The sequence below is a fragment of the Rhodococcus sp. AH-ZY2 genome (assembly GCF_030916465.1).
Lineage (GTDB): Bacteria > Actinomycetota > Actinomycetes > Mycobacteriales > Mycobacteriaceae > Rhodococcus > Rhodococcus ruber.
In genome coordinates, this window is the sequence record NZ_CP126458.1 from 4,903,436 (window position 1) to 5,134,121 (window position 230,686).

Here is a 230,686-nt window from a genome sequence, read left to right on the forward strand (position 1 = left end):
CGCCCGCGACGGGGAGGGGACGGCGGCGGCCGCCGCGTGGCTGGAACGGTTGCGAGCCGTCGCCGGCTCGATGTGCACGGTCGCGGTGCCCTTCGCCCAGGTCGACACCGCCGCCCTCGCCGAACTCGACGACGCCTCGCTCGCCGGGCCCGCCCTCGCCGCCCCCACCGGGATCGTGAACACGATCCTCGGGATCACCACGACCCGCGACGACGTGGTCTGGCCCGATGCCGGGGTCCTGACCGAGAAGGCGGGGGCGTTGCTCGCCGCCGACAGTCCGGTGACGGCTCTGCTCGCCGACACCGCGGTCGACGCCGCGGACGCGGCCGCGGGCACGGGTCCCGCGCCCGTGCGGGGCGTGGACGGCCTGTCCACGGTCCTGTTCGACAGCGCCGCCGCGACCGCGCTCGCGGCGCTCGGTGACGCACCGCAGACGCCGTCGTTCACCGACGAGGACGCCCGCTACGACCTCACCGAGGATTCCCCGGACGCCCGTCTGCAGGACGCGCTGGGCGCCCTGAGCTGGTCCGCGCTGCGCACCCGGGACGACGTCACCCGGACCGTGTCCACCGGCGCACCCGCGGCCCCGGACTCCGTGCTGTTCGCGCCGCCGCAGTCGTGGAGCGCATCCGGCGACGACGCCGCCGCGGTCCTGTCGATGGTCGGCACGCTGATCCGCTCGGGCCTGGCCACCGCGCGTCCGTTCGACACCCTGTTCACACCGGTCCCCGGGGACACGCCCACTGTCGCGCTGTCCTACCCGGAGCAGGCCATCGTCGACGGCGCCTCGGCCGAGGTGATGGACACGGCCCGTGAGCAGGCGCCCCGCCTGGATGCGTTCGAGGAGGCGCTCGTCGAGGATCCCCAGGCACAGCTCACGCCGCAGCAGTTCACCGCGCCGTTGCGCGAGGATCTGCTGCGCGCGATGAGTCTGGCGGGCCGGCGCGGACCCGACCCCGGCGCCGCAGCACGCGACGCGGTGCGGCGCGGCGACGAGGTCCGCGACGCCGTCGACGGGATGTTCGCGGGGGTGACCGTGCTCTCACCCGGTGGCGTCTACACGCTGACCTCGGAGCAGAGTCCCCTACTGTTGGTCGCGCGCAACGATCTGCCGGTGGGCATCACCGTGCGGCTGCACGTGGACGCCCCGTCGGCGATGAAGATCACCGACATCGGGCCCACACAGCTGCCGCCGCGGGGCAGCCGCACCCTCACGGTGCCCGCGCAGATCAGCGATTCGCGGAAGATCGGTGTCGAGTTCGCCCTGACCACGGAGTCCGGGCTGCCGCTCGGCACCCCGACGAACGTGACGGTACGGTCCAACGCGTACGGCCAGGTTCTCGCGATCGTCACCGGCTGTGCGGGGGCGCTGCTGCTGTTCCTGGCGGGCCGTCGTCTCCTGCACCGCTTCCGCGGCGAGCCCGATCCAGCCGACGAAGGGTACGAGAAGCAATGACCGGGAATCCGACCCGTGAGGACGTCGCCCCGCCCGCCCCCGCGGCGGCGGAGCCGGCCCCGCGTAAGAACCCCGGCCTCCTCGCCGCGACCGGCTCGATCGCCTTCGCCACCCTGATCAGCCGGATCACCGGCTTCGTCAAGCAGGTGCTGCTGCTGACCCTGCTCGGTGCCGCCGTCGCCAGCTCCTACACGGTCGCCGCCCAGATCCCGAACATGATCTCCGAGCTGGTGCTCGGCGCCGTCCTCACCTCGATCGTCGTGCCGGTGCTGGTCCGCGCGGAACGCGAGGACCCGGACGGCGGTGCGGCCTTCGTCCGGCGCCTGTTCACCGTCTCCGTCACCGTGCTCGGGCTCGCCGCCCTGCTGGCCACCGCCGCCGCGCCGGTCCTCGTCACCCGGTTCTTCCTCGACGACACGGGCAAGGTGTCGACGACGCTGACCACGGCGCTGACGTATCTGCTGCTGCCGGCGATCCTGTTCTACGGCCTGTCGGCGCTGCTCACCGCCATCCTGAACACCCGGCAGGTGTTCAAGCCGGGCGCGTGGGCGCCGGTGCTCAACAACGTCGTCGTCATCACGGTTCTCGTCCTGTACTTCCTGCTGCCCGGGGAGATCACCCTCGACCCGGTGCGGATGAGCGACCCGCACCTGCTCCTGCTCGGCTGCGGCGTCACCCTCGGTGTGGTGACCCAGGCGATGTCCCTGGTGCCGGCGCTGCGCCGCGAGGGGATCAGCCTCAAACCGCTGTGGGGGCTCGACGACCGGTTGCGCCAGTTCGGCGGCATGGGCGCAGCCATCGTGCTGTACGTGCTCATCAGCCAGGCGGGCATGGTGTTCGCGACCCACGTCTCGTCGAGTGCCGACGCGGCCGGTCCGGCGATCTACAACAACGCGTGGTTGCTGCTGCAGCTGCCGTACGGCGTCCTCGGCGTCACGGTGCTCACGGCGATCATGCCGCGGCTGAGCCGCAACGCCGCCGCGGAGGACACCCCCGCCGTGGTGGACGACCTGTCGGTCGCGACCCGGCTGACGATGATCGCGCTGATCCCGATCGTCGTGTTCTTCACCGTCGCCGGCCCGCAGATCGGCACGGCCCTGTACGGCTACGGCAGCTTCGGCGAGGGCAACGCCGAACGGCTCGGCCAGGCCGTCAGCTGGTCGGCGTTCACCCTGATCCCGTACGCCCTCGTCCTCATCCATCTGCGCGTGTTCTACGCGCGCGAGCAGGCGTGGACCCCCACGTGGATCATCCTCGGCATCACCGCCGTGAAGGTCGCCCTGTCCGCCCTCGCGCCCGTCGTCGCCCGCAACGACGACCAGGTGGTGCTGCTGCTGGGCGTGGCGACCGGCCTGGCGTTCACGGTCGGGGCGGGCATCGGCGGATTCCTGCTGCACCGCGCCCTCGGCGATCTGCGGATGGCGAACGTGGGCCGGACCCTGTGGCACGTGGTGACCGCGTCGGCCGCGGGCGCCGTGGTGATGCTGATCGCCGATCGGCTGCTGCGGCTCGGTGCGCTCAGCGACCGGTTCGGCGGCGTCGGCTCGATGGTGCGCGTCGCGATCACCGGCGCGCTGATGCTGCTGGTGACTCTCACGGTCATGTGGCTGCTGAAGGTGCCCGAGATCCTGGCGATCACCGCGGCGGTCCGGCGCAAGGTCGATGCGCTGCGCGGTCGCACGCCGGTCGAACCGGAGATCGCCGAGGCCGATGCCGACGAGATCGCCGAACTCGAGGCGGCCCGGGAGTCCGAGGCGGAGAAGACCATCGTGTTGCCACGACTGGACTACGGCGACTACGGGGTGGCCCCCTACGACGCGGTCACCGAGGTGCTTCCCGCGCTCCGGAACCTGCCGAGCCACATCGATGCACACGGGCAACTCCCGTACCCTGGTCGACGGCAGGTTCGGACCGCCCGGGACGGATCGCGCCGGTTCGCGGATGCCGGACGGCCTCCCGGCTACCTCCGGGGCGGGCGAGTCGAACAAGAAGGAGTGAGGGTGAGCGACGATCACGCTACCGGTAAGTCCACGGTCGATGAGTCCGCATCGACCGATCCCGGTTCGGTGTCCACAGACGCCGACGGCACGCGGTCCCCGCAGGCCGGCACGCCCGATCGTTCCCCCTCGTCCCGCAAGTCCGCCGACGGTGCGGCCGACGGCCGGTCCGGCGCCGGCCGGCCGCAGCGCGATCCTCACGTCGACACCGGCGTCGTCCCCGTCAGCTCGCCCCAGCTGCCGCCCCTGCGGGTGCCCGGGTCCGCTCCGCGCACCCCGATGCGCGGGCCGAAGCTGATCCCCGGCGCGTCGGTCGCCGGCGGTCGCTACCGTCTGCTCGCCCCGCACGGCGGCGCGCGCGGTCTGCGCTTCTGGCAGGCGCAGGACGTCAAGCTCGACCGTGAGGTGGCGCTGACGTTCGTCGACGCCGAGCAGCGCGCCGGGGACGTCACCGGTCCCGACGGTCCGCAGGCGATCCTTTCGCGCACGCTGCGCCTGGGACGGATCAACTCACCGGGGCTCGCCCGGGTACTCGACGTGGTCCGCGGCAGTTCGGGCGGCATCGTCGTCGCCGAGTGGACACCCGGTCGCTCGCTGCGCGAGATGTCCGGCACCGAGCCGTCCCCGCTCGGTGCGGCACGCGCGGTGCAGGCCCTCGCGGCCGCGGCCGAGGCTGCGCACCGCGGCGGTGGCGCCCTCTCGATCGACCACCCCGACCGGATCCGCATCAGTGTCGCCGGCGACGCGGTGCTGGCCTTCCCCGCCACCTTCGCCGACGCGGACGTCACCTCCGACGTCCGGGGCCTCGGCGCCGGCCTGTACGGCCTGATCACCGCGCGCTGGCCGCTGCCCGAGCAGGCCGCGCCCGGGCAGCAGCCCCCGGCCCAGACCGGCGGCACGATCGGCGGCATGCGCCCCGCGGACCTGACCGCCGAGGGCACCCCGGTCGAACCCCGCGCGCTGCGGCCGGAGGTGCCGTTCGAGATCTCCGCGGTCGCAGTGCGCGCGCTCGCGGCCGACGGCGGCATCCGGACGGCGGCCACCGTGCAGCACATCCTCGGCCAGGCCTCGGTCGTGGACCAGAAGACCGACATGATCCCGGCGCTGCGGCTCGGGCAGCGCAGTCCCGGCGCCACCAACCACGCGCTCGCGGACCCCGAGGCCCTCGCGGAGGAGAAGAAGCGGTCGGAGCGGATGCTGTTCGCGCTCGTCGGGCTCGGCATCACCACCGTGGTGCTGCTCGCCCTGATCGGCTGGTGGATCGCGAACCTGCTCGCGGGGGGCAGCTCCGACGAGCCCCTCACGAGTCAGGACTTCGGACTCACCCCGACCACCGAGGCCCCGTCGGAACCGGTGGCCCAGGCGCCGGCGCCGGCCGCGGCCGCGGGCCCGGTGGCGGCGTCGGCGGTGTCGGTGTTCTCCCCCCAGGGCACTCCGGACTCGCCGGCGACGGCGCGGTTGGCGATCGACGGCGATCCCTCGACGGAGTGGAGCACCGATGCCTACTTCCAGCCGTTTCCCGCGTTGAAGAACGGAGTGGGCCTGATGGTGGCGCTCGCCGAGCCGGCGGCGCTCTCGTCGGTGTCGGTGACATCGGACAGCCCGGGTACGAAGGTCGAGATCCGCAGCGCGCCGTCGGACCAGGCGTCACTGGACCAGACCCAGGTGATCGGGTCGGCGACACTGCGTTCCGGCGTCACGGAGATCCCGGTCGAGTCCGAGGGACGCACCTCCGACGTGCTGGTGTGGATCACGGGCCTGAGTACGTCCGGTGGCGGCAACAAGAGCTCGATCGCCGAGGTGACGTTCACCGCCGCCGAGTAGCCGGCGCTCGCACCCCCGGTAGCCCACCTCGATCGGCTACCATCCGCGCGTGCGAATTTTGGGGGGGATCGCAGGAATTGCCATGTCCGACGCCGAGTTGCTGGCGGCGCACGTGGCGGGGGACCGACGTGCGTTCGCGCACCTGCTCGAACGGCACTACGACCATCTGTGGCAGGTGGCGCGCCGCACCAGCTACTCGCCGGAGGATGCAGCGGACGCACTGCAGGAGGCGCTGCTGTCGGCGCATCGCACGGCGGGGAAGTTCCGGAACAACGCGGCGGTGCGCAGCTGGTTGCACACCATCGTGGTGAACGCGTGCCTGGACCGCATCCGGCGCAACAGGGCACGACCGACCGTTCCGCTGTACGACGACCACACCGACATCCGCGACGAACGAAATCGCATCGCGGAGCGGGAAATTGCGCTGGACATCGAGGCGGCGCTGTGCACCCTGCCACCGGAGCAGCGCGCCGCAATCGTCGCGGTCGACGTGGAAGGCCGGCCGGTGAGCGAGGCGGCCCGACGGCTCGGCGTCCCCGAGGGCACCGTCAAGAGCCGGTGCGCGCGGGGGCGTCGTCGGCTCGCGGTGCTTCTCGGCGACCTGCGGGAGACGGGGAACCGATCGTGAGCGGTGACCGTCTTATCCTGGTGAGGGCACCCGAGGCGGAGAGGACAGCGGATGACCGAGGACGAGCTGCCGCAGCCGCCGTATTCTGCCGACCTGCTCGCCGACCTGCACGCCGGTGTTCTGGACGACGATGTCGCCGCCCGGTTGTGGCCGGCGGTACGGCGGGATCCGGACGCCATGACGGTGATCGCCGCGCTCGACTCCGTCGGCCGCCGTCTGCGGGCTCTCGGTGAAGCCGAAGACGGCGGGGGGCCGTCGATCCCACCGGACGTCGCGGCCCGGATCGATACGGCGCTGACCGCCGACGCCGCCGCGCGTCGCCGCCGACGGCTCGCTGCGGCCGGCATCGGGACCGCGGCCGCGGCCGCGGTGGCGATCGGATTCGCCGTCGTCGCCCGCGGCGCGGACCGTCCGGAGATTCCGGCATCGACAGCTGCGCCTGCCCTCGTCGCTCCCGACACCGTCGCGCCCGACACCGACGTACTGGATCCGGCGACGTGGCGCGCGATGATCGGCTCGTCGGACACCGGTCCTCTGTCGGACCGGGAAGCCCTCCGAGAATGCCTCGACGCCAACGGGATCGACGAGTCACGACTACTACTGGGATCGCGCACGATCCGGTTCGACGGCCGGGAGGCGGTGGCACTGGTCCTGGGCGATCCCGCGTCGCCGCGGTTGACGGCGCTGGTGGTGGGTACCGGGTGTGGCGCCTCCGATCCGGCCACCCTGGCTGTCCACGGGATCGGCTGAGACGCAACGAGTTCACTCGTCGGCGGCGGGCAGCAGCAGGTCGAGGATCCGTGTCCGCAGGGACGACGTATCATCTTCGGCCGCAACGACACTCGCGAACATCGCCGCGCCCGCGGCAAGGACGAGCACGGCGCGCGCGTCGAGGTCGGCGCGGGCGGAGCCGTCGGAGAACAGGGCCGCGCTCGGGCCGCTGAAGTTGCGCCACAGCGTGTTCCGCAGATCCTCGTGATCACGGAGCGCCGCGACGAGCCCGGGCAGGGCAGCGCGGACGTCGGGGCGGGCGAACAGGTCCGCACTGCCCTGGACCACCCACTCGATCCAGCCCCGACGGTCCGCCCCCTGGATCGGTGCCAGGTCCGGCGCGGAGCCGAGAATCGAGTCGAGCACGAGGTGCGCCTTGGACGGCCACCGCCGGGCCAGCGCCGCCCGGCTCACCCCGGCGCGGGCCGCGATCCCGCGCAGGCTCAGGCGCTCCCAGCCGACCTCGAGCAGCATCGCACGGGTCACGGCGAGGACCTCGGTGTCGATGCGCGGATCGCGGGGGCGGCCGGCGGGCGTGGGGGAGCGGTCGGATGTGGTCATCACCGGTGATTGTGGCGCACGGCACGCCGCGGCACTATAGTTGCAACACGTTACAGAACCACTGGCATCGAAAGTAGGGGCATGACCTCGTCGCGACCTGCCGTGTTCGAGCCCGCCCGGCTCGGACCGCTCACCCTGCGCAACCGCATCCTCAAGGCCGCGACATTCGAAGGCGTCATGCCCGGCGGTCGCGTCACCGACGAACTCGTCGAGTTCCATGCCGAGGTCGCCCGCGGTGGCACCGCCCTGACCACCGTCGCGTACTGCGCCGTCGCCCCAGGCGGACGCGTGCATCGCAACACCGTCGTCCTCGACCGCGACACCGTCCCGGGCCTGCGGCGGCTCACCGACGCCGTGCACGCCGAGGGCGCTCTCGCCTCGGCGCAGATCGGTCACGCCGGCCTCGTCGCCAACCAGATCTCCAACGGAACGAAGACCCTCGCCCCGTCCACCCGCATCAGCGCCCCCGCGATGGGCCTGGTGCGGGGCGCGAGTCTCGAGCAACTCGATCAGGTCGTCGCCGACTACGAGAACGCGACCCGCTACGCCGTCGAGGCCGGATTCGACGCGCTCGAGGTGCATCTGGGACACAACTATCTGCTCAGCTCGTTCCTCAGCCCGAATCTCAACAAGCGCAGCGACCGCTACGGCGGCAGTCTCGAGAAGCGAACCGCGCTGCCCCGGCGCGTTCTCGAGGCCGTCCGAAAGGCAGCCGGTGACTCGGTTGCCGTCATCGTCAAGTTCAACATGACGGACGGCGTCCCGAAGGGACTGTGGCTCCACGAGAGCCTGCCGATGGCGCGGCTGATCGAATCCGACGGTCACATCGACGCAATGGAACTCACGGGCGGCAGCTCGCTGCTCAACGGCATGTACTTCTTCCGCGGCGACGTCCCGATGGCCGAGTTCGTCGCGTCCCAGCCCAGGCTCGTCGGACTGGGGCTGCGGTTCTACGGACCGAGGCTCTTCCCCGTCTACCCGTTCGAGGAGGCGTTCTTCCTCCCGATGGCGCGGCAGTTCCGGTCGGAACTGAGCATGCCGCTCATCCTCCTCGGCGGCATCAACCGGATCGACACCATCGAGAACGCGCTCGACGAGGGATTCGATTTCGTCGCGATGGGGCGGGCGCTGTTGCGGGACCCGTCTCTCGTCAACAAGTTCCGGGACGAACACGTGCGCGAGGGGCTGTGCATCCACTGCAACAAGTGCATGCCGACCATCTACACCGGCACCCGGTGTGTCGTGCGCGAAGCCCTGCGCGACGTGGAGCACCGCGCCTGACGGACGCTGAACGGCGATGCGGGGCCGACGATCCGGGACCCCGGCGTTCGCGCACGAGATTCGCGCTTCCGGAATCGAACCCGATGCGCCGCGTGCGCAGCGGGTCGCGCCGCCGGTGCGGCACCCGCCGGGCGCCGACCGCGTACCTCGTGGCGCCACCCCACTCACCCGGCCCGTGCACACCCGATCCCGTGCAGACCCGGCCCGTGCTCGGACGGTACGAGCGCCCGGACTCCCGGGAGACATGATCGGCGGTCGTCGACATGCCGGGCATCGGGTCGCGCGTGGGGGAGGGGAGAGGACCCGATGCCCGGGACGAGACGGCAAGAGCTGACAGCGTCCATATCGTCAACGTGACGATTCGACCTCTGTGTGCCAGGGCTCCCGCCACCACTCCGCCGGCAGCGGGGCAGAATACGCCTGACTGTGGCGTGACGCACGGCACGCGAGGAACAACACCCCTTACCCTGGTGTTGACCCATGTTGTGGACCACTGACGTCCCGGTCACGGGCCTTCAGGCTCGTCCGTCATCGAAGTACCAGCAGGCAGAAGCACCAGCAGACAGAAGCACCAGCAGACACCGGAAGGCTCGCATGACCACTGATTCCACGATCCACGACCTTGTCATCGTCGGTTCGGGCCCGGCCGGATACACCGCCGGGATCTACGCCGCCCGTGCCGAACTGAAGCCGTTGCTGTTCGAAGGAACCCAGTTCGGCGGCGCCCTGATGACCACCACCGAAGTCGAGAACTTTCCGGGCTTCCGCGAGGGCATCATGGGGCCGGACCTGATGGATCAGATGCGTGAGCAGGCCCTGCGTTTCGGCGCCGACATCCGCTCCGAGGATGTCGACGAACTCGACCTGACCGGCGACGTCAAGAAGATCGTCGCCAACGGACAGACCTACCAGGCCCGCGCCGTCATCCTCGCGATGGGCGCCGCCGCCCGCTACCTCGGCATCCCCGGCGAGGAACAGCTCCTCGGACGCGGTGTGTCCGCCTGCGCCACCTGCGACGGCTTCTTCTTCCGCGACCAGGACATCGCCGTCGTCGGCGGTGGCGACTCCGCCATGGAGGAAGCGACCTTCCTGACCCGCTTCGCCCGCAGCGTCACCCTCGTCCACCGTCGTGAGGAGTTCCGCGCCTCCAAGATCATGCTCGACCGCGCCCGCGCGAACGAGAAGATCCGCATCGTCACCAACGCCAAGCCCGTCGAGGTGCTCGGCGAGACCTCCGTCACCGGTCTGGTCCTGGAGGACACCGTCACCGGCGAACGCAGCACTCTCCCGGTGACCGGCATGTTCGTCGCGATCGGCCACGATCCCCGCAGCGAACTCGTCCGCGGACAGGTCGACGTCGACGACGCCGGCTACGTGAAGGTGCAGCAGCCGACCACCGCCACCAACCTGCCCGGTGTGTTCGCCGCCGGCGACCTCGTCGACCACATCTACCGCCAGGCGATCACCGCCGCCGGCACCGGCTGTTCCGCCTCGCTCGACGCCGAGCGCTGGCTCGCCGAACTGCCGGACCACCACCCGATCACCGTCAACGCCGGATACTGATCCCTTCCCCCTTCATCGAGTAGGAGCAATCGTGGCCGACAAGAACACCGTCACCATCTCCGACGCCTCGTTCGTCGAGGACGTCCTGCAGTCCGACAAGCCGGTACTGGTCGATTTCTGGGCCACCTGGTGCGGCCCGTGCAAGATGGTGGCTCCCGTTCTCGAGGAGATCGCCGGGGAGCACTCCGACAAGCTCAAGATCGCCAAGCTCGACATCGACGCCAACCCCGCTGCGGCGCGCGACTACAAGGTCATGTCGATCCCGACGATGATCCTGTTCTCCGGCGGCAAGCCGGTGAAGACCATCGTCGGTGCGAAGGGCAAGGCGGCCCTCCTCCGCGACCTCGCCGACGTACTCTGAATCACCGTTTTCCACGTCGACACGGATGCGCCCGGATTATTCGTGGTCCGGGCGTATCTGCGACAATCGAACGATGGTCTGGTGGAACACCGGGCACAGCAGGTCAGCAGCACGGAAAGGGCCGAGACATGCACCGACTGCGCTACGGCGACCATGGCCCTGCCGTCGCCGAAATCCGGAGCACCCTCACCGGCCTCGGGTTTCTGCACGGCGAGTCCGACGTCGCCGCCGGCGACAGCTGGGTGGGCTCCGATGCGGTGTTCGACCGTGACCTCGACAGCGCGGTGCGTGCGTTCCAGCAGCAGCGTGGTCTGCTCGTCGACGGCATCGTCGGTCCCGCCACGTACCGGTCGCTGAAGGAAGCCTCGTACCGGCTCGGCGCCCGCACCCTCATCTATCAGCTCTCCGCCCCGCTCTACGGCGACGACGTCGCAACCCTGCAGCGGCGCCTACAGGACCTCGGGTTCTACGTGGACCGGGTCGACGGCTACTTCGGACCGCGCACCCACGAGGCGCTGAGTTCCTTCCAGCGGGAGATCGGTCTCGCGCCCGACGGTATCTGCGGCCCGGAGACCCTCCGCTCGCTGGAGCTGCTCGGCACCCGCGTCACCGGTGGGTCTCCGCACGCCATCAGCGAAGAGGAGATCGTCCGCCGGTCCGGTCCGCATCTGAGCGGCAAACGCATCGTCATCGACCCCGGCCTCGGCGGGCGCGACCACGGAATCATCGTGCGCAGCCCACACGGCGACATCTCCGAGGCCGACATCCTGTGGGACCTCGCTCGACGCCTCGAGGGCCGCATGGCCGCGACGGGAATGGAGACCTTCCTCTCCCGGCCGTACCACGCGAATCCGTCGAACATCGAGCGAGCCGGAACCTCCAACGCGTTCGGCGCCGATCTGATGATCTCCCTCCGCTGCGACAGCAGCCCCAACCCGGCCGCGAGCGGCATCGCAAGCTTCCACTACGGCAACGCGCACGGCTCCGAGTCGATGATCGGCCAGGTGCTCACCGGATTCATCCAACGCGAAGTGACGGCACGCACGGCCCTGCGGGACTGCCGCAGCCACGGCCGCACGTGGGATCTGCTGCGCCTGACGAACATGCCCACCGTGCAGCTCGATCTCGGATATCTCACGAACGCGCAGGATGCCTCGGTCCTGGCCAACCCCCGTTCGCGGGACATCATCGCCGAGGCCATTCTCATCTCCGTGAAGCGCCTCTACCTCCTGGGGCAGGACGATCAGCCCACCGGCACGTACACCTTCGCCGAACTGCTCGCCGAGGAACTGTCGATCACCGAGACCCGCTGAGCGGTTCGCTCAGCGGGCCGCCCCGACGGGCGTGCGGTCCGAGATGCCCGCGACGGTGAGTGCGGCCTCCTCGAGCAGCCGGTCCAGGGCCGCTTCCACGCCGATCTTCCACTCGTGATCGCGATCGAGTTCGAGTCGCAGCCTGGGGAAGCGGTGATGGGGGGCGACAACCTCGAACCCCATGTCCTCGAGGAATCCGGCCTCGATCATGCATTCGGCGGGGGAGCAGTCCCGGGCCGCCGTTGCGCCGGGGACATCGCTCTCCTCCTCGCCGGCGGACCGGTACCCGAAGGCCTCGATCGCGCGCACGTTGCGGCGGACCAGGTCGGAGATCACGGCGCGGATCAGTCCCGCGCCGAGGTCGCTGTCCTCCGCGAGCGGCTCGATCCGGACGGTGGTCAGCAGGATCGCATCGGCGCTCACCGGGGAGGTCGGGAACAGGTGGGCGCGCGGCACCATGTTCGGTGGGGCATAGAACGCGCTGCCGGCGGGCTTGTCGTCGAGCGTGGCGACCTGGGCGCAGGAACCCCACTGGAGCATGACCATCGACAGCCACGCTTCCTTCTCGAACTCCGGATCGTAGAATCCGCCCGCGTCGCGTACCGCCGCGGGATCCATCTCCCAGAACACACAGCGTCGGGCGTGTGCCGACAGCTGGTCCAGTCCGCCCAGGGTGAGTGTTGTGACTCGAGTCGACACTGGGTTACTCAGCCTCCATGTCCGTATCCTCGACTGTCGTCCTGACGTGCCGAGGCGTCAAGAGGGGTCGGCCTGAGTTTCCATCATCGCCACGATCCGCTCCAGATCGTCGACCGAACCGAACTCCACGACGATCTTGCCCTTGCGCTTGCCGAGGCTGACCGTGACACGGGTGTCGAAGGAATTGGACAGGCGCTCCGCGACGTCCTGCAGGCCGGGCATCTGGATGGGTTTGCGACGCTGCTGCGGTGCGGGGTCCTTCCCGTCGCCGCGATTCGCCAGCATGACCGCTTCCTCGGTGGCGCGGACGGAGAGGCCCTCGGCGACGATGCGCGCCGCGAGAACCTCCTGCGCGTCGGACCCGGCTTCGAGGGACAGCAGGGCGCGGGCATGCCCCGCGGACAGCACACCCGCCGCCACCCGCCGCTGGACGGGGATCGGCAGCTTGAGCAACCGGATCATGTTGGTCACCACGGGACGCGATCGTCCGATGCGAGCCGCGAGTTCCTCGTGGGTGACCCCGAACTCCTCGAGCAGCTGTTGGTAGGCCGCGGCTTCCTCCAGCGGATTGAGCTGGACGCGGTGGATGTTCTCGAGCAGCGCGTCGCGCAGGAGGGACTGGTCGTCGGTCTCACGGACGATCGCCGGGATGGTGGCGAGGCCGGCCTCCTGACCGGCACGCCACCGGCGCTCACCCATGACGAGCTGGTATCGCTCGCCGTCGATCCTGCGCACGACGATGGGCTGCATGAGCCCGAACTCGCGGATGGAGTGGACGAGCTCGGCGAGCGCCTCCTCGTCGAAGACCTGGCGGGGCTGTCGCGGGTTCGGCTCGATCTTGTCCGTGTCGATCTCGAGGTAGACCGCGCCGGCGGGGGAGGGGAGGGGAGCGTCGGTGGGCGCCGGACCGCCGTCGCCCACGGCTTTCGCGCCCTCGGTCCGGCTGCTCCCGGACCTCGCCGGTGCGGTGGCAGCAGCCTTCTTCGACGCGGTCTCCGCGGCCGCGGTCTTGCGGTTGTCGCCGATGATCACGTCCGCCGCAGCGTTGCCGAGACCGGGGGCGGCCGCCGGGCCGGTCGGAATCAGCGACGCCAGACCCCGGCCCAACCCGCCCTTGCGTGTCGCGCTCATTCGTTCCCCTGCTTCTCGTTCCGGTACCCACGTGCCGCCAGTTCACGCCCCGCGTCGAGGTAGCTCATCGCGCCGCGCGAACCTGGATCGTAGTCGAGGACGGTCATCCCGTACCCGGGAGCTTCCGAGACCCGCACGCTTCGGGGGATGACGGAGCGCAGCACCGCGCTGCCGAAGTGGGCGCGCACCTCCTCCGCCACCTGATCGGCGAGCTTCGTGCGGCCGTCGTACATGGTGAGCAGCACGGTGGAGACGTGCAGTTCGGGATTGAGGTGCGACTGGACCAGTTCGATGTTCCGCAGCAACTGGCCGACGCCCTCGAGCGCGTAGTACTCGCACTGGATGGGAATGAGCACCTCCTTCGCCGCGACGAGCGCATTGACGGTGAGAAGACCCAGCGACGGCGGGCAGTCGATGATGATGTAGTCGAAGTCCTGGTCGCCCAGCGCAGTTGCGGAGAGAGCGTTCTTCAGACGGTTCTCGCGCGCCACCATCGAGACGAGTTCGATCTCGGCGCCCGCAAGATCGATCGTGGCCGGGATGCAGAACAGGCGCTCGCTGTGCGGGCTCTGCTGGACGGCTTCGGCCGCCTTGACCTCCCCGAGGAGCACCTCGTAGCTCGACGGGATGCCGGAGTGGTGTGGCACTCCGAGCGCGGTGCTGGCGTTGCCCTGGGGATCGAGATCGACGACGAGGACGGTCAGCCCCTGGACGGCGAGGGCGGAGGCGAGGTTCACGGTGGACGTGGTCTTGCCGACCCCGCCCTTCTGGTTCGCGATCGTGATCACTCGACGGTGCGCCGGTTTGGGGAGGGCGTTCACGGAACTCGGGTGCAGCACCTGGCTGGCCCGGTGCGCAGCGGCGCCGATCGGCGTATCCAGCGGCGAGAGTCCCTCGTACGGAATCGGAGAGAACTCGTCCTCGGCGGACCCGGACGCGGCTGCCGTCGTCCTCTGCGTCTCGGTTTCACGTGAAACAGCGGATTCAGATCCACCCGACATTGACCGCTCCTTTGTTGTCGACACCCGCACGGTACATCCCCCTCGCGACACCACGCCGGTGATCCGCGCTCGACCACCGCGGCCGGTCACCGTTTCGGTCCCACGGGGGGGTGGAGTGAGCCGAGGCGCAGTGACTGATGCCCGAACTCGGAAGGTGGAGTGCGCCGGCGAGGGTTGGCGACCGTTCCCGGCCCACTCCCTTTCCTCGTTTCGATTCAGTATCCCATCCGCCTTCCGCGGGAGTGCGACGACGTCGCCGACGAATCTCGTTTCACGGGAAACCCACCGTTTCACGTGAAACCGAAAAGTGCAGGTTTCACGTGAAACAACGCGTCGCCCTCGCGACCGCCTCGATACGAAGGGGGAGCTACTGTCACAGTGACGATTTGGCCGAGGGTATGGGGAAGGGTGTGCGCCGAAGAGGATTCGCCGTCCTGGCGCTGCCGTGCCGTCGACCCTAAAAGTCAAGGAGGACAACAACTTCGGTGACTCGTGCTGCAGGAGAGGCCAGCCCGCGGTAGTTGCGGGCAGGACCGGGCACACCGGAGCGGATTTCGGCGGGGATCGGCCGGTGACGACGCGACAGGACCGTGACGCGACAGAGAAAGGACGCGACAGGAGAGGGACGCGACAGGAGAGGGACGCGACAGGAGAGGGACACCGCAGGTCTCGAGCCGCGGGCGGCCCGGCATCCGGGTATGGCGGCCGCCGGGGACGACGGGGGCGCACTGCCCGACACCCTGTCCGCCTCGAGTGCCTCGAGTCGCTCATCTCCTCGAGTGCGATCCTCGAGAGGGCGCCGCACTCGAGAGTGCGGGTCGGTTTCACGTGAAACCGGATCAGTGCTTCTTGCGCCGCCGAGTCGGCCGCGGCATCCGCTCGGCTTTCACCACGAGGGTGGGTGTCTCGAGCAGCCCCACGCCGCACTCGAGGACCTCGAGGTTGCCGGCGCCGAGACGAGCCAGTTCGTCGCGGTCGCGCGCGATCTCCTCCGCCGCGCTGGAACCCTTGAGCGCCAGCATCCGCCCACCCTCGCGCACGAGCGGCAGCGACCACTTGGCGAGTTTCGCCAGGGGAGCCACGGCTCGGGAGGTGACGACGTCGGACCCTCCGGCCTCTTTCACGACGCCGGGTTGCTCGGCACGACCGCGAATGACAAGCACATTGGTCAGGCCGTGCGCTTCGACGAACTCCGCCAGATACACCGACCGGCGCAGCAACGGCTCGACGAGGATCACGTGCAGATCGGGACGGGCGATAGCCAGGGGGATGCCCGGGAGACCGGCACCGCTACCCACGTCGACGACACGTTCGCCCTCGTCGATCAATTCACCGAGTACGGCGCAGTTGAGCAGGTGACGATCCCACAGTCGGGGGACCTCGCGCGGCCCGATGAGTCCACGCTCCACACCGTCGGTCGCGAGCGAATCCCGATACTGCTCCGCGAGACCGAGCCGCTCACCGAAGACGCGAACGGCGATCTCGCGGATGCGTCCCTCGTCCTGTTCCACGTGAAACATCCTCTCCCGGCGACAACCTCGCCTCGAGAGAAGGGAGGGATCCCGACGTCGCGCGCCGAGATCCCTCCCTCCTTACTGCTGTCCGGTCGGACTGCTGTCCGTCAGTCCTTGAGGACGACGACCCGACGCTGCGGCTCGGCGCCCTCGCTCTCGCTGGAGACACCGTCGATCCTGGCCACCGCGTCGTGCACGATCTTGCGCTCGAAGGGCGTCATCGGAGTCAGTTCCTCGCGCTCCCCGGTCTCGAGGACACGCTTCGCGGCGGCCGTGCCGAGCGCGCTGAGTTCGGCCCGCTTGCCGGCCCGCCATCCCGCGATGTCGAGCATCAGCTTGCTGCGTTCACCGGTGACCTGCTGCACGGCGAGGCGGGTGAGCTCCTGCAGGGCGTCGAGCACCTCGCCCTCGCGACCGACGAGCTTGGACAGGTCCTTACCGCCGTCGATGCTCACCACCGCGCGATCGCCCTCCACGTCGAGGTCGATGTCGCCGTCGAAGTCCAGCACGTCGAGCAGCTGCTCGAGGTAGTCACCGGCGATCTCGCCCTCCTCGACCAGCAGATCGTCCTCGGAGTCGGAATCCGCGTCGAGATCCGGCGTCTCGGTGGTCACGTCGGCATCCTCCTGTGCCTTGTCCAGGTCACTGGCCATGATTCGCTCTCTCTTCTTCGGTCAGCGCCGCTTGCGCTTGGAGTTCTTCGAGCCGCCGGGGCGTTTCGATCCGGCCGCGTTCTTGGGAGATCCGGACGGCGGGGCGGACGGCGTGGCACCGCCGGACGCGTCGTCCGTGGCCGTCTTCTCCAGGGAGACCTCCGGGGCACCCGCAGCGTCCTCGACACCGGTGGAGGCAGTCTTCTTCTTCGTCGTCCGATCGGGACGGGCACCGGGCTTGGGAGCGTTGTCGCTGCGGCGTGCGATCGCGGCCTGCTTCTTGGCCTCTTCTTCCTGGTCGATCTTGCGGAAGACGATGTGCTGCTGCGCGTAGGTCCAGATGTTGTTGCTCACCCAGTACAGCAGGATGGCGATCGGCAGGAACGGACCGCCGACGATGACGCCGAGCGGGAACACGTACAGCGCCAGCTTGTTCATGATCGCGGCCTGCGGATTGGCCGCGGCCTGCGCGCTCTGCCGGGCGACGGAGGCACGGGAGTTGAAGTGCGTTGCGATGCCCGCCACGATCATCAGCGGGATCGCGACGAGCGCGATGTCGAGCCGGGAGGGGATCCCGCCGAAGGGCTCGAATGCCACCAGTGATGCCTCGGGCTGGGTGATCCACGCCGAGATCGGTGCACCGAACAGGCGCGCACTGAGGAACGACTGCACGTCCTCCGGGCTGAACGCATAGTTGCCGAGTTGCGCGTTCTCCTCCGGCGACAGCCCGAGCTGACCGAAGCCTTCACCGGTGCGGTTGAACGAGCGCAGCACGTGGAACAGACCGATGAACACCGGCGCCTGCAGCAAGACCGGGAGGCAACCCATCAGCGGGTTGAAGCCGTGTTCCTTCTGCAGTTTCTGGAGCTCGACGGCCTGCCGCTGCCGGTCGTTGGAGTACTTCTTCTGCAGCGCCTTGATCTGCGGTTGCAGTTCCTGCATCTGCCGCGTCGTCCGGACCTGCTTGACGAACGGCTTGTACAGGATCGCGCGCAGCGTGAAGACGAGGAAGACCACGGACAGCGCCCACGTCGCGCCGTCGTCGGGCTCCAGTCCGGGCAGTGCCGTGAAAGCGTTGTGCCAGACCCAGAGGATCCAGGACACGGGATAGTAGATGAAGTCGAGCACGGCTCTATGTACTCCTCAGGTCGTCCAAGGTCGCCACCCAGCGGCGTCGGTCCGAAGTCTTCAGTGCCGGTCAGGGATCCCGGTCGACCGATCGATGCCGCCGCTCGGGCACCGGATCCCAGCCCCCAGGGTGCCAGGGTGCGCACTTGAGCAGGCGGACGACCGTCAATACGGCGCCCACCACGAACCCGCGGGTACGCAACGCCTCGACGGCATACTCGCTGCAGGTGGGGGTGAAACGGCAGGTCGGCATGCGCGTCGGGGACACGTACGTGCGATAGAGCTCGATGCAGAAGATCAACATCCGCGCCGGCGCGGAGCGCACCGACCGCAGCACCTCGCCCGCGTTCATTCCGGCCGCCGCGCCGTCGCGACCAGGCCCAGGCGGGCGAGACCGGAGCGAACCTGCCGGTCGAGTTCCCGTGAGGACGCCGAGGCGGCACCGGGCAGAGCCCGCACGACGACGTCTGCGCCGACGGGAACCTCGTCGACGAGCGTCGCACAGATATGACGAAGCCGGCGTGCGACTCGATGTCGAATCACCGCCGGCCCGACAGCCTTGCTCACGACGAATCCGAACCGTGGACCGCCGAAACTCACCACCAGCTCGGCCTGCTCCCGCTCGATCGCGTGCACGACCAGGTCTCGCCGTCCCTGCCGGCGGCCGCGACGGACTGTCTCGGAGAAGTCCGCGCGGCGCCGCAGGCGATACGGCTCAGGTAGCACCCCGAGCTCCCGGAATCGGGATCAGGCGGTGAGCGAAGTGCGGCCCTTGCGCCGGCGCGCCGACACGATCGCGCGGCCCGCACGGGTCCGCATCCGGAGACGGAAGCCGTGAACGCGCGCGCGGCGTCGGTTGTTCGGCTGGAACGTCCGCTTGCCCTTGGCCACGGTCAACACTCCTCGAAGTTCTGTGACGCCGGTCGGCGTCCTCGGTCCAACGTGTACGAAAATCGCATGAACACGTGCCGTACGCGAAAAGAGAACACTGCGTGGCAGCACGGATCCGTCACTGCTGTATGAGTGACTGTTCGAGGCTACTCGGCGGCAAGCACGAAATCAAACCGCGGCGCCGCGGCACACGCAAGACGACACGCCGCATGCCATTTTCCCCCCGCGTCACGTTCGCAACACGAAGTCGCGTGACCCCGTTCATGCTCCGGTACGCTCCCGTTCATGGTTTCGCCGGGGCAGTTCCTCGTCGCCCACCACCGCGGTGATCAGGGCCGACTGCTCCGCGGGCACCGGCGTTGCGCCCGGCCGCCGGGCCGGGCGGGAACCCGCGCCCGCAGTCGCTAGCCCGGGCCACGCGCGCCGGGCGTCTCGAGACATGTCACACTGGGCACTTCGGATCCGAGCCGGCCCTCGCACCTGCTCACCCGTCCGCCTCGGCCTCCACAACTCCCAGCCTCATCCACAGGGCGCCACCCTGTGGTTGTCCACATCTGTGGATAATCGTGTGGAATTCGGATCGAGAGAACTGGGGAGGACGCGACGTGAACGACGAGCCGAACGCGCTGGCCGACGTGTGGCCGGACGTCGTCGCGGAGCTGACCGCCGACGGTGAGGGCCTCAGCAAGGGCCAGAAGGCGTGGCTCGCCCTGGTCAAGCCGATCACGCTGGCACAGGGATTCGCACTGCTGTCGGTTCCGTCCTCGTTCGCGCAGGAGGCCATCGAGCGGGATCTGCGCGAGCCGATCCTCCGTGCGCTCCACCGCACCCTCGGGCATCGCGTCGAAGGACTCGGCGTCCGCATCGAGCCGTCCGCGACCGTCGACGACCCCGCCGAGGACCCGTACGCCGTGCCGCGGGACACGCTGCCCCTCGAGGGTCTGCCGCCGGACCCCCGCTCGCCCGAGCCGCACTCGTTCGACACGCGGCCCATCGTCGCCGGCCCACTCGAGTCCCGCCCGCTCGAGTCCCGCCCGCGCGAGTCCGAGCGCCACGACATGGCACACCCCTTCCGGCGGCGCCGCCCCTCCTCCCTCGACCACGGCATGCTCGAGGTCGACACCGGGGAACTCGAGGAGGTCGACGACGACCGGGAGGCGATGACCGCGGTCCGGGAGTCGTGGCCGTCCTACTTCACGCAGCCGCCGCCCCCGGCCACCGCGTCCCCGACCGGCAGCAGCAGCCTCAACGCTAAGTACACGTTCGACACGTTCGTGATCGGAGCGTCCAACCGGTTCGCCCATGCGGCCGCGGTGGCGATCGCCGAGGCTCCCGCCCGCGCGTACAACCCGCTGTTCATCTGGGGCGCCTCCGGCCTGGGTAAGACGCACCTGCTGCACGCCGCCGGCCACTATGCGCAACGCCTGTTCCCGGGGATGCGGGTCAAGTACGTCTCCACCGAAGAGTTCACGAACGACTTCATCAACAGCCTGCGCGACGACCGCAAGGTGGCGTTCAAGCGCAGGTACCGCGAGACGGACATCCTCCTCGTCGACGACATCCAGTTCATCGAGGGCAAGGAAGGTATCCAGGAGGAGTTCTTCCACACCTTCAACACCCTGCACAACGCGAACAAGCAGATCGTGGTGTCGTCCGACCGTCCGCCGAAGCAGCTCGCGACGCTCGAGGAACGCCTGCGGACCCGGTTCGAGTGGGGCCTGATCACCGACGTCCAGCCGCCCGAACTCGAGACCCGCATCGCGATCCTCAGCAAGAAGGCGCGCATGGACCGGCTGGACGTACCCCACGACGTCCTCGAGTTGATCGCCAGCAGGATCGAGCGCAACATCCGGGAACTCGAGGGGGCGTTGATCCGGGTCACGGCCTTCGCGTCGCTCAATCGGCAGCCGCTGGACCTGACCCTGGCCGAGGTGGTGCTCCGCGACCTCATCCCGGACTCGACGGCTCTCGAGATCAACTCCGCCACCATCATGGCGGTGACAGCCGAGTACTTCGGTACCTCGATCGACGACCTGTGCGGGCCCGGCAAGGCCCGACCGCTGGCCCAGGCCCGGCAGATCGCGATGTATCTGTGCCGCGAGCTCACCGACCTGTCCCTGCCCAAGATCGGGCAGACCTTCGGCCGGGACCACACGACGGTCATGTACGCGGACAAGAAGATTCGCAAGGAGATGACCGAGCGACGGAAGGTCTACGACCAGGTCCAGGAGCTGACCGCACGCATCAAGCAACGCTCCAAGCGCTGAGCTCGCCGACTCGGCACACAGGGCCCGGACGATCGTGTCCGGGCCCTTCTTCGTGCCCGGAACCCGGCCAGAGGGCGGCTGCGGGCGTGATTCTCGAGACGATTCGACGGTGACTCACACCTGTGGACAACGGTGTGTACAACGTGGGATCTTTGTGGACGGACGGTGTACCGATGTTGAACACTCTCGAGCTGTCCACATCCGTCCTCGAGAATTCCTCGAGTTCATCCTCGAGAGTCCGGGTCTCGAGAAGCCCGCCCGACCAGCGTAGACGGTCGTCCGTCCACAGATTCCACAACCCCTATTACTACTTCTGTGTTTTTTCTCGAAGACTTCTCTTTCAAAACAGGGCTGTGGAGGACTCGAGTGCACAGGGTCTCGAGAGCCCTGTCCCCCTCGAGCCTCCGGCTTTCCAACTGATCGACGAGCGCATACCGTGGAGCGACGTCCCCGCTGCCGACGTCGGTGTCGGGGCCTTGTGCCAGACTTCGTTGAATCGATCGACAGCCAGGAACAGCGAAAGGATCCGCGGGGCGATGGAGCTTGGAAGCATGAAGTTTCGTGTCGCTCGCGAGGACTTTGCCGACTCCGTCGCGTGGGTTGCGCGCAGTCTTCCGTCGCGACCGCCGGTGCCGGTGCTCGGTGGCGTCCTCCTCGGCGCGGACGAGCAGGGACTGACCGTCTCCGGATTCGACTACGAGGTCTCCGCACAGGTCCACGTCTCCGCGGAGGTGATCACGTCCGGGCAGGTGCTCGTCTCGGGCCGCCTGCTCGCCGACATCACCCGTGCACTGCCCAACAAGCCCGTCGACGTGGTGCTCGACGGAACGCGAGTGCTCATCAACTGCGGCAGCGCGAAGTTCTCCCTGCCGACGATGCCGGTCGAGGACTACCCGCAGCTGCCCGAGTTGCCGCAGCAGACCGGTTCGCTGCCCGTCGAGATGTTCGCCGAGGCGATCAGCCAGGTCGCCGTCGCGGCCGGCAAGGACGACACCCTGCCGATGCTGACCGGCATCCGGGTCGAGATCGACGGCACCCACATGGTGCTCGCGGCCACCGACCGGTTCCGTCTCGCGGTCCGCAAGATCGAGTGGATGCCCACCGTCGAGGCGGCGAGCGCCGCCGTGCTCGTCCCGGCCAAGACGCTCTCCGAGTCGGCGAAAACCGTTGGCGGATCCTCCAACTCGCCCGTCCAGCTCGCGCTGGGGGCCGGCTCGTCGGTCGGCGCCGAGGGCCTGCTCGGTATCGTCGCGGACGGCCGGCGCACCACCACCCGCCTCCTCGACGCCGAGTTCCCCAAGTTCCGCCAGCTGCTGCCCACCGAGCACACCGCGATGGCCACCGTCGAGATCGCGCCGCTCGTGGACGCGATCAAGCGCGTCGCGCTCGTCGCCGAACGCGGGGCGCAGGTGCGCCTCGAATTCACCGAGGGCGGCCTGCTGTTGTCGGCCGGGGGCGACGACGCCGGCCGCGCGGAGGAGTCGCTCGCGGCGGAGTTCCAGGGCGAGCCGCTGATCATCGCGTTCAACCCCGGGTACCTGCTCGACGGCCTCGGCTCGCTGCACAGCGAGAAGGTGTCGTTCGGCTTCACCACGCCGAGCCGTCCCGCCGTGCTGCGACCGGCGCTCGACGAGGCGCCCGAGCCCGACGCCTCCGGCACGTTCGCCGCCCCGGACAGCGACTACACCTACCTGCTGATGCCGGTGCGCCTGCCGGGCTGACCCGGAGGGAGGAAACGGTCGGCCTGTGTACGTTCGCACCCTCTCGTTACGCGATTTCCGTTCCTGGGAAGCCGTTTCGCTCGATCTCGCGCCCGGACCGACGGTGTTCCTCGGCCGTAACGGACACGGCAAGACCAACCTGCTCGAGGCGCTCGGCTATCTGTCGACGCTGACCTCGCACCGGGTCTCGGGTGATGCCCCGCTGCTGCGGACCGGGACGTCGCGGGCCGTGGTGAGCGCCGTCGTCGTCAACGGCGGCCGGGAACTGGGCATCGACGTCGAGATCAACGAGGGCCGGCCCAACCGCGGCCGGATCAACCAGTCGCCGACGCGGCGCCCGCGGGAGATTCTCGGCATTGTGCGGACGGTGTTGTTCGCGCCGGAGGACCTGTCCCTGGTGCGGGGTGATCCGGGGGATCGGCGCCGGTTCCTCGACGAGCTCCTCGCCACCCGCATCCCGCGGATGAGCGGCGTGCGTGCCGACTACGACAAGGTGCTGCGACAGCGGTCGGCGTTGCTCAAGACGGCCGGAGGTGCGCTGCGCCGCGGCAGCCGGTCCGGCGACGGGTCCAACGCACTGGCGACGCTCGACGTGTGGGACGGTCATCTCGCGACGCACGGTTCCGAGCTGCTCGCGGCGCGCATCGCCCTGTTGCACGAACTCGCCCCCCACGTCGCCGAGGCATACCGGTCGATCGCCCCCGAGTCGCGGCCGGCGATGCTCCGTTACCGCAGCACGGTGGGCGAGGCGTTGCCGCCGGAGTTCGCCGACCCGGGCCGCACGCCGCGATCCGACGACCGGGACGTGATCGAGGACGCGTTCCTGACCCGGCTGGCGCAGGCGCGGACGAAGGAGATCGAGCGGGGCGTGTGCCTGGTGGGGCCCCACCGCGACGAGCTGGACCTGATTCTGGGTGACCAGCCGGCCAAGGGCTTCGCCAGCCACGGGGAGTCCTGGTCGTTTGCGCTGGCGCTGCGCCTGGGCGCGTTCTCGCTCCTGCGGGCCGACGGCACGGACCCGGTCCTCATGCTCGACGACGTGTTCGCCGAGCTGGATCGGCGGCGCCGCACCGCGCTCGCCGCCGTCGCGGCCTCGGCCGAGCAGGTCCTCGTCACCGCCGCGGTGCCGGAGGACGTGCCGGCGGAGCTGGCCGCGGTCCGGTTCGGGGTGCGGGCCGAGGACACCGACCGGGGCCGGCTCTCGGTGCTGACCCCGCTCGACGGCGGCGATCCCGCACCGCCGGATCTGGACGGAACCGTGGACGGAGCATTGCGATGAGCATCGAGAACCCGGACGAACAGCCGTCTCAACCGCCGTTGCGCGGGATCGACCTGGCCCGTCGCGCACTGGAGGAGGCCCGGGCGGCAGCGCAGGCGAGCGGCAAGTCGGTGGGGCAGGGACGCGCCTCGCGCGGGGCGCTGCGACCGCGGCGCCGCCGCCGCGGCTGGTCCGGTCCGGGACCCGACGAGCGGGATCCGCAGCCGCTGGGCGCGCTGACCAATGCGATCGCCAAGCAGCGGGGATGGACGGGACGCGTGTCGGAGGGCACCGTGCTCGGGAGTTGGGCGCGCGTGGTCGGCGACGACATCGCCTCGCACGCGACGCCGACGACGCTGCGCGACAAGGTGCTGCACGTCTCGGCTGAGTCGACCGCATGGGCGACCCAGCTGCGCATGATGCAGGCGCAGATCCTCGCGAAGATCGCCGCCGCGGTCGGGCACGGGGTGGTCGAGGAACTGCGGATCACGGGGCCGACGGCGCCGAGCTGGCGCAAGGGGGAGCGGCACGTCCGCGGCCGCGGCCCGCGGGACACGTACGGCTGAACCCGCCCTGGATTTATCTGTAACCCGATGTTACGTTGAAACGTGCCGGTTGTGCGCTGTCCCACACTCCGCATCGGGAGGTACGTCCATGTCCCCATCGCTCACCGAACCGGACCGGGTGCTGCTCCAGGCCCGCGACGTCGAGTTCGACTGGAGCGCCCTGCCCATGCACTGGGTGCCGGGCGATCCGTTCAGCACCCACGTGCTCAACGTCCTGCACCTGCTGCTGCCGGCGGGGGAGGAGTGGTTCGTCGAGACGTTCAAGGAGGCGCTGCCGCTCATCCGGGACGAACAACTGCGCGACGACGTCGTGGGATTCATCGGTCAGGAATCGGTGCACTCCAACGCCCACCAGGGAGTACTCGAGCAACTCGAGGCGAAGGGTCTCGACCCCACCCCGTTCACGGACCAGATGCGGTGGTTGTTCGGACGGCTGCTCGGCCGGCGGCCGCTCACGGGACTGCGGGCGGAGAACTACCTCGTCGAACGGCTCGCCCTCATTGCCGCCGTCGAACACGTCACCGCGTTCCTGGGTGACTGGGTCCTCAACGCGAAGGGTCTCGACGCGGCGGGCACCGATCCGACCATGCTCGACCTGTTGCGCTGGCACGGTGCCGAGGAGGTCGAGCATCGCAGCGTCGCCTACGACGTGATGCGCTACTTCGACCCCGGGGAGGCGCGCCGGATCCGCACGCAGCTCATCGTCACCCCGGTCCTCGTGTGGCTGTGGATCCGCGGTGCCCGCTTCCTGATGGCTCACGACCCCGCACTGGCGGGTGCGCCCGGACATGCTCGCGCACCTCATCTTTCGGACTGGTCCGCGGCCAGTCGACGCGGTACGCTGCCCGGGCCCGTGGACCTCGGCCGGCGCATGTCGCGGTACTTCCGCCGCTCGTACCACCCCAGCCAGGAGGGTTCGACCGCCCAGGCGGTCCGCTACCTGGCGTCCTCGCCCGCGGCCCGGGCGGCGGCCCGATGACCGGACTGCTGTCGCGGCACGGTCGCCCGTCGGACCTGCGGGGCCGGAACCGCCCCGACCGGGCGATGGGCGTGCTCGGATCCGTCGTGGACAGATACCTCAGCCTCGTCACGACGCTCGACTACACCGGTGCCGTCGGAGCCGCCGACGCCGATCGGCAGGTGGATCTGCTTGTGGCGGAGAGGGCTCCCGTGACGGCCGACGGCGACGTGGTGCGGTTGACGCTGCGCGCCCCGGACGGCGCCGAGTTGCCGGCATGGCACCCGGGCGCCCATCTCGACTTCCATCTGCCGTCGGGGCGGCGGCGACAGTACTCGCTGTGCGGGGATCACGAGGACCGCGGCCGATACACCGTCGCGGTCCGCCGGATTCCCGGCGGTGGGGGCGGCTCACTCGAGATGCATGCTCTCGAACCGGGTGACCTCGTGGCCGTGCGCGGTCCGCGCAACGGGTTTCCCTTCGTCGCCGAGGGCCCGGCCCTGTTCGTCGCCGGCGGGATCGGCATCACCCCCGTCCTGGCGATGGCCCGCGCCGCACACCGCGCCGGGATGGACTGGCGGCTCGTCTACACCGGCCGGACCCGGTCCGCGATGCCGTTCCTCGACGAGATCGGGACATGGGACCCGTCAAGGGTTTTCGTGCGGCCGGACGACGAGTTCGGCACGCCGACGGGAGCCGAACTGCTCGCCGGTGCTCCCGCCGGCGGCGCCGTCTACTGTTGCGGGCCCACCCCGATGCTGGACGCCGTGCGCGCCGGCATCGACGCCACCCCGGCGTCGGCCCTGCACTTCGAGCGGTTCGGCGCCCCGCCCGTGGTCGCCGGCCGGCCGTTCGAGGTCCAATTGGCAAGCACCGGAGAGGTACTCGACGTTCCGGCCGACGAATCGGCGCTCGAGATCATCCGCCGGCGCCTGCCCGGCATCGGCTACTCGTGCCGCCAGGGTTTCTGCGGAACCTGCCGGGTGCGGGTCCTGTCCGGCACCCCCGACCACCGCGAGAACCGGCTCACCCCCGAGGAACGTCGCGAGGAGATGCTCGTCTGCGTCTCGCGCGCCGACGGTGGCCGGCTCGTACTCGATCTCTGAGGAGAACGCATGACCACTCGCACCGTCACGAACGGAAACGTCCGGCTCCACGTCGTCGAGGAGGGCAACCCGGCGGGGCCGACGCTGGTGCTGGTCCACGGCTGGCCCGACACCCACGCCCTGTGGGACCGCGTGGTACCCGAGCTGGCCCGCGACTTCCGGATCGTCCGGTTCGACAACCGCGGCGCCGGTGTCTCGACCGTGCCGCGCGACGTCGCGGACTACCGGCTCGAGCTGCTCGCCGCGGACCTGTTCGCGGTGCTCGACGCGGTGAGCCCGGGCGTGCCCGTGCACCTGCTCGGGCACGACTGGGGAGCGGTGCTGTGCTGGGAGGCCGTGTGCGAACCCGGGGCGGCCGAGCGGATCGCGTCCTACACCTCGGTGTCCGGGCCGAACCTCGACCATCTCGCTTCGTGGATGCGCCGCCGGCTGCGGGATCGGCGCCCGCTCGGCCCGCTCGAGCAGGCTGTGGCGTCGGCCTACACGGTGCTGTTCCAGACTCCCGGCCTGCCCGTGCCGGCCCTCCGGTGGTGGTTCTCGCGGCACTGGCCCGGATTCGTCGGATTCTTCGACCGCTCCGATCCGGCCCTGATCGGGCCGGTCGCGCCCACGCTGGCCGACGACATGGTGCACGGGCTGAAGCTGTACCGGGCGAACCTGCGCCGGCGCCTGCGTGCGCCGCGCGAGCGGCGCACCGACGTGCCCGTGCAGCTGATCCAGGGGCTGCGGGACCGGGCGGTGCGGCCGGTCGGGTACGAGGACACCGAGAAGTGGGTGACCGATCTGCGCCGGGAACCGCTCGACGCCGGACACTGGTCGCCCCGCTCGCATGCCTCGGAGCTCGCGGCCGCCACCGCGCGCTTCGTGCGCGACGTCGAAGCGCGGCACACTGTCCGAACTCCCGCGCTCTAGCGATTCACCTTCCCGCCCCCGCGACGCCGCGCCTGCGGGCCGGTGAGCGGCGTCGACGGCCCGTTCTGTGTCGGACGGGGCAAGTACGGTTCCGGGCAGTAGGATGAATCCGAATGCGCGCGTGTGCGCGAGGCCCAGGCGGAAGAAGGAGAGCTACCAACCCGTGGCTGCCCAGAAGTCGAACAAGAGCAACAGTGACTACGGTGCTTCCTCCATCACCGTCCTCGAGGGGCTCGAGGCGGTGCGCAAGCGCCCCGGCATGTACATCGGATCCACCGGTGAGCGCGGTCTGCACCACCTGATCTGGGAGGTCGTCGACAACTCGGTCGACGAGGCGATGGCCGGCCACGCGACCAAGGTCGAGGTGACCCTCCTCGAGGACGGCGGCGTGCAGGTCGTCGACGACGGCCGCGGTATCCCCGTCGGGATGCACGCCTCCGGCGTCCCGACCGTCGAGGTCGTGCTGACGCAGCTGCACGCGGGCGGCAAGTTCGACTCCGACGCCTACGCGGTGTCCGGCGGTCTGCACGGCGTCGGCATCTCGGTGGTCAACGCGCTGTCCACCAAACTCGAGGTCGAGATCGACCGCGACGGGTACCACTGGGAGCAGACCTACCAGTCCTCCAAGCCGGGGACGCTGGTCAAGGGTGAGCCCACCCGGGCCACCGGCACCACCGTCCGGTTCTGGGCGGACCCGGACATCTTCGAAACCACGACCTACAACTTCGAGACGGTCGCGCGGCGACTGCAGGAGATGGCCTTCCTCAACAAGGGCCTGACGATCACGCTGACCGATGAGCGTGTCGCGCCGGAGGAGGTCACGGACGAGGTCGTCAGCGAGCTCGCCGAGGCACCGAAGAAGGCCGAGGAGCAGGAACAGGCCGAGATCGAGCAGCAGCACAAGGTCAAGGTCCGCGTCTATCACTACCCGGGCGGCCTCGAGGACTATGTGCGGCACATCAACCGCACCAAGCAGCCGATCCACAACTCGGTCGTCGGTTTCACCGCGAAGGGCACCGGCCACGAACTCGAGGTCGCTATGCAGTGGAACTCGGGCTACTCCGAGTCGGTCCACACCTTCGCCAACACGATCAACACCCACGAGGGCGGCACCCACGAGGAGGGCTTCCGTGCGGCGCTGACCTCGGTGGTCAACAAGTACGCGAAGGACAAGAAGCTCCTCAAGGACAAGGATCCGAACCTCACCGGCGACGACATCCGTGAGGGTCTGGCCGCTATCATCTCGGTCAAGGTCGGCGAACCGCAGTTCGAGGGTCAGACCAAGACCAAGCTCGGCAATACCGAGGTCAAGTCGTTCGTGCAGAAGGCCTGCAACGAGCACTTGTCGCACTGGCTCGAGGCCAACCCGGCCGACGCGAAGACCATTGTGACGAAGGCAGTCTCGTCCGCCCAGGCCCGCGTCGCCGCTCGTAAGGCCCGCGAGCTGGTCCGGCGCAAGTCCGCCACCGATCTCGGGGGCCTGCCCGGCAAGCTGGCGGACTGCCGCTCCAACGATCCGAGCAAGTCCGAGATCTACATCGTCGAGGGCGACTCGGCCGGCGGCTCCGCCAAGTCGGGCCGCGATTCGATGTATCAGGCGATCCTGCCGCTGCGCGGCAAGATCATCAACGTCGAGAAGGCGCGCATCGACAGGGTCCTCAAGAACAACGAGGTCCAGGCGATCATCACCGCCTTCGGTACCGGTATCCACGACGAGTTCGACATCTCGAAGTTGCGCTATCACAAGATCGTGTTGATGGCCGATGCCGACGTGGACGGCCAGCACATCGCGACCCTGCTGCTGACGCTGCTGTTCCGATTCATGCGCCCGCTGGTCGAGCACGGGCACGTCTACCTGGCGCAGCCCCCGCTGTACAAGCTCAAGTGGCAGCGTTCCGAGCCGGAGTTCGCGTACTCCGACCGGGAGCGCGACGGCCTGCTCGAGCGTGGCCTCGCGTCCGGCAAGAAGATCAACAAGGACGACGGCATCCAGCGGTACAAGGGCCTCGGCGAGATGAATGCCAAGGAACTGTGGGAGACCACCATGGACCCGAGCGTGCGCGTGCTCCGTCAGGTCACGCTCGACGACGCGGCGGCCGCCGACGAACTGTTCAGCGTGCTGATGGGTGAGGACGTGGAGGCACGTCGCAGTTTCATCACCCGTAACGCGAAGGACGTCCGCTTCCTGGACGTCTGACCGGGTCTCGCGGGCGCGGAAGGGCGGCGAAAGCGGTGGTGTGACGAGGTTCACACGAACGCTTTCGCCGCCCTTCGGCGCGTCGGCCGCCCGTTCCGGGGCCGCGAATGTTACTGGTCGGTAGAGTTTTCGGCGCGTCGACCGCTTCGAGACACGACTGCCGCCGGTTCGGGGAGTGATCGTGCTCCTTTCGTGATCCGCACTCGGGCGGATATGGTGCGTGCACTCAGGAACGTCTCTTCCGACCACTCCACCCGCAGACGCACCTCCTCGACGCCGAGCGGTGTGGCGCGGGTGTGGGTCGGCGGCGGAAACCGGGTGGAAAGTGAGCTGGAAAGATGAGTGACGAATCGCCACCTCGGCAGCGGTGGTGGAACATCGAAGGGTGGGGCCTTCGCTGGAAGGTGACCGCCGTTCTCGCCGTTCCCGTGACCGTGGCCATGGTCCTGGGCGGACTGCGCGTGCAGCAGGAGCTCTCCAACGCGGTCCACTTCTCGTCCGCTGCCGACCAGGTGGCCGTCGTGCCCGACCTCGTCGATTTCGGTACCGCCTTCGGTACCGCCTCCGCGACGCTGGCTGCCGGGACCGGCGTCACGAACGAGATCGAGAATCTCGACGCGACGCTCGAACGCGTCCGGGCGGTGTCCCGGAATCCGGAGCTGGATCCGGTCATCGCCGCGGACCTCACCCGCACGGTGGCCGCCGCCGAGTCGTTGCGAGACCGCATCGCGGCCGGGGACATCCCGCTTCCCGAGCTCAACGAGCAGACCAACACCATCCGTAAGGATCTGATCCGCATCGTCGAAGCCATCGTCGAGCCGATCGAGGATCCGTCCGTGCTCGCCGAGGGCACCCGCCTCGTCGATGCCTGGGCGTCCCAGCGTTACCTCTTCGACCAGGTGATGGGCATCGTGGCGATCCTGCGGGACCCCGACCAGCCCGGTACCACGCTGGTGTCCGCGTCCGGATCCGAGCTGGCCATGCTCGAGACGCTCGCCCGGTCGTACCCGGCGTCCGATGCGCAGATCCAGGAGCTGCGCAGCGGCGTCGCCGAGCGCACCGCGATGATCGACGCCGCGGGCGCCGGCCCCCTGCCCATCCTGAACCTGCGTGCGTCGCTGCTGGAGAGTGTCGAGGTCTACGGCACCCTCATCGACGAAGCATCCGACGCGATCAGCAGCACCGTTCTCACCCGCGCCTCCGACACCCGCTCCGCCGCTCTGCGTGACACCGCGATCGTGCTCGGCGCCCTGCTCGCCGCCCTGGTCCTGGCGCTCCTGGTGTCGCGGTCGCTCGTCGGCCCGATCCGGCGCCTGCGTTACGGCGCGCTCAAGGTCGCCCGGCAGGAACTCCCCGACGCGATCGACCGCATCAAGGTGGGCGACAACGTCGAGGACATCGAGTTCACCCGGGTCCCGGTGCACACGACCGAGGAGATCGGCCAGCTCGCCCGCGCCGTCGACGACATGCACGGGCAGGCTCTGCGCCTCGCCGGCGAGCAGGCCCACCTCCGCCTGCAGATCAACGACATGTTCGAAACCCTCGCCCGGCGCAGCAAGTCGCTCGTCGAGCAGCAGCTCGGCCTCATCGAACGGCTCGAGTACGAGGAGAAGGATCCGGCCCGGCTCGAGAGCCTGTTCCGGCTCGACCACCTGGCGGCGCGCATGCGCCGTAACGGCGACAACCTGCTGATTCTCTCCGGAACCCGGATGCGGCGCGGTCATTCCGCACCCGTGCAGCTCGGTGACATCCTCCGTGCCGCGATGTCCGAGGTCGAGGACTACCAGCGGGTCCAGATCGGCTCGACGCCCGAAGGCGCCCTCAGCGGTACGGTCGCCACGGACATCGTGCATCTGCTCGCCGAGCTCGTCGACAACTCGCTGCGGGCGTCGCCGCCGGACAGCACCGTGACGTTCAGCTTCGCGCGCGCCGTCGACGGTGGTCTGCTCGTCGAGATCGCCGACCGCGGTATCGGTATCCCGGCCGAGGAACTCGACGCGATCAACGAGCGTCTCGCTCTCGGCGGCGAGGTCGGTCCCGACACCGCCCGTCACATGGGTCTGTTCGTGGTCTCGCGCCTCGCGGCCCGACACGGCCTCACCGTGCGGCTGCGCCCGACGTTCGACACCGCGCGCAACCCGGGCATCACCGCCAGCGTCCACATTCCCGACGTGCTCCTCGTCTCGCCGCTCGCCCTGTCGCAGACCGGGCCGCAGCCGCGCACGGGGGAGGACGGCCGTCCGGCCGAGACCCTCGCGCCGCGGCCACCCCGCGATGTCACAGTCCCGGCCGCGCCGGAACGCGCTCCTGCGCCGGCATCGGCACTGCCGCAGCGGGAGCCGGCATCGGCACTGCCGCAGCGGGAGCCGGCATCCGCACTGCCGCAGCGGGAGCCGGCATCCGCACTGCCGCAGCGACAGGCGGCACCCGTCGCCGCGGAGTCGGCCGCAGGTCTGCCACAGCGTCAGCCCGGTGCCACTCCGGGGCTGCCGCAGCGCCGGCCCGGCTCCACTCCCGGTCTGCCGCAGCGTCAGCCCGGTGCCGCACCGGAGCGCCAGCCCACGCCGCTGGCCGACCTGCCCCGGCGTCAACCCGGTCCGACACCGGTCCTGCCGTCGCGTCGCACGGAGACGGTCTCGTCCGCTCCTGCTCCCGCCCCGGCGGCGCCCCGGTCCCCGGGTAGTGGTCTGCCGCAGCGCCGGCCGGGCGCCACGCCGGGTATCTCGCCCCAGCCGGCGGCCGCACCGAACAACGGTGCACCGGGCAGCGGTGCGCCGAACAACGGTGCGCCGGGCAACGGTGCGCCGGGCAACGGTCTGCCGCAGCGCCGGCCGGGGAGCACCCCCGGTCTGCCGATACCGCCGGCCGCATCGGAATCCGCGCTTGCGCAACGCAATTCCGAACCGTCCGCAGCTCGGGACGAAGCGGCCGACGGACAACCGGGTCGCGCCTCCCGGCATCGGTACCGGACGAACCCGGCCAAGACGGCGTCGTTCTTCCAGCCGCGTCCCGATGTCGACACCTTGCGTCCGCATCCCGGTGCCGGCACGCCGATCTTCGCCGACATGATGTCGAGCTGGCTCGTCGATCCGACGAGTCAGCCCGAGGACCGCCGTCCGGAGTGGAACTCACGGGCGGATGCCGGGTGGAGGGCCGCCCAGGAGGCTGCGCAGGCTCCGGTGGAGCAACTCACCACCGCGGGTCTCCCGCGGCGTGCACCCGGTCATAGGCTGGTGCCCGGTGCGGTCGCCTCGCCGGCGACCGGATCCGTGCCGGCTGTCCGGCGGCGCGACCCGGAGGCCATCCGGGCCAACCTGAGCCGTCACCAGCAAGGGGTTCGCAACGGGCGGGCCTCCGCGCACGCGTCCACCCAGACCGACGAACAGGGAGTTCGATGAACATTGACCATGGATCCGACGTGACTCGTCCTCTGGACTGGTTGGTGTCGAACTTCGCGCGCGAGGTTCCCGGCGTCTCCCACGCCGTGCTCGTGTCCGCGGACGGCCTCCTGATGGCGGCCAGCGCACACCTGCCCGTCGACCGTGCCGAGCAGCTCGCTGCCGTCACGTCCGGACTCGCCAGCCTGTCCAACGGCGTGTCCCAGCTCTTCGAGGGCGGCGGAGTGCTCCAGTCCGTCGTCGAGATGCAGCACGGCTACCTGCTGCTGATGAGCGTGGGCGACGGCTCGCACCTGGCGGCGCTGACCGCCTCGGAGTGCGACATCGGGCAGGTCGGTTACGAGATGGCACTCCTGGTCGATCGTGTGGGGGCATCGGTCGAGGCCACTCCGCGCATCGGTCTGGGGTCCTGACGTCGAGGTGGCCATGGAAGAACGCAAGGCGGAGTCGCCGCCGGCCCAGCCCAGTCTGGTCCGGCCGTACTCACTGACCTCGGGGCGGACCAGCCCCGCGGTCGAGCTGGCGTTGGAGGCACTGATCCAGGTCCTCCCGGGCACGGACGACCGTGCCCGGGACCTGGACAACATCAACGCCACGATCGTGGCGTTGTGCAGGGAGTCCCCGTCGGTCGCCGAGATCGCGGCGCGGGTGGGTGTGCCGATCGGGGTGGCGCGCGTACTCGTGGCGGATCTCGTCGAAGCCGGGCATGTACGGATCCTGGCCACCCTGAAAGACGATTCGAGCGACGCGGAGCGTCGTGAGCTGATTGAAAGGGTCCTCAGTGGACTTCGCGAACTCTAACTCCCCGAAGCGGGTGACCTCGACGAAGATCGTGATCGCCGGGGGCTTCGGCGTCGGCAAGACCACGTTGGTGGGGGCGGTCTCGGAGATCGTTCCGCTGCGCACGGAAGCGTTGGTCACCAACGCCAGCGACGGCGTCGACAACCTGAGCGCGACACCGCAGAAGGCCACCACGACCGTCGCGATGGACTTCGGCCGGATCAGCCTCGCCGAGGATCTCGTGCTGTACCTGTTCGGCACGCCGGGTCAGCACCGGTTCTGGTTCATGTGGGACGACCTGATCCGAGGTGCGATCGGGGCCATCGTGCTCATCGACACCCGGCGTCTGGACGAGAGCTTCGCGGCGGTCGACTTCTTCGAGGCCCGGAACCTGCCGTTCATCGTCGCGATCAACGAGTTCGACGACGCCCCGCGCTACCCGACCGAGGACATTCGTCAGGCCCTCGCGGTGTCGGCGGACGTGCCGATCGTCTCGATCGACGCGCGCGATCGCGAGTCCGCCAAGTCGGCACTCGTGACGGTGACCGAGTACGCGCTGCGCAAGCTGCACCAGCCGGTAGCGCCCTGATGGACACACACGTGCACTTGTTCGGCATGGGCACGTGGGTGCTCGTCCTGGCGTACGTGACGGCGGCGATCGGGTTGCTCGTGGGGCTGGCCAGTGCCCGCAAGTCGTTGACGGCCGGTTCCGAACGGTCACGGTTGTACTGGCTGATGCGGGCTGCGCTCTCGACCGGTGGCGTCGGGGTGTGGCTGGCGCACTTCCTGCCGATGGCCGGTTTCACGGTGGACGGCAGCATCATTCGATACGACCTGCCCGGCATCGTCTTCTCGATGGCGGTGGCGCTGGTGTCCGCGTTCGTCGCCATGGTGGTCGTGCAGCCGAAGCGGGTGTCACGCCGTGTCCGGCCGTCGCGCGGTGCCGCGACGGTACGGCTGCTGGGCGGATCGCTGGTCCTCGGTGCCGGGATCGCCGGCGTGCACTACTCGATCATGTGGGCGATGGAACTGCAGGGCACCGTCGCATACGACACGACCTATGTGGCGGCCTCCGTCGTAGCGGCGTGGCTCACCGCGGTGATGATCCTGTGGCTGGTGACGGTCGCCGACCGCCGGTGGATGCGGATCGTCGGCAGCATCGTCGCCGGCGCGGCGGTGATCGGCGTGCACTTCCTCGCGATGGCGGGGGTGCGGGTGACGGTGGATCCGTCGACGGCGGCGCCGTCGGGCGTCGAGGTGTTCGCGGTGCTCTTCCCGGTGTTCGTGCTCGGCATGCTGATCCTGACGGTGCCGATCATGGCGTTGCTCATGGCTCCCGATCGGGTGGCGGCGGCCCTCGAGGCCGAGGCCGAGGCGTGGGCCCGGGAACACCGTCCGGTCGACCCGCGCAGTCCGCTCGCCTGATCGGACGGGGGCGGGACCGGGACCCTCCCGAATTACATCGATGCGATACGCTCCGATCGCTGTCGAGGGGGGCGGAGTCGCAGCCCGTATCGATTCGGTGAGGCGCGCCACCACGAGCACGGACCGCTTCGCGCGCCGTGCTCGGAAGGTCACGATGTCCCACGAAATGCACCACTTCTCCATGGGGATGTGGGTGTTCTTCCTCGCCTATGCCACCTCCGTCGTCGGATCGTTCGTCGGTCTCTCCTGCGCCCGTCAGTCGCTGACCGCGCCCACCGACCGCGGCCATCGCCGCTGGATGGCCATGGCCGCCCTGTCGGTGGGCGGTGTGGCCGTCTGGCTCATGCACTTCATCGGGATGATGGGCTTCGACATTCCCGGTACCGCAGTTCGGTACGCCCTGGGGCCGACCGTCTTCTCCGTCGCGCTGTCGGTGGCCGCCACCTGGTTCGGGCTCTGGCTCGTCAGCTCCCGCGCCGCGTGGGTGAACCGCGTGCCGTCCTTCGCCCGCCTGCTCGTCGGCGGCCTCGGGATGGGACTCGCGGTCAGCCTCATGCACTACAGCGGCATGTGGGCCATCCGGATCCAGGGCTCGCTCGAGCACGACCCGAGCTTCGTCGTCGCCTCGGTGGCCATCGGTGTCGTCGCGGCCACGGTCGCCCTGTGGCTCGCGCAGACCGCGGATCGATGGGTGCTCCGCGTCCCGGCCGCCCTGCTCATGGGCTGCGCGGTCGTCGCACTGCACTACACCGGCATGGCCGGCATGCGCGTCGAGGTCGATCCGACCGTCCCGCTGCCGTCGGGCCGGACCGTCACCGCACTGCTGTTCCCCTCCTTCGTGCTCGGCATCGCCGTTCTCGCCGTGCCGATCGCCGCGCTGCTGCTCGCCCCCAGCCGGGGTGACATGGCACTGGAGGAGGAGTTCGCCCGCTGGGCCACCGACGACGACGCCTCCGTTCCGGGGCGCTCGTGAAGGAAATTTCGGACGCCGGGACGGACCGGCCGAGCGGAATCGCCGCATCGGTCGGTGTGCGAGCTGACCTGCACCTATAGACTCGGGTGGTTGCGAGACGCGCGCCGGACGGAAGTCCGCGGCGTTCGAGCCGAGTAGAAGAAGGAGCTCATGACCGACACCACGTTGCCGCCGGAGGGGCCGGGGCACGACCGCATCGAGCCCGTCGACATCCAGCAGGAGATGCAGAGCAGCTACATCGATTACGCGATGAGCGTGATCGTGGGCCGCGCCCTGCCCGATGTGCGGGACGGTCTCAAGCCGGTGCACCGCCGCGTCCTGTACGCAATGTACGACAACGGGTTCCGCCCGGACCGCGGCTACGTGAAGTCGGCACGTGCCGTCGCCGAGACGATGGGCAACTACCACCCGCACGGCGACGCCTCGATCTACGACACACTCGTGCGGCTCGCGCAGCCGTGGTCGATGCGCTACCCCCTCGTCGACGGCCAGGGCAACTTCGGGTCCCGCGGTAACGACGGCGCAGCCGCGATGCGGTACTGCGTGCCGGGCGACACGCTCGTGCGAATGCCCCACGGCCAGAGCATCCGCATCTCGGAGATCCTGCCCGGCGTCGAGCCCGACAGCGACAACGAGATCGACCTGAAGGTTCTCGATCGTCACGGCAACCCGGTGATGGCCGAGATGCTGTTCCACTCGGGCACCCATCGCACGTACACCCTCAGCACGGTCGAGGGCTACGAGATGCGCGGAACTGCCAATCACCCGGTGCTCTGCCTGGTGGATGTGGCGGGTGTTCCCACCCTGCTGTGGAAGCTGCTGGACGAGATCCGCAGCGGTGACCGGGTGGTGTTGCAGCGTGTTCCCTCCGCCGAGGAGCACGGCAGGCACAACGAGTACGAGGCGGCTGCCGCACTGCTGCTCGGTGCGTTCGTCAGTGAGGGCTTCGTCTCGGAGAACCGCGCCGGGTTCAACAACCTCGACCGGGACTTCTTCGATCGCGTCGTGGATGCGTTCGATCGGGTCGTCGGCGGCCGGCGCTACGTCTACAGCCGGGTGATCAAGTCGGGTTCGACACTGCACGAGCTCGACGTCCAGGACCTGACGATGCTGCGGCGCAGCGTGCTGGCGGGTGTGATCGGTCAGCGCAGCGACCGCAAGAGCGTTCCCGACTTCATCTGGGAGTCGCCGACAGCACTCAAGCGCATCTTCCTCGGTGCCCTGTTCGAGGGCGACGGATCGTGCTCGTCGCTACCACGCAACACGGTGCAGGTGTCGTACTCCACGCGGAGCCTGCAACTGGCGAAGGACGTGCAGCAGCTGCTGTTGGAGTTCGGCGTCGTCAGCCGCCGGTATCGGCACGCGACCGGTGAGTACAAGGTCGCCGTCACCAACCGGCGTGACGCCCGCCTGTTCGCCGAACGTATCGGCTTCGTCGGCTGCAAGCAGCGCAAGCTCGAGCAGGTCCTTGCCGCGGCGGAGTCGAGCAGCCCCGCGGCGGCGGCACGCTCCATGAGCACGGACTTCGTCCCCGGTCTCGCGGCGTTCCTCCGTACGCACGGCGCGACGGATCCGGCGAACGTCAACTGGCTCCGGCGGCACAACGTCGATCGGATCGAACGTTGGGAGCACCGTGGTGACGAGATCGCGTCGCACATCACGGAACCCGATGCCCGAGCCATCGCCGAGGAGCTGACCGACGGCCGGTTCTACTACGCCGAGGTGGCCTTCGTCGCCGAGGGCGACGTGGAGCCGGTCTACAGCCTGCGGGTCGACACCGATGATCACGCGTTCGTCACCAACGGATTCGTCAGCCACAACACCGAGTGCCGGCTCACCCCGCTCGCGATGGAGATGCTGCGCGAAATCGACCACGAGACAGTCGATTTCCAGCCGAACTACGACGGCCGCACGCTCGAGCCGGTGGTTCTCCCCAGCCGTATCCCCAACCTGTTGATCAACGGTTCGGGCGGTATCGCGGTCGGCATGGCCACCAACATCCCGCCGCACAACCTCCGTGAGGTGGCCGACGCGATCTACTGGGCGCTCGAGAACTTCGAGGCCGACGAGGAAGTCACCCTGGCCGCCGTCATGGAGCGCATCAAGGGCCCGGACTTCCCGACCGCGGGCCTGATCGTCGGCGGCCAGGGCATCAAGGACGCGTACACCACCGGCCGCGGGTCGGTGCGGATGCGCGGTGTCGTGGAGATCGAGGAGGACGCCCGGGGCAAGACCTCGATCGTCATCACCGAACTGCCGTACCAGGTCAACCCGGACAACCTGATCACCTCGATCGCCGAGCAGGTCCGGGACGGCAAGATCGCCGGCATCTCCGACATCCACGACGAGTCGTCGGACCGTGCGGGCATGCGCATCGTCGTGACCGTCCGCCGGGACGCCGTCGCGAAGGTCGTCCTGAACAACCTCTACAAGCACACGCAGCTCCAGACCGGCTTCGGCTGCAACATGCTCTCGATCGTCGACGGCGTGCCGCGCACCCTGCGGCTCGACCAGATGATCCGGTTGTACGTCACCCACCAGATCGAGGTCATCGTCCGGCGGACCCGGTACCTGCTGCGCAAGGCGGAGGAACGGGCCCACATCCTGCGCGGTCTCGTGAAGGCGCTCGACGCGCTCGACGACGTCATCGCGCTGATCCGCGCCTCGGCGACGGTGGAGGACGCACGCGCCGGCCTCATCGGACTGCTCGACGTCGACGAGATCCAGGCCGACGCGATCCTGGCGATGCAGCTGCGTCGTCTCGCGGCCCTGGAACGGCAGAAGATCGTCGACGAACTCGCCGAGATCGAGCTCGAGATCGACAACCTCAAGGACATCCTCGCCAAGCCCGAGCGTCAGCGCGCGATCGTGCGGGACGAGCTGAAGGAGATCGTCGACAAGTACGGCGACGACCGTCGCACCCGCATCGTCGCGGCCGACGGGGACGTCTCCGACGAGGACCTCATCGCCCGCGAGGACGTCGTCGTCACCATCACCGAGACCGGCTACGCCAAGCGCACCAAGACCGACCTGTACCGGTCCCAGAAGCGTGGCGGCAAGGGCGTCAAGGGCGCCGATCTCAAGCAGGACGACATCGTCAAGCACTTCTTCGTGACGTCCACGCACGACTGGCTGCTGTTCTTCACCACCAAGGGCCGGGTGTACCGGGCGAAGGCCTACGAGCTGCCGGAAGCCAACCGCACCGCGCGCGGCCAGCACGTGGCCAACCTGCTGGCCTTCCAGCCGGACGAGCGGATCCAGGGCGTCATCCGGCTCAAGTCCTACGAGGACGCCCCCTACCTGGTGCTCGCGACCCGCAACGGCCTGGTCAAGAAGTCGCGACTGTCGGACTTCGACTCCAACCGGTCCGGCGGCATCGTCGCGATCAACCTGCGCGGCGACGACGAACTGGTCGGTGCGGTGCTGTGCTCGTCGGACGACGATCTGCTGCTGGTCTCCGCCAAGGGGCAGTCGATCCGTTTCGTGGCGAGCGACGAGGTGCTGCGGCCGATGGGCCGGGCGACCTCGGGCGTCCAGGGCATGCGGTTCAACGAGGACGACGCCCTGCTCTCGCTCAACGTGGTCCGTGAGGGCACGTACCTGCTGGTCGCGACGTCCGGTGGATACGCCAAGCGCACCCCGATCGAGGACTACATGGCGCAGGGACGCGGCGGCAAGGGCGTGCTGACCATTCAGTACGACCGCAAGCGTGGCACTCTGGTCGGAGCGCTCATCGTGGACGACGACGACGAGTTGTACGCGATCACCTCGGGCGGTGGCGTCATCCGGACCCCCGCGAAGCAGGTGCGCAAGGCCGGCCGACAGACGAAGGGTGTGCGGTTGATGAACCTGGGGGAGGGGGACACGTTGCTGGCGATCGCACGCAACGCCGACGAGCCCGAGGAGAGCGCCGCACTCGAAGCGAAGGAGTCGTAAGTGAGCACTCCCCAGGGACCGAACGGCGCCGAGCAGGGTCCGCCGCCCGCGCAGCCGCCGAAGGGTCAGAACGGACGAGAGGTGCCCGGGAAGCCGGCCGGCGGAGCGACGCCGTCGGGCGGTGCCGCCCGGAACCCCGGGGCGGGAGCGAACCCGGGCGTGCCGGCCGACGGCACGGCCAAGCCCCCGACGGCGGAGGGCGGGACGTCGCGTCCCGGGCAGCAACGTCCGGGCGGGCCTCCCACCCCTCCGTGGCAGCGCGGGAATCAGCAGGAGACCCCGCAGAACGTGCCGCAGACGAACCTGGCCCGTCCGGGTCAGGCACCGTCCTCGACCGGACGTCCCGTAGTGCCCACCCCGAGTGAGACCCCCGGTGACAAGCCCGCTGCGCGCCCCGGGGCGGATCCGGCCGGATCGGCGCAGCAGGGCGGACAGAAGCCGGGCGGGCAGAAGCCGGGCGGACAGCAGCCGGGCCCGGCGAAGGAGCCGGCGGCTCGTTCCGGCGGAAATCCGGCCGGGAACCGGCCCAGCGCCGCGACGCCCCCGACCCGGCCGGTCGTCACCGGCACCGCGGCCGCCTCGATGAACGCGCCCACGGCTGGCGCGGACCGGTCGGCGGCCAAGACGAAGGCCGCCGTCATCGACGGTCCGACGCGGCACATCGAACGCAAGGACCTGGCGAAGGATCTGCCGGATCTGTCCACGGTCAAGCATCCGCTGCCGTCCGCGCCGGTCGAAGAGCCGGCGGCCGCGCAGCCGGCTGCTCCGGTCGCCACGGCGGCTCCGGTCGCGGGCGAGCCGTTGCGTGCGACGGTGCAGGTGCGCCGCATCGATCCGTGGTCGATGCTGAAGATCTCCTCGGTGATCTCCGTCTCGTTGTTCTTCGTGTGGATGGTCGCCGTCGGCCTGCTGTACGGCGTGCTCGAAGGCATGGGCGTGTGGGAACGGCTCAACAGCGCGTTCACGGACATGGTGTCCGACACCGGTGGCGGTGGCCTCATCACCGCCGGTCAGGTCTTCGGGTACGCGACGGTGATCGGGCTGGTCAACACGATCCTGTTCACGGCCCTGGCCACTCTGGGAGCCTTCATCTACAACCTGTGCACCGACCTCGTCGGCGGCGTGCAGGTGACCCTCGCGGACCCGGACTGAGCTGGGGAAACGAGTCCCCACCGAGCCGATTTTGGACTTCCCGGCTCGGTGGGGTAGTGTTCCAACTCGGTTCGAGGGCCTATAGCTCAGGCGGTTAGAGCGCTTCGCTGATAACGAAGAGGTCGGAGGTTCAAGTCCTCCTAGGCCCACTCCCCGTGCCGAAAGGGCAGCGAGCATGAAGGTTCTTCTCCTTGTGGGAACCGTGGTGCTGGTGACCGTCGGACTCGCCCGGATGTTGCGGAGCGAGGACGAATGGCACGAGGTCACCGCCCGCTGAGGCGGCAGACGGGGCCTTAGCTCAGTTGGTAGAGCGCTGCCTTTGCAAGGCAGATGTCAGGAGTTCGAATCTCCTAGGCTCCACAAGTAAAGATCGAGGTAGAGGGCGTTTTCCGGAATTCCGGAAGACGCCCTCTGCTCGTTCTGCCCACTTCTTGCCCACATCCGTCGCCGGTCGCCGTGCTGCTACTGCCCGAATGTGAAGCGCAGATTGGCGTTGATCAACTCGTTGATCCGCTTCCGCATGCGGACAGTGGTCTCTTCGTCCGGCACCGGATCGTCGACGATCAACGTCCAATGCAGGATTGTGCCGCTTCGCCCGCCGGTCAGGTCGAACCGAACCCGAGCGTCGGGCCGCCACGGCCACAGCGAGCTCCACACCACCAGGTTCGGCTCGACGGCATCGAGGACGGCGGGCCGCTGTTCGCCGTCGCGCAGGATCAGCCACGGACGGGTCGGGTCGCGGCCCGGATCGATGATCGCTTCATGGACCACGTGAGGTGGTGGCGGCTGGGAGCGACGCCGACCGGCAATTGTGGGCACATCGCACGGTATCGCGACGTATCAGTTGGCGTCGTCTGTGCTCACACCTGCTCGGTGAGTTCGTCGAGGACCGCCGAGAGCTGCCGCATCGCGGTGAGCGTGGCGGCCAGACCTTCCTCGCCCACGGCATCGGCCAGGCGCCGGGCGAAGGCGGCGTGCGCCGGATCGATCCCGGTCACCGCCGCACGGCCCGCGGGGGTCGGCGTGACGAGCTTGGCGCGCCGATGGGCGGGGTTGGGCAGGTACTCGGCGAGGCCGCGCTCGACCAGCAGGTCGGCGATCCGCTGCACGCTCTGACGGGTGATCCCCATCGCCCGGGCGATGCCGGCGACCGGCAGGGGATCGTGCAGCACGGCACCGAGGACCTGCCACCACGCCGCCGTGAGACCGGACGGACGTGCCAGCGTCTCGGCGACTTCGAGGAACTGACCGTTGAGCCGGAACGACGTCAGGGCAAGGCCGCTGAGGAGTTCCTGTTCCGGGCGCTCGCTCATCCGGCCATGAGTTCGTAGAAGCCGGCGGGGTCGCGTCGGCCGTAGAGCTTGAACCAGGATTCGAGGACGTGCGGTTCGAACACCTCCAGGTGTTCGAGGATCGCGCGGGCGAACTCGACGGGGGCGGTGGCGCTCGCGGTGATCAGATTCCGATCGGTGACGGCCGGTTCGTCGCGGTAGAGGTCGCCGCCGGCGTACCCCAGCCCGGCCAGGAACTCGGCGGCGTTGCTGGTGTGCGCGCGGTCGTCGAGCAGGCCGGCGAGGGCGAGCCCGCCCGTGGCCCCGCAGATCGCGGCCACCGGAACCCCGGCCTCGAGGAACTCACGCGCCCGGTCGGCGAAGGGGGTGAACTGCTCGGTGTTCCAGATGTCGTTGCCCGCCAGGACGAGCATCGCGCTGTTGTCGGGCCGCACCTCGTCCAGGGTGGTGTCGGGAAGGATGCGGATTCCGCCCATGGTGGTGACGGGTTCGAGCGTGGTGCCGACCGTGGCGACGGTGTACCGGCCGGAGTGTTTGTGCCAGAGAGGCTTGTTGATATGGGCGATCGCGTGGCCGACCTCCCAATCGGCGAAGGTGTTGTACACGGCCACATGCACGGTCTCAATCATGACAATATGCTGTCAATATGACAGTCTATTGTCAATAGGCGACTGTGCGCCGGCTGGTTTCACGTGAAACGACGAGCCACGCACCGCGTGCACCGCCGGGCTCTCCGCGGGTCGGGCCGGACTCCCTGGACGGCGCCTCCTTGTGAGCGTTGTTACTACTCCCCGTAGTAACGGGCGCGTATCCTGGCTGCATGTCTGCCGAGAACGGAGTCGTCGCGCGCGTGCGCGGTGCCTTCGTCGGCGGCATGTCGGGTGCGGTGAGCATCGCCGCCCATGCCCTCGCTGGCGGTTCCGTCCCGGGGCAGGCGCCGGCGGTCCTGCTGCTCGCGGCCGCCATGACGGTGGGTCTGCTCGCCGCGGGCACTCGCGTGCCGATCGTCGGCGTGCTCGCCGTCGGTCAGGTGGTCGGTCACGGCGCCCTCTCCCTCGATGCGGGGCACGTCCACGTCCCCGGTCCGGGCATGCTCGCCGCGCACGCCGGGGCGATCGTCGTCGCGGCGCTACTCGTCCGTGGTGCCGAACACGGTTGCCGGGTCGGGCTGGCCGCCCTCGCTCGCGCGGTCCCCATGTCGTTCGCGCCGGCGCCCGTCGCCGTCCCCGCGTGGACGCCCGTCGTCCACCGTCCCCGGCTCCGCCGGGGACTGCTCGTCGCCGCCGGTCTCGGCACTCGCGGCCCTCCCGTCACGGTCTGAACCCGACCCCTCTCGGTCACCGCGCCCCGCGGTGACCGCGCGCACCCGTGCGCCCTCGGACCGATAACGGAGAATCCCCATGAAGAAGACCCTGTTCCTCGCTGCCGCCGCGGCCGCGACCCTGCTCGCCGCCGGATGCTCGTCCGACGAGCCCGCCGCCGCGTCCGCGGACTCGCTCACCGTCTCCTCGGCGTGGGCGAAGGCCGCCGAATCCGGCATGACCGGTGCATTCGCCGAACTCGAGAACACCGGCGACACCGACATCCACATCGTCTCCGCTGCCAGCCCCAGTTCGGCCCGGACCGAGATCCACGAGATGGCGGCCGGCGACGGCGGCGCCATGGTGATGCGCGAGAAGGCGGACGGACTGGTCATTCCCGCGCACAGCACCCATTCGCTCGCCCCCGGCAACGACCATCTGATGCTGATGGACCTCGTCGAGCCGGTCCTGCCCGGTACCGAAGTGACCTTCGAGCTGACCTTCGAGGACGGTTCGACGACCGAGTTCACCGCACAGGTCCGCGACTTCTCCGGCGCGCAGGAGAACTACCAGCCGAGCGCCGGCGCGGGGGCGAACCACGGTGGCTGAGCTGAGCCGGCGGCGTCTCCTCGGTGGCGGCGCCGCCGTCCTGGGCGCCGCCGGCATCGGCGCGGCCGGAGTCGGGACCGGTCTCGGGTACGCCGCCACGCGGGAGCCCGAGCCCACCGGTGGGCGCACGGTCGCCTTCCACGGCGTGCACCAGGCCGGCATCGACACCGACCCGCAGGCCTTCGCCGCCTTCGTCGCGCTGGATCTGCGTCCGGGACTCGACCGTCGCGCGCTGGTCGGGATCATGAAGGTGTGGGCCGAGGACGGTCGCCGGCTGGCCGGGGGCAGTCCCGCCCTCGGCGACACCGAGCCCGAACTCGCCCTCGATCCCGCGCGGCTGACCGTGACGGTCGGATTCGGCCCTGCCGTGTTCGACGCGGCCGGTCTCGAGGCGCAGCGGCCGGAGTGGCTGCGGCCGCTGCCGGCGTTCTCGATCGATCGCCTCGAGGAGCGCTGGTCGGGCGGTGACCTCCTGCTGCAGGTATGTGCCGACGACCCGGTCACCGTCTCGCATGCGACTCGCACGCTCGCCAAGAGCGTGCGATCGCTGGCCACGGTGCGCTGGATCCAGCGCGGATTCCGCAACGCGGTGGGCACCAAGCCCACCGGGACCACGATGCGCAACCTGATGGGTCAGGTCGACGGCACCGTCAACCCGGCCGCGGGAAGCACGGACTTCGACCGGCAGGTGTGGAATCCCGGCGCCCCGGCCTGGCTGGCCGGGGGCACGTCCCTGGTGTTGCGGCGAATCCGCATGGAACTCGACACGTGGGACGAGCTCGACCGGCCCGCCCGGGAGCTCGCGGTGGGCCGGGACCTGGCCGCCGGGGCGCCGCTGACCGGCAGCCGGGAGCACGACGATCCGGACTTCGCCGCCACCGACGTCCACGGCATTCCGGTGATCCCTCCGGAATCGCACGTCGCCCGGGCGCGGCCCCGGAACGCGAACGAGCAGTTCCTGCGACGCGGCTACAACTACGACGACCCGGACGGCGCCGGACTGTTGTTCGCGGCGTACCAGGCCGACGTGGACGCGCAGTTCGTCCCGGTGCAACAGCGGCTCGCCGAGCACGACGCGCTGAACCCGTGGATCACCCCGGTCGGGTCGGCGGTGTTCGCCGTCCCACCCGGATTCGGTCCCGGGGGATACCCGGGTGACACCCTGTTCGAGGGCTGACGGAGCCTGCTCCCGGCCGGGATCCGCGTGGAATCCCGGCCGGGGCACCGCCGTACCTACAGTTTGTATGGTTCCCGTCACACCCGGCCGAAATGGCGCTACCGTCAGGGCACGCGTCCATCCGGGTCGAGGAAAGGCGGCACGCTCATGACTACAGCACTGCCGGAACGTCAGGGCTTCGGAACCCTGCGCGCGGGGGGACTGCACTGGGACGCCTTCCCGCTGCGGCTGTTCGCGAAGGGCAACGCGAAGTTCTGGGATCCGCTCGATCTGGACTTCAGCCGCGACGCCGCCGACTGGAACGAGCTCAACAGCGAGCAGCACCGCAGCGCCACCTATCTCGTCGCACAGTTCGTGGCCGGTGAGGAAGCCGTCACCCAGGACATCCAGCCGTTCCTGCGGGCGATGGCCGCCGAGGGCCGTCTCGGCGACGAGATGTACCTGACCCAGTTCTGCTTCGAGGAGGCCAAGCACACCCAGGTCTTCCGGCTGTGGATGGACGCGGTGGGCCTGACCGCGGACCTGCACCCCTACGTCGCGGACAACCCCTACTACCGGCAGCTGTTCTACGAGGAACTGCCCCACTCGTTGCGTGTCCTCGAGACCGATCCGAGCCCCGCCAGCCAGGTCCGCGCCAGCGTCACCTACAACCACGTCATCGAGGGCAGCCTCGCCCTCACCGGGTACTACGCCTGGCAGAAGGTGTGCACGAAACGCGGGATCCTGCCCGGGATGCAGGAACTCGTGCGCCGGATCGGCGACGACGAACGCCGGCACATGGCATGGGGAACCTTCACGTGCCGCCGCCACGTCGCCGCCGACGACTCGAACTGGGATGTCGTGCAGCAGCGCATGGGGGAGTTGCTGCCGCTCGCGCTCGGCATGATCCAGTGGGTCAACGACCAGTTCGAAGAACAGCCCTTCGGTCTCGATCCCGACGAGTTCGTCTCCTACGCCGCCGACCGCGCCCAGCGACGGCTCGGGGCCATCGAATCCGCCCGGGGCCGGCCCGTCGAGGAGATCGATCTCGACTACAGCCCCGAGGTCCTCGAGGACAAGTTCGGTGCGGAGGATGCCGCGGTGCTGACCAGCCTCGCGGAGAACTGAACCGGGCGGTCAGAGCAGCGCGACGGCCGCGAAGGCCAGCAACAGGATCACCGCGACCACGGCTCCGATCGCCGAGTAGTTGCGGCTCGGCGGCGTCGCGGTGGAGGTGAGCGTCGCGCCGGCGGTGTCGTCGGCGTCGCCGTCCTCGGGCCGCGCGTCGCCGGATCGGAGGTCGGCGCCGGTCGTCGCGGGAACGGGTGCGGGGCTCGCGGGTGCGCCCGCTGCCCTGTCTCGTTCCGCCGCCGCTTCGGCCCGGGCACGCTCGGCCGCCTCGAGTTCACGGATGCGCGGAATGCCACCGGTGAGAACATCGGTGACGTCGTACGACGGGGGCAGTCCGATCCGTGCCTTGACCACGCGTGCGGGTGTGAAGCCGGCCGCGAGGATGGCGGCCCCGAGGGCGGCGGTCTGCTCGGGACCGGGTCCGACGAGGGTGCGTACCCCGAGTTTCGCGGCGAGGCTGTCCGCGATGGACTGCACGTGCGAGCGGTCGCGCGCGACGAACCCGTCGCCCATCACCACGACGGCGTCCAGATTGTGCGAAAGCCAGCCGAAGGCGCCGAGGGCGGTGGCCAGCTGGGCCGCGGGGGACGGGGCGCTCTTGGCGGCGAACCGGAACGCCTTGCCGGCCGAGACGCCGGAACGCACGAGGTTGACGGTCGAGCCGCCGTCGTCGACGTGGAAGATGCCGACGAGCTGTCCCGGGGTCTCCGAGATCTCCGAGGCGTACCACGTCGCGGCCGCCTCGGCGTCCGACACGAGGGCGATGTGCCGCAGGTCCGCATAGTCGAGCGCGGCCTGCAGTGCGGCCACGGTGGACTGGTCCCACCGTGACGGGTAGGTGGCGGTGACGCTCGGCAGGCCGCCGTCGGGTCCGCTGTCCGGTGGCAGCGGGGGGCATTCGTGCAGCAGGCAGGCGATTGCCGTGGCCATCGAGTCCTCGGCCCGGTAGATGCGTCCGTCGCTGGCGGTGACGCCGGCGGGATCGCCGACCCGGCCGAGGAATCCCGACAGGTAGCGGGCCTCGCCGGCCGGATGCGGGGCGCCGCCGAGGACGGTGGTGCCGTCGGAGTCGATGTGCAGGACGGTGTCCCGGGCTATGACGACAGGATCGGGACTGCCGGGGTCGTTGGAAGCGAGGACCGCGGTGGACACCACGCTCCCGATCCGGAGACCGACTCCCACAGCCATGTCAAACCTCCTGTAGACAACGATCGGCGTACATCTTGCTACCGACTCGGCTACGGCCGGGGAAGCCGCGCCGTAGCATCGCGCGGGATCTTGCAGGGACCACTAAGATTCGCGCGTGAGATCAGCACCGCCCGTGCGCACCCAGGGTCTCGAGGCTGCGGCAGTTGCGGACGGATACTCTCGCATCCGGCGGGGGTGGCACCTGTCAGGTTCTCGGCCGGATCGTCCGCCGGGGCGGGAACGCCTGCCGGGCGTGGGTCAGCAGGAACAGGCTGATCACGGCCACCCAGGCCGGGAAGACCAGGGTGAGCCACAGCGCCTCGGTCACCGCGAACAGCAGGACGAGAGCGAGTAGGTAGGTGGGGGCGACCAGCCATCGGGGCATCAGCCCGGTGCGCATCCAGATGGTGGCCAGCGAGATCATGAAGACCGCGGCCATCCGGATCGAGTAGACGTTGCTGATCTGCAGGATCAGCGCGTGCGCGAAGGCGGCCGACTCCTGGGCAGGGACGGCCGCCGCCTGGTCCGCCAGGAGCAGACCGCCGGCACTGGCCATCGTGACGAGGATGAGCGCCAGGAACAACAGGCCGCTGCCGACGAAGACCGTCGAGAAGAACTGGTCCTCGAGGTCGCCCAGCCGGTGCCGGAGCGCACCGATGAACCACAGGAACGCGATGCAGGCGAACTGGGACAGCATCAGTGCGACGGTGAGCCGTGAGCGGCCGGCGTCCAGCCACTCGGTCGTGCCGAAGGGGTCCGCCGGGATCGCCTGACGGATCAGGACGATGCTCGTCGTGAACAGGACCGCGAACACGATCCCGACGGCGGCGGCGGCGTGCGGGGTGGTCAGCCGGTGCAGGTGCGGTTCGCTGCGCTCCGCGGTCATGCCCGGATTGTCTCCGACCAGCGGCGATGCGGGGGCACAAACGACGGATCGCGACCTCGTGTGCGGGTCACAAGATGCGAAATGCGCACTTACGCGCCGGTAAGTTAGCTGTTACAGTGCGTACCGCTTGTGTCGTCCGACACACGGACATCGACCTGTGAAGGGACCGTGGGGATGGGGATGGGGATGGGGATGGGGCGCGCCCGACGATGGGTCGGCGCCGCGGCGACGGCCGCGGCGCTGACGGGAACGATGCTCGCGGCGCCGGCGACGGCGGGCGCGGACGCGAACTTCTACGATCCTCCGCTCGACCTGGCCGGCGCCTCCGGCGCCGTACTCCGCAGCGGACCGTCCGACCTCGCCGTCCGCGTCCCGACGCCGCAGGGCGTGTTCCCGGCACAGGGCACCCGGCTGCTCTACCGCAGCCTCGATGCGAACGGCGACCCCAACGCCGTCGGCGGCACCTACCTCGAGCCGTCGCTGCCCTGGAACGGTCCCGGTCCGCGGCCGCTCGTCGCGATCGCGCCGGGCACCCAGGGCCAAGGCGACCAGTGTGCGCCGTCCAAGCAGCTGAACTCGCTCGTGTCCTACACCCCGCCGCTCGACCTGTTCACCGAGTACGAACTGCTGTCGATCAACACCATGCTGCTGCAGGGCATCGCCGTCGTCGTCACCGATTACGACGGTCTCGGGACGCCGGGCCACCACACCTACGTCAACCGCCTCGCGGAGGCGCACGCGGTGCTCGATGCGGTCCGGGCGGCCCAGAGCCTGCCCGCCGCGTCCGTCACCCCCGACGGGCCGGTCGGCCTGTGGGGGTACTCCCAGGGCGGGGGTGCCGTGTCGGCGGCCGCCGAACTGCAGCCGACCTACGCACCCGAGTTGAACCTGGTGGGCGTCTACGCCGGTGCGCCGCCCGCGGACCTCGAGGCCACGCTGAACCAGGTCGACGGAACGGCACTGACCGGCGTGATCGGCTACACGATCAACGGCCTGGGCGAGGCCTACCCCGAGCTCCGGGATCTCATCGACGCCGAGATCAACGACCGGGGACGCGAGATGCTGCAGTCGGTGGCGAACCAGTGCGCCCCGGAGACGATCTTCCGCTACGGCTTCCAGCGCACGAACGACTACACCCGCACGGGCGAGCCGCTGAGCGTGGTCGTCGACCGGTTGCCGGAGGCGAAGGAAGCCATCGCCGCGCAGCGGATCGGACGCCTGCAGCCGTCGGTGCCGGTACTCGTGCAGCACGGAACGATGGACGACATCGTGCCCTACGGCCAGGGTCACCGGCTCGCGACGGACTGGTGCGCCCTCGGCGCCACTGTCCAGTTCTCCACGAACACCACCCCGCCGATCCTGCCGGGCCTGGCCGTCAATCACGCGCTGCCGCTGGTCGCGGGCATGCCCGAAGCGGTCGCCTACCTGAACGACCGGTTCGCCGGGCGGCCCGCACCGTCCAACTGCGGCGCCTTCTGACCGACGGCCGCGTGGGATCCGCGGACAGGACGGTCAGCCGCGACAGCGATTGCTGTCGCGGCTGACCAGGGCGCGCGCGGCCGGCGGCCCGTTCACACCACCGGATGGTCGGCGCCGAGGAATCTGCGGGCGAGGTTCTGCTCCACCGACGGCCCGGGCGACCATTCGGCGATCCACGGGCCCGTGCCCTCGCTGGGATCGATCACGCCCTTTTCCAGCCAGGTGTAGCGGCCGTCGAGGACGTCGGCCGTGAGCTGCCGGTCGGCATCGTCGGTGTGCGTCCACAACGCGGCGAACAGCGAGTCCACGCGGAGCTTCGCCTGGAGGCAGAAGACGTCGGCGAGTTCGTAGGCCGCATCCGTCTCGGGGTGACCGTCGGTGTGGTACATCTGCGCCCGTACGCAACTTGCCGACATGGCGAACAGTTCCGCGCCGATGTCGACGAGCCGCCCCAGGAAATTCTGCCGCTTCTCCAGACCACCCTGCCACCGGGCCATACCGTAGAACGTGGACCGAGCGAGCTTGCGTGAACACCGCTCCACGTAGCGCAGATGGTGTGCCACGGGACCGAATTCGCCGTAGGAGGTGGGCAGCTGGCCCTTGCCCGCCACCAACTGGGGCAGCCACTTGGCGTAGAAGCCACTCGCCTTGGCGGCGGCCCGGGCCTTCGTGTCCAGAGTGGCTTTCGGATCGGCCAGCTCACCCGCCACCCGCAGGTGGGCATCCACGGCTTCGCGGGCGACGAAGAGCCGCATGATCTCGCTCGAGCCCTCGAAGATCCGGTTGATCCGCAGGTCCCGCAGGAGCTGCTCGGCGGGCACCATCCGCTCCCCCCGGGCCGCGAGCGACGCCGCCGTCTCGTAGCCGCGTCCCCCTCGGATCTGCATCAACTCGTCGGCGATCTCGCAGGCCACCTCGCTCGACCACAGCTTGGCCAGAGCCGCCTCGATGCGGATGTCGTTGCGGTCCTCGTCGCACATCTGGCCGGTCAGTTCCACCACGGCTTCGAGGGCGAACGTGGTGGCCGCGATGTATCCGATCTTGCCGGCAATCGCATCGTGCCGACCCACCGGGCGACCCCACTGGACACGGGCGCCGGACCATTCCCGGGCGATCTTGAGCGCCCACTTGCCGGCACCGGCGCACATCGACGGGATCGCGAGCCGGCCGGCGTTGAGGGTGGTCAGGGCGATCTTCAGGCCGTCACCCTCGCGGCCGATGAGATTCTCCTTCGGCACCCGCACCTTGTACAGCCGGGTGAGGCCGTTCTCGATCCCCTTCAGGCCCAGGAACGAGTTGCGGCGTTCGACGGTGATGCCCGGGGTGTTCGCCTCGACGACGAACGCCGAGATGCCGCCGCGGTGGCCCTCGCTGCGCGGCACCCGCGCCATCACCACCAGCAGTTCGGCGACCACTCCGTTGGTGGTCCACAGCTTCACGCCGTCGAGTTCGTACGCGTCGCCGTTCTCCACCGGCACCGCCGTCGAGGCGAGACGGGCGGGATCGGAACCCACGTCGGGCTCGGTCAGCAGGAAGGCCGAAATCGCCCCCCGCGCACACCGCGGGAGGAAAGCGCGCTTCTGTTCGGGTGTCCCGGCCAGCTTCAAGGGTTCGGGCACTCCGATGGACTGATGCGCCGACAACAGGACGCCGAGGCTCGGGTGGGCGCTGGCCACGAGCATCAGCGCGCGGTTGTAGGCCACCTGCGACAGTCCCAGGCCGCCGTACTCCTGGGAGATCTTCATGCCGAAGCAGCCGAGCTCGGCCAATCCGGCGACGTATTCGTCAGGAATCCGGGCCTCGCGCTCGATGCGGCTGCCGTCCACACCCTCGCAGAAGCGGCGAAGCTCTGCCAGGAACCCTTCGGTCCGGGCCTCCTCGTCGGGGGTGGGCCGCGGGAACGGATGGATGAGGTCGAGGGTCAGACGCCCGAGAAACAACTCCTTTGCGAACGACGGCTTGTGCCAGCTGGTCTCGCGGGACTCCTCTGCGAGAGCGCGCGACTGTTCCTCGCTGGCGTGTATCTGCTGTGCCATGTGATGCCTCCCCGATAGGACTGCTACCGGCGAGTATCCACCCGTTTTGTGACGTGCATCACGATATTCGCCGGATCGGTACCGGCGAGTAACCCGAGGGTGTGCGACAGATCACGGAGCGGCGCGGTGGCCGTCCCGACAGGCACCCCGTGCGGGTCCGTACGCTGGAGTGGTCACCGACGACGCACCCGAGCACCTCCACCTTCCCGCCTACGCGGACCACCGCTGGAGGCCGACATGGAATTCCTTGCGTCCGTACCTGTCGTACTACTGCTGACAATCCTGATCTACGTTGTCGCCGGCCGGATCGTCGATCTGGAACTACGCGTCACCGAACGACAACTGCTCGAAGAAGGGCAGGCCGCGCGCGACGCGACCTGCCCCGGATCCGATTCCGTCCCGTGATCCCGGCGGACCTCAGTCCTGCTTCTTCGGTCCCCCGGCAGGACCACTCGGCGGCTGCGGCTTCGCAGAGGTGCCCTTGCCACCGGCAGCCGCGTTCTTCGGCTCGGGGGTCGGCTTGCGAGCCGGTTCCTCCTTGGCCGCATGCTTTCCGGTCGGGGCCGCATCGGCCGTGCCCTTCGGTGCCGCGTCTGTGCTCTTCGGCGCCGTGCCGGCCGCCGGCGTGGGCTTCGGTGCCGGCGTGGGCTTCGGAGCCACCGCCTCGGGCGTCGCGGCCGGCTCGGGCTTCGTCTTCGCTGCGTCCGCCGGCTTCGGTGTGGCGGCTTCGGTCTTCGGTGCTTCGGTCTTCGGGGCGGCGGCTTCGGGCGTCGCGGCCGGCTGGGGCGTCGTCTTCGGTGCGTCCGCCGGCTTCGGTGTGGCGGCTTCGGTCTTCGGTGCTTCGGTCTTCGGCGCTTCGGTCTTCGGGGCGACGGCCTCGGGCGCTGCGACCGACACGGGCGGAACCGACTCGATCCGCGGCGGCTCCGGAGCGACGGGCGGGTGATCCCCGAGCCGGCTGCGGTAGAACACCACTCCACCCGCGGCGACGACGCCGAGCGCACCGACCGTCACCAGGAGCCTGCGGCCCCGGCCCCGGGAACCGGACTCGATCGTCGCTGCGGCCTGTGCGCGGCGGCACTCCCGGTTTCCAGCCATGTTCCGGGCGACGTCGAGACCCTTCCGGGCGACGAACAGTCCGGTGACAAGCGGCCCCCGCGCCAGGGCCGTCGCGCCTTGACCTGCCAGCTTCAGGTAGCCGCCGGCCCCCTTGGATTCCTTCGGGGGGCACACGAGTTCGCTTCCGGTGCCGGACCCGCTCTTGGTTCTGGACTCGCTCACACTCGTCATGTACCCACTTTTGCACAGCGAAACCTCACTCCTGGGGTATGAGAGACGGACCGCTCCGGTGTCGCGGACCCGGATGGCACGATGGAGGAGTGACTTCACCTCAAAAGACTGCAACCGCGACTCTGCACACCAACCGCGGCGACATCGTGATCGAGCTCTTCGGCAACCATGCCCCGAAGACCGTCGAGAACTTCGTCGGCCTCGCGAACGGCACCAAGGAGTACAAGACCGAGAACGCCAAGGGCGAGACCAGCGGCCCGTTCTACGACGGTGCGGTCTTCCACCGCGTCATCGACGGCTTCATGATCCAGGGCGGCGACCCGACCGGCACCGGCCGCGGCGGCCCGGGTTACCAGTTCGGCGACGAGTTCCACCCCGAGCTGCAGTTCGACCGCGGCTACCTGCTCGCGATGGCCAACGCCGGACCGGGCACCAACGGTTCGCAGTTCTTCATCACCGTCGGACCGACCCCGCACCTGAACCGGCGCCACACGATCTTCGGTGAGGTCACCGACGACGCGTCGAGGAAGGTCGTCGACGCGATCGCCACGACGGCGACGGACCGTGCGGACCGTCCGGTCGAGCCGGTCGTCATCGACAGCATCACCATTTCCTGAGAGAGACCGAACATGACGAACCCCGGCTGGGGCCACGCGGCCGGCGGGGGCGGCCACCCGCCCCAGCCGCGGTGCGTCCGGCATCCCGATCGCCCGACCCTGCTCTCGTGCAGCCGATGCGGACGACCGGCCTGCCCCGACTGCCTGCGGTCCGCCGCGGTGGGTCAGCAGTGCGTCGATTGCGTCGGGGCCGCTCGACGTGATGTCCCGCAGGCCCGCACCGTCGCGGGCGCGCCCGTCCGGTCGCAGGCGAACACCCCGCTCGTGACGTACATCCTGATCGCGCTGAACACCGCAATCTTCGCGATCACCGCGGCCCAGTCCGGCAGCGTGATGAACAACGAGCGCTCGTCGAGCCTGTTCTTCGAGTGGGCGCTGTGGCCGCCGATGATCGCCGCTCGCGACGAGTACATCCGGGTGCTGGGCAGCGGATTCCTGCACTTCGGGGTGCTGCACCTCGCGGTCAACATGTTCGCGCTGTACGTGATCGGACGGGACACCGAACTCGTCCTCGGCCGGCTCCGGTACCTGGCCGTCTACCTCGTGTCGATCCTCGGCGGATCCGCGGCAGTGATGCTGCTCGAGACCGGCGCCGTCACTGCCGGCGCCTCCGGCGCCGTGTTCGGCCTGCTGGGAGCGCAGGCGGTGATCCTGATGCGGCTGCGGCGCAGCCCCGCGCCGGTGCTGGCGATCGTCGTCCTCAACGTCGTCATCAGCATCACCATCCCCGGCATCTCCCTGTGGGGACACCTCGGCGGCCTGGCCGCGGGTGCGGCGGCGACGGCGGCACTGTTGTTCGCCCCGCGCGCACTGGGCGCGGGCGACGACCGCGCCCGCTTCGTCCGGACGGGATGGCTCGCGCTGGGGGGCGTCACGGTGGTCACCGTGCTGGTCCTCGCCCTGGCCGTCCTGCGCCTGCGGGCTCAGCTCGGCGTCTGATCCGGCGCCAGTCCCCGCACCGCGAGTGCGTCGTACACCGTGCGGGGATCGGTACCCAGGTCCCAGCGCCCGAAGATGAGCAGGTGCTCGTCGCCCTGGGTGTCGCGCACGTCGATCTCCAGCATGGGGACCCGCCGGCCGAGCCGCGGATACGCGACGATCCGTACCCGCGTCAGGGCTGCGCGGGGCAGCTCGCGTCGTCCCGTCAGGCGGGTGACGGCCAGTCCGGCGCCTTCGGGAAGCACCTCGAGCCGCGGGCGCTGCCGGGCCGCGAGTGCCGCGACGACGAGTGCGACCGCGGCCGCGAGCCCGACGAGGGTGCGGCCGGCAGGATCGGGAGTCGTCGCCGCGGCCACCGCGAGCACGACGCCGCCCACCGCCAGCGCGACGATCGCGAGCGGGGGCGTGGACCAGCGCAGGGGTTGTTCACCGGACACGGGGAGCTTTCCCCAGTTCGTCCACAGGTTTGTCCACAGGTGGGGATGAACTACACTCCTGTAACCTCACCGCCACCTCATGGTCATGATCAGGCCGACGATCATGAACCCGAAACCGATGAGGAAGTTGTACGCGCCGAGGTCGTTCATCCACGAGATCTGCTCGGCCGCGAGGTAGTAGACCACCAGCCAGGCCAGGCCGATCAGCATGAAGCCGAGCATCACCGCGACGTACCAGGTGCTCGACGGTCCCGCCTTCACCTTCACGGGGGTGCGGCTCACCGGGTTGATCGTGTAGTCGGTCTTCTTCCGGACCTTCGACTTGGGCATGACGTCCTCGTTCGTGCGGTACCGCGCGGGGCGGACAGGTAGGTTGGGCAGCTACCTGGCGTGTACTACCAGTGCGTGTACTACCAGTGTGAGTACACGCTAACGCAGAATCCGGAACGGAGGGTCCACGTGTCGGACGGCCGGGCCCGCGCGCTCGGGTGGACTGCCGCCGCGCTGGCCGTGTGCCTGCTCGCCGGTTTGCTGCTCGGCACCACCCGCGGGGTCTCCGACGGCGAGGAACTGCGCGTGAGCGACTCCGCGCGGCTGTCCGACCTCGTGCGGGCAGCGCAGGCCAAGTCGGACGAGCTCGCCGCCACCCGCGACGACCTCGCGGGACGCGTCACCGAGTTGCAGGCGCAGGCCGCGGCCACCGACGACGACGTCGCCGCGGTGCTCGCCGACACCGTCGCTCTCGAGGATCCGGCCGGCCTGACCGCACGGCGTGGCCCCGGGGTCACCGTGAGCCTCACCGATGCGCCGCGCGGCGCCGACGGCAGGTATCCGACGGATGCGTCGCCCGACGATCTCGTGGTGCACCAGCAGGACGTGCAGAGCGTGCTCAACGCGATGTGGGCCGGCGGGGCCGAGGCGATCGCGATGCAGGATCAGCGGCTCGTGGCGACGTCGGCACCGCGCTGCATCGGCAACACCCTGTTGCTGCACGGCCGTACCTACTCTCCGCCGTACGTGATCACCGCGCTGGGCGACCCGGCGCGACTCGAGGCCGCCCTGGCGGCCGAGCCGGGCATCCGCGTGTACAAGCAGTACGCGGCGCGCTACGGGCTGGGCTACACGCAGCAGTCGTCGGAGTCGTTGTCGGTACCGGCCTACACGGGCGGAGCAACGCTGCGTTGACGGGTCGGTACCCTTTCCGCATGCGCATCCTCGTCGTCGACAACTACGACAGCTTCGTCTTCAATCTCGTGCAGTACCTGGGGCAGCTCGGGACGCGGGCCGAAGTCTGGCGCAACGACGACGAGCGACTCACCGGTGCCGCGGACCGGATCGCGGCCGAGTTCGACGGCATCCTCCTGAGCCCCGGGCCGGGCACGCCGCAGCGCGCCGGTGCGAGCATGGACCTCGTGCGGGCCTGCGCCGACGCGGGCACGCCGCTGCTCGGGGTCTGCCTCGGCCATCAGGCGATCGGTGCCGCCTTCGGTGCGACCGTGGACCGGGCCCCCGAGCTGCTGCACGGCAAGACCAGCTCGGTCTGGCACGACGGCACCGGTGTGCTGGCCGGCCTGCCGGATCCGTTCACCGCGACGCGCTACCACTCGCTCACGGTGCTGCCCAACACGCTGCCGGACGAGCTCGTCCCCACCGGATTCACCGAGAGCGGCATCGTCATGGCCCTCCGGCATCGCGAGCTGCCCATCCACGGCGTCCAGTTCCACCCGGAATCGGTCCTCACGCAGGGCGGCCACCGGATGCTCGCGAACTGGCTCGGCGTGTGCGGCGAGGCGCCGGACGAACAGCTGGTCGCCCGTCTCGAGGCGGAAGTGGCTCAGGCGCTCGCCGGGGGCGTCGCCTGAGCCGTCCGCACGGCACCCGAGCCGCAGCTCAGCGGATACCCAGCACGCCCACACCCACGGTGAGGGTCTCCGACTTGGAGATCTCCGACCCCGGCGGCTGCTGCTGGGCGATGACCTTACCCACCAGCTCCGGGTCGAGGGTGGCCTCGCGGTTCTGCACGAGCTGGGCCGGCGAGCCCGTCCAGCCGGCCGCCCGCAGTTCCGCCAGTGCCTCGGACACCGTCCTGTTCGTCAACGCGGGCATCTCGATGCGGTTGCCGTTGGACACCTGGATGGTGACCGTGTCGCCCTCCGTCGCGCTGGTGCCGCCCGCCGGGCTGCTCGACACCACCGTCCCGGCCGGCTGGCTCGAGTCGATCTCGTCGACCACGACGGTGAAACCGGCGGCCTCGATGTTGTCGCGCGCCACCTCGGTGGCCTGACCCACGACGTTGGGCACGCGGATCTGCTCGGGTCCGCTGCCGAGCGTCACCCGCACCGCGCTGTCGCGGTCGGCGTCGGCTCCCGGAGCGGGGCTCTGGTCGACGACGGTGTCGCGTTCGGCCGACGACGACGGTGCGCGGGCCACGTTCGGATCGAGGCGCAGTCCGGCGTCGGTCAGGGCCTGCAGCGCCTCCTGCTGGTTCATGCCCGCCAGCCGCGGGATCTGCACCTGTTCGGGGCCGCTCGAGACCTCGAGGGTGACGGTGCTGCCCTCCTCGGCCTGGACTCCGGCGACCGGCCGGGTGTTGACGACGTTCCCGGAGGCGACCACGGCGTCGGGTTTCATCTGCACCGAGACCTCGAACCCGGCATCCTGCAGCCTGCTCTCCGCGATCTCCGCGGCAAGGTTGCGCACGTCGGGGACGGGGATCTGCGCGGCGCTCGATCCCGGGCCCGACGTCCACAGGAACACCCCGACGATGCCGACGATCACGACCGCCGCCAGGCCCAGCAGGGTGTTGCGCAGGACCCGGGAGCGCTGAGGCGTCGCCACGGTCCCGCCGGCAGCGGCTCCGGCGGGACCGCGGTCCGCGCCGTTGCGGGGTGTCCCGGCACCGTCGACGGCCCCGAGGATGGTGGTGCGGTCCTCGTCGGTCATCACCATCGGTGCGCTGGGCTTCTGGCCGCTCAGCACGCGGATCAGGTCGCTGCGCATCTCGGCGGCACTCTGGTACCGGTTGGCGGGGTTCTTCGCCATCGCCTTGAGGATCACCGAGTCCAGCTCCGGCGGGACGGCGGAGTTCACCGACGACGGCAGCGGCGGGTCCTCGCGGACGTGCTGGTACGCGACGGCCACGGGGGAATCACCCTGGAACGGCGGCTTGCCGGTGAGGATCTCGAACAGGACGCAGCCGACCGAGTACACGTCGGAACGGGCGTCCACCTGCTCGCCGCGGGCCTGTTCCGGCGACAGGTACTGGGCGGTGCCGATCACCGCGGCGGTCTGCGTCATCGGGCTCGCGGCGTCGGAGATGGCCCGGGCGATGCCGAAGTCCATCACCTTCACCGCGCCGGAACGGGTGATCATGACGTTGGCGGGTTTGACGTCGCGGTGGACGATCATGTTGCGGTGGCTGAAGTCGAGGGCGGCGCACACGTCCGCCACGACCTCCATGGCCCGCTTCGGGGTCATCGGCCCCTGGGAGCGCACGATGTCGCGCAGCGTGTCGCCCTCGACGAACTCCATGACGATGTACGGCAGCGGGCCGGACTCGGTCTCCGCCTCACCGGTGTCGTACACGGCGACGATCGCCGGATGGTTCAACGCCGCGGCGTTCTGGGCTTCGCGGCGGAACCGGAGATAGAACGTGGGGTCGCGGGCGAGATCGGCGCGCAGCACCTTGATCGCCACGTCGCGGTCGAGCCGCAGATCCCGGGCCAGGTGTACCTCCGACATGCCACCGAAGCCGAGGATCTCACCCAATTCGTAGCGGGAAGAGAGCTTGCGGGGTGTGGTCATGACTGTCCTCGGGTGACTGGCTCGAGCGGGGTGAACGGGTTGTCGATGGCTCCGGGTTCGAGACCGCCGTCACCGTCGTCCGGCAGGGAGACGGTGGTCGTGGTCGTCTCGGCCGTCGTCGTGGTGGCGGCCGTCGTCGTGGTGGCGGCCGTGGTGGTGGTGGGCGCCGTGGTGGTGGTCGGCGCCTCCGTCGTCGTCGGCGGCGGGGTGGTCGTCGTCGGCTCGGGGGTGGTCGTGGGTGCCTGCGTCGTGGTCGGGGGCGCCGTCGTCGTCGGCTCCACCGTCGTGGTGGTGGTCCGCGGCGGCCGCGTGGTCGTCGTCGTGGCACGGGTGGTGGTCGTCGGTGCCTGCGTGGTCGTGGACCGTGCGGGGCCCGCGTCCCCGGAATTGTCGCCGCCCAGCAGCACCAGCGCCAGCGCAACGAGTGCGAGCGCCACGGCCGCCCCGGCCGCCCAGGCGATGGCCTTCGGGCTCGGTGAGCGTTTGTCGCCGGACGGGGCGGGGCCGGTGGGTGGCTGGTCCCCGCCGTTCGCGAACGCCGGGGCGTAGTACGGCCGCGACGGCGGCGGCGGCGGGGTCGGACCGAGCGCGCGGGTCGCAGCCGGGGACGTCGTGCCCGGCACCCCCGGCGGCAGGATCCGCGTGGCACCGGTGACCGGCGGCACGTTGCCCGGCGGCGGCACCGATCGCCCGGAGCGCACCGCGGCGACGGCGTCGGCGAACTCGCCGCCGCTCGTGTACCGGTGCGCGGGGTCCTTCGTCATGGCGATCTCGATGAGCTCACGCACCCCCGCCGGCAGGTCGGTGGGCAGCGGAGCGGGGGTCTCCTGCACGTGCTTCATCGCGACGGTGACGACGCTGTCGCCGAGGAACGGCCGCCGGCCGGCGAGGGCCTCGTATCCGACGACGCCGAGCGAATACACGTCGCTTGCCGACGTCGCCTCCTGGCCGAGGGCCTGCTCGGGGGCGATGTACTGGGCGGTGCCCATGACCATCCCGGTGCGCGTCACCGGTGACGCGTCGACGGCCTTGGCGATGCCGAAGTCGGTGATCTTGACCTGGCCGGTGGGGGTGATGAGGATGTTCCCGGGCTTGACGTCGCGGTGCACGACTCCGGCGTCGTGCGCCGCCTGCAGCGCCCGGCCGGTCTGTTCGAGCATGTCCAGGGTGTGCGGCAGCGACAGGCGGCCCACCCGGGCGAGCACGGCATTGAGGGGTTCGCCGTGCACCAGTTCCATCACCAGGTACGCAATGGACTGTCCCTCGGCGTCGGTGGTCTCGCCGTAGTCGAACACGCCCGCGATGCCGGGGTGGTTGAGCTGAGCGGTGGTGCGCGCCTCGAACCGGAATCGGGTCAGGAAGTCCGCGTCGCCGGAGAGTTCGGCCTTGAGGACCTTCACCGCCACCCGGCGGTCGAGGCGGGTGTCGAGCCCTTCCCACACCTGTCCCATGCCACCGGTGGCGATGAGCCGTTGCAGCCGGTAACGGTCGGCGATCATGGCGCCGCTGTGCAAAGCCATAATCAGCCTCTCTGCATTCCCGCCGCGATCACGGCACGTCCGATCGGCGCGGCAACCGAGCCTCCCGTGGCGGCGAGAGCGCGATCGCCGCCGTCCTCCACGATGACCGCCACGGCAACAGTGGGCTGCTGGGCAGGCGCAAAGGCGATATACCACGTGTGCGGGGGAGTGTTACGGGGATCGTCGCCGTGCTCGGCGGTGCCGGTCTTCGACGCGATCTGGACCCCCGGAATCTTGCCCTCGCCGCCGGAGAAGTTCTCGGATCCGATCATCAGGTCGGTCAGGGTGGCCGCGACCTGCGGTGACATGGCCTGCCCGGCCGAGACCGGTGAGGTCTCCGCCAGCACCGACAGGTCCGGCGACTGCAGCTGGGACACCAGGTGCGGCTGCATCCGGACGCCGCCGTTGGCGATGGTGGCGGCGATCACGGCGTTCTGCAGCGGGGTGAGTGCGACGTCACGCTGGCCGATGCTGGACTGGCCCAGCGCGGCGCCGTCGGGGATCGGCCCGATCGTGCTCGCCGCGACGGGGACGGGGATCTCCACGGACTCCCCGACACCGAGAGCCTCCGCCTGCTCGGCGAGGGCCTCCTTGCCGGTCTCGATGCCCATCTCGACGAAGGCGGTGTTGCAGGAGCGGGCGAAGGCTTCGCGCAGGGAGGCCGTGGGGCCGCCACCGCACGTCGCGCCGCCGTAGTTCTCCAGGGTGGTCGCGGTGTCGGGCAGCGTGATGTTGGGCGCGGCGGTGAACTGGTCGTCGGGGGTGGTGCCCGCAGCGAGGGCCGCGGCGGTCACCACGACCTTGAAGGTCGAGCCCGGCGGGTAGGTCTGCGAGATGGCGCGATTGAGCATCGGTTTGTCGGGGTCGGCGTTGAGTTCCTCCCACGCCTGCGAGGTGGCGGCGCCGTCGTGGCCGGAGAGCCGGTTGGGGTCGTAGCTCGGGGTGCTCACCATCGCCAGGATGCGACCGGTGCTGGGCTCGATGGCGACGACCGAGCCGGTGTAGCCCTTGGCGGTGAGTTCGTCGTACGCCACCTGCTGCATGACCGGGTCGATGGTGGTGACCACGTTGCCGCCGCGAGGATCCCGTCCGGAGACCAGATCGAAGAAGCGCCGGCCGAACAGCCGGTTGTCGGACCCGTTGAGCACCTCGTCCTCGGTGCGCTCGAGCCCGGTGCTGCCGTACTGCATCGAGTAGAACCCGGTCACCGGTGCGTAGGCGAGCGGACTCATCGGCTGCTCGGGGGCGGCCGGGTACGTGCGCAGGTACTTGTAGCGGCTGTCGGTGGGGACCGACACCGCCAGGACCTGTCCGCTCGCGGAGATCTGGCCGCGCTGACGCGAGTACTCGTCGATGAGCACCCGCGAGTTGCGCGGGTCGGTGCGCAGGTCGTCGGCTTTGATGACCTGGACGTAGGTGGCGTTGGCAAGCAGCGCGACGACCATGAACATCACCGCCATCGCGACTTTGCGGAGCGGTGTGTTCATCCGCGCCCCAGCATTTCCGTCGGCGCGTCCGCGATCGGTGGCGGTGCCTTCTTGCGTGGGGCGGCGGGCTCGCGGGCCGCGTTGGAGATCTTCACCAGCAGCGCCAACAGGAGGTAGTTCGCCAGCAGCGACGAGCCGCCGTAGGACATGAACGGTGTGGTGAGACCGGTGAGCGGGATCAGCTTGGTGACGCCGCCGACGACGACGAACAACTGGATCGCGATGGTGAACGACAGTCCGGCGGCCAGCAGCTTGCCGAAGCTGTCGCGGACGGCGAGCGCGGTGCGCAATCCCCTCGTGATGAGGATCAGGAAGAGGACGAGAATGGCGCTGAGGCCGATGAGCCCGAGTTCCTCACCGATCGTGGCGACGATGAAGTCGGTCTTGGCGAACGGCACCTGCGCGGGACGTCCGCTGCCGAGCCCGGTGCCGGCGACGCCCCCGGTGGCGAGACCGAACAACGACTGCGAGATCTGGTAGCCGGTGTTGTTGTAGTCGGCCAGCGGGTCGAGCCAGGTCTCCACGCGCACCCGCACGTGCCCGAACATCTGGTACGCGAAGTAGAAGCCGACGACGAGCAGGGCGCCCCCGATGAGCAGCCACCCCACCCGTTCGGTCGCGATGTACAGCATCACCAGCACCGTGCCGAACAGCAGCAGCGACGTGCCGAGGTCCTTCTCGAACACCATGACGCCGATCGAGAGGATCCACGCCGCGAGGATCGGGCCCAGGTCGCGGGCGCGGGGGAAGTCCATGCCGAGCACGTGTTTGCCGGCGGTGGTGAACAGGTCGCGCTTGGCCACCAGCACGGACGCGAAGAAGATGATGAGCAGGATCTTGGCGAACTCGCCGGGCTGGATGCTGAATCCGGGCAGCTTGATCCAGATCTTGGCGCCGTTGACCTCGGAGAAGCGGGACGGCAGCAGGGCCGGGACGGCGAGCGCGACGAGACCGATCAGGCCCAGGGTGTAGCTGAACCGGGCGAGGAGCCGGTAGTCGTGCAGCAGCGCCAGCACCGCGACGAAGCCGGCGATGGCGAGCGCCGTCCACAGCACCTGCTGGTTGGCGTCGGGGGAGGGGATCGGCTGACCGAGGTAGCGCGCGTTCTCCTCGTCGGCGAGGTCGAGTCGGTGGATCAGGACCAGTCCCAGGCCGTTGAGCAGCGCGACGATCGGCAGCAGCAGCGGGTCGGCGTAGGGCGCGAACCGGCGCACCGCCAGGTGCGCGGCGAGGAACAGCACCGCGTACGTCAGCCCGTACTTGGCCAGGTCCATGGTCAGGGTCTGTTCCTGGCTGGCTTCGACCAGCATCAGCGACACCGTGGTGATCGCGATGGCGGCGACGATGAGCAGCAGCTCCGTGTTTCGCCGCGTGGACACGGCGGGAGCCGGGGCGAAGCCTCCGGGGGGACTGGGGAAGGAGGCTCCGGGTGCGTGGGACACCGACATCAGGCGCCCACCCGGCAGTTCTGGCCCGGCACCTGCGGGACCGTCGGCTCGGGCGCCGGGGCCGGGGCGGTTGTCTCGGCGGGGGGTGCGGGTTCCGACGCGGGAGCGGCCGTCGGGGCCGGCGCGGGAGCCGGGGGGGGCGCCGGCGCCGGTGCGGGCTCGGGAGCCGGCTGTTCCTCGACGCACACCGGGAGCAGGTCGTTCTCCGCGAGCCGGTTCATCTGCGTGCGCGCGTCGTCGAGAGACCCCGACGGCAGGCCCGCCCGCACCTGTTCGCGGGCCGCCGGCTGCAGATCGTCGACCAGCATGACGCGGCAGTCCGCCTCCTGCGGGGAGGTCAGGGTCAAGGTTCCGTCGTCCGCGAGACAGCCGACGAGGGACTGTTCCTGCAGGGAGTAGCCGAGGACGCTGCCGGGCACGCCGCGCAGCACCGTGACGCGGCCGTCGTCGTCGCCGACGTAGTAGTAGCTGCGGATCATCGTCCGGCCCACGGCCGCACCCGCGACGAGCAGCCCGAGCACCACGATCGAGACGAGCGGCCACCACATCCGGCTGCGTCTGCGCGCGGGCTCGGGATCCTTCTGCGCGACGACACGCTTGGGCGTGGCGCGCGGCGGACGCATCGCGGCGGCGCGGCCCGCGGCGGTGTTCGGCGGCGGGGTGTCCTCGTCGTCCCCCGACGCGGCGCCGGCGACGATCGGATGGCTCTGGCCGTAGTCGAGATCGATGACGTCGGCGACGACGACGGTGACGTTGTCGGGGCCGCCGCTGCGCAGGGCGAGTTCGATGAGCCGATCGGCGCACTCGTCGTGCGTGCCTTCGCTCATGGTGTCGGCGATGGTCTCGTCGCTGACGACGTCGGACAGGCCGTCGGAGCAGATGAGGTAGCGGTCGCCGGCGCGTGCCTCGCGCACGGTGAGGGTCGGTTCGACCTCGCTGCCGGTGAGGGCACGCATGATGAGCGAGCGCTGTGGGTGGCTGTGCGCCTGCTCGGGCGTGATGCGCCCCTCGTCGACGAGGGACTGCACGAAGGTGTCGTCGCGGGTGATCTGGGTCAGCTGGCCGTCGCGCAGCAGGTAGGCGCGCGAATCGCCGATGTGGGCGAGGCCGAGTTTGCTGCCGGCGAAGAGGATGGCGGTGAGCGTGGTGCCCATGCCGTCGAGTTCGGGTTCCTCCTCGACCTGATCCGCGATGGCGGCGTTGCCCTCGCGCACGGCGGCGGCGAGCTTGCCGAGCAGGTCCCCGCCGGGTTCGTCGTCGTCGAGGTGGGCGAGCGCCGCGATCATCAGCTGCGAGGCGACTTCTCCGGCGGCGTGACCGCCCATGCCGTCGGCGAGGGCGAGCAGGCGGGCCCCCGCGTACACGGAATCTTCGTTGTTGGAACGAACCAGGCCACGGTCGCTCCGGGCGGCGTATCGCAGTACAAGGGTCACGGGCGGAGCTCGATCACGGTCTTCCCGACCCGGACAGGAGTGCCCAGGGGTACGCGGACGGCGGTGGTGACCTTGGCGCGGTCCAGATACGTGCCGTTGGTCGAGCCCAGATCCTCGACGTACCAGTCCGACCCGCGGGGCGACAGGCGGGCGTGCCGGGTGGAGGCGTAGTCGTCGGTGAGGACGAGGGTCGAGTCGTCGGCCCGGCCGATCAGGACCGGTTGGGAACCGAGCGTGATGCGGGTGCCTGCGAGCGCGCCCTGGGTCACCACCAGGTACTTCGCCGACTTGCCCCGGCCCAGCGACGGCAGCACCGACTGGTTGCGCGGCGAGTAGCGCGGGACCGGACGTGCGGCACCGGCGTAGATGTCCGACCGCAGCGTGCGCAGGATCGCCCAGATGAACAACCACAGCAGGAGCAGGAACCCCGCCCGGGTCAGCTGCAGAATCAGCCCCTGCACGGCTCGCCCTCCTTCTGCGTATCGGCCCGGTGCGGTGTCGTCCGGTGCGCTGCGGTCACCCACAATACGGACCCCGGGCGACGAGACGCATCGTCCGGCGCGTTGCCGACGCGTCGGATGGGTCTCGGGCCGGTTCCGATCGGGTCTCGGTCCTCGGCGCTCAGAGAATGCGCACCAGGATCTCCGAGTGACCCGCCCGGATCACGTCGCCGTCGGCGAGCTGCCAGTCCTGCACGGATGCACCGTTGACGGTGGTGCCGTTGGTCGAGCCGAGATCCGAGAGCATGGCCACCTGCCCGTCCCAGCGGATGTCGATGTGGCGGCGGGAGACGCCGGTGTCCGGCAGCCGGAACTGGGCGTCCTGCCCACGTCCGACGATGTTGCTGCCCTCCCGGAGCTGGTAGTAGCGTCCGCTGCCGTCCTCGAGCTGGAGCGTCGCGGTCAGCACCCGGCCGGCCTGCGGGGGCTGGTACGCGCCGGCACCGTAGCCCTGGTCTGCGTACCCCTGCTCGGGGTAGCCCTGCTGGCCGTAACCCGGATCCGCATACCCCTGGTCGGGGTAGCCCTGTCCGGCATAGCCCTGCTGGCCGTACCCCTGATCCGGGTAGCCCTGGTCGTAACCACCGGGCTGGGCGTATCCGCCCTGGTAGCGGTCGTCGCCGTAGGCCTGCTGGGACGGGTACTGCGGGGAGTAGTCGCGCCCGTAGTCCTGGCTGTACGCCTGTCCGGAGTAGCCGCCGTAACCTCGGTCTTCGCCGTAGCCCCGCTCCTCGTGCCCGCCGGGCGCGCCGTAGCCCTGCTGGTCGTATCCGCCGGCGTCGTAGCCGCCCTGCTCACCGCCGTACGGTGCCTGCGCGGAGGGGTACGCCCCGCCGTTCCGCTGGCCCTGCTGGTAGCGCTGATCCTGGCCTACGTGCGCGTGACCGTTCCGCGCGTACTGCGGCTCGGCGCTCTCGGCGGGGTCACGGCTTGGGTCGTAGCCTGGGTTCTGCGTCATCGAGCCAACTCCTGGGTCGGGGGTCACGGTTGAACGGTGGTGCGGTGTCCGTGAGGCCGGGGCGCGCCCGACGTCGGGGTCGACCGACCCGTGCGTGCGGAACTGCCCGGTGTGCAGCGCCGCCGACGATTCGAATCCGACCTGGATCTGACCGTAGGTCTGCCACCCCTGCTCGCGGATGAAGTCCTCAAGGTGACGCGCGAACGCCTTCACCGTCAAGTCCCGATCCGCGGCGAGGGCTTCGTGATCGGATTCGCTGATCGTGATCACGTACCGGTTGGGAGCCAGCGTGTGGCCCCGGTCGAGCTGCTGGACGCCGTCCGTGGCCTCGCGTTGGAGCGCGGCCTCCACTTCCTGCGGAACGACGCCGCCACCGAAGACGCGCGCGAACACGTCGCTGACGGCAGCCTGCAGCTTGCGTTCGAATCGCTGCGCGATACCCACGGCGACCCCCTTTCCGGTCTGCGTGTCGCAATGCAGAGCTCGCTTCTGCATGGTATCGACTTTTCGTCCGATCCGGCCCGGTGGAGGGGGCGCCCCCGCCGCCGCGGTCCGGCGCATCGCCCGGAAAGGGCCTCTGCGCAGGCGAATCGTTGTTCGCCGAGGGGGTGTGTTACTGTTTTCCAGTCGCTCGGGCGAGTGGCGGAATGGCAGACGCGCTGGCTTCAGGTGCCAGTGTCCTTCGGGACGTGGGGGTTCAAGTCCCCCTTCGCCCACCACATCGGGCCCCCGATCCTCGCGGATCGGGGGCCCGAGTCGTTCTCCGGTCGCTCGGTGCGTTCAGTTCAGGAGCCGGCCGTCGCGAAGCGCGTCCGCAGGTTCGCAATCATGCAGTGCAGCTCCCGCTGGGTCTCGCGCAACTTCCGGACCTCCGCCTCGTACCGCTGTGCTGCGGCGACGGAGCCGCTGCCGCGTTCGATCCGCGCGCAGGTCTCGGCGGTGGCGAGTGCCGCGGTGACGCTGTCGTTCTCGCGATGGAGGATGCCGAGGAACACCTGTCCCTGGTGGACGTCGGCGACGGTGTGCTCGTCGGCGGTGGCCGCGAGATCCGTCAGGCTCGTCGCGCCGTGGGGCGAGGACGGGGTTGTCGTGCGATGTGCAGTGCGGGTCGTGCTCATGGCGAGCAGTCTGGCATCCCCGGACGGATTACATGCAGGATGCATGGTCTGTTGTGCCCGATTCGGGACGTTTTCCCAGTCGGTTGAGTGTTCAACAAGTCGCCACGTGACGGACGTCTCTGCGCAACCGCTTCGGGCGGTGGTTCCCGCTGGGGAACAGGGTCAAACCCCCTGTGACTCACTTCACGGAACTTTTGTTTCCGTACCCTAACAACTGCCTGTTACCCTTTCGATACCGCTGACCGCAGCTGATTTACTCGCTGCGGTCAGTTGTTATTTGTGGGGTTGTCACGTTCCCGTGGGACGGGGATGTCGACTGACCCGCGAGACGCCCCGCAGCCTGCCGTGAGCCGAGCGGGAGGACCTCGCGGCGTCGGCCGAGTGGGTTCGACGACAACCTCCCGCTGGACGCGGAATCCGCCCGCTCACCGCCGTTGTGGACAACCCCGAAGTTGTCCACAGCCCGGCAGGTTTCGCCGGCGCTCAGATTCCGGTGGTCCCCCGCGGGTACGCCGCTGTGACGTCCGTCAGCACGTTCACCAGGTACGGCACCCCGGACGCGAACGCCCGGTCCAGGGCCGGGCCGAGTTCCCGCGGATCCGTCACCAGCTCGCCGCCCGCCCCGAGCGCCGTCGCCACCAGGTCGTACCGCGTGCCCGGCGCCAGGTCGGCGGCCACGTCGTAGCCGTACAGCAGCTGCATCGGACCCTTCTCCAGCCCCCACGCCGAGTTGTTCCCCACCACGATCACCACGGGAAGTTCGTGCCGCACCAGGGTGTCGAGGTCCATCAGGGACAGCCCGGCCGCGCCGTCGCCGAGCAACAGCACCACCTGACTCGCCGGCCGTGCCACACGCGCCGCGACGGCCGCGCCGAGCCCGGCGCCGAGGCATCCGTACGGCCCGGGATCGAGCCACTGGCCGGGCCGTCTCGGTTCGACGAACTTGCCCGCGAACGACACGAAGTCGCCGCCGTCGCCGATGATCACGGCGTCGTCGGCCAGTCGCGGCAGCAGTTCCCCGTAGATCCGGGCCGGGTGGATCGGGTCGGTGTCGGCGGCCAGGAGGGCGGCGTCGCGCTGGGCCGCGGCCGTCGCCTCCTCGCGCAGGCGTCGCACCCAGGTCTCCGTGTCCGGACGCGAGGGCAGCGCCGAGAGGATGCCGTCGAGGCAGGCCGTGAGATCGCCGGACACCGAGGCGGCGAGTTCGGCGTGTGCCGACACCTGCGCCGGTTCGTCGGCCACGTGCACCACCCGGGCCGCGGGTGCGCCGTCGCGTCCACCGAACCGGCCGTAGCCGAGGCGGAAGTCCAGCGGCGTGCCCACGACGATCGCCAGATCGCAGGTCCCTACCGCGGTGCCGCGAGCCTTGGTGACGAGCAGCGGGTGTCCACCGGGGACCACGCCGCGGCCCATGCCGTTGGTGATCACCGGGATCCCGACCTCGTCGACGAATCGCAGCGCCGCCTCCTCGGCGTGATCGGCCCACACGTCGGTGCCCAGCACGAGCAGCGGCCGCTGCGCCCCGGCGAGCAGGGTGGCGATCTCCGCCTGTGAGTCCGTGTCGGGCTCGAGCCGGACCGCGACCGGCGGCGACGGCAGCGGCAGCGTGGCACGTCCGAACAGTTCGTCCATCGGCACGTCCACGAATGCCGGCCCCCGGTGCGACGCGCGGGCCGCCCTGAACGCCTCGTCGACCAGCGGACCCACACGGTCCAGCGTCTTCGCCGTCTCGGACAGCTTGGTGACGGTGGACAGCAGCGGCGGCTGGTCGAGTTCCTGCAGGCTGCCCGTGCCCCAGCGGGCGTTGGGTGCGCGGCCGCCGAGCACGACCAGCGGTGACCCCGCGAAGTACGCCTGGGTGACGGCACTGACACCGTTCGTCACCCCGGGCCCGGCGGTGAGCACGGCCAGCCCGGGATGCCGGAGGAGCTTGCCCGTGGCCTCCGCGGCGAACACCGCCGTCTGCTCGTGCCGCACGTCGATCAGCCGCATGCGTGCCGCGCCCTTGACCGCGGCGTCGTACAGCGGGAACACGTGCGCGCCGGAGAGGGTGAACATCGTCTCGACACCGTGGGCGCGGGCCACCGCGGCGGCGTGGTCGCCGCCGTGCCCCTCGAGGTCCGGGCTCATGGCGCGAAGGGTACGGGTGCGGGCAGTGCCGTGGGGCAGGTTCGGTGAACTCTGCCCGAGCCGGCCGTCCGCACCGGACCGGGAGGATTCTCCGAAAAGTATTGTGTCACAAAGCGATATCGGAATGTCGGTGGACTGTCACGCCCGTTGCGGCGCGAGCCGCAGCACCGCGTCGCGCAGGGCTGTCCCGCGTTCGGCCGTCGCCACCCGGCTCGCCGCGTACGACGCCCGCACGAGGAGCCGGGTGGTCCGACGCCGCGCCCGGTCGTAGCGGCCGAGCGCTTCGGGCACCTCGAACCGGGCGAGCAGCCCCGCGAGGGTGGCCGCGTCGACGATCGCCTCGCAGGCGCCGCGGCCGAGGTTGGGCGTCATGGCGTGGGCGGCGTCGCCGAGCAGCGCGACGTTGCCGCGCACGTACGACGGCAACGGCGGGGACTGGTAGATCTCGTGGTGGAGCACGGTTGCGGGGTCGAGGCGGTCGAGTACGTCGCGCACGGCCGGATGCCAGTCGCCGAACCGGGCGACGAGGTCGTCGGCGCCGCCGGTGGTGCCGACGGGCGCGCGGACCGCGGCGAACCAGTTGACCAGGCCGCCCTCGCGGGGAGTGATCCCGAAGAGTGCGCCCGCGCCCCATGTTTCGGTCGCGGTGTCCACGGTGCCGTCGACCCAGCCGCGCCAGGCCGCGAGGCCTGCGTGGACGGGCCGGTGGCCCGGGCCGAAGAGGGCGTCGCGGGTCGGGCTGCCCAGACCGTCCGCGCCGATCACGACGTCGTAGGCGCCGAGCTCGGTCAGTGGCGGGGCGGCCCGGCCGAGCCGCAGCACCTCGTCGGGCAGGCCCGCGGCGAGCAGGCCCAGCAGCGCCGGCCGCGAGAGCAGGACGGCGGGCCGCCGGGTGCGCATCCGCGCCAGCGGACGTCCGTCGGGCCGCACGATCGCGCCGCGGTCCAGGGCGACGCCGAGTCGCTCGACGGCGCCGGCGAGCCCGGCCGAGGCGAGAGCGTCGAGCGCGGCCGGCCACATCCCGAGCGCTGTTCCGGTCGCCGGCAACGCGGGGGAACGCTCGAAGACGTCGACGTGCCAGCCCCGCCGGACGAGTGCGTTCGCTGCGGTGAGCCCACCGATTCCGCCGCCGAGGACCGCGGCCTTGCCGCTGTTGCTCCTGGTCATGACGACAATATACTACGTATGTAGTGTCTTGTCACTACTGTTGTAGTGTCGAGGGGTGACCGATAAACGCGCCGCGGTGCTCGACGCCGCGATCGAACTGCTCGGCCGGGAGGGGTTGCGCGGGCTCACCCATCGCGGCGTGGACGCGGCCGCCGGCGTGCCGGCCGGTTCCACGTCGAACTACTTCCGCACGCGCCGGGCTCTGCTCGAGGGCGTCCTCGACCGTCTCGTCGAGCGCGACCGGTCCGACATCGCCGTCCTGGGGGGCGGAAACCTCCCGCGCACCGAGGACGAACTCGTCGACGTGCTCGCGGGGTACGTGATGTTCGCGACAGGTCCCGATGCGCTGCGTACCCGGGCCCGGTTCGCACTGTTCGTCGAGGCCAGCGCCTCCCCGGCGCTGCGACGGTCCGTGCAGCGCCGGCGCGACGAACTGCAGGGCACGGGGCTCACGGTGCTCGCCGCTCTCGGCTCCGCGGATCCGGTCGGCGGGGCACGCATGCTCGCCGACCACCTCGACGGGATGATCCTGCACCGTCTGACCTCGGAGGATGCGGACTCCGACCCGCGCGAGGACCTTCGCCGGCTGGTGCGCGCGCTGCGGTGACGCGGAGCGCCGCGTGGTCGTACGTCAACCGCGTGTTAACGGTCGGTCACCGGGCCGTTAGGGATGGATAGGATAGCCTTGGTTGCGTCGTCCCCAGGCGGCTGACATATCGTTGTACGCAACACGGTGGACACACGACGTCCAAGCCGACCGGGAGATCCGGCCCGAGCTGCCGAAAAGGGCACCCGCATCGTCGCGGAAGGGCGGATACTGAACGGTGATCGGTGCCGATCCACCACGTGTCGGTACTTGCTCACGCAAGTAGATGGCCATCAGCGCTGCTGGTCGTCGCTGCAATCAAACGCAACGAAGGCTAGGTATGAAGCATCTTCCCGGGCCGCAAGGGCTCTACCACCCGGCGAACGAGCACGACGCCTGCGGTGTCGCATTCGTCGTCGACATGCATGGTCGCCGCAGCCGGGACATCGTGGAGAAGGCGATCACCGCGCTGGTGAACCTCGAGCACCGCGGTGCCGCGGGCTCCGAGTCCAACACCGGTGACGGTGCCGGCATCCTCATCCAGGTTCCGGACCGCTACTTCCGTGAGGTCGTCGACTTCGACCTGCCGCCCGCCGGCTTCTACGCCACCGGTATCGCGTTCCTGCCCCAGGACGAGAAGGCCGCCGACGAGGCCGTCGCCGCCGTCGACGCGATCGTCGCCGAGGAGGGCCTGCAGGTCCTCGGCTGGCGCGAGGTTCCCGTCGACCCCTCCGACCTGGGCACGCTGGCGAAGCAGGCCATGCCGAGCTTCCGTCAGATCTTCCTCACCTCGCCCGACCGCACCCTCGGCGGTCTCGACCTCGAGCGCCGGGCCTATGTGGTCCGCAAGCGCACCGAGCACGAGCTCGGCAGCGAGGGCGCCGGCCAGGACGGCCCCGGCAGCGAGACGGTGTACTTCCCCAGCCTGTCGGCGTCGACCTTCGTCTACAAGGGCATGCTCACCACGCCGCAGCTCGAGGGCTTCTACCGCGATCTGCAGGACGAGCGCGTCGAGTCGGCACTGGGCCTGGTGCACTCGCGCTTCTCCACCAACACCTTCCCGTCGTGGCCGCTCGCGCACCCGTTCCGCCGCGTCGCCCACAACGGCGAGATCAACACCGTCACCGGCAACGCCAACTGGATGCGTGCCCGCGAGGCGCTCATCGATTCCGACGTGTTCGGCGGCCGCGAGAAGCTCGACAAGATCTTCCCGGTCTGCACCGAGGGCGCGTCCGACACCGCCCGCTTCGACGAGGTGCTCGAGCTCCTGCACCTCGGCGGCCGCAGCCTGCCGCACGCCGTGCTCATGATGATCCCCGAGGCGTGGGAGCGGCACGAGTCCATGGACCCGGCCCGCCGCGCGTTCTACGAGTACCACGCTGCCCTGATGGAGCCGTGGGACGGCCCGGCGTCGGTGTGCTTCACCGACGGCACCGTCGTCGGCGCCGTCCTCGACCGCAACGGCCTGCGCCCGTCGCGGGTGTGGGTCACCGAGGACGGCCTCGTCGTCATGGCCTCCGAGGTGGGCGTGCTCGACATCGAGCCGCAGAAGGTCGTGCGCAAGCTGCGCATGCAGCCCGGCCGCATGTTCCTCGTCGACACCTCGCAGGGCCGCATCATCGACGACGAGGAGATCAAGAGCGCCCTCGCCGCCGAGCACCCCTACCAGGAGTGGATCGACCAGGGCATCGCGCGGCTCGAGGATCTGCCCGAGAGCAAGTACACCTACATGTCCCACGAGCGGGTCGTGCTGCGCCAGCAGGTGTTCGGCTACACGAACGAAGAGGTCCACCTCCTCGTCAAGCCGATGGCGGCGACGGGCGGTGAGGCGCTCGGTTCGATGGGCACCGACACTCCCATCGCGGTGCTCTCCTCGCGTCCGCGCATGCTGTTCGACTACTTCTCGCAGTTGTTCGCGCAGGTCACCAACCCGCCACTCGACGCGATCCGGGAAGAGGTCGTCACCAGCCTCGGCGGCATGCTCGGCCCCGAGGGCGACCTGCTGAACCCCACCGCCGAATCGTGCCGGCAGATCCTGATCTCGGCCCCGGTCATCGACAACGACGACCTGCAGAAGCTGATCCACGTCAACGACGACGGGCAGTTCCCCGGCTTCAACAGCGTCATCATCCGCGGTCTGTACCCCGTCGCCGAGGGCGGCGAGGGCCTGCGCCGCGCGCTCGAGAACATCCGCGGCCAGGTCTCCGAGGCCATCGACGGGGGCGCTCGCCTGATCGTGCTCTCGGACCGGGAGTCCGACGAGAACCTCGCGCCGATCCCGTCGCTGCTGCTCACCTCGGCGGTGCACCACCATCTCGTCCGCGAGAAGACCCGCACCAAGGTGGGGCTGCTGGTCGAGGCCGGCGACGCCCGCGAGGTGCACCACATCGCCGCGCTGTGCGGTTTCGGTGCGGCCGTGGTGAACCCGTACATGGCCTTCGAGACCATCGACGAGCTGCTGCAGAACGGCGACCTGCCGGACGGCATCACCCTCGACAAGGCCCTCGCGAACTACATCAAGGCCGCGTCGAAGGGCGTGCTCAAGGTGATGTCCAAGATGGGCATCTCCACCCTCGCCTCCTACACCGGTGCCCAGCTCTTCCAGGTGATCGGCCTCTCGCAGGAGATCGTCGACGAGTACTTCACCGGGATGCAGTCGCAGCTCGGCGGCATCGGCCTCGACGAGATCGCGCAGGACGTCGCCGCCCGGCACTCGCTCGCCTTCATGGACCGTCCCTCCGAGCACGCCCACCGCGAGCTCGAGGTCGGCGGCGAGTACCAGTGGCGCCGCGAGGGCGAGTACCACCTGTTCAACCCGGACACGGTGTTCAAGCTCCAGCACGCCACCCGCACCGGGCAGTACTCGATCTTCAAGGAGTACACCCAGCTCGTCGACGACCAGTCGGAGCGGCTCGCGTCGCTGCGCGGCCTGTTCGAGTTCCGCACGGGAGAGCGCCCGGCGGTGCCGCTCGAGGAGGTCGAGCCGGCCAGCGAGATCGTCAAGCGGTTCTCCACGGGCGCGATGAGCTACGGCTCGATCTCCGCGGAGGCGCACGAGACCCTCGCGATCGCGATGAACCGTCTCGGCGGCCGCTCGAACTCCGGTGAGGGCGGCGAACATCCGGACCGCTTCACCCCGGACGAGAACGGCGACTGGCGGCGCTCGGCGATCAAGCAGGTCGCCTCCGGCCGGTTCGGTGTCACCGCGCACTACCTGACCAACTGCACCGACATCCAGATCAAGATGGCGCAGGGCGCCAAGCCGGGTGAGGGCGGGCAGCTGCCGCCGCACAAGGTGTACCCGTGGGTCGCCGAGGTGCGTGGCTCGACGCCGGGTGTGGGCCTGATCTCGCCCCCGCCGCACCACGACATCTACTCGATCGAGGATCTCGCGCAGCTGATCCACGACCTGAAGAACGCCAACCCGCAGGCCCGCATCCACGTGAAGCTGGTCTCCGAGATCGGTGTCGGCACCGTCGCGGCGGGTGTGTCGAAGGCGCACGCCGATGTGGTGCTGATCTCCGGTCACGACGGCGGCACCGGCGCGTCCCCCCTGACCTCGCTCAAGCACGCGGGTGCGCCGTGGGAGCTCGGTCTCGCCGAGACGCAGCAGACGCTGCTGCTCAACGGTCTGCGCGACCGCATCGTCGTGCAGGTGGACGGGCAGATGAAGACCGGCCGCGACGTCGTCGTCGCCGCCCTGCTCGGCGGTGAGGAGTTCGGCTTCGCCACCGCTCCGCTGGTGGTGTCCGGTTGCATCATGATGCGCGTGTGCCATCTCGACACCTGCCCGGTGGGTGTGGCGACGCAGAATCCGGTGCTGCGCAAGCGCTTCACCGGCAAGCCGGAGTTCGTCGAGAACTTCATGCTCTACATCGCCGAAGAGGTGCGCGAGTACCTGGCCGAGCTGGGCTTCCGTTCCCTCGACGAGGCCATCGGGCGCGTCGACATGCTCGACACCACCAAGGCCGTCGACCACTACCGTGCCTCGAAGCTGGACCTGTCGCCGCTGCTCGAGCAGACCCGTTCGCCGATCTTCTGCGAGCAGGACCTGCACTGCACCAAGGAACAGGACCACGCGCTGGACAAGGCGCTCGACAACGAGCTCATCACCCAGGCGCGGCCTGCTCTCGAGTCGGGTACGCCGGTGACGATCGAGACCAAGATCGCCAACGTCAACCGCACCGTCGGCACCATGCTCGGCCACGAGCTCACCAAGGTGTACGGCGGGGAAGGCTTGCCGGACAACACGATCGACATCACGTTCACCGGTTCGGCCGGCAACAGCTTCGGCGCGTTCGTGCCCAAGGGCATCACGCTGCGGCTGTTCGGCGACGCCAACGACTTCGTCGGCAAGGGCCTGTCCGGCGGCCGGATCGTCGTCCGCCCGCCGCTCAACGCGGCGCCGGGCTTCGTCGCCGAGGACAACATCGTCGCCGGCAACGTGATCCTGTTCGGCGCCACCAGTGGCGAGGCCCTCATCCGCGGCGTGGCGGGTGAGCGGTTCGCGGTGCGCAACTCGGGTGCCACGGCCGTCGTCGAAGGCGTCGGCGACCACGGCTGCGAGTACATGACCGGCGGCAAGGTCGTCATCCTGGGCAAGACCGGCCGCAACTTCGGCGCCGGCATGTCCGGCGGTGTCGCGTTCGTGTACAACCCGGACCGCGATTTCGAGGCGAACCTGAACACCGAGCTGGTCGATCTCGAGGACCTCGAGGGCGAGGACTTCCTCTGGCTCAAGGGCGCCATCGAGCGCCATCGTGACGAAACGGGCTCCGAGGTTGCAGCCCGCATCCTGGCCGACTGGTCGCAGCAGGTCAGCCACTTCGCGAAGGTCATGCCTCGCGATTACAAGAAGGTACTCATGGCTATCAAGGACGCCGAGATTCGAGGCGCGAACGTGGACGAGGCGATCATGGAGGCGGCTCGTGGGTGATCCAAGCGGCTTCCTCAAGCACGGCTCGCGGGAGACGCCGGTTCGCCGGCCCGTTCCGCTGCGGCTGCTCGACTGGAAGGAGGTGTACGAGCCGTTCCCGCTCGACACCCTCCAGGTCCAGGCCAGCCGCTGCATGGACTGCGGTATCCCGTTCTGCCACAACGGTTGCCCCCTCGGAAACCTGATTCCCGAGTGGAACGACCTGGCCTACAAGGGCAAGTGGAACGACGGCATCGAACGCCTGCACGCCACCAACAACTTCCCGGAGTTCACCGGCCGGCTGTGCCCCGCGCCGTGTGAGGCCTCCTGCGTCCTGGGCATCAACCAGGACCCGGTGACCATCAAGCAGGTCGAGGTCGAACTCATCGAGAAGGCCTTCGACGAGGGCTGGGTCGCACCGGTCATGCCGTCGAAGCTGACGGGCCGCAAGGTCGCGGTCGTGGGCTCCGGCCCGGCGGGTCTGGCTGCGGCGCAGCAGCTCACCCGCGCCGGCCACTCGGTGACCGTGTTCGAGCGCGAGGACCGCATCGGTGGTCTGCTGCGCTACGGCATCCCCGAGTTCAAGATGGAGAAGGCCGTCATCGATCGCCGTCTGGCGCAGATGGAGGCCGAGGGCACCGTCTTCGAGACGGGCGTGAACGTCGGTGTCGACATCACTGCCGATCAGCTGCGGGAGCAGTTCGACGCGGTCGTGCTCGCCGGTGGCGCCACCGAGGCCCGCGACCTGCCGATTCCCGGGCGTGAGCTGGACGGCATCCACCAGGCGATGGAGTTCCTGCCGATCGCCAACCGGGTGCAGCTCGGCGACCTGCCGGAGCCGACCATCACGGCGAAGGGCAAGAAGGTCGTCATCATCGGTGGCGGTGACACCGGCGCCGACTGCCTCGGCACCTCGCACCGTCAGGGCGCGGCCAGCGTGCACCAGTTCGAGATCATGCCGCGCCCCCCGGAGGAGCGCGCCGAATCGACGCCGTGGCCGACCTACCCGCTGATGTACCGGGTGTCCTCCGCGCACGAGGAGGGCGGCGAGCGCGTGTTCTCCGTCAACACCGAGCAGTTCGTCGGCAAGGACGGCAAGGTCGCCGCCCTGAAGGCGCACGAGGTGAAGATGGTGAACGGCCGCTTCGAGAAGGTCGAGGGGACCGACTTCGAGCTCGAAGCCGACCTGGTGCTCCTGGCCATGGGCTTCGTCGGCCCCGAGAAGCCGGGCCTGCTCACCGACCTGGGCGTGGACCTCAACGAGCGCGGCAACGTCGCCCGCTCCAAGGAATGGGCCACCAACGTCGACGGCGTCTTCGTCGCCGGTGACATGGGCCGCGGCCAGTCGCTCATCGTGTGGGCCATCGCGGAGGGTCGTTCCTGCGCCGCGGCGGTCGATCAATACCTCGAGGGTGCGACGGTGCTCCCTTCGCCGATCACCACCACCACGATGCCGCAGCGCTGAGCGCTCGAATGTGACAGCGCTGAGCGCTCGAATGTGACAGCGCTGAGCGCTCGAATGTGACAGCGCTGAGCGCTCGAATGTGGCAGCGCTGAGCGCTGGATTGCGACAGCGCTGAGCGCTGGATTGCGACAGCGCTGAGCGCGCGGGGCGCGCCCGCCGGAAATCCGGTGGGCGCGCCCTTCCCGTTTCGTCCGTTCGGGACGGTTCGCGCGTTATGGTCGTGCGCATGGGTCACCGCATCACGATGCGCAGGGGTCACCGCATCACGAGACGATCACTTGCGGCGGGCATCCTCGGCGCCGGGACCGTGGCGGCCCTGAGTGCCGCCCCAGCGGGGGCGCAGGTCCCCGGCGAATGTGTGCGCAACGTCGGCGGTGCCGTGACCGTCGACGGCGTTCCGCAGGCGCCGCCGGTGGCCGGGTACGACGGCCTGCGACTTCTCGGAGTCGATGGGGGAGCGGGTAATTCGTGCATCACCAACCTGGGGCCGGGTGCCGTGTCCGTGTCCGTTCCACCGCACCCGGCCGCCGCTGCGGCGCCGTCCGGCGCGCCGGTGGAGATGCGTGTGGACGGCGGTAACGGCAACGTCGCGGTCACCAATCTCGGCGTCGGTACGGTCACCGTCGACCGCGATCGGGTCCTGGCGGGCCCCCCGCCGTCCGCGCCGAGCCCGGCGGCCTCGCCGCTCGCGCATCTCACCCCGGAACTCACGCTCGACGCCGGTACGGACGGTGTCTACGTGACGAACATCGGCGCCGGCCACGTGACGGTCGCGGACCACGATGCGGCGGCCGGTCCGCTGCCGCCGGAGGTGCTGCCTCCCGGTGTCGTGGTCACGGATCCTTTGACCGGCAACGTCTTCGTCACCAACATCGGCGCCTCGGCGGTGACCGTCGTGGACCGTCCGGGGCAGCTGCAACGAGTCGTCGACCGCGGCACCGTGGGGACGGCCGTCGACTACGGGGCGGGGAACGTGTTCGTCACCAACATCGGCGGGGGAGCGGTGACCGTCCTGCGGGAGTAAAGGGGGTCTCCCGTCTCGTTCATCTCTGTGTCATATTGCATGTGCATCATTTCGTGACGACGTCGAGATCGGCAGGAGACCTCAGGGGGCTGCGGTGGGGCTGAGAAGTGTGTTGACGCTGGTAGCGGTCGCCGCGGCCACCGTAGTGGGGTCGGCGGTGACGGCTCCCGCGGTCCAGGCCGATCCGGCCGGGTGCCCGAAGCTCCAGGTCGTCGCCGTGCCGGGCACGTGGGAAACGTCGAACACGCCTGCACCGCAGCGAGGCAACGGCATGCTCGCGGCGGTCACCTCCAATCTTCCTCCCGGGGCCCGGGTCGACTACGTCCGGTACGCCGCGACGGCGTTCCCGTGGGAGGGCGAGGTCTACGGTGTGTCGCGGCAGCAGGCCGTCGACAATGCCCGCGGCATCGTCGCCGCGACGGCGGCCGCGTGCCCCGAGGCGCGGTTCGCGCTCGTCGGCTACAGCCAGGGCGCCGACGCGGCCGGCGATCTCGCCGCCGAGATCGGCACCGGCTTCGGAGTGGTCCCGCCGCATCGGCTCGCCGCGGTCGGCCTGCTCTCCGACCCCCGTCGTTCCGAGGCGGACATCCTGATCGGACCGCCCGTCGCGGGCAACGGCGCCGGCGGGCCCCGCATCGGCGGGTTCGGGTTCGTCAGCGGCGACGTCCGCACCTTCTGCGCCGTCGGCGACCTGTACTGCTCGACGCCCAAGGACGATTTCGTCACCCGCGCTGCGGGTTTCCTCGCGATGGCCTCCGGGGGCGACCCGTCCGCCGTCGACCGGTATCGTGCCGAGGCCGACGCGATCTACCTGGATCTGATGAGCGCGGGCGGGCTCCCCATCCTGCAGTCCCAGCTCACCGAGCAGGCCAACGACGAGCGCGAGATCAAGATCCGGAAGTTCTACGAGTCGCAGATCCACCAGGACTACACCAATTACGCGGTCGAACCGAACGGCACCTCGGCCACGACGTGGCTGCGGAACTGGCTGGCTTCCAAGGTCTGACGGGCCGTCAGGTCCGCGAGCCGCGTCGCGCGCGCACGGTGATGCCGCGCGCGGCGAGCAGAGCGGCGAGCACGCCGTCGCCGTCGGTCACGGTCCCCGAATGCGTTCCGTCGTAGATCGCTCCGCAGCCACAGGAGGGACTGCGTGCCTGCAGGACCGCCTCGCGCACGTCGTGCTCGGCGGCGATCCCGGCGACGATCTCGGCCCCACGGACGAACGGATCGGTCATGTCCGCTCCGGTGTCGGTGACGACGCGTGCTCGGCCGGCAAGGACGTCTCGACCGTCGCCGCCGACGATCTCGGCGGGTGGGCGCGGCGTGGGGAGTCCGCCCAGCACCTCCGCACACACGGCGATCGCGCGTCCGGCGGCCACGTCGGCGACCACGTCCTCGTCCGGCCGGGCCTCCGCGTTGTACCGGCACGGCACGCCGGCCAGGCAGGCACTGACGAGAATCGGACGATCCGGCACAGGGTCAGGTTACCGGCAGGCCCGAGCCGGGACTCCGCCCGGAGAGGCCCCACCGCCCGGTCCGGCTCTCCCCGGTGACCACGGTTCCGGGCACGGCGGTACCCGTCCACGGTCATCTCCTGAGCGGTGCGTGGCCGCCGCCGACAACGATCGAGTTCGCCGCGCACGGGCGGGGACGCGCGGCGCTCAGCGGTCCGGCTCGAAGCGGGCACCGAATCGCATCGCCTCCGGGGCGAGGCGGCTCACCCACCGCCGGGTCTTCGCTTCCGGCGTCACGGTCACCAGTGCCCGGTTGTGCCGCACCGCGGCGACGATCGCCTCGCCGACCTTGTACGGCGGATAGCTGCGCGTGCGGTACAGCGCCGTGACCCGCTCGCGGAGCGTGCGCTGCTCCGGTGCGCCGAGGCCCACCATCTCGGCACCGGGAACCAGGTTCGTGCCCACGAGCCCCGGACAGATCGCGCTCACCCCGATCCCGTGGACCATCAGTTCCGCCCGCAGGCACTCGGTGAACATCAGGACCGCGGCCTTGCTCGTCGAGTAGGCGACGAGGCTCTTCTGCGGGGTGAACGCGGCCGCCGAGGCGACGTTGACGATGTGCCCGCCGGTGCCGCGCTCGAGCATCTGGTCCCCGAACGCCCGGCACCCGTACACCACGCCCCAGAAGTTGACGTCCATGACGTGCTCGAACGTCTCCTGCGGGGTGGCGGTGAACGTGCCGATCACGCCGATTCCGGCGTTGTTGACGACCACGTCCGGCACGCCGTGCTGGGAACGGACCGTCGCGGCGAACCGCCGCACCTGCTCCTCGTCGGCGACGTCGAGTTCGTAGGCGTGCGCCCCGCCACCGAAGACCGCTCGCGAGCCGCCGGCGCCGGGGAGGGGCGCGTTGAGCAGCTCCGCGGTGGCGCGGGCGGTGTCGACGTTGCGGTCGGCGACCACGACGATCGCCCCCACGTCGGCGAACGCCCGTGCCGTCGCGCGGCCGATACCGCTGCCCGCCCCGGTGACCACGACGAGCGTCCCGGTCAGGTCGTGCAGGCGCTGATGGACCACTGTCCCTGCGCGCCATCGACGCATCTCCGCGATCCGCGATCTCATGGGCACCATCTTCCTCGTCCGAGCCGCTCGTGCACGGCAGCCGCGCGCGGTACCGTCGAGAAATGACGGAACTGCGTGTGGTGGCGACCATTCCGGCGAAGCCCGGTTCGGAGGACGCGGTGCGGGGCGCGCTGGTGGCGCTGGCCGCGGCGAGTCGCGACGAGGACGGCTGCGTCTCGTACGAACTTTTCGAATCCGGCTCGGCGCCAGGCACATTCGTGACGGTCGAGGTCTGGTCGGGTCAGGAGGCGCTCGACGCGCACATGACCTCCCGGCACGTCACGTCCGCCCTGGCGACGGTGGGGGAGCACCTCGCGGCGGCGCCGGTGATCCATCCGCTCACGGCCGTCGCGTAGCCGGTACGACCGAGCCGGCCGGTCATCGCTCCCCGGATTCCTGACCCGACACGTCGCGGGCCGGTACGACGACGGTGCTCAGCAGCCGCCGGCGCCGGCCCGGGCCGGGGCCCAGCTCGAGGTAGCGCGTCAGCAGCTGCCGCATCTCGGTGACCAGGGCGAGGGCCTCCTCGTCGGTCAGATCGAGGGCTGCCTGCCGGTATCCGACGACGTCCTCGGCCGGATCCCGTCGCTCGGGATCGTCGAGGTACGCGTCGAAGTCGGCGAGCAGCTGCGCGGTGAAGGCGAGGAAGGCACGCCGATGGTTCTCGGTGCTCATCGTCGCCGCCTCCTGCCCGTCTATGTGCGCGCGTTCGGCGACGAGACGGTAGGTGCGTTCGACCGCGCCGCGGACGCGGCGCTGCGCGACGACGTCGAGGACTCCGGCGCCGGTGAGCGTCGCGATCTGCCGGTAGAGGGTGGCGGCGGGAACGTCGTCGATGAGGGCACGTAGCTGCGCGGTGGTGGCGGTGCGGTCGCCGAGCAGCGCCTGGACGATCCGCAGGCGCACCGGATGCAACAGCAGTTCCGCGGTGGTCATGTCTCCTCTCACCCGTCAATGTTCTCACGATTGACATTGTTCTCAGCAATGAGAACAATGGGAGCCATGACGACGCTGAGCATCGACCACGGAGTCCTGACGCTGCGCTTCACGCGCTTCGAGAAGATCGCGGGACTGATCCGCGATGTCGACGTCCCCCTGGATGCCATCCGGGACGTCGAGGTCCACGCCGACGGTCTCGCCGCGACGCGAGGAATGCGCGCTCCCGGCCTCGGGCTGCCGGGTGCCCGCAAGATCGGCACCTGGCGCGCGCGGGGACGCAACGAACTCGTCGCCGTGCGGCGCGGACAGCCCGCCCTGCGCGTCGAACTGTCGGGACACGCGCGCGACGCCCTGGTGATCGGTATGGACGACGCCGAGCAGTGGGCCGAGCGGCTGCGAACCCGGACGGCGCGCGCCTGATCTCAGCCGTTCTCGACGTCGGTGGACGGGCCCTCGTCGGTGGCGCCGCCTTCCCCGGCCCATTCGGCCGGATCGGACAGGACGTCGTCGTCGGCACCTCGGGACCCGCTGTCGGTGTCCGCGGTGGCGGGGTCGCCGTCGCCGTCGGGTCGCGTCATGTCGCCTCCTGTGTCGATCGGGGGATCGTGTCGGGGTGAGCCGTTCCGTTGTACGCGGTCGGAGTACCCGTTCGGAACGCGACTACACCCGGCGGTGCCGCACCGGAATTCACCCGATGCGGCACCGGGCCGGTCTGCGTCCGGCCGCTAGAGGGAGTGCTTGCCCTCGTTCGGAGGCGGGACGATCGGTGCGCCCGCGGCCGGGGGAGTCACGGCCGGCCCGCCGCCGGCGGCGTCGGGTGCCATGTTGCCGCCGCCCGAGATGTTCGCCTTCTCGGCGGCCTTCTTCGTCAGGTCGCCGGCCTTCTCCTGCACCTGGGGCGCCTTCTCCTGCACGGTCTCCTTCGCTTCGGTGACCTTCTGCTGTACCTCGGGCTTGTTCCACAGCTGAACGGACTGATCGCGCATCTTCTCGTAGGTCTCACGCCCGGCCCTGGTGCCCAGCACGAAGCCCACGGCGGCACCGGCGGCGAAGGTCAGAGCTCTCATCATGGCAATCTCCTGCTCGTCGAATCTCGGGGGCCCGGCGTCGTCGACACCGGCCGGCGGTCGTGGCCCGACGGCTACCTTCCGCCCGGCTGCCACGCCCTCGCGGCGGCCGCCTCGTCGCGGTTCCGCCCACGTCGTACCGATACCCGGATCCGAGCCGGTTCACACCGGTTGCGGCGAACGGATCAGACGCGCAGCATGTCGCGCACGTGCCCGGTCTCGTTGACCGAGGCCGCCCGCCGGGCACCGTTGCGGGAGACGAGGATGCGGGTCACCGATGTGTACTCGATGGGGAACATCAGCGGCCGGTCGAGCCCGAGCAGGTCCTGGAGCAGGACGTTGACGACGCCGCCGTGGGCGAACACGGCGACGGTGTCGTCGTGCGCGCAGGTGTCGACGATGTGCTGGGTGGCGGCGAGAACGCGGGTGCGGAATTCGTCCGCATCTACGAAGTCGGGGAGGTGACCTGCGCGGATGCGTGCCACGGCGTCCGGGGCAAGCTCCTGCGCGAGGTGGAACGGAATGTAGTGGTCGAGGTGGTAGTCGTACTCCGCCAGGCCCTCGAGCCGGGTGACGGGAAGCCCGCGGGCCTCGGCGAGCGGCGCCGCCGTCTCCAGGGCGCGGCGTTGCGGGCTGCTGAACACCCGCGCGATCCGGTAGGGCTCGAGCGCGGTCGGCAGCCGCGCGGCCTGGGCGCGGCCCTCCTCGGTCAGCGACGGGTCGGCGCGTCCCTCGCTGACCCGGGAGATCTCGGGTAGGGCGTGTCGAATCAGGAGAAGCTGCACGTCACCACGATCGCACGACGACCGATCGCGCGCTCGGTCGACCCGGTGTTTCACGTGAAACCGGGGTGCTCACCGGCGTGCGCGGGGCTTGGCGAGGGGGAAGGCGAGGGACTCGCGGATGCTGCCGCCCGTGATCAGCATGACGATCCGGTCGACCCCCATGCCGAGACCCCCGGTGGGCGGCATGGCGTGTTCGAGCGCCTGCAGGAAGTCCTCGTCGAGTTCCATCGCCTCCTCGTCGCCTCCCGCGGCGAGCAGCGACTGCTCGGTGAGCCGGGCCCGCTGGTCGATCGGGTCGGTCAGCTCGCTGTAGGCCGTGCCGAGTTCGATCCCCCAGGCGACGAGGTCCCACTTCGCCGCGACGAGCGGTTTCGTCGGGTGCGGGCGCGTCAACGGCGACACCGAGGTGGGGAAGTCGGTGTAGAAGGTGGGGAATTCGGTGCGGGATTCGACGAGGTGCTCGTACATCTCCTGCGCCGTCGCACCGGCGTCCCACTCGGGGTTGTACGGGATCTCGTGCTCGTCGCACAGCCGGCGCAACTCCTCGACCGGTGTCTGCGCGTCGATCTCGGTGCCGAGGGCGTCCGAGACCGCCCCGTGGAACGTCTTCACCGGCCACTCGCCGGAGATGTCGATCTCGACGGGCGTCCCGTCGGGGCCGGGCCGGACGATCACCGCACGTCCGTGGGCCGCGACGGCCGCGGCCTGGATCAGCTCGCGGGCCAGCACCCGCATGACCTCGTAGTTCGCGTGCGCCTCGTAGGCCTCGAGAATCGTGAACTCCGGATTGTGCTTGAAGTCCGCCCCCTCGTTGCGGAACACCCGGCCGATCTCGAAGACCCGTTCCATGCCCGCCACGCACAGGCGTTTGAGGTACAGCTCGGGTGCGATCCGCAGGTACAGGTCGAGGTCGTAGGCGTTGATGTGGGTGGTGAAGGGGGCGGCGTTGGCGCCGCCGTGCACGGGCTGCAGGATCGGGGTCTCCACCTCGAGGTAGCCCCGCGCCTGCAGCTGCTCGCGCAGCGACCGCACCACCGCGCTGCGCGCCGCGAGCAACCGGCGCGCGGTGCGGTTGATCGCGAGGTCGACGTACCGCTGCCGCACCCGAGCCTCCGGATCGGTCAGGCCGCGCCACTTGTCGGGCAGCGGGTGCAGGCACTTGCCGTCGAGCCGCCAGTCCTCCGCGAGCACCGAGAGCTCGCCGCTGCGACTGCGGCCCGTCACCCCGCTCACCTCGACGAGGTCGCCGAGGTCGAACACGAACCGGCGGCCGCCGACGCGGCTGCGGTCGACCAGGATCTGCACGTCCCCCGACCAGTCCCGCAGCACCGCGAACAGCACGCCGCCGAAGTCGCGGAGTCGCAGGATACGACCGGCGATCCGCACCGCGGTGCCCTCGGGTGCGGTCACCGTCGCCGCGCAGGTGTGCGACGGCGGGTTCGCCACCGGATACGGGTCGACGCCCGCCTCCTCGAGCCGTTCGAGCTTCGCCATCCGCACCCGCACCTGCTCCGGACGGCGGGGTCCGGTGCGCGACTCCGGCGCCGGCAGGGTGGCGGGGGCGCCGCCGTCGTCACGCAGGGTGCCGGTCTCGACGAGCGCCGGAGGAGCGGACGTCTGGGTTCCGGTGTGGCGGCGGGCGCTCCGCTCCCGGCCGAAGCTGGGCAGCGTGAGGAAGCCCTCGGCGATCGCCGACGCGATCCCGACCCGGGGCAGCACCCGGTTGTCGGCGAAGCACAGGAACCGGGGCACCCACTCGGGCTGGTACTTCACGTTGGACCGGTACAGCGCCTCGAGCTGCCACCAGCGGGAGAAGAACACCAGCACCGAACGCCACAGCCGCAGCACCGGACCGGCGCCGATCCGTGCGCCCTCCTCGAACACCGAGCGGAACACCGCGAAGTTCAACGAGATCCGGGTGATCCCGAACTCGCCGCCGTGAGCAGCGAGTTCCGACACCATCATCTCCACGACACCGTTGGGGGCCTGCGGATTCCGCCGCATCAGATCGAGCGAGACGCCGTCGGCCCCCCACGGGACGAGGGACAGCAACGCCACCACCTCGCCGTGGACCGTCGCCTCCACGAGCACGCACCGGCCGTCGAGCGGATCCCCGAGCCGGCCGAGCGCCATCGAGAATCCGCGTTCGGTCTCGGTGTCGCGCCAGTCGTCGGAAAGGCGGATCGCCTGCGCCATTTCGGCCTCGGGAACGTCCCGGTGCCGGCGGATACGCACCGTCACGCCCTGCTTGTGCGCCCGCGTCACGGCTTGGCGCACGGGCCGCATCTCCCGGCCGGACAGCGAGAACCCCGTGGTGTGGAGAACGGCCTCGTCGCCGAGTTGCAGGACCGACAGACCGGCCCGGCGATAGGCGCCGGCGCCGGCCTCGCTCGCCCCCATCACCGCCGGCGCCCAGCCGTACCCCCGGGCGAGCGCGAGCCACTCGTCGATCGCGTGCGGCCACGCCTCCGGATTTCCGATGGGATCCCCACTGGCGAGACACACCCCGACCTCCACGCGGTAGGTCACCGCGGCCTTACCGCTGGGCGCGAAGACCACCGCCTTGTCGCGCCGGGTCGCGAAGTAGCCCAGCGAATCGTCGCCGTTCCGCTCGAGCAGGCCCCGGATGGCGGATTCGTCGTTCCCGGTCAGTGCGTTGGTCGCCCGTTGCGACCGGAACAGCACGATCACCGCCGCGATCAGCGCCAGCGCCCCCAGCAGGCCGAGCAGGGTGTTGACGAATCCGTGTGGGCGCCCGCTGAACTGATCGTTGTCGAGCAGGGACAGGGCGGTGACCCGGTTGACCGCCCACAGCAACCGCTCGTCGGACGGCAGGGTGCCGGGGAACAGCTCCACCAGGCCCCACCCGATCAGTGTCCCGACGGCCAGGCCGGCGACGAGGACACCCAGCGATTTCCACACCGCGCCGCGACGGACCCGCGTGTAGAACTCCGGGTACGCCGCGAGCAGGATCCCCACCACCGCGACCTGCACCACGAGACCGATCGCCGCGCCGATATCGCGCTCCGACACCGCCACGTACCCGTTGTAGATCGCGAATCCGGCCAGGTACACGGTGAGAATCCACCATGCGATCCGCTTGCGACTGGCCAGGGCCGCCGCGAGCAGACCGAGCACCAGTGCATACGACAGGCTGGTGTCGGGGGCGTCGAACAGGTAGGTGTCGACGTATTCGCGTGGGGTGTGGACGAAGTAGCGCAGGGTGGGGGAGAGCGACCACAGCGCCACCGCGAGGGCGAAGATCCCGAGGGTCAGGCCCGCCACGTGCGGGACCGAGTTCAGGCGGCCGCGGGGCCGGGCAGACAGGTGGGGGTGCGCCGCAGGTGCCGCAGCAACGTCCGCTGACATGCGTCGACGGTAGCGCCGCGCAGGACCTCGTACCGGTCGGAACCGACAATTCGGTGCGAATCCGTCGTGCCGTCCGCCCTGTGCCGTCCGCCCTGTGCCGTCCGTCCTGTGCCGTCCTGTGCCGTCCTGTGCCGCTCGGACCGTCGACTTCGTCTCGGGCGGTCTGCCTCAAGGTTCGAAGCGGTATCCCATCCCCGGCTCGGTGAGCAGGTGCCGGGGATGGGCGGGATCGGGCTCGAGTTTGCGCCGCAGCTGCGTGAGATACACCCGCAGGTAATGGGTCTGGGTCGTGTAGGACGGTCCCCACACCTCTTCCAGCAGTTCGCGCTGCCCGACGAGCTTTCCGCGGTTGCGCACCAGCACCTCGAGCATCCCCCACTCGGTGGGAGTCAGGTGAACCGGTGCGCCGTCGCGCGTGACCTTCTTCGCGGCGAGGTCGACGGTGAAGTCGTCGGTGTCGATCGCCGGTTCGGTCGTGCCCGAGATGGTGCCGGCTCGGCGGACCGCGGCGCGGATGCGGGCGAGGAACTCCTCCATCCCGAACGGCTTCGTGACGTAGTCGTCGGCTCCGGCATCGAGAGCGGCCACCTGTCGAGGGCGTCGGTACGTGCCGAGAGGACGATGACCGGGGCGGTGCACCAGCCGTGCAGCCCGGCGAGCACCTCGATCCCGTCGAGGTCGGGTAGTCCGAGGTCGAGGACGATCACGTCGGGACGCTGCTGGGCGGCGGCCCGCAGGGCGGAGCGTCCGTCACCGGCGGTGATCACCTCGTACCCGCGTGCGGTGAGGTTGATGCGCAACGCGCGCAGGATCTGTGGTTCGTCGTCGACGACGAGTATGCGGGTCATCGCGGCACCCTCGGCTGCGCGGACGCGAGTTCGACGACCATGGTCGTCCCGCCGCCGGGTGTCTCGGTGGTGGTGACGGTTCCGCTCATCGCTTCGGCGAATCCTCGCGCGACGGTCGATCCGAGCCCCGCCCCGCCGCTGCGGTGGTCGCCGATTCGTGGGAAGACGTTGCCGGCGTCGCCGGATCCGAGGCCGGGACCGCAGTCCGCGATGGTGACGGTGGTGCGGTCACCGGAAGTGACGGCACCGACCCGGATCGGGCCGGTCGGCGCGTAGCGCAGGGCATTGTCGAGAAGGTTGGCCAGGATTCGTTCGAGCAGGCCGCTGTCCGCCTCGACCATCGTGTCGCCGACGTCGACCTCGAGTCGTTCGCGCACCCGGCGGGCGGCGTCCGGGCCGCCGCTCGAGAGCGTGACCACGGCCCGGTGCAGCACCTCGTCGAGGTAGAGCGGCTGCAGGACGGGCGTGACCACCCCGGCCGCGAGCCGAGAGGAGTCGAGCAGGTTCGACACGAGGGCGGTGAGCTGGTCGGTGGACTCCTCGATCGTCGCGAGCAGCTCCGCGGTGTCCTCGGCGGAGAATTCGACGTCGGTACTGCGCAGACTGGACACGGCGGCCTTGACGGCGGCGAGCGGGGTGCGCAGGTCGTGGCTCACCGCCGACAGCAACAGCCGCCGTAGACGGTCGGTTTCGGCCAGGGCCGAGGCTTTCGCCGCTTCGGCGGTGAGTTCGTCCTGGCGGATCAACCCGGCGATCTGCCCGGTGACCGCGGTGAGGATCCGGCGGTCGCGGGGTCGCAATCCTGGGCCGGACAGCAGTAGCGCAAGACGGCCGTCGTCGATCTCGCACACGGTATCGGCCTCGTCGACCGAGGCGGGCGGAGTGGTTCCGGTGCGGTCGACGACGTGGCGGCGGCCGTTCTCGGAACGCAGGATCGCGACACCGGACTGCCCGTAGGTCTCGCGGACCTTGTCGAGCAAGCTGTGGACGTTCGCGCCGCGCAGCACAGCGCCGGCGAACAGGGCGAGCAGTTCGGCCTCCTGCGCGGCGAGCCGCGCCTCGCGGGCCCGGGCCGCGGCGGCGTCGACCAGCGCGGCGACCGCCACGGCGACGACGAGCAGCACCACGGTGGTGACGAAGTTGTCCGGTTCGGCAATGGTGAAGCTGTAGCGCGGTTCGGTGAAGAAGAAGTTGAGCAGCAGGCCGGACAGCAGGGCCGCGACGACGGCGGGGCCGATTCCGCCGAACAGGGCGACGGCGAGCACGACGACGAAGAACAACGCGTTCTGGCCGGCCACCCCGGTGAGGCGGTCGATCACGGCCATCAGGGCGGTCGCGACGAGGGGGATGACGGCTGCCGCGATCCAGGACTGCAGTCGCCGCTCGTGGCGGCCCAGCAACGCCATCTTCGGGCCTCGGGCCGTGTGCTCGTGGGTCACCATGTGCACGTCGATCCTGCCGGAGTCGCGGACGACCGCCGCCCCGATGCCCTCGTCGAGGATGCGGGCCCATCGCGGGCGCCGCGACGTGCCGAGCACGAGCTGGGTCGCGTTCACCTCCCGCGCGAAGTCGAGCAGCGTGGTGGGCACGTCGTCGCCGACGACGCTGTGCAGGCTGGCGCCCAGACTCGCGGCGAGGGTCCGGACCTTTCCCATCTGCGGCGCCGAGACACCGGTGAGGCCGTCGCCCCGGACGACGTGCACGACCATCAGCTCCGCGCTCGCCTTGGCGGCGATGCGGCTGGCCCGGCGCACCAGGGTCTCCGATTCGGGCCCGCCGGTGACGGCGACGACGACGCGCTCGCGGGCCTCCCAGGTGTCGGTGATGGCGTGTTCGCCGCGGTACTTCGCGAGCGCAAGGTCGACCTGATCGGCGAGCCACAGCAAGGCGATCTCGCGCAGGGCGGTCAGGTTCCCTTCGCGGAAGTAGTTGCGCAGCGCGGCATCGACGTTCTCCGGCGCGTAGACGTTGCCGTGCGCGAGACGCCGCTGCAGCGCCTGCGGGGTGATGTCGACGAGCTCGACCTGGTCGGCGCGCCGTACGACGTCGTCGGGCACGGTCTCGCGTTGCACCACGCCGGTGATCTGCTCGACGACGTCGTTGAGGGACTCGAGGTGCTGGATGTTGACCGTGGACAGGACGTCGATGCCCGCGTCGAGCAGTTCCTCGACGTCCTGCCAGCGTTTGGTGTGCCGGCTGCCCGGCACGTTGGTGTGGGCGAGCTCGTCGACCAGGGCGACCGCCGGCCGGCGGGCCAGCACGGCGTCGAGGTCGAGTTCGTCGAACACGGTGTCGCGGTACGTCATCCGCCGTGGCGGGACGATCTCGAGGCCGGCCAGCTGCTCGGTGGTGCGCGCCCGCCCGTGCGTGTTCACGATCGCCACCACCACGTCGGTGCCTCGGCCGATTCGCCGATGGGCCTCCCCCAGCATGGCGAACGTCTTTCCCGCGCCGGGGGCGGCACCGAGGTAGATCCGCAGCCGTCCCCGGCGCGACGCCTCGGGGACGGCGGTGCGTGCGGTACCGGTCACGACGCCATCATCCACCCGAGGGGACCTCGTCGCAGTCGGGTGCAGTCAGTCCCAGGGCCACGTTCAGCTCGGGCACGTTCACTCGTTCGGCGCCGAGGAACCCGAGTTGCCGGCCCTCGGTGTGCGCGGCGACCAGCTCGCGGACCCGTTGCTCGGGGATGCCGGTGACCCGCGCGACCCGCGGCACCTGCACCGCGGCGTAGGCAGGGGAGATGTGGGGGTCGACGCCGGAGCCGGATCCGGTGACCGCATCGACGGGAACGGCCTGCGGCGGCACCTGCTCGCGTGCGGCGATCGCCGCACGCCGCTCGTCGACGAAGGCGGCCAGCACCTCGCTGCCGGGGCCTTGGTTGGACGGCAGGGCGGCGGCCGGGTCGCCCGGGGTGAATGCGTCCCCGCCGGCGACCGAGCCGACGACGCGCGTGTGGAAGAACGGGTCGGGCTCACCGACGGCGACCTGCGGATCGACGCCGATCAGCCGGCTGCCGACCATGCACCCGTTCGCGTCGGTCAGCGCCGAACCCTCGGCGCTCGCCGCACCGAGTCGTCCCACCACCCATACCGTCGCCGGATAGGCCGCTCCGACGATCACGGTCAGTGCGACCAGCATCAGCAGGCCGGCCCGCACCTGCCGGATCAATCCTGCGAAGAAGTTCCCGAATCCCATCCGTGTCACCCGATTCCCAGACGCACCACGAGGTCGATCAGCCAGATCCCGACGAACGGGGTGATCACCCCACCGAGGCCGTAGACGAGCAGATTCCGCCCCAGCAGCGACGACGCGTTCGCCGGCCGGTACCGCACACCCTTCAGGGCCAGCGGTATCAGCGCCACGATCACCAGGGCATTGAAGATCACCGCCGACAGGATCGCGGACTGCGGGGCGGCCAGTCCCATGATGTTCAACCCCGCCAGCTGCGGATAGATCCCGCTGAAGAGGGCGGGCAGGATCGCGAAGTACTTCGCCAGGTCGTTGGCCAGGGAGAAGGTGGTCAGTGCCCCGCGCGTGATGAGCAGCTGCTTGCCGATCTCGACCACTTCGATCAGCTTCGTCGGATCGGAGTCGAGGTCGACCATGTTCCCCGCCTCCTTGGCCGCGGAGGTGCCGGTGTTCATCGCCACCCCGACGTCGGCCTGTGCCAGGGCGGGCGCGTCGTTGGTTCCGTCGCCGGTCATCGCGACCAGCCGTCCGCCCTGCTGTTCCGAGCGGATCAGCGCCAGCTTGTCCTCGGGAGTCGCCTCGGCCAGGTAGTCGTCGACCCCCGCCTCGGCCGCGATCGCCCGCGCGGTGAGCGGGTTGTCCCCGGTGATCATCACCGTGCGGATGCCCATCGCGCGCAGTTGTGCGAACCGCCGTGCCATGCCCGGTTTGACGACGTCGGACAGTTCGACGACGCCGACCACCGACGCGCCCCGGGCGTCGCACCGGGCCACCACCAGAGGCGTTCCGCCGACGCGGGCGATGTCGTCGACGACGGCGCTCACCGCGTCGGGCGTCCGTCCGCCCTCCTCGGCCACCCAGCGGCTCACCCCATCGGCGGCCCCCTTGCGGATTCGGACCGGGGTGTCCGCGTCGGCGACGGTGTCGAGGCCGCTCATCCGGGTGTGCGCGGTGAAGGCGACGAACTCGACGGAGCGCTCGGCGTCCGACGGCCCCGGATCGAGGTGGTACCGCTCGGCGCAGAGTTCGACGATGCTGCGTCCCTCGGGGGTACCGTCGGACAGGCTCGACATCCTTGCCGCGGAAGCTATTTCGTCATCCGTGATGCCGGGAGCCGGGTGCAGTGCGGTGGCGCGGCGGTTGCCGTAGGTGATGGTTCCGGTCTTGTCCAGCAGCAGGGTGTCGATGTCCCCGGCGGCCTCCACGGCACGGCCGGACATGGCCAGCACGTTGCGCTGCACCAGCCGATCCATGCCGGCGATGCCGATCGCGGACAGCAGGGCTCCGATCGTGGTGGGTATCAGGCACACCAGCAGCGCGATCAGTTCGACCGGTCCCTGCTCGACACCGGCATACGCGCTCATCGGAGCGATCGCGACCACCGCGAGCAGGAACACGATCGTCAACGCCGCGAGAAGGATGTTCAGGGCGATCTCGTTCGGGGTCTTCTGCCGGGCGGCGCCTTCGACGAGAGCGATCATCCGGTCCACGAAGGTCTGCCCGGGTGGGGCGGTGATCCGCACGACGATGCGGTCGGAGAGCACGGTGGTGCCGCCGGTGACGGCGCACCGGTCGCCGCCCGACTCGCGGATCACCGGGGCGGATTCTCCGGTGATCGCCGACTCGTCGACCGTGGCGATGCCCTCGATCACGTCGCCGTCCCCGGGAATCGTCCCACCGGTCTCCACCACGACGAGATCGCCCACGCGCAGCTCGGTGGCCGATACGGATTCCTCGGCGGCCGGACCGGTGAGGCGACGGGCTGCCGTGTCCTGCTTGACCTTTCGCAGGCTCGCCGCCTGCGCCTTGCCTCGCCCCTCGGCGACCGACTCGGCGAGGTTGGCGAAGAGCACGGTGAACCGCAGCCACGCCGCGATCGACCAGGCGAACAGGGTGGGTTCGACGATCGCCGCGACGGTGGCGACCGCCGACCCGACCAGCACGACGAACATCACCGGATTCCGCGCCACATGCCGGGGATCGAGCTTGCGGATCGCTCCCGGCAGGGCGTCTGCCAGCTGACGGGGGCTGAACACGCCCCCGCCGACACGATGCGGGCGGGAGGCGATCGTCTCCCGGTGGGAATGAACATCGACGGTCAATGCAGTGCCTCCGCGACGGGGCCCAGGGCCAGGGCCGGGAAGAAGGTGAGAGCCGCAACCAGTACGACGGTTCCGGTGAGCAGCCCGGCGAATGCCACACCGGTGGTGGGCAGCGTGCCCGCCCCGGCCGGGGTGCGCCGCTGGGAGGCGAGCGAGCCGGCCAGAGCCAGGACGAACACGATCGGCAGGAACCGCCCGAGCAGCATGCACATCCCCAGCGAGGACTGGAACCAATCGCTCGTGACGGTCAGTCCGCCGAACGCGCTGCCGTTGTTGTTCGACGCCGAGGCATAGGCATAGAGCACCTCGGTGAAGCCGTGGATCGCGCCCGGCGTGCCCGGGTCCCCGGAGTTGCCGAGATACCCGGTGGTGGGCGAGAGGATCACCGTGATTCCGGTGCCGACGAGTACCAGGGCCGGCATGACCAGGACCGTCAGCGCGGCAAGGGTGATCTCGCGCCTGCGCAGCTTCTTACCGAGGAACTCGGGGGTGCGCCCCACGAGCAGGCCCCCGACGAACACGGCGAGCACCGCGAGCACCAGCATGCCGTACAGGCCGGTGCCGACGCCGCCGGGCGCGATCTCGCCGAGCAGGATGTTCAGCAGAACGGCCCCGCCGCCCAGCGGGGACATGCTGTCGTGCGCCGAGTTCACCGCACCGGTGCTCGTGCCGGTGGTCGACACCGCGAACAGCACCGAACCGGGAATCCCGAACCGGACTTCCTTGCCCTCCATCATCGCGCCGGCGGCGTTCGCCGCCACACCCCGCGTACCGGATTCGGCGGCCAGCGCCACCGCCAGGACGGTGCCGTAGAGCACCGCCATCACGCCGAGGACGGTCAGGCCCTGCCGTCGGTTGCCGATCATCGTGCCGAACGTGCGCGTCAGCGCCACCGGGATCAGCAGGATCGCGAGGATCTCGACGATGTTGGTGACGGGGGTGGGATTCTCGAACGGGTGCGCCGAGTTCGCGGCGAGGACGCCGCCGCCGTTGGTGCCGAGTTCCTTGATCGCCTCCTGCGAGGCAACCGGCGCGAGCGCGTTCGTGACCGTGTCGCCGTCCAGTCCGGTCGCGGTGAAGCCGATGCGATACGACTGGATCACGCCCTGGCTCAGCAGGATCAGGGCGATCACGAATGCCAGCGGTAGCAGGATCCGCAGGGTCCCGCGGACCAGGTCCACCCAGAAGTTGCCGATCTCGCCGCCGCGTCCGACGCGCACCAGACCACGGATCAGGGCGGTCACGACCGCCATCCCCACCGCCGCCGAGACGAAGTTCTGCACCGCGAGCCCGGCGGACTGGGTGAGTGGGCTCATCGTCGTCTCGGGCACGTAGGACTGCCAGTTGGTGTTGGTGACGAACGAGACGGCCGTGTTGAACGCTACGGCCGGGCTCACCCCCGCCAGCCCGTTGCTCAGCGGCAGGATGCCTTGAACGCGCTGCAGGAGATACAAGAAGAGCACGCTCGCCAGGGAGAAGCCGAGCACACTTGCGGCGTATCCGTACCAGGTCTGCTCGGCGCGGGGATCGATCCGGCACACCCGGTACATCAGCGACTCGATCCGCAGGTCCTTCCACCGGAGGTCGGTGTCGGTCGTGTAGACCCTCGCCATGTAGTCACCGAGCGGAACGTATGCCAATGCCAGGACTGCGACGACCAGGGCGATCTGCAGTCCCGCGGCAACAACTGGAGTCATCGGATCGTCAGAACCTCTCCGGATCGAGCAGCGCGATCAGCAGGTACGCCACGAGTGCCACCGCGATCACGACGAGCGCGACACTCGCCGCGCCCGCCCAGGTCATCGGTTCGCCCCTCGCGCGTGCAGGGCACGCAGGACCAGAGCGCACACCAGGAACCCAGCCAGGATCAGCACCACGTACGCGGCGTCGGCCATGTCGTCTTCCCTTGTCGTAGACACGAATCAGGCGCCGATCGGCGCCCCGCACCACACTGTTGCACCGTGCGCTTCCCTCGACGGCGATCCATACGGAATCTTGATGCCCGCGGTCGATGTCCTGACGAGTTCTTTACACGCCGGTGCGGGTCCCGGCGGCGCAGTGCCCGCGGGTTCCGAGACCGGACGCTGGTCAGCGGATAGCGTCGACGGGTATGAGTGCCCGTCCGAGACCGCTGCCGCAGCTGCGTATGGCGGCTGCCGCGTACCGATTTCGCGAGAGCCTGTTCGCGCTGCCGACGTTGATCGTCGCTGCCGGGGTGATCCTCGCCGAGGTGACCGCGTACCTCGACCGCACCCTCCCCACCGACGTCGCGGGGTGGGCCGTGCAGATGAACAGCAACGGCGCGACGTGGCTGCTCAGTACCGTGGCGGGCGCGACGATCACCACGGCGGGGGTGGTGTTCTCACTGACCGTGGTCAGCCTGCAGCTGGCCAGCAGCCAGTTCTCGCCCCGGGTGATGCGCTCGTTCATCCGGGACCGCGTGAGCCAGACGGTGATCGGCATGCTCGTGGCGACGTTCGTCTACTGCGTGCTGACGCTGCGGCACGTGGGAGCCGAGGCTGCCGAAGCGGCGCCGGGGGTGTCGATGACCGTGGCCCTGGTGCTGACGGTGGCAACCGTCGTCCTGATCGTCGCCTATCTCGACAGGCTCGCGCACGGACTGCAGGTCGGTGAGGTGGTGCGCACGATCGCCACCGAAGCGGACGGGGTGCTCGACGCAGCGGTTCGGGAGAGCCGCACGGAACGCCCGGCCGCGGCGGTGTCCCGGCCGGCTTCCGACGCGATCATGACGGTTCCGGCGGTCCGGGACGGCTGGGTGACCCAGGCGCCGACCGAGCATCTTCTCGCGTCGGTACCCCCGTCGACGGTGGTGCGCCTGGAAACGCGTCCCGGCGCCTACATCCATCGCGGCGAAGTGCTGTTGCGCGTGTGGCCGGTCCCGGACCGTGCCGACAGGGTCCGTCGCCGGCTCGAGGCCGCCGTGGAGATCTCCGACACCCGCACCATGCAGCAGGACGTGGATTTCGCGCTGCGCCAGCTGGTCGACATCGGCCTGCGCGCTCTCAGTTCGGCGATCAACGACCCCACCACCGCGACCGAGGTGGTCCTGCGCATCGGCAGTCTGCTGCGGACGCTCCTGACCGCCGAGGTGCCGCCGCTGTCGGTCGCCGGCGCCGACGGCCGGGTGCTGCTGCGCCCGTGGATGCTGTCCCCGCCGGAGTACGTCGAGCACGCCTTCGAGCAGATCCGGCAGGCGTGTCCGCGGCAACTGCACGTGGCCACCGCGGTCGCGCGGGTGCTGCGCATGCTGACCGACCATGTGCGGGCCGCCGACCGGGACGAGCACGTACCGGAGCTCGAGCGGCAACTGCGGTTGCTCGTCGAGTCCGTGGCCGCCGAGCCGGGGCACCACCCCGAGGACCTCGCCCGGTTCCGGGCCGTGGCCGAGTCTCCGGTCGACCCGGCCGAGCACGAGGTGGACTGAGCCGTCGCGCGTGACTCGCGCGACGGAATCCGCCCGGTGGTTCCCGAGCGGATTCCGGGTCGCGGCCGGTTACTCCTCGACGCCCATGTGGCGGATGGAGGGACCGCCCTTGTGGTCGCTCGAGCGGCCGAGCTTGGAATCGAGCAGGCTGCGCAGGCGGTGGACGGCACCGTCGAACGCTTCCTTCACCGAGCCGGCGTTGTGGGTGACGACGATCGGTTGCTGACCCGCGATGCGGGCCTCGAGGAGGCACCGCTTGTCCGTGGTGCCGAACTTCCCGGCGTTCTCGTCGCTGAGGTGGATCTCGAGCCGGGTGATCCGGTCGGCGAACCGCTCGACCGCGGACGCGAGCTCGCTCTCGAGGCGGTCGGCGATGTCGTCGTCGATCTGGATGTGGCTGTCCTTGTTGAGCTGGATCTGCATCGATCTGTCTCCTTCTCGGTCCGGCGATACGGCCGGAGGGGATCCCCCGGGTTCCGCACCGCGCCCGCTCCGATTCCACCCGAGCACGACGACGGGCGGCAACCCGGGTCCGTCTAGCCGGGTCCGTCTAGCCGGGGTGCTCGGGTTCGCGGCGGGAGAGCGCGCTCGGCCACCACACCCGCTTGCCGATGTCGATGGTCAGGGCGGGAACGAGCAGCGACCGGACCAGCAGGGCGTCGAGCAGCACGCCGAACGCGACGATGAACGCGATCTGGGCGAGGAACAGCAGCGGGATCACCGCCAGTGCCGAGAACGTCGCGGCCAGGACGATGCCCGCCGAGGTGATCACACCACCGGTCACGGTCAGGGCCCGCAGCGTGCCACGCCGGGTGCCCACGCGCGCGCTCTCCTCCCGCACCCGCGTCATCAGGAAGATGTTGTAGTCGATACCCAGCGCGACGAGGAAGACGAAGCCGAACAGCGGCACCACCGGGTCGGCGCCGGGGAACCCGAGCAGGTGGTCGAAGACCAGCGACGACACCCCGAGGGTGGCGGCGAAGGACACGACGACCGTCAGCATCAGCAGCACCGGGGCGACGATCGCGCGCAGGAGCAGGACGAGGATCAGCAGCACCACGGCGACGACGACGGGAATGATGACCGTGCGGTCGCGGGTGGCGGTGTTCTTGGTGTCCAGGTCCACCGCCGAGTTGCCGCCGACCAGCGCCTCGGCGTTCGGGATCCCGGCCACCGCGTCGCGGATGCGTTCGACGGTGTCCTCGGCGGCCAGCGAGTCGGCCGGGTCCGACAGGGTCGCCTGCAGCGCGACGCGGCCGTCGACGACGGTCGTCGCGCCGTCCGGCCCGGTCACCGGTACCACCTCGGTGACGCCCTCGATGCGGGCGGCGGCGGCGACGTCGCCCGCCGCGGACTCACGGGTGATGATCACCGCGGGCGATCCGGTGCCCGCATCGAAGTGCCTGCCGAGCACCTCCTGGCCGGTCACGGACTCGGTCTCGAGCAGGAAGATCTCGGACTGCGCGACGCCGTCGGCCTCGAACTGGGGCAGCAGCATCGCGAAGCCGACGAGCACGATGCTCGACACGACCCAGATCCGGCGCGGGTGGGCGCCGACCTTCCGGGCGAGGGCGCTCCAGAACCGGTGCGCCGAGGCGAGGTCGTCGCGATCGGCGTCGGGGTCGACGGTGGGCCGCTTGGGCCAGAACGCGGCGCGGCCGAGCAGCACGAGCGCGGACGGCAGGAAGGTCATGGAGGCGACGAACGAGGCGACGATGCCGATCGCGGCGACGGGGCCGAGGCCGCGGTTGGAGTTCAGGTCGGACAGCAGCAGGCACAGCACGCCGGCGATGACGGTGCCCGCCGACGCCGCGATGGGCTCCAGCGTCGCCCGCCACGCGGTGCGCATCGCGGCGAACCGGTCCTGCTCGAGGCGCAGTTCCTCGCGGTATCGGGACACCAGGAGCAGCGCGTAGTCGGTCGCGGCACCGAAGACGAGGATGAACAGGATGCCCTGGCTCTGTCCGTTGAGGGCGATGATGCCGGCGTCGGCCAGCAGGTACACCAGCAGGCTCGCCAGTGCGAGGGCGAACACCGCCGAGAGGATCACCACGAACGGCAGCAGCGGACTGCGGTAGACGACGACGAGGATCAGCAGGACCACGCCGCCGGCGACCAGCAGCAGCAGGCCGTCGATGCCCTCGAATGCCGTCGTCAGGTCCGCGATCTGCCCGGCGGGTCCGGTGACGAGGACCGTCAGCCCCTCGGGTGGGTTCGCGAGCTCCGCGCGCAACTCGTCGACGGCCTCGCCGACCTCTCCGGTGCTGTCGACGGGCACGATCAGCCGTGCGGCCTGACCGTCCTGCGACGGAACCGGCGGCGGGCCGGCGGACGCTCCCGCGAGGTAGGCGAGGTCGTCGGGGGTGATGCCGGACGGGCGTTCGGCGACGACGATCGCGGGCACGAACCGGGTGTCGGTGAAGTCCGCATAGAGTTCGCCCGCCCGGGTGGATTCCGCGGACGCCGGGAGGAAGGAGCTGTTGTCGTTCTGCTGGACCTCGCTGAGCTTGCCGGCGAAGGGGCCGCCGGCGCCCGCGATCGCGAGCCACGCGATGAGCAGCAGCGCGGGCAGCAGCCAGCGGATGCGGCGAGGTGAACGAGCCGGCGCGGTGACGGTGTTCAATCTTCCTCCAGGAGAATGCGACTACGCCGAGCCCAAATTACTCAGCTAGCTGAACAATAGTGAAAAGGTATCTCATGAGCGACGATCTCGAGAGCTGGCCGACCGGCCGGCTGCTGTCCACGGCCGCCCGGCTGGTGGAACAGGCCTGGGAATCGACTCTGCGCGCTCACGGTCTCACCCATGCCGGGCTGGTGGCCCTGCATACGATCGCCGACGGACCCCGCTCCCAGCGGGAGATCGCCCGGGCGTGCCGGGTGACCGACCAGACGATGAGCCGGACCGTCGAGCATCTCGAGCGGTCCGGCCTCGTCACGCGCACCGTCGATCCCGCCGACGAGCGGCGCATGCGTGTGCAGATCACCGAGTCGGGGAACGAGCTGTACCGGGCGATGATCGAACTCGAACGCACCGATGCGCAACCGACCGCGGTGGTATCCGACCCCGGCACCCTGCGCTCCCTTCTGATCGAACTGGTCCGATCGGCACAGCGTTGACCTGCCGCACCGCGGCTGTGTCGACCTGCCTCACCGCGGCTGCGTTAACCTGCCGCACCGCGGCTGCGTCGACCTGCCGCACCGCGGCGGACAGGTCCGTCCGGCGGGTCAGCCCAGCGGCAACTGTGCGAAGATCTGCGTCGGTTGCGTCGACCCACCCGGCGGTTCGACGCTGAAGGCCAGCGCGGTCGAATGCCCGACACCCTCGAGGACGGCCGTGGTGGACGGCGCCACCGCCTCGGCGTCCATGATGCCCGCGGATTCCGGGCCTTCGGGGGTGATCAGCCACATCTGGTAGACACTGCCCTCGGCGGGCGGTGTCACGTTGTTCATCACCAGAACACCGGCGTCGGCTTCCTTCGAGTACACCACCGTGGCGACTCCGCCGCCTTCGATCTCACCCGAGGTGGTGCGCACGTCCTCCGCCGCGAACACCTGCTCCGAAGTGGTCGCGGTCTTCTCCTGCAGCTGGGTCACAACGGCGAATCCACCCACGGCGATCAGGATCGCGGCCGCCGCGGTGAGCAGGAAGTTACGTCGCCGGTTGCGCCGCTCGTCCAGCGAGACCGGTGCGGCAGGCGGACCGGACTCGGCCGCGACCGCGTCGAGCAGGCGCTCACGCAGACGTGCAGGCGGCTCGGAGGCCGTCGACGCCGACACGACCGCCATCGTCTCCCGCACGGCCGCCGTCTCCCGGTCGAACGCCGTCACCACTTCGGGATCGGCTCCGGCCACCCGGGCCTCGATGTCGCGGCGCTCGGCGTCGGATACCGCATCGAGCGCATACACGACCGCGAGGTCGATCAGTTCGCGGTCGGAATCGCCGAAACCGGGCCGGGCCTCACTCCTCATCGCCCTGCACCCCCAGACATTTGCGTAGACGGAGTAGTCCGTCGCGGATTCTCGATTTTACGGTCGGTAGCGTGACCGAAAGTTGTTCGGACACTTCGCGGTACGTCAGGCCGCCGTAGTAGGCCAGTTCGACGGACCGCCGCTGCAGATCGGTCAGTGTGCCCAGACAGTGGGTGACCTGCTGCCGATCCTCGCGCCGGGCCGCCTCCTCGCTGACGACGTCGAACGCCGAGTCGACGTTGCTCGCGCCGTAGCGGGCCTCGCGGTCGGCCCCGGACTGTTCGGACCGCACCCGGTCGACGGCGCGGCGGTGCGCCAGGGTGATCAGCCAGGACAGCGCCGAACCCTGCGCGGCGTCGAACCCGGAGGCCGACCGCCAGACCTGCAGGTAGACCTCCTGCGCGGTCTCCTCGCTGTAGCCGGGATCGCGCAGGACCCGCAGGATCATGCCGTACACCCGGGCACGGGTCAGGTCGTAGAACTCGGCGAATGCAGCCGCATCCTGCGCCGCTACGCGCGCGAGCAACGCGTCGAGTGTGTCGGTACGTCCGCCGACGCCGGTCATCGGCTCTGTCCGCTCATCGAGCGAAAGCCTAGTCGGGCGATTCGGGCGGCTCAAGCCATCCGCCGGCGGACCGTCCCGGCGGCCGGGGCCGGGGGGCGGGGCAAGGGTCGAATCGAGCACCGCGATCACCTCCGGGGCATCCGGAGGGCTGCAGCGCGTGGGACGTCAGACATGGTCACCTCCGGTGGGCCGGCCGGCCGGGGCCAGGGATTCCCGCAGGAACTCGGCGGTGACCGCATGCCACCAGCCCGGCTTGGTGAGCAGGAAGTGACCGCCGCCCGCCAGCGGCCGGAACTGGGCGTCGACGCCGCGCCCGCGGGCCTGGGCCGTCTGCACCGCGCTCACGCGCGGGTCGCACCGCGTGTCGGCGGTGCCGTGCACGACCAGGAGCCGGCGCTCGGGCGGGACGAGCGCGCCGTCGTCCTCGGGCCACCACGGTGCCAGCGCGACGACAGCCCCGACACCCGGCTGGGCCGCGAGGTGGGCCGCGACCCGTCCGCCCATGGAGTGACCCACGAGCCCGATCCGGACGTCGCCGCGCCGCCGGCGCACCTCGTCGAGGGCGTGCAGTGCATCGTGGACGGGACTCATCCGGTCCCCGTTCCAGCCGCGGTAGGTGTAGTGCACCTGGCCGACGGTGATGTCGTACATGCTCAGCCGGGAACGCAGGGACTCGGTCAGCAATGTCATCCGCAACGCGGACAGGTGCCACGGCCGGGCGGCGGATGTGCTGACCGGCTTGCCGCCCGGGAGAACCAGCACGTGAGCGCGGGGCCGGTTCGATGCGATCTCCATGCCCGGTGTTCGGAGCGTGGCCCGAATCGGATGGGTCGAAAAAAATTCTCCACACCCACCCATCCGCCCTCCCGGCCGTGCCGAATGGCAGATGACACACCTGACCGACGTGGTCGCACGGATCACGACACCGAAGGGAAGAGGGCCATGGTTATCAACACGCGAAAGAGCTTGGCGGCAGTCGGAATCGGCGCGATGGCAATGATGGGTGTCGCGGCGTGCTCGTCCGACGACTCCGGTTCCTCGACGGCGACGTCGGCCACGTCGGCGATGGAGAACGCCACGTCGGCGATGTCGCCGACCACCTCCGAGGACGCCATGGCGTCGGGCCTCGTCGGCCCGGGCTGTGACGCCTACGCGGCCGCGGTACCGACCGGGCCGGGCTCGATCGAGGGTATGGCGCAGGAGCCGGTGGCCGTCGCTGCGTCGAACAACCCGGAGCTCACGACCCTGACCGCAGCGGTGTCGGGTCAGCTCAACCCCGAGGTGAACCTGGTCGACACGCTCAACGGTGGCGAGTTCACCGTGTTCGCGCCGGTCGACGACGCCTTCGCCAAGATCGATCCGGCCACCATCGAGAGCCTGAAGACCGACACGGCCACCCTCACCAGCATCCTCACCTACCACGTGGTGCCGGGTCAGATCCCGCCGTCGGACATCGAAGGCACCCAGACCACGGTCCAGGGCGGTACCGTCGAGGTGACCGGTGAAGGCGAGGAATGGAAGGTCAACGACGCCAACGTCATCTGTGGCGGTGTGAAGACGGCCAATGCGACCGTCTACCTCATCGACACCGTCCTGATGCCGCCGGCGCCGCAGCAGTGACCCGGTAGCACCCGAGGAGTGACGTGAGACGAACGATCCGAGGCCTCGCGGCGGCCGCTCTGGCCGCCGCGGGCGCCGCCCTCACGGCGGCACCGGCGCAGGCAGCTCCGCTCACCCCGGTGGCGGAGCTGGACGTGAACCGGTACATGGGCACCTGGTATCAACTGGCCGCCAATCCCGCGCCCTTCAATCTCGACTGCGTGCTCGACACCACCGCGAACTACACGCTGATCGACGAGCGCAACGTGCGGGTGGAGAACTCGTGCACCACCGTCACCGGTGAGCGGCGCGGAATCGTCGGCAACGCGCGAGTGAACGACACCGCCTCCTTGCATGTGAGCTTCCCCGGCGTGCCGACCCAGGATTCCCTGGACGGGCCGAGCAACTACATCGTCGGCTACCTCGCGGACGACTACTCGTGGGCGCTCGTGGGGGATCCGACCCGGGTTTCCGGGTTCGTCCTGTCCCGGTCACCGGTGGTCGACGCCGCCGCGTGGCAACAGATCCGGTCGGTGGTCGAGCAGCAGGGCTACAACAGCTGCCTCATGCTCACCTCGCCCACCACGGAGGGCCTACAGGAGATCAAGCCGCTCTGCACCGTGTGAACGGTGTTCTGCGCGTAGCGGACTCACCCCGGCCCCGCCTGCCCGGCCGAATGTCACATTGCGTCGGTTCCATCGATCGCATGTGACATTCGGTCGCGCGCGGGCGGCGCCGGAGCCCGGATGCGTTTCCCCCGGGCACGCCCCGGCTCTGTTAGGTTCGATTCGCGACGTGGACGAGCCTTCCGATCGTCGGACCCGGCTCGTCGCGACACGAGGAGCTGGTGAAGATGATCCGCGACGCATGGCGGGGTTTGCTCAAGCCCGTCTTCGTTCCCGCCTCGCTCGTGATCCTCGGGATGATCGTGTTCGCGGTCGTCTACGCGGGATCGGCCGAGGGGGCGGTCGACGCGCTCAACCGTGCCATCACCGACGGCGTCGGCTGGTGGTACATCCTGATCGCCACCGGATTCGTGATCTTCGCCCTGTACTGCGGCCTCAGCCGCGTCGGCAACATCAAACTCGGCCGCGACGACGAACAACCCGAGTTCGGAATGCTGTCCTGGTTCGCGATGCTCTTCAGCGCCGGCATGGGCATCGGCCTGGTGTTCTACGGTGTCGCCGAACCACTCTCGCACTACGTCGATCCCCCGCAGGCAGGCCGGATCCCCGGTTCGACGGACGCCGCCGCCAATCAGGCGATGGAACTGACCATGTTCCACTGGGGTCTGCACGCGTGGGCGATCTACGTCGTCGTCGGCCTCGGTCTGGCCTACATGACGTACCGCAAGGGCCGGCCGCTGTCGGTGCGCTGGCTGCTCGAACCGCTCCTCGGACGCGCCCGCGTCGAGGGACCGATCGGGCACGCGATCGACACGATCGCGATCGTCGGCACCCTCTTCGGCGTCGCCACCTCTCTCGGCTTCGGCGTCCAGCAGATCTCGGCGGGCCTCGACTACCTGGGCTGGGTCGAGACGAACAACTGGCTCACCGTCGGGCTGATCGTCGGGGTGACGGGCCTGGCGACCTTCTCGGTGGTCTCCGGCGTCTCGCGCGGCCTGAAATGGCTGTCCAACATCAACATGGTGCTGGCGGCCTCGCTTGCGGTGTTCGTCCTGCTGCTGGGGCCGACGCTGTTCCTGCTGCAGTCGTGGGTGCAGAACCTCGGCGGCTACGCGCAGGCCCTGCCGGAGCTGATGCTGCGCACCGCACCGTTCGCCGAGGACGGCTGGTCGGGCGCGTGGACGATCTTCTACTGGGGCTGGTGGATGAGCTGGGCGCCGTTCGTCGGCATGTTCATCGCCCGCATCTCCCGCGGCCGCACGATCCGGGAGTTCGTCTTCGGTGTTCTGCTCGCCCCCACGTTCGTCGCGTCGCTGTGGTTCACGATCTTCGGCGACTCCGGAATCCTGCGGCAGCGCGACGAGGGCACCATGCTCGCCGCGGACGGCACCGTGGACACCGACACCTCGCTGTTCGTCCTCCTCGACGGCCTTCCGCTGGCCGTGGTGACGAGCCTGCTCGCGATCCTCGTGGTCGTGTTCTTCTTCGTGACATCCTCGGACTCGGGTTCGCTCGTGATCGACATCCTCGCCACCGGCGGCAACCTCGAGACCCCGAGGATCACGCGCGTCTACTGGGCGGTGCTCGAAGGGATCGCGGCGGCGGTGCTGCTGCTCGTCGGCGGCAGCGGATCGCTGACCGCGCTGCAGACCGCATCCATCGCAACGGCGGTGCCGTTCTCGATCGTCATGGTGCTGGCCTGCGTGTCGATGCTCAAGGCGTTCCGCTACGAGGTGGCGACCGCGCCCCGGTACCTCCAGATTGCGGTGAGCGCGGCGACGCCCGCCCCGGGCGGCCACGGCGCCCCCCACCGGCGGGGCATCTCCGCGACGCTCGCCGGCCTCGACACCAACGGAAACGGCGCCGCAGCGCCGGGGGCCCGCGCACCGCTCGTCATCGCCGTGCACGAGCTGCCGGCCCGTTCGGTCAGCGTCGACGCCGACACCGGACGGGTCGAAATCGACCACGGTGCCCGCCCGCAGGACCCCCTCGGCGGCGAGGTGTTCGACACCCCGGAGTTCGCCGAGTCCGCCGAGGGCGTGGCGCAACGGGAAGCCGACGAGCGACGCGCGACCACCCGCGACTGACGCTCGCCGCGACCGTCAGTCCGCCGCGACCGACCGCCCGCCGCGACCCAATGTCACATTGCGTCGATCGAATCGACCGGATGTGACATCGGGTCGGCGGGCGGGGTGCGTGCCGGATCGCGAGCGGCTCGGTGCGCGGCGCCCGCGATGTTCTCGAGCATGCCCTTGAAGATGATGCCGTGGAACGGCACGAGCGCGTACCAGTAGACCCGTCCCGCAAGTCCCTTCGGGAAGAAGATCGCCCGCTGGTGCAGCCGGGCCCGGCCCGGATCGAGCGGTTCGATACGCCACTCGAGCCAGGCCCCGCCCGGTGCCCGCATCTCGGCCCGCAACCGCAGCAGGGTGGGCCGCTCGAGGCGCTCGACGCGCCAGAAGTCGAGCGCGTCCCCGGTGTGCAGGGTGCGCGGATTCCGGCGGCCCCGGGACAGGCCGACGCCGCCGGCGAAGCGGTCGAGCCACCCGCGGATCGTCCAGGCGAGGGGGAAGGAGTACCAGCCGTTCTCGCCGCCGATGCTCTCGACGACCTCCCACACCGTGCCCGCGTCGGTGTCGCAGTCGATGCGGCGCTCGTCCACGAAGACCACCTCGCCCGCCCAGTGCGGATCGGACGGCAGCGGTTCGGCCGGCGCACCGACGGGTGACGCACTCGCCCAGGTGGTTTCGACGTCGCCGCGCTCGATCTTGTGCAGCGCCAACCCGACCGCCTCCCGGTAGCCGGTCAGTCCGCCGGGCGGCGGAGGGATCACGTCGTCGATGTCGTGTTCCGAGACCACCGCGTCGTTGCTCAGCGATTCGATCAGGGCCCGGCCCAGCGACGGCGGGATAGGGGTGACCAGCCCGATCCACAGCCCGGCGAGCTTCGGGGTGAGGACGGGCAGCACCAGGATGCGCCGCCGGCGCAGCCCAGCGACCTCGGCATACACCTGCATCATCTCGCCGTAGCGCAGCACGTCCGGGCCGCCGATGTCGTAGGTGCGGCTGCGGGGGAGCGGAGCGGTGGCGGCGCCCACCAGGTAGTGCAGCACGTCGCGCACCGCGATGGGCTGGATCCTGTTGTTCACCCACTTCGGGGTGGTCATCAGGGGCAGACGGTTGCTCAGGTGCCGGATCATCTCGAACGACGCGGAGCCCGAACCGATCACCACCCCGGCCTGCAGCGCCAGGGTGGGCACCCCGGATTCGACGAGGATCCGGCCGACCTGCTCCCGGGACCGCAGATGGGTGGAGAGGTCGGCCGTGTCCGGATGCAGCCCACCGAGATACACGATGCGCCGCACCCCGGCCGCCCGGGCCGCGGCGGCCACGTTCTCGGCCTCCGCGCGTTCGGTGTCGATGAACTCTCCGCGCCCACCCATCGAATGCACCAGGTAGTACAGGACGTCGACGTCCCGGCAGGCGACGGCCAGGGACTGCGGATCGGTCAGGTCACCGCGCACGATCTCGACGTCGCCGGCCCACGGCACGTCCCGCAACTTGTCCGGGGTGCGGGCCAGGACCCGCACCCGGTGGCCGGCGTCGATCAGCAGCGGCGCGAGCCGGCCCCCGATGTAGCCGGTGGCGCCGGTGACGAGGATGCGCAGCGCAGGGGTGTTCATTCGTTCTCCACGATGTGACCGAGCTGATGGCGCAGGCAGGCTTCGAGCTTCGGCCGGCGGAACCGGTGGCCGTGGTCGACCAGGCACTGCGGGACCACGCACTGATCGGCGGTGGCCACCTCCCGCGCGCCCTCGTCGCCGAGCAGCAGCCGGGGCCCGAATCCCGGCACCGGCAGCAGCGCCGGCCGGTGCAGCACCCGCGCGAGCGTGCGGGTGTATTCGTCGTTGCGAACCGGTTCGGGGGCAACGGCATTGATCGGTCCCCTGATCCTCGGATCGGCGAGGGCCCGGTGGTAGACGTCGAGCAGGTCGTCGAGGTCGATCCACGACAGCCACTGCCGGCCGCTGCCGAGCCGGCCGCCGAGCCCGGCCTCGAACAGCGGGCGCAGCAGCTGCAGCGGCCCGCCGCGCGGGGTCTGCACGATGCCGGTCCGCACCAGCACCACGCGCAGTCCACCGGACGAGGCGGGAGCGGTGGCGGCCTCCCAGTCGGCGACGACGTCGGCGAGGAACCCGGACCCCTGCTGCGCGTCCTCGGCGAGCGGTTCGTCGCCCCGGTCGTAGCCGTAGAGCCCGATCGCCGACGCGGAGACGAACGTCGCCGGCCCGTTGGGGGTGCGTGCCGCGAGTTCGGCCAGCAGCCGGGTGGGCCGGATCCGGCTGTCCCGGATCGCGGCCTTGTGGGCGGCGTTGAAGCGACCGGAGATCGAGGCGCCGGCGAGGTGGACGACGGCGTCGATGCCCTCGAGCAGGTCGGGTGCGGGCGCGTCCGGATCCCAGCGACGTTCGTCGTCGTCGCGCGGTTCGCCGCGCACGAGCCGGACGACCCGGTAGCCGCCGGTGCTCAGGTAGGCGCACAGCGCGGTGCCGACGAGACCCGACGATCCGGTGACGGCGACCGTCGCGGGTCGCACTCCCTGCTCGTGGGACCACTGATGGGCGGCGAGGTCGTCGGCGAGCTGGCGGTGCCGGTAGTAGAAGGTCTGCTTCAGCAGCAACTCCGGGACGGGCGTGTCGACTCGGTCGACGACCCGGGTGCGACGGGAGCCGAGCGCCTCGAAGGTGTGCTCGTGCCGCCACGGCATCACCAGTCCGGCGGGCAGCGAGGTGAGCCCGTCGCGGCCGACGCTGTCGACGAATCGCGCGGGCGGGTCGTAGGCGTCGGCCTGGTGTTCGGCGACCCACCGCAGTCCGCCGGGCAGGCCGAGCACGGCCCGGCCCGACTTCAGGGACTCGCTCTCGGAGATCACCCGCAGCGGCTGCCACGGGGGGAGCAGACGCATGATCGCGCCCGGCCGGCTGTGCCAGTCGAAGACGTCGCCGCGCGGCGCGTCGACGACGCTCGAATACGTGATGCCCATCGTGCCTTCCTCCGCCTGGTCCGGGTTCGCGGAAGCGGCGCCGGGATCGTCCCGGCGCCGCCGCGGAATCAGCTGGGAATCATGTTGATCAGGATGGTGTAGGCGTTCACCAGAGGAGTGTGGATTGCCATGAACGCTGTCTCGACGAGTTCTCGCACGGTGGTGTTCCTCTCGGTTGTCCGTCCGGGACGGGCGTTCCGTCCCCTCGGTATTCGGAGTGGTGCGCGGCCCGGATGGGTCAGCCTTTTCCGCCGATCCGCCCGTAGCGGTCGAGCGCCACCTGTCTTTCGTGGGCGTGGTCGACGATCGGCTCGGGGTACCCGTCCGGCGGGCCGTCCGGGAGCCGGTGCACGCGTTTGCCGTCCACACCTCGCAGTTCGGGTACCCAGCGGCGCACGTATTCACCCGTCGGATCGAACTTCTCCCCCTGCGTGAGCGGGTTGAACACCCGGAAGTAGGGCGCGGCGTCGGTACCGCTGCCCGCGGTCCACTGCCACCCGTGCTGATTCGAGGCCAGGTCGCCGTCGACGAGCCGGTCCATGAAGTGCCGGGCACCCCACCACCAGGGCAGATGCAGATCCTTGGCGAGGAAGGACGCGACGATCATCCGGAGCCGGTTGTGCATCCAGCCCTCGGCGAGCAACTGCCGCATGCCCGCGTCGACGATGGGGAAGCCGGTGCGGCCCTGCTTCCATGCGGCGAAGTTGCGTTCGGCGTCGGGGCCGCGGTCGTAGGCGATGTCGTCGAAGCGGCGGTTGTAGTTGCGGCGGGCCGTGTCGGGCCGGTGGTACAGCACGTCCGCGTAGAAGTCGCGCCAGGCCAGTTCGCTGCGCAGACGGTTCGCGCCCGCGCTGCGGTCGGAGCGCACGTCGTGCAGGAGGGTGCGCGGATGGATGCACCCGAATTTCAGGTACGGCGAGAGACGGCTGGTGCGATCGAGATCGGGCCGGTCCCGGTCGGTGTCGTAGTGCGGCAGGTCGTCGTCGCGGAACTCGTGCCAGCGGTGCAGCGCGGCCGCCTCACCGGCGGGCGGCAGCGTGGCGCCGTCGAGGTCGTCGTCGGCGGGGATCGGTACGCGCGCGTCGAGACCGCCGGGGTCGATCCAGTCGACGGTGCCGGCGTCGGTGACGGCGGGTGCGCGCCAGCCGTGCTCGTGCCACGCCCGTTGGAAGGGGGTGAACACCTTGTAGGGGGTGTCGTCGCTCTTGCGGATGCGGCCGGGGGCGACGGCGTAGGGCGAGCCGGTGCGCAGCAGCGGGACGTCGCCGAGCGCCCGCTCGACGGCGTCGTCGCGGCGGGTGCCGTACGGTCCGTGGTCGGCACTGACGTGCACCGCGTCGGCGTCGAGTTCCCGGGCCAGCGCCGGAACGACCGTGGCGGGGTCGCCGTGGGTGACGAGCAGACGGGCGCCGAGATCCTCGTCGAGGGCGCGCAGGCACCGCATCAGGAAGGTGCGGCGCGGGGAACCGGAGGGACGCAGCAGCGACTCGTCGAGCACGAACAGGGCGAGGGCACGGTCGGTGGAGTCGGCGACGGACAGCAGGGTGGGCAGGTCCCGCAGCCGCAGGTCGCGGCGGAACCAGACGATACCGGGGCGGCTCACCCGTCCAGTGTGCGGGAGAACGGGGCCGGGCGGGCGGGGAGCGGTCGTCCCGGGTGAGAGACTGGCCCCCATGTCCGACGTGTTCGAGGTGCCCATCCGCGACGAGTCCATCCGGCTCGGTCAATTCCTCAAGCTGGCGAGCCTGATCGAGTCCGGCGCCGAGGCGAAGGAAGTGATCGCCGAGGGGCTCGTCAGCGTCAACGGCGAGGTGGAGGTGCGGCGCGGGCGGCAGCTGCACGTCGGGGACGTCGTGGAGATCGGGACCGCCGCCGCGCGCGTGACGTCGGGGGCGTGAGCCCCGAGGTGACGGCGGTACGACTACAGCTGCCGTCTCCGGAATCCTCGAACCCCTGCGATTTTCAGGGGAGCTGCCGCACCTGCTTGCCGAGGGCGAACAGGCGGTGCGCGAGCCTCATGACGGGAATGCCCAGCGGAATCAGGATGATCGTCACGCACAGCACCCCGCCGACGAGCCACACCACCGCCGCGAGGAGTCCCACCACCGCGCCGAGCACGGCCGTGAGGATCCCCAGCACCGCATTGAGCAGGCCCTTCAGCGCTCGCATGACGACCTCCTGGTTATCAGTGTGCGCGCATACGGGCCGGGGCGCACCCGTTTTCGGTCGACCTCGCCGCACCGGACCGGCCGGCAGCCGATGCCCGGGTGCGGGAGACGGACGCCGTCCCGGATGTGTTGTCAGCCGGTCTCGTCCGTGTCCTTGTCCCCGTGGTCCTTCTCCTCGCTCCGGTCCAGGATCCCGGCGGTGACGCCGTACGGCAGGAAGCGCACCGATCGGCGCGGGTCGGTGTTGTTCTTGTGCGCGCGCAGCGCCTCGAGTTCGGTGGGGAAGACCTGCTCGACGCGGGCGGTCCCGTCGTCGTCGAGCGTGTAGATCACCCACACACCGTCGCCGGTCTCGCCGGCGGTGGGCGGTGCCGGGCGGGTGCGGGGTGCGCCCGCGAGGTCGGGGAAGATGCTCGCCCACGGGATTCCGGCGTCCGGTTGCTCGACGAGCCGGCCGATCTTGGCGGCCAGATCGCGCAGCCCCTCCCCGGCGTCGCGGAAGACACGGTCGAGGTCCTCCGGGTCGAATCCGAACGGGTTGTTCTCGCCCATGAGGGCCTCCTGAGGTCGCGGGCCGCGCGTGCGGCCGTGATTCCTCCAGTGTGGGCACTGTCGCCGGACCGCGCCACCATCCCGGTGTGGCGCGACCTCAGGAGGCGTGCGCCGCGCGGACGTTCTGCGACCAGTCGTGCACCCAGGCGGGCAGGTCGGGCAGGTCGGTGAGGGCGGGGAAGGCCTGCGCGACGGTGTCCGGCGGGACGGAGCGGCCGTCGCGATCGAGCACGCGGAGTCCGATCACGGCCCGGGCACTGCTCGCCCCGTCCACCGTCACGTGCTGTTCGACGTACAGGTTCCTGGCGTCGGTACCGAGGAGGCGGGTCGCCACGTCGAACTGCTGCCGATGCCGCAGCGACCGGTGGTAGGTCGCCGTCTGGACGACGACGACCGTCTGCCACCGGTGCCGGCGGAGGGCCTGCCAGAGTCCGGTGCGGACGAACAACTCGAACCGGCCGAGGTCGAGAATGGTGAGGTACCGGCCGTTGTTCATGTGCATCGCCGCGTCGAGGTCGGCGACGGCCACGCGGAACGGAGTGTGCACCGTCTCGTGCGGCCGGACCGGATCCGCCTTGCGGGCGCGAAGAAATGTCCGCGCCGTACGCAGCGCCATGAGCATGCCGGCCCCCGGTCAGTTCTCGGCGCGGACGACGATGCCGTCGTGGTCGCTGTAGAGCATCTCGCCGGGGTTGAAGGTGACGCCGCCGAACTCCACCGGCACGTTCTTCTCGCCGGACCCCGTCTGGGTGCTCTTGCGCGGGTTGGTGCCGAGTGCCTTGATGCCGATCCCCAGGGTGCGCAGGATCGCCGAGTCCCGGACCGCGCCGTTGACGACGACACCGGCCCAGCCGTTGTCGACGCCGCGGCCGGCGATGATGTCGCCGACGAGAGCGGTGTGCACGCTGGCGTCGCCGTCGACGACGAGGACACCGCCGTTGCCGGGCTCGCTCAGGGTCTGCTTGACGAGCAGGTTGTCCTGGAAGCAGCGGATGGTGGTGATCCGGCCGGCGAAGACCTCGTGGCCGCCGAACTGGATGAACTGCGTGTCGCAGCTGCGGATGTCGGGGCCGATCTCGTCGGCGAGGTCGGCGGTGGCCGGAACGTCGTGGGTGGAGGGTTCGCTCATGTCGCCGAGAGTAGTAGGAGAACGCCGTCCGGTCGGCGCGGGGCGGATACCGGCAGATTATCTGCCTGTTTGAGTTCCAAACGGGTAGATTCTTGTATCCTAAGAGCCATCGGGGCTGGGATGGATTTCGCACACAGGACGGTCAAATGCCACTCGACGGAAGCTCGACGGTTGTTCGCGTGCCCAAGGCAGGTGAGCTGATCGCCGCGAGCCTGCGCCGGCAGATCATCACCGGGGAACTGCACGCCGGCGAGCCGTTGCCGAACGAGGCCGCGCTCATGGAACGCTTCGGCGTTTCCCGTCCCACGCTGCGGGAGGCCTTCCGCATCCTGGAGTCGGAAGGCATCATCACCGTCCTGCGCGGCGCCCACGGCGGCGCCCGCGTGCAGGCACCGGACGGCTCGACCGCCGCCCGCTACACCGGCCTGCTGCTGCAGTACCGGGGAGTCCCGCTCGCCGACGTGTACCGCGCCCGCACCGAACTCGAGGTGGACGGCGTCGGCCTGCTCGCCGCCGCCCCGGCCGGGCGGATCGACACGCTCGCCGAACTGGTCGAGCGGGGCGAGGGCCTCCTCGGCGACCCCGCGGCCTTCGCCAGGTACGACACCGAGGTGCACCGGGCGGTGATGGAACTGGCCGGCAACCAGACGATGGCGGCCCTCGCGGGGATGCTGCTCGACATCATGGACGCCCACAACGCGCTGTATCTCTCCACGCGCGCCGATGCGGCGGATCGTCCCGAGGCGGCGGTGGCGTTGCGCGCCAACCGCAAGCTCGTCACACTGCTGCGCGAAGGCGATTCCGAAGCGGCACAAACATTCTGGCGCAGGCACCTCGACAGCGTCGAGCAGTACATGACGGGTGATTCGGCGACCACCCTCGTCGAGGTCCTGTCCTAGGACGTCGCGCGCCCGGTCGGCGCGTTCAGTCCGGGGCAGCGCGTCGAGTGGGTGTCACGCCGCCGATCTCGGCGCAGGCACCTCCCGCTCGGTCAGCGCCCGCTCGGTCAGCGCCCGAATCGCCGCTCGTACTCGTCGCGTTCGCGATCGGCCCGCACGCGCGCCTTCTCGCCGAGCAGGTTCGGGTCCAGGCCGTGCTGCTCCAGGCGGTGCCGCCGCCAGATCTGCATCAGGGCGATCGCGAAGTACACCAGGGGGATGAACAGCAGCGCCATCATCGCCAGCGGCACCCACACCGGCCCGGGGATGAGCAGGAACAGCGCGAGGAACGGCACGATCGGCAGGGTGAACCGCACGAGGTACCGCACCGTCGCGCCGGGGCCGACGAGGTCGTTGCGGACCCAGTCCTGAAGCGAGTCGGGGAGCGTGCGGCCGAACAGGTATCCGACGTACTGGGGGAAACTCGGTCGTGCACTACTCGTCATGCCACCGAGGATAGGCCGCTCATCCGTACAGCCCGCTGAGCCGGTCGGAGAAGTTGTCGATGACGATCTTGCGACGCAGCTTCATGCTCGGCGTGAGGTCCCCGGCCTCCACCGACAGCTCGCGGTCGATGATGGTGAACTTCTTGACCTGCTCCCACCGATTGAGCTGCTCGTTGAGCTGGTCGATGTAACCGCCGATGAGGTCTCGGGTCTTCTCGTCGTGCGCGATCTCCTCGAACGACTTGCCGCCCAGGCCGTTCTTCTCGGCCCACTCGTGGATCGCCTCGGGCTCGAGGCCCACCAGCGCCACGCAGTACGGCTGGCCCTCGCCGTGGACGATGATCTCGCTCGCATAGGGGCACAGACCCTTGAAGGTCGCGGCGATGGCGGACGGCGCGACGTACTTGCCCTGTGACGTCTTGAACATGTCCTTCTTGCGGTCGGTGATCCGCAGGAACCCGTCGGAGTCGACCTCGCCGATGTCCCCGGTGTGGAACCAGCCGTCGTCCTCGAACGCCTCGGCGTCCGCGTCGGGACGATCGTGGTAACCGCTCATCACACCGGGACCCTTGATGAGGATCTCCCCGTCCTCCGCGATCTTGACCTCGGTCTCCGGGAAGGGCCAGCCGACCGTGCCGAAACGGTACGCGAGCGGCCGGTTGAGGAACGACGCGGCGGAGGTCTCCGACAGTCCGTAGCCTTCGAGGACGATGATGCCGACGGCATCGAACCACTGTGCGACGTCGCGGTCCAGCGGAGCGGACCCGGAGACGAAGAACCGCAGCCGGCCGCCGAACCGCTCCCGGATCTTGGTGAAGACGAGCTTGTCGGCGAGCTTGTACTGCAGCCGGTCCAGCGGCGACGGGTTGCGGTCCTCCTGCTTGGCCTTCGAGACCCGTGTTCCGACCCCCACGGCCCAGTCGAAGATCTTCTTCTTGGCGCCGCCCTCCTCCGCCATCATCGCCTCGATGCGCGCGTGGGCCTTCTCGAACACGCGTGGCGCCGCGCCCATGAAGGTCGGCTGCACCACGGCGAGGTTCTCCACGATCTTCTCGACCCGGCCGTCGATGGCGGTGGGCATGCCCACCTGCAGGGGCAGGCTCAGCAGCACCTTGCCGAACACGTGCGACAGGGGCAACCACAGGTACTGCAGGTCGTCCGGACCGAGAATGCCGAGGGCATCGACAGCGGCGGCGGTGTACGTCCACGCCGAGTGCGGCAGCCGCACGCCCTTCGGCTTGCCGGTGGTGCCGGACGTGTAGATGAGGGTGGCGAGGTGATCCGGCCGGATCTCCCGGACCCGGTCCTCGACGACGTTCGGCGACTCCGCGATCAGCTGCCGACCGCGCTCCTCGAGGTCGGCCAGGGTGATCACCCAGTTCCCGTCGCCGGGGCCGTCGATCACGACCACCTGCTGCACGTCCGGTAGCTGTGCACGCTGCTCGACGAGCTTGTCGACCTGTGTCCTGTCCTCGGCGACGACCACGCGGCTGCCCGAGTTGGACACGATGAACCCGACGTCGGGAGCCTTGGTGGTGGGGTAGACCGTCGTGGTCGCAGCGCCCGCGCACATCACCGCGAGGTCGACGATCACCCACTCGTACCGGGTCGACGACGCCAGCGCGATCCGGTCCTCGGGCTCGATGCCGAGCGCGATCAACCCGGCCGCCAGCAGACGGACGCGGTCACCGACCTGCTGCCAGGTCACGCTCTCCCACCCGTCGTCCTTCGGGAACCGGAACGCCTCCGTGCCGGGGCTGGCCGCAATTCGGTCGAGGAAGAGCTGAGCCACCGACGGTGCCCGCTTCTCGATCTTCGAGTGGTCGACCGGCTCGTCGGAGATTCGCAGCGCTGTCATACCCCGAGTCTAGAAAGGCCGCACGCACCGCGGGGAGGGTTTGGGCTGTTCACTCCGGCTTCCGGCCCACGCTTACCGCGCCTGCCGGTGCTGTCGGGCGTGGGCGAGAGCCGCGGCCGCCCGCAGCACCCGCGGTGCGCGCCGGGCGGTGCGGCGCCCGGTCCGGTCGAGCACGGACAGGTCGAGGGACCGGCGCGCGATCGGCGTCGGTCCGTGATCGCGTCGGTGAGCCGCACCCACTGCGCGACGAACCTCGCGGCTGTCTCGCCGGGGTCGTGGCCTGGGGGCACCGTCCGCCTGCGGGGGACGATGAAGACACTTCTGCATTCGGTCTAGGTTTACGGCTTACAGATGGTGACGAAAATTCCCATTTACGCAGCGATCCCCGCGAACCCCGTGGTGAGCGTGTTTTTACGCTCGGAGATGTCCTTGTCCACGTTGTCGGTGCGATGTCCGAGATAGGTGTCGCATCCGGAAGGCGTCGTCCGAGATAGTTGTCGCACGCTTGTCGGTTCCCGATCGAGGTGGCGGATTCCCGGGAGAAGTGGCGGATCGGTGGCGGGTTCCCACCGGAAGTGGCGAAGATGTTCCGGTGCTGACTGCTTCCGAGCTCCGAGACGATGCGAGTGCCCGGGGTGATTGCTGGGTCGAGGTGGAGTTCGTGACGGTCTCCGGTGACCGGCGGAGGCTGCCGTGGCAGTCGTTTCCACAGGTCGCTGCGCAGATCGGGGGTCCGGTGCGGTCGTTCTCGTCGTACCGGGGGCAGAAGAACTTCCCCGGCTGGTACTGGTCGGCGACGCTGGGCCGGCGGATCGGGTTCGAGTCGTGGGTGGAGCGGGATCATCTGGTGGCGTTGGATTTCGACCCGACCGTGTCGGATGTGGTGTCGCAGCCGTTCACACTGCTGTGGGACGCCGGCACGCGCCGGAGGCGGCGGCACACCCCGGACTTCCTGGTCCGGCTCGACCACGGGCGCACCCTGGTGCTGGATTCACGGCCGTCCGAGCGGATCAAGGACCGGGATCGGGAAGCGTTCGCGGCGACGGCACGGGCCTGCGGCGATGTCGGCTGGGAGTACGCGGTGTGGGACCGGCTGGACCCGGTGCTGGCGGCGAACCACCGTTGGTTGGGCGGCTACCGGCATCCCCGCTGTTTCGACGAGCCGACGGCACGGGACCTGCTGCAGGTGTTCGCATGCCCGCAGCCGCTGCTCGACGGCGCGGAGGCGGCCGGGGATCCGCTGGGCACCTTGCCGGTGCTCTATCACTTGATGTGGCGACGTTGGCTGCTCGCGGATCTGGCGCTGGTGTTGTCCCATCGGACGGTGGTGCGGGTGTCGCCGCACGTGGCGGACGTGGCGGATCTGGCGAGTGCCCGGTCGGTGCCGTTGTCCGAGCAGGGGTGGTGATGAGGTCGCCACGTCCGGTGGTGTCGGTCGGCGACCGGGTCGTGTTCGAGGGCACGGCGCACGCGGTCGTCGCGCTCTCGGGTACCAAGATCCGCTTGTTGTCCGAGGCGGGCGAATCGAGCGTGGTGGCGTTGTCGTTCCTGCTGGCAGCGGAGGACTTCGAACTGGTCGGTGCGGCTCCGGCACCGAAGATCGAGCCGAGCAACTTGCTCGCCTCGCTGCCGGAGAAGGTGCTGGAGGCGGCCAGGGACTGGGAACGTCACGTGATCGAGGTCGAGACGGGTCTGCTTCCGGACACTCCGGAGGATGCGCAGCCGCGGCCGGGGTACGACCCGACGGTGTTCTCGCTGAAGTCGAGGGAGACGCGAAAGGCCGCGGAGCTGACCGCGGCCGGCCGCCAGACCAGCGCCCGCACGGTGCAGCGGATGCGGCAGCGCTACCGCGAGCAGGGGTTGTGGGGGCTGGTCGACACCCGCTACACCAGGACGGCCGCGCCGACCGGGCAGGTCGACCCGCGGGTGATTGCCGCGGCGACGGCGGTGATCGACGCCCAGACCGGCACGTCGACGGGCACGAAATCGCGGGTCATCGCGAGGGTGAAGCAGATGCTCGACGACGAACACGGGCCCGGGGTGGTGCCGATGCCGTCGAAGACGACGTTCTACCGGCTGCTGGACGTGCTGGCCCAGGGCCGGCACACGTTCGGTTCGGCGCTCACCCGCCGGTCGGCGGCGCACAGGCCCGACAAGGTCTACACCCCGGCCACCGCCGCGCGGCCGGGGGAGCTGGTGCATCTGGACACCACCCCGATCGATGTGATGGCGGTGATGGACAACGGGGTGATCGGTCGCGCCGAGCTCGTGCTGGCCGTCGATATCGCCACCCGCACCATCGGCGCGGGAGTGCTCCGGCCGGTCGGCGCGAAAGCCGTCGACGCTGCGCTGATGCTGGCGCGGATGAGCGTTCCCGAGCCGATGCGGCCGGGCTGGGACCATGCGCTGGCGCTGGCGGCGTCGCGGATCCCGTATCGGCGGCTGGTGACACTGGACGCGCGGATGGCGATGGCGGCCGCCAAACCGGTGATCGTCCCGGACACCGTCGTGATCGACCACGGCAAGGTGTTCATGTCGGAGGTGTTCGCCCGCGCCGCGGACACCTTGGGCATCTCGGTGCAGCCCGCGCACGTGCTGACCCCGACCGACAAGGCCATCGTCGAACGCACCTTCTCCTCGATCAATACCCTGTTCTGCCAGCATGTTTCCGGCTACACCGGCCGCGACGTCACCCGCCGCGGCACCGACGTCGACGAGCGCGCCGTCTGGTCGCTGGCGGATCTGCAGGAGTTGTTCGACGAATGGGTGCTGGCCGGTTGGCAGACCCGCCCGCACGAGGGGCTGCGGCACCCCTTCACCCCCACCGAGAACGCGTCACCGAACGATGTCTACGCGGCGCTGATCGCCGCGGCCGGGTATGTCCCGGTCACCTTGACCGGCGAGGACTATATCGAGTTGTTGCCGGCGCAATGGCGCGCCATCGGCGATGCCGGTGTTCAGATCGACTACCGCACCTACAACAGCAGCGAGCTGCGCGGTTTCGCCGGGGAATCCTCGGGCATCGTCACCAAGGGCGGCCGCTGGGAGGTCCATTACGACCCCTACGACGTCTCGCGGGTCTGGGTCCGGAACCACCGCGGCCGCGGCTGGATCACCGTCCCGTGGACGCACCGGAACATCGTGCGGCAGCCGTTCGCCGATTTCACCTGGCGCGCAGCACGGAAACTGGCAGCGCAGCGCGGCGTCGACGACGCCAACGAGATGGCGGTCGCGGTGATCCTGGCCGCGCTGCTGCGCCGCGCCGAAGCCGGCCCCGACACCCGCCGTCCGCTGGCTCGCCATGCGTGCACCCGCGAGATGCCCAACCACCTGCCCGTGGAGGTCACCGAGGTCGGCCGATGGCCCACCGCCCTGCCCGAACCGGCCCGGCCCCCGGCGTTGCCGCCCGCACCGCCGGTCCAGGCGGAATCGGATCCGACGATCGAGGCCGACGCCGAGACCGTGGTGCCGTTCGGGCTGCTCGATGCCTTCGACGAGCAGGAAGGCCGCTGGTGAGCTCGATACATCTCGATGCCCGGCACCCGCTGGCCACCAAGGAGGGCTGGTCGTCGTTCGTCGGCACGGCCCATCCTCAACCACCGCAGATGCTCTCCGGCAGCGATCGTGAGCGGATGGACGAACTCGAGCGGGAACTCTACGACGAGGCCCGGCAGGACTATCACTCGTCGTTGCTGCTGGTCGCCACTCCCGACATCCGCAAGGTTCTGCACACCGGGCAGAAACTGATCGTCAACAACCGCGGCAAGCAGCTCGGCCGGCGGGGCTTGCTGGTCTCCGGCGGCAGCGGGACCGGAAAATCGACGTCGATCACGCACTTGGGTCGCCGGTTCCAGCTCGACTTCGAACGCCGCAATCCCGGGATCCCCGACCGCATCCCGGTGGTCTACATCGTGATTCCACCCGACGCCGACCCGAAGGCCCTGGCCGGGGAGATGGCGGTGTTCCTGGGACTGCCCGTCGGCCGCCACGACTCCCCACAAGCCCTCGCGCACGCGGTCGCCGCGGTGATGCGCCGGGCCGGCACCCGGCTGGTCCTGGTCGACGAGATCCACCGGTTGGATCTGTCGACGAAGAAGGGAAAAGACGCATCCGACCAGCTGAAATACTTCTTCGACTCGATCTCCGCCACGTTCGTGTACTCCGGTCTGGACCTGGAAGAAACCAACCTGTTCTCCGGCGTCCGGGGCCGGCAGATCGCCGGCCGGTTCATCCCGGTCACCACCGGGCCGTTCTCCTACCACACCATCGCCGCCAAGAACGACTGGAAGAAGCTGGTCGCCACGATGGAGCAGTCACTGCGGCTGCACCGCCACACACCCGGAACCCTGATCGACTGGGCACCCTACCTGCACGCCCGCACCGGCGGCATGATCGGCAGCCTCGATCAGCTGATCTACGAGGCCGCCAACGACGCCATCAGCGACGGCACCGAGAAGATCACCAAAGCCCACCTCGAAGCGGTCATCCTCGACATCGCTGCGGGCAATCAATACGACCCGCGCCGCAAGCCGCTGTCATGACCGTTCTTCCGCTCTGGCACAAGCCCGCCGTCCCGCTGCCGTTCCGGGTTCGCCCGGTCCGCGGCGAGACGACCCTGTCCTTCGTGTTCCGGCTCGCTGCCGCGAACGAACTGGTCAGGCCGACAACACTGCTCCGGTCGATCGGGCACCCGGACAACACCAGCCCGGACCGATTCATGGTCCTCAAGAACTGGGACGTCCAGCTCAACCTCGCCGCCCGGCAGCGGCTCGCGATATTCGCGGGCATCCCGCTGAAGCAACTGGCACGCAGCCTGCCGATGCCCGGTCCGCGGCGCGATGCCATCGACCCCGCCACACCCAGCCTGCATTTCGCCGGCGTCAGCTCACATACGCGCACGCACTGCCCTCGCTGCATCGCACAGATTCCCGGCGCTCCCGTGATCAGGGTCTACTCGTCGGCGGCCGAGGGCTACTGCCGCCGGCATCAGCTCTGGCTCGGGGAGTGCGCCGCACAGCCGCCGGTGAACCTCAGCTCCGCACCCGAGATCGCGAAAGCGATCCATCGGCGCGACAAGCTGTTTCGCAGCGACGAGGACCCCGACTGGATTTCCAGCCATGTCAACACCGCCCAAGACATCATGATCGCCTGGCGGCGGAACCCCGATCCGCTCCTGCACCGGCGGCTCACCCGGCGATGGAACGCGCGTGAGGACGCGGTCAACGCCGTCAACCACGCCCCACAGCTGCTGCCGACCCGATTGCTCGTTCTGCCCGAGACGGTGATCCTCGCCGAAATCCTGATCGATCCGACCTGGCGTCGCCGGATCGGGCTCGCGGAGCTGGTCCACGAACAGCGACCGTTCTACCTGCACATCGCCCACCGTCTCGGATTCCTCGGCTGGACCGCAGGCCTGCACACCGACAACGACCCCCTACGCCGCTGGGTCGACCAACACCAAGCCCAGCACCGACACACCTACAGATTCACCTACCGACACCACACCCCGAGCCGATGACACATCCCGGACCGCCACGCGCACGAACCCACCACCCCGACCAGAAATCCGCCACTTCAGACGGGAAACAACGACACATGGCAGCACAGACCCCGCATGGCGAGCCGCAGTTCACCGAGAATCAGCCTCGCCACACCAGACGGGACCTGACACGCGGTGTCGGTTGCACGGTTCGGGGAGTCCTGTCGTTTAATGTCGAATCCATGCAGGCGGCCGCGGCGGCTCCTGTGCGAGTCGTCGAACGCATCACGTACTTGCCGGCGGAAGGCGAGCCGGTGTCGGGTCTGTCAAGTTAACGGTGTAACTGGTTGAACTGTAGCTACTTTCGTCCAGCGGACAGGCGTCCGTCGAAGGTGATCTCGAAGGCGTTCAGTGCTGCCTTCCAGCGGTTGGACCAGCGTTGGCGGGCGGTGCCTTTGGGATCGAGGCTCATGATGGCCAGGTACACGCATTTCAGGGCCGCGGCCTCGGTCGGGAAATGACCGCGGGCCTTGACGGCCCTGCGGATTCGGGCGTTGACACTCTCGATGGCGTTGGTCGTGTAGATGACCTGTCTGATGGCGTTGTCGAACTGCAGGAACGGCACGAACTCGGCCCAGGTGTTGGTCCAGAGCCGGATGATCGCGGGATAGCGTTTCTCCCATTTGTCGCTGAACTCGGCGAACCGGTCCAGCGCGGCCTGCTCCGACGGCGCGGTGTACACCGGTTTGAGGTCCTTGGCGATCTCGGCCCAGTCCTTGCGGGAGGCGTAGGCGTAGGTATTGCGGAGGAGGTGGACCACGCAGGTTTGCACGATGGTCTGCGGCCACACCTGCCCGATCGAGTCGGGCAGATGCTTCAGACCGTCGCACACGACGATCAGCACATCCTGCACACCACGATTCTTCAGCTCCGACAACACCCGAAGCCAATACTTCGCCCCCTCCCCGTCGCCGTGCTCGCCGGCCCATAATCCGAGGATGTCGCGGGTGCCGTCCACAGTCACCCCCATCACGACGTAGATCGGCCGGTTGGCCACGTTGCCGTCGCGGATCTTGACGTGGATGCAGTCGATGAACAGCACCGGATACACCGGGTCCAGCGGCCGGTTCTGCCACTCGGCCATGCCGTCCATCACCCGTTCGGTGATCGTCGAGATCGTCTGCTTGGACACCTCGGCGCCGTAGACCTCGGCCAGGTGCGCAGAGATCTCACCGGTGGTCAGTCCCTTGGCCGACAGCGAGATCACCATGTCCTGCACCCCGGTCAGCCGCCGCTGCCGCTTGGCCACGATCTTCGGCTCGAACGAGGACTCCCGGTCCCGGGGTACGTCGAGCTCGACCGGGCCGGCCTCGGTCAGCACGGTCTTGGCGCGTCTGCCGTTGCGGGAGTTGCCGCTGCCCCTGCCGGCCGGGTCATTCTTGCCGTAGCCGAGGTGGTCGTCCATCTCGCCCTCGAGGGCGGACTCCACCACCAGCTTGGTCAACTTCGCCAACAACCCGCCCTCGCCGGTGAGCTGGAGGCCTTCGGCCCGCGCCTGATCCACCAGTTCCTGCAGCCGGGTATCGCTGACACCCACAGGTGCCGAGTTCGATTCGTCCTCACGATCAATCACATCGGTCATGGTGGTGCATCTCCTTTCAGAGTTACACCGTTGTTCTTACAGTCCCCCGGTGTCCGCTGGGCTCGGCTTCGATTGGGATGCGCAGCCGCTGGAAGTGGCGTCGCCGATCAGGCGGATCGCCTCGTACAAAGGGCAGAAGAACTACGCCGGGCTCTGGTGGTGTGCCACTACGAATCGTCACGTGGCGTACGAGTCGTGGGTGGAGCGGGATTTTGTGATCAGCGCCGATCACGATCGTGCGGTTGTCGGGATGGCAGCCCAGCCCTTTCGGCTGGATTTCGTCATCGACGGCGAAGCCTGCTCTCACGTCCCGGACTTCTTCCTCCGATATGACGATGGGCGTGGGGACGTGGTCGATGTGCGTCCGGATGCTCTGATCGGGCCCGGGGATCGGGTTGTGTTCGGCGAGACCGCTCGGGTGTGCGAACAGGTCGGCTGGAGCTATCGCCGCGTCGGTGAACTGCCACCGGTGCGGCTGTCGAACCTGCGTTGGCTCGCCGGATACCGCCATCGACGCGTTTTCGACGTGGACGTGGGCCGGGAACTGGTAACCATGGTGCGTGGATCGGGTCAGGTCTCGATAGGGGAGTTGGCGAGTCGGGTCGGCCATCCTGTTGCGGTCCTGCCGAGCCTGTTTCATCTGCTGTGGACGCACGCGTTGCAGACGCGGTTGGACGAGCTGCTGCTGTCGACCGAATCGATGGTCACGGAGAACCTCTGTCATGGCCGGTAGACCGCCGGGTGCCCTCCAGTTGGGTGACCATGTGCGCTTCCGGGACGGTCTGTACGAGATCGCCGGACTCGACGGCGAGATCGTCTTTCTGACTGTGCGCGACGGAGTCGGCGCGATGCGGGTGGCGATCAAACTGACGGCTCTGCTGGCAGACCCGACCTTCGAGCCGGTCGCCACCACATTCCGGCGGCGTCGCATCCGACCGCACTACTTCGAGGCCCTGCCGGTGACGGTCCGCGAGCGGGCCTGTCGGCTCGAGCGACACGTTACCGAGGTTGTCGATGGAGTCCCGATCGACGCGGCGCCCGGAACGTCGCCGCGCCGGGGATACGACGTCACGAGCACCTCGCTGCGGGAACGGGAGATCACGAAGATCGCCGAACTCGCCGCTGACGGGGAGCACATGGTGTTGAGGGTGTTTCAGCGATACCGGCAACGGTATGAGCGTGAGGGGATTGCGGGGCTCATCGACCGCCGGGCGATCCGCGAAGGTCCTGTTACCGGGCGTACCGATCCTCGCTACCTGGCCGCGCTCGAGGAGGTCCTCGCCGAGAATGTCCGTTCCTCGTCGGGCACCGCGGCTCGACTCCGGCGTGAAGTCGAGAAGAGAGTGGTGGCAGCGCATGGAGCAGGAGTTGTACCGCTAATTTCACATCAAACGTTCAACAGGCTGCTCAGGCGTCTGCGGGAAGGTCGCCACGCCACCGGGCCCGCTCGCACCCGGCGCACCCTCGACAGGCAACCGCAGGCGCCGTTCGGGACGGTCGTGGCTACTCGGCCGGGAGAGTGGATGCAGATCGACTCGACCCCCTTCGATGTGGCAGTGCGCCTCGACGAGGATCTGGCGGGGCGGGTCGAGCTGACCGCGTTGGTGGATGTCGCGACCCGCACGATCGCCGCTGCGGTCCTGCGTCCGACGACCAAGGCGGTGGACGCGTCTCTGCTGCTGGCGAAGGCGATGACCCCGGAGCCGATGCGTCCCGGCTGGCCGCAGGCGGTGTCGATGGCGTACTCGGCGCTGCCGTACCGGGTGATGCGCTCGATCGATGCCCGGCTCGAGAATGCCGCGGCCCGGCCGGTGATCATGCCCGAGACCATCGTCTACGACCACGGCAGCGTGTACCTGTCGTCGACCTTCCGCAGCGCCTGTCACAGATTCGGGATCAATGCGCAGCCCGCCCATCCGGACACTCCCACCGACAAACCTCGGGTTGCATACTGCACCTCTTCGGGTTGATTCGTGCGGTGTTGACGTTTGGGCTGGTCAGGGGCCTTTCGTGCGGCGGCCGATCTTCGGGCAGTCGGGCGGGTTGTCGGGGTCGGGTGGGGTGTAGAGGTACTCGCCCTTGTCGTTATACCGTTGGCCTCCGACAATTCCGGCCCGCCGCCAGGCCTTGACGGTGTCTTTGGTGACGCCGTGGGCGGCGGCGGTCTCGGCGAGGGTGAGCATACCGGCGGCGCGCAGGCGTTGGCGGCGGCTGCGCAGCCGGTAGGTCCGGATGACGCGGTCGACGCTGAGTCGGTGGAAGGGTTCGCCGGTGCCGGTGGTCAGGCCACGTTGGCGCAGGAGGTCGGCGATCTCGCCGATGGTGTGGTCGTCGAGTAGTTCGCCAACGGCGGCGACGACCTCGTCTGATGTTTTGCGTTGCTCTCCAATGGGTTTGGGTGTCGGCAGGGTGAGCGTGGTGTGATCTCCGCCGGGGAAGCGGAGGTGCGCGGTGATGGTGTCACTGGTGCGGGTGATGGTGACGTCGGTGAGCAGCAGTCGGGCGATGCGCTTGCGTTCGCGCTGCGGGGTGTCCGGGTCGTTCCAGATCGCGGGCAGGTCGGTGACCAGTTGATTGATTCGGGTCTTCTGCGCGTCGGTCAGGTGTCCGGTGCCCTCGTGTCGGGCCCTCTCGTAGCTCTCCTGCGCCTGGTTCAGCGCGCGGAGGGCGGTGTTCCAGTCGGCCTCGAGGGTGTCGGCGACCAGCCGGTTGGCGGGGTCGACGGCCAGGTAGCGGCGGCGGGCCAGGTCGGCGAGGTAGTGGGCGCGTTCGACGTGCGCGGCACGTAGCCGGTCGGCGTCGGCGGCCCGGTGCTCGAGCTCGGCCGAGACCTGCAGGGCCGCTTCGACGGTGAGCGGGGTGAGGGTGTCGATCAGCAGTTGCCCGATCGCCTGATCGAGGTCCTGGCCGGGGATGGTGGCGCAGACCGGTCGGCCGTTCTCGATGCCGTCGCGTTGGCACATGTAGGTCGGCACCTCGGTGCCGCGGCGGTGGTGGTAGCGGACGGTCATCTTCAGCCCGCACCGGCCGCAGACGATGATGCCCTGCAGCAGCGCCGGCCCTTCCCGCGGCGGCCCGCTGCGGCGCTCACGCCCGTGTGCGGCCGCGTTCGATTGCAGGCGTGCGAGATTGGCGTCGTACCGGTCGAGGGTGATGTATCCGGGGTGGGCGCCGGGGATGAAGGAAACCCACTGCTCGCGGGGCAGTTGCGTGGTGACGGTCTTGCCACCCGGCATCGTGTGGTGGCTGTGCCGTCCGTATGTGAAGGCGCCGGCGTATCGGGGATTGTGCAGCACCCGCAGCGCGGTGCTGTGGGCCAGCGGCTTCCAGTCGATCTCTCCCTTGCGGGGGCCTTTGAGGTGCCGCCAGGGGAAGAGCAGCCCGGCGGTGTGGAACGCCTTGACGCACGCGGATGCCGATCCGGTGGCCTCGAAGGTGCTGAACAGGTGCGCCAGCGCGCCGCGGACCGCGGTGTCGGGGTCGAGGATGACGTGGTGGGCTCCGTCGTAGACCAGCCCGACCGGCAGCGGCGTGATCAGCTCGCCGCGGCGGGCCTTGGACAGTTGCCCACCGCGCAGCCGTGCCTTGATGAAATGCAGTTCAGCTTCCGACATTTGGCCTTTCATGCCGAGCAGGAGGCGGTCGTTGAAGGTGCGGGGATCGTAGAGGCCGTCCTCGTCGCAGATCAGTGTGCCGGTCATCGCGCAGAGTTCGAGCAGTTGGTGCCAGTCGGCGCTGTTGCGGGCCAGGCGGGAGCATTCGAGGCCGAGGACGATTCCGGCGCGGCCGAGGGAGACGTCGGCGACCAGTTGCCCGAAGCCTTCGCGGTCGGCGGCCGAGGCCCCGGACTGGCCCTGGTCGATGTCGATGACGGTGATCTGGTCGGCGGCCCAGCCGAGCGCGATCGCCTTGCCGCGCAGGTCGTATTGGCGGATCGCGGACTCGGTGTTGTGCAGGACCTGTTTGAGGCTGGACTGGCGGACGTAGAGCAGGGCCCGGCGCTGCAGGTGTGCGGCGGTCACCTTGGACGGGCCGGCGGTCGGGTGGGTGTCGGTGAACATCGGTGGGACTCTCCTCACGGCGGTGGGGACGGGGGCGGCGGACCGGGGCCGGCGCCGGCGAGCGCGACGGCGGCCAGGACGTCGATGAGTTCGGCGGTCAGTGCGCCCGACAGATCGATCGGGCCGCCCGGACCGCCCGCTGCCGGTCCGAGGGTGGTCGCCGGGCCGGGGCCGCGGGACAGGGCGCGGTCGCAGGTCAGCCGGGTCAGTGCCCGCCGCCAGGCGGTGACGCCCCTGCCGACCAGCACGCCGAGCCCGAGCGGGAACGCGCGGGCGCCCTCGTGCAGGGCGGCGTGACGGAGCTGTTCGTACCGGGTGTCGAGCGGGCCTTCGTCCCGGTCGGCGTCCGAGCGCGACCGGGACCTGCCCGGCTCCGGCGCGGGGTCCTCCTTCTGCTCGAAGACGGGTGAGTCAGCGGCTTTTGGAGTGCTCCCGGACGCGGGCCACCGCTCGCTCGATGGAGCGGGGGTGCACGCGCACGCCGAACCGCTGCTCGATCGGCTCGACCAGGTCGGCCGGTTTCAGTGCGGGATCGCCGGCGAGCTGCTGCTCGGCCCAGGCCAGGATCTCGCCGGTGAGCTTGTGCCCGGCGCGGGGGCCGGGCTTGGCGGCGACCAGCCCGTCCAGTCCGCCCTCGGCCAGCGCGGCGGCCGCCTGGTAGTAGGTCTGCCGGGAGTACCCGAACGCCGCCGCGGCCGCGGTCACCGATTGGCCGTCCACCAGGACGGCTCGCACCATCTCGTACTTGACCTGCACCGCGTCCCGGGCGTCGAAGAACTCCTCGGTCAAGAACCCCGGATCGCTCACCCCTTCGGGGTGCGGGTTCAGGCTGCGGGCCTCGCGCAGCGCCGCCGTCTTGGGGTCCTCGGGTGTTGCGCGCCGGGTCATGTCGCCTCCTGAACCATGCGATCGTCAATATAATTATGACGACGCTGCGCTGAAGAATCTTCGCGACACACCGACTGCCATCCATTATCTGCTGTAGCACATGAATATTTGCAATTGCAGGCTCGTGTTCGCGTCCGGATCGAAAAGTCGGTCCCGGCATAATTCTCTTGACGTTCACGGCGTAATCCGCCTGACGTCTTCGTCACCGTCGCGCTGCGCCCGGCGCCGGTCGATCAGATCCGCCACCGCCAGCAGCCCGTCGGTGGTGAACGCACAACGTCCGTCGGCGACGACCACGAACGGGTCGACCGGGGCGACGTCGGTCCACCCGGCCGGCAGGGAGAACAGCTCCCCGTTCTCGTCGTGCAGGTGGACCCGGTCCTCGCCCCAGTTCTGCCGGTGCGCGACGAACTCGAAGTCCCGGCCGAACAGTGGATGGAACCGGTGTGTCACCCGCACACGTCGGTACCGATCGTCGAGATTGGGTGTAGTTGACGACGTCGGCCAAACCGATCATCGAACGCACTCTGGGATCGGTGAAAACGCTCTTCGCTCAGTATGTTACGGGCTATCTGGGTGCGTCGATCGAACACCGCGGCACCGGCGCCGACGAGCGGGCTGTGTTCTCCCTGATCGAGCTACAGGATCTGCTCGACGAATGGATCCTCACCCACTGGCAGAACCGCCCACACGACGGACTGCGTGACCCGCTGAACCCGCAGCGGGTGCTGACCCCGAACGAGAAGTACGCGGCCCTGCTCACCGTCGCCGGCTACGTGCCGACCCCCTTGTCCGGGGACGACTACATCGCGCTGCTGCCGTCGACTCCTCGGGTGATCAACTCCTACGGCATCAAGATCAACCACCGGATCTACGACAGCGACGAGCTCAACGGCTATCGCGGCCAACATTCGGGCCCGAAACTCTTGGGCAAGCGGTGGCAGGTGCACTACGACCCGTACGACGTGACCCGGGTCTGGGTGCGCAACCACCGCGACGGCGGGTTCATCGTTGCCTACTGGCGGCAACTGCACGCCATGCCGCAGCCGTTCGGTGACGCCGCGTGGGAGCATGCCCGCAGGATCGTCGCCGAGCGAGGCGCGAGCACACCGTCGGAGGAGACGATCAAAGCCGCCGTCGACGACCTACTCGACCGGGCCGGCCCGCCACCGCCGCCACATCCCCGCCGCAAGCGCCGCACGAAAACCGCGAAGGACAGGCGGGTGGCCGCCCGCACCCGCGCGGCCACCGCCGCACCGACGCCGATACCCGGGACACCGCCGCCGGCGGCGGCGATGTTCGCGCCCGAAGACGACGAGGACGTCGCCGACATCGTCCCGTTGCCCGTCTTCGACGCCGACAAGGAGTCCCGCACATGGTGGTAACAGCACCGCCGGACGAGGAGCAACTCGATCCGCGGCAACTTCCCTCGGTCACCCTGGAGGGGTGGCGCTCCTTCGTCGACGCCACACCCGCCACCTGCACCCTCCTCGACACCCCCGCCCGGGAGGCGTTGTCACCAGCCCAGCGGATCGGATACGACGACCGGCGCATCGCCTACCACTCGGAACTGGTGATCATCGAAACCTCCACCGTCCGCCACCTCACCCACCAGGGCCGGCTGCTGACCCTGCTCAACCAACGCGAATGCGGCGCCCGCCGCGCCCTGATCGTCTCCGGTCCGTGGGCCAGCGGCAAAACGACCGGCATCAAACTGCTCGGCAAGGTCCACGAACAGAACATCCGCCGCAAATACCCCGGCCAGGACCGCATCCCCGTCGTCTACATCACCACCCCACCGAAGGGCTCCCCACGCAAACTCGCCGCCGAGTTCGCGCATTTCCTGGGCCTGCCCGACAAGTCACGCCACAACACCACCGACATCGCCGACTCCGTCTGCCGGGTACTCACCGAAGCCCGCACCGACCTGGTGATCGTCGACGAAATCCACAACCTGAACCTGGCCACCAGCGTCGGCGAGGACATGTCCGATCACCTGAAATACTTCACCGAGCACATGCCCGCCACCTTCGTCTACGCCGGCATCAACGTCGAACGCTCCGGCCTGTTCACCGGGGTGCGGGGGCAACAGATCTCCGCCCGTTCGGTGCTGGTGCGCACCGGCCCGTTTCCTTACGACGGCGAATGGAAAGCCCTCGTTGCCTCCCTCGAATCCGCGCTGCGCCTCTACGCCCACACGCCGGGCACCCTCACCCGCAACGCGAAATACCTGCACCAACGCACCGGTGGATCGATCAGCAGTCTCTCGCACCTGGTCCGCGTGGCCGCGATCAGCGCGGTCCTCTCCGGGGACGAGTCCATCACCCGCGGCACCCTCGACGAGACCATCATCGACCACGCCGCCGAGTCCGCGACCGCCCACTGCGCCGCCGCCGGCCCATGATTCCCCCGGTGACCCGCCGCCGCATCCGGCGCCGACTGCCCCGCCGCCTCGCCCCGTTCCCCAACGAGCATCTCTCCAGCTACCTACACCGGCTCGGCGAGGCAAACGGACTGCCGGGCAGCGCATTCGGACACCACGTCGCGGACACCGCCCTCCCCGACCGGGAGACCGTCCATGACCTCACGGGCCTGCCGGAACGCACCCTGATCTTCGCGCTACCCGAACTACGCACCCCTGACGACGTCGCCACCTATCCGGCACTGCGGGGACGCCCCACGGCGGTCGGCTCCTCGAACTACTGCCCGTCCTGCACCGGGCTGCGTGGGCCCGCCCGGCCCGTGCGGGTATGGGCCACCCACGAGCAGGTGCTGTGTCGGCGGCACCGGATCTGGACCGGCGGGCCGGTGCTGACGTGCGAAGACCGATGGCCACGTATCGACATCTCGGCGCTGCCCGATGTCCTTGCGGCGCACCGCCGCCACCAGCGGCTGATCGTGCGGTTCGGCCGCGAACAGGTCCGCTACGCATTCGAAGACGCGTCCCACCTCGTCCACGAGTGGCACAAGCAACTGCCGTGGCCGTTCCGGTCCATCCACGCTCGGATGGCCGTTCTCGAACCGGACCCCGGACGGTGGTGTCCGTCGTCGGCGATCTGCCGGACCGCCGAATACCCCGTGGCCGTCGCGGTGACCACCTTCCTCGCCGACGCCGCATGGCGAAACCGGCTGCTGCACATGAACACGACGGACCGACACGAAACGATCGGCTACCTCACAGAGACCGTCACAGACGGCGCCGTCCCGGCCGGCGTGTTCGATCCGTTGCTCACACGATGCATCGAGCAGCGTCACCACGCTCGGACAGGACCCGCCGAAACCGTTATCTGACCCGGCGAAGTCCCGAACCGGCCCCGAGCCTCGACTCCCCACCGACACGGTCGCAGCGACGGGAGAATCTGAGAGGTTCACACGCGGAGTGGCCGAGAGGTGAGCAGGAGACGCCGTCCGCTTTCTTGCAAGGATGATTCGATGATTTACGACAACTATCTTGGACGTCTGTCGCCACCTTCGCTCGAGATAGTTGTTGCACCGCAGGTGAACTCCCTGCTCTCCGACAACTATCTCGAGCGAGGACAGACGGTGTCGGCGCCCTCCGGTAGCGTTCCCCCCCGTGGATACGGAGACCGAACCCGCCCAGGACGCGCCGCTCCTAGTACCTGCGACCTCCGCCGGGCCCGCACTGCCGGACCTGGCGCCCGATACGGCGGCGCGGATCGCGGAGTCGGTGGCGTCGGCGCGGGCCGCCGGCACCCGCCGCACCTACGCCTCGGCGTGGCGGGCCTTCACCACCTGGTGCGCGCGCGAGGGCCATGTCGCGGTGCCGGCGCACCCGGTCACCGTCGCCGCCTACCTGGTCGCCTGCGCCGACACCGTCACCGAGGCGGGACAGCGGGCCTACGCCCCGGCCACCCTCGCGCACCGCCTCGCCGCGATCGCCCACCACCACCGCCAGAGCGGACACCCGGCTCCCACCGGCGACGATCTCGTGAAAGCGACCCTGTCCGGGATCCGCCGCGACTACGCCACCACCGGCGACCGGCCCCGCAGCCCCCGGGCGCCGCTGCTCACCGCCGACATCCTCGCCATCGTCGACAAGGCCCGCGCCGACTGCCAGGGCTGGTCCGACGAAGTGGTCGAACGCCGCGACACCGCGATCCTGCTGCTCGGCTTCGCCGGGGCCTTCCGCCGCAGCGAACTCGTCGCCCTGACCTGCGGAGATGTGGCGTTGCACCGGCTCGACGGCCTGCACATCCGCCTCCGCAAATCGAAGACCGATCAGGAGGGCCGCGGCACCGTCCGCGCCCTGCCCTTCACCCACAGCCACACCAGCTGCCCGCCGTGTGCATGGCTGCGGTGGGCGCAGGTCGTCGCCGCGTTCGACACCGCCGGGCGCCCCGGCGTGATCCGGCTACTCCGGCACGCCGAGCCGTTCGACGCGCACGTGTGCCGGGGATCGCGACCGCGCACCACCTCGGGTGCGCCGTTGCTGCGCTCGATCCGCCGCAACGGCAACCTCTCCGAGACTGCACTCTCGGGGGCGGCGGTGCACCACGCGATCCGCCGCCGCGCCGAGTTGGCGGGCTACGACCCCGACCTCGTCCGGCAGCTCGGTGGGCATTCGCTGCGGGCCGGGTTCGTCACCCAGGCCTTCCGCAACGGCGCCTCCGCGCACGCGATCATGCGCCAGACCGGGCACACCACCCCGGCCATGCTCGAGGTCTACGCCCGCGAACACGCCCCCCTGCTCGGCAACGCCGTCACCAACCTGGGCTTATAGCGTGAGCACCTCGACCGAACGCCTCGACGATTCTTCGGAAACGGTGTCCGGCCTGCGGATCCCGGCCCGCTATCGGCACGACTGGGCGCTGTTCGCCGACTGGTGCACCGCCACCGACCAGCCCCCGCTGCCCGCCACCCCCGAGGCGCTCGCGCTGTTCCTGCGCGAGCATCCCGCGGCGCCCGCGACCCAGCGGCGGCGGGTCTCGGCGATCAACACCGTCCACACCCGCCACGGCCACCCGGCACCCGGCCGCAGCGAAACCGTCCGCCGCCGCCTCGACACCACCCGCGCCGCCCGCCTCGACCGGTTCGCCCCGCTCCTGCTGCACAAAGCCGCCGAGCTGCCGGTCACCGGCTGGCCGAGCGGGCTGTTCGGCCGCCGCGACGCGCTCCTGTTGACCCTGGCCGCGACCGGGATGCCGTTCGCGCAACTGGCCCGGCTGCGCCGCGGCGACATCCATCTCGATGCCGGCGCCCTCGTCGCCACCACCGACGGGGGTGAACGGTTCTGCCTGGCACCGGAGTCCGCCGCTGCCGAGAGCCCGGCGGCGGTCTACCGGCGGTGGGCGGAGATCCAGGCGTTCCTGGACGCGTACCCGAACACCGACCTGCTTGCCCAGCACCTGACCGACCCGATCGAGGTCGACCAGGGCGCGCTCACCGACCGGCAGGCCCGCCACCCCCTGCTGTGTCCGATCGACCGCTGGGGACACCTGCCGCTGATGCCGCAGCCGATGACGGCGCAGTCCATCGCCTCGATCGTGCGAGACCACCTGGCTGGCCGGGTGCGGGCCCGTGCCCCGCTGCCGCTGCGTAAGCAGAGCGACCGCGACGAGGGACCTACGGCGTGGATCGAGTCGGAGATCGACCTCGACCCGCACTACTACAAACGCGGTATCGCGGCTCGCCGCAGTGCCCATGACAGTCTGGACGGTCTCGCCGACGTCTTCGACGAGATCGAGGATCGTGCCGATGCCCTGCTCGAGGAGCTGCTCACCGTGCTGGAGGAGCTGTAACCCCAGCCCTGTAACGGGGCGGCAAGACAACCCGTTGCAACAGGTCCCGAGATCACCGCGGCATTTCTGTCGTTAGCCTGAACGACCTGTCGCTCAATCCGAGATCATCGAGCGCGCGCGCGAAGAGATCGACCAGGTGCTTGGAATGGACGGCGCATCGGTGCGCTTCGAGCAGGGAGTCAAGCTGCGCTACGTCCGGCGCATCATCGAAGAGACGGTGCGCCTGTGGCCGTCCGATCCGGCCTTCTTCCGGAAGGCCCGGCAGGAGACCACCCTGGCCGACTCTCCGATCCGCAAGAGCCAAACGATCCTGGTTGTGCTGCTTGCGCCACCACGACCCAAAACTGTGGGGCAACGCAGAGCGTTCGATCCGGACTGGTTCCTGCTCGCGACGGTGCCGGTGCGCCCGGCGCACGCATACAAGCCGTTCGGCATCGGTGCGCGTGCGTGCATCGGCCGCCAGTTCGCGCTGCACGAGACGGTACTCGCGCTGGCACAGATCCTCACGCGCTTCGCCATCGTGCCCACCCCGGGATACGAGCTGACGGTCAAGGAGCTTCTGACGATCCGCCCCGAGAAGGTGCGACGGGAGATGCGACCATGCTAGTAGTGATACGCGACGCCCAGTCGCGAAAAGATCGACAGCGTGACCCTTTTCGGTTGATCGATACGGAGCGCCCCGGCCGTCCGGTCGACAATCCCGCGTAGTGGCGTGCCGAATCGGCAATCTTGGCGACAAAAATATCAGCCGGTCGGAAGATCATGGTGTGATCACTAGCAACCAGTCCTCGTCGCCCCCGGCGTTCGCTCCCGGAGTGGAGACGCGTCCGTTTCGATCGACCTGCGCGGGCCGCGACGGGGCAGCCGCATCGGCCGGATCGATCCACGCGAATCTCGCGCCCGGCGGGATCAGCGACAACGCGAGGCGCATCGTGCGCTGCGTCGGCACATAGACGACGGCGAGCGCGCCGTCCGGCGTACGGGCAGCGGTGACGTAGTCGTTGTCCAGGACGTCCACCATCTCGTCGTCCGTCGACCGCATCCCGCGCCCGTCAAGCACGAACGGCTCGTCGACATCCGGCACCAGCTCCCACCAGCGCCACGACGCCCACAGCTCGCGGATCGCCTCGAGCTGCGTGACGGCGGGGGTATCGAGGCGCGCTTCCCAGCCGTCCCGGAACTCCCAGTCGTCGGAGCCGCGGAATTCCCCCGGGGAGCCGGAGGTCAACGCCCACAGGGCTTGGCGGCGAAGCGTCTCGTCGGTCGTCGGCGCCGTGTCGGACTGATTGTTCTCGCCCTCGTAGTTGCCCTCCGAGAAGACGGCGGGACGTGGATCCCTCACGCCCGCCGGTCGCTCGTACCCGTCCAGCACCGCCTTGTACGTGGGCATGTAGGTGTAGACGAAGTTCCAGTCCACCAGGGGTTCCCAGAAGGGATTGTCCGTGGAGAGGGATTTCTCGGGCCCCAGCTGGATCGAGAACGGCCTGTCCGAACCGGCCGCCCTGATCCCGTCGAGCATGCCGCGCAGGAGATGGTCCGAGTCCGAGCCGGCGGCGGGATCGTCTGCGTCCGGGGAATAGTCACCGCCGGTCAGCCAGACGATGTTCGGGAACCGGGCGTATCGCTGGGCGAACATCCGGCCGTAGACCACGGCCTGTTCGGGAGTCGCCGCCGCGAACACCTCCGAGAGGTTCCATCCGTCCATCGGGTAGAGGAACAGGGTGTTGCCGTACCGGCAGGCAATCCGGAAGTACTCGTCGACACGCTGCCAATACGGCTTGTTCCATGCCGTGATGTCACCGTCGACGAACGGTTCGATGCCGTCGAAGGTGGCTCCGTCCTCACTCGGTCCACCGTTGCCGGGGACGCCGATCGCAGAAATGATGGAGGCGTTGAATCCGTGGCCCGCACGATTCGCGAAGTACGACTCGGCTTGCTCGGGCGACCAGTCCGCCATGCCGGACCACGGCGAGTCCCCGCGAATCAGGATCGGGTTACCGTGCTGGTCTTCGAAGTAGCGCCCGTCGTGGCTGATCGAGGTGATGTAGCGCGTGTTGGCGCTGTCGGCTTCGCTGCACGGTGCGGCGGCTGCCACGGTTGTCGATGAGGGCGGTCGAGTCTGTGAGCCGCCCGTGTCCGAGCAACTCGCGACCAACATCAGCGCGATCACGGCGCCTGTTCGTTTCATCTTTCCCTCCTCCGCCGAGGCGCAGAAGCCGAGAGACGGGGCGTATCGGCGCGGCGTCGGTCGTTCCGGTGCCCCCGGTGTTATGGGAGTGGCTGCATGTGGCGATCGGTCCCGACTCCGGATCGATCGTATATCTTGTTCCGCCTTATTAATTCGACATTGACCGGATCGTGCGGGTCGAGTGCCCGACAGTGACCCAATATCCCGGGTCGTTCGCACCGCCTGCTCGAGTGAGCCGTGGTCAGGTGGAGTGCAGCGCCGAGGGGTGACAGCGGCCGGTCCGTGGTCCGCGGGTGGGCGGAGCTACGACGGTGGCGGTGTGCGGGCAGTAGCTGTGTCTCCGCATCGGGTGGTCGTCTGGAGCATTGTTGCGCCCCGACTCTGAAGTCAATGCCGTCAAATTCGTCCTTACCGCAGGCCACGTTGCTGCGTTTGCCGAAGGTGTTGATGGGGCGCATGGTCGAAGTGCGCAGACTGGGTCGATTCCGCGAGGGTGATTTGATGGGCGGCACTGTCTCTGCTGCTCGGATCGCCTTCTCAAGATGGTGCCTTGCAGCGTAATTCCCGTAGTCTTGTCGGCTGTGACTCGCTGCTGCTCGGATGGGGCACGCAGTGTCGAAGCCCGGTTCATCGATCGGATCGGCCTGGGCGTTCCCATCCGACAGGTGCACCGCGATCTGGTCGAGAAGGGGCGGGCGGCGACCGGGTCGTCGAGCGGCTGTCGTTCATCCGAACCCTGAGCTTGATTTTTAACCTTGGCGACTTGCTGCGACGGCAGGGCCGGTGTTGTTCGGCGTGTCGCGGCGACGCGAGACGGCCACCACCCGATCATCTTGGGGTTCCTTCCACAGAACATCCGAGACGAAAACAGGCGGTGACCGTGAGCATCAGTGTGCCCGACGTGCGGTCCATCGGCGAGCAGCCGAGCATTGAATCGTCCCTGGTTTCATTGAGGGTGAGCCAGATATCCCGGAAGGATCACCCCCAGACTCATCATGGCGAACTACAAATACCCCCAGGAACTCCGTGAGCGAGCGACCCGACTCGCCGTCGAAGCCCGCCGCGACCCCGACACCCGCACCGGCGCGATCAACCGGATCGCCGAGCAGACTGGTGTCCACAAGGAAGCCCTGCGGACCTGGGTGCGCAAGGCCGAAGACGACGAGCTCCCGACCGAGCCGGTCGACGCCGAAGCGCGCATCCGCCGCCTGGAGAAGGAGAACCGCGAACTACGACAGTCGATGGAGATACTTCGCTCTGCTACAGCGTTTTTCGCGAAGGCGGAGTTCGACCGCCGACTGAAGTGATCGTTGCCTTCATCGACGAGCACAAACACCGCTGGGGGATCGAACCGATCTGTCGCGTTCTGTCCGAGAACACCGAGGTCAAGATCGCCCCGGGCACCTACTACGCCTTCATAGGCCGCGAACCGAGCGTCCGTGCACGCCGCGATGCCCTCCTCAAAGAACACATCATGCGCATCCACTCCCACCCGAGGATGCGGGTCTACGGGATCCGCAAGATCCACGCCCAACTGGTCCGGGAAGGTCACGAGGTGGCCCGCTGCACCATCGAGCGACTCTGCCGCGAACTCGGTGTCCGTGGCACCGTGCGCGGGAAATGGCCGCGCACGACGAAGCCGGCACCGGAGACCGATCGGCCCCGTGACCTCGTCGAGCGGGATTTCACGGCCACCGCGCCGAACCAATTGTGGGTGGCCGATCTGACGTATGTGCGCACACAGTCCGGATGGGTCTACGTCGCGTTCGTCCTGGACGTGTTTTCCCGCATGATCGTCGGCTGGCAGACCTCGACGCGGATGTACACCGACCTGGCCCTCGACGCGTTGAAGATGGGCCTGTGGGCACGACGACGCGCAGGCCAGGACGTCACCGGACTGGTGCACCACAGCGACCGCGGCGTGCAATACCGAGCGCTCCGCTACGCCCAGACCCTGGACCAGGCCGCCGCGGTCGCCTCGGTCGGATCCAAGGGGGACTCCTACGACAATGCCATGGCGGAGACGCTGAATTCGCTGTACAAGGCCGAGTTGATCTTCCTCGACGGCCCTTGGACCGGCCGGGAAGACGTCGAGGCCGCTACCGCGCAATGGGTGCATTGGTTCAATACCGAACGGGTCCACGGCATGCTCGACTATCGCACCCCGGCCGAGATCGAGACCGCCTACTACGCACAACGGCCGGCCGCCTCTGCGGCCTGAGAACTGAACACACGCTCAGCCTCAACAAGACTCAGGACTTGACACATCGATGCGCGTGTCGACCTGGCGGGATTCCGGGGCCGGTTCTACGACTGCCTGACCACTCGTCGTGACGCGTTGTTCGAGTTGACCGACGCGGTGCTGTGCTCCGGCGGCGCGGTCCGCACCCTCGTCGAGTTGTCCCTGGCGCCCGAGCACCGTCGCGGCCACGGCGCCCTGTACGACGGACTGGGCTACGGTGGAATTGATATCGCTCCTCTACGGAATGTCATTGGTGCCGAGTCGATCCCACGCGACCGTGAGGGCGCGATCGTGTTGGCCGTCGATGTCAGTGCCTGGCTGCGGCCTTCACGCCCCGACGAGTCCGCAGCGGTCGTTCTGCCACGTCTACGGCCGCGGCAAGGGACAGGCGCAACTGATCCCCGGCTGGCAGTACTCGTTCGTCGCCGCGCTCGAACCGGGCCGCACCTCGTGGACGGCGGTGCTCGACGCGGTGCGCCTGCACCCCGACGACGACCCGACCGCCGTGACCGCCACCCAGATCCGGAACGTCGTCGGACGTCTGCGGGCGGCCGGCCACCACCGAGACGACGACCCGGACATCCTGCTGATCTTCGACGGAAGGCTACGACCTGCCCCGGCTGGCGTTCACCCTCGTCGATCTGCCGGTGGTCGTGCTGGGACGGATGCGCGGGGACCGGGTGCTGTGCTTCCCGGCGCCTCCGCCGGGCCGTACCGGTCGCCCACCGCGGCACGGGGCGCAGTTCCACTTCGCCGACCCGACCACCTGGCCTCCGCCCGCGACCACCACCGCCACCGTGACCGACCGCTACGGTACGGCGGTGGCGGATGCGTGGAACCGATTGCACCCCAGGCTCACCCACCGCGGCGTGTGGGCCGAGCATCCGGGCCCCCCACCGATCATCGAGGGCACGGTGATCCGGCTGACCGTCGAGCATCTGCCCGGGGACCGGCATCCGGCGCCGGTGTGGCTTTGGTACTCGGACCCCACAGTAAGAGGCGACCACGTCGACCGACTCTGGCAGATGTTCCTGCGCCGCTTCGACCTCGAACACACCTTCCGCCTGTTCAAGCAAACCCTGGGATGGACCGCGCCGAAGATCCGCAGTCCCGAGGCCGCCGATCGCTGGACCTGGATCGTCATCGTGGCGCACACCCAACTGCGGCTCGCCCGGCCCCTGGCCGAAGATCTGCGCAGGCCTTGGGAGCGACCGCGTCCGCCGGGCCGGTTGACCCCGGCCCGGGTCCGTCGCGGGTTTCCGCACGTCCGCCGCACGATGCCCACTCCGGCCGGTGCACCGAAACCCTCCCGACCCGGCCCCGGACGGCCACCCGGCTCGAAGAACACCCGACCCGCACCCCACGACCACGTGGGCATTCGCGTCAGAACCGACGCGCAGGAACCGACCGGCGTCAGCCAGGCAGGTTAAAAATCAAGCTGAGAAGGGGGACGCCCACCGTCTAAATACTATTTTAGATAGTATTTGGGTAGGCTACCGAGTGTCTCATCATTGTGCGCTCGCGCAGAAACCCGGATCGGACAGCCCATGACCGCTCTCGCCCCACCACCCGCACCCGCCGCCACCCGCCCGATACCACCGCGACGGGGACGCAAGGGCGCCTTCGTCCACAAGATGGTCACCACCACCGACCCGAAGGTGCTGGGGTTGCTGTACCTGGTGACCTCGTTCGCGTTCTTCGCGGTCGGTGGGGTGATGGCGCTGATCATGCGCAGCGAACTCGCGGTGCCGGGCTTGCAGTTCCTGTCGAACGAGCAGTACAACCAGCTGTTCACCATGCACGGCACGATCATGCTGCTGATGTACGCCACCCCGGTGGTGTTCGGCTTCGCCAACTACATCCTGCCGCTGCAGATCGGTGCTCCGGACGTGGCCTTCCCCCGGCTCAACGCCTTCAGCTACTGGCTGTACCTGTTCGGCTCGCTCATTGCGGTCAGCGGCTTTCTCACCCCCGGTGGGGCCGCGGACTTCGGCTGGACCGCCTACGCACCGCTGAACTCGGAGCTGCACTCGCCCGGCATGGGCGCGAACCTGTGGATCGTGGGCCTGGCCGTGTCCGGTCTGGGCACCATCCTGGGCGCGGTCAACTTCGTGACCACCATCGTGTGCCTGCGCGCACCGGGCATGACCATGTTCCGGATGTCGATCTTCACGTGGAACATTCTGATCACCTCGATCCTGGTGCTGCTGGCGTTCCCGTTGCTGACTGCGGCGCTGTTGGGGCTGCTCTACGACCGGCTGCTCGGCGGCTACATCTTCGACCCCGGCAGCGGTGGGGCGATGCTCTGGCAGCACATGTTCTGGTTCTTCGGCCACCCCGAGGTGTACATCATTGCGCTGCCGTTCTTCGGCATCGTCTCGGAGATCTTCCCGGTGTTCGCCCGCAAGCCGATCTTCGGCTACACCGGCCTGGTCTACGCCACGCTCGGAATTGCCGCCCTGTCGATCGCGGTGTGGGCGCACCACATGTATGCCACCGGCGCGGTGCTGCTGCCGTTCTTCTCGTTCATGACGTTCCTGATCGCGGTGCCCACCGGGGTGAAGATCTTCAACTGGATCGGCACCCTGTGGAAGGGGCAGTTGACGTTCGAATCGCCGATGCTGTTCTCCGTCGGCTTTCTGGTCACCTTCCTCTTCGGTGGGCTGTCCGGTGTCATCCTGGCCTCCCCGCCGCTGGACTTCCAGCTCACCGACTCGTACTTCGTGGTCGCCCACTTTCACTACGTGGTCTTCGGGACCGTGGTCTTCGCCACCTACGCCGGCATCTACTTCTGGTTCCCGAAGATGACCGGGCGCATGCTCGACGAGCGCCTGGGCAAGTGGCACTTCTGGCTGACCTTTGTCGGCTTCCACGCCACGTTCCTGGTCCAGCACTGGCTCGGCAACGAGGGCATGCCGCGCCGCTACGCCGACTATCTGCCCGACGACGGGTTCACCACCTTGAACGTCGTCTCGACGATCGGGTCGTTCGTGCTCGGTGCCTCGGTGCTGCCGTTCGTGTGGAACATCTTCAAGAGCTACCGGTACGGGCAGGTGGTGACCGTGGACGATCCGTGGGGCTACGGCAACTCCCTCGAGTGGGCCACCACGTGCCCGCCACCGCGGCACAATTTCACCGAGCTGCCGCAGATCCGCTCCGAGCGCCCGGCGTTCGAACTGCACTACCCGCACATGGTGACGCGACTGCGCACCGAAGCCCATGTCGGACCGGGACACCGGCACGCCGAGGAGCTGCCCGCCGCCTCGCGGACCGGGTCCGCGCCCGAGGCGCCCACCGATCCGTCCACCCGGTGATCGTCACCGCCGTCGAAGGAGGACGAGGATGCACCCCCACACCCCGGCGGTCGCCGTGCCGGCCACACCCCACGCCACCGCGCTGCTGACCGAGTGGCTGATCCGCGATCTGGCCCCGCTCGTGCTCACCCATGCCGGGCTGCCCGATCCGCAGCGGCTGTACCGGCTGCCGCCGATCACCGGCGCGCACATCACCCGTCCGGGCAAGCTGCGCCGCCACGTGCGTGCGCTCGAGCAGGTTCTTGCGCAGGTCGAGGTGCACCTGCGTGCGGGGAGGTACCGGTGGCCAGCGGCTCCGTTGACGGTCGACTCGGCGCCGGCCGTGCCGGGTGAGGTGCTCGAGGTGACAGGATGGCTGGCCGGCACGGTCGCCGAACTCAGCAGCCCGGCCGCGGCCCTGGCCAACCGCACGGTGCTCACTGCAGCCGGGGTGGTCGCCGCCGGGGCGGGCACGGCCGAGGCGTTCGACAGCTGGTCGACGACGGCGTGGTCGTACTGAATCGTCCCGGGTTTGATGCACACCTTCTTTCTTGGGAAGGTGAACCTTATGCCGAATGTCTATCCAGCCGAGGTACGGGAGAAGGCCGTGCGCCTGGTCCTCGAGCACCGTGGTGACTACGCCTCGGAGTACGAGGCGATCCGCACAATCGCCGAACGGATGTCACTGAAGACGGAGACCGTACGGGTGTGGGTCCGCAAGGCCGAAGCGGCGGGTGACGGCACCCATGCCGCGTCGGCGTCCGAGGCGGAGATCGAACTGCGGGCATTGCGCCGGAAGAACGCCGAGCTCGAAAAGACCATCGAAATACTCAAAGCCGCAACATCTTTCTTCGCGCGGGAGTGCGACCCGCCACGCAAGTGATCTGCCGATTCATCGCCGAACACCGCGATCAGTTCGGGGTCGTACCGATCTGCCGCGTGCTCACCGAGCACGGGTGCACGATCGCCCCGAGAACCTTCTACGCCTGGCTGGCGCGCCCGCTGTCGAAGCGCGCCTTGTGGGACGCCACCATCACCGCGGTGCTGGCCTCGTACTACGTCGAGCGGGACGAGTACGGCAGACGCAAACCGGAGTCGTTGTACGGCTCGCTGAAGATGTGGGCCCACCTGCGGCGTCAGGGCATCGAGGTGGCCCGCTGCACCGTGGAGCGGCTGATGCGCGTGGGCGGGTGGCGCGGCGCCACCCGGGCGAAGAGGGTCCGCACCACGATCGCGGAGCCGTCGGCGCCGCGGCCACCGGACCTGGTCGACCGGAACTTCCGGGTCGACCGGCCCGATGCGCTCTATGTCGCCGACTTCACGTACGTGCGGATGGTGCCCTGCTTCGCGTACACCGCGTTCGTGATCGATGCGTTCGCCGGCACGATCGTCGGTTGGGAGGTGTCGACGTCGAAGGAAACCGCGTTCGTAGAGCGGGCGGTGAATCAGGCCTGCATGCTGCGGTCGATGCAAGGCAATCCGTTGCGCGAGAGGACTATTCACCACTCGGATGCGGGCTCTCAATATACGGCTCTGCGCTTCGGGGAAACCCTGTTCCTGCAAGGACTTCGGCCGTCGATCGGGTCGGTAGGTGACGCCTACGACAACGCCCTCGCGGAGACGACGATCGGGCTCTACAAGGCCGAGTGCGTCGCCGATGATTCCCCGTTCCGCAAGGGGCCGCTGCGCACCATCGGTGACGTCGAGGAGGCCACCTCGGCGTGGGTGCATTGGTATAACACCGGCCGGCTCATGCATCGTCTCGGGCGGATCCCACCGGCCGAGTACGAAGCCAAGTACTACGCTGAACACGGTGCCGATCAACCGGTCGCACACAAATGACAGTGTGTGCATGAGACCCGGGATGGTTCATACTGCACCGTCGTCTCGCAAGTCTGGCAGGGTGAACCCCAGGCCGGCCTGCTCGTCGACCCTCGGTGACCGCCCCGCCACCGGGGCGGTCAGCCCAACCGGATGGATGGAAACGCGATGACCGAGTCTGGGCACGAGCCCACTGCGGGTCCCGATCCGGCCGAGCGCCGGCAGGAGTTGGCGGCCGTCGAACAACAGGTGGCTGCGGTGATCGATCCCGGGATTCGGGCAGTGGTGGTCGCCGCGGCGGTGCTGGTGCTGACACTCTCATTTGCCCTGCCTCACAGCGGCGGCGCCAACGGCTGGCAGATGCTGGCCGGCTCCGAACAGGCGGTGGCCGAGACGATTACCCTGCCCTCCCGGATCTTCCTGATCCTGGCGGCGGTATTCGGGATCGTGGTGTCGATGCTGGCGCTGGTGACCCGGCGGTGGGTGCTTGCCTGGGTTGCGTCCGCGGGCTGCACCCTGGCGGTGGTGTTTGCGGTGCTGGCGGTGTGGTCGCGGCAGACCCTCGATCCGGCTGCTGGGGGTGCCGGCCCGGGCACCGGATTATTCCTGGGCTGGGCCGCGGTCCTCGTGCTGGCCTTCCATTGGATCAAGGTGGTCTGGGCCCGTTCATCCCGGATGCTCGAGGCCGAGGCCGCCCGCCGTGACGCTGAGACACAGCTGCCGGAGCAGTTCCACTACCGGCTCGACCCGCCCCGCCGCGACGCGCAGGATCCGCCCACAGATTCCTAGGCGGCCCGGCCGGCTCGTGCGCGCCGACGAGGGGTGTGGGCACGAGCCGGTTCCCGGGCGGTCCCGGGATCAGATCAGGCTCTGCAAATACGGCCGGAACGCCTCGGTGATCAAGGAGAGTAGGGTAAGCACCCCTGCAGGGTCGTCGCAGCCATGAGCAACATGGCCAGATTCACCGTTCCCGCCACCACCATGGCCAGCCCGACATCCCAGCGGGTGGCCGCAAGTAGCAGCGTGCGACGAGGGCCGGCCTCGGGGCGGCCGTGCCGATCCCGTACCAAACCCGAGTGCAGATACACCGCATAGGGGCGGGGTGAGGTCGATTCGATCGACGGGGCGCACACGGCGGTGGGTCAGGAACTCGGTCCGACGGTGGCGTTGCTGTTCGCCCTGGGATTGTTGGCCTCCGGATTCGCCTCCACCTCGGTCGGGGCCTATGCCGGCGGCGTTGATCATGGATGGGCAGCTGAGGCGCCGGATCCCGCTGCTGGCGCGGCGGCTCATCGCCCTCGTGCCGGCGCTGGCAGTGGTGGCTCTCGGAACCGATCCGAGCCGGGCGCTGATGCTTTCGCAGGTGGTGCTCTCGTTCGGAATTCCGTTCGCCGTTGATTCCGCTGGTGCGATTGACCAGCGACCGGGCACTGATGGGCGTCGAGGCCAACCATCGGGTCACCACAGCTCTGGCTTGGGCGATCGCAGCGACTATCACCGCTTTGAATCTGGCCCTGATCTACCTGACCGTGCGGCCGTAAGATAAAGGCGCACAGTCCTTACCGTCACGGTTGGTCGGGTCGGACACCTACGCCGGATATCGAGCGCGACGGTCTCGTCGTCGACCTCCGGCGCACGCCGCACATCAAGCCGCCGTCCCAGGGGAACAGACCCCCGATCAGCGCCCAAGGGGCGCGAGACCGCGAGCTCGCGCGTGCGCACCCGGACCATAGCGAGACCGATGTGCCCTGCCACGACGATCAGGCGAGCGAGGATGTAGACCATACTCAGCCGGAGCAGCCGCATGGGGAGGGCAACGATTCGGACGCCACTTCGGCCGCAGCGGTCGGTGTGTATACTGGGCCGAGCAGTGAGCTGGGATGCAGCCGACTGCCCAATTCTTGCTCTTCGTCCCACCTTGCTGTGCCGCGGTTGCAACCGCACATCTTTTCCGGCGTGCAGGGGCAGCGTGTTCTTCAGCCACCAGCGGCCTGCTCGTTTCCCGTCGCCCGGAGGCGACGCGAGTCGGTCCGAGGCGGGGCCGGGGATTCGTTCAGATTTGTACGGACAGTGGGCGTGGTGCCCGGTCCCGCTCGTCTGGCCCGTGCCTTCTTTGGCCTTCGGGGCACTGTTCCGGTGTGCTCAGCGGACTTCGACGGTGGCCATCATGCCGGCGTCCTCATGGTCGAGAATGTGGCAGTGATACACGCTGCGCCCCGGGAATCGAGTGAAGTCGACCAGCACCTGCACCCGGCCCCCCGCGGGGACGTTGACCACGTCCCGCCACCTCGGCTGCTCGACGGGTCCACCGTGCTCCTCGACGACCTGCATGGGCCAGATGTGAAGGTGGAACGGGTGGTCCATCGGGGTGGGGTTACGGATCGTCCACTGCTCGATCGTCCCGGCGGCGGGACCCTGGTCGGTGCGCCGGGCGTCGAAGGCGCGGTTGTCGAACCCGAAGTTCATCCCCGCCCCGCCGGGCCCGGAGCCCATCATGGCGCCCATGCCCATGCCCATGGTGAAGGTGATCTCCCGGGAGGCGGCGATGGGGCGTCCGCGCAGGTCCGGATCGACTGCCCGCTGCGGTACCGGACCGGCGTCGGCGGCCGGGGGCCCGTCGGCGACGACGGTGGCCAGCATCGCCGGCCCGGACAATTCGGTGCCGCCGCCCATCATGCCCATCATCGCCCCGCCCCGGTCGTAGCCGAGGGTGCGCAGCCGCCCGGTCCCGGCCTCGATGTCCACCACCAGGTCGGCCCGGTTGCCCGGGGCGAGGAGGACCTCCCCGACCTCGGGGGTGCCGGGTTCGTGGCCGCCGTCGACGCCGAGCAGATGCAGCCGGTGACCGTCGACGGTCAGGCGCAGGTAGCGGGAGGTGCAGGCGTTGACCAGCCGCCACCGCTCACGGTCCCCGGGGCGGGCGGTCAGCCGCGGTTCGGGCCGGCCGTTGACCAGCAGCAGCTCTCCTTCCCGCCCGGTCATCACCTGCTGGGGGTACACCCGGGCGAGGGAGCCGTCCGGGGCGAGGGAGACGTCGGAGATCACCAGCACCCGCTCCCGCGCAACCGGGATCGCGTCGTCGCCGTCGACCAGGATCGTGCCGTACAGACCGCCGAAGAGCTGATCGGCGACCGAGCCGTGCCGATGCGGGTGGTACCAGAACACGCCGGGGGGATGGTCGGGCGGCACGTCGAGACGGTAGTCGAAGCTCCGGCCGGGCTCGATGCTGACGAACGGATTGTCGCCGGTGCCCTGGGGGGACACGCGCAGGCCGTGGAAGTGCAGGTTGGTGGCCGCATCGAGGGTGTTGACCACCCGCACCTCGAGGCGGTCCCCGGGACGGACCCGCCAGGTCGGGCCCGGCACCGTGCCGTTGTAGGTCAGCATCGTCGCTGTTCCGGCCTGATCGAGGCGGGTGCGGGCCACCGTCAGTTCCACCCGCAGCACTCCGGCCTCGCTGCGCAGCACCGCCGGCTCGACCACCGGCAACCCCGACTCGGCGATCGTGCTGCGGGGGGAGGACGCGAACGGCAGTCCGGTGCGCGAGAGCCCGAGCCCACCGGCGGCGATCCCGGCTATCCCCAGTGCCCCGAGCTGCAGCGCGCGGCGACGCTCGATCGGGCGTCCGGTCACCGGTCCTCCAGCTGCCGCACCCGCTGCTGATACTCGTCGGCGTCGATCTCCCCGCGGGCGAACCGCTCGTCGAGGATCTGCCGTGCCGACGGCCGGCCGGCCGCGCCGGGACTCTGCTCGCCGCGGCCGGCGGTGCGCAGCCGGACCAGGGCGACGACCACCGCCGCGATCCCGGCGAGCAGCAGTATCAGGAACACCCATCCCCAGCCCGACGCGCCGCCCATGCCGCCCCAGCCGCCCATATGATCCCATCCGTTCATTCCACCCATCGGGCACCTCCTCGGACGTCGCATACCCCCGCCGGTATCATCCTCGGGTGCCACCCTAGTCCCGTTCGGCCGTACCGGCCGCCCCGCACGACGGATCTTCACCGAACCTTCGTCCGTCCTGGTGGGTGGCGCCGGATGCGTCGGACCATGCGTTGTCTTCGACCCCAGGCAGGGCACAACCTCGGCGGTCGACCCCGTCCCGTCAGCGGTCCTGGGCAGCCTGCAGCAGCCTGTGCGGGGCGGTGATACTGGCTGGCTCTGGCCACCGGTATCGACGTCCCACAGGGCCTTCGCCACCACGGTGACCATGAGCGGTGAGACGATCGTGGTATCGGCCGACACCGGCGAATGCACTGCGGTGGGGTGCGTGTCGTACCACGCGACAGAGGATCCTCGGTGACGGTGGCGCCACTCTCACCGAATCGGTGATCCCATCGCACTGGACACTCCTACGTCGGACACCGTTCTCGTCTTGGAAGCGACCGGAACGCGGTTGACGGGCTCGCGCCGCACGTGTTGCACCACGTAGGCCTGATCGCTGGTGTCGCGCTTCACCGGCCGAGGCAGCCTGCTGTTCTCACCCTGAGGATGGTGGCGAGGGGCAGCAGCGGGTCGAGAGCTCACGTTGTGATCGCCAGGAGCCAATCCTCGTTGCCGTCCCGGTTCGCCCCCGGGGTGGGAACGGTGCCGTCGGGTTTGAGGTCCGCCGGCTGTGTGGGGCCACCGGCATCGGCGGGGTCGATCCACACGGCGGTCGCCCCCGACGGAACCAGCGAGGGATCGAGCCGGATCGTCCGTCGTGTCGGCACATAGACGACGGCCAGCGATCTGTCCGGCGTGCGGGCGGCGGTGACGTAGTCGTTGTCGAGGACGTCGACCATCTCCTCGTCCGTCGATGCAGCGCCGCGCCCGTCGACGACGAGCGGCTCGTCGACATCCGGCACCAGCTGCCACCACGGCCACGAGTTCCACAGCTCGCGGATGGCCTCGAGCTGGGTGACGGCGGGGGTGTCCAGACGCGTCTCCCACCCGTCCCGGAACTCCCAGTCGTCGGAGCCACGGAATTCGCCCGGTGAGCCGGAGGTCAGCGCCCACAGTGCCTGACGTCGGAGGGTCCCGTCGGTCGTCGGCGCGGTGTCGGACTGGTTGTTCTCGCCTTCGTAGTTTCCCTCCGAGAACAAGGCCGGGCGCGGATCCCTGGCGCCTGCCGCCCGCGCGTACCCGTCGAGCACCGCCTTGTACGTGGGCATGTACATGTAGACGAAGTTCCAGTCCACCAGCGGTTCCCAGAACGGGTTGTCTGTGGACAGGGATCGTTCGGCGCCCAGCTGGATCGAGAACGGCCGGTCCGAGCCGGCGGCGCGGATCCCGTCGAGCATCGCGCGCAGTACGTGGTCCGATGCGGCGCCGGCTGCACGATCCTCGGTGTCGGGCGAATAGTCCCCGCCGGTCAGCCAGACGAGGTTCGGGAACCGCGCGTATCGCTGGGCGAACATCCGGCCGTAGACGAAAGCCTGCTGTGGGGTGGCCGAGGCGAACACGTCGGAGAGGTTCCACCCGTCCACCGGATAGAGGAACAAGGTGTTTCCGTGTCGGCAGGCGATCCGGAAGTACTCGTCGAGCCGGGCCCAGTACGGCTCGTTCCATGCGGTGATGTCGCCGTCGACGAACGGTTCGATGCCGTCGAAGGTGGCTCCCTGATCGCTCGGCCCGCCGTTGCCGGGTGCGCCGATCGCCGAGATGATCGACGCGTTGAATCCGCGGGCCGCCCGATCGGCGAAGTACAGCTCGGCTTGCTCGGGCGACCAGTCCACCAGACCGGACCACGGCGAGTCCCCGCGGACCAGGACGGGGTCACCGTACTGGTCTTCGAAGTAGCGTCCGTCGGGGCTGATGGTGGTGATGTAGCGCCGGTCGGCGCTGTCGGGGCCGCTGCACGGTGCGGCTGCCGCCACGGTAGTCGGTGACGACGGGCTGATCTGCGCGCCGCCGGAGTCGCCGGCGTCCGAACAACTCGCGGCCATCATCAGCGCGAGCATGGCCGCTGTTCGTTTCATCGTTCCCCCACTTTGCCGGGGCGCGGAAGCCGGGGGACTGGTGTATCGACGTGGCGCCGGTCGTGTCCGTGCCCTGGTGCCCAGGCAGTGGCGGTATGCGGCGATCGGTCCCGACTTCGAATCGATTGGATGTCTTGTGCCGCCTGGTCGATTCGGTATTGACCGGATTGTGCGGCCGGGTGCCCGGCGCAGGGCCGGACGGTGTCCGATTTCCGGGGCGTTTGCACCTCATCTGCTCGAGCGAGCCGTCGTCAGGTGGGTGCTGCGCCGAGAGTAAGCCCGGCCCCGCCGAGAGTAAGCCCGTCCCCGCCGAGAGTGGGCGGCGACCGGGGCCGCGGTCCACGGGTGGGCGGGAGTAACGACGGTGGTGTAGAGGGTGGCGGGGACTCTGCACCGGGTGGCCATCTTGAGTATTGTTGCGCCCTGCCTCTGAAGTCGGGGCGCAACAGTGCTCGGCTCCGGTATCTGTGCGTCGGGCAGGAGCCGATGGGAGGGTGGGCGAATCCGCCGAGGGCGGGTCCCTGGGGTGTCGACCGACAAGGACTCGGAGAGATTCATTCGACGGGGTGGGCGAGCGTGCCCACCAGGACGAGGCTGCACCCGAGCCCGACCCGTTCCCGCCAGCGGATCCACCGCTCGCGGCCGAACAGCCGGGTCCCGACCGCTCGGGAGATGCGGTTGTGCAGCAGGCGCAGCGGCCCGCGATCCCCACTCGGCGCACACGTGCGGAGCGGCTGAAGATCGAAGTACGGGGTGAACAGCTCCTGCAGACGCGCCCGTGAGGGCCAATTGCGGATCTGCCCCGGGCCGGGAGGGCGCAGCGCCCGGGTACGGTTCCAGATCGGCGGATTCTGCGTGGTCAGCACGACGGTGCCGCCCGGCACCAGCAGCGCGGCGATCTTGCGGACGAACTTCTCCTGATCGGGCACATGGGCGATGGTCTCGACCGAGACCACCACATCGAAGCCCTGGGGGAGGTCGGTGGTCAGGAAGTCGCCGCTGATCCAGGTGATCTCCGGGTGGGTGGTCTTGAGCCGGTCGATGGTCTTGGAGGGCAGATCGAGGGCGGTGACCGTCCCGAACTCGGCGAGCTGGAGCGACAACCATCCTGTTCCGCAGCCGATGTCCAGGATGCGCATGTTCGGTCGGGTCACCGACCGGACCGCCTCGAGCACGTATTTTCCGCGTCGTTCGTTGCCGGGATTGTTTTCGCGGGGGGCGGAGTCTTCGACCCACTCGGTCCAGAAGCGGACCTGGGCATCCATCGGTGGTTGCGTCATGGTATTTCTGCCTCGAAGATGATGCGCCCGCGATGATGTCAAGCGGATCCTGCCCTACGCGGGAGCCGGTGACGTGGGCGGGCGTGACGAGCGTTGCGCTTGCCGCGCCCGCCGTGGCGCTGATGGTCTTATCCGGTGGTCGCGCTGCTCGGTCCGCAGAGGCTCTGGCGATCCCGAAGGCCGTCGCTGCATCAGCTCGCACCGTCAAGGGGTCACGGGATGTCGGCGGTGATGATCGAGGTCGGCGATCCGGACCCGTGCCGGACCCACCTCCCGGGACGTCCGCGTCGATTCTGTCGACAGCTCACTACATCGGCATGTTCATCATCGGCATCCCGCTCATCTGGTGCAGCCACATCATCAACTGGTGCAGCAAGGTGTGCGCCTGATCCATCATGCCCATCATGTTCACAGTCGTGACCTTCCTCGAGCCCGAGCAGTTTTCGGGTGCGGATACTTTCCACTGTCATCCTTCATCGTTCACCGAGTGATTTCCCGCATACGAAATCCGTTTTTCTTCAACAGATCTTCATCGGATCTCGACTTGCGATGGCCGTGCGCGACAGCAGTGGATCCTCGGGGCCCGCCGCTGAAGTCCCGTTGTACCGGGCGGGGTATGGTCGTCGAGGCTCGCTCCCGAGGTATTCGGGAGCTCGGGGGCGGAAGACACGCGGACATTATGCCCGGCAATCTCAGCGCCGGGCCGGTGTCCAGTGTGGGTCGGGGACGCTGGCTGGGACGACTGTTTCGGCTGCTGCGCACCCACCCTCCTCGCCGGCGCTGACAGACGCACCGGTCTCGGCCTGATGCTTTTGCCGGGTGCCTCGCTTCCGGCTCGAAGAAAGGAATCTCCCGTATGTCTGTGCCCCGCCTATCGGGCGCGGTGTCGGCCTTGGCCGCAGCTGCCCTACTCGTGGCCGGATGCTCGTCCGCTGAGACCTCCAGTGCGGCGACTGCACCCTCCGGCGCTCTCACCGCACCGAGCGTCACATTGGCCCCGGCACTCGATCACGTCCACGGGCTGGCCGTCGATGCCGCCGGCACGGTCCTGGCCGGCACCCACAGCGGACTGCTTGCGGTCGATCCGTCCGGTGCCACCCGCAAGGTCGGCGCCTCCGACGACGACCTGATGGGACTGGCTGGGGTACCCGGCACCGACACATTGGTCACCTCGGGACACCCTGGCCGATCGAGTTCGGCCCCGAATCCGCTCGGGCTGCGCCGCAGCGACGACGGCGGACAGACTTGGAGTGACCGTTCTCTTCTCGGGGAGGTCGACTTCCACGCCCTGGCCACCGATGGAACCATGGTGGTCGGTTTCGACGGCACCGAGGGGATCCGGATATCCACCGACGGCGGTACCACGTGGAGCGCGGGGGCCAGGGTAGCGGCCGCGTCCCTGGCTGTGACTCCGGCTGGGATCTGGGCGATCACACCTGCCGGTCTCGAGCGCAGCACCGACCTGGCGCGCACCTTCACGCCCATCACCGACGCACCCGCCCTGCTGATGCTGGCCGGCACCGGTGACGGGTTGTGGGGCGTCGACGCCGACGGCTACGCCTGGCGCAGCCGTGACGGTGCCACCTGGGAGCAGCGGGTATACGTCGGGCAGGTCGAGACGCTGACCGCCACCGGCTTCGAGACCGCGTATGCCGCCACCGACGAAGCGCTGTACACCTTGACCTGACCTCCCGAGGTGGTCTCCGGCAGCTGAACATGGCACAGGCCCGGCCCGCACGGGCGGGCCGGGCCTGGTGCGGTGCCCTCGATCGAGGGACTGCGTCACAGCGAGGACAAGATGTTCTCCATCGTGGTGATCTCCTGCTGCTGCGTGTCGGCGATGGTGCGGGCCATGGCCACCGCGTCGGGATTCTGGCCGGAATCGACCTCGGTCTGCGCCATCTCGATCGCGCCGCGGTGGTGTTCGATCATCTGGGTCAGGAACAGCCGGGACGCATCGACGCCCTGGGCGTTCTGCAGCGCGGCCATGTCCTCGGCCGACATCATTCCGCTCATCCCACCCATCTGGCCGCCGCCGGGCATGGTGGTGGACTGCATCGGCATGTCGTGCCCGGGCATTTCCATCCCGGGCGAGGACATCGGCATGTTCGGGGTGCTCGTCGCAGACGTGGGCGAGGAGGTGGACTGGCCCCACGCAGTGAGCCAGGCCTGCAACTGCTCGATCTCCGGTCCCTGGGCAGCCTTGATCTGCTGGGCCAGTTCGGTCACCCGCGGATCGATGCCCTCCTTGGCCAGGATGACGTCGCTCATCTCGATGGCCTGGGAGTGGTGGGGAATCATCTGCTGGGCGAAGGTCACATCGGCCTGGTTGTGGTCCGCGGCGGCCTCGGCGGAGGCGGTGGCGCTCACCGCAGCCGACGTGGTCGCCTCGGTGGCCTGGTTGTTGCCGGAGTCGCTGCAGGCAGCCAGGATGAGCGCCGCGGCGACCGCCACGGCGCCGGTGGCCAGAGACTTCTTCCTCACAAGCACATTCCTTTCCTCGTGTGCACGCACCGGGCGAACCCACCGCGGTCGCATCGAAGAGAGCATCCCCCTTCGGGGATCGGGGCAAACCCCTGGAGCGCTCACCGTGCGATACAGCTCGATCTGCAGCCGACCGGTCGGCCGGCGCACCGGTGCATATCCGAGCCTGTCAGCCGCACCCGATGACAATGCAGAGCTTTCTGTGAAGATTTCCTGAAGAATCACCGCGCCCCGTTTCGGACAACTCCGCCCTCCCAGTAGGGCACGGCGCCCATCACCCTCGAGTCCGGATCCGAGGCCACACCCACAGTGCCCGTCGGTAGGCGCCTACGCTGCGGCCCTGTCCCGTCTCGAGCGGGTTACTCGTCCCGCGCGTGCCCAATCTCTGTAGGGGAGGGTGATCGGCGCCGCCGACCTGCAGATCTACCGAGGAGAACGCCACGCCCGCCCCCTGGGTCCGGTACTCCTCGGTGTCGAACCTGCCGCGAGCCGGGCGGTCGAGGACCTGCAGCGGATCGGTCGCCGTCGGACGCGGCGGGGTGGCGGTGCGGCGTGCGGGAAACGGAAGACCGCGGCGATGCCGAACACCACCAGCGCCCAGAAACCGACCAGGATCAGGGACATGACGATCCAGCCCATCGTGGCCGCTCCCCACATCACGACTGCTCCCTTCCCTCACGGCGTAGATCCCAGTCTGGTCCGGTCACCCGGTGTCGCGGGGGCGCGTTCGATGAAGGTTCTCTGAAGAACATCGCCACCGGGTCGCGGCGGTGGCCAGGATGGGACCATGGCAGCCGACTCCGCTCAGCGCACCCCCGACTCCGCCCCGGGCCCTGCGGTCCCCCCCACCGGCCTGCGAGCCCTGGTGGTCGAGGACGAGGTGTCCCTCGCCACAGTGGTAGGCACCTACCTCGACCGCGCCGGCTTCGAGGTCACGCTCGTGCACGACGGCCTCGACGCCGTCGCCCGGGCCCGGCAGGTCGATCCGGATGTCGTAGTGCTCGATCTCGGGTTGCCGCACCTGGACGGGATCGAGGTGTGCCGGCAGCTGCGCACGTTCTCCGACGCCTACGTCGTCATGCTCACCGCCCGCGCCGACGAGATCGACACCCTGGTCGGCCTGTCGGTCGGCGCCGACGACTACATGACCAAACCCTTCAGCCCGCGTGAACTCATCGCCCGCATCCAGGCCATGTTGCGGCGCCCCCGACCCTCGACCGGGGACGGCCGCACCCCCGCGCAGTCCGGCACCGATACCGGCCGTCGTACGTTCGGGTCGTTGACCCTCGATGCGGCCGGCCGCGAGGTGCGGGTCGACGACACCCCGATCGCCCTGACCCGCACCGAATTCGACCTCCTCGCCGCGCTGTCCGCACACCCCAACATGGTGTTCACCCGGGCGCAGCTCATCACCGCGGTGTGGGGCCCGAGCTGGGTCGGCGACGAACACCTGGTCGACGTGCACATCGGGCACCTGCGCCGCAAACTCGGCGACGACGCCACCCGCGGGGTGTTCGTGCGCACCGTGCGTGGTGTCGGATACCGGATGGGAGCCGGACAATGAGCACACCACCCCCGCCCACAGCAGCAGGGCCGAGGCCCGCGCGTCGCAGTGCCGGATTCGGCAGTCGGCTACTGGCCGCGCAGGCGATCGTCGTCGTCGGCGGTGCGATCAGCGCCTGGCTGGTCGCGGCCGCCGTCGCCCCGGGACTGTTCCACGATCATCTGCAGCAGGCCGGCATCGAGCACGTCTCGACCGAGGCGGCCCACGTCGAGGAGGCGTTCACTTCGGCGATGATCATCTCACTGGCCATCGCCCTGGTGGTCTCGGTGCTGATGGCCCTGGCGGTGAGCTGGTACTTCACCCGCCGGGTGCAGCGCTCGATCACCGGTGTGGCTGCCTCGGCCACCGAGATCGCCGGCGGCCACTACGACGTACGTCTGCCCGGGCCCGGTCTCGGACACGAATTCGACCAGCTCGCCGAGACGTTCAACCAGCTCGCCGCTCGGCTGGACTCGGTGGAAACCACCCGCCGCCGCATGCTCTCCGACCTGGCCCACGAGATGCGCACCCCGCTGGCCACCCTCGATGCCCACCTCGAGGCCCTCGAAGACGGCATCCGTGTCGCCGACACCGAAACGCTGACGATTCTGCGGTCGAGTACCGCCCGACTCGAACGGCTCGCCGAGGACATGGGCGCGGTCTCCCGCGCCGAAGAGGGTCGGCTGTCCATCGATCCCGTGCCCACCGACACCGCGACCTTGGTCGAGGCCGCGGTCCGCGCCGCCACCGATCGTTATGCCGCCAGGAACGTCACCCTGATCCACCATCTCGAGCGGCCCACCGCCGTGATCGTCGACCCGGACCGGATCGGGCAGGTGCTGGGCAACCTGCTCGACAACGCCCTGCGCCACACCCCCGCCGGGGGCGCCGTCACCGTCACCGCCGACGTCGACGACCGGTGGGCCGAGATTACCGTCACCGACACCGGCGAGGGCATCGCGGCCGAGCACCTGGGGCATCTGTTCGACCGCTTCTACCGCGCCGACACCTCCCGCCGCTACCAGGAGGGCGGCAGCGGTATCGGGTTGACCATCGCCCGCGCCCTGGTCGAAGCCCACGGCGGCACCCTCACCGCAGAGAGCCCCGGGGCGGGGGCCGGCGCCCGGTTCACCGTGCACCTGCCCACCCGCACCGGCGCGCGTACCACCCTGTCGCGGGGCATCGAGCACACCGGCCCCCGGGGGCAGCCATGAACAAGTTCTCCCTCGACGCGCTCGCCCGGCACCTGGCCGCGCATGCCGCCGCCGCGCCCAGCGGCCGCAGCGCCGAGACCGTCTACGGCGGGCACGAACACGTGCTGCGGCAGACTCTCGTGGCGTTGCAGGCCGGACAGTCCATGGCCGAGCACGTCAGTCCCGGTGAGGCCACGGTGTACATCCTGCGCGGGCGCATCCGTGTCGTCGCCGACCGGACGAGCTGGGACGGACGCAGCGGGGACCTGATCGCCTTACCCCGCACCCGGCACCGGATCGACGCCGTCGCCGACACAGTCGCGCTGCTCACCGTCGCCAAATACTGACCTCCGGGTGGTTCAGAGCCCGGAGCCGGGCCGCGGCGGGCTCGCCGGGGCCCGGCGGAACAACCAGGCCGCCACCGCAGTGAGCCCGACCAGCCACCCCAGCGCAGCCAGCAACGGCCCGGCGGCGTCGAAACTGTCGGTCAGCCCGCCGTCGAGGATCATCCGGGTCGCGCCGTAGCCGGGGAGCGTCTGCGCCCACTGCGACGGCTGCGGCCGCAGCATCGGGCTCTGCCCGATTCCCAGATCCACGAACGGCACCAAGAACGCGATGAATACCCCGCCCACCCGCCCGAACAACGGTCCCAGACACACCCCCACCAGCCCGTAGGTCAACGCCAGCAGCAGGTTCCCGGCCGCGTACAGGCCCCACTGACGCGCATCGAACACCGCGGCGGTGACCAGCAACGACGAGGCGGTCACCACCACCGCCGCCACCGCGATCACCGTCAACCGGACCGCCAGCAGCACCCCGGCACCGAAGCCGGCCAGCGACAGTCGCCGATCACCGCTGCGCGCATCGAGTACCACGAACAACCCGGCCAGCGCCGACAGCGACGCAATGGCGATCGGAGTCATGGTCCCGGCATGCACGTCCGGCAGCCAGAACACCTCCGTCACCGTTCGTCCGTCCTCGACCAGGGAGAACATCCCGAACTCGGGGACGGTCATCGCCTTCGACAACGCGATGAACACGATCGGCACCACCACCAGCAGCACCCACAGCACCGGGTTGCGGCGCCAGTCCCGCAACCCCATGTCCAGCCCCACCGCGAACCGATCCGCCCGCCCGGCCCGGCCGCTGAGCCCACCGCTGCGGCGCACCCCGCCGACCGTGGTGGTGACCACCACCGCCCCGACGAGGAGAGCCCCGGCCATCCACACCAGTGCCCATCCCAGGTCCCCGACCTTTCCGCCGTGGCGGGAGGGCACATCCACCATCCACAGCGTCACGAAATGGGTGGGAAACCCGCGGGTGGCCACCCGCTCCGCCGAACCGATCGCCGGCCCGAAGAACACGTCGACGATCCAGACGAACAGGATCAGCACGGTGCCGTTGACCGGATTGGGCACCAGTGCGCCGACCACCGCCCCGATCGCCAGGTAGATCATCGCGAACATCACCGTGCCCACCGTCACCCGCACCGGAGCATCGATGCCGACCCGCACCGCCAGCGCCAGCAACGCCACCGCCGAGACCAGCACCGCCAACACCAGGCCGGTGCCGAGCCGGGCCAGCACCAGCCGCCCTGTCGCCAGGCCCGCCGACACCAGCCGCCGGTCCGCCGCCCGGGCGGCATTGATCTGGAAGTACATCGCGATCCCGGCCAGGAAACCCGCCGCCCACCCGGCCGTCGCCGTTTCCACCGCCGGTCCGCCCGCGCCACCGAGCAGCCTGGCCGCATCGGCCATCGCTCCAGCCGCGACGATCACGAACACCACAGGCACAATCACCAGCACCAGCAGGTTCACCGGGTTGCGGACATAGTCGGCCAAAAACCGGCCGATCAGCGCCCGGACGTCGCCGACCGCCGACCGCACGGTGGGGGCGAGGCTCATCGCGGCACCGTCCGGCCCTCCCGCAGATCGACGATGCGATCGAACCGCTGCTCGTCCGCCACGAAATGACTGATGATCAACACCGAGCGGCCCGCCTGCCGACGCTGCGCCACGATCTCCCAGAACCGCAGATAGGTATCCCAGTCGAACCCGGCATACGGCTCGTCCAGCAGCAACACCTCCGGATCGGCCAGCAGCGCCAGCCCCAGGTTCAATTTCGCCAGCGTCCCGCCCGACAACCGGTCGGCACGGGTGCCGGCGTAGCGGTCGAACCCCAACGTGGCGTACAGGTGGCCGCGCGAGCGGTGCGCAACCTCCGGGCTCATCCGGTACGCCCGACCGAACAACTCGAAGTGCTCGTCGCACGTGAGCCGTTCGTAGACCACCGGCTGTTGCGGGCAGTAGCCCAGCCGCCGCGGACGGCGCACACAGCCGGCATCGGCCCGCAGGTCCCCGACGAGAATCTTCATCAGCGTCGACTTGCCCGAGCCGTTCTCCCCCGCCAGCCCGACAACCTCCCCGGGGCGCAGCACCAGGTCCGCCCCGCGCAACACCGGGGTGCGGTGCCGTCGCGGCCACCAGCCGCGACCGAAGCTCTTCTCGATGCCCTCGGCCGCCAACACCGCCACCGCCGTCGCACCGGCCGTGGGCTCGGCGGGCTCGGACCCCGATACAGCCATCGCGCACCTCGGATGCTTCCGACCGGACAGGTCACCGACCCGCGGCGGTCCGGCCGCGGCAGCGGTGGTGCCCCCACGGTAGATGCCTGCGGCGGTAGCCGAGGACGAGATCCGTGAAGATCTGCTGAAGAAGCCCAGTCATTGCAGATCGGGACGCAGCGATCTGCGCGACATGGCCCGGCGGGCGCGGTGACTTCGCTCCAGCCGACGCGGACAACGCACACCGGGCCGTCGACGCCGCAACGGTGCCCACTGGAATGTCCCCGGGGCTGGACCTACTGCACAATGGTGCCCGGATCATAGGCGCCGCGCCGATCACCGCCGGAGGAACATGGCCGTCATCTCGCTCACGTCGATTCCTCCCGGCTCGCGTGCCGGCTGCAGCGATGCGGCCCTCCCCGAAAGGACGCCGACGAATGTGGTTGCGCTGGACGCACCGCGGTCTTCGAAGACTGCTGCCGGGCACCTGCCCTGCGGCCGAGCGGACTGACCGGTGGATGTCCCCGTGCTGCTGGCCATTGTGACGACGTTGGCGTTCGACCTCACCAACGGCTTTCACGACTCGGCCAACTCGATTGCCGCACTTGTCGCCACCCGGGCTGCCCGGCCGGGACACGCGCTCGTGCTCTCCGCGGCTGGGAATTTCGCCGGACCGCTGCTCCTGGGCACGGCCGTGGCCGACACGGTCGGTGGGGTCGTCGAGTTGCCCGCCGATGTCACGGTCGCCGCGGTCGGCGCCGCGCTCACCGCGGCGATTGCGTGGAATCTGCTGACGTGGCGATTCGGGCTGCCGTCGAGTTCGTCGCATGCCCTCGTCGGCGGGCTGGTCGGTGCAGCCCTGGTCGCCGCCGGAGTGGCCGGAGTGCAGTGGGGTGGATTCTCCGACGGCCGTCCCACAGGCGTTGTGGGAATTCTTCTGGGACTGGCGATCTCACCTGTCCTGGGCGCTCTCGCGTGCGCTCTGCTCGGGGCGGTCGCATGGCGGCTGGTGCGGCGGGCCCGGCACCGTGTGCTCGCCCCGGTCCGCAAGGCCGAATGGGTCACGGCCGCCACGCTCGCGTTCAGCCACGGAGGCAACGACGCGCAGAAGTCGATGGGCGTGATCACCTTGTTGCTCGTCGCGAGCGGGCAGTTGGCGGAGTTCACGGTTCCGCTGTGGGTCAAACTTGCGGCCGCGACCAGCTTGACCGCCGGAACCGCGTTCGGTGGCTGGCGGATCGTGCGAACCGTGGGCCGCGGGGTGTACCGGATGACCCCGCTCGACGGCCTGGTCAGCCAAGGCGGCGCCGCCGGTGTGATCTTCGGAGCTGCTCTCGTCGGGGCACCGGTGAGTACCACGCACGTCGTCGCGGCCGGCGTGGTAGGTGTGGGGGCGCAGCGACGCATGCGCCATGTGCACTGGAAGGTGGTCGAAGAGATGGGCTCGGCCTGGATCGTCACGCTGCCGGCGACCGCCCTGCTGGGGGCGGCGTTGTTTCCGATCTGGCAGGCGATCTGATGCGTTGGCCCCACCTGCCTGCCTCTTGGTTTCTGCCTCGGTCGTTCGACGTGCTCGCCCTGTTGCAGGCCCAAGCGGCCACCGTGGAGCAGAGCATGCGCATCCTGCGTCGCTGGGGGCACGATGAGATTCTCACCCGTGATGCCGTCGCGGAGCTGCGCAGTGCCACTGCAGCCGAGCATGCCGCGCGTCGCGACCTCCACAACGCCGTACGCGACAGTTTCAGCACGCCGCTCGAGGCGGAGGATCTGTTCGAACTGGGGGAACGTCTCGGTGAGATCCCGGAGGCCGGGTATGCGCTGGTCCGGGAATCGGAACTGTCGTGTGCGGGGCTGACGTGCACCGAACCGGACCCTTACCTGGTGGGGCTGCTCGACGCCCTGGCCGATGCGGCGGTTCCTCTGCTGGACGGGCTGCGTGCGCTGCCGCGTGGCACCGCCGCGACGTACGCGGACCGGACCATCGAAAAACTGTCGGCGGCCGAACACGCTTATCGGGTTGCGATTGAATCGTCCCTGGTTTCATTGAGGGTGAGCCAGATATCCCGGAAGGATCACCCCCAGACTCATCATGGCGAACTACAAATACCCCCAGGAACTCCGTGAGCGAGCGACCCGACTCGCCGTCGAAGCCCGCCGCGACCCCGACACCCGCACCGGCGCGATCAACCGGATCGCCGAGCAGACTGGTGTCCACAAGGAAGCCCTGCGGACCTGGGTGCGCAAGGCCGAAGACGACGAGCTCCCGACCGAGCCGGTCGACGCCGAAGCGCGCATCCGCCGCCTGGAGAAGGAGAACCGCGAACTACGACAGTCGATGGAGATACTTCGCTCTGCTACAGCGTTTTTCGCGAAGGCGGAGTTCGACCGCCGACTGAAGTGATCGTTGCCTTCATCGACGAGCACAAACACCGCTGGGGGATCGAACCGATCTGTCGCGTTCTGTCCGAGAACACCGAGGTCAAGATCGCCCCGGGCACCTACTACGCCTTCATAGGCCGCGAACCGAGCGTCCGTGCACGCCGCGATGCCCTCCTCAAAGAACACATCATGCGCATCCACTCCCACCCGAGGATGCGGGTCTACGGGATCCGCAAGATCCACGCCCAACTGGTCCGGGAAGGTCACGAGGTGGCCCGCTGCACCATCGAGCGACTCTGCCGCGAACTCGGTGTCCGTGGCACCGTGCGCGGGAAATGGCCGCGCACGACGAAGCCGGCACCGGAGACCGATCGGCCCCGTGACCTCGTCGAGCGGGATTTCACGGCCACCGCGCCGAACCAATTGTGGGTGGCCGATCTGACGTATGTGCGCACACAGTCCGGATGGGTCTACGTCGCGTTCGTCCTGGACGTGTTTTCCCGCATGATCGTCGGCTGGCAGACCTCGACGCGGATGTACACCGACCTGGCCCTCGACGCGTTGAAGATGGGCCTGTGGGCACGACGACGCGCAGGCCAGGACGTCACCGGACTGGTGCACCACAGCGACCGCGGCGTGCAATACCGAGCGCTCCGCTACGCCCAGACCCTGGACCAGGCCGCCGCGGTCGCCTCGGTCGGATCCAAGGGGGACTCCTACGACAATGCCATGGCGGAGACGCTGAATTCGCTGTACAAGGCCGAGTTGATCTTCCTCGACGGCCCTTGGACCGGCCGGGAAGACGTCGAGGCCGCTACCGCGCAATGGGTGCATTGGTTCAATACCGAACGGGTCCACGGCATGCTCGACTATCGCACCCCGGCCGAGATCGAGACCGCCTACTACGCACAACGGCCGGCCGCCTCTGCGGCCTGAGAACTGAACACACGCTCAGCCTCAACAAGACTCAGGACTTGACAGATTGCCGCCCTGGAGGACGAGCCCGACATCCGACGGGAGTTACGCCGTCGGGAACTGTACCACCGCGCAGAACACCTGCACAGCGCCGTGCTGCGCGTCGCACGGCGCATCTGGTACTCGGTGTACAAGTCCCGGTGACGGCCCGCCCCGAGGTGAGGCCGGCGACGTCGCCGGGACGAGGTCGAGCGGGGAAGCATAAGGGTCCTTGTCCGGGCATCGCCTGGCGTCTGCGGAATCGATGGTCTACCGCGGCGTCACGGCGCGGAATCGAACGTGCGCGTCGAGGCCACCGTATGGGCTGCGGGGCAGCAGCTCGGCGGTGGCTCCGCTGGCGCGGGCAAGCTGGGCGACGATGGCCAGGCCGAGTCCGCTGCCTTCGGTGTCGGTGCGAGCGCGCCAGAACCGGTCGAAGGCCCGGATGCGGTTCTCGGCGGACAGACCAGGGCCGTGGTCGAGCACATGCAGGTCCACCGCGTCGGTGGCGGCCTTGTCGACGGTGACCTCGACGGTGCTGCCGGGCGAGGACACGGCCAGGGCGTTGTCGAGCAGATTGTCGATGATCTGTTCGGCAGCGCCGGGCACGGCGAGCACGAGCGCTGCCGCAGGTGCCGTCACGGTGATCCGCACCTCGGATTCGTCGGCGAGGGGTTCCCACTGCTCGATGCGGGCGCGCGCCACCTCGGCCAGATCGGTCTGCTGCGCTGCGGTGCCGGAATCGTCGGCACGGCTGAGCACCAGCAGCGCATCGATGAGGTGCTGCAGCCGCAGCACCTCGTCCTGCGCCGACGCGAGTGTTCGACGGGCCGCCTCGGGATCGGCGTCGACGAGGTCGGCGGCGCCGTCGAGGCGCAGCCGCAGCGCGGTCAACGGGGTACGCAACTGGTGCGACGCATCACCGGCGAAGGCGCGCTGCTGCCGCAACAGGTATTCGAGACGGTCGGCCATCCGGTTGAACGACCTTGCCAGGCTGCGGATCTCCGGTGCGCCGGCACCCTCGGGTGTGCGGGCGCCGAGGTGCCCTTCGGCCAGATGTTCGGTGGTACGGCGCAGCTGCTGCAGGCGGCGGGTCACCGTGCCGGCGATGAGGAAGGCGACGATGCCAGCCACGATCACGGTGACGACGGCGACGAGCCAGAGCATGCGTAGTTGGCCGCGAACCTGGTCGGCCACCACCTGGGCCGGATAGGTCAGCCGTACCGCACCGACGACCTGTTCCCCGCTGAGCACGGGCACGGTCACAAAGAGCAGATCGGTGCCGAGACTGTCCGAACGACGTTGACCGGTGGTGATCTGTCCCGACAGGGCAGTACCGATTTCCGGGCGGGAGCGGTAGGAGGAACCGGCGGTGGCCTGGTCGTCGTCGGAGGTGACCACAGCAGTGCCGGAGGTGTCGACGATCACCACTCGGGCGCCGCTGCTGCGGTAGTAGCGCTGGGCATCGGCGACCAGGGCGGGATCAGGGCCGCCGGTCTCGAGCACCTCCTCGCTGCGGCCGGCGAGTAGGAACGCATCCCGTTCGAGGGCGGTGGTGATGCGTTCGCGTTCGGTTCGCATCAGATAGCTCCCGAGGGGGAGGTCCTGCACGATCACCACGGCCAGGGTGACGGCCATGAACGCGGCCATCAGTTGCCATCTCACGTGGGCACCGCGATCCGGAAGCCGACTCCACGTACGGCCTCGATCCAGCCGGGATCACCGAGCTTTTTCCGGATGGCGGCCACATGGGCGTCGAGGGTTTTGCTGGTTCCGTACCAGTTGCCGCCCCACACCTGATGCAAGATCTCCGAGCGCCGGTACACCGCCCCGGGATCTTCGGTGAGATGGCAGAGTAGGTCGAACTCCTTGGCGGTCAGGTGTATCTCACGCTCTCCGAGGTGCACGCGCTGAGTCCGGCGATCGATGGTCAGCGTCCCGACCGTCTGTATCCCTGCCCGGGCCTGTGGGGTGTCACCGGAGTCGGCCACGCGTCGGCCGACGGCGCGGATGCGGGCGACGAGCTCGCGCATGCCGAACGGTTTGACCACGTAGTCGTCGGCTCCCATCTCGAGGGCCAGAACCCGGTCGATCTCGTCGGCACGAGCGCTGACACGATGATCGGGGTCTTCGATCCGGCACGAATGGTGCGGCAGACATCGGTGCCGTCCATGTCCGGCAACCCCAGATCCAGCAACACGAAATCCGGGCCGGTCTCGGACACCGCGGCCACAGCGGCGGCGCCGGTGGCCACCCGCCGGACCTCGAATCCGGCACGGATCAATCCGCCGCACACTCCGTCGGCAACGGAGTCGTCGTCTTCGACCACGAGAACCAGCACATGCGCATTATCGGCTCACCCCCAGGGTCGTCACCGAGCGGCGGGTCCCGCGGCGGACCCTGGGTCGATCTTGGACGAATCTTGGATCTTTCTCGGATCCTCCTTCACCGGAGCGTCCCTACGGTGGACCCATGAGATCGAAAACAGCGGTGATCGTGGCCGTGGTGTTCATCCTGGTGATCGGAGCGGCCGCCCTGGCCGTCAACACCCGGATCCTCAACGCCTCGTCCACCAGCGACATCGGGCGCGCCGACCAAGTCCTGGTTCCCGGCACTTCGCCCGCGGACAGCGGAGCATCGACGCAGCAGACATCCACGCCCCCTGCCACCGCGCCGGCAAAGGACGATGAGTCGCCGGACGAGGAGTACTCCTTCCGGCGCAGGAGCGAACATGAGCCCGACGACTGACCGGAACGCACCGCAACGGTCACCGGCACTGCGCTCGAAGATCGCCAGCGCCGCCCTGTCCGGCGGCGCCGTACTCGCCCTCGTTACCGGCATGGCCGTGCACACCCCCGACACCCCACCTGCGCGAACGGCCGATCCGGCTGGCTCCAACGTCGGCGTACCGTCGGCTGCACCCGGAACCTCCGCCGATCGCCCGGTACCGGCGGCGATACCCGCACCGAGCACGTCCCGCGGTGCGGTCACCGCCCCGCAGGCGATCTCCCGTGGATCCGGAGGTTGAGATGATGCTTCCACCCGAAGTGAGGACTTCCGAACACTGCGACCACGGCTCGCCGACCACGGGGACCGTGCAGCACGATCGCCGCCCCGCCATGGGCGGCACCGCAGCGATCACCGTGGTGGGCGGTCCGGCCGGCCTGGCCGACCGGTGTTTCGCGCGGCTGGCCGAACTCGAACAGGCGTGGAGTCGTTTCCTCGACACCAGCGACATCTGGCGGCTGAACTGGGCACAAGGACGCCCGGTGCGGGTGCGGCCCGACACCGTACATCTGGTGACCGAGTTGGTCCGGGCGTGGGCGATGACCGACGGCGCCTTCGACCCCACCATCCTTCCTCAGTTGGTTGCCGCCGGTTACGCCGGCAGCTGCACCGATCCGACCCGGCGCACCACCTTGCCCGACACCGCCACCTGGCCGGCCGCGGTCTCCGAGATCGACATCGACGGCCTCGATGTCCGGCTTCCCCGGGGCACCACCCTCGATCCCGGGGGACTCGGCAAAGGATTGGCCGCCGACATGCTCTCCGAGTTCGCCCTCGACCACGGCGCCGACGGAGTGCTCGCCGAGGTTGGGGGAGACCTCGTCGTCGCCGGCGCACCGCCCGACGAGGGTGCCTGGACCGTCGGCATCGAGGACCCCTTCACTCCGGGCGGGTTGCTGACTGTGGTGCGGTTGGCCGGCGGAGCCGTGGCCACCTCGAGCCGCTTGGTGCGCGTGTGGACCGGCAGCTACGGCCCGGCCCACCACCTGATCGATCCGGCCACCGGGGTGAACGCCCGCACCTCGACGGTGACCGCCACAGTCGTGGCCGGAACCGGCGCCCGGGCCGAAGCCTTGACCAAGCTCGCCTTCACCCCGCAACCCGACCGGTTGGTGCGCCGAGCCCCGCACCTCGGCGCCGTCGCCTTGGTGCTCACCGCCGACCGACAGCAACACCGATCCGTGAACTGGAGCGAGTTCGAATGAGCGACCCGCACCTGTGGTGGTATGTCACCCGCGCCAGCGCCCTGGTCGCGTGGGTGACGATGACCACCTCGGCATTGTGGGGGGTTCTGCTGTCGACCCGCATTCTGCGGGCAGTCGACAATCCGGCGTGGCTGCACGAGATGCACCGCTGGCTCGGCGGCACGGCCCTGATCATGACGGGACTGCACCTGTTCTCCCTCATGCTCGATACCTGGACCGGTTCTCGGTCACCGACCTGCTCGTCCCGTTGGCTGCCGACTACCGGCCCTGGCCGGTCGCCCTGGGCATCGTGGCGTTCTACCTGCTGTTGGCCGTCTACGGATCCTCGCTGCTGCGCACCCGCCTGCCGCGGCGGTGGTGGAAAGCGCTGCACTACGGCAGCTACGGAGCTGTGGTGCTGGTGTCCTTCCACGCCGGATGGTCCGGCACCGACGTCGGCACCTGGGGTTATCGGCTCGTCGCGTTCGTCCTGCTGGTCTCGGCGACGGTGGCGGCCCTGGTGCGCACCTTGTTCAGCCCCGGTCGGCGCGTCACCGAAGCGTCGACTCCGCAATCGCGTGCGATGCCCCAGCCGATGACCATCACCGCGGTGCACCCCCTGGCAGCCGACACCGTCGGGCTCGACCTGGCACCGCCGGACGGGACCTCAATGCCGGTTTGGCAACCCGGCGCCCACCCGACGGTGCACCTGCCGAACGGACTGCAACGCCGATACTCGTTGTGCGGTGACCCGGCCGAGCGCACCGGCTACCGCATCGCGGTGCACCGGACGCCGCACTCGCGTGGGGGCAGCGCCTGGGTGCACGAGCACGCCGTCCCTGGCACCGTCGTGGGCGTGTCCGGCCCGGACAACCACTTCTGCCTCGAACCGGCCGGTGACTACCTCTTTCTCGCCGGCGGCATCGGCATCACCCCGATCAAGACGATGATCGAATCCCTGCCCGCGCACCGGTCGTGGCGACTGATCTACATCGGGCGCAGCCGCAACGCCATGGTCTTCTGCGACGAACTCGAGCAACGATGGCCCGAACAGGTCAGCATCCTCGCCCGCGACGAAACCGGCACCCGGCCGGACCTGACCCGCATTCTGACCGGCACCACGGCCATGGTGTACTGCTGCGGCCCCGCATCGATGACCGACGAGGTGACAACCCTTGTCCCCCCTGCGCGCCTGCACGTCGAGCACTTCACCGCCGCACCGATCACGCCGACTGCTCGGCCTCGTCCCTTCGAGGTCGTGTGCGCCCGCAGCGGCCGTCACGTGCAGGTGACCGAGGACGAATCGCTCCTCGAGGCCCTCGAGCACGCCCACGTCCCGGTCGTCGCGTCCTGCCGCGAGGGGGTGTGCGGTGCGTGTGCGGTGCGGGTGATCAGCGGGCACGCCGAGCATTTCGACTCGATCCCGCACACGCGTGAGCAAGACGAGCAGAACGTCATGTATCCCTGCGTGTCCCGCTCCCGCAGTCCTCTGCTGACTCTGGATCTGTAACGGCTTGCTGCGAACGGGTTCGGGTGTCCGCACTTACGTTTCCGTAGGTGCACCAATCACCGTCTCAGCTCCGGTCGGTCACCTTCCCGCGGTGCGGTCGTTGCTCCGCCACGGTCGGCGGCTCGCGACGGTGCGAAATAATAACTGCCGCGACACCGTGGGGCTACGATCAGTGGTCATCGGCGTTAGTTCGTCGGGGTTCAGGTCCAGGCCGTGAGGGCGGCGAGGTAGAGGCCGCAGGCGGTGTCGAGGGCGTCCTCGGCGGTGCCGGCACTGTGGCCGGTGGCCAGGTAGGAATTCTGGGAGTCGTCGTGGCTGGCACGGTAGATCGCGAAGCCCCACATGGTGGCGTAACCGGCGTACTTGAGCCGGCACAGGGGTCAGGGTCTGTCCGTCGGTCAGTACGGCCTCGACGTAGGCGTACGGTGCCCGGAACCGCAACTCGATCCGGGCGATCGTGGTCCATCGGTCTCGGGCTCGGGCGGACTGGTGCAGGCCATGCGGCCGCGGCGGCACGTTAGCGTACTTCGCCGCGTACGACGCGCACGGCGGGCAGGTACTCGGCACCATCGCCCCGAAGACGGGGATCGCCTGGTTCGCCGAACTGGTCGAGAAGGTGATGACCACCGAACCGTATGCCTCTGGCCACGCGGGTGTTCTGGGTCGTCGGCAACGGCTCGTCCCACAACGGGACCCGTTCGGTTGAGCGAATGCAGTCAGCTTGGCCGACAGCGACATCGATGCACCTTCCGGTGTGCGCGTCGTGGTTGAATCAGGTGGAGATCTTCTTCTCCGTCCTGCAACGCAGGGCCATCGCCCCGGTCGACTTCGCCGAACCTCGATGTCCTTGCCACCCGGATCCTGGCGTTCGAGGACCGCTACAACACCACTGCTCGCCCGTTCGACTGGCGGTACACGCGCGCTGACCTCAACGACTACCTGGCCCGAGTGCGTCGACACGACCCGGACGCAACCTCCCCGAGTTCGGGCAGGCTGCCTGGGTGTGGTCACCGACGAACTGACGCCGATGACCACTAGCGGACCGACCGCAGGAATGCCGCGTTGGACCGGAGTGAGGCACTGCGGGCCCCGACTACGCGGTCGAGGATCGGAACCCCGCCGGTGTGGTCGATCGGCGGGACAGAACATTCGAGGGATCGGACCGGGCATGATCTACGGCGGCATCGGCGTGTGATCCGGATCGGTGCGCCACCGTGGCCTGCGGCACTTCATCCCTCGGCCGCCCGGACACGCGCTCGACCGGGGATCGGATCACCGGTTCGGTAGGCAGCGGCGGGGTTGGCCGGTGGCTCGTAATCGGACGCCCTGCACCGGCCGGGGTTCCTGCGGGGGCGGCAGATCCGTCGCAGCCCTTCTTCAGCGAACCTTCATCAAACGCCTACCTCCACCGTGGGGTTCGGCGACGAGGATCGACATCGAGCTTCGAGGAAGGAGCGACCATGATGTGGCAATGGGGTGCGATGGGCTGGGTCGGCTGGCTGCTGATGGCGCTGGCCATGTTCGGTTTCTGGGCGCTGGTGGTGTTCGGCATCGCTGCGGTGTTCCGTCCCGAGCACCGCATCGGCACCGGACCCGTCCCTCACAGCGACGATCCGGTGAGCTTGCTCGACGCCCGGTTCGCCCGCGGCGAGATCGACGTCGAGGAATACCGGACGCGGCTGAAGGCGCTGCGTTCGACCCGCTGACCGGTCGCCCGTAGCGGGCGCTGTCGACGTTTTCAGGAGTGATGTGTGGTGCAGATGTCCCGTCGCCGTTTCTTGATCGGCGCGTCCGCTGCCGCCGGGGCGGTGGCCTTCGGTGGCCTGTCCGGATGCGGCCGAACCGGGGCCACCGGGGATCCGGTGGCGCCGACTGCCGAAGCGGTACGCCGGCTCGAAGCCCAGCGCCGGGTGGCGAATCAAACGATCGTCCCCGCGCACCTGGCGGCGCGCCCGACTCAGATCGACCTCGGGGGCCGGATCGTGCAGACCTGGGGATACGGTGACACGCTGCCCGGTCCGCTGCTACGGGCCCGGGCCGGGGACCTGCTACAGGTGCGGGTGGACAATCAACTTCCTGCCGACACCAGCATCCATTTCCACGGCATCGCGCTGAGCAACGACATGGACGGAGTCCCGGGACTGACGCAGGATCCCATCGCCCCGGGCGGTGCGTTCACCTACGAATTCACCGCCCCCCACCCCGGCACCTACTTCTACCACTCGCATTCGGGAGTCCAACTCGACCGCGGCCTGTATGGGGTGGTGGTGATCGACGACCCGGCCGAGCCCGGCGGCTACGACGACGAATGGGTCGTCGTGCTCGACGACTGGGTCGACGGCACCGGACGCACCCCCGACGACGTCGCCCGCGAACTCGGCATGGCTGCGTCCGGGGAGGGATCCGAATCCGCGGGGGAAATGGGCGGAATGGATCACGGCTCCATGGAAGACATGGAGGGTATGGGGGACATGGGCGCAGAGACGATGCAGTCGGATCTGCTCGGTGGCGCCGGCGATGTCAACTACCCGTACTACCTGGTCAACGGTCGAATCCCCACCGATCCGGTGAGCTTGACCGCGGTGCCGGGGCGGCGGATTCGCCTGCGGATCGTCAACGCCGGTTCGGATACTGCCTTCCGCCTCGCCCTCGGAGGGCACCGGATGACGGTCACCCACAGCGACGGGTTCCCCGTCACTCCCCGCGAGACCGACGCCCTGCTGATCGGCATGGGCGAGCGGTTCGATGTCCTGGTCACCCTCGCCGACGGGGTGTTTCCCCTCTACGCCGCCGCTGAAGGCAAACCCGGATACGGTGTGGCGCTGGTGCGCACCGGCGCCGGCAGTGCCGGCCCCACCGATACCCGGCCCGCGGAACTGGACCGGCAGGTCCTGCTCGGTACCGACCTGAGTCCCCGCGAGCAGGTCCGTCTGGCGAGCAAGTCGCACGACAACTATCTGAGCGTGGACATGGGCGGCACCATGTCTCCGTACCGGTGGACACTCAACGGACGTGCCTTCCCCGACGCTGCACCCCTGGCCGTCGCGCAGGGCCAACGCGTGCGCATGCGTTTTCGCAACATGTCCATGATGTTCCATCCGATGCACGTGCACGGGCACACCTTCGCGCTGGTCTCCGGTGGCGCACGCAAGGACACCGTCACAGTGCGCCCCATGCAGACCGTGGAGGTCGAGTTCGACGCCGACAATCCCGGGCAGTGGGCCCTGCACTGCCACAACGCCTACCACCAGGAGGCGGGAATGATGACGACCGTGTCCTACCGGGCCTGAGGAGGATCCCCATGTCGATGCATCCCGGCGAGCATCATCACTCTCACCCTCTCGCCCAGGACGCCCCCATCGACGAGTCGATACCCGCGGCCGCGGCCGAACCCACGAAAAAGGGTGCACTGGCGGCAGTGTGGAACGCCGTCTCCGGGGCGATCGGTGCGGTGATGGGTTTGGTGCCGCACGTGCTGCATCATGTCGGTCTGATCGCCGGAGCAGCCTTGGTCACCGGCGCCGGCGGCAATCTGCTCTTCTTCGGTCTCGGTGTGGTGTTCTCGATCCCGATGCTGCGCCGGTTGTATCGTCGTTTCCACACCTGGAAGGCGCCGGCGATCGCCTTGGTGGTGTTCGCCGGGATGTTCGCGCTGTCCGCGTTCGTCATCGGTCCCGCTCTCACCGGAAACACCTCCGACGATCCGTCGGAACTGCCGGGACAGACCTCCGCGACGGTGACCAGCACCCCGACCGAACACGGTGAACACCACGGCGGATGAAATCGTTGGGCAGGCATGGCCGCTGCCGTGGCGGTACGGCTCTACTGGTTGCCGCGTACGTTCGCGTCGAGTACCGATTCGGCGTCGTGTGCGGTACGTGGTGGAGCATCGCCTGCGCAGGCAACGACCGTCGGGCCTCGGGAAGCCTTGCGTATCGGTCCGCCCGGTGGTCGGATCACGCCAGAACGGCCGGAAAGAGCGTCGTTCCGGACACCGCGGGTGTTACATGGCCGGGAGGAACCGGGGCTGATCGGCTCTGAGCTCGATCTTCCGGTAGGGCCATATCACCCTCGGTTGCGATCCGGACGGCGGCGGCGCATCGGCGCCGCCGCCGTGATCAAGGGTCAGCCGCAGCATCCCCCGGACTTCCCCGTTCGCGGAAGGGCCTGAGTGGCCGGCATCGACTGCTCGGCGGAGTCGACATCGTATCCGGCTTGCGAAATGGCTTCGGCTACAGCATGGGGAGATGCGGTACCAGTACTGGTGACAGTGCCGGATTGCAGGTCCACCTCCACGGCGGTCACCCCGGGGACGGATCCGACTGCGGCCTTCACCGTCGACACGCAGTGTCCGCATGTCATACCTCGAACCTTGACTGTGGTGCCGTTCATTGCTCTACGCCCTCTCGTGTGCTCGGACGGACGGAAGATCCGTCCACTCCTCGGTTATATACCCCAATGGGGTATCTAGCACAGGGGTGAGGGCGTGCGCGGAGGATTCTTCAACGAATCTTCATGGAATGACCGGTCAAGGCCACATCTGCGGGAGGAAGACTCGGATCTGTTCGGACAGGCCGGCTGCGATAGCGGCTCCCAGCGGACCTCGAGGAGCGGTGATGATGCACAAGTGGAGTATCAATGTCACACCCGCCGAGCGGATTGCCCGAGTCATGATCGGCCTCGCCGGCGTGGTCGGCGGGGCATATGTGCTCATGGGCGGCGCCACGGCGGTCACTGCGGTGCTGGCTGTGCTGTTGATTCTCGCAGGGCTGGACCTGGTGGTAACCGGGGCAACCGGTCACTGCCCGCTGTACCAGAAGCTGGGATATGTCCCAGCCTCGTTGAAGGGCGGAACATCATGACGAACGAAGAACGGCGCGACCCGCAACCCGGGCTCCACGATCATCCCGAGGGTCATGGCGGACCTCAGAACAGTGGCGGTCACGGTCGTCACCGCTGGATGATGATCGCGTGCTGCATCCCGATGCTCGTCATCGCCCTCGTATTGGTGCTCACCGGCACCGTAGGAGCCGGAGCGGTGGTGTTCGCCTTGGCCTGTCTGGGAATGATGGCGATGATGATGCTCCCCGGGGGCGGACACCGGCATTGACGAAGGCGCCGATGGGCTGGTCTCGATACCGTGGGTCAGTCGTCCCGCGAGCACAGAGGGCCGAGTGCCGTAGTCGCCATTCCGAGGCGACCCGACGACCCACCATCATCATCACAAGAGGAGTCGAAGCGAATGGACGAAACCACCGTTCTCGAGGTCGGTGGGTTGCACTGGGCGACATCGACTGCAGTGATCGAATCGGTGCTACGGCGCCGACCGGGCGTGACCACGGTGGAGGCGAACGCGGCAAACCAGACCGCCACCGTCACCTACGACCCGACCCGAACCTCGGTGGCGGAGCTGTCGACATGGGTGCGGGACTGCGGGTACCACTGCACCGGGCGGTCGGTCCCGCATCACATCTGTGATCCGATGACCGAGGCACCCTCTGAACTGGTCAACCCTGCCCTCGACTCTCGAACACCCCATGCCGAGCACGCGACGCATACCGAACACGCCGCGCACGGAGGCCATGCAGCGCACGAAATGCCCGCCGAGCACGGCACCCGCTCCGCCCAGGAGATGATGGGCCACGGCGGTCACGCCGGGATGTCGATGGACGCCATGGTCCGCGACATGCGCAACCGGTTCCTGGTGGCGCTGGTGCTGTCGATCCCGATCACCTTGTGGTCTCCCATCGGCCGAGAAGTCCTCGGATTCACCGTGCCGGCGCCGTTCGGCCTCCGCGACGACGTGTTCATGTTGTTGCTGAGCCTGCCGGTGATCTTCTACTCGTCCTGGATCTTCTTCGACGGTGCCTTCCGGGCGCTGAAGGCGCGGACCCTGGACATGATGGTGCTCGTCGCCGTCGCGATCGGCACCGGCTGGCTCTACAGCGTGGGCGTCACCCTGACCGGCGGCGGCGAGGTGTTCTACGAGGCCGCCACCGTGCTGGCGAGTTTCGTGCTGCTCGGGCACTGGTTCGAGATGCGCGCCCGCGGCGGCGCCAACGACGCCATCCGGACCCTGCTCGAACTCGCCCCCCCGCAGGCGGTGGTCCTGCGCGACGGGCAGCCGGTGGAGATCCCCACCGCCGAGGTCGTGGTCGGGGACCTGCTTCTGATCCGACCGGGGGCGAAGATCCCGGTCGACGGCACCGTCGAGACCGGCAGTTCCGAGGTCGACGAATCGATGGTCACCGGGGAGTCCCTGCCGGTGACCAAGACCGAAGGATCCGAGGTGATCGGTGCCTCGATCAACACCACCGGCACCCTGCGGGTCCGGGCGACCAAGGTCGGCTCCGACACCGCGCTCGCGCAGATCGTCGCACTGGTGCAAGAGGCGCAGAACTCCAAGGCACCCGGCCAGCGCCTGGCCGATCGCGCCGCGTTCTGGCTGGTCTTCGTCGCCCTGATCGGCGGCGTGGGCACCTTCCTGGTGTGGTGGCTCGTCGACGGGAACGTACAGATGGCGATATTGTTCGCCATCACCGTCGTGGTGATCACCTGCCCCGACGCGCTGGGGTTGGCCACCCCGACCGCGATCATGGTCGGCACCGGCCTCGGCGCCCAGCGCGGCGTGCTGTTCAAGAACGCCACCGCCCTCGAGACCTCGGCCCGCATCGACACCGTGGTGATGGACAAGACCGGCACCTTGACCAAGGGCGAACCGGAGGTCACCGACGTCGTCGTCGACGGGCTCGACGAGGACGAAATGCTGGCTCTGGTGACGGCGGTCGAACGCGAATCCGAGCATCCCCTCGCCGGTGCGATCGTGCGCTACGCGACCGCCCGCGACATACCAGAGGTGTCGTTGGAGAACTTCCGCAACGTGCCCGGACACGGCGCGGTCGCCGAGGTGGCGGGCCGGCGGGTGGCCGTGGGCAACCGCAAGTTGATGGTGGCCGAGAATGTCGAGTTCGGGGCATTGATGGACCGACGCGACGAGCTGGCGTCGACCGGCCGCACCGCGGTCCTCGTCGCGGTCGACGGCCGCGGCGTCGGGGTGATCGCCCTGGCCGACGCCGCCCGGGAGACCTCGGCCGAGGCGGTGGCGTCGCTGCACGAACTCGGCATCGAGGTGGTCATGCTCTCCGGCGACAACGAGGCCACAGCCCGGCGCATCGCCGGACAACTGGGCATCGACACCGTCATCGCCGAGGTGCTGCCCGGCGACAAGGCCGACAAGATCGCCGAACTGCAACGCGGCGGGAAGAAGGTCGCCATGGTCGGCGACGGCGTCAACGACGCACCCGCCCTCGCGCAGGCGGATCTGGGCATCGCCATCGGTGCCGGCACCGATGTCGCGATCGAAACCGCCGATCTGGTGCTGATGCGTTCGGACCCGCTGGATGTGCCGATCGCGCTGCGCATCGGCCGGGGCACCTTGCGCAAGATGCGGCAGAATCTCGGCTGGGCGGTCGGGTACAACGTCATCGCGCTGCCGATCGCCGCCGGCGTGTTCGAGCCCGCATTCGGGCTGGTGCTGCGCCCGGAGATCGCCGCGATTTCGATGTCCGGCTCGAGCCTGATCGTCGCGGTCAACGCACTGATGCTCAAACGACTGCAACTGCCTACGCCGCCCCAGCCTGAACCGAGCGAGCGGACGCGGGCGCCCGAGCCCACACCGACGGGTCCACGCTGACCGAAAGTCGCTGCCGCGGACACTCGCGCTGGACGACGAGACGAGGAACACCATGGACACAACCGTGCATACGCCGGACCGCACCGGACCGCTGAGCCGCGAGGAGCTCGCCGCGCTCGACACCTGGTGGCGAGCCGCGAACTACCTGTCGGTGGGGCAGATCTACCTCATGGGCAACCCGCTGCTGCGCGAGCCGTTGCGTCCCGAGCACATCAAGCCCCGGCTGCTCGGACACTGGGGCACCACCCCGGGGCTGAACTTCGTCTACGCCCACCTCAACCGCGCGATCGCCGCCCGCGAGCTGGACGTGATGTACGTGATGGGTCCCGGGCACGGCGGTCCCGGGCCCGTCGCCGCGGCCTGGCTCGAGGGCACCTACAGCGAGATCTACCCCGACGTGTCCCAGGATGCGGACGGCATGGCCCGGCTGTTCACCCAGTTCTCGTTCCCCGGCGGCATCCCTAGCCACGTCGCCCCCGAGACACCCGGGTCCATCCACGAGGGCGGCGAGCTCGGGTACGCCCTGTCGCACGCCTACGGCGCCGCCTTCGACAACCCGGACCTCATCGTCGCTGCCGTGGTGGGCGACGGCGAGGCCGAGACCGGGCCCCTCGCCACCAGCTGGCACTCCACCAAGTTCGTCGACCCGCGCCGGGACGGCGCCGTGCTGCCGATCCTGCACCTGAACGGGTACAAGATCGCCAACCCGACCGTCCTCGCCCGCATCGACCACGACGAGCTCGAGCACCTGCTCCGCGGCTACGGCCACGATCCGGTATTCGTCGAGGGCTCCGATCCCGAGCGCATGCACCAGGCGTTCGCGGCGGCCCTGGACCACTGCGTCGATGCGATCCTCGAGATCCGGCGCCGCGCCCGCCGCGACGGGGTCACCGAGCGACCGCGCTGGCCGATGATCGTGCTGCGTTCCCCGAAGGGCTGGACCGGACCGAAGGAGGTCGACGGTCTCCCGGTCGAAGGGTACTGGCGCTCGCACCAGGTGCCCTTCGCCAATGCCCGCGACGACGAAAGCCACCGCAAGATTCTCGAGGAGTGGCTGCGCAGTTACCGGCCCGAGGAACTGTTCGACGACCACGGTGCCCCCGTGCCCGCGATCCGCGACCTGCACCCGGCGGGGGAGCGGCGGATGAGCGCCAACCCCCATGCCAACGGCGGGCCGCTCGTACGAGACCTGGCGTTGCCGGACTTCCGCGACTACGCCGTGCCGGTCGAGGCGCCCGGTACCGGCAGCGTCGAATCGACCCGCGTGCTCGGTACCTTCCTGCGCGACGTCATGCGCGAGAACACGAGCACCTTCCGCGTGTTCTCACCGGACGAGAACAACTCCAACCGCCTCGGTCCGGTCCTCGAGGCCACCGCACGCACCTGGAACGCCCGCATCCTGCCCACCGACGACCGACTCGCCCCCGACGGGCGGGTGATGGAGATCCTGTCCGAGCACACCTGCCAGGGCTGGCTCGAGGGCTATCTGCTGACTGGCCGGCACGGCTTCTTCTCCTGCTACGAGGCCTTCGTCCACATCGTCGACTCGATGTTCAACCAGCACGCCAAGTGGCTGCGCACCACCAACGGCATCGACTGGCGCCGGCCGATACCGTCGCTGAACTACCTGCTCACCTCGCACGTGTGGCGGCAGGACCACAACGGCTTCTCGCACCAGGACCCGGGCTTCATCGACCACGTCGTCAACAAGAAGGCCGACGTCATCCGCGTGTACCTGCCGCCGGACGCGAACACCCTGCTGTCGGTGGCCGACCACTGCCTGCGCACCCGGCAGTACGTCAACGTGATCGTCGCCGGCAAGCAACCGCAACTGCAGTACCTCGACATGGATGCGGCAATCGTGCACTGCACCAAGGGAATCGGGATCTGGGACTGGGCCGGCACCGACCAGGGGGTCGAACCCGACGTGGTGCTCGGCTGCGCCGGCGACGTGCCCACCATGGAAACCCTCGCCGCCGTGGAGATCCTGCTCGAATGGTTCCCCGACCTGAAGATCCGCGTCGTGAACGTCGTGGATCTGATGCGGCTGCAGGACCACACGGAGCATCCGCACGGACTGTCGGACCGCGAATTCGACTCGCTGTTCACCACGGACAAGCCGGTGATCTTCGCCTACCACGGCTACCCGTGGCTGATCCACCGCCTGACGTACCGGCGTACCAACCACGACAACATCCATGTGCGCGGGTACAAGGAGGAGGGCACCACCACCACGCCGTTCGACATGTGCGTGCTCAACCAGATCGACCGGTTCGACCTCGCCATGGACGTCGTCGACCGGGTGCCCCGTCTGCATCCGATCTCCGCGTACGCGCGCGAGTACCTGAAGAACCGGCTCGTCGAGCACCACCAGTTCATCCGCACGCACGGGGAGGACATGCCCGACATCCGCGACTGGGAGTGGGGCCGGGCACGGGGAACGGTCCCGGGGACATCCGACCAAGTTCTTTCCGCCGAGCACCAAGCATGACCGGAGAACATGCAATCTGATTCAGGTGACGTGCTGCGGTGTCTCGCTCGTCTGCCGATGCTCTTGCGGCGGACGCCCGCCTCGTCCCGGGGTGCTTCACCTGGTTTCGTCGGTGCGGAGCGAGCGGTCCACGGGCATGTCGCCCTAGATCGAGTGCTCACCTGTCCGCCGCTACCGGTGACGAGTCTGCCGTATCGCCGGACCTGCCGGCTCTCATTAGGGTGACCCGCAGTGCACCACCTGGGTGCGGTCACCTACGGTCCATTGCGGCCGGGTACTGCGGGGTGGGGCATCTGCTCCGCGTGCGAGCGCGACTGCCTGCGAGTGCGACTGCCTGCGGGCGCGGCGAATGTAGCTGCACCGCGCGTGCTGCTGCTGGCGGTGGTGGTGGTGCTCGTCGTCGTGGGACACACTCGGGTTGCAGGGGCGGTCGTTCGTCAGCGGCGGTCGCGGACCGGTGGAATTGGCGACGATCGACGCCAGCGCGGCCCGCGAACCGATCCGGGTCTACGTCGGCCTCGAATCCACGACCGGCATCGCCGCGCGGGTGAGTTTGGTTCTCGCCGAACTCGATCGCACCGGGGCGTGGGATCGGAAGATCCTCGTCGTGGCCGGTACGACCGGGGCCGGCGAAATCGATCCGGTCGCAACCGACTCCGTAGAGTTGATGTACAACGGAGACACCGCCATCGTCGCATGCAGTACTCGTTCCTGCCGAGCTGACTCTCGTATCTGGTCGACCGAGCCGCCGCCACCGCGCTCGTCGAAGGTGTCCGCCAGCGGTGGGCGCAGCTTCCTCCGGACCACCGCCCGCGCCTGGTTGTCTATGGTGACGGTCTCGGCGCGCAGGCGATGGAATCCGCCTTCGATGACCTGGATGACCTGCGGCGATCGGTCGACGGCGCACTGTTCGTCGGTCCCCCGAACTCGACGCGGCTGTGGCGCACTGTGCAAGATCGGCGCGATCCCTGCACAACCGAGGTGCTGCCGACCTACGCCGGTGGGCTCGTCGTCCGGTTCGCCGCGACCCGGCAGGATCTGGCGGGGTCCGATACGGACGCGTTGCACACCGCGACCGGCCCGTGGACGCCCCCACGGATGTTGTACCTGCAACACAGCTCCGATCCGCTTGTGTGGTGGGATCCTGCGCTAGTGATTTCGCGGCCGGACTGGCTGTCCGAAACGCCAGGTTCTGATCGCAGCCCCGCCATGCGCTGGCACCCGTTCGTGACCTTCGGACAGGTAACCCGTCGACCTCGCCGAGGCGCAGGCTGCGTCGCCGGGACACGGACACAACTACACCGACCTGATGCCCTACGCCTGGGTCGCGGTCGCAACGCCGCAGGGATGGAGCGAAACCGACACCGAGCGTATCGCTCGCGCTGCGGCGGCGTCACCACAGAAGCGCTGAGAACACCGCGCGCCGGCCACCACACCCCCGAACAGTCCCTCGGTCGGGAAACGGACCGCACCTTCTCGGTGTGATAGGCGCCCAACTACGCTACTTAGTAGCATGACAAGGGATAACCGCTGAACGAGGAACCCATAGCCGGGGAGCCCCGTCCGGGGCGATGGACGGATGGCGGATGTTGCAAGGAGAACTATGCAGGGACTGGGGGGGCTCGAAGCCGAGGTGATGAACGAACTGTGGTCCACCGACGAACCACAGTCGGTGCACGACCTCGTGGAGCGCCTGCGCGACCGCAAGCAGTTCGCCTACACCACGATCTTGACCGTGGTGACCCACCTCCATGAAAAGGGTTGGGTGCAGCGGGTGAAACGTAGCCGCGCCTACTTCTACTCGCCCACCTGTAGCCGAGAGGAAGCCACTTCCCAGGCGTTGCGGGCGTTGCTCGACGGCAGCGCCGACTCCAGTGCCGTGCTGTTGCATTTCGCTAAGACGGTAACCGATCGGGAGTTCGACGCTCTGCGTCGAGGCCGGACGCGTAGGACGCCCAATCGATGACTTTGGCCGTAATTCTGCTCCTCGGTGCCGTTCTGATCGCGGTAGCGTCACCGAGGCTGCTTCAACGCCTGACCGACACACCCTTGCCGCCGGGGCTGGCGCTGGCAGCGTGGCTGGGCAGCATCGGCGGCACGCTGTTCTTTGGCACGTCGGCGGTCGTCGTTTCCCTCTGGCCCGACCATGCCCCCGCCGAAGCGACCGTCGAGGCACTGGTGTGGTGTTTGTCGGTTGTCTCTCACGCCGCGGCGCCATGGATCACCGAGGCGCTCGCCGGCATCGGAACTCTCGCTCTGGTTGCCGCGGTAGTCCGCACGACTGCGATAGGCCGGCGATACACGCGGGCGCAGGCACGGGTGCGTGACTACCACCGTGAGGTCGTGGCCATCGTTGCTCGATCACGGGGCGACGACGTGATGTGGCTCGATCATCCGATGCCCTTGGCCTACAGCGTCAGCGGTCGGCCCGGCTTCGTGGTGGCTACCGAAGGATTGTCCAACTGTCTGAGCACCGGCGAACGCGACGCTGTGCTCGCGCACGAGCGCGCTCACCTACTGGGCCGGCACCATCGCATCGTCAGTGCGTGCGACATTCTCGCCGCGGTGTTTCCCTACGTACCCCTCTTCGGTGCGGCCCCAACTGCCGTGAAGACTCTCGTCGAACTCACTGCGGATCAGCACGCGGCCCGGATCACCAGCGTTCCCACGGTACGGGCCGCGTTGACTGCGGTGTCGGCGTCCTCTTTGCCCCGCCCCGCTGGGACGTTGGGATTGAGCAACGACACGTCACTGCGGCTGCGGAAGTTGCGGACTACCGGTCGGGCACGCTGGCCGCGACTGTCATGCGCGGCCATCGTCGCCGTCTCGATGCTGGGGCCCGCCGTCACCGTTCTCGCGGGCGCCACCGTTGCGTCCGCCGTCGCGTGTGTGGCCTGAGAAGGATCCCCCAGGGCCTACCCTGCAGCGGTAGTTCCTCTCTGTAGCGGTGGCGCCCACCGGGCTCGCGACGCGTCGTCCTCTCCGCAGATCCTGGATCCACAGGTTCTTGGCCCGGAGCGCGGTGTTCGAGCCGGAGCACGGCTGCTTCGCCTGCGGGCGATCCCACGACGCCGGCTCAGCACTCGAGCCTCTTGTCTACCCACCCAACGGAGTGGTCGACTAAATCTTCGACCATGCGCGCGCGGGAATGCACTGAACGCCGACACCACCGCCTTGGCGTGGCCCCTCAAAGGACCGATCTTGGGGAATCCGCGGCCAACTGGTCGGGATCGGACTGGACGAAGATCGTGCGAAACACCGCGGTGACCATGTCGGACTGCGACGTTGTCGACGGCACGTGTGCCAGCGCCATCACGCACGACATGCACCTGGCACCGGTGACGCCTCGCCCCTGCGGCCAGACCATTGACGAAACCCACCCTTGGGAAGCGGCGCCGCAATGCGGCGGCCACGTCGGCATGCTGGTCGCCGATCACCAATCGGGCACGGACAGGCTGCGTCTGTTCAGCGAAGCGAGGAAGCTGCGCCGGAACACCTCATCTCCAGGGTCTCCGACGCCGGGGCCTGAGCTGCCACCCGCGTGCGGGGACTCGTACCTCACGTGCGCCCTCGGTGGCGATCCCCGGAGCGACCAGGACACCACATCGAGGTCACCCGAGAGGAGGCGCCTGCGTACGCCCCGCCACGGGACGTTAACGGACTGGAGAATTGTCGAGGACGGACGCCGCGGCGCTGCGTCACCGCTATCGCTCCCGCGGCCACCCATGCATTCAAAATGAGTGCTCGAGGTCTCCTCAGGGTCGGTATGACCGTTTCGGAGCGCCCCAAATCACGGCAGCGTCCTCGACGCACTAGAGACACGCGTGAACTACACGCGCGCCAGGTCCGCCTCGGCGACTCCGCGTGCTGCGAGCCACTGGATCGGATCGACCTTCATCCCGTTCGAATCCGTGGTTTCGAAATGCAGATGCGGGCCGGTGGATTGACCTCGGTTTCCGACGGTGGCGATCTGCTCGCCGGCCTGCACCTGTTGGCCGACCGCGACCAAGGTCTCGTTGATGTGCCCGTACGTGGTGGTCGATCCGTCGTCGTGGCGGATCTGGACCCATAAGCCGAACCCGGAGGCCGGGCCGGAGTTGATCACGGTGCCGGCCGCGGCCGCGTACACCGGTGTGCCGATGTTGTTGGCGATGTCGAGGCCGGCGTGGGTGGTGCCCCATCGGGGGCCGAAAGGAGAGGTCAAGGTCCCCGAGACGGGTGCCACTGCGAGCGGCTGGGGCGACGTCGGCGGGGCCATGACGGCGAGCGGGGGTACGTTCCACGGGGCGGCCGGAGCCGGTGCGGGTGAGGGGGCGGGATCCGGGGCCGGCTGGGGGGTCGGGACCTGGCTCGCCTCCGGGGCAGGAGTTGGATCCGGGGTAGGGAGTGTGGGGAGGAGGTGTTGGGCGGCGGCGAGTTGGTCGAGTGCCGCATCGACTTCGGGCAGGGCGGTCAGCGCGGCCATGTCTGCAGGGAGGGGAGCGGCAGCGTGGACGTCGTTGTTCACCTGGGTGGGGTGCGCACCGGCCACCGCAGGAGAAGCAAACTGGGAACCCACCGTCAGCAGCGTTCCGGTGGCCACTGCCGAGGCCCACACGGTCGTGTGCGTCTCACGTGCTGCTTGTACCCGGTGGCGACCGCTCCGCCCTGACGACTGTGACCGAAAAGTCACAGTCGTGTCACGGATGCGTCGGTCCCGGTCCGGCGCGGAAAGATGGTGTCGCCCCACTTAACTACTCCTGACATGCGTTTTCTCTCCGGCGCCCGTAGGGAGCCGGTAACTGAAGATAACGAAAAGATATACGACGAGTACGGAAAAAACTACCTCGTTTAGTAGTTCATCGGGTGTGAGGCCGACGACGGACCAGTAGAGAGGGCAAAGCAGCGAGGGAGAACAATGCTTCCGGTCCAGCGCCCAGGCGGGTGGCCCAAGTCAGTTCGGTGTTCAGCGGGAGCTTTCCGACGAGGGTGTCGGCGGTGAACATCGCGCTGTGCTCGACGACAGTGCCGTCGGGGATGATCAAGGCGCTGACTCCGGTGGTGGCCGCGACGATCACGGAGCGGCCGTGCTCGACGGCGCGCACCCGCGACATGGCCAATTGCTGATAGGTCATCTCGGTGCGCCCGAATGTGGCGTTGTTGGTGGGGACGGTGATCAATTGAGCTCCGGCGCGCACCGACTCGGCGACCGCATCGTCGAAGGCGACTTCATAGCAGGTGGCCACCGCGACGGGCACACCGTTGAGATCGATGCGGCCGGTGCCGTCTCCCGCAACGAAGTTGCCGGCTCGAGCCGAGGCCGGCCACAACCGTTCGATTACCGGGCGCAGCGGAAGATACTCACCGAACGGCACCAGGCGGCGTTTGAGGTGCTGCTGGCCGGGGCCGGTGGTCGGATCCCACACCAGTGCGCTGTTGCCGCTGGTGCCGTCACCGTTGTCGAGGACGGCGCCGACGAGGACCGGCACACCGATCGCCGCGGTGGCCCGGTCGAGCCCGGCGCGGGCATCACGGTTGCGTAGTGGATCGATGTCCGAGGAGTTCTCCGGCCATATCACCAGATCGGGACGCGGGAGTCGTCCTGCTGCCACCTCGGCGGCGAGCCGTTCGGTGGCCGCAAGGTGATTGTCGAGTACAGCGCGCCGTTGGGCATTGAAGTCCAGCCCCGTCCGAGGGACATTGCCCTGCACTGCGGCGACGGTGACCGGCGGGCCCGGTGCGGCCACCGAGCCGATCACCGCGGCCGGGGGTGACAATGCCAGCGGTACCCCGGCGAGCGCGGCCATGGAAAGCCCTGCGCGGCGCCGCCGGACTCGCAGGAAGACCCCGGCAGCTGCGGCGGCAGTACCGGTCAGTGCCACAGCGAAACTCATTCCCGGCGCGCCCACGAACGATGCCAGAGACAGGAAAGGGCCCTCGGCCTGACCGAAAGCAAGCCGTCCCCAGGGAAATCCACCGAAGGGCACTCGTGCGCGCACCGCCTCGGTGACCACCCAGGCTCCGGCGATGGACAGCGGCGCCCCTGGGCGAGAACTGAGCGCCGCGGCGAGTGCCCCGAACCCGCCGACGGCCAGCGCCTGGACGGCGGCAAGCGCCACCCACGGCACTGCTCCGACGTAGACCCCCACCCACGGCAGCAACGGCAGGAAGAACCCGAGGCCGGCAAGGTAGCCGTAGCCGAATCCGGCACGTAGGCTGCGGCGCGTCACCGTTGCGGTCAGTACGGCGATCCCGGCCGGAGCCAGCCACCACCATCCGGTGCGGGGAGGGAAACTGGCGTACAGCAGCAGCCCCGCAAGCGCCGCGGCAGCACAGCGCAGCAGGCGTGGTGACCACATCTCCCGTCGGCTCGGCCACGGTCCGGTGTCGGCAGTGGTGCCTGTCACGGCGAGGGTCATATGGTCCTTTGCGGCGAGAGGCCGATGCGTCTGCCGGGGTCGGGGTGGGCAGGGTCAGTTCAGCCCGGCGTAGGAGTGCAGGCCGGAGACGACCATGTTGATGACGAACAGGTTGAACAGCATCGCCACGAAACCGGCGATGTTGATCCATGCGGCGCGGGTTTCGCGCCAGCCGGCGGTGGCGCGGGCGTGCAGGTACGCGGCGTAGATCACCCAGGCGATGAACGAGACGGTTTCTTTCGGGTCCCAGCCCCAGAATCGGCCCCAGGCGGCCTCGGCCCAGATCGCCCCGAGGATGACCCCGGCGCCGAACAGTGGGAAGGCGAAGATCGTGGTGCGGTAGGCCAGGCGGTCGAGGGCGCGGGCGTCGGGCAGGCGCGCCGTCATCGTCGCCAGCCGGCTCCCGGGGCGGTGTTCGGCGCGCAGCGCCAGCAGAAACAACATGCTGGCCACCCCCGAGACGAGGAACACCCCGCTCGAGACGGACACCACCGACACGTGGATCGGCAGCCAGAACGACTGCAACGCCGGCACCACCGGGGCGGCGTCGGCGTAGAGCACGGTGCCGGCGACGAACAGCAGCACCAGCACCGGGAGCAACGCGAACATCCACACCACCCGCAGCGCCGGGCGGCGCAGCACGATCAGACCGGCGAGCACCCCGATCGCGGCGGTGACGGTGACGAACTCGTACATGTTGCCCCAGGGGAAACGGGCGGTGGCCAGCCCGCGCAGCACCATCGACCCCACGTGCAGGATCCAGGCGACCACGAGCACGCTGATGCCCATCCGGCCGAGCCGGTCCGACAGCTCGCGCCCGGTCGGCGTGATCACCCGGCCGGGCCCGGGGGCTGCCGGGGGGACAGCTGCGGCGGGGACGAGGGTGGGGTCGGTGCGGCGGGTGCGGACCGCGGCGAATTCGGCGACGAACAGCACAAACGCCAGCAGGTAGACGGCGAAGGCGGCCTCGAAGCTCAGGTCGGAGTAACGGGCGAGGGTGTCGTCGATCGGCATGGCTCTAGCGGTCCTCTTTCGCAGCAGGTGATGCCCCGGTCCCGGGGGCCAGGCGTCGGCAGATATCGGTGAATTCCGGTCCCCAGCCGGCGTGGTCGGTGCGGGCCAGCCCGCCGAGTTCGACGGCGGTGCCGCGGCCGGCGGGGCGCAGCCGCACCCAGATCCGGCGGCGTTTGATCACCAGTGAGGCCACCAGCCCGCCCATCATGGTGATCGCGAAGACCAGCACCCAGTTCTGGGCAGGGTCGTGGGAGACCTGCAGGTAGGCGAATTCCTCGGCGCCGTCGAACCGGACGGTGGTGCCGTCGGTGAGGGTGGTGTGTTCTCCGGGTCGCAGGTTGACCCGGGCCTGTTTGACCAGTCGGCCTTGGTTGATCATCTCGGCGTTGAGCGAGAAGATCGACTGGGGAATGCCGGTGTCGAGGCCGGTGTCGCCCTTGTAGATGTCGACGGCCACTGCGGGATCGCGCATGTCGGGGAACACCGAGGTGAGCAGGGTGCCGTTGAACGCGGCGGTGGGAGCGAACAATCCTTCGATCGCGATCTGGTTGCGGCGACGCTCGTCCGGATCCGGATAGGTGCCGCCGGGCGGGTCGAAGCGCAGCGCTCCGCTGCTGAGGAACGTGGTGGCGTCTTCGGGGGCGAACTGCAGTGTCTCGGTGCGTTGTTGCCCGTCGGGGAAGGTCACGGTGAACCGGGGGGCGTAACCGTGACCGGTGAGATACACCCGTTCGTCGCCCAGCCGCAGCGGCTCGTTGACCCGCACTTGGTACCGCTGCCAGCGGTCGGTGCCGATGTCCGTGCCGGTCTGGTAGGACAGCGTGGAGGTGAACATTTCGGCTTGCCCGTTGTCGAGGTAGTCGGCGGAAAAATCTTCGACCTTGAGGCAGAACGGATCGAGTCCGGTGCCGTCGGTGGCGGCTCCGGCGCGGAACGAGTCGTACACCGCCGGGGAGGTGTTGCACAATCCCGGCCCGCCGTCGGCGATGACGATCACCGACCCCTCGTACCCGAACAGCCGACCGGTGGCCACCGCCACCAGCAGCCCGACCAGCGAGAAGTGGAAGACCAGGTTGCCGGCTTCGCGCAGATACCCTTTTTCCGCGGATACCGCCTGTACCGCGCCGGGCTCGGTGCGGGTGGTCAGACGCCAGCCTCGCAGCAGGTCGTGGACCCGGTCGAGGGACTCCTCGACCGGCGCGTCGAGCAGCCCCTGGTGGTGATGCGGCAATCGCGACAGGTTGCGCGGTGCAGGTACCGGGGCGCTGCGCACAGCGCGCAGATGCTCGCGCAGCCGGGGGATCAGGCAGCCGATGAGCGAAACCATCAGCAGGGCGTAGACGGCGGTGAACCAGAAGCTGGCGAACACGTCGAACGCTTCGAGCCGGTCCAGGACGGGGCCGAGGACCGGACGCGCGGCGATGTACTCGTCGACCTTGCCGGCGTTGAGGCTTCGCTGGGGCAGCAACGCCCCGGGGACGGCAGCGAGGGCGAGCAGGAACAGCAACACTAAAGCGGTGCGCATGGAGGTGAGCTGACGCCATAGGTTGCGTGCCGTGGCGACGGCTCGGCGCAGCGGTGAGGGTTCCGGCGGCGGTGACGGCTTCGAGGCCGGAGCACGGTCGGTGACGGTCATATCGGCAGCACCACGTCAGTGACGAACTCGTCGCGGATCCAGGCGATGAACATCTCCCAGACTCCGGTCATCAAGGCGAATCCGACCACCACGAGCAGCATGCCCCCGGCGATCTGGATATTGCGGGAGTTGCGGCGCAGCCATCCCACCCCACGCAGGGCGGAAGAGGAGCCGAAGGCCAGCGCGACGAACGGCAATCCCAACCCCAGGCAGTAGGCGATGATCAGCACCACGCCACGGGCGGCGGTGGTGCCTTCGGTGCCGGCGGCCACCGAGAGCACCCCGGCCAGCGTCGGGCCCAGGCACGGTGTCCAGCCGAGGGCGAACACTCCACCCAGCAAGGGAGCTCCTGCCAGCGAGGAGATCTGCCGCGGGGCGAAACGCAGATTCTTCTGCAAGGCGGGGACCCACCCGAGGAAGGTCAACCCCATGACCACGGTGACGGCGCCACCGATGCGTTGAAGCAGTTCCTGGTTGACGCGCAACGCCCCGATCACCCCGAAGACCGACGCCGTGGCCAGGACGAACACCACGGTGAACCCGGCGACGAACAACAACGCGGCACCGGTGACCCGCCACCGTCCGGCGGCGCGGACACGCGTATCGCCCGCCGTGACCGTCGGTGCTTCCGCCCCCGAGACCGCGGCCAGGTACGACAAGTACCCGGGCACGAGCGGAATACAGCACGGCGAAGCGAAGGAGACCAGACCGGCCAGCGCCGCCGCCGCCAGCGCGAACACGAGCGGCCCGGTGGCGGCGACCGTCTGGAAGCTGGTGCCCAGTTCTTGCGCCAGGACGATCATGACTCCGCCGCCACTCGCTCGATGACCGGCTGCAGATCCTCGGTCAGCAGCGCCCGCAGGAACACCGCGGCGACCCGATGCTGCCGGTCGAGAACGAGGGTGGAGGGGATGACGCTCGTGGGGAAGTTCCCCCCCAGGGCGATCAGGGTGCGCATCGGCGGATCGTAGATGGACGGGTAGGAGACGTTGTTGTCGATCACGAAGTCCTGTGCCTTGTCACGTTGAGGATCGCGGACGTTGATGCCGAGAAACTGCACCCCCAGAGCCCGGGTGGCGGCGTAGGCGCGTTCGAGATCGTCGGCTTCGCTGCGGCACGGGGCGCACCACTGGCCCCACAGATTGAGCACCACCACCTGGCCGGCATAGTCGGCCAAATCCACGGTGACACCGTCGGCCATCAGATCCGGGCCGGAGAGCGGCCCGAGGGTGCCGCGGGCGGACGGCGGGTCGTAGAAGATATCGGTCTGGCCGCCGGGGGCGACGAAATCGAAGGTGCCGCCCTGGGCGACGGCGTCGGTTCCGGTGCCACAGGCACCGGCCCCCAGCAGCACCATCACGGCGAGGACCGCCCGTGCCAGCAGTCGACACCCCAGTCGACCAGTCGGCGTCGCGCCCCTCCTCACGGCAGCCAGTTGACGGCGGCACGGAGCCGGTCCGAGCGCATCGTAGGAGTGGCGATCCGGTCCCCCCCGAACCGTCCCGCCGCCGGAGCAAGGTCGGAGGCAGCCCGGGTAGGCAGGCAAGAGCATTCTGCGCCCGGTCGTCGGTCTCGAGGAACGAGGGATAGCCGATGCACAGGTCGGTCGTCGGCGTCGCGGCGGAAGCCACGGGATCCGGCACGTTGACCCCGATCGCGCGCACCGCGCCGGTCTCGTGAGCGTAGGCTTTGAACAGGGGAATCCTCTCCCGGCACGGTCCGTACCACGACGCCCCCCGGGCGAGCAGTGCCGGCGCCCCGGTCATGGCGGCACCGACATCGACCGGCCGCTCCGGACTCCGGCACCGCACCGTTGTGTCCGCTCCAGGGCGCGCGGTGCCGACGCCGGCGCCGGTCGGACAGGACGGTGGTGCGCCCGGACCGGGCAGGGCCCTGCCAGCCGGGCTGGAGAGTGCGGCTACGGTCGTGGGCGGTAGGCCGGAATCCGCTGGGGGTCTGTCGTCGTCTTCCCGTCAGGCCACAACGGCCCACGAGCCCGGCGATGACGAGCGGACACGCGATCGACCGCGCAGCTCTGGTAGACATGTGGGCCCCTTCCGTTGTCGTCCGGTCGAAATACTACGCGACATAGTATTTACCGGCCGATTGGCCGGGCTCAGCTGCGGCTCGACGGCCATTTTCCTTGTGGGTCGGTTTCCCTGGGTCGGGGTATGCCGCGCCCGGGCCGACCTGCACCTGATCACCAGGCGTCATCATGGTGCTTCTCTGATCCACGCGACAGAATGGAACGTACCGCTACCTTCTTCGGTGGTCCCGCACCGCGGGGCGACGGTCGCTAAGTTCGGTATGACTTCTTGCCCCTGTCTCTCGAATGATCCGGGGGTGGTGTCACCGAACCTGGTGACGTCGATGAACCGCAGGTAGACCTCCGATTACCTGACAGATCTCGCCGACCACCAGCGGGCCGGTGTGCGGGAATCAGGATCTCGCCTGCACACACTCGACTGGTGATAGGGATACATTCCGACGTGCGCTGTTGCCGGGCGGGGTCAAGGTCAGAGACAGGCGCAGCTGTCGGTTCCAGTTGAAGACTGAGCAGGTATTCCGGGGCGATCTGCTCGTTTTTCGGCCGGACCCGACAGCAGCGGATCTTGCCGGCGTCGTCGCGGTGCCGTGTTCATGCGGACGACAGTCAGGCGAGGCTGAATCGAGGCGGACCCGGCCGGGAAGGCTTCGTCAGCCGGACAGCTCTACTTCCAGGTCCACGGGTTGTCCTGGGCGGGATCATCGGACTGTTCCATCCCCGCGGATCAGCAGGAAGTAGGTGTGATAAGCACCAACCCGAGCCGGAAGCCGGTCTTCCCGGGGTAGGGCTGGGAGATGATGTGGGCGCGTTCGAGGTGCCGCCAGGGATTGGTGTTGTTGGCAGCGCGGCGGGCGGCGGTCATTTCCGCGGTGTAGGCGCTGCGCAGGTGTTCAGCCATTCGGCTCACGGCACGTCGTCCTTGCTGGCGGATTCGAGGAGTAGGGCACCGATGACGAGGACTGCGCCGCAGGTGATGAAGGTGTCGGCGAGGTTGAAGGTGGCAAACCATCCGGTATAGAAGTAGTCGGTCACCTTGCCGTCGAGGAGTCGGTCGATGACGTTCGCGGTGGCGCCGGCGACGATCGCGGCGAGTCCGACGGTCTGGATCGGTCGGCCGTCAGGTGCGGTGCGCCAGGCGAACACGCTGATCGCTGCGGTGACGGCTGCGGTGACCGTGAGAACGACCGCGGTGGGGAGTTGGTCACCGAGACTGAACGCGACCCCGGTGTTGTAGGTCAGCTGCAGTTGCAGCAGGCCGAGGTCGACGGTGCGACCTCCGGACAGGGCTTCGTGTGCAATCGGACCGACGACCATCGCTGCCGCCGCCAGGATGACGGCGACCGTGACGAGGGTGCGGCGGCCGTGACGCCATCCCGCCGGGGAGGTCGAGACAGGGACCTCAGCGGACGTCATGACCGGGCTCCGGCGAGCGGTTCGCGCGCGATCGCCGAGGGTGTCGCCGCGGTGAGGGTTCGGGCGCGCCCGGCCCGGACGCCGTTGGCGATGACGACGATCTCGGCGACTTCGTGGACGAGGACGACGGCGGCCAGGCCGAGAACACCGAACAGGGCCAGCGGCATCAAGACGGTGATGATCGCCAGGGACAGGCCGACGTTCTGCAGCATGATCGTCCGGGACCGGCGCGCGTGATGCAGTGCTTGAGGCAGGTGGCGCAGGTCCTCGCCCATCAGGGCGACGTCGGCGGTTTCGATGGCGACGTCGGTTCCCATCGCACCCATCGCGATTCCGAGGTCCGCGGTGGCGAGGGCCGGCGCGTCGTTGACGCCGTCGCCGACCATCGCGGTCGGACGAGCAGTCCGGAGGGTTCCGACGATGCGGGCCTTGTCCTCCGGGCGCAGGTCGGCGTGCACCTCGTCGATGCCGACGTCGGTGGCCAGGGCGCGGGCGGTGCGGTCGTTGTCGCCGGTGAGCATCGCGACGTGGTAGCCGTCGCGGCGCAGGCCCGCGATCACCTCGCGCGCCTCGGGGCGGAGTTCGTCGCGGACGGCGACCGCTCCGATGACGGTGCCGGCGCGTTCGATCAGGACCGCGGTGGCGCCGGCGTGCTGCATCCGCTCGATATCGGCGGCGAGCACAGCGGGGTCGATCCAGCCGGGTCGGCCGAGCCGGACCGGTGTGCCGTCGATGTGGCCGGTCAGTCCGGCACCGGTCACGGCCTCGACCTCATCCGCGGGCACGTAGTGGTCGACGGCAGCGAGGATCGCTCGGGCCAGCGGGTGTTCGCTGCGCGCCTCCAATGCGGCGGCCACTGCGAGGACGTCTTCGCGTGTGGTGCCGTTCGCGGTGGCGACGTCGATCACGACGGGCTGATTACGGGTGAGGGTGCCGGTCTTGTCCAACGCGACGGCGCGGATGCGGCCGAGCGCTTCGAGCGCGGCACCGCCCTTGACCAGGACACCGAGCTTGGACGCGGCGCCGATTGCGGCGACGACCGTGACGGGGATCGCGATCGCCAGCGCGCACGGTGAGGCTGCGACGAGCACCACGAGGGCGCGTTCGATCCACACCCGCGGGTCCCCGGCCAGGCTGCCGACGGCGGCGATGATCGCGGCCGCCACCATGACGGCCGGGACAAGAGGTTTGGCGATCTTGTCGGCCAGACGCTGTGCCTCGCCCTTGCGGGACTGCTCGGCCTCGACGATCCGCACGATCTTGGCCAGCGAGTTGTCCTGCGCGCCAGCGGTGACCTCGATCTCGAGGACCCCGGTGCCGTTGATCGACCCGGCGAACACCTCGTCACCGGGCCCGGCTTCGACGGGCACCGACTCGCCGGTGATCGCGGAGGTGTCCAGGGCGGTTCGGCCGGTGCGAATGATGCCGTCGGTAGCGATCCGTTCCCCGGGCTTGACGATCATGATCTCGCCGAGAGCGAGTTCCGCCGGGGCCACAGTCTCCTCGCGGCCGCCGCGGAGCACCGTGGCGGTGTCTGGGACCAGGGACAACAGGGCGCGCAGGCCACGGCGGGTGCGGGTGACCGCGTACTCCTCGAGTCCCTCGCTGATCGCGAACAGGAACGCGAGCATGGCAGCCTCGCCGACCTCGCCGAGTATCACCGCCCCGACCGCCGCGATCGTCATCAGCGTGCCGACACCGATCTTGCCCTTGGCCAGCCGCGTGAGTGTCGACGGGACGAACGTGTAGCCGGCCACGATCAGCGCCGCTATCTCGAGGCCTAATCCGAGGGCATCGGCTCCGCCAGCAACTCGGACGATCAGGGCCGCGACGAGCAGCACACCGGCCGCGGCGGCGGCCCGGATCTCGGTGACCTGCCACAGCTTTTCGGGCTCGCGTTCCTCCTCACCCTCAGGACGGGGCTCGTCGTGGCCGCAACCACACGCGTCGCTCATGCCGTCACCCCCGCATCAGCGTCAGTGCCATAGTTCGGGCACAACGCGACCGCGTTCCCGGTCGCGGCCAGCAGCGTCTCCGCGGCCGCGAGCAGGTCCATCAACTCCGGCCGGGCCAGCGAGTAGAACACCTGCCGGCCCTGCGGGCGGCCCTCGACAAGATTGCAGTCTCGAAGGCACGCCACGTGTGCCGACACCGTCGACTGCGCCAACCCCAACTCGCCAACCAGATCCGCCACCCGCGCCTCACCTTCAGCGATGCGGCGCACGATCGCCAACCGGGTTCCGTCCGAGAGGCTGTGGAACAACGCGACCGCCGCATCGAGATTCGGGATTGCCGCGCTCGATGAGGCTCTGGTCGCACAACAGTCCGCATTGATCGTCATGCCGCGATGATAGCGGGTTACGACGATTATACGGAATTACCTGGGAGGGTGTGCTGTTTGACGATCCTCAGACAGCACACCCCACCCCCACCAGGCACCCGATCGCGTCCTGCGGAATCCGGTGTGGACTTGATCGCTTTGTGGCGGTCTTCTGTGGCTACTTCTTGGCGGCGACGTACCAATCGGGCGTTCTGGCCGGAAGAATTAGAGCGAGTCGGCGACTCACGGGTGCGTGGTGGGGTTTGCGTCGGTTTTGTCAGAGTCCGAATGCTCCGCCGCTGATCAGGATGAAGGCGCCCAGGCCGATCAGGACAGTCGGGAACAGGATATGTTCCCAGCGCTCTAGGACTTCGGCGATCGGTCGGCGGGTGGCGACGAACTTGGCCAGGCCCACCAGTCCCGCCACCAGCACCAGGAACACGATGCAGTAGGCAACTACGGCTCCCGTGCCCACGTTGAGAAAGACGGGGACGTAGACGCCGATGTTGTCGCCGCCGTTGGCGAAGGTTACGCCGGCCACGGTCCATACTGCGACGTTCTTGCCCTCGATCTTTGCGTCGTCGTCATCATCGTCCCCGCGCCAGGCCTGCCACGCGGCCCGCAGTCCCAAGCCCAGTGGGATCAGTCCGAAGTAAGGGATGGCCCCCGGGGGCAGGAAGGCTCCCGCGCCCAGGGAGACGAGCACTGCGGCGCCGAGGATGCCGACGAAGCCAAGATACTGGCCGGCCAGAATGCGTGCGGTGGTGCCGCGTTGGCCTGCTCCGCGGGCGAAAAACAGCGACAGGACGATGATGTCGTCGATATTGGTGGCAATGAACAGGCCGATCGCCTGCAGGGCCGAGGACAGGATCACGCCTGCACCTCCGTGGCGTGACAACCCGGCACTGAGCAGTCGGGCTCCAAGCAGGGGGCGTTTTCGTTGACCGCGAGGGTGACCTCGACCAAGGAGGATAGCGACCGCGCCAAGTGCGGGTCTGCGATCTCGTACCGGGTCTGGCGGCCTTCGGGCACTGCGGCAACGATCCCGCAGTCGCGCAGGCATGCCAGATGGTTCGACACGTTCGACCGTGTCAGCTCCAAATCGCGGGCCAGCTCCGCCGGGTAGGCCGGCTGCTGCAGCAAGGTCAGCAGTATCCGGGACCGCGTCGGGTCGGCCATCGCCCGCCCTAACCGGTTCATCACATCCACACGAGAAACAATAGTCAGCACTTACTGAACTATACAGCGTCTGCTGAACTGTTGGGACAGCGCCTTAAAAACCTAAAGATTTATGAGACATCAGGTGGAGGCTGAAATTCGAGATCGCTTCATGGGTCAATGGACACATTTTTCGTCTCTCGAAGTCGTCTCACTGCAAAGTGTCGCAGGGTGGTGCTCGGCAGGGGTTTGTGAGGCACAATCGGGTCATGAGGCTGTTGGGGTACACCCGCGTGAGTACCGCGAGTCAGGACGCGCAGTTGCAGTTGGATGCACTCGTGGATTCCGGGGTGCAGAAGCGGGATGTGTTTGCGGATGTGACCTCGGGTAGCCGGACCGCGATCGAGCGCCCCGGGATGAAGCGGCTATTGGACTACGTCGAGCCCGGCGACACGGTCGTGGTATGGCGCATCGATCGGCTCGGCCGTTCCCTGATCGATGTCCTCAACACTGTGAACCTGCTTCGGGACAAGGGCGTCAAGATCCAGTCTCTCTCGGACGGCATCGACCCGGAGACCACTTCCGGCCGGCTGATGCTGGGCATGCTCGCAACGCTGGCCGAGTACGAGCGCGAGCTCATCACCGAGCGAGTCAATGCCGGCATCGCTGCGGCGAAGCAGAGCGGCACCCGCTTCGGTCGTCCACCTGTTGACCCAGCGGTGATTGCCGAAAAACTCGACATCGCCCGAGACGCCAGAGCCAAGGGCCGCACAGCCGAAGAGGCCGCCCGGCTGGTCGGGTGGTCCCGCGCCACTCTCTACCGGCACCAACAAGCTGCCCGCGACCGCGACACGGTCTCCCAGCAGGTGTGACGTGGACGGGCCGCAGCGGTGGCGCATCCTGCGACTTCACGTCGAGGACGGCATCTCGCTGACGGCCTTGGCCCGCGACACCGGTACCGGGCTGCGCACCCTGCAACGCTGGCACCAGCTCTACAAGACCGGCGGCATCGCGGCGTTGGAGCCGCGGCCACGGCGCGACACGGGATCTCGACGTACTCCGGCGGAACTGGTCACGTTCCTCGAGCACCTCGCGCTCACCCGCCCACGCCCGAGTACCGCTACTTTGCATCGGCTCACCGTGACCGAAGCGGGGCGCTTGGGTTTGGCGGCCCCGAGTTATGCCACGGTCCGCGCCATCGTCCTCGCTTTGGACCCGGCCCTGGTGACGCTTGCTCTGGAGGGGCCGGCAGCATATCGGGACCGGTACGAACTGGTGTTCCGCCATCGTGCCGAACGCCCGAATACGACGTGGCAAGCCGATCACACCGAACTCGACATCCTCATCACTGGCGCCAGTGGCACCGCCGAGCGGCCCTGGCTGACGGTGGTGATGGACGACTACTCCCGCGCTGTCTGCGGATACATGGTTTTCACCGGGGCGCCCTCGGCGATGAACACCGCGCTGGCGCTACGACAGGCGATCTGGCGCAAGACTGATCCGGCCTGGGCGATGTGCGGGCTACCTGACGTCCTCTATATCGACCACGGCAGCGACTTCACCAGCCACCACCTCGAGTACACCGCGATCGCACTGAAGATCCGCCTCATCTTCTCGACCGTCGGACGACCGCAAGGCCGAGGCAAGATTGAGCGATTCTTCGGCACAGTCAACACCGAACTCCTGGCCACCCTGCCAGGACACCTGGCGCCCGGGGCAAAGGCGCCGCAACCATCGTTGGACCTACCTGCGCTCGATCAAGAAATCGCCAGTTTCATCGCCACCTACAACGAGCGGACTCACCGGGAGATCGGCACGAGCCCGAAGAAGGCGTGGATTGGTGATGGCTGGTTGCCGCGCATGCCCGAATCCCTCGATGAACTCGACGGACTACTGCTGACGGTGCCCAAACACCGCACCGTGCAGCGTGACGGAATCCATTTCCAAGGCCACCGCTACCGCTCATCGACCCTGGCACCGTTCGTTGGGCGCCCCGTCACGATCCGATACGACCCGCGCGATGTCTCCGAGATCCGCGTCTACGACCACGACACCTTCGTCTGCGTCGCCATCGACGAGGCCCACCCGAACGAGAGACTGAGCCTGCGCGAGATCGAGACAGCACGCCGTGCCCGCCGCCAGAAACTGCGTAAAGACATCAACGACCGCATCCCCCGTATCGCCGATCGTGAAGAACCCCGCACCACTGCGCCCGTTGCCCGCCGATCGAAGCTGCGAACCTACGAAGAGGATGAATGATGACCAAGGACTTCATCGTCACCAAGGAACACCGCCGCTTTAGAGAGTTCGCGAACGCCGTGCGCAAAGAACACACGATCGGCATCTGCCACGGCGATGCTGGCATCGGCAAGACCCTCTCGGCACGCCGCTACGCCCACTGGGACACCCTGGGCGCATACATCGACGAATGGGGTCCCCGCACCGAAGACGACGCGAAGCACCACGCCACAGCAAACCGGACCCGCACAGTGTTCTACACCCCCGAAGTCCTGCCCCGGCATAAACAGCTCATGGCCGAGATCGAGCACCTACGCATCAGAGTCGGGATCTGTGTCGACGAACATCAACGCAGTATCGGCAAGGCCACCGGCGCTCGCACCGGTGACGTGACCAGGTGGGTCGAACTATTAATCATCGACGAAGCCGAACGCCTGACCCCGACTGCGCTCGAACTACTCCGCGATCACCACGATCGCCACCAACTGGCAATCGTCCTCATCGGTATGCCTGGCATCGATCAGCGTTTCCGCCACTACCCGCAGCTCTACTCTCGCCTCGGATTCTCACACCGCTACCGGGCACTCGGCCGAGAAGAACTGCTCTTCGTCCTCGACCGCCACTGGAAACGCCTCGGCCGCACCCTCGACCCTGACGACTTCACCGACGCTCAAGCTATCGCCGCGATCGAACGCATCACCCGGGGCAACTTCCGACTCCTCGAACGCCTCTTCCCGCAGATCGCCCGAGTGCTCAAGATCAACCAACTCGAGACCATCACCGACGACGTCATAGAATCCGCCGCTAGCATCCTCGTGATCGGAAACTAACGCCCCCGAGCGATCACAGAAAACCGCCACACAGCGCTCAAACCCACAACGATGTTTCAAAACTCATGTCGGAAACCGATGGTTCAAAACATCTGACCGCGACGAGTTATGGAACACTGATCGCTGTGAACGAACTTTTGGGCTATGCCAGGGTCTCGACCCTCGAACAGAACCCCGACGCTCAGGTGGACGCTCTCAGCGCCGCCGGGTGCTCGAGGGTCTGGATCGACAAGGCCAGCGGGGCGACCACCTCTAGACCCGAGCTATCCGATCTGTTCTCACACCTGCGCGCCGGCGACACCCTCGTCGTCTGGAGACTCGACCGACTCGGTCGGTCTCTGCCGCATCTGCTTGAGACCGTGCAACAGCTCGAAGAACGCGGCATCGCCTTCCGTTCCCTGACCGAACAGATCGACACCAGCACCCCAGGTGGCCGTTTGATCTTCGCTATCTTCGGCGCCCTCGCGGAGTTCGAACGCAACCTTATCCGCGAACGCACCCAGGTCGGTCTCGCTGCCGCTCGCGCCCGCGGCCGAACCGGTGGCCGGCCCCCGAAGATGACTCCCAACAAAATCCGCCAGGCCAAGAAGATGCGTGACAGCGGCATGAGCCAACTAGAGATCGCCGAGATCCTCGGCGTCGGCCGCACCACGCTGTACCGGTATCTGACGGATAAGAGGTCAGCTTGAGTACCGAAGTCTGGGATTCTGTTGCGGCGGGTCTGGGCGCGGGTGCAGCGGGCGCGACGGTGCTATCTGCTGTCTGGGGTATGGGTCAGCTGACCCGAAAGCAGTGGGACCGCACTATCGGTCGTCGACGGGCTCAGTCCCGGATACTGGATCAGCTCGCCTGCGGTAGCTCGCTTGAGTTTGTTGAATCACTGCTGGGACTACCGCAATTCCTGGAAAAGATCGATGGCAGGGAACAGCGCATCTACCGGCTGGCTGGAAGCTGGGTAGTTGTCGAACTCTACGAACGGGCTATGCTGTCTTTCTCGATCACCATCACAGACCCCCGCATGTATCACTCCACGGAGCGACTCTCCTTCGGTCAACTACACGTTCGGCTCGGCCGAAGTGACTTTGCGGACGTATCCCATCACCCGTCGGGCGAGCGGATGTGGGTGGGAGCCCGTCGGCACGGCTACCTCCAGCACCACTACTTCGGCAACCCGGGTGGCTACCAGGACTATTGGCTTTCCCACAACATGTGTGGCGCTACCACAGGACCACTCGGAAACTTCTGGAGAAATGCGTACACCGGAACCTACGCCACTCACCGCAGCCCGAGCCCCCAGGTCAGATTCCAGGACAATATGCCGACGGAGGCTCGGTCAATCGTCATCAATGACGAGGCTCGGGGAAAATGGATCTGGCGCACTTTCCGTGAAGGTCCTGACGTGCCCCTGATCAGGGACGACTCGGCATAGACCAAGATCATCATGGTGTGACCTTGCGCTCCCGGCGGCCTTGCTGCCGCATCTGACCGACGTCGTTGTCGACGCCGTCCGCCTCGTCGGATCCACGATCCGGATCCACGCCCACCCTCACCGCAGCGAAGCACGGTGCCCGAAATGCGACACGCCGTCGAGCCGGGTCCATTCCCGATACCGACGCAGACCGGCCGACACGACAATCGGTGCCCGCCCGGTCGTTCTCGTACTGACTGTGCGCCGATTCTTCTGTCTCAACACCGACTGCAAGGCAATTACATTCGCCGAACAGATAGCCGGTTTGACGAGACGGTGCGCCCGCCGCACCACGGTGCTCGACGCGGTGCTCGAGGCGATCGGTCTGGCGATGGCCGGTCGCGCCGGCGCCCGCCTGGCAGCCAGGCTCGGGATGACGGTCGGCCGCGACACCCTGCTGCGAACGGTGCGCGCGATCCCCGACCGGCCGATCGGCGCCACGCCCGTACTCGGCATCGATGATTTCGCCGTCCGCCGCGGACACGTCTACGGCACCGTGATCGTGGATCTGACCACGAGCCGGCCGATCGACCTGCTTCCGGACCGCACCAGCGAGACCGTCGCCGCATGGCTGCGGGAGCATCCCGGCGCCGAGGTGGTGTGTCGTGACCGGGCGGGGGCCTACGCCGAAGCCGTGCGCGTCGGCGCACCGAATGCGGTGCAGGTCGCCGACCGGTGGCACCTGTGGCACAACCTCGTCGGCGCGGTTGAGGACACCGTGGTTCGGCACCGCGCTGATCTTCGCCCACCGACCGAGCCCGTCGACCCCGGCGAGGTCGTCACCGACACCACTGCCAACGAGATCGACTGTGGTACCAGCACTACAAATGCCGAGTGGCCGGACGGCCGGTTGATCACCCGCACCAGGGAACGGCATGCCACCGTGCAACAACTCGTCTCGAACGGGATGACGATCTCGGCGATCAGCAGGAAACTGAGCCTCGACCGCAAGACCGTTCGCCGCTTCGCCCGCGCCCATGACGTCGACGAACTGCTGACCACCACCCGGATAGCAGGACCCACCTTGCTCAGCGAACACGAAACCTACCTGCGTGACCGCTTCGCCGCGGGGTGCACCGATGCCACCCGCCTGACCGCGGAGATCACCGATCGCGGCTACCGAGGCAGCGCCAAGACCGTCCGCCGGTTCCTGGCACCACTGCGTGTTGCGCACCGGACGCGGCCGGCGCCACCGCCGGCGCCATCCGCCCGGCAGGTCGCCGGGTGGTTGACCTCCCGACCCGAGCGTCTCACCGACGCCGACAGTCGCCGCCTTACCGACATCCTCGAACGCAGCCCCGCACTGACCGCCCTGCGCGAGCACGTTCGCGGCTTCGCCGAGATCATGGCCGAGCGGCGCGGACTCGAACTCATCAGCTGGATGACCAGCATCGACGCCACCGGATCACCGGCCCTGCGGTCCTTCGCCGCCGGCCTGCGCCGTGACCTCGATGCCGTCACCGCCGGGTTGACCCTCGAACACAACTCCGGGCCTGTCGAAGGGCACGTGAACAGAATCAAAATGCTCAAGCGGCAGATGTACGGGCGCGCCAACCTCGACCTGTTACGGAAGCGCGTCGTCCACCTCGAATAGTGAAGCGTGGCATAGGCTTCACGGAAAGTGCGCCAGATCCGGGAAAATCCCCAGCTGTGCTCGACGAAAGTCCCCACCTGTGAGCGGTGTTCACTGTAGCGGTTGCCGGGTGCCGGTGGTGGCTTTGCGGAGGTTCTCCGAACGTGCGTGATGGTCTCGCAGCCGGTAGGAATCACCGTCGAGGTTGAGCACCACCGACCGATGCAGGAGCCGGTCGAGCATGGCGGCGGCAACGGTCGTGTCGCCGAGGACCTCACCCCATTCCCCGACCCCACGGTTGGTGGTCATGACGATCGAGGTCTTCAGATAGCGTTGCGCAACAACCTGAAACAACGCCGATGCGGCCTCCCCGGGTAACGGCAGATAACCGAGTTCGTCGATGACCAACAGGGTCGGGCCGGCGAAGAACCGCATCGTCGTCGCCCACCGACCCTCGATCGCGGCGCGATGACAGCGAGCGGCGAGGTCGGCCGCGGTGGTGAAATAGGTGCGATACCCGGCATGGACCGCAGCACGGGCCAATCCCACCGACAGGTGGGTCTTCCCGACCCCGGGCGGGCCGATGAGCAGCACATTCGTCGCCGTTTCCAGGAACCGGCAGGTCCCGAGTTCGGCGATGAGCGGTCGGTCGAGGTTCGGGGCGGCATCGAAGTCGAAGTCCTCCAGCGAGGCCGGCGTGGGCAGGCAGGCGAACCGCAGCCGGCCCGCCAGACGGCGCACCTCGGTGGCGTCGACCTCGATCGCCAGCAACTGCTCGAGGGTGGCGGTCATCGACAGGTTGTTCTTCTGGGCCCGGTCGAGCACCGCCGGTAGCGCTTCGGCGGCGTCGTGCAGTTTGAGCACGGCCAGATGCCCGCGCAACCGCTGATAGAGACTGGCGGCTTCGCTGGTGGCCGGTGCCGGGATCGGGTCCGGCGGGGTAGATGCGGTGCTCATGCCAGGGTGTTCCTTCCGCGGGCGGCCCGTTCGTAGGTCGACAGGTCGATCACCGTCGAGGCGGCCGGGACCGGGGTCGGTTCGCTGTCACCGGACGATGAGGTGGTGGTCTCGTCGCTGGTGCGGAGCTTGCGTGCTGCAGCGATCGCCTCGGGTCCCGGTGGGATCCGTTCCTTGCGGCGGTGCGGACGGCCACCGGTGCCGGCGGCGGCCATCGCCACCTGTTCGAGGGCGAGCACGTGCCCGTGGTCGCGGACCATCACTCCGGCTCCGTCCGGCGCCAGGCGGTGTCGAGCGATGGTGATCTGCGAGGTGGTGACGATGTCGATGACCTCCGATCCCAGCACCCGGGTGACGGTGACCTGCGCCGACGCCAACTCCGGTGGCACCGAATAGCGGTTGCCGCGATAGGACACCAACGCCTGCCGCGACACGACCCGGGACTCGGTGAGGATCGCCGGATACGGCACTGTCGGTGGCGGTGACAACGCTTCGGCAGCGGCGAGTGCGGCCACCGTGGTCCGCCCGTCGGCGGTGCGGCGGGGTCGGGTGTCGCTGCGCACCCGGCAGAACTCGTCCAGCCTCGTCTGCGCCTGCTCGACGGTGACGTCGTCGGGCAGGGTGCGCCACCACCGCCCAGCGGCAGTATGGTTGGCCTTCTCGACGACTCCTTTGCGGTTGCCGGCCCGGGGTGGGCAGATCGTCACCGTCACGCCGTAGTGTTTCGCGACCCCGGCGAAGCTGGCGGTCATCCGTCCGCTGTCGGGGTGGCAGACCGTGGCCATGCGGTCGAAGCGCCAGCTGCAGGTCAGCCCACCGAGGCCGCGGCAGATGCGGTCGAGACCGTCGACCAGATGCGGCTGGGTCATCGCCGGCGCCAGCATCCCGCGCCAACGCCCGGAATGCGCGAGCGAGCCGACCAGCAGATGCGCCATCGAACCCCACCCCCAGGATGCGGGTGGGTTCGGCAGATCGACCCAGTCCCACTGGGTTTCCTCACCGGGCGGGTGCTCGATCACCGCGTTCGGCCGGTCGGTGGCGCTCGCGCAGTGCTTGCACACCGGCCGGAGTTCGCGGTCGCGGATCTGCCGGGTCAGCGTCTGATACGACATGCGGTAGCCCAGCTCTTCGAGTTCGTCGCACAGGGTCCGCGCCCACAGGTGCGGATCTTCCCGCAGCCGGCAGGTGATGTAGTCGACGAACGGTTCGAAGGGGTCGGGTTCGGTGCGTGTGCGCACCCCAGGGGTGCGTTCGTTGTTCAGATAAGCCCGGATGGTCTTGCGGTCTCGGCCGGTGTGACGGGCGATCGCCGAGATCGTCCAGCCTCGATTGCGTAGGGCGTGTACTTCCACATCGTCCTCCCATGTCAGCATGAGAATGCGGGTCTCCTTCGACTGGCTGATGTGTGGTCAGAGACCATCAGCATCGGAGGAGACCCGCCCTCGTTGGCGGTGCCACACGGGTGGGGAATTTCGATGAGCGTTACTGGGGAATTTCAGGGATCTGGCGCACTTTCCGTGAAGCCTATGCCACGCTTCACTATTCGAGGTGGACGACGCGCTTCCGTAACAGGTCGAGGTTGGCGCGCCCGTACATCTGCCGCTTGAGCATTTTGATTCTGTTCACGTGCCCTTCGACAGGCCCGGAGTTGTGTTCGAGGGTCAACCCGGCGGTGACGGCATCGAGGTCACGGCGCAGGCCGGCGGCGAAGGACCGCAGGGCCGGTGATCCGGTGGCGTCGATGCTGGTCATCCAGCTGATGAGTTCGAGTCCGCGCCGCTCGGCCATGATCTCGGCGAAGCCGCGAACGTGCTCGCGCAGGGCGGTCAGTGCGGGGCTGCGTTCGAGGATGTCGGTAAGGCGGCGACTGTCGGCGTCGGTGAGACGCTCGGGTCGGGAGGTCAACCACCCGGCGACCTGCCGGGCGGATGGCGCCGGCGGTGGCGCCGGCCGCGTCCGGTGCGCAACACGCAGTGGTGCCAGGAACCGGCGGACGGTCTTGGCGCTGCCTCGGTAGCCGCGATCGGTGATCTCCGCGGTCAGGCGGGTGGCATCGGTGCACCCCGCGGCGAAGCGGTCACGCAGGTAGGTTTCGTGTTCGCTGAGCAAGGTGGGTCCTGCTATCCGGGTGGTGGTCAGCAGTTCGTCGACGTCATGGGCGCGGGCGAAGCGGCGAACGGTCTTGCGGTCGAGGCTCAGTTTCCTGCTGATCGCCGAGATCGTCATCCCGTTCGAGACGAGTTGTTGCACGGTGGCATGCCGTTCCCTGGTGCGGGTGATCAACCGGCCGTCCGGCCACTCGGCATTTGTAGTGCTGGTACCACAGTCGATCTCGTTGGCAGTGGTGTCGGTGACGACCTCGCCGGGGTCGACGGGCTCGGTCGGTGGGCGAAGATCAGCGCGGTGCCGAACCACGGTGTCCTCAACCGCGCCGACGAGGTTGTGCCACAGGTGCCACCGGTCGGCGACCTGCACCGCATTCGGTGCGCCGACGCGCACGGCTTCGGCGTAGGCCCCCGCCCGGTCACGACACACCACCTCGGCGCCGGGATGCTCCCGCAGCCATGCGGCGACGGTCTCGCTGGTGCGGTCCGGAAGCAGGTCGATCGGCCGGCTCGTGGTCAGATCCACGATCACGGTGCCGTAGACGTGTCCGCGGCGGACGGCGAAATCATCGATGCCGAGTACGGGCGTGGCGCCGATCGGCCGGTCGGGGATCGCGCGCACCGTTCGCAGCAGGGTGTCGCGGCCGACCGTCATCCCGAGCCTGGCTGCCAGGCGGGCGCCGGCGCGACCGGCCATCGCCAGACCGATCGCCTCGAGCACCGCGTCGAGCACCGTGGTGCGGCGGGCGCACCGTCTCGTCAAACCGGCTATCTGTTCGGCGAATGTAATTGCCTTGCAGTCGGTGTTGAGACAGAAGAATCGGCGCACAGTCAGTACGAGAACGACCGGGCGGGCACCGATTGTCGTGTCGGCCGGTCTGCGTCGGTATCGGGAATGGACCCGGCTCGACGGCGTGTCGCATTTCGGGCACCGTGCTTCGCTGCGGTGAGGGTGGGCGTGGATCCGGATCGTGGATCCGACGAGGCGGACGGCGTCGACAACGACGTCGGTCAGATGCGGCAGCAAGGCCGCCGGGAGCGCAAGGTCACACCATGATGATCTTGGTCTATGCCGAGTCGTCCCTGATCAGGGGCACGTCAGGACCTTCACGGAAAGTGCGCCAGATCCAATTTCAGCGAGCGCCGTCATCAACACGCTGACCGTGCTGGGGCCACAACGAAACATCGGGACGGACCCACAGTCACAGATCGGGACGGACCCACAGTCACAGATCGGGACGGACCCACTCCTGACACAGATGATGTCCCGAGATGTCCTGGGCCCCGATCATGACACGGTGCGATTAGCCATGGTTCATCGCCGCTAAGGGCCCCACCGACGCAGGTCTAGGCATACTCAACTATAGCTAAGGAGCTACAGCTTCTTCCTTCGCCACGGACTTGGCGTAGTCGTTTAGCACCGGAGTCACCTGGTCGTTCTTGCGAAGAAACTTGGCAAGGGAGTTGTCCAGCCAGCCTGCGAGCCTGAAGATGTTCTCGAGCTGGTAACTGTGCTTGAACATGTAGATCGGCTCGTGGTGGGCAATGCGGTTGCGAAGCCGCTCGAACTCGCGAAGTGCATCACGGATCGGACCCGGTTTGTTCTGTATCTCGGGACCCTCATAGCCGGGGAATGCCTCGTGGAGTGCTGGCCGCCAAAGATTGCGGTGGTAGTTGTAACAAGGGTCGAGCTTGGGCGCGCCTTCACCGCACAAGGCGACCCACAGGCCCAGGCTCGTCCCCCCGATGACATCGTCACCGGTAGGTTCTATCTGCCGCTGACCGGAGTCGTGATTGTGCTTCCGATCGAAGCTGAGCAGAGATTTTCTGAGCTTGTCGAGCTCTCGGTCAAGCAGGTGGATCCGTGGTCGATCCGACAGCGCATCAACGTACCAGCCCGTTTCGGGAGTGCAGCCGATCTTCTTGCAGAGCTGCACGTTCAAGGCATTGCGGATCGCCACTTCCACCATTGCGATAGCAGGCCAGTAAGCAGCAGACAGATGTGCGTTCCAGATGTATAGACGGGACGCTTTCGCATGGTCGCCTCGTGCGGCAGCGCGATACTTGGCATATCGGGCGGTGGAGATAAGCGACTCAAGCGGCAGCTCCTCCGGCTCCACACACCCTCCCCAAAAAGCGTTTTGCCCCAGGGGGCGGCCTACCTTGCGGTAGCGGAAGTCCCTGGGGCTTACGTCCTAGAGGCTAACGGATAAAGCCGTGCGACTGCAAACCTGATGGTCAAACACTTTCTTCGTTCGCCTGTGACACCAGGACACTCCGCTGTCCCGAGCGGCTGCCACAGTCGTGTCCCACGACCATGACGATCTCGCGATCTCGGCAAGGAAAGACTGTCCGAAACGCCCGACTTCGGCGCGAAGCTTGCTGGCGGACAATCACCGTGGTCTGTCGATCTCGTCGAGGTCGAGGTCGAGGAGCAACAGGACATCGGGCAGTCTCCCAGTCACGGCATCCTCAGGGCCGATGAGGAGGTTGGGGTTTCCCTCGGCGAAGTCGCCCGTTTCGAGGAAGTACCTGCGAGCTGCCCGCGTCTTATGAGCGTAGCTAGGCAGCCGTGTTATGAGTGGCGTTGACGTGAGTGTCTGGTGCGCCCACTTCAGAGCCCCGGAGTCGTCGACACGGGATATCTCGCCGCGTCCCACTCGGTCGAGAAGGATCGCTGCCATTCACACCGTCACTGAAATCTCCCCTCGGTGGCTCCTCCGTGGTGAAGTAGTCGAGGCGGGGGCACCCCCCTAGGGGTGCTCCCACGGTGCCAGCACCCACCCGCCAGGGGCGGGTACACCGACAGGAGAGCATGCGATGAGCTTCGACGAGCAGCTGCACCGCGCCGCATTCGACCTGGCCCGCGCCGGCCACAGCTGGCGCGAGGTCGGGGCCGAACTCGGCTGCGACGAAACCGTCGCCCGAGCCATGGCCCGCCGCTACGAAGCCGACACCGAGGCCCGGGCCCGCGCCGACCAGTTCTCCCTGTTCGAGCTGTAGCTGCGGGGCGGGGAGCGGGCCGCGCAGCGCGGTAGGCCGCGCCGGAAAGACCCGTAGCGCACCGCTCCGTCACGGATCGACCGTATTCGTCCGCCACCCGAAAGGTAGGACCGCACGGTGACTACTGCCCGATCGAGGACACGCCGCCGGCTACCGGGCGGCACTGGGCCGCGAACACGCCGGTGATGTCACCACCGAGGACGCCGACCAAGGCGCCGTGTGGTTCGCGATGCCCCCGGATGAACAGCTCGACGACGACGCGGCCACCGAGTACGAGCGCGGCTGGATTCTCGGCTGGTCCGAATACCTCAGCCACCGCTAATTCGCACTGCCGAACGGCTCCACCGACGTGCCGGCCACTACGATCGCCGCAGCCCACGTCGCTCGGACTGTGGGCATGATGAGACGCCACAGGAAACGCAAACGGGGGGAACGGTGTTCACCGCACTACGCGGCCGATTCCGCAAGAAATCGACAACGACGAGCACGCCGACCGGCGAATCGCGTCGGGCTGACGAGGCAGTTCACGCGCGGGCTCAGGTGGAGGCGTTGAACCACGACGCCGGCAGAGCTTGCAGCGCCACCCACGACACCGGCTCGTCGCATTCTCCATGGGTGCCCGGGCGACCACGCTCTCTACGACGAGCAGACCGCCCGGCATGCCTCCGCCGCCGCGCGTCAGGACCACGCTGCGTGACAAATTACCCCGTGGGATGTCTCGACAATCCTGGAGGCGAGTGCGGGACGAGCCTGCGCTGCAGAGGTGACCACGAGCGGTATCGTCGAGCGCTTGTCGCTCGACCGCCGTTGCGCAGCGACGCGAGCGCGCAGCTGTTGACAGGCTCCCCATCGGCGGCGCTGGCTGTGTGGACTCGGTCGACTGACCCGCAGACGACGAGATGCTCCGTCGGACCGCACATGCGGACCGACACTGCACCCCGTGTCTACCAGGGTGGGGCGGTCTCTCCGCAGCGGAATGTTCTTCGGTGTGTGTGCCGTACAGGCTCGGCGTCCACTGCCGCCGAGCGGGTCGGGCTTGTGCTGTTTCAGGCTGGCGCCGCTGTGGAATAAATTTCAGCGGGCTTCGACGGTGGCCATCATGCCGGCGTCCTCGTGGTCGAGGATGTGGCAGTGGTACACGCTGCGCCCCGGGAATCGGGTGAAGTCGATCAGCACCTGCACCCGGCCCCCCGCGGGGACGTTGACCACGTCCCGCCACCTCGGCTGCTCGACGGGTCCACCGTGCTCCTCGACGATCTGCATGGGCCAGATATGAAGGTGGAACGGGTGGTCCATCGGGGTGGGGTTACGGATCGTCCACTGCTCGATCGTCCCGGCGGCGGGACTCTGGTCGGTGCGCCGGGCGTCGAAGGCGCGGTTGTCGAACCCGAAGTTCATCCCCGCCCCGCCGGGCCCGGAGCCCATCATGGCGCCCATGCCCATGCCCATGCCCATGGTGAAGGTGATCTCCCGGGAGGCGGCGATGGGGCGTCCGCGCAGGTCCGGATCGACTGCCCGCTGCGGTACCGGACCGGCGTCGGCGGCCGGGGGCCCGTCGGCGACGACGGTGGCCAGCATCGCCGGCCCGGACAATTCGGTGCCGCCGCCCATCATGCCCATCATCGCCCCGCCCCGGTCGTAGCCGAGGGTGCGCAGCCGCCCGGTCCCGGCCTCGATGTCCACCACCAGGTCGGCCCGGTTGCCCGGGGCCAGGGGGACCTCCCCGACCTCGGGGGTGCCGGGTTCGTGGCCGCCGTCGACGCCGAGCAGATGCAGCCGGTGACCGTCGACGGTCAGGCGCAGGTAGCGGGAGGTGCAGGCGTTGACCAGCCGCCACCGCTCACGGTCCCCGGGGCGGGCGGTCAGCCGCGGTTCGGGCCGGCCGTTGACCAGCAGCAGCTCTCCTTCCCGCCCGGTCATCACCTGCTGGGGGTACACCCGGGCGAGGGAGCCGTCCGGGGCGAGGGAGACGTCGGAGATCACCAGCACCCGCTCCCGCGCAACCGGGATCGCGTCGTCGCCGTCGACCAGGATCGTGCCGTACAGACCGCCGAAGAGCTGATCGGCGACCGAGCCGTGCCGATGCGGGTGGTACCAGAACACGCCGGGGGGATGGTCGGGCGGCACGTCGAGACGGTAGTCGAAGCTCCGGCCGGGCTCGATGCTGACGAACGGATTGTCGCCGGTGCCCTGGGGGGACACGCGCAGGCCGTGGAAGTGCAGGTTGGTGGCCGCATCGAGGGTGTTGACCACCCGCACCTCGAGGCGGTCCCCGGGACGGACCCGCCAGGTCGGGCCCGGCACCGTGCCGTTGTAGGTCAGCATCGTCGCTGTTCCGGCCTGATCGAGGCGGGTGCGGGCCACCGTCAGTTCCACCCGCAGCACTCCGGCCTCGCTGCGCAGCACCGCCGGCTCGACCACCGGCAACCCCGACTCGGCGATCGTGCTGCGGGGGGAGGACGCGAACGGCAGTCCGGTGCGCGAGAGCCCGAGCCCACCGGCGGCGATCCCGGCTATCCCCAGTGCCCCGAGCTGCAGCGCGCGGCGACGATCGATCGGGCGTCCGGTCACCGGTCCTCCAGCTGCCGCACCCGCTGCTGATACTCGTCGGCGTCGATCTCCCCGCGGGCGAACCGCTCGTCGAGGATCTGCCGTGCCGACGACCGGCCGGCCCCGCCGGGACTCTGCTCGCCGCGGCCGGCGGTGCGCAGCCGGACCAGGGCGACGACCACCGCCGCGACCCCGACGAGCAGCAGCACTAGGAACACCCATCCCCAGCCTGCACCACCCATGTAACACCCTTCGCCCCACGGGCCCCCGCCGTTCATCCCACCCACCGGACACCTCCTCCCATTACATACCCCTGCCGGTATCGCCCCGCCCGTCCATCGTAGCCCCGCTCGAATACACCGGCCTCCCGCACCACAGATCTTCACCGAACCTTCGTCCGGCCCGCTCCGTCGCCACCACGCACGTCGAATCAGGCACCGAATCCCACCCGGCACCCAGGCACGCCGTGCGGCACCGCGGCTCGAGCCGGAATGATGGTCTGCATGCCTACTGTTGACCGACGCCGCGTCGCCGCCGGTGCCGCCGGCGTGGTTGCGCTGCTCGTGGTTCTGACCGGCTGCGGGTCCTCCACGGGCGGGTCGTCACCGAGCGCCACCTCACCGGCTCCGGTGGGGCCGCGGATCGAGGTGAGTCCGTCCGACGGTGCCACCGGGGTCGAACCACTGGCGCCCGTGCTGGTCCAGACACCCGACGGCACCTTCGAGTCGGTGACCATGACCAACGAGGACGGGCGCACCATCGACGGCATCGTCACGCCCGACCGGCACACGTGGAAGCCCACCGGCCCGCTCGGATACGGGCGCAGCTATACCGTGACCGCCACCGCGATCGGCGCGGACGGCACCCGCAGCGACCGCACCACCGGGTTCACCACTCTCACACCCGACAATCAGACCGCCGTGGTGTTCCGGACCACCGGCGGCGGCGCGGTGTCCGACGGCGGGGTCTACGGCGTCGGACTCGTCGTCGTCGCGCACTTCGACGAGCCGATCCCGGACCGAGCCGCGGCGGAGAAGACACTCACGGTTCAGGCGAATCCGCCGGTGGACGGCGCCTGGTACTGGGCCGACGAGCAGAATGCGCACTGGCGGCCGCGCAGCTACTACCCGCCGGGCACCCAGGTCACCGTCCGCGCCGACATCTACGGCAAACCCCTCGGTGGCGGACTGTTCGGGCAAGAGGATGCGTCGGTGTCCTTCTCCCTCGGGGACGCGCACATCTCCGTCGCCGACGATGACACCATACAGGTCACGGTGACCGACAACGGGCAGATCGTGCGCACGATGCCGACCTCGATGGGCAGGGGCGGCACCGAGGTGGTCGACGGCCGGACCCTGTCGTTCTGGACCCAGCCGGGGATCTACACCGTGCTCGACCAGGCCAACCCGGTGGTGATGGACTCCTCGACCTACGGGCTGCCGGTCAATTCCCGCCTCGGCTACAAGGAGGTCATCAACTACGCCACCCGCATCAGCAACGACGGGATCTACCTGCACCAGCTCGACGCGACCGTGTGGGCCCAGGGCAACACGAACGTCTCGCACGGATGCTTGAACCTCAGCGGCGCCGACGCCCGCTGGTTCTACGAGTTCTCCCGCCCGGGGGACGTCGTGGAGGTCCGCAACACCGGCGGCGCCCCGCTGCAACTGTGGCAGAACGGTGACTGGAGCATCCCCTGGGAGCAATGGCAGGCGGGCAGCGCCCTGCGCTGAACCCGCTCGTGCCCGGAGCCACGGCCCCGGCACGGGGAGGACGATCCGGAGAAGCGGAGCCGACCCGTGGCGGGGCCACACCCCGGGACGTGGGCGCCGATTCGGTCGGAACGCGTCACATCGGCATGTTCATCATCGGCATCCCGTTCATCTGGTGCAGCCACATCATCAACTGGTGCAGCAGGGTGTGCGCCTGGTCCATCATGCCCATCATGTTCACAGCTGTGACCTTTCGTGGGCCCGAAGCAACTCTCGGGCGGAATCGCTTCCACTGTCCTCGCTCCTCGTTACCCGGGGAATCGCCCGACATGCGAAATCTGTGTTCTTCAACAGATCTTCATCGTTTTCATCGGATCTTGACTTTCGGTGGTCGGGTGGGCACGAGTGCGTCCCAGCCGGCCACCGTGGAAACCTCCCGGCTACGGGCAGGGGCTTGGCGTGGGGCGGCTGCCGGCAACCGAGGCAGTCCACAGTCCCGCCGACATCGGTGGGGCGCAGCAATGCCAGTGCCGTCTTCCCGGTGCCCGCCATGAACGCCGGGCGGCCTTTGGTTGTAGTCCTGCAAGGGCCAACCGCGTGGTTGTAGTCCTGCAAGGGCCGCGCGATCCGGGTGCCGTGGGTGCTCGGACGTGCTCTCGGGCCCGGTGCAGACCTCAGCGGGGTGTGGTCACCACGGTAGTTCGCGGCAGCGGCCTTCGCCGATGGGGGGTTCGACCTGCACGGTGGCGTGTTCGAGGTGGAATTGTGCGGCCAGCAGGGTTTGTGCGGCCGCGAGCACGGTGGTCGGGTCGGCGCCGGGTTCGGTGGTCAGGTGGACGGAGGCGACCTCCATGCCGGAGGTCAGGGTCCAGATGTGCAGGTCGTGGGCTTCTCGGACGCCGGGCAGTGCGACGAGCGCGGCGTTGATCTCGGGGACGTCGATGCGCCTCGGCGCCTGCTGGAGCAGGATGCCGATCGCATGGCGGCCGAGGTTGTAGGCGCGCGGTAGGACAAATAGTCCGATGGCGACGCCGATGAGCGGATCGGCGTACTTCCAGCCGGAGACCAGGGTCACCAGACCGCTGACGAGCACGCCGATCGAGCCCAGCATGTCGGCGAGGACCTCGAGGTAGGCGCCGCGGACGTTGATGCTCTCCTGCGCGCCCTTGCGGAGCAGCAGGAAGGCTATGACGTTCATGGCCAGACCGACCACGGCGACGATGGTCACGGGCAGGCCCGGGACTTCGGGGGGATCGGACAGGCGGTGGACGGCTTCGTAGAGGACCCAGCCGGCGACGCCGAACAGCAGCACGGCGTTGACCAGGGCGGCGAAGACTTCGGCGCGGTACAGGCCGAAGGTGCGGTCCGGTCGGGTGCGGGCGCGTTGGGCGACGGTGATGGCGGAAACTGCCATCAAGATTCCGAACACGTCGGTGAACACGTGCGCGGAGTCGGAGAGGAGGGCCAGTGAAGAGGTGGACAGACCGACGGCGACCTGGGTCACGAAGGTAGTCAGGCCGAGGGCGACAGCGATCCAGAGTCGGCGGACGTGCCGGCCGGAGGCGCTGGTGGCCTGGGCGGCGGGGACGCCGTGTCCGTGTCCGTGGCTCATCGACTTCCTTTCGTCGGCACGGACAGCAGCATATTGCCGCATGCGCATGTATGCAATTGTAGGGTGATGAAGAAGTGGGGCGCGGCAGGGAACTATCCTTCATAGTATTTCGGCGGCGGTACGCGCGCCTGCAGGTTCGACCGGCGGGAACGGGCGAACAACGGGACGAGGGTGAGGTTTTTCCGTGGCAGGCATCGGGAGCAATAGAGCGGTGTTCGGGGCGGTGCTCGGCTGGACGGTGGGTGCGGCCGTGGTGGCCGCATCGCTGGCGGCGCTGTCGAGCACCGAGGTGTTGCGCTTGCTGGGATTACCGGATCCGGGGGCGCTGACGAGGTACGCCCTGCCGGCGGCCGTCGCGGTGGGGGAGGTGTCCGCGGTGGTGATGATCGGCTCGTTGCTGCTCGCCGCCGTGCTGGTGCCGCCGCAGCGCTCGGGGGTGCTCGACGTCGACGGGTACCGGGCGGTGCGCACGGCCGGGGCGGCGGCAGCGGTGTGGGCCGGATGTGCCCTGGTATTGGTGCCGCTGTCGTTGTCGGACACCTCCGGCCAGCCCTTGGGAACCGTGTTCGCCGACCCGCTTCCGTTCTTGCGGGCGGTCGGCGAGATCGAGGTGGCCACCGCGTGGTTGTGGACGGCGGTCCTGGCAGCGGTGGTGGGTCTGGGATGCCGACTTGTTCTACGGCACCGGTGGACGGCGTTACTGCTGGTATCGGCGGTGGCGAGCCTGATGCCCCGGGCGGTGACGGGGCATTCGTCGGCGGGCGGATCGCACGACCTGGCCACCAACAGCTTGGTGCTGCACCTGGTGGCAGCCGGACTGTGGGGCGGCGGGTTGGCGGCGCTGGTGCTGCACACCGTCCGCGGCGGGGGGTATCTGGATGTGGCCACGCGCCGGTTCTCCGCTCTCGCGGCGGCGGCGTTCGGGGTGATGGCCGTCTCCGGAATGGTCAATGCCGCGATACGGGTGCCGCTCGGACAGCTCCTGGAGGGCGCCTACGGGTTCGTGGTGCTGGCCAAGGTGGTGGCCCTGGCCGTGGTGGGCGGGCTGGGGTGGCGACAGCGCACCGTGGCGGTGACCGCGCTCGCCGCCGACCCGGCGGATCGGCGGGCGTTCACCCGGTTGGCAGTGGTGGAGTCGGCGGTGCTGATGGCGGCGGTCGGTCTCGGGGTGGCGTTGGGACGCACCCCGCCGCCGGTGGAAGAGCGCCGGGAGCCGAGCCTGGTCGAGGAGGTGCTGGGGTACGGACTGGGCGGGGCGCCGACACCGGTTCGCATGCTGACCGAGTGGCGGTTCGATCTGTTGTTGGGTACCGCCGCGGTGGTGCTCGCGGTGCTCTACCTGCTCGGGGTGCGCCGGATACGGGCGGCGGGCGGGCAGTGGCCGATCCACCGCACCGCCGGGTGGCTGCTCGGATGCCTGGTGCTGCTGCTCGCCACGTCCTCGGGAGTGGGGCGCTACGCGCCGGCTGTGTTCAGCGTGCACCTCACGGCCACCGCTGCGATCGCCGTCGTGGTGCCGTTGTGCCTGGTGCTCGGCGCCCCGCTCACCCTGGCCGCCCACACGGTCCGCCCCGACCCGGACGGGGCCCCCGGGGTGCGTGAGTGGCTCCGCGCGACGTACTCGAGCGCGGTCGTCCGGGTGCTGACCCGTCCTGCGGTGGCCGTGTCGGTGTTCGTCGGCACCTTCTATCTGCTGTATCTCGCGGGGCTGTACGACGCGCTCGCCGGATCGCACGTTGCCCACGTGCTGACCAACGTGTGGCTGGTGGTGGTGGGATCGGTGTTCTTCTGGGTCACCGTGGGCCTGGATCCGCTGCCGCGCCCCCCGGCGCCGACCGCTCGAGTGGGTGCGGCGGTGGTGGCGCTGGCGGCGTATGCCTTCTTCCTGACGTCGGTGATCAATGCCGGGACCGTCGTCGCCGGCGAGTACTACACCTCGCTGCGGCGCGGCTTCCTCGACGACCTGGCCGCCGACCAGCGCCTCGGCGGCAACCTGGCCTGGGCGGTGGGGGAACTGCCGCTGCTGCTGGCCGCGGTGCTGGCGACGGTGCGCTGGGCCTCGGCCGACGAGCGCCGAGCCCGTCGGCGCGACGAGCTGGTCGGCCGCGAGGGTGACGAGGAACTGGCCGCCTACAACACGATGCTGCGCGGATTGGGCGGGCCTGCAGGTCAACGCGGTGGCGGCCCCGGCCGGCGTCCCTGACGCCGCGGCGCCCGCGGGCGCGGCCGGCGCGGGCGCGGCGCATTCGTGTTGTGGAAACTATGCTGAATAGTAGTAATGTGTCGGTGTCCGTCACCGTTCCGTTATCAACGAGCGAGCGTCTTCACAAGGATGCAATCTTGGCCCGACATCGCAAACCCCAGTCCGGCCTCGCCTTCCCGGCCGTCTCTCGCGGCCGGGGGTGGGGCCCGCTGCGCACCGGCCCCGCCGCGGCGGCGCCCGCGCCCCCGACCGAGTGTCTCGGCCTCGCGCCCCACGCTGAGCAGCCGACGGTCGGGGTGCCGCTCGCCGGGGCCCGGCGGCCGCCGGTCCGGGGAGCCCATCGTCGGCCAGGCGGGGCCGGCGGGCGGGTGATGGTGGTGTCGGTGGCGGCCGGGGCATTGTTAGCCGCGGCGGCGTCGAGTGCGCACGCCGCCCTCCCCGGTGAGCACACCCTCGACCGGCGGCAGGCCGATCCCGACGAGTCGGCGGGGGCGGCGGCCGCGCCGTCGCAGGCCCCGCAGGTGTTGCAGGTCTCTCAAGTGCCGACACTGGCGGATTTCGCCGACCGGCTCGAACGGGCTCGGCTGCGGGAGGAGCGGCGGGCGGCGCGCGAGGCCGAGGCGCGGCGCCCGAAGACGCGGATCCCCGTCATGGGCACGTTGACGTCGAATTTCGGGCCGCGGTGGGGTACGACGCACTACGGTCTCGACATCGCCAACGCGATCGGCACCCCCATCGTCTCGGTCACCGACGGCACGGTACTCGAGGCCGGTCCGGCCTCCGGGTTCGGTTTGTGGGTGCGTATCCTGCAGGATGACGGCACCATCGGGGTCTTCGGCCACATCGACCAGGCGCTGGTGTCGGCGGGGCAGCGGGTGCGCGCCGGGGAAGAGATCGCCACCGTCGGCAATCGAGGCCAGTCGACCGGGCCCCATCTGCACTACGAGGTGTGGGAGCCGGACGGGCGCAAAGCCGATCCCATGGCATGGTTGAACGCACGCGGTGTCCCGGTCGCACCGGATGCGCGTGCGTAGGTTCATCGATGGTCGGCGAGTATCTGCGAGGGGAGTCATGCACGGATTGGGGGGTCTGGAGGCCGAGGTGATGAACGAGCTGTGGTCGACCGACGAGCCGCAGTCGGTGCACGATCTGGTCGACCGGCTGCGTGATCGCAAAGAATTCGCCTACACCACCATCTTGACCGTGGTCACCCACCTGTACGAGAAGGGCTGGGTGCAGCGCGAGAAGCGCAGCCGCGCCTACTTCTACTCGCCCTCGCGCAGCCGGGAGGAAGCCACCTCTCAGGCCCTGCGGGCGCTGCTGGACAGCAGCGCCGATCCCAGCGCCGTGCTGCTGCACTTCGCCAAGACGGTGACCGACCGCGAGTACGACGCCCTGCGCCGGGGCCGGACCAGCCGGGCCCCCGAGCAATGACCTTGGCTCTGGTCCTGCTCCTCGGCGCCGCCCTGATCACGGTGGCGGCGCCGCCGATGCTGCGCCGCGTGGGCGCGACCTCCCTGCCGCCGGGGATGGTGCTGGCGGCATGGCTGGGCAGCCTGGCCGGCGCGCTGTTTTTCGGGGCCTCGGCGGCGATCATCTTGATCTGGCCCGATCATGCCCCGGCCGAGACCGCGGTCGAGGCCCTGGTGCGGTGTCTGGCCGCGGTCTCGCACGCCGTCCAACCGTGGATCACCGAAGCCCTCGCCGGGGCCGGGGCGGTGGTGTTGAGCGCCGTGGTGGCCCGGGTGGTGATCCTGGGTCGGCGGCACGCCCGGGCGCAGGCCCGGCTGCTCGACTACCACCGCGAGGTGGTCTGCATCGTCGCCCGCTCACGGGGGGACGATGTGATGTGGCTCGAGCACCCGATGCCGATGGCCTACAGCGTCGCCGGCCGGCCCGGTTTCGTGGTCGCCACCGACGGACTGTCGCAGTGCCTGAGCAGCGGTGAGCGCGATGCCGTGCTCGCCCACGAGCGGGCCCACCTGCGCGGCAGCCATCACCGCATCGTCGGCGCGTGCGACGTTCTCGCGGCCGTGTTCCCGGCCGTGCCGCTGTTCGCCGCGGCCCCGTCGGCGGTGAAGACCCTGGTCGAGCTCACTGCCGACCAGCACGCTGCGCGTGCTACCAGCGCCGCCACGGTGTGCGCGGCGCTGGTGGCCGTCTCGGCTTCCCCGCTGCCGCAACCGCCCGGGACGTTGGGGCTGAGCAACGAGACGTCGCTGCGTCTGGTCAAACTGCGCACCAGTTGGCGGATGCGGTGTCCGCGCATGTCGTACGCGGCGGCGGCGGTGGTGTCGATGGCCGTGCCCGCGGCGACCGCACTGGCCGGCCTCGCCACCGCCTCGGCCGGGCTGTGCCTGGCCTTGGCCGTGCTCTGAGGGGTGGGCGGCACCGCACCCACCCCCAAATACTATTCGCCATAGTATTTGGGTAGGCTGCCGAGTGTCTCATCGTTGTGCGCGCGCGCAGAAACCCGGATCGGACAGCCCATGACCGCTCTCGTCCCCCCACCCGTCCCCGTCGCCACCCGCCCGATGCCCCCGCGGCGGGGACGCAAGGGCGCCTTCGTCTACAAGGTGGTCACCACCACCGACCCGAAGGTGCTGGGGTTGCTGTACCTGGTGACCTCGTTCGCATTCTTCGCGTTCGGTGGGGTCATGGCGCTGATCATGCGCAGCGAGCTCGCGGTGCCGGGCTTGCAGTTCCTGTCGAACGAGCAGTACAACCAGCTGTTCACCATGCACGGCACGATCATGCTGCTGATGTATGCCACCCCGGTGGTGTTCGGCTTCGCCAACTACATCCTGCCGCTGCAGATCGGTGCTCCGGACGTGGCCTTCCCCCGGCTCAACGCCTTCAGCTACTGGCTGTACCTGTTCGGCTCGCTCATTGCGGTCAGCGGCTTTCTCACCCCCGGTGGGGCCGCGGACTTCGGCTGGACCGCTTACGCGCCGCTGAACTCGGAGCTGCACTCGCCCGGCATGGGCGCGAACCTGTGGATTGTGGGTCTGGCCATCTCCGGTCTGGGCACCATCCTGGGCGCGGTCAACTTCGTGACCACCATCGTGTGCCTGCGCGCACCGGGCATGACGATGTTCCGGATGTCGATCTTCACGTGGAACATTCTGATCACCTCGATCCTGGTGCTGCTGGCGTTCCCGTTGCTGACTGCGGCGCTGTTGGGGCTGCTCTACGACCGGCTGCTCGGCGGCTACATCTTCGACCCCGGCAGCGGTGGGGCGATGCTCTGGCAGCACATGTTCTGGTTCTTCGGCCACCCCGAGGTGTACATCATTGCGCTGCCGTTCTTCGGCATCGTCTCGGAGATCTTCCCGGTGTTCGCCCGCAAGCCGATCTTCGGCTACACCGGCCTGGTCTACGCCACGCTCGGAATTGCCGCCCTGTCGATCGCGGTGTGGGCGCACCACATGTATGCCACCGGCGCGGTGCTGCTGCCGTTCTTCTCGTTCATGACGTTCCTGATCGCGGTGCCCACCGGGGTGAAGATCTTCAACTGGATCGGCACCCTGTGGAAGGGGCAGTTGACGTTCGAATCGCCGATGCTGTTCTCCGTCGGCTTTCTGGTCACCTTCCTCTTCGGTGGGCTGTCCGGTGTCATCCTGGCCTCCCCGCCGCTGGACTTCCAGCTCACCGACTCGTACTTCGTGGTCGCCCACTTTCACTACGTGGTCTTCGGGACCGTGGTCTTCGCCACCTACGCCGGCATCTACTTCTGGTTCCCGAAGATGACCGGGCGCATGCTCGACGAGCGCCTGGGCAAGTGGCACTTCTGGCTGACCTTCATCGGCTTCCACGCCACGTTCCTGGTCCAGCACTGGCTCGGCAACGAGGGCATGCCGCGCCGCTACGCCGACTATCTGCCCGACGACGGGTTCACCACCTTGAACGTCGTCTCGACGATCGGGTCGTTCGTGCTCGGTGCCTCGGTGCTGCCGTTCGTGTGGAACATCTTCAAGAGCTACCGGTACGGGCAGGTGGTGACCGTGGACGATCCGTGGGGCTACGGCAACTCCCTCGAGTGGGCCACCACGTGCCCGCCACCGCGGCACAATTTCACCGAGCTGCCGCAGATCCGCTCCGAGCGCCCGGCGTTCGAACTGCACTACCCGCACATGGTGACGCGACTGCGCACCGAAGCCCATGTCGGACCGGGACACCGGCACGCCGAGGAGCTGCCCGCCGCCTCGCGGACCGGGTCCGCGCCCGAGGCGCCCACCGATCCGTCCACCCGGTGATCGTCACCGCCGTCGAAGGAGGACGAAGATGTACTCTCGCACCCCGGCGGTCGCCGTGCCGGCCACACCCCACGCCACCGCGCTGCTGACCGACTGGCTGATCCGGGATCTGGCCCCACTCGTGCTCACCCATGCCGGGCTGCCCGATCCGCAGCGGCTGTACCGGCTGCCGCCGATCACCGCCGCGCACATCGCCCGTCCGGGCAAGCTGCGCCGCCACGTGCGTGCGCTCGAGCAGGTTCTTGCGCAGGTCGAGGTGCATCTGCGGACGGGTCTGCGCCGTCGGCCGCCGACGCCGTTGACGACCGACTCCGCGCCCGCCGTGCCGGGGGAGGTGCTCGAGGTGACCGGGCTGCTGGCCGGGGCCGTGGCCGAACTCGGCAGCCCGGCCGCGGCCCTGGCCAACCGCACGGTGCTCACCGCGGCCGGGGTGATCGCGGCCGGGGCGGGCACGGCCGAGGCGTTCGACAGCTGGTCGACGACGGCGTGGTCGTACTGCACCGTCGTCTCGCAGGTGTGGCAGGACGAACCGCGGGCCCGGATGTTCGTCGACCCGCGATGACGCCCCTGCCCGGTATCGCCTCGCCTACCGGGGGCGGGAATACCGGGCGGCCCCGGCGTTGTCGGATCCCGAACCGGATGAAGGAGGCGCGATGACCGAGCCGTCGCACGAGCCGACCGCAGGTCCCGACCCGGTCGAGCGCCGTCAGGAGCTGGCGGCCGCCGAACGGCAGGCGGCCGCGGAGATCGAGCCGGGAATGCGGGCGGTGGTGGTCGCCGCAGCCGTGGTGGTGCTGACCCTCTCGTTCGCCCTGCCGCACAGCGGCGACGCCAACGGCTGGCAGATGCTGGCCGGATCCGAGCAGGCGGTGGCCGAGACGATCACCCTGCCCTCGCGGATCTTCCTGACCCTGGCCGCGGTGTTCGGGATCGTGGTGTCGATGCTCGCTCTGGTGACCCGACGGTGGGTGCTGGCCTGGGTTGCGTCCGCGGGCTGCGCCCTGGCGGTGGTGTTCGCAGTGCTGGCGGTGTGGTCACGGCAGACCCTCGAGCCGGCCGCCGGGGGATCCGGCCCGGGCGCCGGACTGTTCCTGGGCTGGGCGGCGGTCCTGGTGCTCGCCTTCCACTGGCTCAAGGTGGTCTGGGCCCGTTCGTCCCGGATGCTCGAGGCCGAGGCCGCCCGCCGCGACGCCGAAACCCACCTGCCCGAGCAGTTCCACTACCGGCTCGACCCGCCTCGCCGCGCCGCGCAGGATCCGCCCGCCGACCCCTAGGGGCATTCGGGCGGTTCGCGCGCGCCAACGAGGGGTGCGGGCACGAGCTGGCCTCGGCGAACGCCGGGGTCAGAGCAGGGTCCGCCAGTAGGGCCAGAACGCCTCGGTGATCAAAGCGAGCACGGTGAGCACCCACATGGTGGGGGGCACCGCGTGGTGACGGCGCAGCAGCGGCCGCCACCGTCCCGGCCGAGCCGGATCTGCCGTTTCCCGCTGTAGCAGGCAGTACCACCAGGCGAGCACGGTCACCAGCCACACCAGCGTGCAGTAGGGGCACAGCGCCCCGATCCGGTACAGGCTCTGGAAGATCAGCCAATGCACGAACACCACCGCGGCGGTCAGTCCGATGAACACTGCGTCCCAGTACCACCCCGTCGGCACGGCCCCGGCCAACAGGACCACGCCGGTGGTCGCCAGCACCGAAAATCCGGCGATCCCGAGCAGGGGATTGGGGAAACCGAACAGCTCCGCCTGCCAGGACGTCATGATCGACCCGCAGCTGATGACCGGATTGATGCTGCACGAGGGCCGGTAGGACGGGTCGGCGAGCAGGGCAATCTTTTCCACCGTCAGAATCAACGCCGCCGCCAACCCGAGTCCACCGCAGACGGTCAGGAGCCAGGCCAGGTGCTCTCGCTCTGCGGCCGAGCCGTCCGGCGCCGGGTCGGCGATGTCGACCCCTTGCGACGACGGGCTCTGCGATGACGTCGGGCTCACTGGGCGAGCGCTGCGTCGATACGGGCGCGCAACTCCTCGTAGCTGGGCATTACCGGCAGCTCGACGCCGTTGAGGAACAGCGTCGGGGTGCCCTGAACACCCAGGGCCAGACCGGCGTCGAAATCTCGGTCGATGCGGGCGGCCACGGCCGGATCGGTGACATCGCGGTCGAATCGGGCCATGTCCAGTCCCAGCTCCTGGGCGAACTGCCGGAACACCGCTTCCTGCGGCTGGTCCGATTCGCCCCACTGCGCCTGGGTGTCGTACATGCGCCGGTACATCGGTTCGAGGTGGCCTTGGCGGGCGGCGGCCTCGACCACGCGGGCGGCGAGATGGCTGTTGGTGTGGCTGGGAATGGGGAAGTAGCGGATGCCGAGGTCGATCCGTCCGGCGTACTCGGCGCGGATGCGTTCGATCACCGGGTACAGCACCCGGCAGGACTCACATTCGAAGTCGAGGAATTCGACCAGTTGGACCTTGCCGTCGGCGGCGGTGGTCAAGGTGCGGATCTCCTCGGTCCATACCGGCGTGACGGCAGGTCCGGCGCCGCCACGTTCGGCGGCGGGGGTGCGGTTGGTATAGAGCAGCACCGTCAGCAGCACCACGAACAGCGCCACCAGGGCGGCGCTGACCTTCACGTTGGTCGTCAGTTTCATGTCTTCGTCCGTCCCCGAGTCATCCTGGGCGGCCGGCACCGGCACCGACCAACCGTAAAACTACGTCACATAGTAGATGCGGTAGGGTAGGCGCCGGGCAGCGCCCGCAGGTGCGCCCGCCGACAACCCACACACCCCGCGCGGCTTGCAGCCAGCTGGGCGCGGGGCGGAGGAGGAGTGCGCTTATGAGAAATCTTGTCGCCGTCGTGGCCGTCGCCGTGTCGATGCTGCTGCTCGGCGCCGGCCCGGTTCAAGCCCACAGTGCCCTGATCGGCTCGACCCCGGCCGCCGACGCGGTCCTCGAGGCCTCCCCGGACCGGATCGAGCTGCAGTTCAACCAGCCGATCAACGCCTCGTTCGCCACGGTGACCGTCACCGACGAGGACGGGACGCAGCGCGGCGGTTCCCGGGTCGACGTCACCGGGGACGGGGTGCAGGTGGCGGTCCTGGAACCGCTGACCCCCGGTGGCTACACCGTCGGCTACCGGGTCGTCTCGGCCGACGGTCATCCCATCACCGGCTCGTACACGTTCACCGTCACAGCAGCAGCGGCGGCCGCCGCGGTCCCGTCGGCGGCGACCTCGCCGGCGCCGTCCGCGACCGCAGCCGGTGAAGCGTCGTCGGCTGCGGTCGACGACGTGCGGCCCGGCCCCTCGAGCCTGTGGCTCCTGCTCGGCGGTGTGGTCGCGGTGCTGGCCATCGCGGGTCTGACCTGGGCGGCGCTGCGTGCCTTCCGCAAGGGTTGAACAGGCGGCGCACCACGCACCGGGCGGTCGATGATGGGCGACTGGATGCGACTGCCGACGGCTCCACCGTCGCTGGGAACGCTGTTGGCGTGGGATCCGCCCCCGCTGCCGGTGCTGCCGCTCACTGCGGCGGTGCTGGCCGCCTGGTACTGCTGGGCGCGTTGGCGGCTGCACCGGTGTGGGCGCAGGTGGCCGACGGTGCGCACGGTTGCATTCCTGACAGGGTGCGCGCTACTGGGCATCACCACTGGTCTGGGGATGGAGAGGTACGGGTTCGCGCTCTTCAGTGTGTGGATGTTCCAGCATCTGACCCTGTCGATGGCGGTGCCGCCGCTGTTGGTGCTCGGCGCCCCGGGTCTGATGCTGCTGCGCAGCACCCCCCACCACGGGCCCGCAAGGGTGATCCCGGCCGCAGCGTTGGCGGCGCTGCGTAGCCGTGGGGCCCGCTGGTTGCTCAGCCCGGGGGTGACGATTCCGCTGTTTCTGGTGAGTTACTACGGGATCTATCTGTCCCCGCTGTTCGACGCCGTCGCGGGCACCTGGCTCGGCCACACCGGCCTCGAGGTGTTCTTCCTGGGTACCGGGCTGCTGTTCATCGTGCCGATCCTCTCGGTCGGTCCGCTGCCGGGCCGACCCGGCTACCTGGGGCGGTTCTTCGACCTGTTCGTCGAGATGCCGCTGCACGTGTTCTTCGGAGTGATCTTGATGATGGCCTCGGTACCGCTGGTGGCCACCTTCGCCGCCCCGCCGCCGGACTGGGGGATCGATCCGCTCGACGATCAGCAGTGGGCCGGAGCGCTGGCCTGGTCCTACGGCGAACCAATCGCGCTGGCGGTGGTGGTGCTCTTCGCGATGCGCTGGTACCGCCACGAGCGGCGTACCGCGGCGGTGCGCGAGCGCCACGGCGCGGTGCAGGCGGAGCAGGACCTGGCCGCCTACAACACTTATCTGCGTTCCCTGCCACGCTGAGCCGGCGGGACGACCCCGGCCGGACCTCGGCCCCGCTTGAAGTTTCGGCCGCCCTGAATTTTAATTCAGGGAAGTCGATCGGGGAGGCGGATGGTGCTGATCCAGTACTCGGAGGGGCGCACGGGGCGGTGGCGTCGATGGGCGCTGCTGGGTCCGGCGTTCGTCGCCTCGATCGCCTATGTCGATCCGGGCAACGTGGCTTCCAACGTCAGCGCCGGCGCGCAGTTCGGGTATCTGCTGGTGTGGGTGGTCGTTGCCGCCAACGCCATGGCCGCTCTCGTGCAGTACCTGTCGGCCAAACTCGGGCTGGTCACCGGCATGTCGCTGCCCGAGGCCCTGCGTGAGCGAATGCCCCGATCGATGCGGCTGGCGTACTGGGGACAGGCCGAGCTGGTGGCGATGGCCACGGATCTGGCCGAGGTGATCGGTGGGGCGATCGCGCTAAACCTGCTGTTCGGTCTGCCGCTGCTGAGCGGGGCAGTGCTCACCGGTGTGGTGTCGCTGGTCCTGCTGCTGGTGCAGGACACCCGCGGGCAGCGTAGTTTCGAGCGAGTGATCACCGGCTTGTTGCTGCTGATCGCGTTCGGTTTCGTCACCAGCGTCGTCGTCGCCCCGCCCCCGGGCCAGGCGGTAACCGACGGGCTGGTACCCCGATTCGACGGCGCCGAGTCGATCCTGCTCGCCGCGGCGATGCTCGGCGCCACGGTGATGCCGCATGCGGTGTATCTGCACTCCGGTCTGGCCCGGGATCGGCACGGCCATGCCACGGCCGGACCCCGACGCACGATGCTGCTCAAGATCACCCGGTGGGATGTCGGGTTGGCCATGATGCTGGCGGGAACGGTGAACCTGGCCATGTTGCTCATGGCGGCGACCACCCTGCAGGGCCGGGAGGGGGTCGATTCGATCGACGGGGCGCATACCGCGGTGGGCCAGGAACTCGGCCCGACAGTGGCGTTGCTGTTCGCCCTGGGGCTGTTGGCCTCCGGGTTCGCCTCCACCTCGGTCGGTGCCTACGCCGGGGCGTTGATCATGGACGGGCTGCTGCGGCGCCGGATCCCGCTGCTGGCGCGGCGGCTGATCACCCTGGTGCCGGCGCTGGCCGTGGTCGCGCTCGGCACCGATCCGAGTCGGGCGCTGGTGCTCTCGCAGGTGGTGCTCTCGTTCGGCATCCCGTTCGCGCTGATCCCCCTGGTGCGGCTGACCAGCGATCGGGCGCTGATGGGCACCGACGCCAACCATCGTGTCACCGCCGCGCTGGCCTGGGCGATCGCCGCAATCATCACCGCACTGAATCTGGTGCTGATCTACCTGACGGTGCGGCCCTGACGCACGGACACCCGGCCGCCGTCACCGCCGGTGCCCGCGCCGGGTGTCGACCACGACGATCTCGTCGTGGACACGGCGGCGCAGCCCGCGCAGTGCCACCATCGCCACCGCCATACCGGCGAGCAGACCCACGACCAGGGCCCAGGACTGCGAGACCGCGAGACCGAACAGGCGCACCCCCAGAACGGCGGCGCCGGCACATGTGGCGACGACGGCCAGGCGGGCGAGGGTGTAGACCACGACCAGTCGGGTCAGTCGCATCGGCGACGGCTCCTTCGTGCGCATCAGGCATCTCTCGGCGGGAAAGGCGGGCCCGGCTGCTCGTCCGGAGTCGTTGGCGTGGATCCGCTCGGCACCGCAGGGTCAGGGTCAGTTCATCGGCAGGGGCGTGGCGCCCCGGGCGGCCAGCAGCTGCGTCATGGTCGCCGCCTCGGCTTCCTGCGTCTCGGTGATCTGTTGCGCCAGCGCGGCCACTGCCGCCTCGGAGGCGGTGGCCGCGGCATGACGGGCCATCGGCAGACCGCCCTGGTGGTGGCGCAGCAGCAATTGCAGGTACAGCGTGTCGAAGGCGGGACCGGTGGTGCGGCGCAGGGCGTCGAGTTCGGCGGTGGTGGCCATGCCGGGCATCGGAGACCCCACGGGAGTGGGTGCGGGGGACATCGTGGCGTGCCCGTCCATCCCCGGCATCGATTCGGACGTGCCGGTGGGGCTGCGCATCCAGCGCATCGGCTCCCCGGTGGGCAGCTGCGACCGGTTCCACAGCGTCAGCCATCCCTGCATGGTGCCCAGCTGGCTCTGCTGGGTGGTAATCACATCGTAGGCCAGGGTGCGCACCGCCGGGTCGGCGGAGTTGGTCAACGCCATCGCCGACATCTCCACGGCCTGGCTGTGATGGATCGACATGTCCTGGGCGAAGCCCACGTCGATCGAGTCCTCGCCGGGTGGGGCGGGTGTGCTCGTGACCAGCAGGGTACCGCCGATGCCCAGCACCAGCCCACCGAGCAGTGTCAGCACCGCCACCGCCGCCGGGACCCGCCGACGGCGGCGTCCGTGGGAAGCCGACTCGGCGGCGGACTCGGCACCAAGGTCGCGCTCAATGGTCATCGGGGCTCCGTGGGCATCGGCGCGGCGGGCGCGGACTGCGGATCGGCGGTTATCGGCACCGCATCCGGTCCCGGCGGCGCGGGGTCGAACGGCGGCGGTGCGCTCGGATCGAACCCGCCCGGCACGGTCGAACACGTCGCCCCCGCCTCGGGGTGGGTGTTGGGGTTGCGGCGCAGCGCAGCGACGAACTGACCGAGCCGGTCGTCCTGGGCGGCGTCGAGGGCGAGCCGATGGCCCCACGACTGCACCGAGATCGGCGAGGGCAGACCCGGATACGGCGAGAGCAGCATGTAGGGCTGGCCGTCGACCCGCGCGGCCAACGCCGCTACCTCGTCTCCAACCACCTTGGCGGGATCGTAGGTGATCCACACCGCGCCGTGTTCGAGCGAGTGCACCGCGTTCTCGCTGCGGATCGGCGCGGGATAGACCGTGCCGGTGCAGGTGGCCCAGTACTGGTCGTGCGGGCCTCCCATCGGCGGAATCCGGTCGTAGGCCACTCGCTGCGGAGCCTGCACGTGTGTGCCTGCCGGGTAGTCGACCTTCTCCACCCCGGCGATCGCGGTGGACGGATCGGGGTTGTCCGCGCTCGGGACGTATTTCTGTGTCTCGGCCCGGTCGGCGACTTTCGGGGCCAGATTGTAGGCGATCAACCCGATCAAGGCCACGATCGCCATGCCAGCACCGATCATCGCCCACGGCACGCGCCGCGAACCGGACAGGGTGACCGGGGAGGGTTTCTTCCGTGTCCGCTTGCTTCGGGGTGCTTTGCCTGCGCCGTCCGCCACGGGACCCACCTTTCTCACCGACTTTGTGGTGCTGTTACCGCGATACGCCGGCAGCACCGTCCCCCAGTAAATACTATGAATCTTAGTTTTTTATGAGTGTGTCGACGGTTCGGGTGTCGAGCGTGGTGGTATAGGAGTGTATGTGCTCTGGTCAGGCCTTCGACAGGGCGGTCCGGGGGACGCCGCGCTGGGCGAGCCACTGGGTCGGGTCGATCTTGGTCCCGGAGGCGTTGGTGGTTTCGAAGTGCAGGTGGGGGCCGGTGGATTGGCCCCGGTTGCCGACGGTGGCGATCTGCTCGCCGGCCTGTACGCGCTGGCCGACGGTGACCAGAGTTTCGTTGATGTGTCCGTAGGTGCTGGTCGAGCCATCGTCGTGCCGGATCTGCACCCACAGCCCGAACCCGGAGGCCGGGCCGGAGTCGATCACCGTGCCGGTCGCGGCGGCATAGATCGGGGTGCCGATGCTGTTGGCGATGTCCAGGCCGGCGTGGGTGGCGCCCCATCGGGGGCCGAAGGACGAGGTCAAGGTGCCCGAGACCGGTGCGACCGCCAACGGTGAGGGTGTCGCGATCGAGAGGGGAACGGCCGGTGTGGCAGGTACGGCCGGGGCCGTGACAGCCGGGGGAGGAGCGGGAGACGGGGCGATCGCCGGCGGGACGGCGGGAACCGTCGACAGTCCCTCGGGCAGCCCCGGTGCCGCGGCGAGCTGGTCGAGCACCGCATCGACCTCGGGCAGGGTCGCCAGCACGGCGACCTCCGGCGGCAGTGCGACGGGTGCGGGAGCGACGGCAGGCTGGGCCGCCGCCACGCTGGGGGCTGCGATCTGCGCTCCGGCGGTCACCAGGGCGCCGGTGGCCACCGCCGACGCCCACCTCGCGGGGCGCCCGCTGCCGGTCGGCTCCGCTCGATGCCGACCCCCGCCGCGGCCCGTGGATGCCGCCCTAAAGATCACGCCGGCATCACGGTCCTGCCGGTCTCGGCGGGAAGGGGTGCTGCGGTGTCGTGCCACGTCCTTAGCTCCTGACATGCGGTTTCGAGGTTGACCCGGTCCACCCGGCTCGGTGAAGATAACGAAACGATATACGAGATAGCAACGAAAAACTACCTTGGTTAGTATTTCGGTTCAAGACCGCCGTTGAACCTCGATCGATATCGCCGGACGCCCCGTGCCCGACCCTCTCGCCAGGACGTGTCGCGTTGATCCCTTGAATCCACACCGCACTCACGTGTCTGTATCTGGCCACCCGGGCTCCGGACCGGCAAGGGACGCGCATGATGGACATGGGGTGGAAAGGAGCCCTGAATGCCTTCGCCATCGCTTTCGAAGGACGCATCACTCCGAACAGCAACTAATCCCATGCGTCAGAGCTAGATCCCCCGATTTCCTGACAGACTCGAGGGCACCCGGATGTGGAAGAGGCTGTTGACGGGGTTGGCTACGGCGGCGTTCATGGCCGGTTTCGTTGCCCTCGCGGTGGAGTGGCCATTTGCGGGGTGGTTGTTCGTGGTGTCGCTCGTCGCGGGTGGGGTCCCTGTCGCACTGGCGGCGCTGAGGGATCTGTCACGACGCAAGATCACGATCAATCTGCTGGTGACCGTCGCGGCGGTCGGGGCGCTGTATCTGGGGCAGATCATCGAGGCGGCCGCGGTGATGTTCTTCTTCGCGCTGGCCGAGGCCTTCGAGGTGTTCGGTGAAGCACGCTCACGCAAGGCTGTGTCCGCTCTGCTTGACCGCACACCCGAGACCGCCCAGCTGCAGGAGGGCGGTGAGATGCCGATCGATCGGGTGCGGCCCGGCACTGTGGTGGTTATCCGTCCTGGTGACACCATCGGACTCGATGGGGTCGTGGTCGCCGGGCAGTCGTCCGTGGATGAGGCCGCCATCACCGGTGAAAGCGTGCCGAAGGAGAAGTTCCCCGGTGAGACGGTGTTTGCGGGCACGTTGAATCAGAACGGCTATCTGGAGGTCGAGGTCACCCACGAAGCCGGCAGCAGCGTTCTGGCGAGGATCATCACCCTGGTCGAGCAGGCCCAGAAATCGCGGCCGCCGATGCAGGATTTCCTGGACCGGTTCGCAAGCTACTACATTCCCGCGGCCGTGGGTGCGGCGGTGCTGATCGCGGTGGTGCCGCCGCTGGTAGGGGGCCAGCCGTTCGGCGCATGGGTCACGCGTGCACTGATCCTGCTGGTGCTGGCCTGCCCGGACGCCCTGGTCGTCTCGGCGCCGGTCGCGGTGGCCGCGGCGATCGGTGGTGCGTCGAAGAAGGGGCTGCTGATCAAGGGTGGCCGTTATCTGGAAGTGCTGAGCAAGGTCGGAGTCTTCGCGTTCGACAAAACCGGCCTCGGGGAACAATGGAACAGCCGTTGGCGCTAAGGACTTGATCTTGGGCGAGGCCGGTCACGTCCGGGCCATCCAACGCAGGTAGATCGGGGGAACATCGGTACAGCGGTTAACGCCAAGCCGGTGATCTTGGTCCGGGGCTGACGGGTCGCCTGGCCGTGCTCGGAGCGTCCCGAAGGGAATCCGCCCAGGTGGTGTGGATGATGAGGCATGGCGTGCGACGAGGACCGTGGCTGGGCTGAGACCACCATCGCTGGGCTGCACGTTCGTGGTGACCGCGTCACCGGGATGCGGCTGCTGGGCTGGGAAGGTGTCCTGCCGCTCTCGGTGGTCAGGACGGTCGTGTCTGCCGACAGGGAAGGCCTTTCGACCTCCCCAGGTGCCATGGCCTTTCCCCGGTCGGCTCCGGATGGCTACCCGCTCGCTCCGGTCTCACGCCGTCATAGCTGACGGCCGGCGGCGTCTCCGCCGGGGTCGTCGGCCAGCACGATCGCGGTGGTGATCCGCTTGCCCACGGGTTCGCGGTGGATGGCGAAGCTCTGGCCGACGGCCATCACGATCTCCAGCCCATGCTGACCGATGCGGGTCGGGTCGGGCGCGAGGATCGCGGGCGGGGTGGGGTTGCTGTCCCAGACGGTCACCTCGATGGCGCCGCCGTTGATCTCCAGAGTGAGCAGGCAGGGGCCGGGCGCGTACTTGCGGGCGTTGGTGACCAGCTCGCTGACCACGAGCTGCACCATGCCCATCGCCCGTGCGGACACCGGCAGCCCGTGTACGGCCTGCACATCGGTGAGGAATCCACGGGCGAGGTCGCGGGCGACGGCGATGTCCTCGCTGCCCTCGAACGCGCCGGAGACCGAGATGACGTCCCCCAGCAGCGAGGGCCTGTCCTCGCCGTCTGCTGTCTGTTCCATGCCGCCCCGCCCCCCCCGTACTCAAACGCGCTGCGGCCCGTTTACCCCCGAACCTTCACATCAGGCGTGCGCGGGCTGGCCTGGGTGTCCCCGGGCGTGTCTGTCTCGTCGTCCTCGGTGCCGTCGGGCCAGCGGCCGAACGGCCCGGCCTGGCCGGGGCCTTGGGCGCCGAGTACGCCGGGCCCCTTCGTGCGGTGCGGCGTGCGGATCACGCGCCCTCCCCTTCGCGTCGGGCCTGCGCCAGCAGCGCCGCCACGACGTCGTCCGTCTGTTCCTCGCTCTGTTCAACGAGCGTGTCCAGCACGCCGTCGCCTTCGAGGACCTGCCGGGTGAGCCGTTCCATCAGCTCGGGGTCGGTGCCGCTGCCGGGGCCGGTGAGGTCCACCCGCATCGGGCGGCGCGGGGCGATGATCTCCGGCCCGGCCGGTTGGCCGGTCTCCTCGGCGTCGGCGAGCGCGCGGTAGACGGAGGCGACGGAGGGGTGCTGTCCGGCGTTCTTCCCGGTCTTGATGGTCAGCTTCTTGGCGATCTCGGGGACGGGCACGCCCTTGTCCTTGAGCGCGCGGGCGAACAGCAGCATGTCGTCGTCGATGACCTTCGGCCGTCCGCCGTGGTTGCCCTTGGTCGCGGCGGCGACCTGGCCTTCCAGGGTCTTCTCCCGGATGTAGTTGCGGTCGAGCTGGGCAGCGACGGCGAGGACGGCGAAGAACATGGCGCCCATGCCGTTGGGGTCGTAGATGCCGGTGAGGGGGCCGGTGAGGAGTTCGAGCTGGACGCCGGCCTTCTGGAGCTGGTTGGACAGGGTCATCAGCTCGGCGGCGTTGCGGGCCAGGCGCTTGAGCTCGTGGACGGTGAGGATGACCTCCTGGTCGGGGGCGGCCTCCTTGATGTCGTACGCCAGCTTCAGCGCCGCCTCCAGCTTTGGCCGCGTCTTCACGCGCGTGCTGATCTTCTCGGAGAAGATCCGCTTGCAGACCGGTTCGAGCGCATCCAGCTGGCTCTGCAACTCCTGCTGCGCGGTCGAGCAGCGCGCGTACCCGATCCGGATCGGCTTGGCCGCCGCGGCGGCCGGCAGAGCCTCGGCGGGCGGACCGGGCTTCCACGGCCGTCCCGGGCCGCGGTCCTCGGGCACGAGGACGTCGAGTTCCTCGCGGAGCGCGGGCACGAGGATGAAGCGGGCCGTGTGGTACTTCGTCGCGGTCTTCCCGCCGCGCGTGCGGCAGGCACTGCCCGCCGGGGCTTCACACTTCGGACAGTCGTTTCGTTCTACCGCGTTTGCGGCTTGATCGGGCGTCAGATCCACCCCGGAAGTCTGTCAGAACTGTCTCGCACAACGTGCGGGTTCTGAGAGGACTTCTGCGAACGGCGACCTGCGGAAACGTGATCCACTTCGGGCCTCTCGCAGAACTCTC

Annotated in this window: 206 protein-coding genes, 3 tRNA genes, 8 pseudogenes and 3 other annotated features (1 of these 220 only partly in view); of the genes and pseudogenes, 113 read left to right on the plus strand and 104 right to left on the minus strand. The window is 69.1% G+C overall.

Annotation, left to right across the window (positions count from 1 at the left end; all coding sequences use genetic code 11):
• The 4 genes from QNA09_RS23525 to QNA09_RS23540 form a co-directional block, all read left to right on the plus strand.
• Positions 1–1,456 carry the 3' portion of a DUF6049 family protein gene (locus QNA09_RS23525; protein WP_017681026.1) on the plus strand. Its footprint begins 878 nt before the window's first position, so 1,456 of the gene's 2,334 nt are visible here — the last part of the coding sequence; its start codon lies beyond the left edge, outside the window; its stop codon occupies positions 1,454–1,456.
• Positions 1,453–5,277 (plus strand): murein biosynthesis integral membrane protein MurJ, encoded by a 3,825-nt coding sequence (gene murJ, locus QNA09_RS23530; RefSeq protein ID WP_308072124.1) that lies wholly within the window; start codon positions 1,453–1,455, stop codon positions 5,275–5,277. Before QNA09_RS23525 ends, murJ begins: the two co-directional genes overlap by 4 nt.
• An 82-nt stretch (positions 5,278–5,359) precedes the next feature.
• Positions 5,360–5,905: an RNA polymerase sigma factor SigM gene (gene sigM / locus QNA09_RS23535; RefSeq protein ID WP_010595426.1), complete on the plus strand. Its 546-nt coding sequence runs from the start codon at positions 5,360–5,362 to the stop codon at positions 5,903–5,905.
• Positions 5,906–5,956: 51 nt separating this feature from the next.
• The gene (locus tag QNA09_RS23540; RefSeq protein WP_010595427.1) at positions 5,957–6,655 is read left to right on the plus strand and encodes a hypothetical protein; all 699 of its coding nucleotides are present in this window, start codon (positions 5,957–5,959) and stop codon (positions 6,653–6,655) included.
• A 12-nt stretch (positions 6,656–6,667) separates the two neighbouring features.
• Here QNA09_RS23540 and QNA09_RS23545 read toward each other — a convergent pair whose 3' ends face one another.
• A complete protein-coding gene (locus tag QNA09_RS23545; protein WP_119700245.1) occupies positions 6,668–7,237 on the minus strand; it encodes a TetR/AcrR family transcriptional regulator in 570 nt (189 codons plus the stop codon).
• An 81-nt stretch (positions 7,238–7,318) separates the two neighbouring features.
• On the opposite strand from QNA09_RS23545, the gene QNA09_RS23550 reads away from it, so the two are divergent.
• The 4 genes from QNA09_RS23550 (at position 7,319) to QNA09_RS23565 (ending at position 11,755) form a co-directional block, all read left to right on the plus strand.
• Positions 7,319–8,518: an NADH:flavin oxidoreductase gene (locus QNA09_RS23550; protein WP_017681023.1), complete on the plus strand. Its 1,200-nt coding sequence runs from the start codon at positions 7,319–7,321 to the stop codon at positions 8,516–8,518.
• A 594-nt stretch (positions 8,519–9,112) separates the two neighbouring features.
• Positions 9,113–10,081, plus strand: coding sequence for a thioredoxin-disulfide reductase (gene trxB, locus QNA09_RS23555; protein WP_119700246.1), 969 nt, complete (start codon positions 9,113–9,115; stop codon positions 10,079–10,081).
• 31 nt (positions 10,082–10,112) lie between these two features.
• Positions 10,113–10,442, plus strand: a complete 330-nt coding sequence (gene trxA / locus QNA09_RS23560) for a thioredoxin (protein WP_003936658.1) — start codon at positions 10,113–10,115, stop codon at positions 10,440–10,442.
• 128 nt (positions 10,443–10,570) lie between these two features.
• Positions 10,571–11,755, plus strand: a complete 1,185-nt coding sequence (locus QNA09_RS23565) for an N-acetylmuramoyl-L-alanine amidase (RefSeq protein WP_010595431.1) — start codon at positions 10,571–10,573, stop codon at positions 11,753–11,755.
• A gap of 9 nt (positions 11,756–11,764) precedes the next feature.
• On the opposite strand, the gene QNA09_RS23570 is transcribed toward QNA09_RS23565, so the two are convergent.
• The 9 genes from QNA09_RS23570 to rpmH all read right to left on the minus strand — a co-directional run bounded on the left by QNA09_RS23570 (position 11,765) and on the right by rpmH (position 18,772).
• Positions 11,765–12,454, minus strand: a complete 690-nt coding sequence (locus tag QNA09_RS23570) for a hypothetical protein (RefSeq protein WP_026137832.1) — start codon at positions 12,452–12,454, stop codon at positions 11,765–11,767.
• A gap of 57 nt (positions 12,455–12,511) precedes the next feature.
• Positions 12,512–13,585 carry a ParB/RepB/Spo0J family partition protein gene (locus QNA09_RS23575; protein ID WP_010595433.1) on the minus strand — a complete coding sequence of 358 codons (1,074 nt, stop codon included), beginning with the start codon at positions 13,583–13,585 and terminating at the stop codon, positions 12,512–12,514.
• Entirely contained in the window at positions 13,582–14,586 is a 1,005-nt protein-coding gene (locus QNA09_RS23580) for a ParA family protein (RefSeq protein ID WP_010595434.1), read from the minus strand. The genes QNA09_RS23575 and QNA09_RS23580 overlap by 4 nt, the downstream gene beginning before the upstream one ends.
• An 839-nt stretch (positions 14,587–15,425) precedes the next feature.
• Positions 15,426–16,106 carry a 16S rRNA (guanine(527)-N(7))-methyltransferase RsmG gene (gene rsmG / locus QNA09_RS23585; RefSeq protein ID WP_048771175.1) on the minus strand — a complete coding sequence of 227 codons (681 nt, stop codon included), beginning with the start codon at positions 16,104–16,106 and terminating at the stop codon, positions 15,426–15,428.
• 101 nt (positions 16,107–16,207) lie between these two features.
• Positions 16,208–16,753 carry a R3H domain-containing nucleic acid-binding protein gene (locus QNA09_RS23590; protein WP_010595436.1) on the minus strand — a complete coding sequence of 182 codons (546 nt, stop codon included), beginning with the start codon at positions 16,751–16,753 and terminating at the stop codon, positions 16,208–16,210.
• 21 nt (positions 16,754–16,774) lie between these two features.
• Positions 16,775–17,881 carry a membrane protein insertase YidC gene (yidC, locus tag QNA09_RS23595; protein ID WP_010595437.1) on the minus strand — a complete coding sequence of 369 codons (1,107 nt, stop codon included), beginning with the start codon at positions 17,879–17,881 and terminating at the stop codon, positions 16,775–16,777.
• Positions 17,882–17,951: 70 nt separating this feature from the next.
• On the minus strand, positions 17,952–18,233 hold the full coding sequence (gene yidD, locus QNA09_RS23600) for a membrane protein insertion efficiency factor YidD (protein WP_010595438.1): 282 nt from the start codon (positions 18,231–18,233) through the stop codon (positions 17,952–17,954).
• On the minus strand, positions 18,230–18,607 hold the full coding sequence (gene rnpA / locus QNA09_RS23605; protein ID WP_026137831.1) for a ribonuclease P protein component: 378 nt from the start codon (positions 18,605–18,607) through the stop codon (positions 18,230–18,232). The genes yidD and rnpA overlap by 4 nt, the downstream gene beginning before the upstream one ends.
• Before the next feature lie 21 nt (positions 18,608–18,628).
• Positions 18,629–18,772 (minus strand): 50S ribosomal protein L34, encoded by a 144-nt coding sequence (gene rpmH / locus QNA09_RS23610; RefSeq protein ID WP_006934459.1) that lies wholly within the window; start codon positions 18,770–18,772, stop codon positions 18,629–18,631.
• A gap of 605 nt (positions 18,773–19,377) precedes the next feature.
• Between rpmH and dnaA the strand changes: the two genes are divergently transcribed.
• From dnaA to QNA09_RS23700, 18 genes are all read left to right on the plus strand, one after another.
• Entirely contained in the window at positions 19,378–21,039 is a 1,662-nt protein-coding gene (gene dnaA, locus QNA09_RS23615) for a chromosomal replication initiator protein DnaA (RefSeq protein WP_017681018.1), read from the plus strand.
• 536 nt (positions 21,040–21,575) lie between these two features.
• A complete protein-coding gene (gene dnaN, locus QNA09_RS23620; protein ID WP_010595441.1) occupies positions 21,576–22,760 on the plus strand; it encodes a DNA polymerase III subunit beta in 1,185 nt (394 codons plus the stop codon).
• Between the two features lie 25 nt (positions 22,761–22,785).
• Positions 22,786–24,039 carry a DNA replication/repair protein RecF gene (gene recF, locus QNA09_RS23625; protein ID WP_040273103.1) on the plus strand — a complete coding sequence of 418 codons (1,254 nt, stop codon included), beginning with the start codon at positions 22,786–22,788 and terminating at the stop codon, positions 24,037–24,039.
• A complete protein-coding gene (locus QNA09_RS23630; RefSeq protein ID WP_010595443.1) occupies positions 24,036–24,584 on the plus strand; it encodes a DUF721 family protein in 549 nt (182 codons plus the stop codon). Before recF ends, QNA09_RS23630 begins: the two co-directional genes overlap by 4 nt.
• Positions 24,585–24,672: 88 nt before the next feature.
• A complete protein-coding gene (locus tag QNA09_RS23635) occupies positions 24,673–25,563 on the plus strand; it encodes a metal-dependent hydrolase (protein WP_010595444.1) in 891 nt (296 codons plus the stop codon).
• The gene (locus QNA09_RS23640) at positions 25,560–26,648 is read left to right on the plus strand and encodes a PDR/VanB family oxidoreductase (RefSeq protein ID WP_040273105.1); all 1,089 of its coding nucleotides are present in this window, start codon (positions 25,560–25,562) and stop codon (positions 26,646–26,648) included. The genes QNA09_RS23635 and QNA09_RS23640 overlap by 4 nt, the downstream gene beginning before the upstream one ends.
• A gap of 9 nt (positions 26,649–26,657) precedes the next feature.
• On the plus strand, positions 26,658–27,560 hold the full coding sequence (locus QNA09_RS23645) for an alpha/beta fold hydrolase (protein ID WP_040273107.1): 903 nt from the start codon (positions 26,658–26,660) through the stop codon (positions 27,558–27,560).
• Between the two features lie 163 nt (positions 27,561–27,723).
• Complete coding sequence (gyrB, locus tag QNA09_RS23650) at positions 27,724–29,757, plus strand: DNA topoisomerase (ATP-hydrolyzing) subunit B (RefSeq protein WP_010595447.1); 2,034 nt, start codon at positions 27,724–27,726, stop codon at positions 29,755–29,757.
• A gap of 338 nt (positions 29,758–30,095) precedes the next feature.
• Positions 30,096–33,155, plus strand: coding sequence for an ATP-binding protein (locus tag QNA09_RS23655; protein ID WP_200903440.1), 3,060 nt, complete (start codon positions 30,096–30,098; stop codon positions 33,153–33,155).
• Positions 33,152–33,568: a roadblock/LC7 domain-containing protein gene (locus QNA09_RS23660; RefSeq protein WP_003936637.1), complete on the plus strand. Its 417-nt coding sequence runs from the start codon at positions 33,152–33,154 to the stop codon at positions 33,566–33,568. Before QNA09_RS23655 ends, QNA09_RS23660 begins: the two co-directional genes overlap by 4 nt.
• A gap of 13 nt (positions 33,569–33,581) precedes the next feature.
• Positions 33,582–33,956 carry a DUF742 domain-containing protein gene (locus QNA09_RS23665; protein WP_003936636.1) on the plus strand — a complete coding sequence of 125 codons (375 nt, stop codon included), beginning with the start codon at positions 33,582–33,584 and terminating at the stop codon, positions 33,954–33,956.
• 13 nt (positions 33,957–33,969) lie between these two features.
• Entirely contained in the window at positions 33,970–34,524 is a 555-nt protein-coding gene (locus QNA09_RS23670; protein ID WP_003936635.1) for an ATP/GTP-binding protein, read from the plus strand.
• On the plus strand, positions 34,524–35,360 hold the full coding sequence (locus QNA09_RS23675) for an MHYT domain-containing protein (RefSeq protein ID WP_017681013.1): 837 nt from the start codon (positions 34,524–34,526) through the stop codon (positions 35,358–35,360). Before QNA09_RS23670 ends, QNA09_RS23675 begins: the two co-directional genes overlap by 1 nt.
• Positions 35,361–35,400: 40 nt before the next feature.
• Complete coding sequence (locus tag QNA09_RS23680) at positions 35,401–36,333, plus strand: MHYT domain-containing protein (protein ID WP_119699206.1); 933 nt, start codon at positions 35,401–35,403, stop codon at positions 36,331–36,333.
• A gap of 150 nt (positions 36,334–36,483) precedes the next feature.
• A complete protein-coding gene (gyrA, locus tag QNA09_RS23685) occupies positions 36,484–40,269 on the plus strand; it encodes an intein-containing DNA gyrase subunit A (protein WP_017681011.1) in 3,786 nt (1,261 codons plus the stop codon).
• Positions 40,270–41,421 carry a DUF3566 domain-containing protein gene (locus tag QNA09_RS23690; protein ID WP_119699207.1) on the plus strand — a complete coding sequence of 384 codons (1,152 nt, stop codon included), beginning with the start codon at positions 40,270–40,272 and terminating at the stop codon, positions 41,419–41,421.
• Positions 41,422–41,496: 75 nt separating this feature from the next.
• A tRNA-Ile gene (locus QNA09_RS23695) sits at positions 41,497–41,570 on the plus strand.
• A 138-nt stretch (positions 41,571–41,708) separates the two neighbouring features.
• Positions 41,709–41,781 (plus strand) — tRNA-Ala (locus tag QNA09_RS23700).
• Between the two features lie 102 nt (positions 41,782–41,883).
• Here the strand turns inward: QNA09_RS23700 and QNA09_RS23705 are convergent.
• The 3 genes from QNA09_RS23705 to QNA09_RS23715 form a co-directional block, all read right to left on the minus strand.
• Positions 41,884–42,192, minus strand: a complete 309-nt coding sequence (locus tag QNA09_RS23705; protein WP_010595455.1) for a hypothetical protein — start codon at positions 42,190–42,192, stop codon at positions 41,884–41,886.
• A gap of 89 nt (positions 42,193–42,281) precedes the next feature.
• The gene (locus tag QNA09_RS23710; RefSeq protein WP_010595456.1) at positions 42,282–42,734 is read right to left on the minus strand and encodes a MarR family winged helix-turn-helix transcriptional regulator; all 453 of its coding nucleotides are present in this window, start codon (positions 42,732–42,734) and stop codon (positions 42,282–42,284) included.
• Positions 42,731–43,342, minus strand: a complete 612-nt coding sequence (locus QNA09_RS23715; protein WP_102031794.1) for a type 1 glutamine amidotransferase family protein — start codon at positions 43,340–43,342, stop codon at positions 42,731–42,733. The genes QNA09_RS23710 and QNA09_RS23715 overlap by 4 nt, the downstream gene beginning before the upstream one ends.
• A 191-nt stretch (positions 43,343–43,533) precedes the next feature.
• Between QNA09_RS23715 and QNA09_RS23720 the strand changes: the two genes are divergently transcribed.
• The 4 genes from QNA09_RS23720 (at position 43,534) to QNA09_RS23735 (ending at position 46,907) form a co-directional block, all read left to right on the plus strand.
• Entirely contained in the window at positions 43,534–44,034 is a 501-nt protein-coding gene (locus QNA09_RS23720; protein ID WP_102031795.1) for a hypothetical protein, read from the plus strand.
• Between the two features lie 79 nt (positions 44,035–44,113).
• Positions 44,114–44,623, plus strand: a complete 510-nt coding sequence (locus QNA09_RS23725; protein ID WP_010595459.1) for a copper chaperone PCu(A)C — start codon at positions 44,114–44,116, stop codon at positions 44,621–44,623.
• Complete coding sequence (locus tag QNA09_RS23730) at positions 44,616–45,800, plus strand: Dyp-type peroxidase (protein ID WP_040273121.1); 1,185 nt, start codon at positions 44,616–44,618, stop codon at positions 45,798–45,800. Before QNA09_RS23725 ends, QNA09_RS23730 begins: the two co-directional genes overlap by 8 nt.
• A gap of 147 nt (positions 45,801–45,947) precedes the next feature.
• Positions 45,948–46,907 (plus strand): R2-like ligand-binding oxidase, encoded by a 960-nt coding sequence (locus tag QNA09_RS23735; protein WP_010595461.1) that lies wholly within the window; start codon positions 45,948–45,950, stop codon positions 46,905–46,907.
• 9 nt (positions 46,908–46,916) lie between these two features.
• Here the strand turns inward: QNA09_RS23735 and QNA09_RS23740 are convergent, their stop codons facing one another.
• Together QNA09_RS23740 and QNA09_RS23745 are read right to left on the minus strand one after the other, a co-directional pair.
• Positions 46,917–48,098 (minus strand): hypothetical protein, encoded by a 1,182-nt coding sequence (locus QNA09_RS23740; RefSeq protein WP_308072125.1) that lies wholly within the window; start codon positions 48,096–48,098, stop codon positions 46,917–46,919.
• A gap of 205 nt (positions 48,099–48,303) precedes the next feature.
• Positions 48,304–48,984 carry a hypothetical protein gene (locus QNA09_RS23745; RefSeq protein ID WP_010595463.1) on the minus strand — a complete coding sequence of 227 codons (681 nt, stop codon included), beginning with the start codon at positions 48,982–48,984 and terminating at the stop codon, positions 48,304–48,306.
• A 192-nt stretch (positions 48,985–49,176) separates the two neighbouring features.
• Between QNA09_RS23745 and QNA09_RS23750 the strand changes: the two genes are divergently transcribed.
• Positions 49,177–50,463 (plus strand): lipase family protein, encoded by a 1,287-nt coding sequence (locus tag QNA09_RS23750; RefSeq protein WP_010595464.1) that lies wholly within the window; start codon positions 49,177–49,179, stop codon positions 50,461–50,463.
• Between the two features lie 92 nt (positions 50,464–50,555).
• Here QNA09_RS23750 and QNA09_RS23755 read toward each other — a convergent pair whose 3' ends face one another.
• Positions 50,556–52,499 (minus strand): acyl-CoA dehydrogenase family protein, encoded by a 1,944-nt coding sequence (locus tag QNA09_RS23755; RefSeq protein WP_040273126.1) that lies wholly within the window; start codon positions 52,497–52,499, stop codon positions 50,556–50,558.
• A 237-nt stretch (positions 52,500–52,736) separates the two neighbouring features.
• Between QNA09_RS23755 and QNA09_RS23760 the strand changes: the two genes are divergently transcribed.
• Positions 52,737–52,904, plus strand: a complete 168-nt coding sequence (locus QNA09_RS23760) for a hypothetical protein (protein ID WP_017682272.1) — start codon at positions 52,737–52,739, stop codon at positions 52,902–52,904.
• Between the two features lie 12 nt (positions 52,905–52,916).
• On the opposite strand, the gene QNA09_RS23765 is transcribed toward QNA09_RS23760, so the two are convergent.
• Entirely contained in the window at positions 52,917–53,789 is an 873-nt protein-coding gene (locus QNA09_RS23765) for an alginate biosynthesis protein AlgP (protein ID WP_228287135.1), read from the minus strand.
• Positions 53,790–53,878: 89 nt separating this feature from the next.
• On the opposite strand from QNA09_RS23765, the gene QNA09_RS23770 reads away from it, so the two are divergent.
• Together QNA09_RS23770 and QNA09_RS23775 are read left to right on the plus strand one after the other, a co-directional pair.
• Positions 53,879–54,406: a peptidylprolyl isomerase gene (locus QNA09_RS23770; RefSeq protein ID WP_017682271.1), complete on the plus strand. Its 528-nt coding sequence runs from the start codon at positions 53,879–53,881 to the stop codon at positions 54,404–54,406.
• Between the two features lie 12 nt (positions 54,407–54,418).
• Complete coding sequence (locus tag QNA09_RS23775) at positions 54,419–55,345, plus strand: rhomboid family intramembrane serine protease (protein WP_040273131.1); 927 nt, start codon at positions 54,419–54,421, stop codon at positions 55,343–55,345.
• Here QNA09_RS23775 and QNA09_RS23780 read toward each other — a convergent pair.
• On the minus strand, positions 55,330–55,782 hold the full coding sequence (locus QNA09_RS23780) for a PH domain-containing protein (RefSeq protein ID WP_017682269.1): 453 nt from the start codon (positions 55,780–55,782) through the stop codon (positions 55,330–55,332). The genes QNA09_RS23775 and QNA09_RS23780 overlap by 16 nt on opposite strands.
• Positions 55,783–55,848: 66 nt before the next feature.
• Complete coding sequence (crgA, locus tag QNA09_RS23785; protein ID WP_003936616.1) at positions 55,849–56,112, minus strand: cell division protein CrgA; 264 nt, start codon at positions 56,110–56,112, stop codon at positions 55,849–55,851.
• A 129-nt stretch (positions 56,113–56,241) separates the two neighbouring features.
• Here crgA and QNA09_RS23790 point away from each other — a divergent pair, with 129 nt between their 5' ends.
• The gene (locus QNA09_RS23790) at positions 56,242–56,967 is read left to right on the plus strand and encodes a DUF881 domain-containing protein (protein ID WP_010595470.1); all 726 of its coding nucleotides are present in this window, start codon (positions 56,242–56,244) and stop codon (positions 56,965–56,967) included.
• 20 nt (positions 56,968–56,987) lie between these two features.
• Positions 56,988–57,644, plus strand: a complete 657-nt coding sequence (locus QNA09_RS23795) for an aminodeoxychorismate/anthranilate synthase component II (RefSeq protein ID WP_010595471.1) — start codon at positions 56,988–56,990, stop codon at positions 57,642–57,644.
• A gap of 28 nt (positions 57,645–57,672) precedes the next feature.
• Here the strand turns inward: QNA09_RS23795 and pknB are convergent, their stop codons facing one another.
• From pknB to QNA09_RS23830, 7 genes are all read right to left on the minus strand, one after another.
• Positions 57,673–59,586, minus strand: coding sequence for a Stk1 family PASTA domain-containing Ser/Thr kinase (pknB, locus tag QNA09_RS23800; protein ID WP_010595472.1), 1,914 nt, complete (start codon positions 59,584–59,586; stop codon positions 57,673–57,675).
• On the minus strand, positions 59,583–61,106 hold the full coding sequence (locus QNA09_RS23805; protein WP_208643855.1) for a serine/threonine-protein kinase: 1,524 nt from the start codon (positions 61,104–61,106) through the stop codon (positions 59,583–59,585). The genes pknB and QNA09_RS23805 overlap by 4 nt, the downstream gene beginning before the upstream one ends.
• 2 nt (positions 61,107–61,108) lie before the next feature.
• Positions 61,109–62,593, minus strand: a complete 1,485-nt coding sequence (locus QNA09_RS23810) for a penicillin-binding protein 2 (protein WP_010595475.1) — start codon at positions 62,591–62,593, stop codon at positions 61,109–61,111.
• Positions 62,590–64,041 carry an FtsW/RodA/SpoVE family cell cycle protein gene (locus QNA09_RS23815; protein ID WP_029540118.1) on the minus strand — a complete coding sequence of 484 codons (1,452 nt, stop codon included), beginning with the start codon at positions 64,039–64,041 and terminating at the stop codon, positions 62,590–62,592. The genes QNA09_RS23810 and QNA09_RS23815 overlap by 4 nt, the downstream gene beginning before the upstream one ends.
• Positions 64,041–65,474, minus strand: coding sequence for a PP2C family serine/threonine-protein phosphatase (locus tag QNA09_RS23820; protein WP_026137849.1), 1,434 nt, complete (start codon positions 65,472–65,474; stop codon positions 64,041–64,043). The genes QNA09_RS23815 and QNA09_RS23820 overlap by 1 nt, the downstream gene beginning before the upstream one ends.
• Entirely contained in the window at positions 65,471–65,935 is a 465-nt protein-coding gene (locus QNA09_RS23825) for an FHA domain-containing protein (RefSeq protein ID WP_010595478.1), read from the minus strand. Before QNA09_RS23825 ends, QNA09_RS23820 begins: the two co-directional genes overlap by 4 nt.
• Before the next feature lie 160 nt (positions 65,936–66,095).
• Positions 66,096–67,427, minus strand: coding sequence for an FhaA domain-containing protein (locus tag QNA09_RS23830; protein ID WP_010595479.1), 1,332 nt, complete (start codon positions 67,425–67,427; stop codon positions 66,096–66,098).
• Positions 67,428–67,565: 138 nt separating this feature from the next.
• On the opposite strand from QNA09_RS23830, the gene QNA09_RS23835 reads away from it, so the two are divergent.
• Positions 67,566–67,651: transfer RNA gene (locus tag QNA09_RS23835), tRNA-Leu, on the plus strand.
• A 66-nt stretch (positions 67,652–67,717) separates the two neighbouring features.
• Here the strand turns inward: QNA09_RS23835 and QNA09_RS23840 are convergent.
• From QNA09_RS23840 to QNA09_RS23850, 3 genes are all read right to left on the minus strand, one after another.
• Positions 67,718–68,050 carry a hypothetical protein gene (locus QNA09_RS23840; protein WP_010595480.1) on the minus strand — a complete coding sequence of 111 codons (333 nt, stop codon included), beginning with the start codon at positions 68,048–68,050 and terminating at the stop codon, positions 67,718–67,720.
• A gap of 483 nt (positions 68,051–68,533) precedes the next feature.
• Positions 68,534–70,180 carry an acetolactate synthase gene (locus QNA09_RS23845; RefSeq protein WP_010595481.1) on the minus strand — a complete coding sequence of 549 codons (1,647 nt, stop codon included), beginning with the start codon at positions 70,178–70,180 and terminating at the stop codon, positions 68,534–68,536.
• A gap of 138 nt (positions 70,181–70,318) precedes the next feature.
• Complete coding sequence (locus tag QNA09_RS23850; protein WP_010595482.1) at positions 70,319–71,347, minus strand: FAD-dependent monooxygenase; 1,029 nt, start codon at positions 71,345–71,347, stop codon at positions 70,319–70,321.
• Between the two features lie 55 nt (positions 71,348–71,402).
• Here QNA09_RS23850 and QNA09_RS23855 point away from each other — a divergent pair, with 55 nt between their 5' ends.
• The 5 genes from QNA09_RS23855 (at position 71,403) to QNA09_RS23875 (ending at position 80,343) form a co-directional block, all read left to right on the plus strand.
• The gene (locus tag QNA09_RS23855) at positions 71,403–71,954 is read left to right on the plus strand and encodes a TetR/AcrR family transcriptional regulator (RefSeq protein ID WP_010595483.1); all 552 of its coding nucleotides are present in this window, start codon (positions 71,403–71,405) and stop codon (positions 71,952–71,954) included.
• A gap of 319 nt (positions 71,955–72,273) precedes the next feature.
• Positions 72,274–76,869, plus strand: coding sequence for a glutamate synthase large subunit (gene gltB / locus QNA09_RS23860; protein ID WP_010595484.1), 4,596 nt, complete (start codon positions 72,274–72,276; stop codon positions 76,867–76,869).
• Positions 76,862–78,313: a glutamate synthase subunit beta gene (locus tag QNA09_RS23865; RefSeq protein ID WP_010595485.1), complete on the plus strand. Its 1,452-nt coding sequence runs from the start codon at positions 76,862–76,864 to the stop codon at positions 78,311–78,313. Before gltB ends, QNA09_RS23865 begins: the two co-directional genes overlap by 8 nt.
• 226 nt (positions 78,314–78,539) lie before the next feature.
• Positions 78,540–79,337 carry a PE-PGRS family protein gene (locus tag QNA09_RS23870; protein WP_225223008.1) on the plus strand — a complete coding sequence of 266 codons (798 nt, stop codon included), beginning with the start codon at positions 78,540–78,542 and terminating at the stop codon, positions 79,335–79,337.
• A gap of 112 nt (positions 79,338–79,449) precedes the next feature.
• Positions 79,450–80,343: a cutinase family protein gene (locus tag QNA09_RS23875; protein WP_230831591.1), complete on the plus strand. Its 894-nt coding sequence runs from the start codon at positions 79,450–79,452 to the stop codon at positions 80,341–80,343.
• Between the two features lie 7 nt (positions 80,344–80,350).
• Here the strand turns inward: QNA09_RS23875 and QNA09_RS23880 are convergent, their stop codons facing one another.
• A complete protein-coding gene (locus tag QNA09_RS23880) occupies positions 80,351–80,812 on the minus strand; it encodes a DUF523 domain-containing protein (RefSeq protein ID WP_010595489.1) in 462 nt (153 codons plus the stop codon).
• Positions 80,813–80,998: 186 nt separating this feature from the next.
• On the minus strand, positions 80,999–81,913 hold the full coding sequence (locus tag QNA09_RS23885) for an SDR family NAD(P)-dependent oxidoreductase (RefSeq protein WP_040273141.1): 915 nt from the start codon (positions 81,911–81,913) through the stop codon (positions 80,999–81,001).
• Positions 81,914–81,975: 62 nt separating this feature from the next.
• On the opposite strand from QNA09_RS23885, the gene QNA09_RS23890 reads away from it, so the two are divergent.
• Positions 81,976–82,269, plus strand: coding sequence for a putative quinol monooxygenase (locus QNA09_RS23890; protein ID WP_010595491.1), 294 nt, complete (start codon positions 81,976–81,978; stop codon positions 82,267–82,269).
• A gap of 22 nt (positions 82,270–82,291) precedes the next feature.
• Here QNA09_RS23890 and QNA09_RS23895 read toward each other — a convergent pair whose 3' ends face one another.
• The gene (locus QNA09_RS23895) at positions 82,292–82,849 is read right to left on the minus strand and encodes a helix-turn-helix domain-containing protein (protein WP_017681104.1); all 558 of its coding nucleotides are present in this window, start codon (positions 82,847–82,849) and stop codon (positions 82,292–82,294) included.
• A 66-nt stretch (positions 82,850–82,915) separates the two neighbouring features.
• On the opposite strand from QNA09_RS23895, the gene QNA09_RS23900 reads away from it, so the two are divergent.
• The gene (locus QNA09_RS23900; protein ID WP_010595493.1) at positions 82,916–83,272 is read left to right on the plus strand and encodes a hypothetical protein; all 357 of its coding nucleotides are present in this window, start codon (positions 82,916–82,918) and stop codon (positions 83,270–83,272) included.
• A 2-nt stretch (positions 83,273–83,274) separates the two neighbouring features.
• Here QNA09_RS23900 and QNA09_RS23905 read toward each other — a convergent pair whose 3' ends face one another.
• From QNA09_RS23905 to kdpF, 10 genes and pseudogenes are all read right to left on the minus strand, one after another.
• A complete protein-coding gene (locus tag QNA09_RS23905) occupies positions 83,275–83,430 on the minus strand; it encodes a hypothetical protein (RefSeq protein ID WP_003936594.1) in 156 nt (51 codons plus the stop codon).
• Positions 83,431–83,577: 147 nt separating this feature from the next.
• Positions 83,578–83,922, minus strand: coding sequence for a YtxH domain-containing protein (locus QNA09_RS23910; protein WP_119700248.1), 345 nt, complete (start codon positions 83,920–83,922; stop codon positions 83,578–83,580).
• Positions 83,923–84,104: 182 nt separating this feature from the next.
• Positions 84,105–84,704 carry a histidine phosphatase family protein gene (locus tag QNA09_RS23915; protein ID WP_040273143.1) on the minus strand — a complete coding sequence of 200 codons (600 nt, stop codon included), beginning with the start codon at positions 84,702–84,704 and terminating at the stop codon, positions 84,105–84,107.
• A gap of 69 nt (positions 84,705–84,773) precedes the next feature.
• Positions 84,774–88,073, minus strand: coding sequence for a bifunctional lysylphosphatidylglycerol synthetase/lysine--tRNA ligase LysX (gene lysX / locus QNA09_RS23920; protein WP_026137853.1), 3,300 nt, complete (start codon positions 88,071–88,073; stop codon positions 84,774–84,776).
• Between the two features lie 168 nt (positions 88,074–88,241).
• Positions 88,242–88,921, minus strand: a pseudogene (locus QNA09_RS23925) (response regulator).
• Positions 88,918–91,452 (minus strand): sensor histidine kinase KdpD, encoded by a 2,535-nt coding sequence (locus tag QNA09_RS23930; protein ID WP_010595498.1) that lies wholly within the window; start codon positions 91,450–91,452, stop codon positions 88,918–88,920. Before QNA09_RS23930 ends, QNA09_RS23925 begins: the two are co-directional and overlap by 4 nt.
• Before the next feature lie 7 nt (positions 91,453–91,459).
• Positions 91,460–92,119, minus strand: coding sequence for a potassium-transporting ATPase subunit C (locus QNA09_RS23935; RefSeq protein ID WP_119699209.1), 660 nt, complete (start codon positions 92,117–92,119; stop codon positions 91,460–91,462).
• A gap of 5 nt (positions 92,120–92,124) precedes the next feature.
• Positions 92,125–94,215 carry a potassium-transporting ATPase subunit KdpB gene (gene kdpB, locus QNA09_RS23940; protein WP_119699210.1) on the minus strand — a complete coding sequence of 697 codons (2,091 nt, stop codon included), beginning with the start codon at positions 94,213–94,215 and terminating at the stop codon, positions 92,125–92,127.
• Complete coding sequence (gene kdpA / locus QNA09_RS23945; RefSeq protein ID WP_119699211.1) at positions 94,212–95,912, minus strand: potassium-transporting ATPase subunit KdpA; 1,701 nt, start codon at positions 95,910–95,912, stop codon at positions 94,212–94,214. The genes kdpB and kdpA overlap by 4 nt, the downstream gene beginning before the upstream one ends.
• A gap of 7 nt (positions 95,913–95,919) precedes the next feature.
• Positions 95,920–96,018 (minus strand): K(+)-transporting ATPase subunit F, encoded by a 99-nt coding sequence (gene kdpF / locus QNA09_RS23950; protein WP_017681113.1) that lies wholly within the window; start codon positions 96,016–96,018, stop codon positions 95,920–95,922.
• Between the two features lie 343 nt (positions 96,019–96,361).
• Between kdpF and QNA09_RS23955 the strand changes: the two genes are divergently transcribed.
• Positions 96,362–97,660 carry a DUF2254 domain-containing protein gene (locus QNA09_RS23955; RefSeq protein ID WP_119699212.1) on the plus strand — a complete coding sequence of 433 codons (1,299 nt, stop codon included), beginning with the start codon at positions 96,362–96,364 and terminating at the stop codon, positions 97,658–97,660.
• A 69-nt stretch (positions 97,661–97,729) separates the two neighbouring features.
• Here QNA09_RS23955 and QNA09_RS23960 read toward each other — a convergent pair whose 3' ends face one another.
• Positions 97,730–98,083: an HPF/RaiA family ribosome-associated protein gene (locus QNA09_RS23960; protein ID WP_010595503.1), complete on the minus strand. Its 354-nt coding sequence runs from the start codon at positions 98,081–98,083 to the stop codon at positions 97,730–97,732.
• 127 nt (positions 98,084–98,210) lie between these two features.
• Positions 98,211–100,283: an MMPL family transporter gene (locus tag QNA09_RS23965; protein WP_119699213.1), complete on the minus strand. Its 2,073-nt coding sequence runs from the start codon at positions 100,281–100,283 to the stop codon at positions 98,211–98,213.
• 74 nt (positions 100,284–100,357) lie between these two features.
• Here QNA09_RS23965 and QNA09_RS23970 point away from each other — a divergent pair, with 74 nt between their 5' ends.
• The gene (locus tag QNA09_RS23970; RefSeq protein WP_119699214.1) at positions 100,358–100,777 is read left to right on the plus strand and encodes a MarR family winged helix-turn-helix transcriptional regulator; all 420 of its coding nucleotides are present in this window, start codon (positions 100,358–100,360) and stop codon (positions 100,775–100,777) included.
• 108 nt (positions 100,778–100,885) lie between these two features.
• Here QNA09_RS23970 and QNA09_RS23975 read toward each other — a convergent pair whose 3' ends face one another.
• The 3 genes from QNA09_RS23975 to QNA09_RS23985 form a co-directional block, all read right to left on the minus strand.
• Positions 100,886–101,629, minus strand: coding sequence for an anti-sigma factor (locus QNA09_RS23975; protein ID WP_010595506.1), 744 nt, complete (start codon positions 101,627–101,629; stop codon positions 100,886–100,888).
• Positions 101,619–102,194, minus strand: coding sequence for a sigma-70 family RNA polymerase sigma factor (locus QNA09_RS23980; RefSeq protein WP_010595507.1), 576 nt, complete (start codon positions 102,192–102,194; stop codon positions 101,619–101,621). The genes QNA09_RS23975 and QNA09_RS23980 overlap by 11 nt, the downstream gene beginning before the upstream one ends.
• Positions 102,195–102,359: 165 nt before the next feature.
• Positions 102,360–102,989, minus strand: coding sequence for a dienelactone hydrolase family protein (locus tag QNA09_RS23985; protein WP_040273153.1), 630 nt, complete (start codon positions 102,987–102,989; stop codon positions 102,360–102,362).
• 201 nt (positions 102,990–103,190) lie between these two features.
• Here QNA09_RS23985 and QNA09_RS23990 point away from each other — a divergent pair, with 201 nt between their 5' ends.
• From QNA09_RS23990 to QNA09_RS24000, 3 genes are all read left to right on the plus strand, one after another.
• Positions 103,191–103,814: a fasciclin domain-containing protein gene (locus tag QNA09_RS23990; RefSeq protein WP_228287136.1), complete on the plus strand. Its 624-nt coding sequence runs from the start codon at positions 103,191–103,193 to the stop codon at positions 103,812–103,814.
• A 23-nt stretch (positions 103,815–103,837) separates the two neighbouring features.
• Positions 103,838–104,419, plus strand: a complete 582-nt coding sequence (locus QNA09_RS23995) for a lipocalin family protein (RefSeq protein WP_010595511.1) — start codon at positions 103,838–103,840, stop codon at positions 104,417–104,419.
• 227 nt (positions 104,420–104,646) lie between these two features.
• On the plus strand, positions 104,647–106,506 hold the full coding sequence (locus QNA09_RS24000) for a BCCT family transporter (protein ID WP_374121864.1): 1,860 nt from the start codon (positions 104,647–104,649) through the stop codon (positions 106,504–106,506).
• Positions 106,507–106,559: 53 nt separating this feature from the next.
• On the opposite strand, the gene QNA09_RS24005 is transcribed toward QNA09_RS24000, so the two are convergent.
• From QNA09_RS24005 to QNA09_RS24015, 3 genes are all read right to left on the minus strand, one after another.
• The gene (locus tag QNA09_RS24005; RefSeq protein WP_017681122.1) at positions 106,560–108,101 is read right to left on the minus strand and encodes an SDR family oxidoreductase; all 1,542 of its coding nucleotides are present in this window, start codon (positions 108,099–108,101) and stop codon (positions 106,560–106,562) included.
• Entirely contained in the window at positions 108,098–109,462 is a 1,365-nt protein-coding gene (locus QNA09_RS24010) for a TIGR01777 family oxidoreductase (RefSeq protein WP_040273158.1), read from the minus strand. Before QNA09_RS24010 ends, QNA09_RS24005 begins: the two co-directional genes overlap by 4 nt.
• A gap of 238 nt (positions 109,463–109,700) precedes the next feature.
• Positions 109,701–111,065, minus strand: a complete 1,365-nt coding sequence (locus QNA09_RS24015; protein ID WP_064066386.1) for a deoxyribodipyrimidine photo-lyase — start codon at positions 111,063–111,065, stop codon at positions 109,701–109,703.
• Between the two features lie 70 nt (positions 111,066–111,135).
• Between QNA09_RS24015 and QNA09_RS24020 the strand changes: the two genes are divergently transcribed.
• Positions 111,136–111,360: an RNA-binding S4 domain-containing protein gene (locus QNA09_RS24020; protein ID WP_010595516.1), complete on the plus strand. Its 225-nt coding sequence runs from the start codon at positions 111,136–111,138 to the stop codon at positions 111,358–111,360.
• Positions 111,361–111,424: 64 nt separating this feature from the next.
• On the opposite strand, the gene QNA09_RS24025 is transcribed toward QNA09_RS24020, so the two are convergent.
• The 4 genes from QNA09_RS24025 to rraA all read right to left on the minus strand — a co-directional run bounded on the left by QNA09_RS24025 (position 111,425) and on the right by rraA (position 113,311).
• Complete coding sequence (locus QNA09_RS24025) at positions 111,425–111,631, minus strand: hypothetical protein (protein WP_010595517.1); 207 nt, start codon at positions 111,629–111,631, stop codon at positions 111,425–111,427.
• Between the two features lie 131 nt (positions 111,632–111,762).
• On the minus strand, positions 111,763–112,182 hold the full coding sequence (locus tag QNA09_RS24030) for a hypothetical protein (RefSeq protein WP_119699215.1): 420 nt from the start codon (positions 112,180–112,182) through the stop codon (positions 111,763–111,765).
• 97 nt (positions 112,183–112,279) lie between these two features.
• A complete protein-coding gene (locus tag QNA09_RS24035) occupies positions 112,280–112,798 on the minus strand; it encodes a thioesterase family protein (protein WP_234420143.1) in 519 nt (172 codons plus the stop codon).
• An 18-nt stretch (positions 112,799–112,816) separates the two neighbouring features.
• The gene (rraA, locus tag QNA09_RS24040) at positions 112,817–113,311 is read right to left on the minus strand and encodes a ribonuclease E activity regulator RraA (RefSeq protein ID WP_010595520.1); all 495 of its coding nucleotides are present in this window, start codon (positions 113,309–113,311) and stop codon (positions 112,817–112,819) included.
• Between the two features lie 146 nt (positions 113,312–113,457).
• On the opposite strand from rraA, the gene QNA09_RS24045 reads away from it, so the two are divergent.
• Positions 113,458–114,210, plus strand: coding sequence for a FadR/GntR family transcriptional regulator (locus QNA09_RS24045; protein ID WP_119699216.1), 753 nt, complete (start codon positions 113,458–113,460; stop codon positions 114,208–114,210).
• Between the two features lie 107 nt (positions 114,211–114,317).
• Here QNA09_RS24045 and QNA09_RS24050 read toward each other — a convergent pair whose 3' ends face one another.
• The 3 genes from QNA09_RS24050 to QNA09_RS24060 form a co-directional block, all read right to left on the minus strand.
• Positions 114,318–114,695 carry a DUF5313 family protein gene (locus tag QNA09_RS24050; protein ID WP_010595522.1) on the minus strand — a complete coding sequence of 126 codons (378 nt, stop codon included), beginning with the start codon at positions 114,693–114,695 and terminating at the stop codon, positions 114,318–114,320.
• A 19-nt stretch (positions 114,696–114,714) separates the two neighbouring features.
• A complete protein-coding gene (locus QNA09_RS24055) occupies positions 114,715–116,553 on the minus strand; it encodes a long-chain fatty acid--CoA ligase (RefSeq protein ID WP_017681127.1) in 1,839 nt (612 codons plus the stop codon).
• A 72-nt stretch (positions 116,554–116,625) separates the two neighbouring features.
• Positions 116,626–116,793: a hypothetical protein gene (locus QNA09_RS24060; RefSeq protein WP_017681128.1), complete on the minus strand. Its 168-nt coding sequence runs from the start codon at positions 116,791–116,793 to the stop codon at positions 116,626–116,628.
• Between the two features lie 421 nt (positions 116,794–117,214).
• On the opposite strand from QNA09_RS24060, the gene QNA09_RS24065 reads away from it, so the two are divergent.
• Genes QNA09_RS24065 through QNA09_RS24080 form a run of 4 tightly spaced genes read left to right on the plus strand, consistent with a single transcriptional unit; the run spans position 117,215 to position 122,071 of the window.
• On the plus strand, positions 117,215–117,961 hold the full coding sequence (locus QNA09_RS24065) for a TnsA-like heteromeric transposase endonuclease subunit (RefSeq protein WP_230831874.1): 747 nt from the start codon (positions 117,215–117,217) through the stop codon (positions 117,959–117,961).
• The gene (locus tag QNA09_RS24070) at positions 117,961–120,069 is read left to right on the plus strand and encodes a Mu transposase C-terminal domain-containing protein (protein WP_040273180.1); all 2,109 of its coding nucleotides are present in this window, start codon (positions 117,961–117,963) and stop codon (positions 120,067–120,069) included. The genes QNA09_RS24065 and QNA09_RS24070 overlap by 1 nt, the downstream gene beginning before the upstream one ends.
• Positions 120,066–121,094, plus strand: coding sequence for a TniB family NTP-binding protein (locus QNA09_RS24075; protein ID WP_010596658.1), 1,029 nt, complete (start codon positions 120,066–120,068; stop codon positions 121,092–121,094). The genes QNA09_RS24070 and QNA09_RS24075 overlap by 4 nt, the downstream gene beginning before the upstream one ends.
• Positions 121,091–122,071, plus strand: a complete 981-nt coding sequence (locus QNA09_RS24080; RefSeq protein ID WP_010596657.1) for a TniQ family protein — start codon at positions 121,091–121,093, stop codon at positions 122,069–122,071. The genes QNA09_RS24075 and QNA09_RS24080 overlap by 4 nt, the downstream gene beginning before the upstream one ends.
• Before the next feature lie 319 nt (positions 122,072–122,390).
• Here the strand turns inward: QNA09_RS24080 and QNA09_RS24085 are convergent, their stop codons facing one another.
• Positions 122,391–123,674 carry an IS256 family transposase gene (locus tag QNA09_RS24085; protein WP_064256834.1) on the minus strand — a complete coding sequence of 428 codons (1,284 nt, stop codon included), beginning with the start codon at positions 123,672–123,674 and terminating at the stop codon, positions 122,391–122,393.
• Between the two features lie 49 nt (positions 123,675–123,723).
• Here QNA09_RS24085 and QNA09_RS24090 point away from each other — a divergent pair, with 49 nt between their 5' ends.
• Both QNA09_RS24090 and QNA09_RS24095 read left to right on the plus strand, forming a co-directional pair.
• Entirely contained in the window at positions 123,724–124,407 is a 684-nt protein-coding gene (locus QNA09_RS24090; RefSeq protein ID WP_308072127.1) for a TnsA-like heteromeric transposase endonuclease subunit, read from the plus strand.
• A gap of 115 nt (positions 124,408–124,522) precedes the next feature.
• A complete protein-coding gene (locus QNA09_RS24095; RefSeq protein ID WP_152693050.1) occupies positions 124,523–125,644 on the plus strand; it encodes a hypothetical protein in 1,122 nt (373 codons plus the stop codon).
• A gap of 27 nt (positions 125,645–125,671) precedes the next feature.
• Here the strand turns inward: QNA09_RS24095 and QNA09_RS24100 are convergent, their stop codons facing one another.
• The 4 genes from QNA09_RS24100 to QNA09_RS24115 form a co-directional block, all read right to left on the minus strand.
• Positions 125,672–127,735: a recombinase family protein gene (locus tag QNA09_RS24100; protein WP_006946735.1), complete on the minus strand. Its 2,064-nt coding sequence runs from the start codon at positions 127,733–127,735 to the stop codon at positions 125,672–125,674.
• Positions 127,736–127,749: 14 nt separating this feature from the next.
• Positions 127,750–127,983, minus strand: coding sequence for a hypothetical protein (locus tag QNA09_RS24105; RefSeq protein ID WP_006946734.1), 234 nt, complete (start codon positions 127,981–127,983; stop codon positions 127,750–127,752).
• A gap of 163 nt (positions 127,984–128,146) precedes the next feature.
• Positions 128,147–128,623, minus strand: a complete 477-nt coding sequence (locus QNA09_RS24110; protein WP_006946733.1) for a helix-turn-helix domain-containing protein — start codon at positions 128,621–128,623, stop codon at positions 128,147–128,149.
• Between the two features lie 174 nt (positions 128,624–128,797).
• Positions 128,798–129,076 (minus strand): DUF5372 family protein, encoded by a 279-nt coding sequence (locus QNA09_RS24115; RefSeq protein ID WP_006946732.1) that lies wholly within the window; start codon positions 129,074–129,076, stop codon positions 128,798–128,800.
• An 83-nt stretch (positions 129,077–129,159) separates the two neighbouring features.
• Between QNA09_RS24115 and QNA09_RS24120 the strand changes: the two genes are divergently transcribed.
• From QNA09_RS24120 to QNA09_RS24145, 6 genes are all read left to right on the plus strand, one after another.
• Positions 129,160–130,008 carry a Mu transposase C-terminal domain-containing protein gene (locus QNA09_RS24120; RefSeq protein WP_161800560.1) on the plus strand — a complete coding sequence of 283 codons (849 nt, stop codon included), beginning with the start codon at positions 129,160–129,162 and terminating at the stop codon, positions 130,006–130,008.
• Positions 129,999–131,027 carry an ATP-binding protein gene (locus tag QNA09_RS24125; protein WP_006946730.1) on the plus strand — a complete coding sequence of 343 codons (1,029 nt, stop codon included), beginning with the start codon at positions 129,999–130,001 and terminating at the stop codon, positions 131,025–131,027. Before QNA09_RS24120 ends, QNA09_RS24125 begins: the two co-directional genes overlap by 10 nt.
• A gap of 8 nt (positions 131,028–131,035) precedes the next feature.
• Positions 131,036–131,914, plus strand: coding sequence for a TniQ family protein (locus QNA09_RS24130; protein WP_006946728.1), 879 nt, complete (start codon positions 131,036–131,038; stop codon positions 131,912–131,914).
• A gap of 283 nt (positions 131,915–132,197) precedes the next feature.
• Entirely contained in the window at positions 132,198–133,364 is a 1,167-nt protein-coding gene (locus QNA09_RS24135; RefSeq protein ID WP_006946726.1) for a site-specific integrase, read from the plus strand.
• Position 133,365: 1 nt separating this feature from the next.
• Positions 133,366–134,382, plus strand: a complete 1,017-nt coding sequence (locus tag QNA09_RS24140; RefSeq protein ID WP_006946724.1) for a hypothetical protein — start codon at positions 133,366–133,368, stop codon at positions 134,380–134,382.
• Between the two features lie 145 nt (positions 134,383–134,527).
• On the plus strand, positions 134,528–134,989 hold the full coding sequence (locus QNA09_RS24145) for a cytochrome P450 (protein ID WP_006946722.1): 462 nt from the start codon (positions 134,528–134,530) through the stop codon (positions 134,987–134,989).
• Positions 134,990–135,142: 153 nt separating this feature from the next.
• Here the strand turns inward: QNA09_RS24145 and QNA09_RS24150 are convergent, their stop codons facing one another.
• Positions 135,143–136,570, minus strand: coding sequence for a DUF4038 domain-containing protein (locus QNA09_RS24150; RefSeq protein ID WP_006946719.1), 1,428 nt, complete (start codon positions 136,568–136,570; stop codon positions 135,143–135,145).
• Between the two features lie 995 nt (positions 136,571–137,565).
• Between QNA09_RS24150 and QNA09_RS24155 the strand changes: the two genes are divergently transcribed.
• The 7 genes and pseudogenes from QNA09_RS24155 (at position 137,566) to QNA09_RS24185 (ending at position 144,715) form a co-directional block, all read left to right on the plus strand.
• Positions 137,566–138,791 (plus strand): IS3 family transposase gene (locus QNA09_RS24155; RefSeq protein ID WP_096824248.1). Its coding sequence is split into 2 segments (ribosomal slippage): positions 137,566–137,848 and positions 137,848–138,791, totalling 1,227 coding nucleotides; the frame shifts between segments, so codons are not numbered across the junction.
• Positions 137,835–137,969: a sequence feature (AL1L pseudoknot), on the plus strand. (Overlaps the previous gene by 135 nt.)
• Before the next feature lie 138 nt (positions 138,792–138,929).
• Positions 138,930–139,082: pseudogene (locus tag QNA09_RS24160) on the plus strand (transposase); the annotation flags it as partial.
• A 377-nt stretch (positions 139,083–139,459) separates the two neighbouring features.
• Positions 139,460–140,242: a hypothetical protein gene (locus QNA09_RS24165; RefSeq protein ID WP_006941861.1), complete on the plus strand. Its 783-nt coding sequence runs from the start codon at positions 139,460–139,462 to the stop codon at positions 140,240–140,242.
• Between the two features lie 117 nt (positions 140,243–140,359).
• Complete coding sequence (gene ctaD, locus QNA09_RS24170; RefSeq protein WP_308072128.1) at positions 140,360–142,126, plus strand: cytochrome c oxidase subunit I; 1,767 nt, start codon at positions 140,360–140,362, stop codon at positions 142,124–142,126.
• Positions 142,127–142,154: 28 nt separating this feature from the next.
• Positions 142,155–142,625 carry a hypothetical protein gene (locus QNA09_RS24175; protein WP_308072129.1) on the plus strand — a complete coding sequence of 157 codons (471 nt, stop codon included), beginning with the start codon at positions 142,155–142,157 and terminating at the stop codon, positions 142,623–142,625.
• A 48-nt stretch (positions 142,626–142,673) separates the two neighbouring features.
• A protein-coding gene (locus QNA09_RS24180; RefSeq protein ID WP_119699219.1) for an IS3 family transposase occupies positions 142,674–143,947 on the plus strand; the annotation gives its coding sequence in 2 pieces (ribosomal slippage) (positions 142,674–142,950 and positions 142,950–143,947; 1,275 coding nt in all).
• Positions 142,946–143,077: a sequence feature (AL1L pseudoknot), on the plus strand. (Overlaps the previous gene by 132 nt.)
• 147 nt (positions 143,948–144,094) lie before the next feature.
• Positions 144,095–144,715: a hypothetical protein gene (locus QNA09_RS24185; protein WP_006941855.1), complete on the plus strand. Its 621-nt coding sequence runs from the start codon at positions 144,095–144,097 to the stop codon at positions 144,713–144,715.
• Positions 144,716–144,846: 131 nt separating this feature from the next.
• Here the strand turns inward: QNA09_RS24185 and QNA09_RS24190 are convergent.
• A pseudogene (locus tag QNA09_RS24190) lies at positions 144,847–145,023 on the minus strand (divalent metal cation transporter); the annotation flags it as partial.
• On the opposite strand from QNA09_RS24190, the pseudogene QNA09_RS24195 reads away from it, so the two are divergent.
• Positions 145,022–145,467, plus strand: a pseudogene (locus QNA09_RS24195) (Nramp family divalent metal transporter); the annotation flags it as partial. The pseudogenes QNA09_RS24190 and QNA09_RS24195 overlap by 2 nt on opposite strands.
• Positions 145,468–146,068: 601 nt before the next feature.
• Here QNA09_RS24195 and QNA09_RS24200 read toward each other — a convergent pair.
• The 4 genes from QNA09_RS24200 to QNA09_RS24215 form a co-directional block, all read right to left on the minus strand.
• Complete coding sequence (locus tag QNA09_RS24200; RefSeq protein ID WP_308072130.1) at positions 146,069–147,559, minus strand: multicopper oxidase family protein; 1,491 nt, start codon at positions 147,557–147,559, stop codon at positions 146,069–146,071.
• Entirely contained in the window at positions 147,556–147,828 is a 273-nt protein-coding gene (locus tag QNA09_RS24205; RefSeq protein ID WP_308072131.1) for an SHOCT domain-containing protein, read from the minus strand. Before QNA09_RS24205 ends, QNA09_RS24200 begins: the two co-directional genes overlap by 4 nt.
• Positions 147,829–148,448: 620 nt before the next feature.
• Positions 148,449–149,885 carry a DUF4038 domain-containing protein gene (locus QNA09_RS24210; RefSeq protein ID WP_040273313.1) on the minus strand — a complete coding sequence of 479 codons (1,437 nt, stop codon included), beginning with the start codon at positions 149,883–149,885 and terminating at the stop codon, positions 148,449–148,451.
• Positions 149,886–150,439: 554 nt separating this feature from the next.
• Positions 150,440–151,150: a bifunctional 2-polyprenyl-6-hydroxyphenol methylase/3-demethylubiquinol 3-O-methyltransferase UbiG gene (locus tag QNA09_RS24215; RefSeq protein WP_006938857.1), complete on the minus strand. Its 711-nt coding sequence runs from the start codon at positions 151,148–151,150 to the stop codon at positions 150,440–150,442.
• Positions 151,151–152,021: 871 nt separating this feature from the next.
• Here QNA09_RS24215 and QNA09_RS24220 point away from each other — a divergent pair.
• On the plus strand, positions 152,022–152,852 hold the full coding sequence (locus QNA09_RS24220; RefSeq protein WP_082170442.1) for a F510_1955 family glycosylhydrolase: 831 nt from the start codon (positions 152,022–152,024) through the stop codon (positions 152,850–152,852).
• 95 nt (positions 152,853–152,947) lie between these two features.
• Here QNA09_RS24220 and QNA09_RS24225 read toward each other — a convergent pair whose 3' ends face one another.
• Entirely contained in the window at positions 152,948–153,649 is a 702-nt protein-coding gene (locus QNA09_RS24225; protein WP_040273309.1) for a DUF305 domain-containing protein, read from the minus strand.
• 787 nt (positions 153,650–154,436) lie between these two features.
• On the opposite strand from QNA09_RS24225, the gene QNA09_RS24230 reads away from it, so the two are divergent.
• From QNA09_RS24230 to QNA09_RS24240, 3 genes are read left to right on the plus strand one after another with little or no spacing between them, the layout of a single operon-like run.
• Positions 154,437–155,213, plus strand: coding sequence for a response regulator transcription factor (locus QNA09_RS24230; RefSeq protein WP_082061311.1), 777 nt, complete (start codon positions 154,437–154,439; stop codon positions 155,211–155,213).
• The gene (locus QNA09_RS24235; protein WP_006944402.1) at positions 155,210–156,406 is read left to right on the plus strand and encodes a cell wall metabolism sensor histidine kinase WalK; all 1,197 of its coding nucleotides are present in this window, start codon (positions 155,210–155,212) and stop codon (positions 156,404–156,406) included. The genes QNA09_RS24230 and QNA09_RS24235 overlap by 4 nt, the downstream gene beginning before the upstream one ends.
• A complete protein-coding gene (locus QNA09_RS24240; protein WP_040273305.1) occupies positions 156,403–156,732 on the plus strand; it encodes a cupin domain-containing protein in 330 nt (109 codons plus the stop codon). Before QNA09_RS24235 ends, QNA09_RS24240 begins: the two co-directional genes overlap by 4 nt.
• Positions 156,733–156,744: 12 nt before the next feature.
• Here QNA09_RS24240 and QNA09_RS24245 read toward each other — a convergent pair whose 3' ends face one another.
• Positions 156,745–158,289: an ABC transporter permease gene (locus QNA09_RS24245; protein ID WP_102031808.1), complete on the minus strand. Its 1,545-nt coding sequence runs from the start codon at positions 158,287–158,289 to the stop codon at positions 156,745–156,747.
• A complete protein-coding gene (locus tag QNA09_RS24250; RefSeq protein ID WP_006936613.1) occupies positions 158,286–158,843 on the minus strand; it encodes an ATP-binding cassette domain-containing protein in 558 nt (185 codons plus the stop codon). The genes QNA09_RS24245 and QNA09_RS24250 overlap by 4 nt, the downstream gene beginning before the upstream one ends.
• A 619-nt stretch (positions 158,844–159,462) precedes the next feature.
• On the opposite strand from QNA09_RS24250, the gene QNA09_RS24255 reads away from it, so the two are divergent.
• From QNA09_RS24255 to QNA09_RS24265, 3 genes are all read left to right on the plus strand, one after another.
• Entirely contained in the window at positions 159,463–160,467 is a 1,005-nt protein-coding gene (locus QNA09_RS24255; RefSeq protein ID WP_040273301.1) for an inorganic phosphate transporter, read from the plus strand.
• Between the two features lie 50 nt (positions 160,468–160,517).
• On the plus strand, positions 160,518–161,072 hold the full coding sequence (locus QNA09_RS24260) for a hypothetical protein (RefSeq protein WP_040273299.1): 555 nt from the start codon (positions 160,518–160,520) through the stop codon (positions 161,070–161,072).
• Positions 161,038–162,263 (plus strand): IS3 family transposase gene (locus QNA09_RS24265; protein WP_096824248.1). Its coding sequence is split into 2 segments (ribosomal slippage): positions 161,038–161,320 and positions 161,320–162,263, totalling 1,227 coding nucleotides; the frame shifts between segments, so codons are not numbered across the junction. Before QNA09_RS24260 ends, QNA09_RS24265 begins: the two co-directional genes overlap by 35 nt.
• Positions 161,307–161,441: a sequence feature (AL1L pseudoknot), on the plus strand. It overlaps the preceding gene by 135 nt.
• 288 nt (positions 162,264–162,551) lie before the next feature.
• Here QNA09_RS24265 and QNA09_RS24270 read toward each other — a convergent pair.
• From QNA09_RS24270 to QNA09_RS29210, 3 genes and pseudogenes are all read right to left on the minus strand, one after another.
• A complete protein-coding gene (locus QNA09_RS24270) occupies positions 162,552–163,946 on the minus strand; it encodes an ATP-binding protein (RefSeq protein WP_102031809.1) in 1,395 nt (464 codons plus the stop codon).
• On the minus strand, positions 163,943–164,350 hold the full coding sequence (locus QNA09_RS24275) for a winged helix-turn-helix domain-containing protein (RefSeq protein WP_006937104.1): 408 nt from the start codon (positions 164,348–164,350) through the stop codon (positions 163,943–163,945). Before QNA09_RS24275 ends, QNA09_RS24270 begins: the two co-directional genes overlap by 4 nt.
• Before the next feature lie 104 nt (positions 164,351–164,454).
• A pseudogene (locus QNA09_RS29210) lies at positions 164,455–164,622 on the minus strand (response regulator); the annotation flags it as partial.
• A 131-nt stretch (positions 164,623–164,753) separates the two neighbouring features.
• On the opposite strand from QNA09_RS29210, the gene QNA09_RS24280 reads away from it, so the two are divergent.
• From QNA09_RS24280 to QNA09_RS24295, 4 genes are all read left to right on the plus strand, one after another.
• Entirely contained in the window at positions 164,754–165,029 is a 276-nt protein-coding gene (locus tag QNA09_RS24280; RefSeq protein WP_006937108.1) for a hypothetical protein, read from the plus strand.
• Positions 165,013–165,309: a hypothetical protein gene (locus QNA09_RS24285; RefSeq protein WP_006937109.1), complete on the plus strand. Its 297-nt coding sequence runs from the start codon at positions 165,013–165,015 to the stop codon at positions 165,307–165,309. The genes QNA09_RS24280 and QNA09_RS24285 overlap by 17 nt, the downstream gene beginning before the upstream one ends.
• A 19-nt stretch (positions 165,310–165,328) precedes the next feature.
• Positions 165,329–166,273: an FAD:protein FMN transferase gene (locus QNA09_RS24290; RefSeq protein ID WP_234574908.1), complete on the plus strand. Its 945-nt coding sequence runs from the start codon at positions 165,329–165,331 to the stop codon at positions 166,271–166,273.
• Between the two features lie 247 nt (positions 166,274–166,520).
• Positions 166,521–167,762 carry a 2Fe-2S iron-sulfur cluster-binding protein gene (locus QNA09_RS24295; RefSeq protein ID WP_049904215.1) on the plus strand — a complete coding sequence of 414 codons (1,242 nt, stop codon included), beginning with the start codon at positions 166,521–166,523 and terminating at the stop codon, positions 167,760–167,762.
• 200 nt (positions 167,763–167,962) lie between these two features.
• Here QNA09_RS24295 and QNA09_RS24300 read toward each other — a convergent pair whose 3' ends face one another.
• Entirely contained in the window at positions 167,963–168,106 is a 144-nt protein-coding gene (locus QNA09_RS24300; protein ID WP_006937112.1) for a hypothetical protein, read from the minus strand.
• Between the two features lie 1,116 nt (positions 168,107–169,222).
• Between QNA09_RS24300 and QNA09_RS24305 the strand changes: the two genes are divergently transcribed.
• Genes QNA09_RS24305 through QNA09_RS24315 form a run of 3 tightly spaced genes read left to right on the plus strand, consistent with a single transcriptional unit; the run spans position 169,223 to position 171,543 of the window.
• Positions 169,223–169,468: an SHOCT domain-containing protein gene (locus tag QNA09_RS24305; protein ID WP_185113645.1), complete on the plus strand. Its 246-nt coding sequence runs from the start codon at positions 169,223–169,225 to the stop codon at positions 169,466–169,468.
• A 45-nt stretch (positions 169,469–169,513) separates the two neighbouring features.
• Positions 169,514–171,052, plus strand: a complete 1,539-nt coding sequence (locus QNA09_RS24310; protein ID WP_006937116.1) for a multicopper oxidase family protein — start codon at positions 169,514–169,516, stop codon at positions 171,050–171,052.
• Positions 171,053–171,063: 11 nt separating this feature from the next.
• Positions 171,064–171,543 carry a hypothetical protein gene (locus QNA09_RS24315; protein ID WP_006937117.1) on the plus strand — a complete coding sequence of 160 codons (480 nt, stop codon included), beginning with the start codon at positions 171,064–171,066 and terminating at the stop codon, positions 171,541–171,543.
• 344 nt (positions 171,544–171,887) lie between these two features.
• On the opposite strand, the gene QNA09_RS24320 is transcribed toward QNA09_RS24315, so the two are convergent.
• Positions 171,888–172,154 carry a heavy-metal-associated domain-containing protein gene (locus QNA09_RS24320; protein ID WP_081636973.1) on the minus strand — a complete coding sequence of 89 codons (267 nt, stop codon included), beginning with the start codon at positions 172,152–172,154 and terminating at the stop codon, positions 171,888–171,890.
• A 224-nt stretch (positions 172,155–172,378) separates the two neighbouring features.
• Here QNA09_RS24320 and QNA09_RS24325 point away from each other — a divergent pair, with 224 nt between their 5' ends.
• The 9 genes and pseudogenes from QNA09_RS24325 (at position 172,379) to QNA09_RS24350 (ending at position 180,844) form a co-directional block, all read left to right on the plus strand.
• Positions 172,379–172,624 carry a DUF2892 domain-containing protein gene (locus QNA09_RS24325; RefSeq protein WP_006937119.1) on the plus strand — a complete coding sequence of 82 codons (246 nt, stop codon included), beginning with the start codon at positions 172,379–172,381 and terminating at the stop codon, positions 172,622–172,624.
• The gene (locus QNA09_RS24330) at positions 172,621–172,872 is read left to right on the plus strand and encodes a membrane protein (RefSeq protein ID WP_040273282.1); all 252 of its coding nucleotides are present in this window, start codon (positions 172,621–172,623) and stop codon (positions 172,870–172,872) included. The genes QNA09_RS24325 and QNA09_RS24330 overlap by 4 nt, the downstream gene beginning before the upstream one ends.
• 132 nt (positions 172,873–173,004) lie before the next feature.
• Entirely contained in the window at positions 173,005–175,455 is a 2,451-nt protein-coding gene (locus QNA09_RS24335) for a cation-translocating P-type ATPase (protein ID WP_006937121.1), read from the plus strand.
• Between the two features lie 52 nt (positions 175,456–175,507).
• The gene (locus QNA09_RS24340) at positions 175,508–177,946 is read left to right on the plus strand and encodes a phosphoketolase (protein WP_040273279.1); all 2,439 of its coding nucleotides are present in this window, start codon (positions 175,508–175,510) and stop codon (positions 177,944–177,946) included.
• Between the two features lie 457 nt (positions 177,947–178,403).
• Positions 178,404–178,634: pseudogene (locus QNA09_RS29215) on the plus strand (alpha/beta-hydrolase family protein); the annotation flags it as partial.
• A 44-nt stretch (positions 178,635–178,678) separates the two neighbouring features.
• Positions 178,679–179,134: pseudogene (locus QNA09_RS29220) on the plus strand (alpha/beta-hydrolase family protein); the annotation flags it as partial.
• Positions 179,135–179,207: 73 nt separating this feature from the next.
• Positions 179,208–179,357, plus strand: a pseudogene (locus QNA09_RS29225) (alpha/beta-hydrolase family protein); the annotation flags it as partial.
• A 192-nt stretch (positions 179,358–179,549) separates the two neighbouring features.
• The gene (locus tag QNA09_RS24345) at positions 179,550–179,912 is read left to right on the plus strand and encodes a BlaI/MecI/CopY family transcriptional regulator (RefSeq protein ID WP_006946598.1); all 363 of its coding nucleotides are present in this window, start codon (positions 179,550–179,552) and stop codon (positions 179,910–179,912) included.
• Positions 179,909–180,844 carry a M56 family metallopeptidase gene (locus QNA09_RS24350; RefSeq protein ID WP_006946599.1) on the plus strand — a complete coding sequence of 312 codons (936 nt, stop codon included), beginning with the start codon at positions 179,909–179,911 and terminating at the stop codon, positions 180,842–180,844. Before QNA09_RS24345 ends, QNA09_RS24350 begins: the two co-directional genes overlap by 4 nt.
• 931 nt (positions 180,845–181,775) lie before the next feature.
• Here the strand turns inward: QNA09_RS24350 and QNA09_RS24355 are convergent.
• The 12 genes from QNA09_RS24355 to QNA09_RS24410 form a co-directional block, all read right to left on the minus strand.
• Entirely contained in the window at positions 181,776–182,528 is a 753-nt protein-coding gene (locus QNA09_RS24355) for a M23 family metallopeptidase (protein WP_040273277.1), read from the minus strand.
• Positions 182,529–182,784: 256 nt separating this feature from the next.
• Positions 182,785–184,284, minus strand: a complete 1,500-nt coding sequence (gene lnt, locus QNA09_RS24360) for an apolipoprotein N-acyltransferase (RefSeq protein WP_040273286.1) — start codon at positions 184,282–184,284, stop codon at positions 182,785–182,787.
• 114 nt (positions 184,285–184,398) lie between these two features.
• Positions 184,399–185,358 (minus strand): c-type cytochrome biogenesis protein CcsB, encoded by a 960-nt coding sequence (gene ccsB, locus QNA09_RS24365; protein WP_119699266.1) that lies wholly within the window; start codon positions 185,356–185,358, stop codon positions 184,399–184,401.
• 4 nt (positions 185,359–185,362) lie between these two features.
• Positions 185,363–186,994: a cytochrome c biogenesis protein ResB gene (locus QNA09_RS24370; protein WP_162919271.1), complete on the minus strand. Its 1,632-nt coding sequence runs from the start codon at positions 186,992–186,994 to the stop codon at positions 185,363–185,365.
• Complete coding sequence (locus QNA09_RS24375) at positions 186,991–187,797, minus strand: cytochrome c biogenesis CcdA family protein (RefSeq protein ID WP_006942282.1); 807 nt, start codon at positions 187,795–187,797, stop codon at positions 186,991–186,993. Before QNA09_RS24375 ends, QNA09_RS24370 begins: the two co-directional genes overlap by 4 nt.
• Positions 187,794–188,351: a TlpA disulfide reductase family protein gene (locus tag QNA09_RS24380; protein ID WP_040273242.1), complete on the minus strand. Its 558-nt coding sequence runs from the start codon at positions 188,349–188,351 to the stop codon at positions 187,794–187,796. Before QNA09_RS24380 ends, QNA09_RS24375 begins: the two co-directional genes overlap by 4 nt.
• 1,414 nt (positions 188,352–189,765) lie before the next feature.
• Entirely contained in the window at positions 189,766–189,939 is a 174-nt protein-coding gene (locus QNA09_RS24385; RefSeq protein WP_081637035.1) for a DUF3703 domain-containing protein, read from the minus strand.
• A gap of 5 nt (positions 189,940–189,944) precedes the next feature.
• A complete protein-coding gene (lspA, locus tag QNA09_RS24390; protein WP_006943046.1) occupies positions 189,945–190,454 on the minus strand; it encodes a signal peptidase II in 510 nt (169 codons plus the stop codon).
• The gene (locus tag QNA09_RS24395; protein WP_006943047.1) at positions 190,451–192,409 is read right to left on the minus strand and encodes a cation-translocating P-type ATPase; all 1,959 of its coding nucleotides are present in this window, start codon (positions 192,407–192,409) and stop codon (positions 190,451–190,453) included. The genes lspA and QNA09_RS24395 overlap by 4 nt, the downstream gene beginning before the upstream one ends.
• Entirely contained in the window at positions 192,406–192,795 is a 390-nt protein-coding gene (locus tag QNA09_RS24400) for a helix-turn-helix transcriptional regulator (protein WP_081637036.1), read from the minus strand. Before QNA09_RS24400 ends, QNA09_RS24395 begins: the two co-directional genes overlap by 4 nt.
• A gap of 256 nt (positions 192,796–193,051) precedes the next feature.
• A complete protein-coding gene (locus QNA09_RS24405) occupies positions 193,052–193,648 on the minus strand; it encodes a cadmium resistance transporter (RefSeq protein ID WP_003939264.1) in 597 nt (198 codons plus the stop codon).
• A complete protein-coding gene (locus QNA09_RS24410; RefSeq protein WP_003939265.1) occupies positions 193,645–194,004 on the minus strand; it encodes a helix-turn-helix transcriptional regulator in 360 nt (119 codons plus the stop codon). The genes QNA09_RS24405 and QNA09_RS24410 overlap by 4 nt, the downstream gene beginning before the upstream one ends.
• Before the next feature lie 197 nt (positions 194,005–194,201).
• Between QNA09_RS24410 and QNA09_RS24415 the strand changes: the two genes are divergently transcribed.
• From QNA09_RS24415 to QNA09_RS24440, 6 genes are all read left to right on the plus strand, one after another.
• Positions 194,202–194,804 carry a recombinase family protein gene (locus QNA09_RS24415; protein WP_003939266.1) on the plus strand — a complete coding sequence of 201 codons (603 nt, stop codon included), beginning with the start codon at positions 194,202–194,204 and terminating at the stop codon, positions 194,802–194,804.
• Between the two features lies 1 nt (position 194,805).
• A complete protein-coding gene (locus tag QNA09_RS24420) occupies positions 194,806–196,191 on the plus strand; it encodes a Mu transposase C-terminal domain-containing protein (protein ID WP_003939267.1) in 1,386 nt (461 codons plus the stop codon).
• Positions 196,191–197,000: an AAA family ATPase gene (locus tag QNA09_RS24425; protein ID WP_003939268.1), complete on the plus strand. Its 810-nt coding sequence runs from the start codon at positions 196,191–196,193 to the stop codon at positions 196,998–197,000. The genes QNA09_RS24420 and QNA09_RS24425 overlap by 1 nt, the downstream gene beginning before the upstream one ends.
• Positions 197,001–197,125: 125 nt before the next feature.
• Entirely contained in the window at positions 197,126–197,689 is a 564-nt protein-coding gene (locus tag QNA09_RS24430; protein WP_006935278.1) for a recombinase family protein, read from the plus strand.
• Complete coding sequence (locus QNA09_RS24435; protein WP_308072132.1) at positions 197,686–198,429, plus strand: ETEC_3214 domain-containing protein; 744 nt, start codon at positions 197,686–197,688, stop codon at positions 198,427–198,429. The genes QNA09_RS24430 and QNA09_RS24435 overlap by 4 nt, the downstream gene beginning before the upstream one ends.
• Positions 198,430–198,469: 40 nt before the next feature.
• On the plus strand, positions 198,470–200,062 hold the full coding sequence (locus QNA09_RS24440; protein ID WP_308072133.1) for an ISL3 family transposase: 1,593 nt from the start codon (positions 198,470–198,472) through the stop codon (positions 200,060–200,062).
• 90 nt (positions 200,063–200,152) lie between these two features.
• On the opposite strand, the gene istB is transcribed toward QNA09_RS24440, so the two are convergent.
• The 5 genes from istB to QNA09_RS24465 all read right to left on the minus strand — a co-directional run bounded on the left by istB (position 200,153) and on the right by QNA09_RS24465 (position 205,787).
• Positions 200,153–200,998 (minus strand): IS21-like element helper ATPase IstB, encoded by an 846-nt coding sequence (gene istB, locus QNA09_RS24445; RefSeq protein WP_006935277.1) that lies wholly within the window; start codon positions 200,996–200,998, stop codon positions 200,153–200,155.
• Positions 200,995–202,371, minus strand: coding sequence for a DDE-type integrase/transposase/recombinase (locus tag QNA09_RS24450; RefSeq protein WP_006935272.1), 1,377 nt, complete (start codon positions 202,369–202,371; stop codon positions 200,995–200,997). The genes istB and QNA09_RS24450 overlap by 4 nt, the downstream gene beginning before the upstream one ends.
• 166 nt (positions 202,372–202,537) lie before the next feature.
• Positions 202,538–204,130, minus strand: a complete 1,593-nt coding sequence (locus QNA09_RS24455) for an ISL3 family transposase (RefSeq protein WP_308072133.1) — start codon at positions 204,128–204,130, stop codon at positions 202,538–202,540.
• Positions 204,131–204,470: 340 nt separating this feature from the next.
• Positions 204,471–205,223 carry an Abi family protein gene (locus QNA09_RS24460; RefSeq protein ID WP_006939069.1) on the minus strand — a complete coding sequence of 251 codons (753 nt, stop codon included), beginning with the start codon at positions 205,221–205,223 and terminating at the stop codon, positions 204,471–204,473.
• Positions 205,224–205,496: 273 nt separating this feature from the next.
• Entirely contained in the window at positions 205,497–205,787 is a 291-nt protein-coding gene (locus tag QNA09_RS24465) for a hypothetical protein (protein ID WP_040273253.1), read from the minus strand.
• Between the two features lie 136 nt (positions 205,788–205,923).
• Between QNA09_RS24465 and QNA09_RS24470 the strand changes: the two genes are divergently transcribed.
• A complete protein-coding gene (locus QNA09_RS24470) occupies positions 205,924–206,106 on the plus strand; it encodes a hypothetical protein (protein ID WP_006939070.1) in 183 nt (60 codons plus the stop codon).
• A 1,074-nt stretch (positions 206,107–207,180) separates the two neighbouring features.
• Here the strand turns inward: QNA09_RS24470 and QNA09_RS24475 are convergent.
• Positions 207,181–208,677 (minus strand): multicopper oxidase family protein, encoded by a 1,497-nt coding sequence (locus QNA09_RS24475; protein ID WP_308072134.1) that lies wholly within the window; start codon positions 208,675–208,677, stop codon positions 207,181–207,183.
• Positions 208,674–208,898 carry an SHOCT domain-containing protein gene (locus QNA09_RS24480; protein WP_308072135.1) on the minus strand — a complete coding sequence of 75 codons (225 nt, stop codon included), beginning with the start codon at positions 208,896–208,898 and terminating at the stop codon, positions 208,674–208,676. The genes QNA09_RS24475 and QNA09_RS24480 overlap by 4 nt, the downstream gene beginning before the upstream one ends.
• A 261-nt stretch (positions 208,899–209,159) precedes the next feature.
• On the opposite strand from QNA09_RS24480, the gene QNA09_RS24485 reads away from it, so the two are divergent.
• Positions 209,160–210,389 carry an Ig-like domain-containing protein gene (locus QNA09_RS24485; RefSeq protein WP_044475839.1) on the plus strand — a complete coding sequence of 410 codons (1,230 nt, stop codon included), beginning with the start codon at positions 209,160–209,162 and terminating at the stop codon, positions 210,387–210,389.
• Positions 210,390–211,056: 667 nt separating this feature from the next.
• On the opposite strand, the gene QNA09_RS24490 is transcribed toward QNA09_RS24485, so the two are convergent.
• Entirely contained in the window at positions 211,057–211,980 is a 924-nt protein-coding gene (locus QNA09_RS24490) for a cation diffusion facilitator family transporter (protein WP_006934845.1), read from the minus strand.
• A gap of 211 nt (positions 211,981–212,191) precedes the next feature.
• On the opposite strand from QNA09_RS24490, the gene QNA09_RS24495 reads away from it, so the two are divergent.
• The 7 genes from QNA09_RS24495 to QNA09_RS24525 all read left to right on the plus strand — a co-directional run bounded on the left by QNA09_RS24495 (position 212,192) and on the right by QNA09_RS24525 (position 219,713).
• Positions 212,192–214,183, plus strand: coding sequence for a cytochrome c oxidase assembly protein (locus QNA09_RS24495; RefSeq protein WP_006934844.1), 1,992 nt, complete (start codon positions 212,192–212,194; stop codon positions 214,181–214,183).
• Positions 214,184–214,320: 137 nt separating this feature from the next.
• Complete coding sequence (locus QNA09_RS24500) at positions 214,321–215,217, plus strand: M23 family metallopeptidase (protein WP_081636957.1); 897 nt, start codon at positions 214,321–214,323, stop codon at positions 215,215–215,217.
• 37 nt (positions 215,218–215,254) lie between these two features.
• Positions 215,255–215,617, plus strand: coding sequence for a BlaI/MecI/CopY family transcriptional regulator (locus QNA09_RS24505; RefSeq protein WP_040273202.1), 363 nt, complete (start codon positions 215,255–215,257; stop codon positions 215,615–215,617).
• A complete protein-coding gene (locus QNA09_RS24510) occupies positions 215,614–216,561 on the plus strand; it encodes a M56 family metallopeptidase (RefSeq protein ID WP_006934841.1) in 948 nt (315 codons plus the stop codon). The genes QNA09_RS24505 and QNA09_RS24510 overlap by 4 nt, the downstream gene beginning before the upstream one ends.
• Before the next feature lie 111 nt (positions 216,562–216,672).
• Positions 216,673–218,439, plus strand: coding sequence for a cytochrome c oxidase subunit I (ctaD, locus tag QNA09_RS24515; protein WP_308072136.1), 1,767 nt, complete (start codon positions 216,673–216,675; stop codon positions 218,437–218,439).
• A 28-nt stretch (positions 218,440–218,467) separates the two neighbouring features.
• Entirely contained in the window at positions 218,468–219,001 is a 534-nt protein-coding gene (locus QNA09_RS24520; protein WP_308072137.1) for a hypothetical protein, read from the plus strand.
• Between the two features lie 91 nt (positions 219,002–219,092).
• A complete protein-coding gene (locus QNA09_RS24525) occupies positions 219,093–219,713 on the plus strand; it encodes a hypothetical protein (protein ID WP_006934837.1) in 621 nt (206 codons plus the stop codon).
• A gap of 69 nt (positions 219,714–219,782) precedes the next feature.
• On the opposite strand, the gene QNA09_RS24530 is transcribed toward QNA09_RS24525, so the two are convergent.
• Both QNA09_RS24530 and QNA09_RS24535 read right to left on the minus strand, forming a co-directional pair.
• On the minus strand, positions 219,783–220,430 hold the full coding sequence (locus QNA09_RS24530; RefSeq protein ID WP_006934835.1) for a vitamin K epoxide reductase family protein: 648 nt from the start codon (positions 220,428–220,430) through the stop codon (positions 219,783–219,785).
• Positions 220,427–221,086 (minus strand): thioredoxin domain-containing protein, encoded by a 660-nt coding sequence (locus QNA09_RS24535; protein ID WP_006934833.1) that lies wholly within the window; start codon positions 221,084–221,086, stop codon positions 220,427–220,429. Before QNA09_RS24535 ends, QNA09_RS24530 begins: the two co-directional genes overlap by 4 nt.
• Before the next feature lie 185 nt (positions 221,087–221,271).
• Between QNA09_RS24535 and QNA09_RS24540 the strand changes: the two genes are divergently transcribed.
• From QNA09_RS24540 to QNA09_RS24550, 3 genes are all read left to right on the plus strand, one after another.
• Entirely contained in the window at positions 221,272–221,832 is a 561-nt protein-coding gene (locus QNA09_RS24540; protein ID WP_006934832.1) for a copper resistance CopC family protein, read from the plus strand.
• A gap of 45 nt (positions 221,833–221,877) precedes the next feature.
• On the plus strand, positions 221,878–222,801 hold the full coding sequence (locus QNA09_RS24545) for a cytochrome c oxidase assembly protein (protein WP_006934831.1): 924 nt from the start codon (positions 221,878–221,880) through the stop codon (positions 222,799–222,801).
• A gap of 90 nt (positions 222,802–222,891) precedes the next feature.
• The gene (locus QNA09_RS24550) at positions 222,892–224,130 is read left to right on the plus strand and encodes an Nramp family divalent metal transporter (RefSeq protein ID WP_006934830.1); all 1,239 of its coding nucleotides are present in this window, start codon (positions 222,892–222,894) and stop codon (positions 224,128–224,130) included.
• 21 nt (positions 224,131–224,151) lie between these two features.
• Here QNA09_RS24550 and QNA09_RS24555 read toward each other — a convergent pair whose 3' ends face one another.
• The 4 genes from QNA09_RS24555 to QNA09_RS24570 form a co-directional block, all read right to left on the minus strand.
• Entirely contained in the window at positions 224,152–224,391 is a 240-nt protein-coding gene (locus QNA09_RS24555; RefSeq protein ID WP_082061308.1) for a DUF4229 domain-containing protein, read from the minus strand.
• 108 nt (positions 224,392–224,499) lie between these two features.
• A complete protein-coding gene (locus tag QNA09_RS24560) occupies positions 224,500–225,234 on the minus strand; it encodes a DUF305 domain-containing protein (RefSeq protein WP_006934828.1) in 735 nt (244 codons plus the stop codon).
• Positions 225,231–225,908 carry a DUF3105 domain-containing protein gene (locus QNA09_RS24565; RefSeq protein WP_372446895.1) on the minus strand — a complete coding sequence of 226 codons (678 nt, stop codon included), beginning with the start codon at positions 225,906–225,908 and terminating at the stop codon, positions 225,231–225,233. Before QNA09_RS24565 ends, QNA09_RS24560 begins: the two co-directional genes overlap by 4 nt.
• Positions 225,909–226,170: 262 nt before the next feature.
• The gene (locus QNA09_RS24570; protein WP_006934825.1) at positions 226,171–226,878 is read right to left on the minus strand and encodes a M23 family metallopeptidase; all 708 of its coding nucleotides are present in this window, start codon (positions 226,876–226,878) and stop codon (positions 226,171–226,173) included.
• Positions 226,879–227,469: 591 nt separating this feature from the next.
• Between QNA09_RS24570 and QNA09_RS24575 the strand changes: the two genes are divergently transcribed.
• On the plus strand, positions 227,470–228,393 hold the full coding sequence (locus tag QNA09_RS24575) for an HAD-IC family P-type ATPase (protein ID WP_048774330.1): 924 nt from the start codon (positions 227,470–227,472) through the stop codon (positions 228,391–228,393).
• 407 nt (positions 228,394–228,800) lie between these two features.
• On the opposite strand, the gene QNA09_RS24580 is transcribed toward QNA09_RS24575, so the two are convergent.
• Positions 228,801–229,274 carry an ATP-binding protein gene (locus QNA09_RS24580; RefSeq protein ID WP_006554626.1) on the minus strand — a complete coding sequence of 158 codons (474 nt, stop codon included), beginning with the start codon at positions 229,272–229,274 and terminating at the stop codon, positions 228,801–228,803.
• Positions 229,275–229,482: 208 nt separating this feature from the next.
• Positions 229,483–230,577: a recombinase family protein gene (locus QNA09_RS24585; RefSeq protein WP_006554627.1), complete on the minus strand. Its 1,095-nt coding sequence runs from the start codon at positions 230,575–230,577 to the stop codon at positions 229,483–229,485.
• Positions 230,578–230,686 lie beyond the last annotated feature (109 nt).

Excerpts from the sequence above, each read along its gene's own strand:
- murJ (WP_308072124.1), top strand. The coding sequence starts at position 1,453 with ATGACCGGGAATCCGACCCGTGAGGACGTCGCCCCGCCCGCCCCCGCG.
- sigM (WP_010595426.1), top strand. The coding sequence starts at position 5,360 with ATGTCCGACGCCGAGTTGCTGGCGGCGCACGTGGCGGGGGACCGACGT.
- QNA09_RS23540 (WP_010595427.1), top strand. The coding sequence starts at position 5,957 with ATGACCGAGGACGAGCTGCCGCAGCCGCCGTATTCTGCCGACCTGCTC.
- QNA09_RS23545 (WP_119700245.1), bottom strand. The coding sequence starts at position 7,237 with ATGACCACATCCGACCGCTCCCCCACGCCCGCCGGCCGCCCCCGCGAT.
- QNA09_RS23550 (WP_017681023.1), top strand. The coding sequence starts at position 7,319 with ATGACCTCGTCGCGACCTGCCGTGTTCGAGCCCGCCCGGCTCGGACCG.
- trxB (WP_119700246.1), top strand. The coding sequence starts at position 9,113 with ATGACCACTGATTCCACGATCCACGACCTTGTCATCGTCGGTTCGGGC.
- QNA09_RS23565 (WP_010595431.1), top strand. The coding sequence starts at position 10,571 with ATGCACCGACTGCGCTACGGCGACCATGGCCCTGCCGTCGCCGAAATC.
- QNA09_RS23575 (WP_010595433.1), bottom strand. The coding sequence starts at position 13,585 with ATGAGCGCGACACGCAAGGGCGGGTTGGGCCGGGGTCTGGCGTCGCTG.
- QNA09_RS23580 (WP_010595434.1), bottom strand. The coding sequence starts at position 14,586 with ATGTCGGGTGGATCTGAATCCGCTGTTTCACGTGAAACCGAGACGCAG.
- rsmG (WP_048771175.1), bottom strand. The coding sequence starts at position 16,106 with ATGTTTCACGTGGAACAGGACGAGGGACGCATCCGCGAGATCGCCGTT.
- QNA09_RS23590 (WP_010595436.1), bottom strand. The coding sequence starts at position 16,753 with ATGGCCAGTGACCTGGACAAGGCACAGGAGGATGCCGACGTGACCACC.
- yidD (WP_010595438.1), bottom strand. The coding sequence starts at position 18,233 with ATGAACGCGGGCGAGGTGCTGCGGTCGGTGCGCTCCGCGCCGGCGCGG.
- dnaN (WP_010595441.1), top strand. The coding sequence starts at position 21,576 with ATGGAGCTTGGAAGCATGAAGTTTCGTGTCGCTCGCGAGGACTTTGCC.
- QNA09_RS23630 (WP_010595443.1), top strand. The coding sequence starts at position 24,036 with ATGAGCATCGAGAACCCGGACGAACAGCCGTCTCAACCGCCGTTGCGC.
- QNA09_RS23635 (WP_010595444.1), top strand. The coding sequence starts at position 24,673 with ATGTCCCCATCGCTCACCGAACCGGACCGGGTGCTGCTCCAGGCCCGC.
- QNA09_RS23640 (WP_040273105.1), top strand. The coding sequence starts at position 25,560 with ATGACCGGACTGCTGTCGCGGCACGGTCGCCCGTCGGACCTGCGGGGC.
- QNA09_RS23645 (WP_040273107.1), top strand. The coding sequence starts at position 26,658 with ATGACCACTCGCACCGTCACGAACGGAAACGTCCGGCTCCACGTCGTC.
- QNA09_RS23655 (WP_200903440.1), top strand. The coding sequence starts at position 30,096 with ATGAGTGACGAATCGCCACCTCGGCAGCGGTGGTGGAACATCGAAGGG.
- QNA09_RS23660 (WP_003936637.1), top strand. The coding sequence starts at position 33,152 with ATGAACATTGACCATGGATCCGACGTGACTCGTCCTCTGGACTGGTTG.
- QNA09_RS23665 (WP_003936636.1), top strand. The coding sequence starts at position 33,582 with ATGGAAGAACGCAAGGCGGAGTCGCCGCCGGCCCAGCCCAGTCTGGTC.
- QNA09_RS23675 (WP_017681013.1), top strand. The coding sequence starts at position 34,524 with ATGGACACACACGTGCACTTGTTCGGCATGGGCACGTGGGTGCTCGTC.
- QNA09_RS23680 (WP_119699206.1), top strand. The coding sequence starts at position 35,401 with ATGCGATACGCTCCGATCGCTGTCGAGGGGGGCGGAGTCGCAGCCCGT.
- gyrA (WP_017681011.1), top strand. The coding sequence starts at position 36,484 with ATGACCGACACCACGTTGCCGCCGGAGGGGCCGGGGCACGACCGCATC.
- QNA09_RS23710 (WP_010595456.1), bottom strand. The coding sequence starts at position 42,734 with ATGAGCGAGCGCCCGGAACAGGAACTCCTCAGCGGCCTTGCCCTGACG.
- QNA09_RS23715 (WP_102031794.1), bottom strand. The coding sequence starts at position 43,342 with ATGATTGAGACCGTGCATGTGGCCGTGTACAACACCTTCGCCGATTGG.
- QNA09_RS23720 (WP_102031795.1), top strand. The coding sequence starts at position 43,534 with ATGTCTGCCGAGAACGGAGTCGTCGCGCGCGTGCGCGGTGCCTTCGTC.
- QNA09_RS23725 (WP_010595459.1), top strand. The coding sequence starts at position 44,114 with ATGAAGAAGACCCTGTTCCTCGCTGCCGCCGCGGCCGCGACCCTGCTC.
- QNA09_RS23735 (WP_010595461.1), top strand. The coding sequence starts at position 45,948 with ATGACTACAGCACTGCCGGAACGTCAGGGCTTCGGAACCCTGCGCGCG.
- QNA09_RS23740 (WP_308072125.1), bottom strand. The coding sequence starts at position 48,098 with ATGGCTGTGGGAGTCGGTCTCCGGATCGGGAGCGTGGTGTCCACCGCG.
- QNA09_RS23745 (WP_010595463.1), bottom strand. The coding sequence starts at position 48,984 with ATGACCGCGGAGCGCAGCGAACCGCACCTGCACCGGCTGACCACCCCG.
- QNA09_RS23750 (WP_010595464.1), top strand. The coding sequence starts at position 49,177 with ATGGGGCGCGCCCGACGATGGGTCGGCGCCGCGGCGACGGCCGCGGCG.
- QNA09_RS23755 (WP_040273126.1), bottom strand. The coding sequence starts at position 52,499 with ATGGCACAGCAGATACACGCCAGCGAGGAACAGTCGCGCGCTCTCGCA.
- QNA09_RS23760 (WP_017682272.1), top strand. The coding sequence starts at position 52,737 with ATGGAATTCCTTGCGTCCGTACCTGTCGTACTACTGCTGACAATCCTG.
- QNA09_RS23765 (WP_228287135.1), bottom strand. The coding sequence starts at position 53,789 with ATGACGAGTGTGAGCGAGTCCAGAACCAAGAGCGGGTCCGGCACCGGA.
- QNA09_RS23775 (WP_040273131.1), top strand. The coding sequence starts at position 54,419 with ATGACGAACCCCGGCTGGGGCCACGCGGCCGGCGGGGGCGGCCACCCG.
- crgA (WP_003936616.1), bottom strand. The coding sequence starts at position 56,112 with ATGCCCAAGTCGAAGGTCCGGAAGAAGACCGACTACACGATCAACCCG.
- QNA09_RS23795 (WP_010595471.1), top strand. The coding sequence starts at position 56,988 with ATGCGCATCCTCGTCGTCGACAACTACGACAGCTTCGTCTTCAATCTC.
- pknB (WP_010595472.1), bottom strand. The coding sequence starts at position 59,586 with ATGACCACACCCCGCAAGCTCTCTTCCCGCTACGAATTGGGTGAGATC.
- QNA09_RS23805 (WP_208643855.1), bottom strand. The coding sequence starts at position 61,106 with ATGGCTTTGCACAGCGGCGCCATGATCGCCGACCGTTACCGGCTGCAA.
- QNA09_RS23810 (WP_010595475.1), bottom strand. The coding sequence starts at position 62,593 with ATGAACACACCGCTCCGCAAAGTCGCGATGGCGGTGATGTTCATGGTC.
- QNA09_RS23815 (WP_029540118.1), bottom strand. The coding sequence starts at position 64,041 with ATGTCGGTGTCCCACGCACCCGGAGCCTCCTTCCCCAGTCCCCCCGGA.
- QNA09_RS23830 (WP_010595479.1), bottom strand. The coding sequence starts at position 67,427 with ATGCAGAAGCGAGCTCTGCATTGCGACACGCAGACCGGAAAGGGGGTC.
- QNA09_RS23840 (WP_010595480.1), bottom strand. The coding sequence starts at position 68,050 with ATGAGCACGACCCGCACTGCACATCGCACGACAACCCCGTCCTCGCCC.
- QNA09_RS23845 (WP_010595481.1), bottom strand. The coding sequence starts at position 70,180 with ATGAGCCCGGACCTCGAGGGGCACGGCGGCGACCACGCCGCCGCGGTG.
- QNA09_RS23850 (WP_010595482.1), bottom strand. The coding sequence starts at position 71,347 with ATGACCAGGAGCAACAGCGGCAAGGCCGCGGTCCTCGGCGGCGGAATC.
- gltB (WP_010595484.1), top strand. The coding sequence starts at position 72,274 with ATGAAGCATCTTCCCGGGCCGCAAGGGCTCTACCACCCGGCGAACGAG.
- QNA09_RS23870 (WP_225223008.1), top strand. The coding sequence starts at position 78,540 with ATGGGTCACCGCATCACGATGCGCAGGGGTCACCGCATCACGAGACGA.
- QNA09_RS23885 (WP_040273141.1), bottom strand. The coding sequence starts at position 81,913 with ATGAGATCGCGGATCGCGGAGATGCGTCGATGGCGCGCAGGGACAGTG.
- QNA09_RS23890 (WP_010595491.1), top strand. The coding sequence starts at position 81,976 with ATGACGGAACTGCGTGTGGTGGCGACCATTCCGGCGAAGCCCGGTTCG.
- QNA09_RS23895 (WP_017681104.1), bottom strand. The coding sequence starts at position 82,849 with ATGACCACCGCGGAACTGCTGTTGCATCCGGTGCGCCTGCGGATCGTC.
- QNA09_RS23900 (WP_010595493.1), top strand. The coding sequence starts at position 82,916 with ATGACGACGCTGAGCATCGACCACGGAGTCCTGACGCTGCGCTTCACG.
- QNA09_RS23905 (WP_003936594.1), bottom strand. The coding sequence starts at position 83,430 with ATGACGCGACCCGACGGCGACGGCGACCCCGCCACCGCGGACACCGAC.
- QNA09_RS23910 (WP_119700248.1), bottom strand. The coding sequence starts at position 83,922 with ATGATGAGAGCTCTGACCTTCGCCGCCGGTGCCGCCGTGGGCTTCGTG.
- lysX (WP_026137853.1), bottom strand. The coding sequence starts at position 88,073 with ATGTCAGCGGACGTTGCTGCGGCACCTGCGGCGCACCCCCACCTGTCT.
- QNA09_RS23935 (WP_119699209.1), bottom strand. The coding sequence starts at position 92,119 with ATGGGATTCGGGAACTTCTTCGCAGGATTGATCCGGCAGGTGCGGGCC.
- kdpA (WP_119699211.1), bottom strand. The coding sequence starts at position 95,912 with ATGACTCCAGTTGTTGCCGCGGGACTGCAGATCGCCCTGGTCGTCGCA.
- kdpF (WP_017681113.1), bottom strand. The coding sequence starts at position 96,018 with ATGACCTGGGCGGGCGCGGCGAGTGTCGCGCTCGTCGTGATCGCGGTG.
- QNA09_RS23955 (WP_119699212.1), top strand. The coding sequence starts at position 96,362 with ATGGCGGCTGCCGCGTACCGATTTCGCGAGAGCCTGTTCGCGCTGCCG.
- QNA09_RS23960 (WP_010595503.1), bottom strand. The coding sequence starts at position 98,083 with ATGCAGATCCAGCTCAACAAGGACAGCCACATCCAGATCGACGACGAC.
- QNA09_RS23970 (WP_119699214.1), top strand. The coding sequence starts at position 100,358 with ATGAGCGACGATCTCGAGAGCTGGCCGACCGGCCGGCTGCTGTCCACG.
- QNA09_RS23975 (WP_010595506.1), bottom strand. The coding sequence starts at position 101,629 with ATGAGGAGTGAGGCCCGGCCCGGTTTCGGCGATTCCGACCGCGAACTG.
- QNA09_RS23980 (WP_010595507.1), bottom strand. The coding sequence starts at position 102,194 with ATGACCGGCGTCGGCGGACGTACCGACACACTCGACGCGTTGCTCGCG.
- QNA09_RS23985 (WP_040273153.1), bottom strand. The coding sequence starts at position 102,989 with ATGGAGATCGCATCGAACCGGCCCCGCGCTCACGTGCTGGTTCTCCCG.
- QNA09_RS23990 (WP_228287136.1), top strand. The coding sequence starts at position 103,191 with ATGATGGGTGTCGCGGCGTGCTCGTCCGACGACTCCGGTTCCTCGACG.
- QNA09_RS24000 (WP_374121864.1), top strand. The coding sequence starts at position 104,647 with ATGATCCGCGACGCATGGCGGGGTTTGCTCAAGCCCGTCTTCGTTCCC.
- QNA09_RS24005 (WP_017681122.1), bottom strand. The coding sequence starts at position 108,101 with ATGAACACCCCTGCGCTGCGCATCCTCGTCACCGGCGCCACCGGCTAC.
- QNA09_RS24010 (WP_040273158.1), bottom strand. The coding sequence starts at position 109,462 with ATGGGCATCACGTATTCGAGCGTCGTCGACGCGCCGCGCGGCGACGTC.
- QNA09_RS24020 (WP_010595516.1), top strand. The coding sequence starts at position 111,136 with ATGTCCGACGTGTTCGAGGTGCCCATCCGCGACGAGTCCATCCGGCTC.
- QNA09_RS24025 (WP_010595517.1), bottom strand. The coding sequence starts at position 111,631 with ATGCGAGCGCTGAAGGGCCTGCTCAATGCGGTGCTGGGGATCCTCACG.
- QNA09_RS24030 (WP_119699215.1), bottom strand. The coding sequence starts at position 112,182 with ATGGGCGAGAACAACCCGTTCGGATTCGACCCGGAGGACCTCGACCGT.
- QNA09_RS24035 (WP_234420143.1), bottom strand. The coding sequence starts at position 112,798 with ATGGCGCTGCGTACGGCGCGGACATTTCTTCGCGCCCGCAAGGCGGAT.
- rraA (WP_010595520.1), bottom strand. The coding sequence starts at position 113,311 with ATGAGCGAACCCTCCACCCACGACGTTCCGGCCACCGCCGACCTCGCC.
- QNA09_RS24045 (WP_119699216.1), top strand. The coding sequence starts at position 113,458 with ATGCCACTCGACGGAAGCTCGACGGTTGTTCGCGTGCCCAAGGCAGGT.
- QNA09_RS24050 (WP_010595522.1), bottom strand. The coding sequence starts at position 114,695 with ATGACGAGTAGTGCACGACCGAGTTTCCCCCAGTACGTCGGATACCTG.
- QNA09_RS24055 (WP_017681127.1), bottom strand. The coding sequence starts at position 116,553 with ATGACAGCGCTGCGAATCTCCGACGAGCCGGTCGACCACTCGAAGATC.
- QNA09_RS24070 (WP_040273180.1), top strand. The coding sequence starts at position 117,961 with ATGAGGTCGCCACGTCCGGTGGTGTCGGTCGGCGACCGGGTCGTGTTC.
- QNA09_RS24080 (WP_010596657.1), top strand. The coding sequence starts at position 121,091 with ATGACCGTTCTTCCGCTCTGGCACAAGCCCGCCGTCCCGCTGCCGTTC.
- QNA09_RS24085 (WP_064256834.1), bottom strand. The coding sequence starts at position 123,674 with ATGACCGATGTGATTGATCGTGAGGACGAATCGAACTCGGCACCTGTG.
- QNA09_RS24095 (WP_152693050.1), top strand. The coding sequence starts at position 124,523 with ATGCGGGTGGCGATCAAACTGACGGCTCTGCTGGCAGACCCGACCTTC.
- QNA09_RS24100 (WP_006946735.1), bottom strand. The coding sequence starts at position 127,735 with ATGTTCACCGACACCCACCCGACCGCCGGCCCGTCCAAGGTGACCGCC.
- QNA09_RS24110 (WP_006946733.1), bottom strand. The coding sequence starts at position 128,623 with ATGACCCGGCGCGCAACACCCGAGGACCCCAAGACGGCGGCGCTGCGC.
- QNA09_RS24125 (WP_006946730.1), top strand. The coding sequence starts at position 129,999 with ATGGTGGTAACAGCACCGCCGGACGAGGAGCAACTCGATCCGCGGCAA.
- QNA09_RS24145 (WP_006946722.1), top strand. The coding sequence starts at position 134,528 with ATGGACGGCGCATCGGTGCGCTTCGAGCAGGGAGTCAAGCTGCGCTAC.
- QNA09_RS24150 (WP_006946719.1), bottom strand. The coding sequence starts at position 136,570 with ATGAAACGAACAGGCGCCGTGATCGCGCTGATGTTGGTCGCGAGTTGC.
- ctaD (WP_308072128.1), top strand. The coding sequence starts at position 140,360 with ATGACCGCTCTCGCCCCACCACCCGCACCCGCCGCCACCCGCCCGATA.
- QNA09_RS24175 (WP_308072129.1), top strand. The coding sequence starts at position 142,155 with ATGCACCCCCACACCCCGGCGGTCGCCGTGCCGGCCACACCCCACGCC.
- QNA09_RS24185 (WP_006941855.1), top strand. The coding sequence starts at position 144,095 with ATGACCGAGTCTGGGCACGAGCCCACTGCGGGTCCCGATCCGGCCGAG.
- QNA09_RS24205 (WP_308072131.1), bottom strand. The coding sequence starts at position 147,828 with ATGGGTGGAATGAACGGATGGGATCATATGGGCGGCTGGGGCGGCATG.
- QNA09_RS24210 (WP_040273313.1), bottom strand. The coding sequence starts at position 149,885 with ATGAAACGAACAGCGGCCATGCTCGCGCTGATGATGGCCGCGAGTTGT.
- QNA09_RS24215 (WP_006938857.1), bottom strand. The coding sequence starts at position 151,150 with ATGGATGCCCAGGTCCGCTTCTGGACCGAGTGGGTCGAAGACTCCGCC.
- QNA09_RS24220 (WP_082170442.1), top strand. The coding sequence starts at position 152,022 with ATGTCTGTGCCCCGCCTATCGGGCGCGGTGTCGGCCTTGGCCGCAGCT.
- QNA09_RS24230 (WP_082061311.1), top strand. The coding sequence starts at position 154,437 with ATGGCAGCCGACTCCGCTCAGCGCACCCCCGACTCCGCCCCGGGCCCT.
- QNA09_RS24235 (WP_006944402.1), top strand. The coding sequence starts at position 155,210 with ATGAGCACACCACCCCCGCCCACAGCAGCAGGGCCGAGGCCCGCGCGT.
- QNA09_RS24240 (WP_040273305.1), top strand. The coding sequence starts at position 156,403 with ATGAACAAGTTCTCCCTCGACGCGCTCGCCCGGCACCTGGCCGCGCAT.
- QNA09_RS24245 (WP_102031808.1), bottom strand. The coding sequence starts at position 158,289 with ATGAGCCTCGCCCCCACCGTGCGGTCGGCGGTCGGCGACGTCCGGGCG.
- QNA09_RS24275 (WP_006937104.1), bottom strand. The coding sequence starts at position 164,350 with ATGGGAGCCGACGACTACGTGGTCAAACCGTTCGGCATGCGCGAGCTC.
- QNA09_RS24280 (WP_006937108.1), top strand. The coding sequence starts at position 164,754 with ATGAGATCGAAAACAGCGGTGATCGTGGCCGTGGTGTTCATCCTGGTG.
- QNA09_RS24285 (WP_006937109.1), top strand. The coding sequence starts at position 165,013 with ATGAGCCCGACGACTGACCGGAACGCACCGCAACGGTCACCGGCACTG.
- QNA09_RS24300 (WP_006937112.1), bottom strand. The coding sequence starts at position 168,106 with ATGTGGGGCTTCGCGATCTACCGTGCCAGCCACGACGACTCCCAGAAT.
- QNA09_RS24305 (WP_185113645.1), top strand. The coding sequence starts at position 169,223 with ATGATGTGGCAATGGGGTGCGATGGGCTGGGTCGGCTGGCTGCTGATG.
- QNA09_RS24315 (WP_006937117.1), top strand. The coding sequence starts at position 171,064 with ATGTCGATGCATCCCGGCGAGCATCATCACTCTCACCCTCTCGCCCAG.
- QNA09_RS24320 (WP_081636973.1), bottom strand. The coding sequence starts at position 172,154 with ATGAACGGCACCACAGTCAAGGTTCGAGGTATGACATGCGGACACTGC.
- QNA09_RS24325 (WP_006937119.1), top strand. The coding sequence starts at position 172,379 with ATGATGCACAAGTGGAGTATCAATGTCACACCCGCCGAGCGGATTGCC.
- QNA09_RS24330 (WP_040273282.1), top strand. The coding sequence starts at position 172,621 with ATGACGAACGAAGAACGGCGCGACCCGCAACCCGGGCTCCACGATCAT.
- QNA09_RS24335 (WP_006937121.1), top strand. The coding sequence starts at position 173,005 with ATGGACGAAACCACCGTTCTCGAGGTCGGTGGGTTGCACTGGGCGACA.
- QNA09_RS24340 (WP_040273279.1), top strand. The coding sequence starts at position 175,508 with ATGGACACAACCGTGCATACGCCGGACCGCACCGGACCGCTGAGCCGC.
- QNA09_RS24345 (WP_006946598.1), top strand. The coding sequence starts at position 179,550 with ATGCAGGGACTGGGGGGGCTCGAAGCCGAGGTGATGAACGAACTGTGG.
- QNA09_RS24350 (WP_006946599.1), top strand. The coding sequence starts at position 179,909 with ATGACTTTGGCCGTAATTCTGCTCCTCGGTGCCGTTCTGATCGCGGTA.
- lnt (WP_040273286.1), bottom strand. The coding sequence starts at position 184,284 with ATGTGGTCACCACGCCTGCTGCGCTGTGCTGCCGCGGCGCTTGCGGGG.
- ccsB (WP_119699266.1), bottom strand. The coding sequence starts at position 185,358 with ATGCCGATCGACGACACCCTCGCCCGTTACTCCGACCTGAGCTTCGAG.
- QNA09_RS24370 (WP_162919271.1), bottom strand. The coding sequence starts at position 186,994 with ATGACCGTCACCGACCGTGCTCCGGCCTCGAAGCCGTCACCGCCGCCG.
- QNA09_RS24375 (WP_006942282.1), bottom strand. The coding sequence starts at position 187,797 with ATGATCGTCCTGGCGCAAGAACTGGGCACCAGCTTCCAGACGGTCGCC.
- QNA09_RS24380 (WP_040273242.1), bottom strand. The coding sequence starts at position 188,351 with ATGGTGCTGCTGGGGGCCGGTGCCTGTGGCACCGGAACCGACGCCGTC.
- QNA09_RS24385 (WP_081637035.1), bottom strand. The coding sequence starts at position 189,939 with ATGGCTGAACACCTGCGCAGCGCCTACACCGCGGAAATGACCGCCGCC.
- lspA (WP_006943046.1), bottom strand. The coding sequence starts at position 190,454 with ATGACGTCCGCTGAGGTCCCTGTCTCGACCTCCCCGGCGGGATGGCGT.
- QNA09_RS24395 (WP_006943047.1), bottom strand. The coding sequence starts at position 192,409 with ATGAGCGACGCGTGTGGTTGCGGCCACGACGAGCCCCGTCCTGAGGGT.
- QNA09_RS24400 (WP_081637036.1), bottom strand. The coding sequence starts at position 192,795 with ATGACGATCAATGCGGACTGTTGTGCGACCAGAGCCTCATCGAGCGCG.
- QNA09_RS24415 (WP_003939266.1), top strand. The coding sequence starts at position 194,202 with ATGAGGCTGTTGGGGTACACCCGCGTGAGTACCGCGAGTCAGGACGCG.
- QNA09_RS24425 (WP_003939268.1), top strand. The coding sequence starts at position 196,191 with ATGACCAAGGACTTCATCGTCACCAAGGAACACCGCCGCTTTAGAGAG.
- istB (WP_006935277.1), bottom strand. The coding sequence starts at position 200,998 with ATGAGCACCGCATCTACCCCGCCGGACCCGATCCCGGCACCGGCCACC.
- QNA09_RS24450 (WP_006935272.1), bottom strand. The coding sequence starts at position 202,371 with ATGCTGACATGGGAGGACGATGTGGAAGTACACGCCCTACGCAATCGA.
- QNA09_RS24465 (WP_040273253.1), bottom strand. The coding sequence starts at position 205,787 with ATGGCAGCGATCCTTCTCGACCGAGTGGGACGCGGCGAGATATCCCGT.
- QNA09_RS24470 (WP_006939070.1), top strand. The coding sequence starts at position 205,924 with ATGAGCTTCGACGAGCAGCTGCACCGCGCCGCATTCGACCTGGCCCGC.
- QNA09_RS24480 (WP_308072135.1), bottom strand. The coding sequence starts at position 208,898 with ATGGGTGGTGCAGGCTGGGGATGGGTGTTCCTAGTGCTGCTGCTCGTC.
- QNA09_RS24485 (WP_044475839.1), top strand. The coding sequence starts at position 209,160 with ATGCCTACTGTTGACCGACGCCGCGTCGCCGCCGGTGCCGCCGGCGTG.
- QNA09_RS24490 (WP_006934845.1), bottom strand. The coding sequence starts at position 211,980 with ATGAGCCACGGACACGGACACGGCGTCCCCGCCGCCCAGGCCACCAGC.
- QNA09_RS24505 (WP_040273202.1), top strand. The coding sequence starts at position 215,255 with ATGCACGGATTGGGGGGTCTGGAGGCCGAGGTGATGAACGAGCTGTGG.
- QNA09_RS24510 (WP_006934841.1), top strand. The coding sequence starts at position 215,614 with ATGACCTTGGCTCTGGTCCTGCTCCTCGGCGCCGCCCTGATCACGGTG.
- ctaD (WP_308072136.1), top strand. The coding sequence starts at position 216,673 with ATGACCGCTCTCGTCCCCCCACCCGTCCCCGTCGCCACCCGCCCGATG.
- QNA09_RS24520 (WP_308072137.1), top strand. The coding sequence starts at position 218,468 with ATGTACTCTCGCACCCCGGCGGTCGCCGTGCCGGCCACACCCCACGCC.
- QNA09_RS24525 (WP_006934837.1), top strand. The coding sequence starts at position 219,093 with ATGACCGAGCCGTCGCACGAGCCGACCGCAGGTCCCGACCCGGTCGAG.
- QNA09_RS24535 (WP_006934833.1), bottom strand. The coding sequence starts at position 221,086 with ATGAAACTGACGACCAACGTGAAGGTCAGCGCCGCCCTGGTGGCGCTG.
- QNA09_RS24540 (WP_006934832.1), top strand. The coding sequence starts at position 221,272 with ATGAGAAATCTTGTCGCCGTCGTGGCCGTCGCCGTGTCGATGCTGCTG.
- QNA09_RS24545 (WP_006934831.1), top strand. The coding sequence starts at position 221,878 with ATGCGACTGCCGACGGCTCCACCGTCGCTGGGAACGCTGTTGGCGTGG.
- QNA09_RS24550 (WP_006934830.1), top strand. The coding sequence starts at position 222,892 with ATGGTGCTGATCCAGTACTCGGAGGGGCGCACGGGGCGGTGGCGTCGA.
- QNA09_RS24555 (WP_082061308.1), bottom strand. The coding sequence starts at position 224,391 with ATGCGACTGACCCGACTGGTCGTGGTCTACACCCTCGCCCGCCTGGCC.
- QNA09_RS24560 (WP_006934828.1), bottom strand. The coding sequence starts at position 225,234 with ATGACCATTGAGCGCGACCTTGGTGCCGAGTCCGCCGCCGAGTCGGCT.
- QNA09_RS24565 (WP_372446895.1), bottom strand. The coding sequence starts at position 225,908 with ATGGCGATCGTGGCCTTGATCGGGTTGATCGCCTACAATCTGGCCCCG.
- QNA09_RS24575 (WP_048774330.1), top strand. The coding sequence starts at position 227,470 with ATGGCCGGTTTCGTTGCCCTCGCGGTGGAGTGGCCATTTGCGGGGTGG.
- QNA09_RS24580 (WP_006554626.1), bottom strand. The coding sequence starts at position 229,274 with ATGGAACAGACAGCAGACGGCGAGGACAGGCCCTCGCTGCTGGGGGAC.